151 protein-coding genes, 3 tRNA genes, 1 other RNA gene, 2 pseudogenes and 1 riboswitch (1 of these 158 running past the window's edge) are annotated in these 175904 nt (G+C 69.5%); of the genes and pseudogenes, 88 read left to right on the top strand and 69 right to left on the bottom strand.

Annotated elements, in window-relative coordinates:
* Positions 1 to 178: 178 nt before the first annotated feature.
* Together ACWEOW_RS04865 and ACWEOW_RS04860 are read right to left on the bottom strand one after the other, a co-directional pair.
* A complete protein-coding gene (locus tag ACWEOW_RS04865) occupies positions 179 to 532 on the bottom strand; it encodes a cupin domain-containing protein (RefSeq protein WP_452268020.1) in 354 nt (117 codons plus the stop codon).
* A gap of 16 nt (positions 533 to 548) precedes the next feature.
* Positions 549 to 1676 carry a M48 family metallopeptidase gene (locus ACWEOW_RS04860; protein WP_452268019.1) on the bottom strand — a complete coding sequence of 376 codons (1128 nt, stop codon included), beginning with the start codon at positions 1674 to 1676 and terminating at the stop codon, positions 549 to 551.
* 177 nt (positions 1677 to 1853) lie between these two features.
* On the opposite strand from ACWEOW_RS04860, the gene lepA reads away from it, so the two are divergent.
* Positions 1854 to 3701, top strand: coding sequence for a translation elongation factor 4 (gene lepA, locus ACWEOW_RS04855; RefSeq protein WP_452268018.1), 1848 nt, complete (start codon positions 1854 to 1856; stop codon positions 3699 to 3701).
* 15 nt (positions 3702 to 3716) lie between these two features.
* Here the strand turns inward: lepA and ACWEOW_RS04850 are convergent, their stop codons facing one another.
* Positions 3717 to 4544 (bottom strand): tyrosine-protein phosphatase, encoded by an 828-nt coding sequence (locus ACWEOW_RS04850; RefSeq protein WP_452268017.1) that lies wholly within the window; start codon positions 4542 to 4544, stop codon positions 3717 to 3719.
* A 109-nt stretch (positions 4545 to 4653) separates the two neighbouring features.
* On the opposite strand from ACWEOW_RS04850, the gene ACWEOW_RS04845 reads away from it, so the two are divergent.
* Both ACWEOW_RS04845 and ACWEOW_RS04840 read left to right on the top strand, forming a co-directional pair.
* A complete protein-coding gene (locus tag ACWEOW_RS04845; RefSeq protein ID WP_452268033.1) occupies positions 4654 to 5898 on the top strand; it encodes an MFS transporter in 1245 nt (414 codons plus the stop codon).
* A gap of 120 nt (positions 5899 to 6018) precedes the next feature.
* Entirely contained in the window at positions 6019 to 8154 is a 2136-nt protein-coding gene (locus ACWEOW_RS04840) for a glycosyltransferase family 61 protein (RefSeq protein ID WP_452268016.1), read from the top strand.
* 89 nt (positions 8155 to 8243) lie between these two features.
* Here ACWEOW_RS04840 and ACWEOW_RS04835 read toward each other — a convergent pair whose 3' ends face one another.
* On the bottom strand, positions 8244 to 9026 hold the full coding sequence (locus ACWEOW_RS04835; protein ID WP_452268015.1) for a peptidylprolyl isomerase: 783 nt from the start codon (positions 9024 to 9026) through the stop codon (positions 8244 to 8246).
* Between the two features lie 61 nt (positions 9027 to 9087).
* On the opposite strand from ACWEOW_RS04835, the gene hemW reads away from it, so the two are divergent.
* Both hemW and ACWEOW_RS04825 read left to right on the top strand, forming a co-directional pair.
* Positions 9088 to 10323: a radical SAM family heme chaperone HemW gene (gene hemW, locus ACWEOW_RS04830; protein ID WP_452268014.1), complete on the top strand. Its 1236-nt coding sequence runs from the start codon at positions 9088 to 9090 to the stop codon at positions 10321 to 10323.
* Positions 10324 to 10347: 24 nt separating this feature from the next.
* Complete coding sequence (locus ACWEOW_RS04825; RefSeq protein WP_452268013.1) at positions 10348 to 11796, top strand: aldehyde dehydrogenase family protein; 1449 nt, start codon at positions 10348 to 10350, stop codon at positions 11794 to 11796.
* A 12-nt stretch (positions 11797 to 11808) separates the two neighbouring features.
* On the opposite strand, the gene ACWEOW_RS04820 is transcribed toward ACWEOW_RS04825, so the two are convergent.
* Positions 11809 to 12684, bottom strand: coding sequence for a DUF3097 domain-containing protein (locus ACWEOW_RS04820; RefSeq protein WP_452268012.1), 876 nt, complete (start codon positions 12682 to 12684; stop codon positions 11809 to 11811).
* A gap of 387 nt (positions 12685 to 13071) precedes the next feature.
* Between ACWEOW_RS04820 and hrcA the strand changes: the two genes are divergently transcribed.
* From hrcA to ACWEOW_RS04805, 3 genes are all read left to right on the top strand, one after another.
* Positions 13072 to 14118 (top strand): heat-inducible transcriptional repressor HrcA, encoded by a 1047-nt coding sequence (gene hrcA, locus ACWEOW_RS04815; RefSeq protein WP_452268011.1) that lies wholly within the window; start codon positions 13072 to 13074, stop codon positions 14116 to 14118.
* A 145-nt stretch (positions 14119 to 14263) separates the two neighbouring features.
* On the top strand, positions 14264 to 15394 hold the full coding sequence (dnaJ, locus tag ACWEOW_RS04810) for a molecular chaperone DnaJ (protein WP_452268010.1): 1131 nt from the start codon (positions 14264 to 14266) through the stop codon (positions 15392 to 15394).
* 18 nt (positions 15395 to 15412) lie between these two features.
* Positions 15413 to 16156: a 16S rRNA (uracil(1498)-N(3))-methyltransferase gene (locus ACWEOW_RS04805; RefSeq protein ID WP_452268009.1), complete on the top strand. Its 744-nt coding sequence runs from the start codon at positions 15413 to 15415 to the stop codon at positions 16154 to 16156.
* 118 nt (positions 16157 to 16274) lie between these two features.
* On the opposite strand, the gene ACWEOW_RS04800 is transcribed toward ACWEOW_RS04805, so the two are convergent.
* Both ACWEOW_RS04800 and ACWEOW_RS04795 read right to left on the bottom strand, forming a co-directional pair.
* Positions 16275 to 17453: a Gmad2 immunoglobulin-like domain-containing protein gene (locus tag ACWEOW_RS04800; protein WP_452268008.1), complete on the bottom strand. Its 1179-nt coding sequence runs from the start codon at positions 17451 to 17453 to the stop codon at positions 16275 to 16277.
* Positions 17450 to 18049: an RNA polymerase sigma factor gene (locus ACWEOW_RS04795; RefSeq protein ID WP_452268007.1), complete on the bottom strand. Its 600-nt coding sequence runs from the start codon at positions 18047 to 18049 to the stop codon at positions 17450 to 17452. Before ACWEOW_RS04795 ends, ACWEOW_RS04800 begins: the two co-directional genes overlap by 4 nt.
* Before the next feature lie 67 nt (positions 18050 to 18116).
* On the opposite strand from ACWEOW_RS04795, the gene ACWEOW_RS04790 reads away from it, so the two are divergent.
* The 10 genes and pseudogenes from ACWEOW_RS04790 to ACWEOW_RS04745 all read left to right on the top strand — a co-directional run bounded on the left by ACWEOW_RS04790 (position 18117) and on the right by ACWEOW_RS04745 (position 28818).
* Positions 18117 to 18476: an HIT domain-containing protein gene (locus ACWEOW_RS04790; protein WP_452268006.1), complete on the top strand. Its 360-nt coding sequence runs from the start codon at positions 18117 to 18119 to the stop codon at positions 18474 to 18476.
* Complete coding sequence (locus ACWEOW_RS04785) at positions 18473 to 20008, top strand: S10 family peptidase (RefSeq protein WP_452268005.1); 1536 nt, start codon at positions 18473 to 18475, stop codon at positions 20006 to 20008. The genes ACWEOW_RS04790 and ACWEOW_RS04785 overlap by 4 nt, the downstream gene beginning before the upstream one ends.
* 13 nt (positions 20009 to 20021) lie before the next feature.
* Positions 20022 to 20777, top strand: a pseudogene (locus ACWEOW_RS04780) (PhoH family protein); the annotation flags it as partial.
* Between the two features lie 1071 nt (positions 20778 to 21848).
* Positions 21849 to 22259 (top strand): annotated as a pseudogene (locus ACWEOW_RS04775) (PhoH family protein); the annotation flags it as partial.
* On the top strand, positions 22256 to 22723 hold the full coding sequence (gene ybeY / locus ACWEOW_RS04770; protein ID WP_452268004.1) for an rRNA maturation RNase YbeY: 468 nt from the start codon (positions 22256 to 22258) through the stop codon (positions 22721 to 22723). The pseudogene ACWEOW_RS04775 and the gene ybeY, both read left to right, overlap by 4 nt.
* Before the next feature lie 21 nt (positions 22724 to 22744).
* Entirely contained in the window at positions 22745 to 24061 is a 1317-nt protein-coding gene (locus ACWEOW_RS04765) for a hemolysin family protein (protein ID WP_452268003.1), read from the top strand.
* Positions 24039 to 25010: a GTPase Era gene (era, locus tag ACWEOW_RS04760; RefSeq protein WP_452268002.1), complete on the top strand. Its 972-nt coding sequence runs from the start codon at positions 24039 to 24041 to the stop codon at positions 25008 to 25010. The genes ACWEOW_RS04765 and era overlap by 23 nt, the downstream gene beginning before the upstream one ends.
* Positions 25011 to 25093: 83 nt before the next feature.
* Entirely contained in the window at positions 25094 to 25255 is a 162-nt protein-coding gene (locus tag ACWEOW_RS04755) for a hypothetical protein (protein ID WP_452268001.1), read from the top strand.
* A 251-nt stretch (positions 25256 to 25506) separates the two neighbouring features.
* Positions 25507 to 27240, top strand: coding sequence for a 2-isopropylmalate synthase (gene leuA / locus ACWEOW_RS04750; protein ID WP_452268000.1), 1734 nt, complete (start codon positions 25507 to 25509; stop codon positions 27238 to 27240).
* Between the two features lie 36 nt (positions 27241 to 27276).
* Positions 27277 to 28818: a hypothetical protein gene (locus ACWEOW_RS04745; protein WP_452267999.1), complete on the top strand. Its 1542-nt coding sequence runs from the start codon at positions 27277 to 27279 to the stop codon at positions 28816 to 28818.
* 37 nt (positions 28819 to 28855) lie between these two features.
* Here ACWEOW_RS04745 and ACWEOW_RS04740 read toward each other — a convergent pair whose 3' ends face one another.
* Entirely contained in the window at positions 28856 to 29689 is an 834-nt protein-coding gene (locus ACWEOW_RS04740; RefSeq protein WP_452267998.1) for a maleylpyruvate isomerase family mycothiol-dependent enzyme, read from the bottom strand.
* A gap of 13 nt (positions 29690 to 29702) precedes the next feature.
* Positions 29703 to 30353 (bottom strand): alpha-ketoglutarate-dependent dioxygenase AlkB, encoded by a 651-nt coding sequence (locus tag ACWEOW_RS04735; protein WP_452267997.1) that lies wholly within the window; start codon positions 30351 to 30353, stop codon positions 29703 to 29705.
* A gap of 140 nt (positions 30354 to 30493) precedes the next feature.
* Between ACWEOW_RS04735 and recO the strand changes: the two genes are divergently transcribed.
* The gene (gene recO, locus ACWEOW_RS04730; protein WP_452267996.1) at positions 30494 to 31222 is read left to right on the top strand and encodes a DNA repair protein RecO; all 729 of its coding nucleotides are present in this window, start codon (positions 30494 to 30496) and stop codon (positions 31220 to 31222) included.
* A 28-nt stretch (positions 31223 to 31250) separates the two neighbouring features.
* On the top strand, positions 31251 to 32036 hold the full coding sequence (locus ACWEOW_RS04725; RefSeq protein WP_452267995.1) for an isoprenyl transferase: 786 nt from the start codon (positions 31251 to 31253) through the stop codon (positions 32034 to 32036).
* Positions 32037 to 32075: 39 nt separating this feature from the next.
* On the opposite strand, the gene ACWEOW_RS04720 is transcribed toward ACWEOW_RS04725, so the two are convergent.
* From ACWEOW_RS04720 to ACWEOW_RS04700, 5 genes are read right to left on the bottom strand one after another with little or no spacing between them, the layout of a single operon-like run.
* A complete protein-coding gene (locus ACWEOW_RS04720; RefSeq protein WP_452267994.1) occupies positions 32076 to 32477 on the bottom strand; it encodes a Fur family transcriptional regulator in 402 nt (133 codons plus the stop codon).
* A complete protein-coding gene (locus ACWEOW_RS04715; protein ID WP_452267993.1) occupies positions 32474 to 33493 on the bottom strand; it encodes a metal ABC transporter permease in 1020 nt (339 codons plus the stop codon). The genes ACWEOW_RS04720 and ACWEOW_RS04715 overlap by 4 nt, the downstream gene beginning before the upstream one ends.
* Positions 33490 to 34362, bottom strand: coding sequence for a metal ABC transporter ATP-binding protein (locus ACWEOW_RS04710; RefSeq protein WP_452267992.1), 873 nt, complete (start codon positions 34360 to 34362; stop codon positions 33490 to 33492). Before ACWEOW_RS04710 ends, ACWEOW_RS04715 begins: the two co-directional genes overlap by 4 nt.
* Positions 34359 to 35309, bottom strand: coding sequence for a metal ABC transporter substrate-binding protein (locus ACWEOW_RS04705; RefSeq protein WP_452267991.1), 951 nt, complete (start codon positions 35307 to 35309; stop codon positions 34359 to 34361). Before ACWEOW_RS04705 ends, ACWEOW_RS04710 begins: the two co-directional genes overlap by 4 nt.
* 49 nt (positions 35310 to 35358) lie before the next feature.
* Entirely contained in the window at positions 35359 to 35640 is a 282-nt protein-coding gene (locus tag ACWEOW_RS04700) for a DUF6703 family protein (protein WP_452268032.1), read from the bottom strand.
* An 88-nt stretch (positions 35641 to 35728) separates the two neighbouring features.
* On the opposite strand from ACWEOW_RS04700, the gene ACWEOW_RS04695 reads away from it, so the two are divergent.
* Both ACWEOW_RS04695 and ACWEOW_RS04690 read left to right on the top strand, forming a co-directional pair.
* Positions 35729 to 37123 (top strand): glycine--tRNA ligase, encoded by a 1395-nt coding sequence (locus tag ACWEOW_RS04695; RefSeq protein ID WP_452267990.1) that lies wholly within the window; start codon positions 35729 to 35731, stop codon positions 37121 to 37123.
* Between the two features lie 83 nt (positions 37124 to 37206).
* Positions 37207 to 37854: a methyltransferase domain-containing protein gene (locus ACWEOW_RS04690; RefSeq protein ID WP_452267989.1), complete on the top strand. Its 648-nt coding sequence runs from the start codon at positions 37207 to 37209 to the stop codon at positions 37852 to 37854.
* Between the two features lie 90 nt (positions 37855 to 37944).
* Here the strand turns inward: ACWEOW_RS04690 and ACWEOW_RS04685 are convergent, their stop codons facing one another.
* Positions 37945 to 38787 (bottom strand): sulfurtransferase, encoded by an 843-nt coding sequence (locus tag ACWEOW_RS04685; RefSeq protein WP_452267988.1) that lies wholly within the window; start codon positions 38785 to 38787, stop codon positions 37945 to 37947.
* A gap of 25 nt (positions 38788 to 38812) precedes the next feature.
* On the opposite strand from ACWEOW_RS04685, the gene ACWEOW_RS04680 reads away from it, so the two are divergent.
* Both ACWEOW_RS04680 and dusB read left to right on the top strand, forming a co-directional pair.
* Positions 38813 to 39544, top strand: a complete 732-nt coding sequence (locus ACWEOW_RS04680; protein ID WP_452267987.1) for an alpha/beta fold hydrolase — start codon at positions 38813 to 38815, stop codon at positions 39542 to 39544.
* A gap of 19 nt (positions 39545 to 39563) precedes the next feature.
* Entirely contained in the window at positions 39564 to 40781 is a 1218-nt protein-coding gene (gene dusB / locus ACWEOW_RS04675; protein ID WP_452267986.1) for a tRNA dihydrouridine synthase DusB, read from the top strand.
* Between the two features lie 3 nt (positions 40782 to 40784).
* Here dusB and ACWEOW_RS04670 read toward each other — a convergent pair whose 3' ends face one another.
* Complete coding sequence (locus ACWEOW_RS04670) at positions 40785 to 41510, bottom strand: hypothetical protein (protein ID WP_452267985.1); 726 nt, start codon at positions 41508 to 41510, stop codon at positions 40785 to 40787.
* A 69-nt stretch (positions 41511 to 41579) separates the two neighbouring features.
* On the opposite strand from ACWEOW_RS04670, the gene ACWEOW_RS04665 reads away from it, so the two are divergent.
* From ACWEOW_RS04665 to ACWEOW_RS04645, 5 genes are all read left to right on the top strand, one after another.
* Positions 41580 to 42218, top strand: a complete 639-nt coding sequence (locus tag ACWEOW_RS04665; protein WP_452267984.1) for a YdeI/OmpD-associated family protein — start codon at positions 41580 to 41582, stop codon at positions 42216 to 42218.
* A gap of 45 nt (positions 42219 to 42263) precedes the next feature.
* Positions 42264 to 43493 carry a deoxyguanosinetriphosphate triphosphohydrolase gene (locus ACWEOW_RS04660; protein WP_452267983.1) on the top strand — a complete coding sequence of 410 codons (1230 nt, stop codon included), beginning with the start codon at positions 42264 to 42266 and terminating at the stop codon, positions 43491 to 43493.
* Positions 43494 to 43543: 50 nt separating this feature from the next.
* Positions 43544 to 45469: a DNA primase gene (gene dnaG / locus ACWEOW_RS04655; RefSeq protein WP_452267982.1), complete on the top strand. Its 1926-nt coding sequence runs from the start codon at positions 43544 to 43546 to the stop codon at positions 45467 to 45469.
* On the top strand, positions 45469 to 45987 hold the full coding sequence (locus ACWEOW_RS04650; protein ID WP_452267981.1) for a hypothetical protein: 519 nt from the start codon (positions 45469 to 45471) through the stop codon (positions 45985 to 45987). The genes dnaG and ACWEOW_RS04650 overlap by 1 nt, the downstream gene beginning before the upstream one ends.
* Positions 45988 to 46068: 81 nt before the next feature.
* Positions 46069 to 46141 (top strand) — tRNA-Asn (locus tag ACWEOW_RS04645).
* Between the two features lie 83 nt (positions 46142 to 46224).
* Here ACWEOW_RS04645 and ACWEOW_RS04640 read toward each other — a convergent pair.
* The 6 genes from ACWEOW_RS04640 to ACWEOW_RS04615 form a co-directional block, all read right to left on the bottom strand.
* A complete protein-coding gene (locus tag ACWEOW_RS04640) occupies positions 46225 to 47160 on the bottom strand; it encodes an amino acid ABC transporter permease (RefSeq protein WP_452267980.1) in 936 nt (311 codons plus the stop codon).
* Positions 47157 to 47834: an amino acid ABC transporter permease gene (locus ACWEOW_RS04635; RefSeq protein WP_452267979.1), complete on the bottom strand. Its 678-nt coding sequence runs from the start codon at positions 47832 to 47834 to the stop codon at positions 47157 to 47159. The genes ACWEOW_RS04640 and ACWEOW_RS04635 overlap by 4 nt, the downstream gene beginning before the upstream one ends.
* Before the next feature lie 115 nt (positions 47835 to 47949).
* The gene (locus tag ACWEOW_RS04630; RefSeq protein WP_452267978.1) at positions 47950 to 48786 is read right to left on the bottom strand and encodes a glutamate ABC transporter substrate-binding protein; all 837 of its coding nucleotides are present in this window, start codon (positions 48784 to 48786) and stop codon (positions 47950 to 47952) included.
* Between the two features lie 60 nt (positions 48787 to 48846).
* Positions 48847 to 49575, bottom strand: coding sequence for an amino acid ABC transporter ATP-binding protein (locus tag ACWEOW_RS04625; RefSeq protein ID WP_452268031.1), 729 nt, complete (start codon positions 49573 to 49575; stop codon positions 48847 to 48849).
* Positions 49576 to 49854: 279 nt separating this feature from the next.
* The gene (locus tag ACWEOW_RS04620; protein WP_452267977.1) at positions 49855 to 51159 is read right to left on the bottom strand and encodes a M23 family metallopeptidase; all 1305 of its coding nucleotides are present in this window, start codon (positions 51157 to 51159) and stop codon (positions 49855 to 49857) included.
* A gap of 368 nt (positions 51160 to 51527) precedes the next feature.
* On the bottom strand, positions 51528 to 52478 hold the full coding sequence (locus ACWEOW_RS04615; RefSeq protein ID WP_452267976.1) for a zinc metalloprotease: 951 nt from the start codon (positions 52476 to 52478) through the stop codon (positions 51528 to 51530).
* A gap of 242 nt (positions 52479 to 52720) precedes the next feature.
* Between ACWEOW_RS04615 and ACWEOW_RS04610 the strand changes: the two genes are divergently transcribed.
* Positions 52721 to 54604, top strand: coding sequence for a glycoside hydrolase family 15 protein (locus ACWEOW_RS04610; RefSeq protein WP_452267975.1), 1884 nt, complete (start codon positions 52721 to 52723; stop codon positions 54602 to 54604).
* 148 nt (positions 54605 to 54752) lie between these two features.
* Positions 54753 to 58397, top strand: coding sequence for an ABC transporter substrate-binding protein (locus tag ACWEOW_RS04605; RefSeq protein ID WP_452267974.1), 3645 nt, complete (start codon positions 54753 to 54755; stop codon positions 58395 to 58397).
* A 29-nt stretch (positions 58398 to 58426) separates the two neighbouring features.
* On the opposite strand, the gene ACWEOW_RS04600 is transcribed toward ACWEOW_RS04605, so the two are convergent.
* Positions 58427 to 60433 (bottom strand): transglycosylase domain-containing protein, encoded by a 2007-nt coding sequence (locus ACWEOW_RS04600; RefSeq protein WP_452267973.1) that lies wholly within the window; start codon positions 60431 to 60433, stop codon positions 58427 to 58429.
* A gap of 298 nt (positions 60434 to 60731) precedes the next feature.
* Between ACWEOW_RS04600 and ACWEOW_RS04595 the strand changes: the two genes are divergently transcribed.
* Entirely contained in the window at positions 60732 to 61253 is a 522-nt protein-coding gene (locus ACWEOW_RS04595; RefSeq protein ID WP_452267972.1) for a carboxymuconolactone decarboxylase family protein, read from the top strand.
* A 91-nt stretch (positions 61254 to 61344) separates the two neighbouring features.
* Here the strand turns inward: ACWEOW_RS04595 and ACWEOW_RS04590 are convergent, their stop codons facing one another.
* A complete protein-coding gene (locus ACWEOW_RS04590; RefSeq protein WP_452267971.1) occupies positions 61345 to 62046 on the bottom strand; it encodes an Ltp family lipoprotein in 702 nt (233 codons plus the stop codon).
* Between the two features lie 329 nt (positions 62047 to 62375).
* Positions 62376 to 62452 (bottom strand) — tRNA-Ile (locus ACWEOW_RS04585).
* A gap of 128 nt (positions 62453 to 62580) precedes the next feature.
* Between ACWEOW_RS04585 and ACWEOW_RS04580 the strand changes: the two genes are divergently transcribed.
* From ACWEOW_RS04580 to ACWEOW_RS04565, 4 genes are all read left to right on the top strand, one after another.
* Positions 62581 to 62922: a bifunctional 3-phenylpropionate/cinnamic acid dioxygenase ferredoxin subunit gene (locus ACWEOW_RS04580; protein WP_452267970.1), complete on the top strand. Its 342-nt coding sequence runs from the start codon at positions 62581 to 62583 to the stop codon at positions 62920 to 62922.
* A gap of 233 nt (positions 62923 to 63155) precedes the next feature.
* The gene (locus ACWEOW_RS04575) at positions 63156 to 63671 is read left to right on the top strand and encodes a DUF3145 domain-containing protein (RefSeq protein WP_452267969.1); all 516 of its coding nucleotides are present in this window, start codon (positions 63156 to 63158) and stop codon (positions 63669 to 63671) included.
* Positions 63672 to 64243: 572 nt separating this feature from the next.
* On the top strand, positions 64244 to 64765 hold the full coding sequence (locus tag ACWEOW_RS04570; protein ID WP_452267968.1) for a WhiB family transcriptional regulator: 522 nt from the start codon (positions 64244 to 64246) through the stop codon (positions 64763 to 64765).
* Between the two features lie 37 nt (positions 64766 to 64802).
* On the top strand, positions 64803 to 66011 hold the full coding sequence (locus ACWEOW_RS04565; protein ID WP_452267967.1) for an RtcB family protein: 1209 nt from the start codon (positions 64803 to 64805) through the stop codon (positions 66009 to 66011).
* Between the two features lie 87 nt (positions 66012 to 66098).
* On the opposite strand, the gene fabF is transcribed toward ACWEOW_RS04565, so the two are convergent.
* From fabF to argG, 7 genes are all read right to left on the bottom strand, one after another.
* On the bottom strand, positions 66099 to 67349 hold the full coding sequence (gene fabF, locus ACWEOW_RS04560) for a beta-ketoacyl-ACP synthase II (RefSeq protein WP_452267966.1): 1251 nt from the start codon (positions 67347 to 67349) through the stop codon (positions 66099 to 66101).
* A 152-nt stretch (positions 67350 to 67501) separates the two neighbouring features.
* On the bottom strand, positions 67502 to 67750 hold the full coding sequence (locus ACWEOW_RS04555) for an acyl carrier protein (RefSeq protein ID WP_452267965.1): 249 nt from the start codon (positions 67748 to 67750) through the stop codon (positions 67502 to 67504).
* 90 nt (positions 67751 to 67840) lie between these two features.
* Positions 67841 to 68812: a beta-ketoacyl-ACP synthase III gene (locus ACWEOW_RS04550; protein WP_452268030.1), complete on the bottom strand. Its 972-nt coding sequence runs from the start codon at positions 68810 to 68812 to the stop codon at positions 67841 to 67843.
* A 218-nt stretch (positions 68813 to 69030) separates the two neighbouring features.
* Complete coding sequence (locus tag ACWEOW_RS04545) at positions 69031 to 69963, bottom strand: ACP S-malonyltransferase (RefSeq protein ID WP_452267964.1); 933 nt, start codon at positions 69961 to 69963, stop codon at positions 69031 to 69033.
* A 143-nt stretch (positions 69964 to 70106) separates the two neighbouring features.
* Positions 70107 to 71285: a PucR family transcriptional regulator gene (locus tag ACWEOW_RS04540; RefSeq protein WP_452267963.1), complete on the bottom strand. Its 1179-nt coding sequence runs from the start codon at positions 71283 to 71285 to the stop codon at positions 70107 to 70109.
* A 136-nt stretch (positions 71286 to 71421) separates the two neighbouring features.
* Positions 71422 to 72897 carry an N-acetylmuramoyl-L-alanine amidase gene (locus ACWEOW_RS04535; protein ID WP_452267962.1) on the bottom strand — a complete coding sequence of 492 codons (1476 nt, stop codon included), beginning with the start codon at positions 72895 to 72897 and terminating at the stop codon, positions 71422 to 71424.
* 84 nt (positions 72898 to 72981) lie between these two features.
* Complete coding sequence (gene argG / locus ACWEOW_RS04530) at positions 72982 to 74406, bottom strand: argininosuccinate synthase (RefSeq protein ID WP_452267961.1); 1425 nt, start codon at positions 74404 to 74406, stop codon at positions 72982 to 72984.
* A gap of 230 nt (positions 74407 to 74636) precedes the next feature.
* On the opposite strand from argG, the gene ACWEOW_RS04525 reads away from it, so the two are divergent.
* Positions 74637 to 75551, top strand: coding sequence for a type IV toxin-antitoxin system AbiEi family antitoxin domain-containing protein (locus ACWEOW_RS04525; protein ID WP_452267960.1), 915 nt, complete (start codon positions 74637 to 74639; stop codon positions 75549 to 75551).
* Positions 75552 to 75927: 376 nt separating this feature from the next.
* Positions 75928 to 76473, top strand: a complete 546-nt coding sequence (locus ACWEOW_RS04520) for a glycerophosphodiester phosphodiesterase family protein (protein ID WP_452267959.1) — start codon at positions 75928 to 75930, stop codon at positions 76471 to 76473.
* Between the two features lie 114 nt (positions 76474 to 76587).
* Here ACWEOW_RS04520 and aceE read toward each other — a convergent pair whose 3' ends face one another.
* Positions 76588 to 79359 (bottom strand): pyruvate dehydrogenase (acetyl-transferring), homodimeric type, encoded by a 2772-nt coding sequence (gene aceE / locus ACWEOW_RS04515; RefSeq protein WP_452267958.1) that lies wholly within the window; start codon positions 79357 to 79359, stop codon positions 76588 to 76590.
* 280 nt (positions 79360 to 79639) lie between these two features.
* Between aceE and ACWEOW_RS04510 the strand changes: the two genes are divergently transcribed.
* From ACWEOW_RS04510 to ACWEOW_RS04475, 8 genes are all read left to right on the top strand, one after another.
* Positions 79640 to 80056 (top strand): DUF3052 domain-containing protein, encoded by a 417-nt coding sequence (locus ACWEOW_RS04510; RefSeq protein ID WP_452267957.1) that lies wholly within the window; start codon positions 79640 to 79642, stop codon positions 80054 to 80056.
* A gap of 103 nt (positions 80057 to 80159) precedes the next feature.
* Complete coding sequence (locus tag ACWEOW_RS04505) at positions 80160 to 80675, top strand: peroxiredoxin (protein ID WP_452267956.1); 516 nt, start codon at positions 80160 to 80162, stop codon at positions 80673 to 80675.
* A 35-nt stretch (positions 80676 to 80710) separates the two neighbouring features.
* Positions 80711 to 80783 (top strand) — tRNA-Val (locus ACWEOW_RS04500).
* A 1-nt stretch (position 80784) separates the two neighbouring features.
* On the top strand, positions 80785 to 81666 hold the full coding sequence (locus tag ACWEOW_RS04495) for a Nif3-like dinuclear metal center hexameric protein (protein ID WP_452267955.1): 882 nt from the start codon (positions 80785 to 80787) through the stop codon (positions 81664 to 81666).
* A complete protein-coding gene (locus tag ACWEOW_RS04490; RefSeq protein ID WP_452267954.1) occupies positions 81594 to 82403 on the top strand; it encodes a zinc ribbon domain-containing protein in 810 nt (269 codons plus the stop codon). Before ACWEOW_RS04495 ends, ACWEOW_RS04490 begins: the two co-directional genes overlap by 73 nt.
* On the top strand, positions 82400 to 83356 hold the full coding sequence (locus ACWEOW_RS04485; protein WP_452267953.1) for a reverse transcriptase-like protein: 957 nt from the start codon (positions 82400 to 82402) through the stop codon (positions 83354 to 83356). Before ACWEOW_RS04490 ends, ACWEOW_RS04485 begins: the two co-directional genes overlap by 4 nt.
* A 23-nt stretch (positions 83357 to 83379) precedes the next feature.
* Positions 83380 to 83793 carry a rhodanese-like domain-containing protein gene (locus ACWEOW_RS04480; protein ID WP_452267952.1) on the top strand — a complete coding sequence of 138 codons (414 nt, stop codon included), beginning with the start codon at positions 83380 to 83382 and terminating at the stop codon, positions 83791 to 83793.
* Positions 83790 to 84986: an O-succinylhomoserine sulfhydrylase gene (locus ACWEOW_RS04475; RefSeq protein WP_452267951.1), complete on the top strand. Its 1197-nt coding sequence runs from the start codon at positions 83790 to 83792 to the stop codon at positions 84984 to 84986. The genes ACWEOW_RS04480 and ACWEOW_RS04475 overlap by 4 nt, the downstream gene beginning before the upstream one ends.
* A gap of 9 nt (positions 84987 to 84995) precedes the next feature.
* Here ACWEOW_RS04475 and ACWEOW_RS04470 read toward each other — a convergent pair whose 3' ends face one another.
* Positions 84996 to 86087, bottom strand: a complete 1092-nt coding sequence (locus tag ACWEOW_RS04470) for an SLC13 family permease (protein WP_452267950.1) — start codon at positions 86085 to 86087, stop codon at positions 84996 to 84998.
* Positions 86088 to 86098: 11 nt separating this feature from the next.
* Positions 86099 to 86848 (bottom strand): YaaA family protein, encoded by a 750-nt coding sequence (locus ACWEOW_RS04465; RefSeq protein ID WP_452267949.1) that lies wholly within the window; start codon positions 86846 to 86848, stop codon positions 86099 to 86101.
* A 66-nt stretch (positions 86849 to 86914) separates the two neighbouring features.
* Between ACWEOW_RS04465 and ACWEOW_RS04460 the strand changes: the two genes are divergently transcribed.
* The gene (locus tag ACWEOW_RS04460) at positions 86915 to 88351 is read left to right on the top strand and encodes an RNB domain-containing ribonuclease (protein ID WP_452267948.1); all 1437 of its coding nucleotides are present in this window, start codon (positions 86915 to 86917) and stop codon (positions 88349 to 88351) included.
* A gap of 92 nt (positions 88352 to 88443) precedes the next feature.
* Here the strand turns inward: ACWEOW_RS04460 and ACWEOW_RS04455 are convergent, their stop codons facing one another.
* Both ACWEOW_RS04455 and ACWEOW_RS04450 read right to left on the bottom strand, forming a co-directional pair.
* Positions 88444 to 89202, bottom strand: a complete 759-nt coding sequence (locus ACWEOW_RS04455; RefSeq protein ID WP_452267947.1) for a hypothetical protein — start codon at positions 89200 to 89202, stop codon at positions 88444 to 88446.
* Between the two features lie 186 nt (positions 89203 to 89388).
* Positions 89389 to 90090, bottom strand: coding sequence for a hypothetical protein (locus ACWEOW_RS04450; RefSeq protein ID WP_452267946.1), 702 nt, complete (start codon positions 90088 to 90090; stop codon positions 89389 to 89391).
* A 173-nt stretch (positions 90091 to 90263) separates the two neighbouring features.
* Here ACWEOW_RS04450 and rnpB point away from each other — a divergent pair.
* The 8 genes from rnpB to ACWEOW_RS04410 all read left to right on the top strand — a co-directional run bounded on the left by rnpB (position 90264) and on the right by ACWEOW_RS04410 (position 99558).
* Positions 90264 to 90639, top strand: an RNA gene (rnpB, locus tag ACWEOW_RS04445) — RNase P RNA component class A.
* Between the two features lie 300 nt (positions 90640 to 90939).
* The gene (locus ACWEOW_RS04440) at positions 90940 to 91305 is read left to right on the top strand and encodes an MmcQ/YjbR family DNA-binding protein (RefSeq protein WP_452267945.1); all 366 of its coding nucleotides are present in this window, start codon (positions 90940 to 90942) and stop codon (positions 91303 to 91305) included.
* Between the two features lie 525 nt (positions 91306 to 91830).
* Positions 91831 to 92904 (top strand): acyltransferase family protein, encoded by a 1074-nt coding sequence (locus ACWEOW_RS04435; protein ID WP_452267944.1) that lies wholly within the window; start codon positions 91831 to 91833, stop codon positions 92902 to 92904.
* 13 nt (positions 92905 to 92917) lie between these two features.
* Positions 92918 to 93184: a hypothetical protein gene (locus ACWEOW_RS04430; protein ID WP_452267943.1), complete on the top strand. Its 267-nt coding sequence runs from the start codon at positions 92918 to 92920 to the stop codon at positions 93182 to 93184.
* A gap of 95 nt (positions 93185 to 93279) precedes the next feature.
* Entirely contained in the window at positions 93280 to 93648 is a 369-nt protein-coding gene (locus tag ACWEOW_RS04425) for a hypothetical protein (RefSeq protein ID WP_452267942.1), read from the top strand.
* Positions 93649 to 94019: 371 nt separating this feature from the next.
* Positions 94020 to 98636 (top strand): OmpL47-type beta-barrel domain-containing protein, encoded by a 4617-nt coding sequence (locus ACWEOW_RS04420; protein ID WP_452267941.1) that lies wholly within the window; start codon positions 94020 to 94022, stop codon positions 98634 to 98636.
* Between the two features lie 225 nt (positions 98637 to 98861).
* Positions 98862 to 99197 carry a helix-turn-helix domain-containing protein gene (locus tag ACWEOW_RS04415; RefSeq protein WP_452267940.1) on the top strand — a complete coding sequence of 112 codons (336 nt, stop codon included), beginning with the start codon at positions 98862 to 98864 and terminating at the stop codon, positions 99195 to 99197.
* A gap of 118 nt (positions 99198 to 99315) precedes the next feature.
* Entirely contained in the window at positions 99316 to 99558 is a 243-nt protein-coding gene (locus ACWEOW_RS04410) for a hypothetical protein (protein ID WP_452267939.1), read from the top strand.
* 94 nt (positions 99559 to 99652) lie between these two features.
* Here the strand turns inward: ACWEOW_RS04410 and ACWEOW_RS04405 are convergent, their stop codons facing one another.
* Positions 99653 to 100132: a hypothetical protein gene (locus ACWEOW_RS04405; protein ID WP_452267938.1), complete on the bottom strand. Its 480-nt coding sequence runs from the start codon at positions 100130 to 100132 to the stop codon at positions 99653 to 99655.
* Positions 100133 to 100402: 270 nt separating this feature from the next.
* Here ACWEOW_RS04405 and ACWEOW_RS04400 point away from each other — a divergent pair, with 270 nt between their 5' ends.
* Positions 100403 to 102637: an MMPL family transporter gene (locus ACWEOW_RS04400; RefSeq protein ID WP_452267937.1), complete on the top strand. Its 2235-nt coding sequence runs from the start codon at positions 100403 to 100405 to the stop codon at positions 102635 to 102637.
* Between the two features lie 174 nt (positions 102638 to 102811).
* Here the strand turns inward: ACWEOW_RS04400 and ACWEOW_RS04395 are convergent, their stop codons facing one another.
* Positions 102812 to 103147: a histone-like nucleoid-structuring protein Lsr2 gene (locus ACWEOW_RS04395; protein WP_452267936.1), complete on the bottom strand. Its 336-nt coding sequence runs from the start codon at positions 103145 to 103147 to the stop codon at positions 102812 to 102814.
* A 358-nt stretch (positions 103148 to 103505) separates the two neighbouring features.
* On the opposite strand from ACWEOW_RS04395, the gene ACWEOW_RS04390 reads away from it, so the two are divergent.
* The 4 genes from ACWEOW_RS04390 to ACWEOW_RS04375 all read left to right on the top strand — a co-directional run bounded on the left by ACWEOW_RS04390 (position 103506) and on the right by ACWEOW_RS04375 (position 109442).
* Positions 103506 to 104405, top strand: a complete 900-nt coding sequence (locus ACWEOW_RS04390; protein ID WP_452267935.1) for an ATP-binding protein — start codon at positions 103506 to 103508, stop codon at positions 104403 to 104405.
* A 672-nt stretch (positions 104406 to 105077) separates the two neighbouring features.
* A complete protein-coding gene (locus tag ACWEOW_RS04385; RefSeq protein ID WP_452267934.1) occupies positions 105078 to 106511 on the top strand; it encodes a sugar transferase in 1434 nt (477 codons plus the stop codon).
* 81 nt (positions 106512 to 106592) lie between these two features.
* Entirely contained in the window at positions 106593 to 107627 is a 1035-nt protein-coding gene (locus ACWEOW_RS04380; protein WP_452267933.1) for an endonuclease/exonuclease/phosphatase family protein, read from the top strand.
* Positions 107628 to 107891: 264 nt separating this feature from the next.
* Positions 107892 to 109442, top strand: coding sequence for a WecB/TagA/CpsF family glycosyltransferase (locus ACWEOW_RS04375; protein ID WP_452267932.1), 1551 nt, complete (start codon positions 107892 to 107894; stop codon positions 109440 to 109442).
* Positions 109443 to 109534: 92 nt separating this feature from the next.
* Here the strand turns inward: ACWEOW_RS04375 and ACWEOW_RS04370 are convergent, their stop codons facing one another.
* From ACWEOW_RS04370 to ACWEOW_RS04335, 8 genes are all read right to left on the bottom strand, one after another.
* Positions 109535 to 112276 carry an O-antigen ligase family protein gene (locus ACWEOW_RS04370; RefSeq protein WP_452267931.1) on the bottom strand — a complete coding sequence of 914 codons (2742 nt, stop codon included), beginning with the start codon at positions 112274 to 112276 and terminating at the stop codon, positions 109535 to 109537.
* A gap of 2 nt (positions 112277 to 112278) precedes the next feature.
* A complete protein-coding gene (locus tag ACWEOW_RS04365; RefSeq protein ID WP_452267930.1) occupies positions 112279 to 113949 on the bottom strand; it encodes a hypothetical protein in 1671 nt (556 codons plus the stop codon).
* Positions 113950 to 114100: 151 nt separating this feature from the next.
* Complete coding sequence (locus ACWEOW_RS04360; RefSeq protein WP_452267929.1) at positions 114101 to 115000, bottom strand: glycosyltransferase family 2 protein; 900 nt, start codon at positions 114998 to 115000, stop codon at positions 114101 to 114103.
* Between the two features lie 19 nt (positions 115001 to 115019).
* Positions 115020 to 115877 carry a glycosyltransferase family 2 protein gene (locus tag ACWEOW_RS04355; RefSeq protein WP_452267928.1) on the bottom strand — a complete coding sequence of 286 codons (858 nt, stop codon included), beginning with the start codon at positions 115875 to 115877 and terminating at the stop codon, positions 115020 to 115022.
* Positions 115878 to 115906: 29 nt separating this feature from the next.
* Positions 115907 to 117394, bottom strand: coding sequence for an MOP flippase family protein (locus ACWEOW_RS04350; protein ID WP_452267927.1), 1488 nt, complete (start codon positions 117392 to 117394; stop codon positions 115907 to 115909).
* Between the two features lie 6 nt (positions 117395 to 117400).
* Complete coding sequence (locus ACWEOW_RS04345; protein ID WP_452267926.1) at positions 117401 to 118441, bottom strand: hypothetical protein; 1041 nt, start codon at positions 118439 to 118441, stop codon at positions 117401 to 117403.
* A gap of 54 nt (positions 118442 to 118495) precedes the next feature.
* Positions 118496 to 119647 carry a methyltransferase C-terminal domain-containing protein gene (locus ACWEOW_RS04340; RefSeq protein ID WP_452267925.1) on the bottom strand — a complete coding sequence of 384 codons (1152 nt, stop codon included), beginning with the start codon at positions 119645 to 119647 and terminating at the stop codon, positions 118496 to 118498.
* A gap of 57 nt (positions 119648 to 119704) precedes the next feature.
* Positions 119705 to 120424 carry an SDR family NAD(P)-dependent oxidoreductase gene (locus tag ACWEOW_RS04335; protein WP_452267924.1) on the bottom strand — a complete coding sequence of 240 codons (720 nt, stop codon included), beginning with the start codon at positions 120422 to 120424 and terminating at the stop codon, positions 119705 to 119707.
* 176 nt (positions 120425 to 120600) lie between these two features.
* Here ACWEOW_RS04335 and ACWEOW_RS04330 point away from each other — a divergent pair, with 176 nt between their 5' ends.
* The gene (locus ACWEOW_RS04330; protein ID WP_452267923.1) at positions 120601 to 121998 is read left to right on the top strand and encodes an apiosidase-like domain-containing protein; all 1398 of its coding nucleotides are present in this window, start codon (positions 120601 to 120603) and stop codon (positions 121996 to 121998) included.
* On the opposite strand, the gene ACWEOW_RS04325 is transcribed toward ACWEOW_RS04330, so the two are convergent.
* From ACWEOW_RS04325 to ACWEOW_RS04310, 4 genes are read right to left on the bottom strand one after another with little or no spacing between them, the layout of a single operon-like run.
* Positions 121947 to 122585, bottom strand: a complete 639-nt coding sequence (locus tag ACWEOW_RS04325) for a PIG-L deacetylase family protein (RefSeq protein ID WP_452267922.1) — start codon at positions 122583 to 122585, stop codon at positions 121947 to 121949. The two genes, ACWEOW_RS04330 and ACWEOW_RS04325, sit on opposite strands and share 52 nt — an antisense overlap.
* On the bottom strand, positions 122585 to 123433 hold the full coding sequence (locus ACWEOW_RS04320) for a sugar phosphate nucleotidyltransferase (protein ID WP_452267921.1): 849 nt from the start codon (positions 123431 to 123433) through the stop codon (positions 122585 to 122587). The genes ACWEOW_RS04325 and ACWEOW_RS04320 overlap by 1 nt, the downstream gene beginning before the upstream one ends.
* 31 nt (positions 123434 to 123464) lie before the next feature.
* On the bottom strand, positions 123465 to 124694 hold the full coding sequence (locus ACWEOW_RS04315) for a class I SAM-dependent methyltransferase (RefSeq protein ID WP_452267920.1): 1230 nt from the start codon (positions 124692 to 124694) through the stop codon (positions 123465 to 123467).
* A complete protein-coding gene (locus tag ACWEOW_RS04310; RefSeq protein WP_452267919.1) occupies positions 124691 to 125722 on the bottom strand; it encodes an NAD-dependent epimerase/dehydratase family protein in 1032 nt (343 codons plus the stop codon). Before ACWEOW_RS04310 ends, ACWEOW_RS04315 begins: the two co-directional genes overlap by 4 nt.
* Positions 125723 to 125850: 128 nt before the next feature.
* Here ACWEOW_RS04310 and ACWEOW_RS04305 point away from each other — a divergent pair, with 128 nt between their 5' ends.
* The 4 genes from ACWEOW_RS04305 to ACWEOW_RS04290 are packed head-to-tail and all read left to right on the top strand — an operon-like array spanning position 125851 to position 130143.
* Entirely contained in the window at positions 125851 to 126417 is a 567-nt protein-coding gene (locus ACWEOW_RS04305) for a dTDP-4-dehydrorhamnose 3,5-epimerase family protein (protein ID WP_452267918.1), read from the top strand.
* A complete protein-coding gene (locus ACWEOW_RS04300; protein ID WP_452267917.1) occupies positions 126414 to 127532 on the top strand; it encodes an acyltransferase family protein in 1119 nt (372 codons plus the stop codon). The genes ACWEOW_RS04305 and ACWEOW_RS04300 overlap by 4 nt, the downstream gene beginning before the upstream one ends.
* Before the next feature lie 44 nt (positions 127533 to 127576).
* A complete protein-coding gene (locus ACWEOW_RS04295) occupies positions 127577 to 128467 on the top strand; it encodes a glycosyltransferase (RefSeq protein ID WP_452267916.1) in 891 nt (296 codons plus the stop codon).
* A 47-nt stretch (positions 128468 to 128514) separates the two neighbouring features.
* Positions 128515 to 130143, top strand: coding sequence for a GMC family oxidoreductase (locus ACWEOW_RS04290; RefSeq protein ID WP_452267915.1), 1629 nt, complete (start codon positions 128515 to 128517; stop codon positions 130141 to 130143).
* Positions 130144 to 130163: 20 nt separating this feature from the next.
* Here the strand turns inward: ACWEOW_RS04290 and ACWEOW_RS04285 are convergent, their stop codons facing one another.
* Entirely contained in the window at positions 130164 to 131126 is a 963-nt protein-coding gene (locus tag ACWEOW_RS04285; RefSeq protein WP_452267914.1) for a glycosyltransferase, read from the bottom strand.
* Between the two features lie 185 nt (positions 131127 to 131311).
* Between ACWEOW_RS04285 and ACWEOW_RS04280 the strand changes: the two genes are divergently transcribed.
* Positions 131312 to 132466 (top strand): acyltransferase family protein, encoded by a 1155-nt coding sequence (locus ACWEOW_RS04280; RefSeq protein ID WP_452267913.1) that lies wholly within the window; start codon positions 131312 to 131314, stop codon positions 132464 to 132466.
* A 21-nt stretch (positions 132467 to 132487) separates the two neighbouring features.
* Here ACWEOW_RS04280 and ACWEOW_RS04275 read toward each other — a convergent pair whose 3' ends face one another.
* A complete protein-coding gene (locus ACWEOW_RS04275; RefSeq protein ID WP_452267912.1) occupies positions 132488 to 133393 on the bottom strand; it encodes a hypothetical protein in 906 nt (301 codons plus the stop codon).
* A gap of 281 nt (positions 133394 to 133674) precedes the next feature.
* On the bottom strand, positions 133675 to 134484 hold the full coding sequence (locus ACWEOW_RS04270; protein WP_452267911.1) for an LLM class flavin-dependent oxidoreductase: 810 nt from the start codon (positions 134482 to 134484) through the stop codon (positions 133675 to 133677).
* 212 nt (positions 134485 to 134696) lie between these two features.
* Here ACWEOW_RS04270 and ACWEOW_RS04265 point away from each other — a divergent pair, with 212 nt between their 5' ends.
* Entirely contained in the window at positions 134697 to 136145 is a 1449-nt protein-coding gene (locus ACWEOW_RS04265) for a M1 family metallopeptidase (RefSeq protein WP_452267910.1), read from the top strand.
* A gap of 19 nt (positions 136146 to 136164) precedes the next feature.
* On the opposite strand, the gene ACWEOW_RS04260 is transcribed toward ACWEOW_RS04265, so the two are convergent.
* The 4 genes from ACWEOW_RS04260 to ACWEOW_RS04245 all read right to left on the bottom strand — a co-directional run bounded on the left by ACWEOW_RS04260 (position 136165) and on the right by ACWEOW_RS04245 (position 142188).
* A complete protein-coding gene (locus ACWEOW_RS04260) occupies positions 136165 to 137688 on the bottom strand; it encodes a YfbK domain-containing protein (protein WP_452267909.1) in 1524 nt (507 codons plus the stop codon).
* 190 nt (positions 137689 to 137878) lie between these two features.
* Positions 137879 to 139366, bottom strand: coding sequence for a hypothetical protein (locus ACWEOW_RS04255; RefSeq protein WP_452267908.1), 1488 nt, complete (start codon positions 139364 to 139366; stop codon positions 137879 to 137881).
* 105 nt (positions 139367 to 139471) lie between these two features.
* Positions 139472 to 140659 carry an acyl-CoA dehydrogenase family protein gene (locus ACWEOW_RS04250; RefSeq protein ID WP_452267907.1) on the bottom strand — a complete coding sequence of 396 codons (1188 nt, stop codon included), beginning with the start codon at positions 140657 to 140659 and terminating at the stop codon, positions 139472 to 139474.
* A 5-nt stretch (positions 140660 to 140664) separates the two neighbouring features.
* Complete coding sequence (locus tag ACWEOW_RS04245) at positions 140665 to 142188, bottom strand: long-chain-fatty-acid--CoA ligase (RefSeq protein WP_452267906.1); 1524 nt, start codon at positions 142186 to 142188, stop codon at positions 140665 to 140667.
* A gap of 198 nt (positions 142189 to 142386) precedes the next feature.
* Between ACWEOW_RS04245 and ACWEOW_RS04240 the strand changes: the two genes are divergently transcribed.
* Positions 142387 to 143589: a PucR family transcriptional regulator gene (locus ACWEOW_RS04240; protein ID WP_452267905.1), complete on the top strand. Its 1203-nt coding sequence runs from the start codon at positions 142387 to 142389 to the stop codon at positions 143587 to 143589.
* Between the two features lie 105 nt (positions 143590 to 143694).
* Here the strand turns inward: ACWEOW_RS04240 and phaZ are convergent, their stop codons facing one another.
* Together phaZ and ACWEOW_RS04230 are read right to left on the bottom strand one after the other, a co-directional pair.
* Positions 143695 to 144531, bottom strand: coding sequence for a poly(3-hydroxyalkanoate) depolymerase (gene phaZ, locus ACWEOW_RS04235; RefSeq protein WP_452267904.1), 837 nt, complete (start codon positions 144529 to 144531; stop codon positions 143695 to 143697).
* Positions 144528 to 146234 (bottom strand): PHA/PHB synthase family protein, encoded by a 1707-nt coding sequence (locus ACWEOW_RS04230; protein ID WP_452267903.1) that lies wholly within the window; start codon positions 146232 to 146234, stop codon positions 144528 to 144530. The genes phaZ and ACWEOW_RS04230 overlap by 4 nt, the downstream gene beginning before the upstream one ends.
* A 559-nt stretch (positions 146235 to 146793) precedes the next feature.
* Between ACWEOW_RS04230 and ACWEOW_RS04225 the strand changes: the two genes are divergently transcribed.
* The 5 genes from ACWEOW_RS04225 (at position 146794) to ACWEOW_RS04205 (ending at position 150700) form a co-directional block, all read left to right on the top strand.
* Positions 146794 to 147144, top strand: a complete 351-nt coding sequence (locus tag ACWEOW_RS04225; protein WP_452267902.1) for an SHOCT domain-containing protein — start codon at positions 146794 to 146796, stop codon at positions 147142 to 147144.
* Positions 147141 to 147680: a hypothetical protein gene (locus tag ACWEOW_RS04220; protein WP_452267901.1), complete on the top strand. Its 540-nt coding sequence runs from the start codon at positions 147141 to 147143 to the stop codon at positions 147678 to 147680. Before ACWEOW_RS04225 ends, ACWEOW_RS04220 begins: the two co-directional genes overlap by 4 nt.
* 66 nt (positions 147681 to 147746) lie before the next feature.
* On the top strand, positions 147747 to 149159 hold the full coding sequence (locus tag ACWEOW_RS04215; RefSeq protein ID WP_452267900.1) for a pyridoxal phosphate-dependent decarboxylase family protein: 1413 nt from the start codon (positions 147747 to 147749) through the stop codon (positions 149157 to 149159).
* A gap of 33 nt (positions 149160 to 149192) precedes the next feature.
* Complete coding sequence (locus ACWEOW_RS04210) at positions 149193 to 149588, top strand: MerR family transcriptional regulator (RefSeq protein ID WP_452267899.1); 396 nt, start codon at positions 149193 to 149195, stop codon at positions 149586 to 149588.
* Between the two features lie 98 nt (positions 149589 to 149686).
* Complete coding sequence (locus ACWEOW_RS04205; protein WP_452267898.1) at positions 149687 to 150700, top strand: aldo/keto reductase; 1014 nt, start codon at positions 149687 to 149689, stop codon at positions 150698 to 150700.
* Positions 150701 to 150822: 122 nt separating this feature from the next.
* Here the strand turns inward: ACWEOW_RS04205 and ACWEOW_RS04200 are convergent, their stop codons facing one another.
* Positions 150823 to 151611, bottom strand: a complete 789-nt coding sequence (locus ACWEOW_RS04200) for a DUF5995 family protein (protein ID WP_452267897.1) — start codon at positions 151609 to 151611, stop codon at positions 150823 to 150825.
* A 111-nt stretch (positions 151612 to 151722) separates the two neighbouring features.
* On the opposite strand from ACWEOW_RS04200, the gene ACWEOW_RS04195 reads away from it, so the two are divergent.
* The 6 genes from ACWEOW_RS04195 (at position 151723) to ACWEOW_RS04170 (ending at position 156785) form a co-directional block, all read left to right on the top strand.
* Entirely contained in the window at positions 151723 to 152313 is a 591-nt protein-coding gene (locus ACWEOW_RS04195; RefSeq protein ID WP_452267896.1) for a hypothetical protein, read from the top strand.
* Positions 152310 to 153191: a hypothetical protein gene (locus ACWEOW_RS04190; RefSeq protein ID WP_452267895.1), complete on the top strand. Its 882-nt coding sequence runs from the start codon at positions 152310 to 152312 to the stop codon at positions 153189 to 153191. The genes ACWEOW_RS04195 and ACWEOW_RS04190 overlap by 4 nt, the downstream gene beginning before the upstream one ends.
* A 79-nt stretch (positions 153192 to 153270) precedes the next feature.
* On the top strand, positions 153271 to 153921 hold the full coding sequence (locus tag ACWEOW_RS04185; protein WP_452267894.1) for an MBL fold metallo-hydrolase: 651 nt from the start codon (positions 153271 to 153273) through the stop codon (positions 153919 to 153921).
* A gap of 24 nt (positions 153922 to 153945) precedes the next feature.
* Positions 153946 to 154752: an ABC transporter ATP-binding protein gene (locus ACWEOW_RS04180; protein ID WP_452267893.1), complete on the top strand. Its 807-nt coding sequence runs from the start codon at positions 153946 to 153948 to the stop codon at positions 154750 to 154752.
* Entirely contained in the window at positions 154728 to 156299 is a 1572-nt protein-coding gene (locus ACWEOW_RS04175) for a hypothetical protein (RefSeq protein WP_452267892.1), read from the top strand. The genes ACWEOW_RS04180 and ACWEOW_RS04175 overlap by 25 nt, the downstream gene beginning before the upstream one ends.
* A 111-nt stretch (positions 156300 to 156410) precedes the next feature.
* A complete protein-coding gene (locus ACWEOW_RS04170; protein ID WP_452267891.1) occupies positions 156411 to 156785 on the top strand; it encodes a DoxX family protein in 375 nt (124 codons plus the stop codon).
* 118 nt (positions 156786 to 156903) lie between these two features.
* On the opposite strand, the gene ppgK is transcribed toward ACWEOW_RS04170, so the two are convergent.
* Together ppgK and map are read right to left on the bottom strand one after the other, a co-directional pair.
* On the bottom strand, positions 156904 to 157665 hold the full coding sequence (gene ppgK, locus ACWEOW_RS04165; RefSeq protein ID WP_452267890.1) for a polyphosphate--glucose phosphotransferase: 762 nt from the start codon (positions 157663 to 157665) through the stop codon (positions 156904 to 156906).
* A gap of 50 nt (positions 157666 to 157715) precedes the next feature.
* Entirely contained in the window at positions 157716 to 158597 is an 882-nt protein-coding gene (gene map / locus ACWEOW_RS04160; protein ID WP_452267889.1) for a type I methionyl aminopeptidase, read from the bottom strand.
* Positions 158598 to 158674: 77 nt separating this feature from the next.
* Here map and ACWEOW_RS04155 point away from each other — a divergent pair, with 77 nt between their 5' ends.
* Positions 158675 to 158893: a methionine aminopeptidase gene (locus ACWEOW_RS04155; protein ID WP_452267888.1), complete on the top strand. Its 219-nt coding sequence runs from the start codon at positions 158675 to 158677 to the stop codon at positions 158891 to 158893.
* Positions 158894 to 158931: 38 nt separating this feature from the next.
* Here the strand turns inward: ACWEOW_RS04155 and panB are convergent, their stop codons facing one another.
* On the bottom strand, positions 158932 to 159852 hold the full coding sequence (gene panB, locus ACWEOW_RS04150; RefSeq protein ID WP_452267887.1) for a 3-methyl-2-oxobutanoate hydroxymethyltransferase: 921 nt from the start codon (positions 159850 to 159852) through the stop codon (positions 158932 to 158934).
* 252 nt (positions 159853 to 160104) lie between these two features.
* Between panB and ACWEOW_RS04145 the strand changes: the two genes are divergently transcribed.
* The 4 genes from ACWEOW_RS04145 (at position 160105) to ACWEOW_RS04130 (ending at position 168222) form a co-directional block, all read left to right on the top strand.
* Entirely contained in the window at positions 160105 to 162393 is a 2289-nt protein-coding gene (locus tag ACWEOW_RS04145; protein WP_452267886.1) for an immune inhibitor A domain-containing protein, read from the top strand.
* Between the two features lie 181 nt (positions 162394 to 162574).
* Positions 162575 to 163912, top strand: a complete 1338-nt coding sequence (glnA, locus tag ACWEOW_RS04140; RefSeq protein ID WP_452267885.1) for a type I glutamate--ammonia ligase — start codon at positions 162575 to 162577, stop codon at positions 163910 to 163912.
* A 6-nt stretch (positions 163913 to 163918) separates the two neighbouring features.
* On the top strand, positions 163919 to 166951 hold the full coding sequence (locus ACWEOW_RS04135) for a bifunctional [glutamine synthetase] adenylyltransferase/[glutamine synthetase]-adenylyl-L-tyrosine phosphorylase (RefSeq protein WP_452267884.1): 3033 nt from the start codon (positions 163919 to 163921) through the stop codon (positions 166949 to 166951).
* Positions 166948 to 168222, top strand: coding sequence for an MFS transporter (locus tag ACWEOW_RS04130; protein ID WP_452267883.1), 1275 nt, complete (start codon positions 166948 to 166950; stop codon positions 168220 to 168222). The genes ACWEOW_RS04135 and ACWEOW_RS04130 overlap by 4 nt, the downstream gene beginning before the upstream one ends.
* Positions 168223 to 168315: 93 nt before the next feature.
* On the opposite strand, the gene ACWEOW_RS04125 is transcribed toward ACWEOW_RS04130, so the two are convergent.
* Positions 168316 to 168759 (bottom strand): DUF1810 domain-containing protein, encoded by a 444-nt coding sequence (locus ACWEOW_RS04125; RefSeq protein WP_452267882.1) that lies wholly within the window; start codon positions 168757 to 168759, stop codon positions 168316 to 168318.
* A gap of 147 nt (positions 168760 to 168906) precedes the next feature.
* Positions 168907 to 169055: riboswitch (cyclic di-AMP (ydaO/yuaA leader) on the top strand.
* A gap of 160 nt (positions 169056 to 169215) precedes the next feature.
* On the opposite strand from ACWEOW_RS04125, the gene ACWEOW_RS04120 reads away from it, so the two are divergent.
* Positions 169216 to 169587: a hypothetical protein gene (locus ACWEOW_RS04120; RefSeq protein WP_452267881.1), complete on the top strand. Its 372-nt coding sequence runs from the start codon at positions 169216 to 169218 to the stop codon at positions 169585 to 169587.
* Positions 169588 to 169662: 75 nt separating this feature from the next.
* On the opposite strand, the gene ACWEOW_RS04115 is transcribed toward ACWEOW_RS04120, so the two are convergent.
* A complete protein-coding gene (locus ACWEOW_RS04115) occupies positions 169663 to 169962 on the bottom strand; it encodes an ANTAR domain-containing protein (RefSeq protein WP_452267880.1) in 300 nt (99 codons plus the stop codon).
* Between the two features lie 276 nt (positions 169963 to 170238).
* The gene (locus tag ACWEOW_RS04110) at positions 170239 to 171783 is read right to left on the bottom strand and encodes a hypothetical protein (RefSeq protein ID WP_452267879.1); all 1545 of its coding nucleotides are present in this window, start codon (positions 171781 to 171783) and stop codon (positions 170239 to 170241) included.
* A 385-nt stretch (positions 171784 to 172168) separates the two neighbouring features.
* Here ACWEOW_RS04110 and ACWEOW_RS04105 point away from each other — a divergent pair, with 385 nt between their 5' ends.
* Positions 172169 to 172522, top strand: coding sequence for a tyrosine-type recombinase/integrase (locus ACWEOW_RS04105; protein ID WP_452267878.1), 354 nt, complete (start codon positions 172169 to 172171; stop codon positions 172520 to 172522).
* A 30-nt stretch (positions 172523 to 172552) separates the two neighbouring features.
* Complete coding sequence (locus ACWEOW_RS04100; RefSeq protein WP_452267877.1) at positions 172553 to 173041, top strand: glyoxalase; 489 nt, start codon at positions 172553 to 172555, stop codon at positions 173039 to 173041.
* A 165-nt stretch (positions 173042 to 173206) separates the two neighbouring features.
* Here the strand turns inward: ACWEOW_RS04100 and glnA (ACWEOW_RS04095) are convergent, their stop codons facing one another.
* On the bottom strand, positions 173207 to 174631 hold the full coding sequence (gene glnA, locus ACWEOW_RS04095; protein WP_452267876.1) for a type I glutamate--ammonia ligase: 1425 nt from the start codon (positions 174629 to 174631) through the stop codon (positions 173207 to 173209).
* Between the two features lie 177 nt (positions 174632 to 174808).
* On the opposite strand from glnA (ACWEOW_RS04095), the gene ACWEOW_RS04090 reads away from it, so the two are divergent.
* Positions 174809 to 175291, top strand: a complete 483-nt coding sequence (locus tag ACWEOW_RS04090; protein WP_452267875.1) for an RDD family protein — start codon at positions 174809 to 174811, stop codon at positions 175289 to 175291.
* A gap of 25 nt (positions 175292 to 175316) precedes the next feature.
* Here the strand turns inward: ACWEOW_RS04090 and ACWEOW_RS04085 are convergent, their stop codons facing one another.
* Positions 175317 to 175904, bottom strand: partial view of a DUF4191 domain-containing protein gene (locus ACWEOW_RS04085; protein ID WP_452267874.1) — the 3' portion only. It continues 141 nt past the right edge of the window; only the last 588 of its 729 coding nucleotides appear in the window; its start codon lies beyond the right edge, outside the window; the stop codon is at positions 175317 to 175319.

Raw genomic sequence — 175904 nt, 5'->3', positions numbered from 1 at the left:
ACTTAATATTCTGTGTGGGCCGTGTAGTCAAGAGTGGTGCCCTCCCCACGGCCCTCCCCCCCGGGGGGGCCCCGGGGTGTCTCCGCCGCGCGCGGCGGAGACACGCCTGCCCGCGCCGCTCAGCCCGCCCTCGTCGACCGGGCAACGCCCGCCTGAGGCCGCCTGGAAAGGCCGCGCGTCACTCGAGCCAGTCGGTGACGAAGCGCTCGTTCGCGTGGATATGGACGGCCTCGTAGCCGTCGGGGCCGGTCCGGAAGCGGTGCGGCGTCTCCGCAGGCACGACGAGGATCTGGCCGGCGCGGCCGACGATCTCCCTCGCGTCGTCCCCGGCGCCGACCGTGAAGGTCGCCGACCCGCGCCGGATGATGAACGTCTCGGCATAGGGGTGCTTGTGCAGGCGGGGACCGGCACCCTCCCGCGTGGTCGACTCGAGGATGATGCTGATCCCGGCCCCGCCGGGCAGCTCCTCGTAGTTCTCCGTCCACTCCTCACCGTCGAGGCGTCCGTCGCTGCGCGTGATCAGGGTGTCCATCGTGCGTCTCCTGTCGCTACTGGGGCTCTCCCAGCATCCCGACATCACGTCGATCGGCCAGGTCGGCGTTCGACATCGCTCCCGGTTCGGGGACCGCACTCATCCCCGCGGGCGCGACTGCGGGCCGGGCTGCGGCCGACGTGCCCGGTGCCACGGCCGCCATCCCCGAGGATGTGAGCGCCGCTGACGCACCCACACCGACCTGCGGCGGCACCGGGGTCGGGGTGAAGCCGATCATCGGCGGAAGGTCGTGGGTCCCCGGTGCCTCCGGCAGGCGCCACATCCACACGTCACTCGGGCGCCACAACAGCCGACCCGGACGCCTGCGGTCGCGCAGCGCGTGCATGCGCCAGGCCAGCACCGGGTGGGAGCTCATGGCGTTGGTCACCCACACGAAGAACCCGGGCTCGGTCACGGCCCGGTCAGCCATCGCGTCGACGTCAACCGACCGGTTGAGGTACTTGCCACCGGCCAGGGTCGCCATCGCCGAGCGCGCCCCCTGAGGCACGAGCAGGTGGCCGTAGTTGTCGGCCGTGTACTCCTGGGCGCGGCTCAGCGTCGAGCCGATGAAGGGGATCCAGTCCGCGGCCGCGATGCCCAGGATCCGCCAGTAGCTCGTGTGCCCGGCTGCGATATGTCCGACCTCGTGCGCGATGACGAACCGCAGGGCGTCTGGCTCCCGGGCTGCGCCACCGACCTCGAAGAGGTCGCTGTAGATGACGACGAACCGCCTGAAGCCGTGGCCGGAGGCGCCTGCGTTGATGGCTCCGTTGCCCAGCACGACATAGGCGTCCGGCACGAACGACAGCCCGGACCGGGCAGCAGCGTCGACGAGCATCGCGTACGCCTCCGGGAACTGCTCCGGAGTCAGCTTGACGCCGTTGAGACGCTGTTGTGCCCACAGCTGGCCGCGGGCGAACCAGATGAGCAGTGGCGCGAAGATCAGCGCCAGGGCGTAGATGTCAGGCGTTCGCTCCTCGTCGATGGCCGATATCACCTCTCCGAACGAGGCGAACAGCAGCAGCCCCGAGGCCAGGATCGCGACGACGAGTGCCAGGATCTCCTGCGGATGCCGCACGAGCCGGCGCATCGGTACGTGGGACCCGGGTGGCACGGGTAGGGCCTGCATGGGCTGGGGTCGCATGGGCGACATTCTGCGGCACGCCCGGGCGTTCCGGGGCGCCGGACGTGGGGAGCGCGTGAGCGTCGCAGGTCCAAGTCATGGGAGACTGTCCTGTCGCGGCGGTGGTCGCCCGACCGCGGTCGCCCACGATTCGCTTCCCACACCCTTCCCTTGCGAGGTTCGTCCCACGTGTCGCCCATGGCCCGCTCCGCGTTGGCTCCCAACGCAACGCCGCCGGACCTGATCCGCAACTTCTGCATCATCGCGCACATCGACCACGGCAAGTCGACGCTCGCCGACCGCATGCTCCAGCTGACCGGTGTCGTGGACTCGCGGGCGATGCGGGCGCAGTACCTCGACCGGATGGACATCGAGCGCGAGCGCGGCATCACCATCAAGAGCCAGGCCGTGCGCATGCCGTGGGAGGTCGACGGCCAGGTCTACGCGCTGAACATGATCGACACCCCGGGGCACGTCGACTTCAGCTACGAGGTGTCGAGGTCTCTGGCGGCGTGCGAGGGCGCGGTGCTGCTCGTCGACGCGGCCCAGGGCATCGAGGCGCAGACGCTCGCGAACCTCTATCTCGCGATGGAGAACGACCTCACGATCATCCCCGTGCTCAACAAGATCGACCTTCCCGCCGCGCAGCCGGAGAAGTATGCCGAGGAGCTCGCCAAGCTGATCGGCGGCGAGCCGCAGGACTGCCTCCGGGTCTCGGGCAAGACCGGAGCGGGCGTCGAGGAGCTGCTCGACCAGATCGTCGCCCAGTTCCCCCACCCGGTCGGCGACCCGGCGGCGCCCGCCCGGGCGATGATCTTCGACTCCGTCTACGACACCTACCGGGGTGTGGTGACGTACGTCCGGGTCGTCGACGGCAACCTCAACCCGCGCGAGCGCATCGTCATGATGTCGACCAAGGCCACGCACGAGCTCCTCGAGATCGGCGTCATCAGCCCGGAGCCCGTGCCCAGCAAGGGACTCGGGGTCGGCGAGGTCGGCTATCTCATCACCGGCGTCAAGGACGTCCGTCAGTCGCGTGTCGGCGACACCGTCTCCAACGCGGGCCGGCCGGCGGCCCAGTCGCTCGGTGGATACCGCGACCCGAAGCCGATGGTCTTCTCCGGCCTCTATCCGATCGACGGCTCGGACTACCCGGACCTGCGCGATGCGCTCGACAAGCTCAAGCTCAACGACGCGGCGCTCGTGTACGAGCCGGAGACCTCTGCAGCGCTCGGCTTCGGCTTCCGCTGTGGCTTCCTCGGGCTGCTGCACCTCGAGATCGTCCGCGAGCGGCTCGAGCGGGAGTTCGGGCTGGACCTCATCTCGACTCAGCCGAACGTCGTGTACGAGGTGACGATGGACGACGGCGCGCAGGTCCATGTGACCAACCCGAGCGAGTTTCCCGACGGCAAGATCCGCGAGGTGTCGGAGCCGGTCGTCCGCGGGACCATCCTCGCGCCGTCGGAGTTCGTCGGAGCGATCATGGAGCTCTGCCAGACCAAGCGGGGGCAGCTGCGCGGCATGGACTACCTCTCCGAGGACCGCGTCGAGATGCGCTACACGCTGCCGCTCGCGGAGATCGTCTTCGACTTCTTCGACCAGCTGAAGTCGCGCACTCGCGGCTACGCGTCGCTCGACTACGAACCCGACGGTGAGCAGATCGCCGATCTCGTCAAGGTGCAGATCCTGCTCCAGGGTGAGTCGGTCGACGCGTTCAGCGCGATCGTCCACAAGGACAAGGCGTACAGCTACGGCGTGATGATGGCCGGCAAGCTCAAGGAGCTCATCCCGCGGCAGCAGTTCGAGGTGCCGATCCAGGCCGCGATCGGGTCGCGGATCATCGCCCGGGAGAACATCCGCGCCATGCGCAAGGACGTGCTTGCCAAGTGCTACGGCGGTGACATCAGCCGTAAGCGCAAGCTGCTCGAGAAGCAGAAGGAAGGCAAGAAGCGGATGAAGATGGTCGGCCGGGTCGAGGTGCCCCAGGAGGCCTTCATCGCTGCCCTCTCGAGCGACGGCGGCAGCGGGGACAAGCAGAAGAAGTAGGGGCGGCGCGGAGCCTCAGGCGAGCAGCTTGCGGCGCAGGCTGTCGGTGTCGGCTGCCGACCAGCCCTGCTCGTCGAGCCATCCGGCGACTCCGCCGTAGCGCTCGTCGAGCGTGGCGAGCAGCATCCGCATGGTGTCGGTCGTCGGTGACTGCTGGGCGACGGTCTTGTCCTTGAGGTTGTCCGCATAGGCGGGCTTGGCGCGCAGGCGCGCCATGATCGCCTCGACGCGGTCGGCCGATGCGGCATAGTCGGCGATGACGAGGTCGTCCGGGACGCCCACGACCTTGAGCGCGAGGCCGACCACGGTGCCGGTGCGGTCCTTTCCCGCGGCGCAGTGCACGACGACCGCCCCATCGCTGGAGGCGATGGCGTGCAGCGCGGCGACGACCGAGTCCGGGCGGGTGGCGAGGTAGGACAGGTAGTGCTCCGACCAGAACTCGTCATGGCTGCGCCGGTGCGCCTCGTCCTCGCCGGAATGCTCAGCCCGCTCCCGGGCCCGTCGCTCGTCGGTCTCCCAAGGGAGGGCGCGCTCGGCCGCGGGGATGCCGCTCTCGGAGGTGTCCTCGCGGTAGAGCGTGAGGTGGTGGTGATGGATCCCCGGCACGGCCACGAGCGGGCCGTCGCCCTCCTTGGCTACCTCGACGTGGGTGCGAAGGTCTACGACGTCGCGCAGGCCGATGTCACGCACGAGTGTGCGCACCGCGGCGGGCGTGAGGTCCTGGAGGTTGTCGGACCGGAGCATCCGGTGGGGCTGCACGATGTCGCCACCGGCTGTCACCATCCCGCCGAGGTCACGCATGTTGACGACGCCGTCGAGATCGATCCAGTTGGGGACGTACACACCTCGACCCTACGTGACCTCTGGATAACGGTTTGCATCGCTGCGGTGACCATCAGATATCTTGATATCAAGAGACTTTGGGCCCTGAAGGAGCGAAGCGCACGTGACGATGACCGCGACCGAACCGTTGACCCGCAAGGGAATCCCGATCGACCCTGTGCTTCGGGTGCTTGCCCTGGGGTCGTTCGCCAACCGATTCGGCGCCGGAGCCGTCCTGACGACCAGTGCTCTCTACTTCACGCGCCAGGTCGGGTTCACCGCGACCCAGGTGGCTCTGGCCATGTCCGTCTCCGCGGTCGTCGGCATCGTCGTGCAGGTCCCCGCGGGCCACCTCGGCGACACCCGGGGTCCGCGAGAGACGCTGACGTTCTTCATGACCGGCGCCGCACTGTTCAGCGCGCCCCCGGTCTTCGCCAGGAGCCCGTGGGGTCTGGCCGTGCTCCTCGGGATCCTGGCCCTGTTCGAGCGCGGGGCCGGTGCCGTCAACCAGGGTGTGGTCGCCCAGCTCGCAACCGGAGGCCGCGGCGTCCTCTTCAAGGCCTACCTGCGGGCCGTCACCAACACGGCGCTCGGCCTGGGCTCGGTGTTCGGCGGCGCCGCACTCGTCATCGACCAGCCCTGGGCGTATGTCTCCGTGTTCTTCCTCAACGCCGCGTTCACCGGCTTCGCCGCCTGGAACACCAGGCGCCTGCCGCACATCGAGCCGCACGAGCGGACTGCCGGGGAGCCTCGGCTCGCCGTGCTGCGCGACTGGCCCTATGTCGTGATCACGGTCATCACGGGGCTGTTCTCGCTGCACTTCTTCGTCATGGAGCTCGGCCTGGCGCTCTACGTCTCGGCTCACACCCAGGCGCCCACCGTCATGGTCGCCGTCCTGCTCATCGTCAACACGACCGCCGTGGCGCTGTTCCAGGTCCGCCTGTCCCGCCGAGCCGACTCGGTCCAGGCCGGTGTCAAGGCGCTCGTGCGGGGCGCCTGGTGGATCGCAGCCGGGTTCGCGATCGTCGCGGTGGCGGACCGCGGCAGCATGTGGCTCGCGATCGCTGCGCTCGTGGCCGGCTCGCTCGTCCATGTCGTCGGCGAGATGATCGGCTCGGGTGGCCAGTGGGGCCTGCAGATGGGCCTGGCTCCGCACGAGCGGCAGGGCCAGTACCAGGGCTTCGCCGGCCTCGGGTTCAGCGTCCTGGCCGTCGTCGGCCCACCCGTCGTCACGTTCCTGTGCGTCGACCTCGGCGAGACCGGCTGGCTCATCCTCGCGGTCTTCATGGTCGTCATCGCCCTCGTGTCGGTGCCGGCCGCACGCTGGGCGCTCGCCTCGCGTGCCCGCTACGGCGTCACCACCCACTCGGGCTGACGCCCAGCGGCATACCCAGGGCGCATTCATCCTGATGGTGCAGCGCACCCGGGCGGGCGTGCTTGGATATGCCCCGTGCGATGGATGCGCAGGCTCGGCCGCAGCCGAGGGAAAAAGCCGGTGAAGACGCCGGGAGAGCCGGTTCGACAGACCACGCCCGCCGGAGCCGAGCGGGTCGGGGCGGAGTCGGCAGCACCGTCCGGGGGTGCCTCCGGGGCCGGTATGCCGTCCGGCGCGGTCCGGCCCAGTCGCGGGGCCCCAGCGCAGACCGGAGCCGCGGGTGACCGTGCCAACGGCACCGCCGGAGCGCCTAGCACCGCAGCGCCTAGCACCGCAGCGCCCACCGCAGCGCCCACCGCAGCGCCAACCGTTGCCGCAGGTCAGCAGCCCCAACGGGGTCAACCGGGCCAGCCCGCGGCGCCGGCAGCCCCGCTGCCCGTTCTCACGCCCGCGCAGGAGCTCGTCCGGCTCGCCCAGGAACAGGACTGGCAGGACGTGCGCCCGCACCTGGGTGCGATGGAGATCGTCGTCGAGGCAGTCGGCCAGCAGGTCAAGGGCAAGGTCGCCGTCGTCGGTGGTCCGGACGTTGATCCGTGGGCCGCGATCCTGACGCAGCGCTGGCCCGACCTGCAGGTGACGAGGGTCCACGTGAGCGACGATGCGTCCGACGCCCACGTCCGGCTGACGGTCGAAGGACCCTTCGACGCGGTCATCGACGCATCCGACGAGAGGGCGAACGACCAGGCGCTGCTCTTCGAGCGGACCTACATGCACCTGCGCAAGGGCGGGGCGTTCGTTGCCCGACGCCTCGTCCCCATCGAGGCGCCGGCCACCAGGCTCCAGGGCGAGGCGGGTCCGGACGCGCCCGCCCCAGAGGCCCAGCCTGTGCCCCAGGCCCACCTCGAGCTGCCCAACGAGAACCCGACGTCCGGCCCGCCGTACGCAGGCGACCTGTGGGAGCTGTTGAGCGTGGCCCAGGAGGCGCGGACCCGCGACTACCGGGAGCTTGACCCGCTGAAGGAGCGGTACCGCGACGCGGAGGGGGTCGGACGCACCCTCGACGAGCTGCATGTGCACAGCAAGGTGCTTCGAGTGGTGAACGGCATGCGAATGGCGCCGATCCTGCGTGAGGAAGAGGTCGCGCCGGTCCTCGAGGCGCGCCCAGAGCTCGGCACGACGCTCGAGACGCAGCCGTCCTCGTCCTGGGATGCCACCTGCTCGTACGCGTCGAACCGCCCCGCCGACCCGTACGTCCGCAGGCACTTCGACGTGCCCTCGCTCGCGATCCGCAGGTACGACGGAGCTATCTGCTCGCGGGGGCAGGTGGTCACCAAGGACGACATCATCTTCCCGGACACGTTCCGACAGAACTGGATGGAACGCCTGTCCAATATCTACGTCGTCGAAGGAGGGCCCCGCTTCGGCCGGGTGCGCCGCGACCTCAGCGAGGCCTACCCACTCGACGGAGCGTGGTTCCACCTCGACTGCGAGTGGCCAGGACAGTTCGGCCATCTCATGACCGAGCAGCTGAGCCGACTGTGGGCCTGGGACAGGGTCAAGGCCCTGGAGCCGGACCTCAAGGTGCTGATCACCGTGGAGCCGGAACGCGAGCCGGCCGTTCTCGCGTCGTTCGAGATCGACATCCTCAGCACCTTCGGCATCGAGTCGGACGACGTTCACGTCTTCACAAGCCCGTGCCGGCCGCAGCGTCTGTACACCTCCACGCCGATGTTCGCGCTGTCGCGCTACGTTCACGAGGACATGGACCAGGTCTGGACGCGCGTGGGCGACCACGTCGTCAGCGGAGCCGAGCCAGGCGAGCGCCCGAGACGCCTGTTCCTGTCGCGGCCGCCGCACCTGAAGAGGTCGTGCCACAACGTGGCCGAGGTCGAGACCTTCTTCGCCGGCCAGGGGTTCACGGTCGTGCATCCGGAGACGCACGCGCTCGCTGAGCAGGTCGCGATGTTCCGTGAGGCGGAGGTCATCGCTGGGTTCGCCGGCAGCGGCCTGTTCTCCCTAGCGTTCTGCACGACCCCGAAGCGCGTCATCGCGCTCGGGCCGGACGCATACACCGCCCGAAACGAGTTCCTGATCTCGGCCGTGCGCGGGCACGACCTGACGTCTGTCTGGAGCCGCTCGGATGTGGAGCATCCGGAGGGATCGTGGACGTTCGACGCGTTCGCCTCGAGCTTCACCTTCGACTTCGACGACGAAGGCCGGTACCTCGAGCAGGTGCTCGCCCGGCTCGACGGCTGACGTCGTCGTCGCAACCACGATTCGATGTGATCCCGCGTGACATACGGTGCGGGATCACATCGAGTCCGGCGTCTCGGGGGTCTCGAGCGTCAGCGGTGGCGGGCGACGTCCACGTCGATGATGCTGATCGACAGGAACGGCGGCCCGTCCGGTCTCGTGTCCTCGCCGCCCTCGTGGGCGATGTGCTCGACGACGTCCTGCCCGGACACCACCCGTCCGATGACCGAGTAGGCGACATGGTCCGGCTCGAGAGTGAAGTCCCGGTGCACCATGAAGAACTCTCCCGAGGTGCTCGGGAAGCCGTCGCCGCGGGCCACGCCCACCGTGCCGAGCGCGTAGTGACGGTCGGCAGGAGTGTTCTCGACCGGCAGGTCGTAGCCGGGGTCGGCTCTGCTGCGGCCCGTGGGGTCACCACACTGGAGGAACGCGGTGGGTGCCTGCTTCGTCGTCAGCCGATGGCAGACACTGTCGTGCCAGTACCCGGCTCGCGCGAGCGTGACGAAGGACGCGACGCTCTTCGGGGCCGCATGCCCGTCGAGGAGCAGCCCGATGTCGCCGCAGGTGGTATGGAGCGTGACGTCCCACTCGCCGTCCTGGGCCACCGACGGGTCGGGTGCGGAGGCGAAATGGGTCGGGGACTCCTGCGGGTCGGGCGGCGCCTGACAGGCGACACCGCCGGAGGCGCCGGGTGCCGAAGGGCCAGGTTCGGAGGCACCCGGTGCACGGGCGCCCAGCACGTCGGTGTCGGAGCCCAGGGAGAGGGCGACCACGGTCATCACGAGCGCGACCATCGCACCGGCCGCAAGGAGCATGACCGTGCGGACGCTCCACCACCCGCGGTTCGGGGTCGGAGGCGGTGCCGCTTCCTCCATGGTTGGAGCGTAGGTCCACCGGCGTCCCGATCCCACCCGTGGCGCCTGAGACAATGGCCGTATGCCGCCCTCCGCCCTTCCCCACGGCGACCCCGCGCCGTCGTCGGGGGAGCTGCCCGAGTCCGCGCTTTCCGGCCTCGCGGCCACTGACCTCGGCATCTACGTCCACGTGCCGTTCTGCTCGGTGCGGTGCGGCTACTGCGACTTCAACACCTACACGCTGACCGAGCTGGGCGGGCCGGACGCCAGGGTGGGAGTCGTCAACTATGCCTCGGTGGTCGATCGCGAGCTCGACCTGGCACGGGTTGTTCTCGGACACGAGTCTCCCGTCGTATCAACGGTTTTCGTGGGTGGGGGCACCCCGACGATGCTCAGCTCGCGCGATCTCGTGACGATGCTGGACGGCATACGCTCGCGGTTCGGTCTGGCACCCGACGTCGAGGTGACCACGGAGGCGAACCCGGACTCCGTGACACCGGAGTCGCTGCGCGAGCTCGCCGAAGGCGGGTTCACACGCATCTCCGTGGGCATGCAGTCGGCCGTCCCGCACGTCCTGCGCACTCTCGACCGCACGCACAACCCGGACAATGTCGCTCGGGCCGTCGAGTCCGCGCGTGACGCGGGTCTGCAGGTGAGCGTCGACCTCATCTACGGCACACCGGGGGAGTCCCTCGACGACTGGCAGCGCAGCCTCGACACCGCCGTCGCGCTCGAGCCGGACCACATCTCGGCCTACGCACTCGTCGTGGAGGAGGGGACGAAGCTCGCCGCGCAGGTGCGCCGCGGCCTGGTGCCCGCCCCGGAGGACGACGACGAGGCCGACAAGTACGAGCTCGCCGACGACACGCTGGCACGCGCCGGCTTCGGCTGGTACGAGGTGAGCAACTGGGCGCGCTCGGAGGCGACGCGCTGCCGCCACAACGTCGCCTACTGGGCCGGGACGAACTGGTGGGGCATCGGGCCGGGCGCACACAGCCATGTCGGCGGGGTGCGCTGGTGGAACGTCAAGCACCCGAGCGCGTATGCCGCCCGGCTGGCTTCCGGGGTGTCGCCCGCTCATGCGCGCGAGACACTTTCCGCCGAGCAGCGTTACGACGAGCGGGTGCTGCTCGGCAGCAGGCTCGTGGACGGCCTGCCGATGGAGGATCTGCGAGGATCGGGCCGCACGGCCGTGGCCGGCCTCATCGCGGACGGGCTCGTCGACGGCCCGGCCGCGGTGCGGGGCGGTCGTGTCGTGCTGACCCGGCGCGGCAGACTCCTGGCTGACACCGTGGTACACCGGCTCCTCGCGGCCTGACGAGCAATGACGAAGAAGGACTTCATGACTGACACCGTTCGCACGCCCGACAGTCCGGCGGTCGACCCCAGCGACTCTCCGACCCTTGCCACGGCCGCGGTCGAGCAGGCCCGGGCGGCGTTCGACCGCGGCGTCACCAAGCCGTACGCCTGGCGGGTCGAACAGCTGCGTGCACTGCGGCGCCTCCTGGTCGAGAGGGAGACCGAGCTCGCCGAGGCGCTGCGGGACGACCTCGGCAAGGCCGGGACCGAGGCATGGGTCACCGAGATCGGCTTCGTCGTCGCCGAGATCGACCACACCCTCCGGCACCTGCGGTCGTGGCTGCGCCCGAGCCGCGTCTCGGTACCCCTGTCGCTCGTGCCGGGGCGCGCGAAGGTCGTCCGCGAGCCGCTCGGCGTGGTTCTCGTCATCGCACCGTGGAACTATCCGATCCAGCTGACCCTCACGCCCCTCGTCGGCATTCTCGCGGCCGGCAACGCCGCGGTCATCAAGCCCAGCGAGGTGGCGCCCGCGACCTCGCGTGCCATGGCGCGTCTCGTGCCGGCATACCTCGACCCAGCCGCCGTTCACGTCGTCGAGGGCGGCGTCCCCGAGACCACAGCGTTGCTGGCCGAGCGGTTCGACCACATCTTCTACACCGGCAACGGCGCGGTCGGCCGGATCGTGCTGGAGGCGGCCGCCAAGCACCTGACCCCGGTCACGCTCGAGCTCGGGGGCAAGTCACCGACCTATGTCGCCGACGACGCGGATCTCGAGGTCGCGGCCCGGCGCATCGTGTGGGGCAAGTTCACCAACGCTGGCCAGACGTGTGTGGCGCCCGACTACGTCCTTGCGTCGAGGACGACGCTAGATGCGCTGAAACCCCTGCTGGTCAAGGCGATCGGGGATCTGTACGGCGACGACCCGAGCGTCTCCGACCACTACGGCCGGATCGTCAACGACCGCCACTTCGGACGGGTCACGGCCCTCGTCGACACCGACAAGGTGGTCAGCGGCGGACGGTCGGACGCAACGAGCCGTTACCTCGAGCCCACCATCGTCGACCAGGTCTCGGGCGACGACCCCGTGATGCAGGAGGAGATCTTCGGCCCGGTGCTCCCGCTCGTCGAGGTCGCCGACGTCGACGCCGCCATCGCGTTCATCACGGCGCGGGACAAGCCGCTGGCGCTCTATGTCTTCACCGACGACGCGCAGACTCGGCACCGCTTCGTGCGCGACACATCGTCGGGTGCGCTGAACTTCAACGTGCCACTGGCGCACCTGGCCGTGCCTGGGCTGCCCTTCGGCGGAGTGGGTCCAAGTGGCATGGGGACCTACCATGGCGAGCGCTCGGTCGAGCTGTTTTCGCACACCAAAGCGGTGCTGTCGCTACCCACGAAGCCGGACCTGCTCGGCGTCGTCCAGCCGCCGTTCACCTCGGTCAAGGAGCGCGTCATCGACCTCGTGGTCTTCCCGGGCCGCCGCACGCGCTAGCCACCCCGTGGCTCAGGCCCCGGGCTCGGTGACGAAGTCGATGAGCTCCTCGACGCTCGCGAGCAGCGCGGGCTCGAGGTCCGCGTACGTGCGGACTGTCCCGAGGATGCGCTTCCACGCCAACGCGATGTCGGTCTGAGTGTCGTGCGGCCAGCCGAGCGCGTCGCAGATGCCGTGCTTCCACGAGGTGCCGCGCGGGATCACCGGCCACTGCTGCCAGCCGAGCCGCTCGGGCCGCACCGACTGCCACACGTCCACGAACGGGTGTCCGAGGATCTTCACGTGCGGGGCGATCCCAGGCAGCGCGCGCGCCTGCTCGACGAGTCGTGCCTCCTTGGTACCGGGCACGAGGTGGTCGACGAGCACGCCGAGACGTCGTCCGGGACCGGGCTGGAACTCGGCGACGATGCCGGCGAGGTCATCGACGCCGTCCATCAGCTCGACGACGACGCCTTCGACCCGAAGGTCGTCGCCCCACACCTTCTCCACGAGCTCGGCGTCGTGGCGGCCTTCGACGTAGATCCGCGAGCCGCTTGCGACGCGCGCGCGAGCCCCGTGGACGGCGACGGAGCCGCTCGCCGTGCGCGCGTCGGCGCGCCGCGCTTCGGCCAGGGCCGCCGATGCTGCCGCGACGGGTTTGGTCAGGGTGACGGGCCGTCCGTCGACGAGGAATCCCGGCCCGAGCGGGAACGCCTTGGTGCGGCCACCGCGGTCCTCGAGGTGGACCACGTGCATCCCGCCCGCCTTCTCGACCCGCACGACGGCGCCGACCCAGCCGGTCTCGACCTCCTCGACGACCAGGTCAGGCTCGGCCGGCAGGTCGACCGAGCGCCCGCGCCGGGGCGCCCGCCAGTCGCCGCCCAAGACGTCCGATCCGTAGCGATCCATGGAAGACACAAGCCCACACGGTATGCCGCGCGGACGCCGTGACCATTGACCGCCACGCGGTGGGCCCCTCCCCCTCGCTGCCCTCCGTTTGGGGGCCGGGGCGCGCAGATGGATGGTGTTTCCCGGACCTGGCCCTCCGTTTGGGGGCCGCGGCGCGCAGATGGGTGGTGTTCCCCGGACCTGGCCCTCCGTTTGGGGGCCGCGGCGCGCAGATGGGTGGTGTTCCCCGGACCTGGCCCTCCGTTTGGGGGCCGCGGCGAGGGTTTCGGGTAGGGCAGTGTCGTCGTCTGCGGCATACGGTGGGATGAAATCGGAGAACTGGACGCGGCGACGTAGACTTGGCACTCGGGTCGCGAGAGTGCCAGGCCGAGGCGAGGAGGTGTCGCGATGAGCGAGGAGCGCAAGCTGATGGTGCTGCGCGCCATCGTCCAGGACTATGTCCAGACATCCGAGCCGGTCGGCAGCAAGGCGCTCGTCGAGCGCCATCACCTCGGGGTCAGTGCCGCGACGGTTCGCAACGACATGGCACAGCTCGAGGAAGAGGGCCTGATCCACGCCCCACACACCTCTGCCGGTCGCGTGCCGACCGATGCCGGGTACCGCGTCTTCGTCGACCGGCTCAGCCAGATCAAGCCGCTCGGTGCCGGGGAGCGCCGTGCGATCTCGCACTTCCTCGAAGGCGCCGTCGACCTCGACGACGTCGTCGACCGGACGGTGCGGCTGCTGGCCAGCCTGACCCGACAGGTCGCCGTCGTGCAGTACCCATCGCTGACGCGCTCGACGGTGCGCCACATCGAGTTCGTCCCGATCGGCGCGAGCCACCTGATGATCGTCCTCATCGTCAACACCGGGCGCGTGGAGCAGCGCGTCGTCGACACCGGGCGCTCGGTCGTCGACACCGACGGTGAGGCCCTCATCGCCTGGCTGCGGAGCAAGGTCAACGACGTCGCAGCCGGGGTGCCGTTCGCGGTCGCCACGACCCAGCTGCGCCGGCTGGTCGAGGAAGCCGACGAGGCCGACCGCCCGGCGCTGGGTGCGGTGGTCTCCGCACTCGGCGACGCCCTCGCCGAGGAGCGGGAGGAGCGGGTCGTGCTCGCCGGTCAGGCCAACCTCGCCCGCGCGGCCACGGCCGACTTCTCGCGGACGATCGGGCCCATCCTCGAGGCCCTCGAGGAGCACGTCACGCTGCTGCGCCTGCTCGGCCAGCTCGGCGACGACCCGGAGCTGGTCTCCGTGCGAATCGGCTCAGAGAACCCTGTCACCGGGCTCCAGACCACCTCGCTCGTGTCGATGGGGTACGGCTCCGGCAGCGAGCGCATTGCAAGCCTCGGTGTCCTCGGCCCGACCCGCATGGACTACCCCACGACGATGGCAACGGTGCGCGCCGTCGCGCGCTACGTGTCCGAGGTCCTCGACGACAACCGCTCGACCTGACCGTGCCGACAGCGCAGCCCATCCGCCACCGCTACCCAGCATCAGCCCCAACAGCCCGAAACCAGCCTTGACCTCCGATCCTGACCGACACCGACGCGAGCCGCGCCTGCACGGCCCGAACGCCACGCACTGAAGGAACACCCGCTTGAACGACTACTACGCCGTCCTCGGTGTCTCCCGCGACGCAAGTCAGGAGGAGATCAAGAAGGCCTACCGCCGGCTTGCCCGCAAGCTCCATCCGGACGTCAACCCCGGCCCGGAGGCTGAGGAGGAGTTCAAGCGGGTCTCGCAGGCCTACGAGGTGCTGTCGGACCCGCAGAAGCGTCGCTCCTTCGACCTCGGTGCCGACCCGTTCGCGACCGCTGGCGGCGGCTTCGGCGCCGGCGCGGGCTTCTCCTTCAGCGACGTCATGGACGCCTTCTTCGGAGCCGGCGCAGCCGCCGGCAGCCGTGGTCCGCGGTCGCGGGTCCAGCGCGGTCAGGACGCACTCGTGCGGCTCGACATCGACCTCGCCAAGGCGGTCTTCGGCTCCGAGGAGGAGCTGACCCTCGACACCGCGATCGGCTGCGTCCGCTGCGGCGGCGACGGCGCCGAGCCCGGCACGGGCCGGCAGACGTGTGGCATCTGCCACGGCGCGGGCGAGGTGCAGCAGGTCCAGCGCAGCTTCCTCGGCCAGGTGATGACCTCGCGCCCCTGTGTCAACTGCCAGGGCTACGGCACCGTCCTCACCGACCCGTGCCACGACTGCTCCGGCGACGGCCGGGTCCGCACCCGGCGCACGCTCAAGCTCAAGGTGCCGGCCGGCGTCGACACCGGCACCCGCATCCAGCTCACCGGCGAGGGTGAGGCCGGGCCCGGCAACGGCCCCAAGGCCGACCTGTACGTCGAGATCCGCGTGCTCAACCACGACACGTTCACCCGGCGCGCGGACGACCTGCACTGCAGCGTCGAGCTGCCGATGGCGGCGGCTGCGCTCGGCACGACCGTGAAGCTCTCCACCTTCGACGGCATGCAGGACCTCGAGATCCGCCCGGGCACCCAGAGCGGCGATGTCCTGACCCTTCGCGGGCTCGGCGTCACGCACCTGCGCCACGGCGGCCGCGGTGACCTGCTCGTGCACGCCACGGTGCAGACCCCGACGCGGCTGACCGAGGAGCAGCAGGAGCTGCTGCGTCAGTTCGCGGCGCTTCGGGGCGAGGAGCGTCCGGAGGGCCGATTGACGCCCGCGAACAAAGGCCTCTTCGGCAAGCTGCGCGACGCGTTCAAGGACAAGTGAGCGCTCGGTGAGCACCCCGTGACCCATCAGCTGTTTCTGGCCGGGCGCGAGGTCGTCGCGGAGGCGGCCGTGGGCTCGACCCTGGTGCTCGATGGTGATGAAGGCAGGCATGCTGCCGCGGTCGTGCGGATCAAGCCGGGGGAGCGGTTCTTCGTCGCGGACGGCGCTGGGCGTCGGGCCCTCGTCGAAGCGGCATACGTCGACCGCGCGAGCGTCCGGGGAGTGGTGGTCTCGCTGAGTGAGGAGCCCGAGCCCGCCCCCAGGCTCGTGCTCGTGCAGGCGCTCGCCAAGGGCGACCGGGACGAGCAGGCGGTCGAGGCCGCCACAGAGCTCGGCGTCGACGAGGTGGTGCCTTGGCAGGCGGAGCGTTCCGTGGTCGTGTGGCGCGGCGAGCGGGCGGCGAAGTCGCTCGCCAAGTGGGAGGCCGTGGTGACCCGGGCGACCAAGCAGTCCCGCCGCGCCCGTATGCCGCTGACGGCGCCCGCGGTCAACCTCACGTCGCTCGTCGGTCGGGTGGGCGCCGCGGCCCTGACCCTGGTGCTGCACGAGGACGCGAGCGAGGCCCTTGCTGACGTGCGGCTTCCGGACGGTGGCGATGTGCTGGTCGTCGTCGGTCCGGAAGGCGGCATCACCGACCGTGAGATCGAGGCGCTGACCGAGGCCGGGGCCCACCTGGTGCGCCTCGGTCGCACCATCCTGCGCGCGTCGTCGGCCGGTCCCGCCGCTCTGGCCGTGCTCAGCGCCCAGTCCCGCTGGCGCTGACTTCCGCAACACACCGAGCAGTCGCAAACCATGACAGTAATAACCGTCGAACCTTGCGACTGCCCGGTGTGTTGCCGGGGAGGGGGCCGCGCGGAGCCCGCGTGGTGCAGGCGCGGGGTCAGCGGACGGTGAAGGGGATTCGCTGCTCGGCGGTGACGGACCCGTCCTTGGCGCTCGACTCGTAGACGCGGATCACGTAGCTGCCGGGATCGAGCGCGGTGTTGGTGCTGAACGAGTACTTGCCTCGCGCCGGCGCGCCGGCGTCAGCCGTGGTGAAGCCCGACTCGACCTCGGTGCCCGACTTGAGCAGCTGCCACTGGACGTTGGCCTCGAAGGTGCTGGCCAAGCCGCTGACATCCAGCGGACGGCCGGCCTTGAGCACCTGCCCGCGGTACGGCTGGTCGATCCACACCGGGGCGACGACCGTCAGCACCTCGATCTGGTCGGTCGGTCGGTTGTAGACCGCGGTACTGGGCAGCCCGGGCGCGAGGTCGGCGTCGTGGGGGACGGTGATGCGGACCGGAAGGGCGCCTTGCGCAAGGGCGGCCTGCACCGTCCACACGATCTGCTGGACCGCGAGCGCGCCGCCGCCGGTGGGTGTCTGGCCGAGGCCGGTCGACAGCTTGACGGTGATCTGGCCGTCGGCCACGGACACGGCCAACGGCACCGACGCAGCCCAGGGCGAGTCGTACGGTGGGCTCGACGGCAGGAGGTTCGGCGGACCGAACGCGTGCCGGAGGGCGGCCAGGGCCTTGTCCTCGGGCGTGGCGGACTTCGGCATCTCCACGGGCACGAACTCCCGGAAGAGGCGTCGCTGGTCGCTGCCCGGTGCCACCGGCCCGACGTAGTAGACGGGCAGGGACACCGTGGCCGTGGCGGGCGGGACCTCGGGGGTCGTGGACGAGGTCGTCGGGCCGGTGGCGGTGCTGGTCGGTACGCTCGAGGGAGCAGACGAGGCGACGCTCGAGGTCTGCTGTGACGTGGCGACCGTGCTCCCGGCGACCGACGGGTGGTTCCCGGACGGCCGGTTGACCGCCCAGACGGTCCCGCCCACGAGCAGGGCGACCGCCGCAGCCGCGGCAGGCACGAGCCAGCGGTGCGGCCGGTGGGTCGTGCTCGACTCGGCCACATGCGCGTCATCGAGGATCGCTGCGAGACGCTCGGTCGGGGAGATGCGCTGCGCCTCGCTCGCGAGCGACCGGCGCAGGTGTTCCTCGACGGGCCTCAGGCCGGCGCCGATGCGAACCGGCTCCTCGTCCCCGCGGCCCGGGGTGGGGCGTGTGGGTTCGTTGTTCATGACAGCTCCGAGGGGTCGATGGTGTTGCGCAGGGCCGTCAGGCCCCGGTGTGCGTGGGTCTTGACGGCGCCCGGCGAGATGTCGAGGGTCTGGGCGATCTGGGCCTCGGACAGGTCCGAGTAGTAGCGCAGCACGAGCACCTCACGCTGCCGCTCGGGAAGGTCGCGGAGCGCGTCGATCATGGCGTCACGTCGGGCCGTCCCGAGGGCCTCCGTCTCGGCGCTGCCATGGGTGTCGCGCCACGGGGCGTCCGCGGCCGACGCGTCGCGCGCGTTCTGGCGGTCCACCACCACCTGGTGTCGCTGGACGGAGCGGCACCCGTTGACCACGGCGGTCTGGAGGTAGCCGACGACGCGCCCACCTTCGCGGATCGAGGTCCAGTGTCGGTGCGTGGCCACGAACGCGTCCTGCACGACGTCCTCTGCGGCGAGCTGGTTGCGCAGCAGCAACCAGGCCAGGCGCACGAGCCGGTGCCAGTGCGCGTGGTACAGCTCGGTGATCGCGACGTCCGGGTCGGCCGGCACACCTGTATCGCCACCGCGTCCTGGATCGGCGGCGCCCGAGGTCGCGGGGTCGCTGAGCGGGCCGACCGGCATACCCAACGTTCTCACGGACCCTTGACGCCTACGTGCACGTTCCGGTTGACATGCCTAGGGTGCACACATGACCTCGCAGACCCAGAGTGACTGCCTCTTCTGCAAGATCGTCGCGGGCGAGATCCCCTCGGACCGGGTGGCCGAGAGCGAGCGGTCAGTGGCGTTCCGCGACATCAACCCGGCAGCGCCGATCCACGTGCTCGTCGTGCCGCGGCGTCACGAGCCGACGGTCGGGGCGCTCGCCGCCGCCTCGGCCGACGACCTCGCCGACGTCTTCCGCCTCGCCTCGACCGTCGCCAGGCAGGAGGGTGTCGCGGACGCGAACCGGATGATCGTCAACACCGGCAGCGAGGCCGGGCAGACGATCTTCCATGCCCACGTGCACGTGCTGGCCGGCACGCGGTTGACCGAGAGGCGGATGGTGTGAGCGACGAGCAGCCGTCGAAGCCGGAGCCCGAAAAGGGTTCTGCCGCAACAGAGTCCGAGCCGGGAAAGGCGGAAGGTCCCGCCGCTGCGAAGGCACCAGAGCCGGTCGACGACTTCGTCATCACGAAGCACACGCTCCGCGTCGGGCGCCGGCGCCTGAGCTACACCGCCACCACCGGGCGGGTGGTGCTTCGCGAGGAGGAGCACAAGGACGGCACCTTCGGCGGCAACAAGCCGCGCGCGGAGCTGTCGATGACCAGCTACGTGCTCGATGATGCCGACGTGCGCACGCGGCCCGTGACGTTCGCGTTCAACGGCGGCCCCGGAAGCTCCAGCGTGTGGCTGCACCTCGGGCTCTTCGGCCCCCGCCGCGTCGTCATGGGTGATGCCGGTGACCTCAAGCCCCCGCCGTACTCCCTCACCGACAACGCCGAGTCGCTGCTGGCCGTCAGCGACCTCGTGTTCATCGACCCCATGTCGACGGGGTACTCGCGTGCGGTGGAAGGCGGCAAGCCGGGCGAGTACCACGGCTACCAGAAGGACATCGAGTCCGTGGGAGAGCTGATCCGGCTGTGGACCTCGCGCAACAAGCGCTGGATGTCTCCGAAGTTCGTCGCCGGTGAGTCCTACGGCACGCTTCGTGGCGCCGCGCTGACCGCGCACCTGCAGGAGCGCTACGGGATGTACCCCAACGGGCTCATCCTCATCTCCAGCGTCCTTGACCTGTCGTCGATCGACTTCGACAAGCAGCGCAACGACCGCGCCCACGCGCTCTACCTGCCGACCTACGCCGCCGTGGCCCACTACCACGGCAAGCATGGCCGGCGTTCCCTGCGATCCGTCCTCGAGGAGGCACAGACGTATGCCGCTCGCGACTACCCGTGGGTCCTGTCGCGCGGCAACCGGCTGACGACGGCGGAGCGCGCCGAGGCCGTGGCGACCGTGGCCCGGCTGTCCGGCCTGAGCGAGGACTACATCGACCGGGCCGACCTGCGCATCGAGCACTGGCGTTTCTTCACCGAGCTGCTGCGTGACCAGCGGCTGTCCGTGGGCAGGCTCGACTCCCGCTTCACCGGACCGGCGGCGAGCGCCATCGCGGAGAACATGGACGCCGACCCGTCGATGGACGCCATCACCGGGCCGTATGCCGCTGCGTGGAACCACTACGTGCGAGACGAGCTCGGCTACAGCAACGACCTGCACTACGAGCAGATCTCCCGCATCGTGCACCCGTGGTCGTTCAAGGACTTCGAAGGGCGGCCGGTCGACGTGTCCCCGCAGCTGGAGCGGGCGATGCGGCAGAACCCACACCTGCGCGTCCACATCGCCTACGGCTACTACGACGGCGCGACGCCGCACTTCGCGGCGGAGGACGTCGTCGCGCACCTGCAGCTGCCTGAGGAGATGGTGGCCAACATCGAGCACGCGTACTACGAAGCCGGTCACATGATGTACGTGCACGAGCCGTCCCGGGTGCAGCAGAGCCGCGACCTGGCCGATTTCGTGGTGAGGTCGTCCGGCCTGCCCACGTAGACTCGTTGACACGATGAATGACGCTCACCCCGGCCGACCCGAGCCCCACGACACCGACCCCCTGACGCCCGAGTCGCCCGACGCCACGGGTGCGGGCGACACGCCACGGCTGACCCGGCAGATCCCGCCGCCGATCGAGATGGTTGCGCTGCTCGGGCCGCGGGACGAGCTCCTGCGGACCATGGAGCGCCAGTTCCCGCTCGTGGACACCCACGTTCGCGGCAACGAGATGACCTTCACCGGCCCGGCCGGCGAGCTGGAGATCATCGACTCGCTCCTCGACGAGCTCCTCGTCATCGTCGAGACCGGGCAGCCGCTCAACCGCGATGCCGTCGAGCGGTCGATCTCGATGCTGCGCAACCAGACCATCGAGCGCCCGGCGGACGTGCTGACGATGAACATCGTCAGCCACCGCGGCCGCACCGTCCGCCCGAAGACGCTCAACCAGAAGCGCTACGTCGACGCGATCGACAGCCACACCGTCGTCTTCGGCATCGGGCCGGCCGGAACCGGAAAGACGTACCTCGCGATGGCCAAGGCGGTCGCCGCGCTGCAGGCCAAGCAGGTCGACCGGATCATCCTGACCCGCCCGGCCGTCGAGGCGGGGGAGCGGCTCGGCTTCCTGCCGGGCACCCTCAACGACAAGATCGACCCGTACCTCCGGCCGCTCTACGATGCCCTCCACGACATGATCTCGCCCGAGTCGATCCCGAAGCTCATGGCGTCCGGGACCATCGAGGTCGCACCACTGGCGTATATGCGTGGACGTGCTCAACCGCTCGACAGCCAGGTGCTGACCCCCTCCGGCTTCAGGGACTTCGGCTCGCTGCAGATCGGCGACCTCGTGGTCGGGTCGGACGGTCTTCCCACGCCCGTGATCGGTGTCTACCCCCAGGGCCGCAAGGACGTCTATCGGGTGACGACGCAGGACGGTGCCTCGACGCTGTGCTGTGGGGAGCACCTCTGGACGGTCCGGACGCCGGAGGACCGCCGCAGGAACACGTGGCGGACGATCCAGACGGAGGACATGATCGGCAAGCTCCGTCGTGGCTACATCCGCCGCTACGAGCTTCCCCTCGTCGGGCCTGTCGAGTTCAAGGGCGGCGAGCTGCCCATGGATCCATACGCGTTGGGCCTCCTCCTGGGCGACGGATGCCTCACCACGGCGACGACACCGAGCTTCGCCACCGCCGATGGCGACCTGGCGCTGGAGCTCCAGGCCCGCCTCGAGGGCGTCGCGGTGGCGCACAAGGGGGGTTACGACTACGTCCTCCGGCGGCGGCCGATCAGCCGCGGCGGGGTTGGGGTCGCCAACCCGCTGACCACCGTGCTCAGGGAACTGGGTCTCGCCGGCACCCGGTCGTCGACCAAGTTCGTCCCCAACTCGTACCTGCACACCTCGGCCGCCAGCCGCCTGTCGCTGCTCAAGGGGATCCTCGACACCGACGGAGGACCAGTCACACAGGATGCGCGCACCTGCCGCGTGCAATACACGACAACCTCACCTCGGCTTCGCGACGATGTGGTGTTCCTCGTCCGCTCTCTCGGAGGCGTCGCCTACTCTCGCACCCGGGCAGCTTCCGGACGGCCCCCCGGGCGCGCCAACGGTCGTCCGGTGCCCTACAACGCGGACGCCTATGTGCTCGACATCCGGTTGCCGGCCGGGGTGCCGCCGTTCTGGCTTCCGCGCAAGGCTTCGAAGTTCAACCTCACCGGGGGCGGGCGGCCGATGCGTCATATCGAGTCCATCGAGCACGTCGGCGTGCAGGAGACGATGTGCATCCAGGTTGCGTCGGAGGACTCCCTCTATGTGACTGACGACTTCCTCGTCACCCACAACACGCTGAACTCCGCGTTCATCATTCTCGACGAGGCGCAGAACACCTCCAGCGAGCAGATGAAGATGTTCCTGACCCGGCTCGGTTTCGGCTCGAAGATGGTCGTGACGGGCGACATCACCCAGATCGACCTGCCCGGCGGCACTCGCTCGGGTCTGAAGGTCGTGCGCGACATCCTCGACGGGATCGAGGACGTGCACTTCGCCGAGCTGACCTCACACGACGTCGTGCGGCACCGGCTCGTGAGCGCCATCGTCGATGCCTACGAGCGCGACGAGGTTCTGCGCGAGCGCCGGGCCAACCGCGCGGCGCACAAGTCCCGAGCCCAGTCGCCGAGGCCGTCCCAGTCGCCGTCGACGTCAGGGTCGTCCCAGACCTCCGCGCCGGGCCACGGCATGGAGGCAGGCGCATGAGCATCGACGTGCTCAACGAGACCGACCACGACGTCGACGAGCTCGAGCTGCTCGCCTGTGCCCGGTACGTCATGGACCAGATGCGGGTGCACCCCCAGGCGGACCTGTGCATCAAGCTCGTCGACGAGGACGCCATCGCGGTCCTGCACGAACAGTGGATGGACCTGCCCGGCCCGACCGACGTCATGAGCTTCCCGATGGACGAGCTGCGTCCCGGGCGAGAGGGCCAGGAGCCCGAGGAGGGCACGCTCGGTGACATCGTGCTGTGCCCGTCCGTCGCGACGAAGCAGGCGCTCGAGGCCGGGCATGCGCCGATCGAGGAGATGCTGCTCCTGACGACCCACGGCCTGCTGCACCTGCTCGGCTACGACCACGCCGAGCCGGACGAGGAGCGCGAGATGTTCGAGCTCCAGCGGCAGCTGCTGCTGACGTTCCTGGCCACGCGCAACCGGCCGACGGCCTGAGCGGCGAGACGAGAGACCGACATGCTTCCGCAGTTCGTCCTGCCGGCCCTGATCAGCATCGTCGTGGCCTTCCTGCTCTCGGCGGCGGAGGCCGCCATCTTCCGGATGTCCCGGGTCCGTGCGCAAGAGCTCTTCGACGAGGGCCGCTCAGGTGCGAAGTCGCTGCTCACCGTGGTCGCCGACTCACCGGCATACCTCTCGGTGATCGCCTTCCTGCGCGTCGTCGCGGAGGCGACGACCGCCGTGCTCGTGACCCTCGCCGTGGCCGGCCAGGTCACCGAGACGTGGAGCCGCCTGCTCATCAGCATCGCGATCATGGCGGTCGTCTCGTTCGTCGTCGTCGGCGTCTCGCCACGCACGCTCGGCCGGCAGAACTACGACACCGTGGCACTCTGGGCCGCCCCCTTCGCCGTCGGTCTTCGCCGGATCCTCGGCCCCGTCGCCAAGCTGCTCGTCGTGCTCGGCAACGCGGTCACGCCGGGCAAGGGCTACAGCAACGGCCCGTTCCAGACGGAGTCCGAGCTCAGGGACCTCGTCGACATCGCAGGCGAGTCCGACGTCATCGAGGAGGACGAGCGGGAGATGATCCACTCGGTCTTCGAGCTGGGTGACACGGTGGCCCGCGAGGTCATGGTGCCGCGCACCGACATGGTCACCCTGGACGCGGACAAGACCCTGCGCAGTGCGATGTCCCTCTTCCTGCGCTCCGGCTACTCCAGGATCCCCGTCGTCGGCGACGACAGCGACGACGTGCGTGGCCTGCTCTACTTCAAGGACGTCGCCAGGCGCCTCAACGCCGCACCCGAGGACGCCCGGCATCCCGCGGCCGAGGTGATGCGGCCGATGCACTTCGTTCCCGAGAGCAAGCCGGTGGACGACCTGCTGCGGGAGATGCAGCTGGAGCAGAGCCACTTCGCCATCGTCGTCGACGAGTACGGCGGCACGGCCGGCCTGGTCACCATCGAGGACATCATCGAGGAGATCGTCGGCGAGATCGCCGACGAGCACGACCGGGAGGCGCCCGGCGTCGAGCAGCTCGAGGACGGCACGTTGCGGGTCCCGGCGTCGATGGACATCGACGACCTTGCCGAGTTGTTCGACGTGGCGATCGACGAGGAGGACGTCGACACCGTCGGCGGTCTGCTGACGAAGGTCATCGGCCGGGTGCCGATCGTCGGCTCGTCCGGCACGGTCGCCGGCCTCGAGCTGACCGCGGAACGGATGGCCGGCCGGCGCCATCGGGTCGCGTCGGTGATCGTCCACCGCGTGGCGCAGGAGCACACTGGCGGCGAGCACAGCGAGACGGAGGACGCTCATGGCCACACGGCAGGACGCTGACGACACGCAGGGTGGGGGAGGTTCCTCCGAGGGGCGGGCCGCGGCATTCCGCGCCGGGTTCGCCTGTCTCGTAGGCCGGCCCAACGCCGGCAAGTCGACGCTGACCAACGCGCTCGTCGGGCAGAAGGTCGCGATCACCTCGTCGAAGCCGCAGACGACCCGACACACGATCCGGGGTGTCGCGACGACCGAGAAGGCGCAGCTGATCCTCGTGGACACCCCGGGCCTGCACAAGCCCCGCACGCTGCTCGGTGAGCGGCTCAACGACCTCGTGCGCGAGACGCTCCTGGAGGTCGACGTCGTCGGCTTCTGCCTGCCCGCCGACCAGCGACCCGGCCCGGGCGACGCCTTCATCGCGAACGAGCTCAAGGAGCTGCGGTCCGTGCGCAGGCGACCGGTCGTCGCGATCGCGACCAAAGCCGATGCCGTCGACCGCGACCGACTGGCCGAGCACCTCATCGCCATCGACCGGCTCGGCGACTGGGACGACATCGTGCCCTGCTCGGCCGTGTCCGGCGAGCAGGTCGAGGTGGTGCGCGAGGTGCTGTCGTCGTACCTGCCCGAGTCGCCCCAGCTCTACCCCGATGGCGTCCTCACCGACGAGCCGGAGGCGGTCATGATCGCCGAGCTCGTCCGAGAGGCGGCTCTCGAAGGCGTGCGGGACGAGCTGCCCCACTCGCTCGCCGTCGTGGTCGAGGAGATGGTCCCGCGCGAGGGCCGGCCCGAGGACAACCCCCTTCTCGACGTCCGGGTCAACGTGTTCGTTGAGCGTCCGAGCCAGAAGGCCATCGTCATCGGCCGCGGCGGCTCACGCCTGCGCGAGGTCGGCACCAACGCCCGCAAGGGGATCGAGGCGCTGTTGGGACAGCGAGTGTTCCTCGACCTGCACGTCAAGGTCGCCAAGGACTGGCAGCGGGACCCGAAGCAGCTCCAGCGCCTCGGGTTCTGAGACTCCGCCGGGCCTCGGGCGTCGTTCGCGCGACTCGTGACGGGCGGCGGCGTGCGGGAATACGCTTGAGGCGGGAGGCGATCATGAGCGAGCAGCCAGACCACGAGCTCGAGATTCTCGAGGACGACCAGACCGTGCCGCCGCGTCCGGAGGAGCTGATCGCCGACGCCGGCACCAGCGCCGCTTCGCTGCCCACAGATCAGTCCGCGACGGGTGTCCGCGGCGCGACCCCGAACGCAGACTGAGCCGCAGACTCAAACCCAGACTCAACCGCAACCGGATAGCCACGCACCGGTCCTGAGGCGGTCTCACGATCCGGGCAGCTCGCCCGACCTGTGGACGCAACCCAGCCCACCGGAATACGGTGTTGGCATGCGTTCGGCGCAGCTCCTCCTTCGCTGCCGCGGCGAGGCCTGATCCCGGCCCCCCTCGTCGCGGAGTTTCTCGTGTCCGGCCGGACACCCGCAGAGACACCGAAAGACGAGAGAGCGAAGCGATGATCCACCCTCAGCAGACGTCCGGTATGCCGTTCCAGAAGTACGTGCCGTTCCAGGAGCAGCTGCCTTTCGACCTTCCTGACCGCACCTGGCCGACCAGGCGCATCGACCGGGCCCCCCGCTGGTGCGCTGTCGACCTCCGCGACGGCAACCAGGCCCTGATCGACCCGATGAACTCCGAGCGCAAGCTGCGCATGTTCCAGCTGCTCGTGAAGATGGGCTACAAGGAGATCGAGGTCGGCTTCCCGTCGGCGAGCCAGACCGACTACGACTTCTGCCGCGAGCTCATCGAGGGCAACCACATCCCTGACGACGTGACGATCCAGGTGCTGACGCAGTGCCGCGACCACCTCATCGAGCGCACCTACGACGCCATCGCCGGCGCAAAGCAGGCGATCGTGCACTTCTACAACTCGACGTCGGCCCTCCAGCGGCGGGTCGTGTTCGGCCTCGACCAGGACGGCATCATCGACATCGCGGTCCAGGCGGCGAGGCTGTGCCGCAAGCTCGAGGAGTCCGTCCCGGACACGACGATCTACTACGAGTACTCGCCGGAGTCCTACACCGGCACCGAGCTCGACTTCGCCATGCGGATCTGCAACGCGGTCATCGACGTCATCGACCCGACGCCGGACCACAAGATGATCGTCAACCTCCCGGCCACGGTCGAGATGGCGACGCCGAACGTCTATGCCGACTCCATCGAGTGGATGATCCGGCACCTGGACCGGCGCGAGTCCGTCGTCGTGTCACTGCACCCGCACAACGACCGCGGCACCGGGGTCGCCGCCGCCGAGCTGGGCTACCTCGCCGGCGCGGACCGGATCGAGGGGTGCCTCTTCGGCAACGGCGAGCGCACCGGCAACGTGTGCCTCGTGACGCTCGGCATGAACCTGTTCAGCCAGGGCATCGACCCGCAGATCGACTTCAGCGACATCGACGAGATTCGACGCACGGTCGAGCACTGCAACCAGCTCCCGGTCAACGAGCGCCACCCCTACGGCGGCGACCTCGTCTTCACCGCTTTCTCCGGCTCGCACCAGGACGCGATCAAGAAGGGGTTCGAGGCGATGGCCGCCGAGGCCAAGGAGAAGGGCACGAGCGTCGACGACCTCGTCTGGGGAGTGCCCTACCTGCCCATCGACCCGCACGACCTCGGTCGCTCCTACGAGGCCGTCGTCCGCGTCAACAGCCAGTCCGGCAAGGGCGGCGTCGCCTACATCATGAAGACCGAGCACCAGATGGACCTGCCGCGGCGGCTCCAGATCGAGTTCTCGGGCGTCGTCCAGCGCGGTGTGGACCAGGACGGCGGCGAGGTGTCCCCGGCCGACCTGTGGTCCAGGTTCCGCGACGAGTACCTGCCCGACCCGGCCCGTGCCTGGGGCCGCTTCGACCTCGTCAACGTCGTCACCGACTCGACCGTCGACGGTGCCACGACGATCGAGGCGACGCTGCACGACAGCGGTGAGCCCACGACGGTCAACGGCACGGGCAACGGCCCGATCGCAGCTTTCGTCGACGCGTTGTCCGCTGTGCCGGACACTCCGGACGTGCGGGTGCTCGACTACCACGAGCACGCCCTGTCGGCCGGTGGCGACGCCCGTGCGGCGGCATACGTCGAGTGCGCGGTGGGGGACCGCGTGCTGTGGGGCGTCGGCGTCGACCCCTCGATCGTCACGGCCTCGATCAAGGCGATCGTGTCGGCGGTCAACCGGGCGGAGCGGGACAGCTGAGACTCCGGAGCCCGCGGTCCGGTACCGTCTGAGCCCATGGAGACCCCCGTCGGCAGAGCGCTGCTCAGGCTGACGGGGGTCGTTCTCGTGGCCGTCGCCGTCGTGGCGCTCGTGGCGCCCCGCGCGGCGAACATCGAGTACCGCTGGCAGGTCGTCGTCCCGACGGTCGTCGTGGTGCTTGTCGTCGCCGCCGTCGCCCACGTTCCGCGGTGGGTGGAGAACCTCTGGGTGCCCGTCGTCGTCGCGGTCGGCGGAGGCGTCCTTGCCACCTGGGTCGGCCTGATGGGCCGGTACGAGTACGGCTGGGACGCGCGCGTCATCATGGACATGGCGCGCTCGGTCAGCGGCGGCCGACCGCTGACCGATTCGGACTACGGCTACCTCTCGCTCTTCCCGAACAACCTCCCGCTGCTTGCCATCGACCGGCTCGGCGTCGAGGTGGGCAGGAGCCTCGGCCTCTCGCCTGATGCCGTGCTCATCACGCTCAACGGCGTCTGCGTGGCCGTGACGGTGTATGCCGTCCACCTGCTCGTCGTGCGCGTGGCCGGCCGCGGTCCGGCCCTTGCGGCACAGCTCGCGACGCTCGCACTGGTTGGCACGAGCCCGTGGCTCAGCGTGCCCTACACCGACTTCTACGCGATGCCGTTCGTCGTGGGCGGTGTCGCTCTGGCGGACAAGGCACTCGCACCAGGTCGGCGGTCGACCCGGATCATCATGTGGGTGCTGGCGATTGCGGCGATCACGATCGCGTACTCCATCAAGACGACACCGGTCGTGGTGGTCATCGCAGCCGTGCTCACGGCCGTCATCGCGACGTTCGACCACGGGCTGCCGACCGCACGACGGATGGGTGTCGTGGGCGCGTGTGCGGCCTCGGTTTTGGGGTTCGTGCTCCTCGGCACCGGTCTGGCCAACGCCTCGATGAGCTCGGCCGGGGTCGACTCCTCGCGGATCGACGACACCGTGACGCCGCCGCTGCTGTGGTGGGTCGCGATGGGGTCGCTGGAGCATCGGGGCTCGACCGGCGCGGTCGCCTACGGGGCCTACTCGGGCGAGATGGTGGCGGCCGTGCACGGCCAGACCCAGGGCCAGATGCGCGACTATGCCGGGCAGGTGCTTTCCGGACAGTGGAGCGAGCGCGGCATCGTCGGCACCGCCGCGTTCTACGGCAACAAGGTGGCCTGGAACTGGGGCGACGGGATGTTCTGGGCCTGGGGTGAGGGTAATGACGCGTCGCCGGAGGCCCTCGCGCCGGCCACCGGGGCGACCGCGGTGCTGCACGAGGTGAACGGGCTGCACGGGACCTGGTACCAGCTCAGGGCCGACCTGGCCCAGGGGCTCTGGATCGCGGTGCTCATCGTCGCGGGCCTCGGCCTGCTGCGGGCGCCCTATCGCCGCGAGACGGTTCTCGTCGCCGTGTCGGTGCTGGGGATCGCCGCGTTCACCCTCGTCTTCCAGGGCCGGTCGCGCTACCTGTTCGCGTTCGTCCCGCTTGTGGTGGCGCTGGCGGGGATGGCGCACGCCTGGCTGCCGGTCCGGCGTCGGCGCGCGGCGGACACCTCGGTCCGGGCCGCCTGAGCGTACACGCCATCCGAAAGGCCGTCACGGGGCCGGCTCAGTCGATCGAGTGCCCGAGCACGCGGTCGACGGCGGCGAGCGCTGAAGCGTCACCATCTCGGGTGATCTCGCCGTGCGCCGGGCGGTTCCAGAGCCAGCAGTCGAGGTCAGCCGCAGAGCCGCAGATCTCCGCGGCGGAGTCGCGCCCGCTGCTGTCATCGGGCCCGTCGCTGACGAGGAACCTCTCGACGTCGATGTCGTCGCCGTCCGCGTCGGTGCCGGTGATCCGAACCGGGGTCACGGTCCATGAGTGCATGGCGTCGACCGTGGCGATCGTCACGCCTGGACCTGTCGCGACATGCGTCAGCCCCGGCTCGGGGTCGTACCCACGCATGATCCGTAGGACCTCGTCGACGCCGTCGGCCGCCAGGCGACAGTCGATCGGCGCCCGGTCGGCCCCGGCCGTGAGCTCGGCGTCGATGCGGTGCACCAGCGCTTCGTGGGTCTGCCTGCGGCGGATGTAGCCGGCCGAGCGGTCGTCGGCCCACATCCACAGCTCGGTCTCGGGAGGCAGCTGCGCGAGCATTCGCTGGAGGCGCTCGCTGGACTCGTCGAAGAAGCCCAGGAGGCTGGCTCGGTCGGTGGGGCGCTCGCGTCGTGCCGCGTTCATGGCCTCGAGATCCGCCGGATCGGTGAGGCGACGCTCGGCGATCTCCCCCCAGAACCACTGGACCTCGCCGAGGTGCCAGATCAGGTCGTCGGTGTCCCAGTCGGGGCAGGTCGGCACACGGCTGGCCGCTGGGGCTTGCGCGAGCACGGCGCGGAAGCGCGCTGAGTCCTGCGCCAGGTGCGTGAGAAAGGGAAGGTCGCCAGCGGTCGGGCGAAACGGCATACATCGTCTCCTGTCAGCGGACACCCGCCACACGGAACTGAACGGAAATTCGCGGTCCGACCGGGTCGGACGTCTTCGGGATGGAATGATCCCACGTCCGCTGGCACGAGCCGCCCATGACGACGAGGTCACCATGGGCCAGCGGGAAGCGCAAGCTCTTTTGTCGGGTCCCGGCGACGACATGGCCGTCGCGCGGGCGCATCGCCAGCGTCCGAGCCGAGCCGAGCGACAGGATCGCGACCATGGTGTCGAGGTCCTTGGAACGGCCGATGCGGTCGCCGTGCCATGCCACGCTGTCGCGGCCGTCGCGGTAGAGGCACAGGCCGGCCGTGACGAAGGGCTCGCCGAGCTCGGCGGCATAGTGGGCGCTCAGCGCGTCGCGGGCGGCGACGAGCATCGGGTGGGGGAGCGGCTCGTCAGCCGCGTAGAAACAGGTCAGACGCGGGACGTCGACCACCGAGTCATACATCTGCCGCCGCTCGGCTCGCCATGGCACGTCGTGCAGCAGCGCCGTGAACAGCTCGTCGCCGGCGGCGAGCCACCCTGGGCGGACGTCGACCCACGCCCCTTGGCCGAGCACGTGGCGGCGCAGGCCGGTGCGGACGTCGCGCAGGGTCATGTCGTCGGTGAGGTCGAGCAGCGACCCCTGAAGGGTGAGGTCCATGGAACCACGATAACCCAGATCCTCGAACAGGTGTTCGACAGATCGTGGTCATGTCAAGACGCTGCCCCGCCGAGCGATCCGTGCACGACGCGCCAGGGCACCTCGATTTGACCACTGGACTCGTGAGGGACAATGGCGCCATGCCGCTCTACCGTGACGAGGCGATCGTGCTGCGCACCCACAAGCTGGGCGAGGCCGACCGCATCATCACGATGCTGACGCGCACCCGCGGCCGGGTCCGCGCCGTGGCCAAGGGCGTCCGCCGGACGAAGTCGCGCTTCGGCTCCCGACTCGAGCCGGGCATGGTCGTCGATGTCCAGTGCTACGAGGGGCGCAACCTCGACACCGTGACCCAGGCGGAGGCCCTCGCGCCGTACGGCGACGCCATCGCCCGCGAGTACGCCGCGTACACCTGCGCGACCTCGATGCTCGAGACCGCACTTGCGCTCACGGAGGAGCACGAGCCCCAGACGCAGCAGTACCTCCTGCTCGCCGGCGCTCTTCGCTCGCTCGCCGAGCGCGCCCACGACCCCGGCCTCGTCCTCGACGCGTACCTGCTGCGCTCACTCGCCGTGGCGGGCTGGGCGCCGAGCTTCGTCGACTGCGCCAAGTGCGGCGCGGCGGGGCCGCACCGTGCCTTCAACGTGCAGTCCGGCGGTGCCGTCTGCCCCGTATGCCGTCCACCCGGGTCGAGCGCGCCCGCGCCCGAGACGTTCGAGCTCCTCGCGGCACTCCTCTCGGGTGACTGGGACGTGGCCGACTCGAGCGACCCCCGTCACCGCCGGCAGGGCAGCGGGATGGTGGCAGCCTTCCTCCAGTGGCACATCGAGCGCGGCCTGCGGTCGCTGCCTCTCGTCGAGCGTGCCTGAGCCCACCCAGCGACCGCGACGGAGACCCATGACCCCGCCCTACGCCCGGCCCTTCGCGCACCCCTCCGGCGCCACGCCGCCGACGATCCCGAGCGGGCTGCTGCCGCGCCACGTGGCCATCGTCATGGACGGCAACGGCCGCTGGGCGAACCAGCGCGGCCTGCCGCGGACGAAGGGCCACGAGGCCGGGGAGGCATCACTGCTCGACGTGGTAGCCGGGGCCATCGAGGTCGGGGTGACCCACCTGTCGGCATACGCGTTCTCGACCGAGAACTGGCGCCGCTCGCCGGACGAGGTGCGTTTCCTCATGGGCTTCAACCGTGACGTGATCCGGCGGCGACGGGACCAGCTGCACGAGTGGGGCGTCCGGATGCGCTGGGTCGGCCGCACGCCGCGTCTCTGGAGGTCCGTGATCAAGGAGCTCGAGATCGCCCAAGAGCTCACGAAGCACAACACCGGGCTCACGCTCTACTTCTGCGTGAACTACGGCGGTCGCGCGGAGCTCGCCGATGCGGTGCAGCGAATCGCCTACGACGCCAAGGCGGGCCGGCTCAAGCCGAGCGGGGTCGACGAGCGGACCATCCAGCGCTATCTCGAGGAGCCGACGATGCCTGACGTGGACCTGTTCGTCAGGTCGTCGGGTGAGCAGCGCACGAGCAACTTCCTGCTGTGGCAGTCGGCCTATGCCGAGATGGTGTTCCAGAACCGGCTCTGGCCGGACTACGACCGGCGTGACCTCTGGTCCGCGATCGAGGAGTATGTCGCGCGCGACCGCCGGTACGGCGGAGCGGTCGACACGCCCCAGAGCCGCTGAGCCACCCGGTCGTTCGTCACCGAACGAACGCGCGTTCGGTCAGGTGGGGGGACTGCAGTCGGCGCAGGTGCCGAAGATCTCGAGGCTGTGGGTCACCCCGGTGAAGCCGTGCTCGCTCGCCACCTGGTCGGCCCAGCTCTCGACGGTCGGCCCCTCGACCTCGACCGTCTTGCCACACTCCCGGCACACGAGGTGATGGTGGTGGTGGTTCGAGCAGGCGCGGTAGACGGCCTCGCCGTCGTCGGTGCGCAACACGTCGACCGTGCCGGCCTCGACCATGGACTGGAGGGCACGGTAGACCGTCGCCAGCCCGACGCCCTCGCCGGCCTCGCGGAGCCGCGCATGGACGGTCTGGGCGGAGGTGAAGTCGTCGGTGTGCTCGAGAAGCTGGGCGACGGCCACCTGCTGCCGGGTGGGTCGCCGGGTCGTCGTGCCGCTCATCGCCCGCCTCCGGTCGTCGATGTCGTGCTCGGTTCGTGCGTGTGCGAGGTCAGCTCGCCATGCTCGTCGTAATGGCCCTCGTGGGCGGCATGCAGGTGCCCGTCGTGGATGTAGTCGACGTGGTCGCCGTGGGTGATGGCCCGGTGACCGCACTCGACGCCGTGCTCGTGCGGATGGCGCTCGGCCATGGCGTGGCGCCGGTTGCGCATCCGGGCCGCCACGGTGGTGCTCACTGCGGTGACGATGAAGAGCGCTACCGCGAGCAGGACGATGGTGCCCCCGGACGGTGTGTCGAGCGGGTAGGAGAGGACGACCCCACCGACGGACGACACGAGGCCGAAGGCGATGGCCCAGCGGAGTCCACTGCTGAACGACCGGGCCACGAGCTGGGCGGTCGCGTTGGGGACGATCATCAGCGCGCTGATGAGCAGCAGGCCGACGACGCGCATCGCCACGACGACCGTCGTCGCGGTGAGGACGGCGAGCACGATGTTGAGCGGCAGCACCGGGATGCCCACCGCGCGGGCGTACTCCTCGTCGTTGGCGACCGCGAACAGGCGCGGGCGCAGTGCCCACGTGGTCACCGAGATGATGACGGCCAGCGCCGCGAACACGTAGAGGTCGCTGCGCTGGGTCGTCAGGATGGACCCGAAGAGGTACTTCATGAGGTTGGCCGGGGTGCCCTCGGGCGACCTGCTGATGATGACCACGCCCGCCGCGATGCCGCCATAGAAGATCACCGCGAGGGCGACGTCGCCGTTGGTGCGCCCACGGGCCCGCAGCAGCTCGATGACGACGGCGGCGACCACGGCCGCGACGAGAGCGGTGAGCACCGGAGCGGCACCGGTGACCAGCCCGATCGCGACTCCGGCGAGGGCGACGTGCCCCATGCCGTCGCCGATGAGGGACAGCCGCCGCTGGACGAGGAAGATCCCGACCATCGGAGCGACCGTCCCGACGAGCAGAGCCGCGACGAGGGCGCGCTGCATGAAGTCCACGGTGAGCACGTCGATCATGGCCGGCCTCCTGGGGTCTCCCGCGCGTCGAGCGGGCCGTGCGGCAGCGACCGTGCCATCGGATGCGAGCCGCCGTTGTCATGGCCGTCGAGCTCGTCGTCGTGGTGGTGGCTGTCGTGGTCATGGTGGACGGTGCCTCGTGCGACGGCATACTGCTGCGGCGTCCCGTCGAAACGGATGCGGCCTGCGTCCACCACGACGATCCGGGTGATGAGACGCTCGAGGGCTCCGAGCTCGTGGGTGACGACGACCATCGTCACGCCGCCGTCGATGAGGCGCTCGAGCACGTCGGCGAGGACGTGCTGGTTGGCCGCGTCCACCCCAGCGGTCGGCTCGTCCATGATGAGCACATCGGGCTGCGCGGCGAGCGCCCTGGCGATGAGGACGCGACGTTGCTGGCCTCCCGAGAGGGTGCTCACCTCGGTCGCCGCCCGGTCCGCGAGCCCGACCACCTCGAGGGAGCGCGCGACGATCTGGCGGTCGGTGGCCCGGAGGCGGCCCAGCCAGCCGATGCGGGGGAGCCGACCGGTCGAGACGATCTCCTCGGCCGTGGCCCGCACGGACGCCGAGAGGGTATGCCGCTGGGGCACGTAGCCGATCCGGGCGCGGTCGCGCACGTCGTCGCTGGGCACCCCGAAGAGGGTGACCTGGCCGGCGACCCGGTCGTTGAGGCCGAGGATGCCCTTCATGAGGGTCGACTTGCCGGACCCGTTGGGCCCGACGACCGCGACGATCTCGCCGCGGCGGACGGTGAGGGTGGCATCGGCGAGCACGGCGCGGTCGCCGTAGCCGAAGCTCGCACCGGCCAGGTCGATGACGGCCTCTCCGGTCGGCGAGGTGCCTGGGGCACGAAGCGGTGTAGCGGTCACTGGCAGCCCAGTCCCTTCTGGAGCGCGGCGAGGTTGCTGTGCATCACCTCGAAGTAGTCCGTGCCCGCCGAGGCCTGCGTGATCCCCTCGACGGGGTCGAGCGTCGCGAGAGTGGCGCCGGTCGTCGTGGCGACGGTCTGGGCGAGGTGCGGCTCGACCAGCGTCTCCTGGAAGATCGTCGTGACGCCCTCGGCTCGCACGAGGTCGGCCACCCGCTTGAGCGCCGCGGCGCTGGGCTCGGCGTCCGGGCTGACACCGGTGATGCCGTGCTGCTCGAGGCCGTAGCGCTCGGCGAGGTAGCCGAAGGCCGCATGGCTGGTCACGAGCACGTGCGAGCGGCAGGTCTGCAGGCCCTTGGTCAGGTCTGTGTCGAGCGCGGTCAGACGGCCGACGAACGCCTCGGTGTTCTTGGCGTACTTGGCGGCGTTGGCGGGGTCGACCTGCGCGAGCCGGGCGCCGATCGCCCTGGCCACAGCGGCATACCGCTGCGGGTCGAGCCAGAAGTGCGGGTCGGCACCGGCATGGTCGTGCTCGGCGTGCTCGGCGTGCTTGTCGGTGGTCTCGCCCTCGTGCTCGTCAGTGCCCGTCAGGTCCAGGTCGGCCGCGCCGGCCACGTCGAGGACGGCGGACGGGTCGACCTGGCCCATCGCGTCGTCGACCGCCGGCTGGAAGCCGTCGGCGTAGACAACCAGGCGTGCCTTGGTCATCCCGGCAACGTCCTGTGGCGTCAGCTCGAGATCGTGCGGCTCGGCGCCGGGCTTGGTCAGGACACTGACCGGGAGGGCGCCCCCGGTGATCTGCTGGGCAGCGAACTGGATCGGGTAGAACGACGTCACTATGGCGCCCTCGGGGCTGCTGGCCGCGCTGTCGCAGGCGGCGCTCGCACCAACGATGGCCGCACCGGCTGCGAGGGCTGCGAACAGTCGGGCCGGCCGGTGGAGGGTCATGGTGACCATCATTCTCGAAGTGAGAATGATTGTCAAAACCGTTCTTGGGTCAGCTGGGGATGATCTTCACGAGCGCGACGGCGAGGGCGAGCACGAGGACGGCGGCACGCATGACACGCTCGGGAAGGGTCAGGCGCGTCCACGTGAGGTAGAGCAGCCACCCGACGAACGCCGACACGAGCAGGAACGCGATGCCGCCCCAGGGGCGCGGCGCGACGATGCCTACGACGAGCACGACGGCGAAGACGGTGATCGAGACGGCTCGCGGCAGGGCGTTGAGGCGCTCGAGAAGCGGGTACGACGCGTGCTCGACCCGGGAACGGAAGCTCATGCTCACGTGAGCAGGGTAGGGCAGCCGGCGACACGGGCGCAGCGGTCGCACGCCGGTGCACCTTCCCGGGACAGATAACCTATCCCGCATGGCCAAGCAGACATCCATCGTGGACACCGTCGTCAGCCTCTGCAAGCGCAGAGGTTTCGTCTTCCCGAGCGGTGAGATCTACGGAGGCACTCGTTCTGCCTGGGACTACGGCCCGCTGGGCGTCGAGCTCAAGGAGAACATCCGCCGCCAGTGGTGGAAGGCGATGGTGACGAGTCGCGACGACGTCGTCGGCCTCGACTCCTCGATCATCCTGCCGCGGGAGACGTGGGTCGCCTCGGGCCACGTCGGCACGTTCACCGACCCCCTGGTCGAGTGCCTCAACTGCCACCGCCGCCGTCGCGCCGACCACCTCCAGGAGGCGTACGCGGAGAAGAAGGGCCTGCTCGACCCCGACTCGATCCCGATGACGGACATCACGTGCCCCGACTGCGGCACCAAGGGCAGGTGGACCGCACCTCGCGAGTTCAACATGATGCTCAAGACCTACCTCGGCGTCATCGAGGACGAGACCGGGCTGCACTACCTGCGCCCGGAGACGGCCCAGGGCATCTTCGTCAACTTCAACAACGTGATGCAGGCGGCCCGGAAGAAGCCGCCGTTCGGCATCGCGCAGACCGGCAAGAGCTTCCGCAACGAGATCACCCCGGGCAACTTCATCTTCCGCACGCGCGAGTTCGAGCAGATGGAGATGGAGTTCTTCGTCAAGCCCGGCGAGGACGCCGAGTGGCACCAGTACTGGATCGACGAGCGCACCCGGTGGTACACCGATCTCGGCATCAAGTCGGAGAACCTTCGCCACTTCGAGCACCCGAAGGACAAGCTGTCGCACTACTCGAGCCGCACCGTCGACATCGAGTACCGGTTCAACTTCGTCGGCTCCGAGTGGGGCGAGCTCGAGGGCATCGCCAACCGCACCGACTTCGACCTCGGCACGCACTCCCAGCACTCGGGCACCGACCTGGTCTACTTCGACCAGACGACCGGCGAGAAGTACACCCCGTATGTCATCGAGCCGGCAGCCGGCCTGTCGCGGTCGCTGATGACGTTCCTCGTCGACGCCTATGCCGAGGACGAGGCGCCGAACACCAAGGGCGGCGTCGACAAGCGAGTGGTGCTGCGGCTCGACCCACGGCTCGCCCCGGTCAAGGCGGCGGTCCTGCCGCTGTCGCGCAACGCCGACCTGTCGCCGAAGGCGCGTGACCTCGCCGCGCAGCTGCGCCGCCACTGGAACATCGAGTTCGACGATGCCGGCGCCATCGGCAAGCGGTACCGCCGTCAGGACGAGATCGGCACGCCGTTCTGCATCACGGTCGACTTCGACACGCTCGACGACCATGCCGTGACCGTGCGCGAGCGCGACACGATGGCGCAGGAGCGCATCTCGCTGGAGAAGGTCGAAGGCTGGCTCGCCCAGCGCCTCGTCGGCTGCTGAACCATCGGACCCACCGGGAAATGCCGTCCGCCGCCTGAGCGGTATGGCTTCCCGGTGGTGTCCGGGCGGGAATACTGGCGTCCATGAGCTGCTGCGAGCCGGGCCGGTACGACCGCATGTTCGGCACCGGGTTCTCCCGGCATCTGGCACGGCGCTATCGCCGACGCGGCCTGGACCGCACGGCAGCGCGGATGGTGGAGTTCCTCACATCGCACGGTGTTGAGGGCGCATCCGTGCTCGAGATCGGCGGTGGCGTCGGGGACATCCAGCTGGAGCTGTTGCGCCGCGGCGCCGCGCGGGCCACGAGCCTGGAGCTGGCCGGCTCGTATGACGCCGACGCAGCGGCGCTCGCCGACGAGGCCGGCATGACCGAGCGCATCAGCCGGCGCCACATCGACCTCGCGAGCTCGCCGGAGTCCGTCGAGGCCCACGACATCGTGGTCCTGCACCGGGTGGTCTGCTGCTACCCGGACTACGAGCGCCTGCTCCGCGCCGCGGCGGACCACGCGCAGCGTCTGCTCGTGTTCAGCCACCCACCGCGCAACGTGCTGAGCCGCAGTCTCACCTCGGTCCAGAACCAGTTCTTCCGGCTGCGCGGCATGACGTTCCGCACCTACGTCCACGACCCGGCCGCCATGAGGGGCGTCGCAGGGCAGGGGCACCTCGCGGTGAGCTACAGCCATCGCGGGGCGGCATGGCACATCGTCGGTCTGAGCAGCCCCACCACGTGACACCGGCGTGCGGGCCTTCCGGAGGTGTGGAGCGTTGTCGTCGCCAGGGCAACCACAAACCTCCACAGGCCGCAGGTCGGACGGAGGGGTTCAGCCCGGGTCGGAGCCGGTCGCCACGGGGTGCGACGGGTCGCGGATCCACTCGCTCCACGACCCGGGATAGAGGGCCGCGTCGACGCCGAGCTCGGCCAGCGCCAGCGCGTGGTGGGTCGCGGTGACACCCGAGCCGCAGTACACGCCCACCGGTCCGCCCTCGTAGGAGAAGGCAGCCCAGTGGTCGGCCAGGTCGTCACGAAAGGTCCCGTCCGGGCTCACCCACTCGGTGGTGGGAGAGCTGACCGCACCCGGGATGTGCCCGGCGACCGGGTCGATCGGCTCGACCTCCCCGGCATACCTCTGTGCGGCTCGGGCATCGAGCAGCAGCCCCTCGCGGGCCACGCGTGCGGCGCCCTCGGCGTCGAGGGTGGGCAGCGAGCCGGGCTGCACGAGCATGTCGCCGTGCCGGTCTTCGGGCTCCACGGTGCTCACGGGCAGACCTGCTGCCACCCAGGCGGCATACCCGCCGTCGAGCACTCGGACGTCGGGAACCCCCACCCAGCGCAGCACCCACCAGGCGCGCGCAGCGGCCTGTGAGTCCCTGGCGTCGTAGACGACGACCCGGCTGGTCGAGCTGATGCCACTGCGCCGCAGCGCCCGCTCGACCAGCGCGGGGTCGGGCAGCGGATGCCGACCGCCCTCGCCGGGCGGCCCGGCGAGCTCGGTGTCCAGGTCGACGAAGAAGGCTCCCGGCACGTGCCCGGCGTCGTAGTCCGGTCGGCCCACGGCGCCCACGTCGCCGGCAGAGCGTCCAGCGGTGAGGACCCAGCGCACGTCGAGCACGACGACGTTCTCGAGCTCATGGGCCAGCTCCGGCGCGGAGATGAGATGCGTCACGGCCCCATCGTGGCATCCTCGCCCTGTGGCTGCTCGCCTGGTCCTCGTGCACGGGTCCCGCCTGTCGAGCGCGCAATGGGCACCCCAGCTGCCGCTTCTGCGTGGGAGTGTGGAGGTGACGCTCGTCGACCTGCCCGGACACGGCCGACGAGCCGAGGAGCCCTTCACGCTCGACCGATGTGTCGAGGTGATCGACGAGGCGGTCCGTTCGGCGTCCGGGAGCGAGCCGGTGGTCCTCGTCGGTCACTCGCTCGGCGGCTATGCCGCGATGACGTATGCCGCCCGGCACCCCTCCGCGCTCAGCGGCCTCGTGCTCGCCGGGGCCTCAGCGACCCCGACGGGGCCTGGGGCCGCGGTCTACCGCCGCGTCGCGTGGCTGACCGACCGGCTGGGACCGGCGCGCATGACCCGGGTCAACGACCGGGTGCTGCGGCGCCTCTACCCGGCGGACCGGATCGAGGCCGTCATCGCGGGCGGCTACTACTTCACGCCCACGGCGGCGGCCTGGAGCGAGGTCATGTCGACGTGCCGGCCCTCGATGCTCTCAGGGGTCGAGTGCCCCGTGCTTCTGCTGAACGGTCAGTTCGACCAGTTCCGTTGGGGGGCAAGGGCTTTCGTGCGGGCATCCCCACGCGCCCGAGTGGAGACCATCCGGCACGCAAGCCACCTGTCGAACCTGGACCAGCCTCAGGCCTTCGCGGACGCCCTGCTCCGGTTCGTCAGCGAGGTCGTCACCGATTCGGATCCGCACCCATGATTTGCGAGAATCGACGGCTGTGAGTGACGTCCTGACCCAGCCTGCGCCCGGCAGCCCGGTGCTGCCGCCCCTGCACGTCGGCCGTCACGTCATCGAGTCGCCGGTGGTGCTCGCCCCGATGGCCGGGATCACCAACCGCGCGTTCCGCCGCCTGTGCCGCGAGTACGGCAACGAGGGGACGGCCCTGGGTGCAGCGAGCGGGGCGACCAGCCTCTACGTCAGCGAGATGATCACGAGTCGCGCCCTCGTCGAACGCACTCCGGAGTCGATGCGGCTCATCGAGCACGATCCCGACGAGAGCCCACGATCGATCCAGCTCTACAGCGTCGACCCGGCCACCGCCCGTGCCGCGGCGCGGATGCTCGTCACCGAGGACCGCGCCGACCACATCGACCTCAACTTCGGCTGCCCCGTGCCCAAGGTGACGCGCAAGGGTGGGGGCTCTGCCTTGCCGTGGAAGAGAGACCTCTTCCGGCGGATCGTCGGAGCCGTCGTCGAGGAGGGCGCGAAAGGCGACATTCCGGTCACGGTGAAGATGCGCAAGGGCATCGACGACGACCATCTGACGTTCCTCGAAGCAGGCCTCGCGGCCGAGCAGGAGGGTGTCGCCGCGGTGGCCCTGCATGGGCGCACCGCGGCGCAGGCCTACTCCGGCACCGCCGACTGGAGTGCGATCAAAGCCCTCAAGGAGACCGTGACCACCATCCCGGTGCTTGGCAACGGTGACATCTGGTCAGCCGAGGACGCGCTGCGCATGGTCGAGGAGACCGGCTGCGACGGCGTCGTGGTCGGCCGTGGCTGCCTCGGCCGGCCGTGGCTGTTCACCGACCTCGCTGCCGCGTTCTCGGGAAGCGCCACGCGAGTGACGCCCAGCCTCGGGGAGGTCGCTGACACGCTCCGGACGCACACGGCATACCTCTGCGACTTCTACGGCGAGGAAGACCGCGCGTGCCGTGACATCCGCAAGCACATCGCGTGGTACCTCAAGGGGTTCCCGGCCGGCTCGACCGTGCGGAACTCTCTGGCGCTCGTCGACTCGTTGGCCGCGCTGGACCGGCTGCTGTCCACGCTCGACCGCGACGCGCCCTGGCCGGGCGAAGCAGCCGAGGGGCAGCGAGGGCGCGCCGGGTCGTCGCGCACGGTGGCCCTGCCGGAGCGCTGGCTGGAGTCGCGCGATCTCTCGGAGGAGCACGAGCGCACCATCGCCGAGGCGGAGCTCTCGGTCAGCGGCGGCTGAGCGTCAGCGGATCCACACGGTGAGCGGGCCGATCCGCTCGCAGCCCGCCGCTACCGCGGCGGCCAGGCTGTCGCCGGCCTCCCAGCCGACCAGGGGTATGCCGTCCACCACCTCGTGCGCCGCGGTCGCGGCGCCACGCCAGGTGCGTTCCGGATCGCCTCCGTCCGAGTCGAAGAGGTTGCTCACGCCGGCGACTTCGCCCGTGATGTTGACGATGCAGCCCGCGACGATGTCCCCGCCCGGGTGACTGCGCGCCGCAAGGACGTGTACGCCGGGCTCCATGAGAAGGTCCGGACGCAGGACCGCCAGAGCATCCTCGTCGCTGGCCCACGCCCGGACCCAGTGCGCGAAGTCATCGGCGGATCCCACAGGCTCCCACCAACGGCCGTCGCCTGACCTAGCCTGGCCCGGCCCCAGCCAGACCCACTCGCCGACGACGAGCCGCGCGAAGTCCTCGACCGTCAGGTCGAGCCGTGACCAGCTGTCCTTGACCGAGCAGCCGTCAGTGCTGTCGAGCCGGGCGAGCAGGTCGTACTCGTCGACGTCAGGGGACAACGTGACGGCATCGGGGTAATACGGCGGCGTCCGAGTCGGAACGCTCCAAGCATCGGCGGCCATCGACCCACGCAGACCATGCGTCCGGCATACGGCGTCGCACCACAACGCGTTGTTCCGGGCTGCCAGCAGGACGCGGTCGGCGGGTCGGTCGGGTGGGGTGATCGCTGCCACGCGACGATCCTGCTCGCCGCCGGCCCGAAGCGCATCCGGGTTGTCGGATGTGGCTGGCAGGATCGGTTCATGCGTGAGGGTGGATCGGCCGAGCGGCCAGCGACGTTCTTCGACGACGCGGAGGACTTCCGGCAGTGGCTCGAGGCCAACCACGAGACCGCCACGGAGCTGTGGATGGGCCTGAACAAGAAGCACGTCGAGCCGCGCGGGCTCACGTGGGAGCAGGCCGTCCGAGAGGCGCTCTGCTTCGGCTGGATCGACTCGATGGCCCAGCGGATCGACGAGGACGCGGTGCGCCAGCGGTGGACGCCGCGCAAGCCGGGCAGCAACTGGAGCACGATCAACATCAACGCGGTCGAGGAGCTGACGGCGGCCGGCCGGATGCGGCCCGCGGGGTTGGCAGCGTTCGAGAAGCGCCGCGCCGACCGCTCGGGCATCTATGCCTACGAGAACCGCGAGCGCACCTGGCCCGCGGAGTACGAGGCGATGCTGAGAGCGGATCCGATCGCGTCGGCGTTCTGGGACGCTGCGACAGCGTCCTACCGGAAGCTCGCGACGAACTGGGTCGTGACGGCCAAGCAGCAGGTGACTCGCGACAAGCGGATGGCCGAGCTCGTCGAGGACTGCGCCAGCCTGAGGCTCATCAAGACCCAGCGCTACGGCATCGAACCGGCCTGGGTGGCCAAGGCGCGCGCCGAGCTGTCCTGACCTTGCGCGCAGCGTCTCCTCTGCCGCGCACCCTAGAGTCGGGGGGTGGGCTACGAGGGTCGAGATCGGGAGCGCTGGGTCACAGAGGACCCTGCCCAGAAACGCGCGGACCGCGACGACTTCGCGCGCGACCGGGCGCGCGTGGTGCACTCGTCCGCCCTGCGTCGCCTCGCGGCCAAGACGCAGGTGCTCGCGCCCGGGCAGGACGACTTCGTGCGCAACCGGCTCACGCACTCGCTGGAAGTCGCCCAGATCGGCCGCGAGTTCGGTGCCGCGCTCGGTTGCAACGCCGACGTCGTGGACACCGCCTGCCTGTCCCACGACCTCGGACACCCGCCGTTCGGGCACAACGGCGAGACCGTGCTCGACGAGATCGCCCGTGACATAGGCGGTTTCGAGGGCAACGCTCAGACCCTACGAATCCTGACCAGGCTCGAGGCGAAGCGGTCTCATCCGGACGGCACGCTGGCCGGGCTCAACCTCACGAGGGCCAGCCTGGATGCCTCGACGAAGTATCCCTGGCGGCGCGGCGAGGCGCCTTACGAGACAATGAAGTTCGGTGTCTATCCATCGGATCTGCCTGTCTTCGATTGGATCCGCGCCGGCGCAGAGCCAGCGAGCCGTTGCCTCGAGGCGCAGGTCATGGACTGGTCCGATGACGTGGCCTACTCGGTGCACGACGTCGAGGACGCCATCGCCTCGGGATGGCTCGACCCACACATCCTCTTCTCGTCCGACATGGCAGCGGTCATCGATGTCGCGGGCCGCACCTACGCCCCGGACCTCGGCACGGACGTGCTCGCAGCGGCGCTGGAGCGCCTGCTCGCGTCGGGAGCCGTCCCGACGGCATACGACGGGTCCCGCCACGACCTCTCCCGGCTCAAGGACATGACGAGCCGTCTCATCGGGCACTTCGTGCTCGTCGTGGAGAAGGCAACCCGCGACAAGCACGGGCCGGGCGACCTCTGCCGCTTCGAGGCGGACCTGGTCGTCCCCGACGAGACGCGGGCCGAGTGCTCGGTGCTCAAGGCGGTCGCGAACCATTTCGTTATGACGACGGACGAGCGCCTTCGCGTGCTGTCCGAGCAGCGCGACGTCGTCCGTGCCCTTGTCGAGGCGTATGCCGTCCGGCCCGAGGAGCGTCTCGATGCAGCGTTTCGCACGGACCACTCCGCTGCGACCGACGACGCGGGGCGCCTTCGTGCCGTGGTCGACCAGGTCGCCTCGCTCACGGACCTGCGCGCGCTGGCCCTCCACAGGCAGTGGGGCGGCTGACCAGGCTCTCGCCGCGGACGACCTAGAATCGCCACAGCGTAAGGAGGCAGATGGCGGGGCTGATCAACAGCGAGGACATCGCGGCGGTCAAAGCGCGGTCGTCCATCGAGGACGTCGTGCGCGAGTACGTCACCCTCCGTCCCGCCGGCCCCGGGTCGCTCAAGGGTCTGTGTCCGTTCCACGACGAGAAGACGCCGTCGTTCAACGTCCGACCCGCCGTCGGGGCTTGGCACTGCTTCGGGTGCCAGGAGGGTGGCGACGTCATCTCCTTCGTCCAGAAGATCGACCACCTCAGCTTCTCCGAGGCCGTCGAGCGTCTCGCGCAGAAGCTCGGGCTGGAGCTGCGCTACGAGGACGGCGGCTCACGCCCTCGTGACGAGGGCATCGGGCGCCGGACCCGGCTCGTCGAGGCCCACCGGGTCGCCCAGGAGTTCTATGCCGACGCCCTCCTTCTACCTGGGGCGCGGGCGGGACGTGACTTCATGCGGGCGCGGGGTTTCGACGGCAAGGTCGCCAAGCATTTCGGCGTCGGCTTCGCGCCCCGCGGTGGCGAGGACCTCGTGCGCCACCTGCGCTCGAAGGGCTTCACCGACGACGAGCTCGTGACTGGCGGCCTGGCCGGCCGCGGCTCCCGCGGGCTGTACGACCGGTTCCGCGGCCGCCTGGTCTGGCCGATCCGCGACATCACCGGCGACACCGTCGGGTTCGGCGCGCGACGGCTCTTCGACGACGACCGCATCGAGGCCAAGTACCTCAACACCTCCGAGACGCCCATCTACAAGAAGTCGACCGTGCTCTACGGGCTCGACCTTGCCAAGAAGAAGATCTCGACAGAGCGGCAGGCCGTCGTGGTCGAGGGCTACACCGACGTGATGGCGTGCCACCTCGCGGGCGTCGAGACAGCGGTGGCGACCTGTGGCACCGCCTTCGGCGCCGACCACATCAAGGTGCTGCGGCGGATCATGCGTGACGAGGCCGACCGCGCCCCGGCCAAGGTCATCTTCACCTTCGACGGTGACGCCGCGGGCCAGAAGGCGGCCATGCGCGCATTCGCGGACGACCAGAAGTGGGCGTCGCAGTCCTTCGTCGCTGTCGAGAGGTCCGGCAAGGACCCATGTGAGCTGCGTCAGGCCGGTGGCGACCCGGCGGTCCAGGCGCTCATCGAGGACGCCGTGCCGATGTTCGAGTTCGCGGTGCGCACGACCATCAAGCGCTTCGACCTCGGCACGGCGGAGGGACGCATCCAGGCCGTCCGGGCCGTGGCGCCGATCGTGGCCTCGATCCGCGACCGGTCCCTGCGGCCCGAGTACACCCGCGAGGTCGCCGGGCTGCTCGGCCTCGAGGTGGAGCAGGTGGCCTCCGAGGTGTCCCGTGCCGGCCGCATCAAGGTCGACGACGACCGCCCGTCGTCGCACGAGCGGGCAGCGACCCGCGACGACGTCGAGCCGGCCCTCGCGGACACTGCTGGTGCCCTGCCCGTGCCGGACCGACGTGACCCGGTCGTGCTGGCCGAACGGCAGCTGCTCCAGGTGCTCCTGCAGTTCCCGACGGTGTTTCGAGCCGGCGCGATCGACCTGCTCACTGCGGAGTCCTTCTCGGCCCCGGCCCACCGCGCGGTGTTCGACGGCATCCGGATCGCCCAGAGCGCCGGCGACCGCGCCAACGCGCAGTCCTGGACCTCAGCCGTGACCGAGGCCGCTGCCACGCCCGTTGCGGGCCTGGTCAGCGAGCTCGCCGTCGACACGTTGCCCACCCGGATGGACCCCGCGACCGGGCTGCCGACCTCGCGCTACGTCGACGAGCTCTTCGACCGCGTGCGCACGATCGCCCTGACCCGACAGATCGCCGATGCGATGAGCGAGATGCGACGTCTGGACCATGCCGACCAGCCTGAGCCGGAGCGCACCCGAGAGCTCGGCACCCGACTGCAGGCCCTCCAGCGTGAGCTGGCCGAGATCAAGGCGGCGATGAGCTGATGGCCCTGTTCGAGAAGCGGCGCCGGCCGCCGCTGCCCGACGATGTGCGCGAGGCGGTGCCGCTCGACGGCACGGAGCGGGTGCTGGCGTGGGCCCACGACGAGTCGAGCGGTGGTCATATCGTCGCGACGACCCACCACCTGGCGTTCGTCAGGTCCGATGGCCAGCTCATGTGGCAGCGACCGTGGCACGAGGCCGAGTCCGGCACCTGGCAGGGCGACTCGTCGCTGCTGACGGTGATCTGGGTCGACCACCGCAACCCGGCGCAGTGGCGGGTGACCGAGCCGTCGCTGATCCAGCAGGCGATGCGTGAGCGGATCCAGGCCAGCGTCGTCGTCATCGACGAGTTCCGCACTCCCAGCCGTCGATCGGTGCGTCTCGTGATACGTCAGGACCTCGCGACTGGGTCCCTGCTCGAGCAGACGATCCCCGGCAAGGGTGCCGATCTGACCGACCCTGTCGTGGCGGCCGAGGCCGCGTCGAGGATGGCGCACCTGCGCTCGGAAGTGGGGCTCTGAGAGGGTCCGAAGCACTCGAACTGGGCCGCGGAACACGATTTAGTCCCAGCGGAATCCTTTGCTATGGTTGCCCGGCAGCAGTCCCCTGTAGCTCAACTGGCAGAGCAGCCGGCTGTTAACCGGCAGGTTGTTGGTTCGAGTCCAACCGGGGGAGCACCGCACGACGAAGGCCCTGACACCGCATGGTGTCAGGGCCTTCGTCCTACCAATCCGCGCCGTTTCGGGCGCCTTCGTCCGTCAGCGGCCCTGGCTCGTGGCGTCTCCCGTGAAGACCCCCGTGCCACCGAGGCCGTCTGTCGGGTTGTCGACGGTGCCGGGGCCGGCGACGCCGGTCGTCGGACCCGCTCGGCGCGGCCCGCGGCCCCGTCGGCTGAGCCTGCGCTCGACCCGACCGGCCAGCAGCGTCAACCCGTAGTTGAGCAGGATGAAGATGACGGCCGCGAGCACGTAGGCCGGAATGACCGCGCCGTAGGCGGTGCCCATGTCACGCATGTTCTGCAGCAGCTCGGGGTAGGTGATCGCCGTGCCGAGGGCGCTGTCCTTGAGGATCACCACGAGCTGCCCGACGAGCGCGGGGAGCATGGCGGTGAGGGCCTGGGGCAGCTGGATCAGCCGGAGCGTCTGGCCTGGGGTCAGGCCGATCGACAGGCCCGCCTCACGCTGCCCGGACGGCAGCGAGTGCACGCCCGAACGGACCAGCTCGGCGATGACCGACCCGTTGTAGAGCGTCAGCGAGATGACGACGGCGAAGAACGAGTTGAGGTTGCTGGCGAAGACGTTGTTGTACGCGAACAGCTGGAAGAGGAAGTACATCATCAGCAGCACGGGGACCGCGCGGAAGAACTCCACGATCACACCGCAGACCCACCTCACGGCGGCGATGTGGGACAGGCGTCCCATGCCGAAGAGGATGCCGAAGGCGATGGCGGCCACGATCGAGACGGCAGCGGCCTTGAGGGTGTTGATCAGGCCCGGGACGACATAGTCCTTCCACACGTCCGGGTTGAGCAGGGTCTTCCAGGTCGCCGGGTCGAGCTGGCCCTGGGCCTGCAGCTTCCACAGGACCAGGCCGATCGTCACCAGGGCGAGCACGAGGCCGGCGACAGTGAGCAACGCATAGCGCCGCCTCGCCTTGGGACCTGGGGCGTCGAACAGGACCGTCTGGGCGCTCATCGCTTCACCGCCAGACGTCGCGACATGGACGTGAAGAGCACGCCGATCGGGAGGGTCAGGATGACGAAGCCGAGGGCGAAGACGAGGAACACCGGCACGCTGGCCGTCTCGTTCTCGAAGATCTCGCTCATGAGCAGTGACGCCTCGGCGACGCCGATGACCGAAGCGACCGTGGTGTTCTTGATCAGGGCGATGAGCACGGAGCCGAGAGGCGCGATCGCACCGCGGAACGCCTGGGGGAGGATGACCTCACGCAGGCTCTGCCCGAAGGTCAGACCGATCGAGCGGGCCGCCTCGGCCTGGCCGGCAGGGACCGTGTTGACGCCGCTGCGCAGCGCCTCGCAGACGAATGCCGCGTGGTAGATCGCCAGGGCGATGACCGCCCAGCGGAATCCGTTGTCGACGATCGAGGTCGGTGACTTCGGGTCGGTGAGGCTGATCTGAAGGATGTAGAACGGCCCCGCCAGCGCGAAGAACATGATGAGCGTGAGCGGGGTGTTGCGCACGGTGTTGACGTAGAACGCCCCGAGCCGCTGCAGCACCGCCACGGGCGAGACGCGCATGACCGCGAGGATCGTGCCGAGCACGAGTGCGCCGATCGCGGAGAAGAAGGCGAGCTTGATCGTCACCCAGAACGCGCCGATGACGTCGTACTTGTCGAAGATGTCGAGCACTGCGTCCCCTTCCGCGAAGAGGTCGGACCGAGCGGGGCCATGGGGTCACCGGAGACGGTGACCCCACGACCCGCGCATCGGGTCAGGTGTCAGGAGCGGGAACCAGCGGCAGGTGTCACGAGCAGGCCGCCGGGGTGGGCGGGTTGCCCGGACCCGGCTTGTAGTTCGCCGGGCCGAGGTTGTTCTGGATGGCCTTGTCCAGCGAGCCGTCGCTCTGCATCTTCTTGATGGCGTCCGTGATCTTCTGGCACAGAGCCGTGTCGCCCTTCTTCAGGCCGATGCCGTAGTTCTCGGTCGAGAACGGCTTGCCGACCAGCTTGAACTTGCCGGAGTTCTCCGGCTGCGCCGCGAAGCCGGCGAGGATCGCGTCGTCAGTCGTCAGCGCGTCGACCCCGCCCGTCTGCAGGGCGGGAAGGCACTCGGAGTAGGTCGCGAACTCCTGCAGCTGCACCGTGTTGGCGAACTTGTCCTTGACCTTCTGCGCCGAGGTCGAGCCCTTGACCGAGCACAGCTTCTTGCCGTTGAGGCTCTCCGGGCCGGTGATCGAGGTGTCGTCCGCCCGGACGAGCAGGTCCTGGCCGGCGACGAAGTACGGTCCGGCGAAGCTGACCTTCTCCTTGCGGGCGTCGGTGATCGAGTAGGTCGCGACGATGAAGTTGACCTGACCCGTCGAGATGAGCGTCTCACGCTGGGCGCTCGGCGCCTGCACCCACGTGATCTGGTCCTCGGACGTGCCGAGCTCCTTCGCGACGTACTTGGCGACGTCGATGTCCAGGCCGGAGTACTGGTCGCCCTTCTTGAGGCCGAGCCCCGGCTGGTCGTACTTGATGCCGATCTTGAGCCCGGAGCCTCCGCTTGCGCCGGAGTCGCCGCTGCTGCCTGAGCCGCAGGCGGCCAGGGTGACGGCGAGTGCTGCTACCGCTGCAGCCGCACCGAGTCGTCCTGCCTTCATCTGGTTCCTCCCTGAGTGGGTTGCTCACGGCGCACGGGCGTGCGCCGCTTCTGTGGTGGGTCAGTGAGTGAGGATCTTGCCGAGGAAGTCCTTGGCCCGCTCGCTCCGAGCGTTGGTGAAGAAGTCGTTCGGCGTGCCGACCTCGACGATCTGCCCGTCGGACATGAACACGACCCGGTCGGCGGCCTTGCGGGCGAAGCCCATCTCGTGGGTCACCACGATCATGGTCATACCCTCGCGGGCGAGCCCGACCATGACGTCCAGCACCTCGTTGACCATCTCGGGGTCGAGGGCTGACGTCGGCTCGTCGAAGAGCATGACCTTCGGGCCCATGGCGAGCGAGCGGGCGATGGCGACGCGCTGTTGCTGCCCGCCGGACAGCTGTGCGGGGTACTTCTCGGCCTGGGCCTCGACGCCGACGCGCTTGAGCAGCTCCATGGCCTGCTTGTCGGCGTCGGCCTTGGACTTCTTGCGCACCTTGATCGGTCCGAGCGTGACGTTGTCACGAATCGTCTTGTGCGCGAAGAGGTTGAAGGACTGGAACACCATGCCCACGTCAGCGCGGAGCTGGGCCAGCGGCTTGCCCTCCTCGGGCAGAGGCTTGCCGTCGATGGTGATGGACCCGGTCTCGAAGGTCTCGAGGCGGTTGATGGTGCGGCACAGGGTGGACTTGCCAGAACCGGACGGGCCCAGGATGACGACCACCTCGCCCTTGCCGACCGTCAGGTTGATGTCCCGAAGGACGTGGAGGTCGCCGAAGTGCTTGTTGACGCCCTCGATGACGACCATCGGCTCACGCTGCGTGCCCGGGGCGCGGTCGACCGTTGCGTCAGAGTCGGGTTTCACGTCGTCCATTCCGGAAACCTATCGGGTCAAACGCGCCCGAGGGAGTCATCTAGGCGTGACGTGCCCGAATCGTGAGGACCCGGGCCGAACCGGACCAACCCGAGCCGTGCCGGGATGTGCCGCGACGTGCCTGGTCGCCGTCGCCGGTCAGCGCTCCGCAGAGCGTGCTCGGCCAAGCCAGCTCAGGGCAACGGGCTCAGGCGAGCGGGCTCAGGAGCGGGCTCAGGAACCGCCCTCGGCAGCGGTCGTCGACTGGGGCGCGGGCTCGCTCGTCGTGGTGTCCGTCGCCGCTGCGGTCGTGGCGGCCTCGGTCGCGGTCTGGAGCACCTCGGTGGCTGTGGCCGTCGCCGTCTCGGTGGCCGTGGTGGTCGGGTCGCTCGACGGGGGCGGCGCCGCTTGACTGGTCGTCGCCGGCGGGTCGCTCGTGGTCGGCGGGTCGGTCGTCGTCGTCGCCGGGGGCGGGTCGGACGTCGTGGATGGCGGCGGGGTGCTCGACGTCGGCGGGTCCGTGCTCGTGGACGGCGGCGGAGTGCTCGTCGAGGGCGGGGGAGTGGTCGTCGTCGGCGGCTTGGTCGTCGGCGGCGGGGTCGAGTGTGTCTGGGTCGGACCGGTCGTGGGTCGCGACGTGGTGGGCGAGCTGGTGGGCGGCGTAGACGTCGCGTCGGGGAGCGGGACGTCGCCGTCCTCGACGGTGTGGACCACGCGGCCACCCTGGTCGAACACGACGTGCGGGACCACGGAGTACGGGACCGACTTGGCGTCGGACGGCGGGAAGCCGAGATACGGGGCCGGGTCGACGTAGCGGTCGTTGAGGATGACGTCGAAGTGCAGGTGGCAGCCGGTGGACCAGCCTGTGGTGCCGACGAGGCCGATGACCTGGCCCTGCTTGACGACGTCGCCTTCCTTCACGAGGAAGCGTGACTGGTGGCCGTATGCCGTCTTGAGCGTGGGCGTGTGCTCGATGATCGTGCGCAGGCCCCAGGAGTTGGACACCTCGGCGTAGATGACCTTGCCCGCGGCCGCGGCCCGGATGGGGGTGCCGCAGACGGCGGCGAGGTCGATGCCGGTGTGGAACATCGGCCGCCCCAGCACGGGGTGCACGCGCGGGCCGAACGGCGAGGTCTCACCGCCGGGCACGGGGTGGATGAAGGTGGGGCCGCCGATGATCGGGGCTGCGATGGCCTGGGCGGCCAGCGGCGTGAGCTCGATCGCCGGGAACATGAACAGGCCTCCGCCGAGCGCGTCGGCGAAGGCGGACCCGGCGGGTGCTGTGGCTGCCCCCGCGCCGCCCGCGATCGCGGAGTCCGCGAGGTCGTTGCGGGCCTGGTCGACGGCCGCGACGGCGTCGTTGACCTCCGCGGGCGCGCCGGCAGCGAGAACGACGGAAGCCGTGGGGTTTGCAGGCGCACTGCCGCCGAGGAAGGGCAGCAGCGCGAAGAGCAGCAGCAGGGCGGACAACGGGACCAGCCGACCACTCACCCGGATGTTGAGCACGAGCGGACCGACGCGCGGTGAATCCTCACGCACCTGCAGGCCACCCCCTCTGGGCTCTCGTTGTCGTGCTCGTACTGCGTCGTACTGGGTCGTACCGCGATCGTGCTGTCCTGCATCGGTCTGCGTCGCAGGAGCGTCCGACACAGACCATATCCGGCAAAGGAGCGGGAGCAGCGAGCTCCCTTCCTGGTCGGACTTGTCCACCATAGGTCGGCACGGGGCCGCAGGGGCGGTTCCGGTGAAAGTTCTGGGCGAGTTTGGACAGGATCCTGAGACAGATGGGGCGGATGGGGCAAATGCCCGAATTCCTGAGTGTCTGCCCGATGCGCCGGGCACCGCAAGGCGCCCGCTGGTCTCGGGACCGGCAGGCGCCTCGTCGTCCGGCCGCAGCCGGAGCGCAGTCAGCTCGTCGGAATCTTGCGGAAGGCGATCCAGGCGTCGTTCATGCGCTCCACCTGACCGGCGGTGAACATGTCCATGCAGGAGTCCTGCGTGTAGTCCATGAAGTTGTGGATCGGGTCGAGCCCGGGCGCGGTGCACGTGTCCGCGCCGGTCGGGCAGTCGAACTGTGGGTGGGCCTCGCGTGGCGTGTCGGCGACGAAGTCACCGCTGGCGGAGCAGCCGCTCTTGAAGGTGTGCTCGAGCATCAGCCAGTGCCCGACCTCGTGAGTGAGAGTGTCGCCCTCGGAGTACTTGCCGGCGGCTCCACCGGGCATCGACTCGTCGAGCATGACCACGCCGTCGACGTAGTCACGACCGTGGTTGTAGCCCTTGGGGAAGTACGACCAGCCGAGCAGGCCCGCGCCGATGTTCGCGGTGTACACGTTGAGGGTCTGTGAGTTCCCTTCGTACAGTGCCTTCTTCATGTCGCGCTCAACTTTGCCGGGCGTGACCGTGTACCACGTCGCGTTCACGGTCCACGTGATCTTGGTCAGGTTGAAGCGGAACGGCGAGTCGGCCGCGTCTGGCGCGGTCCTGCCGCTGTACGAGTCGTTGAGGACCTTCATCTGCGCCTCGATCATGCGCTCCCAGCGGGTCTTCTCGGCCGTGCTCAGGGTGTGGTCCGAGACGACGTGGAACACCGTGGGGATGTGGACGCTCCCGTTCGGCATACGGGGTGAGTCCTTGATGACGCCGTATGCGTTCGCCTCGCTGGCCGCATAGAGTGCGGGCTCGCTGGCGGTGCTCCCTTGGCGCACACGCGCGAAGTCCGGTGCGCTGGCGCACGCGGCGGCGCCCGGTGACGGCGTCGCGGGCGCCGCGCTGACTGTGGACCCCGAGGAACCGATGGCGACGACGCTCGTAGCGGCCGCGGCTACCGCCATCCAGCGCAGTGTCGGTGTCGATGGCATGCGATCTCCCCTGTGTCAGGACCTGGTTTCGGGCTGTGTGTCGGCCCCCGGAGCGAGCAGTCTTGAGAACCTACTGCCGTCGTACGCCGTTCGAGCGGCTTCGAAGACAACGATCAGGTCTCGGTCGCGGCCGTGTCGGGCACCAGGGCACGCCCGTCCCGGGTATGCCGGGCACCCGCGGTTCTCGACGCGGCGCCCTTGGCGCGGGAGACTTCGAGCACCGACTCGGAACGGAGCTCACCATGGCTGGCGACCGGATTCACGTGCGGACCAACCACTCTGCCTACCCACCCATCGCCGACTACGGGTTCCTCTCGGACTGCGAGGTGACGGCCCTGGTCGCCCCGAGCGGGAACGTCGAGTGGATGTGCCTTCCCCGCATGGACGGGCCGAGCATCTTCGGCTGCATGCTCGACCGTGATGCGGGTGGCTTCCGGCTGGGCCCGGCCGACATGCGCGTGCCGGTGTCCCGCAGGTACCTGCCGGGGACCATGGTGCTCGAGACGTCGTGGGGCACGCCCACCGGTTGGGTCATCGTGCGGGACGCGCTGCTCATGGGGCCATGGCGTCACGACAAGGACCGTCGAGACACTCACCGGAGGGCGCCGACGGACTACGAGAGCGAGCACACGCTGCTGCGCACGATCCGCTGCGTCGACGGAGAGGTCCAGATCGCGCTCGACTGCCACCCGGTCTTCGACTACGGACGCACGCCGGCGGTGTGGTCGTACGACGGGCCTTCGTACTACTCCGCGGTCGCCGAGGGCGGGGCCGACGACGAGGTGCTGCGTCTCACCTCGGACATGCGGATGGGCTTCGAGGGTAGTCATGCGATGGCCCGGACGCTCGTCAAGGAGGGCGACACCCGCTTCGTGGCTCTGTCGTGGGCCGGGATCCAGCCTCCGATGTCCTACCCGGTCGCGTACCAGAGCCAGGTCTGGACCGCCCATCACTGGCAGCACTGGCTCGCGCGGGGCCACTTCCCGGACCACCCCTGGAGGACCGCGCTGGAGCGAAGCGCCTTGACGCTCAAGGGGCTCACCTACGCTCCGACCGGCGCGCTGGTGGCCGCACCGACGACCTCGCTCCCGGAGGATCCCGGCGGCGAGCGGAACTGGGACTACCGCTACACGTGGATCCGAGACTCGACGCTGACGCTCTGGGCGATGGACCGACTCGGTTTCGACTGGGAGGCCTCGGACTTCTTCTCGTTCATCGCCGACGTGGCGGCGACCGGGGAAGACCTGCAGATCATGTACGGCATCGACGGGGAGCGGCAGCTCAAGGAGTCGACGCTCGACCACCTCGAGGGCTACGAGCGATCGCGCCCGGTGCGCGTCGGCAACGGGGCATTCGACCAGAAGCAGCACGACGTGTGGGGAGCCTTGCTCGACTCGGTCTACCTGCACAGCAAGGAGAGGGACCGGCTCGACGACCGGTTCTGGATCATCCTCGCCCGGTTCGTCGACAACGCGATCAAGCACTGGGCGGAACCGGACCGTGGCATCTGGGAGGTGCGCGGCGAGCCCCAGCACTTCACGGCCTCGAAGGTCATGTGCTGGGTCGCGGTGGATCGCGGCGTGAAGCTCGCCCGGCTCCGCGACGAGAACGAGCGAGCGGACAACTGGAAGAAGGCGGCCGACGAGATCAAGGCCGATGTGCTCGCCCACGGCGTCGACGAGCGCGGCGTGTTCGTCCAGCACTACAACACCAAGGCGCTCGACGCGTCGGCGCTGCTCATCCCGCTTGTAGGGTTCCTGCCCTCGGACGACGAGCGCATCGTCAACACGGTGCACGCCATCGCCGACGAGCTCACCCGAGACGGCCTGGTGCTGAGGTACCGCGTCGAGACGACCGACGACGGTCTGTCCGGCGACGAGGGCACCTTCACGATCTGCTCGTTCTGGCTGGCGTCCGCATGGGCGATCATCGGTGAGGTCGATCGTGCCCGGCACCTGTGCGAGAAGCTCTTCTCGATGGCGAGCCCGCTGGGCCTCTACGCCGAGGAGCTCGACGAGGCCAGTGGCCGCCACCTGGGCAACTTCCCCCAGGCATTCACTCACCTGGGCCTCGTCAACGCGGTCCTGCACATCATGTCGGCCGAGGCGGGCATCGAGATGGAGTAGCCCCGCGGGCGAGCCCGGCCCCTTCGACGGTGACGACATGACCGTCGAGCGGGCACCTCCATAGGGTTCGGGACCGCGGGTCGGGCCTACGGCTCCGTATGCCGTCAAAGTCATCCCCGGCCGCGGCCGGGGATGGGACGATTCCCGCGTGAGCGAGCACCGGGAGGAGCGCCGCGTCGTCACTGCGTTGTTCGCTGATGTCGTCGGCTCGACCCCGCTGGGCGAACGGTTGGATCCCGAGGAGCTCAAGCTCGTCCTTCAGGAGGCACTCAGGCGCATCATCGGGTCGGTCGAGGAGCTCGGCGGCACGGTGAAGGACCTCGCGGGCGATGGCGTCCTCGCCCTCTTCGGCGCGCCGGTCGCACACGAGGACGATCCGGAGCGGGCCATCAGGGCGGGACTTCGCATCGTGGAGGACATCGCAGAGTATGGCCGCGAAGTCGACCAGGCCTGGGGTGTCAAGGGATTCGCGGTGCGAGTTGGCATCAACACCGGGCTCGTCGTCGTCGGCTCGGTCGGCGCGGGCGGGCGGGTCGAGTACTCAGCGACCGGCGACGCGATCAACGTGGCGGCGCGCCTGCAGGCTTCGGCCGCACCAGGCTCGGTCCTGGTCAGCGTCGACACCCAGCGGCTGGCGGCATACGCCTTCACCTGGGCCGAGCCGGTGCAGCTGCAGCTCAAGGGCAAGGCCCAGCCGTTCCCGGCCGTCGCGGTCCTGGGCCTTGCCGCCCACCCATCGCGTGCCCGCGGTTTCGAAGGAAGCCAGGCGCCGCTGGTCGGCCGCGAGCGCGAGCTCGCCGCGGGGCGGGCCGCCATCGAGGCCGCGCTGGCCGGCAGCGGCGGGGTCGTGTTCCTCACCGGCGAGCCAGGCATCGGCAAGACCCGGCTGCTCGCCGAGCTACGGAGCAGCTTCGAGCGGGGTCAGCCGGTCCAGGGCCGCGCCCGCTGGCTCGAGGGACGTTGCGTCTCCTACGGCGAGTCGATGCCGTACTGGCCCCTGCGCGACCTGATCCGCTCGTGGCTCGGCGTGCTCGCCGACGAGCCGGAGCTGCGCGTCCGCGTTGCTCTGCGGCGCCGCGTCGACGAGCTCTTCGGCGCCGCGGCGGAGGACAATTACCCCTACCTCGGCGCGATGCTCGGACTGACCCTGGAGCACGATGTCGAGGCGCGGCTCGCCGAGCTGTCCCCGGAGGCCCTGCAGTACCGCACTTTCGAGGTGGTCCGTGCCTTCACCTCGCGTCTGGCGGCCGACGGCCCGGTCGCGTTCGCCATCGAGGACCTGCACTGGGCCGACGCCACCTCGCTCCAGCTGCTCCAACAGCTCGCCGCCGACACGGACACCGAGGCCCTGCTGCTCGTGCTCACGAGCAGGCCGGAGCGCGACCACGGGGCGTGGCGGCTCAGGGAGGACGTCGCGCGGGCGTTGCCCCATCGGGTGCAGGAGCTCGCTCTCGAGGCCCTGACCGGGGACGCCTGCAACGAGCTGCTCCACGCGCTCGTCGGCAGCGGCACCCTCCCCAGGGAGACCGAGCGCCGGATCCTCGAGCCGGCCGAGGGCAACCCGTTCTTCCTCGAGGAGATCGTGCGCTCGCTTGCCGACGCGGGAGCCCTGGTCCACGACGAGCACGGCGTCTGGCGCTTCGAGCGCGACGTTCCCGTCGAGATCCCGCCGACCGTCGAGCAGGTCATTCTCGCGCGCATCGACCGCCTCGAGCCCACCGCGCACGACGCCCTCATGGCAGCCTCGGTCCTCGGGCGCCAGTTCGGGCGGCCGCTGCTCGAGGGCGTCGCCGACCGCGAGCCGGCAGAGGTGCGCGCCGCGCTCGCGGAGCTCCAGCGGCTCGACCTCGTCCGCGAGGTCCGCCGGTGGCCCGAGCCGGAGTTTCGGTTCAAGCACGCCCTGATCCAGGACGCGGCATACCGGACACTCGTGCACGAACAACGGAACCGCCTCCACCGCAGGGCAGCCGAGTGGCTGGGTCGGCAGTATGCCGGCCGCGAGGACGAGGTCGCGGGCCTGCTCGCTCACCACTGGCTCGGCGCCGAGGACGAAGAGCGCGCGGCGGCATACCTGACCCGTGCCGGCGACCGGGCGCGACAGGAGTACGCCCTCGACGAAGCGATCGCCCACTATCGCGAGCTGCTGCCCATCCTGGAGCGGCGCGGCGAGCGACGCGAGATCGCACTGGTCCTCTTCAAGCTGGCGCTTGCTTTGCACATGGCACTCCGTTTCGCGGAGGCGAACCGCGCCTATCAGCTCGCGTTCGACCGCTGGGACCCGCCGGCTGCGCGCGAGCTGCCGGACGACGGCTTGGTGACCGCCGTCCGGATCGGCAGCAGCTTCCTGCCCAACGACACCGACCCGAGGTCTGCGATCGCGTGGCCCAACATCCAGGTCTGCATGCAGCTGTTCGACCGCCTCGTCGAGGCGTGGCCCGAGCGCACGATCGTGCCCTCACTGGCCGACCGCTGGGAGATCAGCGAGGACGGCCTGCGCTACGTCTTCCACCTGCGGGACGGGCTGAGCTGGTCCGATGGGCATCCCCTCACCGCCCACGACGTGGAGTTCGGGATCAAGCGGGTGCTCGACCCGGACGCCCCGGGTTCCTCCGTCGCGGTCTACTTCGTGCTCGAGAGCGGTCAGGACTACTACCTGCGGCGCACCCGCGACGCGAGCACGATCGGCGTGCGCGCGCTCGACGACCACACGGTCGAGTTCCGCCTCGCCGCCCCGGCGCCGTACTTCATGAGCGTGATGAACCGCCCCGATGCGGGACCCCAGCCGCGCCACGCGATCGACGCCGCGGGCGACGCCTGGACCGAGGACCAGGTGGTCAGTGGCGCGTTCCAGGTCGTCGCACGGGGCGCCGACTCCCTGACTCTGAAGCGGCGGGTCGGCGGCGCGCCGAGGACCGGGAACGTGCAGCAGGTCGAGTACCACCGGGCGCCGGTCACGGCGTCTCTCGACGGGTACTCGCGCAACGAGCTCGACATGATCCAGGTCCGCTACACGCCCCGGCTGGCCGACCTGATGCCGGCAGACGTGCCCGACGCGGCGCCGGGACCTGCCGCATGGTCGGGGTACCTGTCGTTCGACCACGCCCACCCGCAGACGGGCAAGCTCGACCTGAGGCGTGCCCTGGCCCTCGCGGTCGACCGCGAGCGACTGGCCGCTGCGCTGCCGGCGAACATGATGGTGGCGACGGGCGGGGTCGTTCCGCCCGCGCTGCAGGGCCACACGCCGGACATCGCGCCGCGCTTCGACCCTGGGCGCGCCTGCGAGCACCTGGCCCGCGCGGGGGACCCAGGCACCCTCCGTGTCGCGGCCCTCGAGGAGAACCGGATCCTCGTCGCGACGGTCGTCGACGGGTGGCGCGAGACCCTCGGCCTCGACGTGCAGATCCTGCCCTGGACCTTGCAGGAGGCCGTGGTCCTGAGCCGTCCGTGGGATGCCGCGCCGATCGTCATGACGGGGTGGCTGCCGGGATATCCGGACCCTGAGTACTACCTGCGGTTGCTGTTCCAGTCCGACAGCCGCACCAACGAGGGCGGCTTCAGCCACGCCCCGTTCGACGAGGTCATCGAGCGAGCCCGTCAGGAACGCAGTGACCGCGGCCGCCTCGAGCTGTTCCACCAGGCCGACCGCATGGCGGTCGCGGACCGCATCGCGTGCATCCCGCTCGTCTATGCCCGCAGCACGGCCGTGGTGAAGCCGTGGGTCGAGGGCTGGTGGGAGTTCGGCAAGACCTCGGCGAACTACGCCGACCTGGAGGTGCGCTCGACGGTGGCGTGACGGCGAGGGGTCGGAGCTGCCCGCGGCTGTCAGGGCATCGGCAGCGCGGGTTCCCCGTCGAGGGCTCCGTCCATGATCCGGCGCCAGATCGGAGCTGCGAAGCAGGCGCCGGTCATCGCGGTGCAGCTCTTGCCGGCCATCGACACGTTGAACATCGCGCGGTTCTGGTGGACCGGGTTGCCGACCCAGACCGCGGTGGTCAGCTGGGGGGTGTAGCCGACGAACCATGACTGGGCGTTCTTGTCGGCGGTGCCGGTCTTGCCTGCAGAGTCTCGCCCGGCGAGCTGGTTGAGGATGCCTGAGCCGTGGGTCATGTTGTACATGAGGTACTGGGTCGCCTCGCTCACCGACTTGGGGTCAGCGACTCGCGTGCACGACGGCTGCGGCGCCCACATGACCGAGCCGCCCCGCTCGATGCTCGTGACCGGGTAGGTCTGGCACAGCGTGCCGCCCGCGGCGATGCCGGCATACCCGTTGGCGAGCGTCTGCGGGGAGATGCCCTGAGCGCCGAGGACGACCTGCGGGGGATAGGTCCCGAGGGGGCTGCCGTCCGCGCCGTGGATGCCGAAGTCCGTCATGGTCTGGTGGATGGCGCACACACCGATCTTGGTCGCGAGCTTCACGAACGCGGTGTTCGTCGACTTCGCCGTCGCGGTCATGAGGGAAAGGCGGCCGCCGTTGAACGCCTCGTCGTTGTAGACCTGCCAGTCGTTGTCGAGGCCGCACGGCTGGGGAAAGTCCGACGGGGTGAAGGTCGCGGGGTGATGGTTGTCGGCCGCGGGCGCGTTGACGCTGGCGTGGGTGCCCAGCCCTTGCTCCATCGCCGTGACGAGGGAGAACGCCTTCGCGGTCGAGCCGAACTGGAACCCGCCCGAGCCGCCATATCGGCCGTCGACCGAGTAGTTGACCTCCGTCTCACCAGAGGACCCGCTGCCGTATGCCGTGTCCTGACCGAGGGCGAGCACCTTCCCGGTGCCCGGCTCGGTCACGTATGCCGCTGCCGCCACCCCCAGCGAGTTGTCCTTGGGCGCGACCCGCTGCAGCGCCTTGTTGACCTGCCGCTCGATCGCCGGGTCCAGCGTCGTGTGGACCGTGAGCCCGCCGCCGAACAGCATGTCGTGGCGGGCCTGCTGGGTCGGCCCGAGCGCGGGCGTCTGCTCGAGCCAGCTGATGACGAACGAGCAGAAGTAGGGGTAGCGGGACTGCTGGCACGTGGCCGGGGGCTGCGTCACGTCGAGGTCGGACTTGAGCGAGTGTTTCAGGCCCGCACGCCACTGGGCGTCCGTGAGCTCACCGAGGTCGTGCATGCGGTCGAGCACGACGTTGCGCCGAGCCTGCGCCTGCTTCGGGTTGTTCACGGGGTCCGTCGTGCTCGGGCTCTGCACGAGGCCCGCGAGAGTAGCTGCCTCGTCGATGGTCAGGGCGCTCGCGTGGACGCCGAAGAAGTGGCGCGAGGCGGCCTCGACGCCGTATGCACCGTCGCCGTAGTAGGCGAGGTTGAGGTACCCCTGGAGGATCTCGTCCTTGCTCCACGTGCGCTCGAGCGCCACGGCATACCGCAGCTCGGTCAGCTTGCGCGGAAGGGTGCGCGCCACGGCCGCCTCGGCGGCGGCGGTCTGCCCCGCCCGCAGCGCCTGAGTCTCGAGCGTCATCTTGACGAACTGCTGCGTCAGGGTCGAAGCGCCCTCGGTGGCCTGCCCGGTGCGAAGGTCGTCGAGCATCGCGCGGGCCAGGCCCTTGGGGTCGATCGCACCGTGCTCGTAGAACCTGCTGTCCTCGATGGCGACCTGCGCGGTGCGCATGATCGGCGCGACCTGGGACAGGGGGATGACCTGCCGGTTCTGGTCCTCGGGCATCGCGATGAGCGAGCCGTCCGAGGCCAGGATGCGAGAGCCTTCGCTCAGGGGCTCGATGCTGAAGGCGTCCGGAAGCGACAGGAAGGCCGAGCTGCCGCTGTTGGCGAGGCCGCCCAGGGCCGCAACGCTGGGTAGGTAGATGCCGACTGCGAGCAGGCCGAGAAGGAGTGCGGCGGTCATGAACCCGACCATGAGCCGGGCAATTCTCCCCAGGTCGCCTCGTACGGACCTCACCCTTGACGATAGGCCGATAGCCCTGATGGTTCTCTGGGCCCAGGCTGGACACCGCCTCAGTTCTCGGGCCATTCACCGCCTCGGCCGATAGTCAGTGACGTCCCAGCGCTGCGACGTCACTGACCATCCCGGGCGCTGCCAAGAGAGATGCCCAGGTCTGCCGCGGGCTCCGTCGAGATTGGATCAATCAGACAACCCCAACTTGGCTCTTCTGATGGTCCACTTCGTGGACAAGGATGCTCTCATGACCACCACCCAGCAGAGCACGATCGTCACCATTCCCGAGCGCCTGGACTTCTCCGCGACCGCTCCTTCGTTCTCCGCGGCGATGAACCGCCTCGACGCGGCTGCCACTCACGAGCTTGACCGGGTCAGCTTCCCCGCCGGTCTGCGCGAGCTCGTCCGGCTGCGCGCTTCCCAGCTCAACGGGTGCGCCTACTGCGTCGACCTGCACACGACCGCGGCCGTGGCCGCCGGCGAGGCAATCCAGCGCATCGCCGCCGTCGCCGTGTGGAACGAGTCGACGTTCTTCAGTGCGCGAGAGCGCGCCGCACTCGCCTTCACAGAGTCGGTGACACTGGCCGCGCAGACCCGGGTGCCGGTCTCCGACTACGAGGCCGTCGCCGAGCACTGGTCGCCCGACGAGATCGGTGCGCTGCTGTCCCTCGTGGTCACGATCAATGCGTGGAACGCCGTCGGTGTCGCGACGCGCACCTGGGAGCCCGTGCTGGACACCGAAGTCCGCGCAGCATCTCGCCGGGAGTGAGCGCATCAGCGGGGTCGCGCTGAGCGCCGCCGACGAGCAGGTGGTCGGAACGCCGTTTCGAGGGGGCCCGATCGGGCCCGCGGGCGGGCCGTCAGAGCCCGGCGGCCTTCACCCCGTACTCGGCCTGGGCGGTGGTGAAGCCTTCGAACTTCAGCTGCTTGATGAGGCCGTTGCGTGAGAACGACGTGAGGTCGAGGTAGTTCTTGGCCGACTCCGCGGCCTCCTCCTTCCAGTTCACCGTGATGTGGTCGACAGCGAACGTGGCGTCGGCAGTGGAGAACTCCTCGAACACCAGCTGCTTGATGAGGCCCTTACGGGAGAACGCGGTCAGGTCGATGTAGTTCTGCGCGGACTCGATCGCCTGCTTCTGCGAGACGGTCATCGCGGCGGCTGCCTTCTCGGCCGCGGCCTTCTCCGCTGCTGCCTTCGCGGCGGCTGCGGCCTCGGCCTTCTTCTTCGCCTCCTCGGCTGCCTTGGCTTTCGCGTCGGCGGCGGCCTTGCTGGGGTCGACCGTCGGGGTGGTGGCTGGCGCGCTGCTCGAGGACGCGGCCGTGGAGCTCGACGAGACGGCCGGCGCGGCGGCGGGGTTGGAATCGGGCTGGTTGCCCTGGGTCGCGCCGATGGCGATGAGCGCGACGAGGATGCCGCCGGTCCAGAGTCCGGCCTTCTTGCCGCGGCTCATCTTCTGCTTGGGCTCCGGCACCTGGGTGTCCGTGAAGGGCTGGCCGGCGGGCGGCGGGACGTAGGGCTGGCCCTGGGGTGCGGGCATGGGCTGGGTGGGGTGGTCGCTCATGGGTGGGTTGCTTCCTTGCGTTGTGGCCCTTTGGGGCCGATGGATTCGGGCCCAGCGGAGCACGGAGCGCGCCCGGTGCGGCAGGTCCATTGGTCCCCTGTTCTCTCGCTCGGCGTGAACCCCGCACAGGTGTCGACAACCTGCCGAGCCTGCCGCGCGGCGACAAGGTTCCTGACCGACCACGAGGTCGCCGGCCGGGCCCGGACGAGCTGGTGTTCACGAGCGTCTCGGGCGCAGCCGGAACACGTCAGGCATCAACTGCAGCTCGAACGTCGAGCATCTGGCGGAGTCAATAAGGGGCCGGGTGGGGCTGGTGGGACTAGTAGGGCTGGTGGGGCAGCAGGGGCTTGAACCCTGGACCGACGGATTATGAGTCCGCTGCTCTGACCGGCTGAGCTACTGCCCCGGGACCTCGCGCGCGACCGAGGTCGGCCGCGAGGACGGCTCGGAGTCTATCGACCGGTGCGTCCCGCCGCTGTCGACCCCTCTAGGCTCGCAACGGAGCAACAACCCTGTGAGCCGAAGGACGCATGCATGAGTGACGGCATCCGCGTTGCCGCGGTCGACGACGTCGAGCCCGGCGAGGCGCTTGCACTGGAGACCACCCTGACCGGCACGGACGAGCCCATCTCGCTCTTCCGTGACGACGACGGCACGTACTACGCGCTGGACGACACCTGCTCGCATGAGGATGCGTCGCTCGCCGAGGGCTGGGTCGAGGCCGGTGAGGTCGAGTGCCCGTTGCACGCGACGCGGTTCTGCCTGCGCAACGGACAACCGATGTGTCTGCCGGCGACGCAGCCGGTCGCAGCGCACCAGGTCGAGGTGCGCGACGGCGAGGTCTACCTCTTCCCTGGGGTCACACCCGAGGGCTGACCAGGCTCTCCTGCACCACTCGAACGAAGCCACGCGCACCGCGCGCCGTGCCGGGTGGAGCGGCGACGTGCACGGACGATTGCCGCCGAATGCTGGTGCCGGTGTGACCGGTGGTGCACAATGGACGAGCGCTCACCTCGGTGAGCACAACTGCATCACGGCACCGACAGCACACGGACCCACGAAATCGCAGGCGTTGGGGAAGACGTCCCTGCAACTTCAGGAGGTCCCGGATGTCTGTCGCGATGTCGCGCACCACCACACGTGGGGTCGTGTTCATACACGGGGCCCCAGCGGCGCTGTGCCCGCACATCACGTGGGCGATCGAGGCCGTCCTCGACCAACGCGTCGCGCTCGACTGGATCCCGCAGCCGGTGGCTCCGCGGATGCTGCGCAGCGAGCTGGCCTGGACAGGTGCCCCGGGCACCGGCGCCGATCTCGCCAGCGCCCTGCGCGGCTGGGACGGCCTTCGGTACGAGGTGACCGAGGAGCCCTCGCCGGGCTGTGACGGCGCGCGCTGGTCGTACACACCGCGTCTCGGCATCCACCACACAATGACCTCCGCCTCCGGGGACGCGGTCGTCCAGGAGGACCGGCTCCGCGAGGCGGTGCTGCGCACGCGCGGCGACGCGGAGGCTCTCCAGGACGAGCTCGACCTGCTTCTCGGGGTCCCGTGGGACGAGGAGCTCGAGGTCTTCCGGTATGCCGGCGACGGGGCTTCCGTACGCTGGCTGCACAAGGTGGGCTGACTCTCAAGCGTCTCGTCGGCCGCGGCCTCCAGCGTGGCGAACGGGACGACGAGGGCCCGGGCGGTTCGTGCGCCCGGGCCCTCGTCGCTCCCGGTGGCGACCGGCTCCGACGCGGGCTGAGCCCGCCCGGCGCCTCGGCGACCGGTGGGACAGGGTGCTCACTCGACCGTCGAGCGAACGCGCCGTCCACAGGGCCCTGGTGGGCGACGGCATACGGAGACGGAAAACCATTGGGCACCAAGAGGTCCCACCTGACACGATGGCTCACGGGCCGGCGTCCACGCCGCGCCCATCACGCGGATCTCACCGAAAGGCCTGTCATGGCAACGGGACTCGACTTGAAAGCGAAGCGATGTGGTCGCCTCGCCGATGTCGGCTATCCCAGCAACCAGGAGGGCTTCGGCCTCCTGCGGCCAGAAGGCAACCTCGGACGACTCCCGGTGGGAAGACCTGCGCTGACCTGAGCCCGCGAGCATCGCTCGCACCTCGCGCAGCCGCCCCACCGGACGTTCGGTAGGGGCGGCTTTCCATGTGTACAGGCTCCGGTCAGACCGGCACGGAGGGGGCCGGCGATGACGCAGGTCGAGGCCGGTATGCCGCTGCGCTGGGAGCCGTACGTCCCGACCCGCGCGCAGCTCCACGTCGCCGGCCACTGTCCGCCACCCACCGACCTCGTCCACCGTCTCGACGTCAATCCGAGAGGAGCTCACCGCATGACGCGCAACCGAACCAACCTCCACAGCCGATCCCTGGGCCAGCTGTCCCTGCGGCCGAGCCCCGGACCCGGCGGCAGCGTCGGCATCGACGGCTTCGCGTACTCCGCGGCTACCTCGCATCCGTTCGAGCCCGCGGGACAGGTCCCGCGGTGCGCGGACGAGGACCCAGAGCTCTTCTGGCCGGCGACGGTGGCTGACGAGGAGGCCGCCAAGGCCATCTGCCGCGCGTGTCCGCTCACCACGGCCTGCTTCGCGGTGGCACGGGAGCGGCGGGAGTGGGGCGTCTGGGGAGGCCAGCTCCTCGCCAAAGGCCGGCCGACCACGGACCTGCCCGGCAACGTCCGGCCGTCCCCTCACGAGCACGCCCGAACCGCCTAGGTCCCGATCACCGACCACACCCGAAAGGATCAGATCCATGACCACCTTCCCTGTCGCGCTCCCCGGCGCGCAGGCATCGACGCTGATGTGGGCCGAGCCGAGCTCGGTCGAGCCCGCGGCCCTCGACCAGCTCCGCAACATCAGCCGCCTGCCGTGGGTCCACGGCCTGCGGGTGATGCCCGACGTCCACTTCGGAAAGGGCGCCACCGTCGGCTCGGTCATCGCCATGCGCGACGCCGTGTCGCCGGCCGCGGTCGGTGTCGACATCGGCTGCGGCATGACCGGCGTGCGCACGAGCCTCACGGTCGAGGATCTGCCCGACGACCTGGCCGCGCTGCGGTCGGATGTGGAGGCCGTCCTGCCGGTGGGCTGGCAGGCGCACGACGGGTCAGCACCCGTCCTCCGGCGCGAGGTGGGGCTCGCCCAGCGCTTCACGACGCTCATGGACCGGTTCGGCCAGCTGCGTGCACCTCAAGTGGCCGACCGGAAGGGGCGCGCCGCTGCGCAGTGCGGTTCGCTGGGATCCGGCAACCACTTCGCGGAGGTGTGCTCGGACGAGACCGGCCGCATCTGGCTCATGCTGCACTCCGGGTCGCGCAACATCGGCAAGGAGCTCGCGGAGCGGCACATCGCGACGGCGAAGTCGCTCGAGCACAACCTCGGGCTACCTGACCGTGACCTGGCAGTCTTCCTCGCCGGCACGGACGAGATGGCGGCCTACCTGCACGACCTCTACTGGGCGCAGGAGTACGCGCTGCTCAACCGTGAGGTCATGATGGCAACGATCCGCGAGGTCGTGAGCTCCGTCTTCCCGCATGTGGGGTTCGACGAGCCGGTGCGGTGCCACCACAACTATGTCGCGCAGGAGTCCTACGAAGGCGTCGACGTGGTGGTCACCCGCAAGGGCGCCATTCGCGCGGGCCGGGGCGACCTCGGCCTGATCCCGGGGTCGATGGGGACCGGGTCCTACGTCGTGCGCGGCCTCGGCAACGAGGACTCGTTCTGCTCGGCGAGCCACGGGGCCGGTCGCCGGATGTCGCGGAACGCGGCGAAGCGGCAGTTCACCGTCGACGACCTGCGTGCCCAGACCGCCGGTGTCGAGTGCCGGAAGGACGCCGGGGTCATCGACGAGATCCCCGCGGCATACAAGGACCTCGAGACGGTGATCGAGGCCCAGGCGAGCGGGCCGAGCCCGCTGGTCGAGGTCGTGAACCGGCTCACGACCCTCATGTGCGTCAAGGGCTGAGACGACAGCGTGCTCGCTCGGCCGGGAGCCTCCCGGCCGAGCGAGCACGCCTCGCTGCGGGGTGCTGCGTCTGCAGCGTCAGTAGCGTCAGTAGCTGCGGACGGCGAGGGCGACGTTGTGGCCACCGAAGCCGAACGAGTTGTTGAGGGCCGCGATGTCGCCGGCGGGCAGCTTCAGCGGCTCGCCGGACACGACGTTGAGCGGGATCTCGGGATCCTGGTTGTCCAGGTTGATCGTGGCCGGGACCAGCCGGTTGTGGATCGACTGGATCGTGATGACGCACTCGAGAGCTCCGGCCGCGCCGAGCAGGTGGCCCGTCATCGACTTGGTCGCCGTCACCGACATGTTCTCGGTGTGGTCGCCGAACGCACGCTTGATCGCGTTGTACTCGGCGACGTCGCCGACCGGCGTCGAGGTTGCGTGCGCGTTGATGTGCACGATGTCCTGGAGCGACAGGTCCGCCAGCTCGACGGCATACTTCATCGCGCGCGCAGCGCCAGAGCCGGAGGGCTCGGGAGCCGTGATGTGGTGCGCGTCGGCCGACATGCCCACGCTCGCGAGCTCGGCATAGATCCGGGCGCCGCGCGCCTTGGCGTGCTCCTCGGACTCGAGCACGATGATGGCCGCGCCCTCGCCGAGGACGAAGCCGTCGCGCTCGGTGTCGTACGGCCGTGACGCCTTCTCGGGGTCGTCGTTGCGCGTCGACAGCGCCTGCATCGCGGCGAAGCCGGAGATCGGCAGCGCGTGCACGGCCGCCTCGGTGCCACCGGCGACGACGACGTCTGCACGACCGCTGCGGATCATCTCGATGGCGTAGCCCATGCTCTCAGCACCGGACGCACACGCGCTCACCGTCGTGTGGGCACCAGCGCGGGCGCCCAGGTCGAGCGAGACCGCGGCCACGGGACCGTTGGGCATCAGCATCGGGACCGCGAGCGGGTACACCCGGCGGGGCCCCTTCTCCTTGAGGACATCCCACTGGTCGAGGAGCGTCCAGACGCCACCGATGCCTGAGCCCACTGCGGCGCCGAGGCGCTCGGGGTCGACCTCAGGGGCGCCGGCGTCGGCCCACGCCTCACGTGCAGCGATGAGGGCGTACTGGCTCGACGGGTCGAGGCGCCGGGTCTCGACCCTGGTCAGCACCTCCTCGGGCTTCGTGGCGATCATCGCCGCGAAGGTGACGGGGAGCTCGTACTTGGAGACCCAGTCGAAGTCCATCGTGCGGGCGCCGGAACGCCCGGCGAGCAGGGCCTCCCACGTCTCCGTGGCGGTGCCCCCGATGGGCGTGGTGGCGCCGAGACCGGTGACCACGACGCGTTGGTCGCGCTTGCTCGTCATGGTGACGTGCTCCTTGAGTCGAGTTGGTTGAGCTGGTGCTGGTGATGCTGGTCGGCCGTCCGACGGGGTATGCCGGCCGGCCGGCCGCCCTGCCCAGCGCCCGATGGTGCCGGGCGCCGGGTCCGGGCGTGTTGGCCCGAGGGTCGCAGGGGTCAGGCCTGCGCGCCGGCGATGTAGCTGACGGCGTCGCGAACGGTCTTGAGGTTCTTGACCTCGCTGTCGGGGATCCGCACGCCGAACTTCTCCTCGGCGTTGACGACGATCGTCATCATCGAGAGCGAGTCGATGTCGAGGTCCTCGGTGAAGGACTTGTCCATCTCGACGGACGCGGTGTCGAGTCCGGTCTCCTCGTTGACGATGTCGGCGAGACCCTCGAGGATCTCCTGCTCGGACTGAGCCATCTGTCTACTCCTTGTTGTGGGTGGCATCCGTGGCGGATGTTCGTTTCCGTTGTCCCGATTGACCCGTCGGGGCGGCGGGAGCTGGGAGGGTCAGGGGAGCACGACGACCTGGGCGGCATACACCAGCCCGGCGCCGAACCCGATCTGCAGCGCGAGGCCGCCGCTCGGGATCTCCTTCTCGGCGAGCATGCGAGTGGTCGCGATCGGGATGGAGGCCGCCGAGGTGTTGGCGGTCGTCACGATGTCGCGCGCCACGGGGATGTCGGCCGGCAGCTTGAGCTGCTTGACCATCGCGTCGATGATCCGGATGTTCGCCTGGTGCGGGATGAAGGCGTCGAGGTCGTCGGCCTTGATGCCGGCCTTGTCGATGGCCTGCTGGGCGACCGGAGCCATGCCCCAGACAGCCCAGCGGAAGACGGTCTGGCCGGCCATACCGATCGCGGGCCAGACGGTCTTGTCTGCCTGCGCGGCCTTCCACGACTCGCGGACCTCGGTCCAGGCCTGCTTCTGCGTGATCGCGTCGCGCTGGGTGCCGTCGGAGCCCCATACGGTCGGGCCGATGCCAGGGGTGTCGCTCGGGCCGATCACGCACGCGCCGGCGCCGTCACCGAAGATGAACGCGGTGCCGCGGTCGTAGGGATCGGTGAAGTCGCTGAGCTTCTCGACGCCGATGACCAGGACATAGTCGGCGGAGCCGCCCTTGACCATGTCGCTCGCCACGGCGACGCCGTAGCAGTAGCCCGCGCAGGCCGCGGAGATGTCCATCGCCGGCGCCGTGGAGCCGAGACGCGAGGCCAGCTCCGGCGCAGCCGCCGGGGTCTGGTAGGGGTGCGTCACGGTCGCCATGAGGATGAAGCCGACCTGGTCGGGCGCGATGCCGGCATGCTCGAGGGCCTGCCTGGCGGCGTGCTCGGCCATGTCGATGACCGACTCGTCCTCCGCGGCGAAATGGCGGCTGACGATGCCGGAGCGCTCGCGGATCCACTCGTCGCTCGAGTCGATCTGGTCGACGATCTCGGCGTTCATGACGACGCGGGCCGGGCGGTAGGCGCCGACGCCCATGATGCGCGAGTGCCGCGACGCGCCGTAGTCGACGAGGGTGCCGGTGCCCTTGGGTTCAGGTGCGATGCCACTGGAGGTTGTCACGTGGGGCCTTCTCGCTGGTGGGGGTCAGTGGGTACGGAGTCGGGGCTGATGGTCCTGGCCGGGGGAGCGGGCGGGGTGGCCGTCCGTCGGGGGCCATGACACGAGCGTGCCGCCAGTTGGTGTCCTGGCGCCAGTCATCCGCCGGTGTGGGCTGCGATGAGGGAGTGGGCCGACTCGAGGTCGTCGGGTGTCTTCACGGCCAGCGTCTCCACGCCGGTCATCGCGCGCTTGGCCAGTCCGACGAGGGTGCCGGCGGGCGCGAGCTCGAGCACGGCGGTCACGCCGAGCTCCTGGAGGGTCTGCATGCACAGGTCCCAGCGGACCGGGTTGCTGACCTGCCGGACGAGCCGGGCGACGGCGTCGGCGCCGGACGAGACGGCCTGGCCGTCGGCGTTGGACAGCAGCGTCAGCGCGGGGTCGCTGGGGGTGATGTCCGCAGCGGCGGAGCCGAGCGCCTCGACTGCCGGGGCCATGTGGCGGGTGTGGAACGCACCGGCGACCTGCAGCGGGATGACGCGGGCCTTGGCGGGCGGCTCGGCGCGCAGCTCGGCGAGCTGGTCCATCGTGCCCGCGGCAACGATCTGCCCTGCGCCGTTCATGTTGGCGGGCGTGAGGCCGCGACGGTCGAGGCTGGCGAGGACCTCGTCGGGGTCGCCGCCGAGCATCGCTGCCATCCCCGTCGGGGTCACCGCGCTGGCCTCGGCCATCGCGCGGCCACGGGTCGCCACCAGGGACATCGCCTGGTCGGCCGTGACGACGCCGGCGAGGGCGGTCGCGGTGAGCTCACCGACCGAGTGCCCGGCGAGCGCCGCCTTGGTGCCGGCGAGCGCAGTGGCATCGGGGAACAGGACGCCGGCAGTGACGAGGCCGGCCGCGACGATGAGCGGCTGGGCCACCGCGGTGTCCTTGATCGTGTCCGCGTCGGACTCGGTGCCGTGGGCCACGAGGTCGAGGCCGGCGGCTTCGCTGTACGCGCCGAGGTGGTCACGCACCCCGTCGAGCTCGAGCCACGGGGTGAGGAAGCCGGGTGTCTGTGAGCCCTGTCCAGGGCAGACGATCGCTAGCACGTGTCCAACCTTTCCCGGTTACTGTCGGGGACCCTGCCACCGATTGGCACGAAGTCCGGGTCGATAGTTTGGAGAAATCCTCCAAATCCTAGCGGCAGGTCGGCATCCGTGTGGCGGACGTCACGCGCCGGGTGTGGTCCCCGTCACGGCGAGCTCGAGCCGAGCCGGCCGACAGCCAGCGCGATCCGGGCCGCCCAGGCCTCCCTCGGAGCGGTGAGGTCGTAGCCCGTCACGTCGGCGATCCGCCCGAGCCGGTAGCGCACCGTGTTCGGGTGCACGAACAGGGCACGGGCCGTGGCCTCCAGCGAGCCACCACTGTCGAGGTATGCCGTCGCGGTCGCCAGCAGGGGAGCCTGAGAGGGTGCGGCCAGGGGGCGGTGGATCCGCTCGACGAGGATTCGCCGCGCCGGCGGGTCGCCCGCGAGAGCGCGCTCGGGCAGGAGCGAGTCCGACTCCACGATCCGTGGCGCCCCGGGCCACGCGGCCGCTGCGGAGAGTCCGGACAGGGCCGAGCGGGCGGACCGCCCGGCTGCGAACAGGTGGGGCACGGTCGGACCCACCACGATCGGGCCGGGACCGAAGCAGTCGGCGACGGCTTCGACGATCGGGAGCACCGTGCGGGTGCCGCCCAGGATCGCGATGAGTCGGGTCCGCTGCACGATCGCGAGGGCCTCGACGCCGTGCTGTCGCACCGAACGACGCAGCTCGTCGACCGCCGGTACCGCGCTGCCACGTCCTGGGGGAGTGCCGCCCACGACGAAGGTCACGTGAGACACATCGCCCCAGCCGAGTGCGCTGGCACGCGACTGCATCGAGTCGTCCGCCTCGCCCCTGAGGACCGCGTCGACCACGAGCGCCTCGAGGCGGGCGTCCCAGGCTCCTCGCGCCTCTGCCGCACCGGCATACACCTCGGCAGCGGCGAACGCGATCTCGCGAGAGAAGCGGAGGACCGACTCGCGCAGCAGCTGCTCGTCACCCGGCCCGGCGAGGCTCTCCACTCTCGACTCGACGACCTCCACGACCGTCCGGACCAGGTCAAGGGTCTGCCGGAGGCTCACCGTGCGGGTCAGCTCCTGTGGGGCGTTGGCGAAGATCGAGATCGCCGAGGGCGCGTGTCCCTCCTCCTGGCGGAACCACGCGATGAACTGCGAGATGCCCGCCTGCGCGACGAGGCCGACCTGGGAGCGATCCTCGGCGGAGAGGCTGCGATACCAGCGAAGGTTCTCCTCCATGCGGCGCGAAGCGAGCGTCGCCAGCTCTCCCGAGCTGCGTTCGACGGCACGCGTCGTCGCCTCGCTGGGCCGCTGGCGTCGGGGGCTCACGGCGCCAGCCTAGGGGCGCTGACGGCATACGGTTTGTATGCCGTCGACAACTGGCCGGGAGCGAGCTGGATCCGTCCGGTGACTGGCCCTTCCGAGCGCCCGCGGTGACGAGGTCACCGAGGGCCATCGGAGGGGGTCAGCGCGTGGGCCGGGTGGGCTGGCGCGGAGGCGTCGACGGGGTCCCTGTCGGGCCCTGGACCTGCAGCGTCCCGAGGATGCGCTGGGCCGTGGCAGCGACGTACCTCGGCCCCTGGCCGGCCAGCCAGGAGGCGGCCGCCTGCGATAGGATCGCGGGAACCTGCGGGTAGGCCCGGTCGCCCGGGCACTCGGTCGCGGACAGGTCGCGGTGGCCCATCACGCGAGGCACAGTGATGACCGTTCCCGCGGGGTATCTCGTGCTGCCGCCGCTCGTCAGCACGACCGGCATCGACGGGTCGAAGCCGGCTCGGTCCGCCTGCCACGCGATGACGTCGGAGACAGCGGTCACAACAGCCGGGGGGAAGGCGATCGTGGTGAAGTCGCCCATGACGGAAACCCCGAAGGTGGTGCTGTTGAAACCACCCGCCTGGGCACCGAGCACGAAGCCGTCGAGGCCGCCGAGCCGACCCTCGTACACTCGGCCGAACCGGTCGACGAGGAACTGGTAGCCGATGTCGCACCAGGCCAGGCTCTGGGTGTGGTACGCGTAGATGCCGCGGATGACGCTGGCGGCCTGCTCGGCGGTGTAGGTGTTGGAGTCGACCGTGTGGTGCACGACGGCGGCCTGATAGCCGGTCAACGCCTCGGGAGTGCACGGACGCATCGACTCGTCGGCGCCCCACTGGGCCCGGGTGATGATGGCGGGTCGAAGCACCGAACCGCCTGCGGTGGCGGACGTGGCGGACGTGGCGGACGTGGCGGACGTGGCGGACAGGGCGGACAGGGCCGTTTGGGCGCTCGCCGGGGCGGCCCTCGGGCTGCTGGCCATGGTCGCGTCTGCAGGTGTCGACCCGCCGTCCACGAGAGCCGCATTGAGGTCGCGCGGGGCGTCACCGCTGGTGGTGAGGACTCGCACCTGGATGCCGTTCGACTGCGCTGCGACAAGCGGAGACGTCCCGTGGACCGCCCGACGGCCTTCGGCGGACCTCGCGTCCGGCCCCTCGTCGGGCTCGACGTCGAGCTCCGTCCAGCTGCTCCATCCGTGGGACGAGCGGGTGCGCGCCTCGACTGTGAGGCCCTTGGGGGCCGGACCCGAGAAGGTCACGCCTGCCACGTCGAAGCCGGTGCCCTCGCGGGTCAGCTCGGCCGCGAGGACCGAGCCCCGGCGAGCGCTCGTGGACGTCTCCGGGCTGGGGCTGCTCGCGCCTGCGCTGGTCGAGCCCGGCTTGGCGACCGGGATGCCGACGGTGACCGTGGTCAGCCTGACCGGAGTCGGCTTGACACGTGCCGGTGCTGCCGACGCCTGCTGCGCCGTCGACTGGATGGCCGACCGTGACTGGGCTGTCGACGAGCCGGCGGCCAGCCTGGAGTCGAGCCGCCAGTCATCCACCTGTTTGGCACCGGCCGGACCGGCCGGTAGGGCGACGCAGGTCGAGACGAGCATGATGACAGCGGGCAGCGAGCGACGCCGCATGCGAAACCTCCCCAGTTCGTGTGCGGGTACGTTTGTACCATTCGCGGCACGTGTCCGCACTCTGGGGAAGGTGAACAGCTGCCGTCAGTCGGTGCCGAACTCCATCGCGGCGCGGTCGAGGGCGTCGTCAGTGCTGTCGACGTCGGCGGCCGCCGGGTTGGCCGCGATAGCGGTGGCGCCGCCCGGGGCGAGCTCGCCGACGAGCTCGGCCGCGCGGGACCCGAGCAGGCCCTGACCGGCATACAGCTCCAGCTTGGCGCGCGAGTCGGCGATGTCGAGGTTGCGCATCGTCAGCTGGCCGATCCGGTCGACAGGGCCGAACGCCGCGTCCTCGGTGCGCTCCATCGACAGCTTCTCGGGGTGGTAGCTGAACGCGGGCCCGGTCGTGTTGACGACCGACCAGTCGTCGCCCCGTCGCAGCCGCAGCGTGACCTCTCCCGTGACAGCGGAGGCGACCCATCGCTGGAGCGACTCGCGAAGCATGAGCGACTGCGGGTCCAGCCAGCGGCCTTCGTAGAGAAGGCGGCCCAGCCGACGGCCTTCCGCGTGGTAGTTGGCGATGGTGTCTTCGTTGTGGATCGCGTTGAGGAGCCGCTCGTAGGTGAGGTGCAGCAGGGCCATGGCCGGCGCCTCGTAGATGCCGCGCGACTTCGCCTCGATGATGCGGTTCTCGATCTGGTCGCTCATGCCGAGGCCGTGGCGTCCGCCGATGGCATTGGCCTCCATGACGAGAGAGACGGCATCGGGGAACTCGCGGCCGTTGATCGCGACCGGGCGGCCCCGCTCCCACCGGACCGTGACGTCCTCGGCCTCGACCGTGACGGCCGAGTCCCAGAAGCGGATGCCCATGATCGGCTCGACGACCTCCATCGACTCGTCGAGGAACTCCAGCGTCTTCGCTTCGTGCGTGGCGCCCCAGATGTTGGCATCGGTGGAGTACGCCTTCTCGGCCGAGGCGCGGTACGGAAGGCTGCGCGCCGTCAGCCACTCGGACATCTCGTGACGCCCACCGAGCTCGGAGACGAAGTCAGCGTCGAGCCACGGCTTGTAGATCCGCAGCTCCGGGTTGGCCATGAGGCCGTAGCGGTAGAACCGCTCGATGTCGTTGCCCTTGAAGGTCGACCCGTCGCCCCAGATCGAGACGCCGTCCTGCTGCATGGCGCGCACGAGCAGGGTGCCGGTGACGACGCGGCCCAGGGGGGTGGTGTTGAAGTAGGTCTTGCCGCCGCTGCGGATGTGGAACGCGCCGCACGCGATCGCCGACAGGCCTTCCTCGACGAGCGCCGTCTTGCAGTCCACGAGGCGCGAGAGCTCCGCGCCGTACTGGCCGGCGCGGTCGGGGACCGAGTCGATGTCCGGCTCGTCGTACTGGCCGAGGTCCGCGGTGTAGGTGCACGGCACCGCGCCCTTCTCGCGCATCCAGGCGACAGCCACGGAGGTGTCGAGGCCGCCGGAGAAGGCGATCCCGACTCGTTCACCGACAGGGATGGAGGTCAGTACCTTGGACACGGCTGCAAGTATATGCACAATCGCGCATACCTATCCACCGCCAGTGCGCATCCATCGCGGCGCACTCTCTTGGGAGCGCTCCGAACGCTCAGCGACGTCGGAGTGCTGCGCCGTCACTGACCGCCTGCCGAGGCGGTGAGTGATCCACAGCCTCCCGGCTCGGTCCCCGGTTGTCCACAGAGACCGCGCTGGACGACCCGGAACCTGGGTGTCCGCGGCAGCGTCAGGGCATGGACCTCCGACTCATTGCGCGCGACCGTGTCTTCTCGACCCGCGACGCCGCCCGTTTCGGGCTCGACAAGAACGCGTTGTCCAGGCTGGTGCGGACGGGTCGGTGTGTGCGGCTCACGTCTGGCTGGTACGCAGCCGTCGAAGAGGCCCCCGTCGGTGCGGAGCTGCACCGGCTTAGGGCAGTCGCTCTTGGCCGACAGTTTCGGGCACGCGCTGCGGTGAGCCACCACTCCGGCCTTCTCGTGGCGGAGCTGCCTACGTATGCCGCGGACCTCGACACCGTGCACCTCACGATGCTGGTTCCGGCAGCCGGCGGTGTGGCCTCGGCCAGGCCGGGTTTGGCCATCCACCGTCCGGCCGGCAACCTGCGCATCCCATCACCCGATGTTCACGACCCGTACAGTCCACGGTCTGTGCCGGTCGCGCACGCGGCCGTGCAGGCCGGGCTCCTGGCTGGACCGGAGGCCTTCCTCGTGCCTGCCGACGCCGCGCTCCGCGCGTCCCGGACAACCAGCGCCCAGATCGCGCAGGCGGTCGGGCAGTTCGCGACGCACACGGGCATCGGCCCGGTGCGCGCCGCACTGCCGTTCGTCGAGCCCCGACACGAGTCGCCCGGCGAGTCGCGCACGGCATTCCTGCTCCGCGCGCTCGGTTTCGATGCCGAGCCACAGGTCGACGTGGTCGTCGAGGGACGTCGATACCGCGCGGACTTCCAGATCCGAGGCACGCGGGTCCTCGTAGAGTTCGACGGCGCGATGAAATACCAGGATCACCAGGCGCTCTTTGCCGAGAAGCAGCGGGAAGACGCCCTTCGTCGAGCCGGGTGGGTCGTCGTTCGAGTCGTGTGGGCGGACCTAGCCGACCCGGACCGCGTCCGGCGCCGCGTGTGCACGGCACTGTCCCTCGCCGGCTGAGCCCGCGGCATACCAGGGCATCTCTCTTCGTAGCGCCCGGGATGGCCACTGACGTCGCAGTGCTGCGACGTCACTGACCATCCGCCGAGGCGGTGGGTGGTCCACAGCAACCGAGGACCCAGCGTGGCTGTCTGCGGGGCCGCGTGACCTGAGGTTGGCGGTGCCTTGTCCTGAGATTGCCCTGAGCTTGCCCTGGGGTTGTCCCGCGAGCCAGGACTTCGCCCTTACCGTCCCAGACATGGGCAAACTCACCATCGCCATCACCTCTATCGGCGCCTGCGCGGGCAGCTACGTGTAGGCGCTGTCGAAGAGGTACCACCGCACCGTCGGCATCATCCCGGCGATCAAGCACTCGACCTACCAGCACGCCAACGGCGTGGACCCCGAGCGCGAGCTCATGCGACTCGTGACCGAGTACGGCCTCAACAAGAAGAACGCCCCGCTGTGGGTGCAGTCGTTCGAGCTCGGCAACCTCGTGACGCTCCGCACCACCTTGGGCTTCAACGCCAACTCGGTGTTCCAGGCCACCAACGGCGACACGCCCTATGACCTCGTTGCCGCCGCAGACCCGCGCACCTACGCCGACCTGCTGACCCCGGCGAGCCTCAAGTCCCTGAGCGCGTGGATCGACGGCATCGGGCCGGACAAGGGCCTCGTCATCCGACGCCACGCCGACGGCACGCTCGGCCAGCCGACCAGCCTCGTCACAGACGCGGACGCCGCCGGTCTCGAGGTGACACCGTGGACGTTCCGCGCTGAGAACTCCTTCCTGCGCGTCGATTACCGGATCGGCTCCAACCCTGCCGACTACGGCCGCATCATCGACGAGGAGGTCACCTTCCTGCGCGCCCGCGTCGACGGTGTGTTCTGCGACCAGCCGGATATCTGCCTCGTCGCGCGCGACCAGGTCCTCGGGCACTGACCCGCACCGCCCACTCCCACCCGCTCCCACCCGCTCCCAGGAATGCCGCTGGGCCGGCACCCGTGCATGGGTGCCGGCCCAGCGGCATACGGCGGCGGCCCTGGGGGCCTGAGGTCAGCTCTCGCCGCCGGCGTTGCCGGACGTGCCGGCCGTGACGTCGTCGAGGCGGTACTTGTCGGCCGCCTTGGCGGGGACGTCGGCGTCGACCTTGCCCTCCTTGGCGAGCAGCTGCAGCGTCCGCACCGCGACCGACGGGCCGTCGATGTGGAAGAAGCGGCGCGCCGCCGGGCGGGTGTCGGAGAAGCCGAAGCCGTCGGCGCCCAGCGAGGCGAAGGTCCCCGGAACCCAAGGCTCGATCTGGTCCTGGACCGCGCGCATGTAGTCCGACACGGCGACGACCGGGCCCTCGGTGTCCTTGAGGCACTGGGTGACCCAGGGGACGATCGGCGGCCCGTCCGGTGCCAGGAACTCCCGCTCGTCGGCCGCGAGGCCGTCACGCCGCAGCTCGTTCCACGACGTCACCGACCACACGTCGGCGGCGACGCCCCAGTCGTCCGCGAGCAGCTGCTGGGCCTCCAGGGCCCACGGCACCCCGACACCCGAGGCGAGGATCTGTGCCCGAGCCGGCGTGTGCTGCCAGCCCTCGGTGTCGGCGGCCTTGAGCTTGTACATGCCCTTGAGCAGGCCCTCGACGTCGACGTTCTCCGGCTCGGCCGGCTGGACGATCGGCTCGTTGTAGACCGTCAGGTAGTAGATGAGGTTGGACTCCTCGGGAGTCATCCCCTCGCCGTACATCCGGCGCAGGCCGTCCTGCATGATGTGGGCAATCTCGTAGGCGTAAGCCGGGTCGTAGTGCACGACAGCCGGGTTGCTCGAGGCGAGCAGCGGGCTGTGGCCGTCGGCGTGCTGCAGGCCCTCGCCGGTCAGCGTCGTGCGCCCCGCCGTCGCGCCGATCAGGAAGCCGCGGCTCATCTGGTCCGCCGCCGCCCAGATCGAGTCACCCGTGCGCTGGAACCCGAACATCGAGTAGAAGACGTAGATCGGGATCATCGGCTGGCCGTGCGTGGCGTACGACGTGCCCGCGGCGGTGAATGCCGCCAGCGAGCCCGCCTCGTTGATGCCGAGGTGCAGGATCTGGCCCTGCTCGTTCTCGCGGTAGGCGAGCATGAGCTCGGCGTCGACCGGCGTGTAGTTCTGGCCGTTCGGGTTGTAGATCTTGATCGTCGGGAAGAACGCGTCCATGCCGAACGTGCGCGCCTCGTCCGGGATGATCGGCACGATCCGCTTGCCGAACTCCTTGTCACGCAGGAGGTCCTTGAGCAGGCGGACGAACGCCATCGTGGTGGCGACCTCCTGCTTGCCCGAGCCCTTCTTCACCTGGGCGTACGCCTCGTCGCCAGGCAGCTTGACCGGCTCGAACCGGACGCGGCGCTGCGGCAGCGTGCCGCCGAGCTTGCTGCGCCGGTCGACGGAGTACCTGATGACCTCGTTGTCCGGGCCCGGGTGGTAGTAGGGCGGGCGGTACGGGTCGGCCTCGAGCTGCTCGTCCGAGATCGGGATCCGCAGCCCGTCGCGGAAGGCCTTGAGGTCCTCCAGGGTCATCTTCTTCATCTGGTGCGTCGCGTTGCGCCCCGCGAAGTGGGATCCGAGGCCGTAGCCCTTGATGGTCTTGGCCAGGATCACGGTCGGCTGGCCGGTGTGCTCCATCGCCGCCTTGTATGCCGCGAAGACCTTGCGGTAGTCATGGCCGCCGCGCTTGAGGTCCCACCAGATCTGGTCGTCGGTCCAGCTCTCCACCATCTTGGCGGTGCGCGGGTCGCGCCCGAAGAAGTGGTCGCGGACGTACTTGCCGTCATTGGCGCGGAACGTCTGGTAGTCGCCGTCGCTCGTCTGGTTCATGATGTGCACGAGCGCGCCGTCGCGGTCGGCGGCCAGCAGCGGGTCCCACCCGCGGCCCCAGACGACCTTGATGACGTTCCAGCCGGCGCCGCGGAAGAACGCCTCGAGCTCCTGGATGATCTTGCCGTTGCCGCGGACCGGCCCGTCGAGCCGCTGCAGGTTGCAGTTGATGACGAACGTGAGGTTGTCCAGCTCCTCGTTGGCCGCGAGCTGGAGCAGGCCGCGCGACTCGGGCTCGTCCATCTCGCCGTCACCGAGGAACGCCCACACGTGCTGCTCGCTCGTGTCCTTGATGCCGCGGTTGTGGAGGTACTTGTTGAACTGCGCCTGGTAGATGGCGTTCATCGGCCCGATGCCCATCGAGACCGTCGGGAACTCCCAGTAGTCCGGCAGCAGGCGGGGGTGCGGGTACGACGGGACCGCCGCGATGCGCCCGTCGACAATGTGGCTCTTCTCCTGGCGGAACCCGTCGAGGTCGGCCTCGCTCAGGTGGCCCTCGAGGAACGAACGGGCGTACATCCCGGGAGAGGCGTGGCCCTGGAAGTAGACCTGGTCGCCACCGCCCGGGTGGTCCTTGCCGCGGAAGAAGTGGTTCATGCCCACCTCGTAGAGCGTCGCGGCGCTGGCATAGGTCGAGATGTGGCCGCCGACACCGATGCCCGGGCGCTGGGCGCGGTGCACCATGATCGCGGCGTTCCACCGGATGTAACGGCGGAACTCGCGCTCCACGTCCTCGTCGCCCGGGAACCACGGCTCCCGCTCCGGGGGGATCGTGTTGATGTAGTCGGTCGCGGTCAGCGACGGGACGCCGACCTGCTGCTGCCGGGCACGCTCGATCAGCTTGAGCATGATGTAGCGGGCCCGGGTGCGGCCCTGGGCATCGAGCACCGCGTCGAGCGAGTCGAGCCACTCCTGCGTCTCGTCCGGGTCGATGTCCGGGAGCTGACTGGGGATGCCGTTGAGGATCGGGCCGGCCTCGGAAGCCACGTCGTGCGTCCTTTCTCGTGGGTCGCGGCGCTCGCAGCCGATGGGCGACGGCGCTGCTCCCACCCATCCTCTACCAATCCGTGGTGGCCGTCACACTCGGGTCCAGCACGGGCCAGGTGCCGACCTGGTACGGAGCGGCGACGCCTGGATGCACCACGTCGGACGGGCTCTCGCGGTACCGTCGGAGCCAGCACATATCAAGGCGTGGCACCGCGGCCACGCCGTGCAGGTGGGTACGTAGCGTGGGGCCGCAGGGCCACGACAGAAAGGACCGGTGACAGTGAGTACGACCGCGGGAGCGGCGTCCTTCAGCAAGCTCGGATTTGCCAAGGGGCAGGTCATCCAGGAGTTCGGCTATGACGACGACGTCGACGACGACCTGCGGTTCGCGCTCGAGGACGTCATCGGCAGCGAGCTCGAGGACGAGGAGTTCAACGACGGCGCCGACGGCGTGGTCATCTGGTACCGCGACGGCGACGAGGATCTCGTCGACCTCATGGTGGACGGCCTGACCAAGCTCTTCGACTCTGGCTTCATCGTGCTGCTCACGCCGAAGTCCGGCCGGCCCGGGCACGTCCAGGCCAGCGATGTCGAGGATGCCGCGTCGACCGCCGGGCTCGTCACCGGCGGCCAGGTGAACATCGCGCCCGAGTGGGCTGCCACCCGGCTCATGCCCCCGAAGGGACCTCGCCGCTGACGGGAGTCCTGGCTGGGTCGCCCCTCAGTCTCGGTCCAGGGTCGGGTCCCGCCCCTGTGGACGGTGGACGGCGGGCTCGTACGCCAGGTGTCACACTGGCGGCATGACGAACGCGCACTCGGTCCACGCGTCCGCCCCGCTGGCCGTTGGTGAGACCGCACCCGACTTCACCCTCGTCGACCAGTACGGCGCGGACGTGAGCCTGTCCTCGGTGCGTGACGCCAAGATGGCCGTCGTCGTGTTCTATCCCGCTGCCTTCTCCGGCATCTGCCGCGGCGAGCTGCGCGAGATCCGCGACACCCTCGAGGACTTCCAGACCGACGACGTCCAGGTCTTCGCGATCTCCTGCGACTCGATGTACACGCTGCGCGCATGGGCCGACGCGGAGGGCCACTTCTTCCCGCTGCTGTCCGACTTCTGGCCCCACGGCGATGTGGCCCGCAGCTATGGCGTGTTCGACGAGGGCGAGGGCTTCGCCCGCCGGGGGACGTTCCTGCTCGACAAGCAGGGACGCGTCGTCTGGACTGACGTGCGCGCGATCGGGCAGGGCCGCGACTTCACGCCGTACCGCGAGGCGCTCGCGACGCTGCGCAAGCACGAGGGGTATGCCGTAGGCTGACCGCCGCCTGCCGCGCGCCGTTCGCGTGCGCGACGGGGCCTGTAGCTCAGTTGGTAGAGCACCGCGTTTACACCGCGGGTGTCGTCGGTTCGATCCCGGCCGGGCCCACGTGGATGACCTGCTGCTGCGAGACGTGGTCGCAGCCCTGGAGTCGCTCTACCCGCCCGAGACCGCGGCCGGCTGGGACCGGGTCGGGCTCGTCACGGGCGACCTCGACCAGCCGGTGCGCCGCATCCTGTTCGCCGTCGACCCGACGCTCGCGGTGATCCGCGAGGCCGCACAAGGGCGGACCGACCTGCTCGTGACGCATCACCCGCTCCTGCTCAGAGGCGTGAGCTCCGTCGCGACGACGACCGCCAAGGGGGCCTCGGTGACTGGCCTCATCGCATCCGGCGTCGCCCTCTACGTGGCCCACACCAACGCCGACGTCGCCGAGCCCGGAGTCTCCTCCGTCATCGCCGGCACGCTCGGGCTCACGGCACAGCGGGCCCTGTCCGTCGAGGACGGACAGCCGCTGGGCCGGGTCGGCGAGCTGCCGGAGACCATGTCACTGAGGGATTTCGCCGACCTGCTCGCGGCGGTGCTGCCGCCCACGGCCGGCGGGATCCGGGTGAGCGGCGACCCGGCGGGTGCGGTGCGGACCGTGGCCGTGCTCGGTGGCTCGGGCGACGACCGGTTCCCCGACGCGCGGGCCTGCGGTGCCGACGTCTACGTCACGGCAGACCTGCGCCACCACCCGGTGCTGGAGGCGCGCGAGGAGACCCGGGACGGCCCGCCGTACCTCGTTGACGCCGGGCACTGGGCGACCGAGTCGCTGTGGCTCGCCAGCGCCCGCGACCGCCTTCTCGCCGTCCTCGCTGAGCGACACCCGGCAGCGACTAGGGTCGACACGAGAGTGTCTGCCATTCGCACCGAGCCGTGGACCTTCGTGGTCGGTGCGAACGCCGCCGGGCCCGACAGCCCGGCGACCCAACCCGGAGGTGTGTCCTGAAAGCCGATCCGTCCCGCCAGTGGCGCCTGCTCGACCTGCAGGCGATCGACACCCGACTCGACCAGATCGCCCACGCACGGGCGCGGCTCCCACAGGGCCCGGCGCTCGAGGCCGCGAGGAGCGAGCTGAGGGCCCTGGACACCGAGATCGTCAACGCGCGGACCGCGGCCGACGACGTCCAGCGGGAGCTCGTGAAGTCGGAGCAGGACGTCCAGCTGGTGCGGGACCGGGCGGCTCGCAACCAGGCTCGCCTCGACGCAGGGCAGGGCTCGGCGAAGGACCTTCAGGCGCTCCAGCACGAGCTGACCTCGCTCGCGCGCAGACAGGCCGAGCTCGAAGACGTCGAGATCGAGGTCATGGAGCGGGCCGAGGCGCTCAGCACCCGGGTCACCGAGCTCGACGCCGAGCGCGAGGACCTGTCAGAACGGGTCGGCCAGCTCGTGGTGGAGCGCGACCAGGCGCTGGCTGAGCTGGGCGCCGAAGAGGCGAAGGTCGGCTCCGGTCGACCCGACATCGTGGCGGGTGTCGGTGAGGAGCTCTTCACGCTCTACGAGAAGATCAGGGCCACGAGCGGCGGCATCGCGGCGGCAGAGATCCGTCAGCGCCGGTGCGGCGGCTGCCGGCTCGAGCTGAACAACGTCGACCTCGACCGTATCCGGCGTTCGGCCGAGGACGAGGTCGTGCGATGCGAGGAGTGCCGCAGGATCATGATCCGCACGGGCGAGTCCGGTCTGTGAGCAGGACGTCTCGAAAGGCGGGCCGCCGGCTCGTCGTCGAGGCCGACGGCGGGTCGCGCGGCAACCCCGGTGTGGCCGGCTACGGAGCGGTCGTCCGCGACTCCGAGACCGGAGCCGTGCTCGTCGAGCTCGCCAAGCCGCTCGGCCAGCAGAGCAACAACGTGGCGGAGTACTCCGGGCTGATCGCCGGCCTGCAGGCCGCCGCCGAGATCGACCCGGGCGCGCAGGTGCAGGTGCGGATGGACTCCAAGCTCGTCGTCGAGCAGATGTCGGGCCGGTGGAAGATCAAGCACGAGGACATGCGACGCCTCGCCTCGGAGGCGAACGAGCTGTGCGCAGGCCTCGTCGAGGCAGGTGGCTCGGTCCGTTTCGAGTGGATCCCGCGCGCCCAGAACAAGGCCGCTGACGCCCTGAGCAACGACGCCATGGACGGCAAGACGGTCCGCCGCGTCCATGCCGCGAGCACGGCTGCGCCTGAGCCCAGTTCCGACGCGGGTTCGCGACCTGCGCGGCCACTCCGGTTGCTGCTGGTCCAGGTGCCGGACCACGCAGGCGTCGCGGACCGGATCACGACCGCGGCGAGGCGGCTGCCGCTCGGCTCGGCACGAGTCATCACGATCCGAGACGAGGTCGCCGACCAGGTGGCGTCCGAGCTCGCCGCCGCGCTCGGGTCCGAGGTGGAGCGGTCGCGCGAGTGGGCCGGCACAGCACCCGGCGAGGGTGCCGACGCCAGGGTGCTGACGGCATACCACGCGGTGGTGGAGACGGGCGGCACGGTCATCGTCGTCACCACGCGGCGAGCGGTCCTCACGGTGCTCACCGACGTGCTCGGCACGCCGCGCGAGCGCTTCTGGGCCGTGGCAACCGCACCCGGCAGCCTCACCGCTGTCGAGGTGTGGGAGGACGGGTCCGCCTCTGTCGCTTTCACCAACCGGACGGACCATCTCGCCTGACGACGCTGTGCCATATTCGGAGAATGACGTACGCCGGTGATGTAACCCCCCAGCGGGCCTGGGACGCCCTGCGCGACGAGCCCGACGCGGTCCTCGTCGACGTGCGCACGAGCGCGGAGTGGGCCTACGTCGGCCTGCCGGACCTCGGCCCGATCGGCAAGGAGGTCGTCCGTGTGGAGTGGCAGCGCTTCCCGGACGGCGCCCTCAACGAGTCCTTCACGTCCGACCTCGAAGCGGCAGGCATCGGCAAGGAGAAGCACCTCTACTTCATCTGCCGCTCGGGCGTGCGCTCCGTAGCAGCGGCCGAGCTCGCCACGGCCGCGGGATGGGCCGACTCGCGCAACGTGCTCGAGGGTTTCGAGGGTCCCCACGACGCTCAGCGGCACCGGACCGTCTCCGGCTGGAAGGTCGCGGGTCTGCCGTGGGTGCAGGGATGAGCGCGCCCACGGGCAGTGACCCGACCGCCGGCTGGCGCCCAGACACGCTCGCAGTGCGAGGAGGCTTGGCGCGCAGCGGTTTCGAGGAGACTGCCGAGGCCCTTTACCTGACGTCCGGTTTCGTCTACGACACCGCCGAGGACGCCGAGGCGGCGTTCAAGGGCGACATCGACCGCTTCGTCTACTCGCGCTACGGCAACCCGACCGTGACGATGTTCGAGGAACGGCTGCGCCGCATCGAGGGAGCCGAGGCGTGCTTCGCCACCGGCTCCGGCATGGCAGCGGTCTTCGTCGCGCTCGCCGCCCTTCTGGGCCAGGGCGACCGGGTCGTGTCGTCTCGGGCGCTGTTCGGCTCGTGCTTCGTCATCCTCGATGAGATCCTGCCCCGCTGGGGTGTCGAGACGGTCTTCGTCGACGGTCCTGATCTCGAGCAGTGGCGCGAGGCCCTTGCCACGCCGACGACCGCGGTGTTCTTCGAGACGCCCAGCAACCCGATGCAGGAGCTCGTCGACATCGCCGCCGTGACCGAGCTCGCCCACGCCGCGGGCGCCAAGGTCGTGGTCGACAACGTCTTCGGCACGCCGGTCTTCAGCAAGCCGCTCGACTTCGGTGCGGACATCGTCGTCTACTCCGCGACCAAGCACATCGACGGCCAGGGGAGAACTCTCGGCGGTGCCGTGCTCGGACCGAAGGAGTTCATCGACGGCCCGGTCCAGAACCTCATGCGGCACACCGGCCCGTCGATGTCGCCGTTCAACGCCTGGGTCCTCGTCAAAGGCCTCGAGACCATGTCGCTGCGCGTCGAACGGATGGCCGACAGTGCCCTCGAGGTGGCTCGGTTCCTCGAGCAGCACCCGAGGGTGACTCGGGTCGTGCACCCGTTCCTCGAGTCGCATCCTCAGCACGACCTTGCCAAGCGGCAGATGCTCGCCGGTGGCACCGTCGTGACGTTCGAGCTCGACGGCGGCAAGGACGAGGCCTTCGCCGTGATGAACGCCCTGGAGGTCATCGACATCTCCAACAACCTCGGTGACTCGAAGTCCCTCATCACCCACCCGGCTACGACGACCCACCGCCGGCTCACACCCGAGGCCCGCGCAGCGGTCGGGATCACCGACGGGGTGCTGCGCGTGTCCGTGGGCCTCGAGGACGTCCGCGACATCGTCGACGACCTGCGTCGTGCCCTGGGCTGAGCCCGAGGGTCAGGCCGTCGCGGCAAGGGCAAGGGTGGCACCGGCGACGGCGACCACGCAGCAGAGCAGCCCAGTGGCAGCGAGGTAGCCCGCCCTGACCTCGAGCCCGGCTGACCGGCAGCGATGCGCCCACAGCAGCGTCGCCACGGAGGCCCAGGGCGTCACCAGCGGTCCGACGTTCACGCCGACGAGCAGGGCAGCCAGGCGTGCCGGCGCGTCAGTCACCGCCGGCTCGAGCGCGAGGTAGGCCGGCAGGTTGTTGAGCGCGTTGGCGGAGACCGTGCCGACGGTGCTGACGCGCAGCAGGTCCGGGGCGCTCGTGCCATGGCCGACCAGCGCTCGAACCAGCGGTTCGAGCCCGTGCCGCAGGGCCACGTCGACGACGACGAACAAGGCGCACATTCCGAGGACACCCAGCCAGGGCACCGACACCCGGCGCAGAAGCTCCGGAGCCCGCCGGGCGGTCGCCGCGAGCAGCAGCAGGGCGGCCGGGACTGACGCGAGCGCTGGCTGGACCCCGAGCACGAAAAGGGGCGCGAGCAGGATGCACACCGCCGCAGAGAACCGCATGAGGACGCGGTCATGGGGCTCGGCGCGTGGTGGTGTGTCGTAGCGGAGCCGCAGGCGGCGGCCATGGATCGCCCACAGCACCAGAACCGTCCCGACGATGGCCGCGGCTGCGGGAGCTGCCATGAGCCGGACGTACGACAGCGTGCCGATCCCAAGCTGTGAGAACGGATGCAGCGCAAGGAGATTCGTCAGGTTGGAGACGGGCAGCAGCAAGGAGGCGGTGTTGGCCAGCCAGAGCGTCGTCATGGCGAACGGCAGCGGCGGCGCGCCGACCTGCCGGGCCACGGTGATGGCGACCGGGGTCAGCAGCACCGCGGTGGTGTCCAGGCTCAGGACGACGGTGCAGGCGACGGCCAGCGCCACGACAAGAAGCCACAGCACGACGGCGTGCCCCCGCGCGACACGCGCCGCGTAATGGGCTGCTTCGTCGAAGACGCCGGCGAGGTCGGCGATCTCGGCGACGACCGTGATCGCCACGAGGAAGACGAGGATCGGTCCGACCCTCTCGAGGAGCAGGGCGAGGTCAGGCATCAGCCGGTCGCTCAGGCTCGGATCGTGGTTGCGAGCTGCCAGGGATGACCGGGCCGGGGTGGCTCGGTCAGGGCTACGTCGAAGGTGTCGGCGAGCAGGTCGGCGAGGTCCTCAGGGTGGTTCGGCCGTTCCGGCGCCTGGACGAGACGACGGGTCACGAGGCCACGTGTGTGCTTGGCCATGTGCGACGCACCGGGCACGGTGATCAGCACCCGGCGCTCAGCGAGCGCGCCCTTGGGAGCCCAGGCGGCGGCATACGTCGAGGAGCGGCAGTCGACGATGAGGCGTCGCCCGGCCTCGCGCTCGAGGACCGGCGCGAGCTCTGGCCGCCAGGCGGCGGCGAGCGGGCCGATGCCGGGCAGGTGCACGCACAGGTGCAGGCGGTATGCCGGGATGCTGTCTCCCAGCCGGACCGCGCCGAAGAGCGCCGACACGATGACGACGCGGCGCAGCGCGCGGCGCCGCGAGGCGGTGTCGAGGGAGTCGAAGCCGAGCGCGTCGTAGAGGACGCCTGAGTAGACGTGACCAGCGGGAGCGGTGGCGGCGCTGAGCAGCCTCGTGTTGCGCTCGACGTCCTCCACGAGGTTGGGGCTGACTCGAAGCACCTCGAACGCGTCAGGGCGCGCGCTCACCTGGGTCGCCGCGACGATGACGGACTCGCGCATCGGCGTGAGCTCGGGAAACGACAGGTCCGAGAGGTCGAGCGAGGCGCCGAGACGCCGTTGCGACTTGCCCTCGGACGGCGGAAGCAGGATGAGCACGCGCCAAGCCTAGGGAGCGGCCCTGACGCCCACGCAACGGGCGGGTTCGGTGCGTAGGGTTGCGCCATGCCTTCGCGACACATCGTCTTCCGCCCGGCACCGCAGCCGGGCGACACGGCGCAGGAGCTGGTGGCCCGGTTCGACGCGATCCGAAAGGAGTTCGACCTCCCCGAGCAGTTCCCGGCCGACGTGCTTGCGGAGGCCGGACAGGCAGCCGCGGCAGCCGCGCTGCCCGACCGGGACGAGACGGCGGTTCCCTTCATCACGATCGACCCGGCGTCGTCGATGGACCTCGACCAGGCGATGTACATCGAGCGCCAGGGCGACGGCTACCGCGTCCGTTACGCCATCGCGGACGTCCCGGCGTTCGTCCGGGTGGGCGGCGCCGTGGACGCCGAGGCTCGTCGTCGGGGGCAGACCGTCTACTGTCCCGACGAGCGTGTCCAGCTGCACCCCACGGAGCTGAGCGAGGGAGCCGCGAGCCTGCTTCCGGGCCAGGTGCGGCCCGCCTTCGTCTGGGACATGGAGCTCGCGGCCGACGGCGAGGGCACGGCCGTCGAGGTGTACCGCGCGATGGTCCGCAGCGTCCGCCGCTACGACTACGACGAAGTCCAGCGGGTCGTCGACGAGGGGTCTGCCGAGGAGTGCCTGCGCCTGCTGAAGGAGGTCGGCGAGAAGCGGGTCCTGCTGGAGCGGCGTCGCGGGGGAGCGACGCTGCCGATGCCGGAGCAGGAGGTCAAGGAGGACCAGTCGGGCGGCTTCACCATCCTCTTCCGGCCACTCCTGCCCTCCGAGGACTGGAACGCGCAGATCTCGCTGCTCACCGGCATGGGAGCAGCCGATCTCATGCTCAAGGGTCGGGTCGGCGTCCTACGCACCATGCCCCCGCCCGACCCGCGCGACCTGTCGCGGTTCCGGCGGCAGGCCGCGGCTGCGGGAGTCCCGTGGCAGGACGGCATGGCGTACGGCGAGTTCCTGCGCACGCTCGACCACGAGAACCCCAGGCACCTCGCGCTGATCCACGAGGCCACCACCCTCTTCCGAGGCGCGGGCTACACACCGTTCGACGGGACCGTGCCGGAGCAACCCATGCACGCCGCGGTCGCGAACCCCTACGCGCACGTCACCGCCCCGCTGCGACGGCTCGTCGACCGCTTCGGTCTCGCGATCTGCGAGGCCCTGTCGGCCGGGACGGACGTGCCCACCTGGGCGCGCGAGGCGCTGACCACGCTCCCCACCATCATGTCCGCGTCGGACCGACGGGCGAACGGCGTGGAGCGGGCTTGCACAGACGCAGTCGAGGCCGCCGAGCTGGTCGACCGCGTCGGGCAGACTCTTGACGCTGTGGTCGTGGACGAGAACGACAAGGGCGTGGTCGTCCAGCTCACGGACGCCGCGGTGCTCGCGAAGGCGCAGGGCCGTGCGTCTGCGGGCTCCGCCGTGCGCGTGCGCGTCGACACCGTCGATATCAGCACCGGCACCCTCGCACTCTCGCTGGTCTGACGCTGCCACGGCAGTTCCCCGTGCACCGGGCCCCGGTGCTCGGAGCCGTGACCCGCGGCCACCCGCGATCTCGGGTCCCCGGGCCCCGAGGGTCAGGCCTGTGGATGGCTCCGCGTGCGGTCCGGAGCGATGGGTCGCACCCGCCCGCGAGAGGCAGCGCCCCGGAGCGGCTCATGGTGCCGCCACGCGACGGCATACGCCCACATCCCGTAGACGGTCATGCCTGCCACGTTGGCCACGCCGACGACGCAGCCGACTGCGATCGCTTGCCCCTTCGTGCCGCCGGCCAGCGCGACGATGCCGCCCGTCAGCATCCCGAGCATCAGCCCGGTCACGATGGTGATGAGCAGCCCGGAGCTGCCGATCGCGTGGCTGACCGTCCGCTTGCGCATGAAGGAGTACGTCTGCGCCATTCCCTCCTCGTCGTCGTCGACGGAGGCGAGGAAGTACGGTTCGACGCCGGGGTCGAGGTCCGCATACGCGCCGCGCAGCCGGTTCATCGCGACGACGTACATGAGGTCCTCCTCCGACGCGTTGTGCACCCGCACCTGGGTCATCAGCCCTACGAGCGACAAGAAGGCCAACACGGCCAGGGCCGCCACCGGGAACCAGTCCGCGAACCGGGTCACCTGACCGAGCAGCCCGATGCTGACCAGGCCGGCCGAGACCATGGTCAGGAAGATGGCGATCCTGGTCAGGACCTCAGCCTGCGTGGTGCTCCGCGAGGCGAGCAGCCCCCAGTGCTCGGTCGCGAGCAGCTGGGCGCGCACGGCGGGTGGCGGGGGTGGTGTGGGGCCGGGCGACGTCGCTGGCGGGTCGACCGGTCGCTCGGCGATGCTCGGGTCGTCCATGGGGGAAGTGTCCACCCGGCTGGTCACCGTGCGGGCCGACTCTGCCGTATGCCGTGGGCCCGGCAGCGTGCCCGAGGGACCGCCACGACCGGCGCGGGTGGGCTCAGCTCGCCGGCCTGCGACCCTTCCTGGCGGTCCGTCGGGCCATCCTGCGACGTGGGGTGCCCGGCCAGCCGGGCAGACGGGTCAGCGGCCGGCTGGGGTGGTCCCGCCGCTCACCGGTGTGGAAGCGGAGGGCGAGCTGGCCGGGGATGTAGCCGTCTCGGAGACCCCTTGGGCCGGCTCTGTTGTCTGGGGCTGGCCCGGTGTGGTCTGGGCCGGAGTGGCGTCCGGCGCGGTCGTCGCCGTGCCGCTCGGTGTGGCTGGCCCGGGGGTGCCGGTGGAGGCTCCCCGGGGGATCGCCGGCCGGGAATGGTCCTCGGTGCTCGGCGATCGATCCACGGTGCCGGCCACCACCGAGCGGCCGCCGAGGTTGGTGCCGGTGACGGGTGCGCCGGTCGCGAGCTGGAGCCCGGTGAGGAACGCCGCCGCGATGGCGAAGATCGCTCCCGTCGTCACGAGGATGCGCCGGGTCGCGGCCTGGTCGGGCCGCCGCCACCGTTGCGGGCGTGGCGCCTCTCCGAGGCCCCGGCTGTAGGCGCGCGCCGCGACGACGGCCCGGTGCGCCCGCGACATCGAGCTCGTATAGATGCTCGCGGCAACGGCCGTGACGACGCTGCCCACCGCGGCACCGACGATCGTGCCCATGACACCGAGTCGGGAGCCCAGCGCCGCGGCGGTGGCAGCCGCCATCGAGCCACCCAGCAGCTGGGTCAGGGAGAGATCGAGCAGCTTCGCTCTGGTTCCGGGTTCGGTTTCGGTCTGGTCTTCAGTTTGGTTGGTCGTCATAGTCCTGAGCGTCGGTTGCGATCGAGTTCTCGCCTGCCAGACGAACAAACGCTCGTGATCGTTGACGTGCTCGAGCAACTGTGACCCGCGTCACGTGGGCCCGGCCTTAGGGCGCTCACGCTGGTGGACGGACTCGGCGGGACGGCATACGGGGCCTTATGCTGTCGCATGGATGAGTCGGCCAGGCGGTCGCGTCAGGGCCTTGGCCCTGCCGAGGAACGTCCGGGCTCCACAGGGCAGGGTGGTGGCCAACAGCCACCCGGGGTGACCCGCGGGACAGTGCCACAGAGAACAGACCGCCGCTGCTTCGGCAGCCGGTAAGGGTGAAACGGTGGTGTAAGAGACCACCAGCGTCCCAGGCGACTGGGACGGCTCGGTAAACCCCACCCGGAGCAAGTCCAGACAGCGCACGTTCGAGACCGGCCCGGTCGAGTGCGCGGGTAGGACGCTCGAGCCGGCCAGCAATGACCGGCCTAGATGGATGGCCGCCACCGCACCGCTGGCAACGGCGGTGCGGGACAGAACCCGGCGTATCGGCCGACTCATCCACCTTCGCCGTGCTCAGCGTGCTCAAAACAGCGTTTGACCTGCGGCGACGTCCTGCACAGGCGGCGTACCACCCTGGTGGCATCGGGCGAAGCATCCAGGGGAAGGAGCGGCGGGCCGCGGCGCGTTGCCACAGAGCCTGGCCGGGATCGTTTTGCTGACCAGTCGCGGCAGCCGGCCAAAAGAGGTGGACCGGACGGTTGTTGCGTCCGGCGCGGTCATCGCTGCCTCCGCGACCGGCTCGCAACTCGGCTGACCGGGCTGACCCGGTGGGCTGTCGGCGGCCTGTGCCAGACTCGGGAGATGCCAGAGCGCCCGCCCGTGCCCGCAGAGTGGGTTCATCGGCTGAGCGACCTGCTGCGCTTCCCAGAGTGCGTGCAGCAGGACGCGTGGACCGGCGTGTCCTGGCGCGTCGGTCAGGCGACCGTCGCCCATGTATTCGGCGGCGGGGACCAGCTGTTCCGGATCACGTTTCGAGCCGAGCTCGACGAGGTGATGGCCCTCGAGCACCTCGGGGCGCCCTACTTCCGCGCCTCCTGGGGCCGCAACGTGGTGGGGCTGCTTCTCGACGAGGACACCGACTGGGAGGAGCTAGCCGAGTTGCTGACCGACTCCTACTGCATCCAGGCGCCCGACCGGCTGGCGTGCCAGGTGTCCCGGCCCGCCTGACCAGAGGTCGACGCACGTCGCTCGAGCCCGGTCATGCCGGCGCGACGACGTTCCGCGGCTCCCGCCCAGGACAACGGCGACGCGTCATGCGCGGTGCGCCGCTTGAGTTCGGTGGCCAACTCCTCCGAGTACCAGCCCGTGTGCGGCGCAAGCAGCACGTTCGGCAGGTGGTCTAGCCGGTAGGTCGGCAGCGGGGCGACGGCCCCTCGGCCGTTACCCACAGCCCATATGTGGCCTCGAGACCGGGGCGTCGAGCTACCGACTGAGGGCTTCTTCACGACGCCACTCGCGCGGCCGTCAGCGCACTCGGTACCACCGGTAGGTCAACGTGACGGGTGCCGGGCCCCAGGTGCCTGGGTTCGCGGTCAGGGATCAGGCCGCGCGACGGCGGCCCGAGGCCGCCTTGCGCGTCGATGGACGCCTTGGCGCGTCGTCTGACACGGCGGGTGCGGGCGCCCTCCGTCGGTGAAGATGGTTTGGGCCAATCTGGCGCCTGATCGGCGGAGGTCGGGCACACTCGACCGCATGTCACGGGGACAGGGGGCCGGAGCCGCGCGCTCGTGGGCGGCGCTCGACGGCCGCGACAACGCGCTCAACTTCCTGCGGCTCGTGTTGGCGGCCACGGTGATCGTTGTCCACTCGTGGGGGCTCAGCGGCGCTGGCGCCAATGAGCTCGCGGTCCACACGGGCGACGTCGCCGTGATGGGGTTCTTCGCGATCTCCGGGTACCTGATCACGGCGAGCCGGCTGCGGCTCCCGGTCGGCACCTACTTGTGGCGGCGGCTGCTGCGGATCGGGCCCGGCTACTGGGTGTGCCTGGTCGTCGTCGCGTTCGTGATCGTGCCCGTCTCGACGGTGTTCTCCGGGCAGCCGTACCCGGTCGGTGAGGCCGCGCGTTGGGTCGCTGCGGCCTGGCCGCTGACCGGGGAGCAAGGCGCGATCGGGACGACGCTGGCGACAGCGCCCTATCCGCGGCTCTGGGACGGGCCGCTGTGGACCATCGCGTTCGAGATGGCCTGCTACATCGCTGCTGGGATCTTGCTGGCGTTCAGGTGGTTCCGGCTGGCTGCTGCCACGGCGTTGTGTGGCGCCTCGAGCCTGCTGCTCGTCGTCGCGGTGAATGGCACGGAGCTCCCGAACGTTGTTGTCGCTGGTGCGCGGCTGGGGGCGTGTTTCGCCGCGGGGATGATGGTGTTCCTGTCCGGGTGGCAGCCGCGTGGTGTGCTTGTCGCCGGCGCGGCGGCTTCGCTCCTGGCCTTGGCTGGTCTCGGGTGGATCGCTTTCGTGATCGCCTCGCCGATCCCGTTTGCCGTGGTGCTGCTGTGGCTCGGCCGGGCGCTTCCGTTCCGGGTTGGGGCCCGCAACGACGTCTCGTATGGCGTCTATCTGTACGGGTGGCCTGTGCAGCAGCTGCTGGCGATCGCGGGCCTTGGCGTGCTCGGTGTCCTCGGCTTCGCCGCCGTTTCGCTGGTCGCCGTTCTGCCCCTTGCCCTGACCTCGTGGTTCCTGGTCGAGCGTCGTGCGGTGCGACTGCGCAGGCTCGTCCCGGTTGCTGGGATGGCCGCGACGAGCCAGACGAGCGCGACTGTGCAGGCGTGACACCATGAACGTCATGCCCGCGTACGCCATCCGGTTCACCTTCGAGGGACTGCTCCCCGAAGAAGCCGAAGCGCGGGTGCTCGACAAGATCGCCGGCTCAGTGATCACCCACCCAGACGATGGAAGCACCGTCGTCGCGATTCCGGTCACCGTCGCAGGCCTCGCCCACGCTGCACGAGATATGTCCGGATGGAACGCCATCCTCACGCACCTCACCGGCGTAGCCCCGCTGGCCGTCTCCGCGGACCCCCTCGAGGAAAGGCCTCGCGGCATCCTCTAGTGCGCAGAGCGAATCGACGGCGATTTCTGCACGCCTTCTGGCGCGATCTGGTCTGACCTACGCTGGTGACATCACCGTGTGCGAAAGGGGACGTCATGCGGCACCTCATCACAGACGACATGCTTGGCACAGCTGCCGATGCGCTCGAAGGGCACGGCATGGCCTCGAGGACGGCGACCTCGTGTATCTGTGGCCACAAGGAGACGCCGGTACGCAGGCATCTGGCCCAGATCGTTGCCGACGCCGTAGCCCCCAGCCTCACCCAGGACGTGATGGCGATGCTGGTGGAGTTCATGGCGCAGCCCGCTCCGGCAGCTGAACCGGTTCCCGACAAAGGCACCCCGGACCCGGACGGCATTCCGGTGACGGAGTCCATGAACGGCGAGCCAGTGGCGGCCCGCGGGAGGCGTTTCGGGTTCAGTAGCCGCGGGAATCGTGGCGCTCCGTCAGACACAGACGGTTGAGAGGACCTTTTAAACGGCGTGACGATACACGCGGCATATGTCATCAGCAGGCCCCAAGGCCGTGGCTGGGCGACTTTATCGAACCGAATTCTGTAGCGCGTTAAGCGCCGCACGCTGCGACGGCATACGGCTGCAAAGCAGTCCGCCTCATGCCCGCCCGGAGCGCCGGCGCAGGACCACGCACGTCCTCCTCGGGAATTCTCGAATCGCCCACGCCGTCCGGAAAGCGCCCGTACCGTTCGGGGGGTGTCGCGGAGGGCGGCACGGAGCAGCATCACGGTGCATTCACGAGGGGATCTGGGATGGAATTCCAGAGGGGGGCGTCGACGGAGACGCGCCGGTCTCGCAGCCAGCGAGAAAAGAACAGGCGGGTGGCTCGGCGACTGCTCGCGGGAGCGTCGGTCGCGGCCGTCGTGGCGGGTGGCATCAACTTGGTGCCGGCGCTTGCGTCGACCGTCACGAGCGCCACCTTCACGGGAGGTGGCGGCACGGCGCTCGTCGGGGGGACGCTCTACGCCAGGCAGGGCGCCACGCTGACCCTGACCGTCATCACCAGCTCGGACACCAAGTGCGTCGAGGTCACCGGTGCGGCATCACCACCGATTCAGACCTCGCCCTCGGCGCAGACGAGCTGGACGTTCACCCTGACTGCGCCTTCGGGCGACGGGGCTCAGGCCGTCACCGTTGCAGCCTCCCCGGACTTCAACAGCCAGCCCAAGTGCACGGGCATGACCCGCACGGGTCAGGCCTTGTACGTCCTCGACAACACCGGCCCGACGGTCAGCGCTCAGCTCACCCCCGCCCCCAATGCCGCCGGTTGGAACAGGTCAGACGTCACGGTGGCGTGGACGGCCACCGACGCCGGCTCGGGTGTCGCGGCCGCGCAGCCGTTCCAGACCGACTTGGTCACGACCAACGGTGACGTCACGAAGACCACGCCGGCGCAGCTCGATCGGGTCGGAAACGCCAGCGCGCCCGGGTCCGTGACGGTGCACCTCGACAAGTCGGCGCCGACGATCACTGCGACGCAGACTCAGAACGCCAACGGCACGACAACGGTGACCTTCACCTGTAACGACGCAGGCGGATCCGGAGTCACCTCGTGCCTGGCCGACGGGACCTCGACGAGCTCGAAGACCGTGAACCCGGGCGTCACCGTGACGGGCACCGCCACCGACGCCGCGGGCAACACGGGCACGGCGTCGTCCACGGCTCCGGCCGTTGACACGACGCCGCCGACCCTGTCGGGCGCTCCGACCACGCAACCGAACGCCAAGGGTTGGTACAAGGGCGACGTCACGGTGCACTGGACCGCGGCCGACCCACAGTCCGGCATCCCCGACCCGCCCGCAGACACGACCATCACCGGTTCGGGCGAGGGTCTCACCAGCACGGTCACGGTGCAGAACGGCGCGGGCCTGTCCACAACGGCCAGCAGCTCGCCCCCGGTCAAGATCGACCGGACCGCCCCGAGCACCACGATCGGCGGAAACTCCAACCAGTGGGTCAACGGCCAGGTCGACCTCACCCTGACCCCCACCGACAACCTTTCCCAGGTGGCGTCGACGTCCTACAGCATCGACGGCGGTGCGACCCAGACCGGCACAGCCTTCAGCCTCACGGACGAGGGCGACCACTCGGTCACCTTCTTCAGCACTGACAACGCAGGCAATGTCGAGGCACCCACCACGGTGCACGTGAAGATCGACAAGACCGCGCCGACGATCGGCCACACGTTCGACCCCTCGGCATATGTCGATGGCAAGTGGACCAACGAGGACGTCACCGTCACTTTCGTCTGTGACGACAAGGGCGGTTCCGGGATCGCTGACTGCACCGCTCCCGTGACCAAGGACGCCGACGGCCAGTTCATCGTCCCCGGCAACGCAGCGGACGCAGCGGGCAACTCGGCAAGCAACAGCGCGAGCATCTGGATCGACAAGAGTCCGCCCACCATCACGGCGAACGCAGTGGGCGACAAGAACGGCGCGGGCTGGTACAAGGACGACGTCACCGTCACGTTCACCGTCGGCGACGCACTCTCCGGCGTCGTCGGTGCACCCGCGAACCAGGTCCTGGGCGAAGGCGCAGACCAGTCCGCCAGCGCCACCGTGCATGACGCAGCCGGCAACTCGGCCTCGGACAGTGTGAAGGGCATCAACGTCGACAAGACCGCTCCGACGCTCTCGGCGTCGTTCCCCAGCGGCTGGCAGGGCGACGACGTCACCGTCGACTGGTCGTGCACCGACATGCTGTCGAAGGTCGCGACGCCACCCGCGAACGACACGGTGACGGGCGAAGGCGCCAACCTGTCGTCGAGCGCCAGCTGCACCGATGTCGCGGGCAACAAGACCACGAAGACCGTCGACGGCATCAAGATCGACCGCACCACGCCAACGACGACGGCCACCATCGCGGGCACGGACGTCAACGGATGGTACGGCCACGCCGTGAGCGTCACCCTCACCGGCCACGACAACCTCTCCGGGATCGCAGACACCTACTACACGGTTGACGGCGGTCCGACGCAGACCTACGACGCACCGTTCAGCGTCGGCGGCGACGGGGTGCACCACATCGCCTACTGGAGCAAGGACGTTGCCGGCAACGATGAGTCGGCCGGGGCACCCATCACGGTCAAGATCGACACGACTGCCCCCGTCACGAAGGTGATCAACCCGATCTCGCCCGTAAGCGGCTGGTTCGTCGTCAGCGGCATACCGTTCGCGTTCGACGCACACGACGGCGGATCCGGCGTCGCCGCAACGTACTACACGATCGACGGCGGCAATGCGCTGACCTATGGTCAGCCGTTCAGCCAGGACCTCTCCAACGGCACCCACTCCGTGGAGGTCTGGAGCATCGACGCGGCCGGCAACAGCGAGCAGAAGCAGACGTTCACGGTCAACGTCGACACGATCGCGCCCACGATCACGGGCGCGGCCACGCCGGCGGCCAACGTCTTCGGCTGGAACAACACCGATGTCGACGTCAAGTTCACGTGCACCGACGGCGGGTCGGGTGTGCAGACGGGGGTTGCCGGCTGCGCCGGAGACACGACCCTCCAGAACGAGGGGGCGGACCAGAGCGTTCACGGCGACGCCGTCGATGTCGCGGGCAACCACTCCGGCACGGACGTCACCGGTATCAACATCGACAAGACGAAGCCGACGCTCGTCGGCATCCCTTCCGACCCCAACGCCGCCGGGTGGTACAAGGCCGACGTGCCGGTGACCTGGGTCGGGCACGACGCACTCTCTGGCATCGACCCCAGCAGCCAGCCGGCACCCAGCAGCATCACCGGCGAAGGCGCCAACCTCGGTGCGGGCCCAGTGACCATCACGGACCAGGCGGGCAACGTCAGCGAGCCGGCCTCGGTCAGCGGCATCAAGATCGACCGGACCCCTCCGGTCATCACCGGGGCTCCCAAGACCACGCCCAACCAGGCCGGCTGGTACAGCGGCGAGGTCACCGTCGACTTCTTGTGCACCGACAACCTGTCCGGCGTGGCGACGTGCCCCACGAGCAGGTTGCTCAAGGGCAATGGCGCGAACCAGAGCGTGACGAGCGACGCCGCGACGGACGTGGCGGCCAACTCGAGCGTCGGGAAGACCGTCGGCGGAATCAACATCGACGGCACCGCCCCGACGACGTCGAGCAACAACACGTGCACGGCGGTGAACGGCTGGTGCACCGGCTCGACCGCCGATGTGGTGCTCACGGCCACCGACCAGGCGGGCCTGTCCGGGGTCAAGGAGATCCACTACAAGGTCGACAGTGGGGCCGAGCAGGTCGCGTCGGGTGCCACCAGCACCGTGACCGTTCCTCTTGACGGCAGCGGCTCGGCCACGTTGACCTACTGGGCCGTGGACAACGCCGGGAACGCCGAGGCGAAGAACAATGTCGCCCTCGAGTGGGACAACATCGCCCCGACGGTGAGCCACGACCTCTCGCCGGCCCCCAACGCCGACGAGTGGAACAAGTCCGACGTCACGGTGACGTTCAGCGCGAAGGATGATGACAAGGGCTCAGGTGTCGCAAAGGTCTCGGATCCGGTCACGGTCTCGACGGAGACCAGCGGCAGGACCGTCATCGGGACGGCCACCGACACCGCCGGCAATGTCGGCAGCGACTCGGTCGGCGTCAAGCTCGACAAGACCGCCCCGACCATCACGGGAGCGATCACGGGCGGGCACCTGACGGCGAGCGGCTGGTACGACGGGCCGGTCACGGTGACCTTCACGTGCAACGACACGCTCTCAGGCGTTGCGACCTGTCCCGCCCCAGTGAAGCTGACCGCCAACGGCACGAACGAGGCCACCGGTTCGGTCAGCGACCGCGCCGGCAACACCGCGAGCGCCACCGTGCCCGGGATCAAGATCGACACCGAGAACCCGACCCTGCTGCCCGGGGACGTCAACGTCGGCGGGAAGACCTACACCCTCGGCGCCGTTCCTGCGGCTACGTGCTCCGCCACGGACAGCTACTCCGGGATCGCCTCGTGCGCAGTCACCGTCATCGGCGGCAAGGCCAACGGCGTAGGAACTTTCACCTACACGGCCACGGCCATCGACAGGGCGGGCAACACCTCGACGATGACGGGCACGTACAGGGTGATCTACCGCTTCGACGGGTTCCTGCAGCCGATCAACGACACGGCTCACCAGGTGGGGACGTCCACCAGCATCTTCAAGGCGGGTAGCACGGTTCCGACCAAGCTGCAGCTCAAGAAGGCTGATGGCACTGTCGTCCAGTCGGTCGAGGCGCTGGGCTGGCTGACCCCGGTGAAGGGGAGCGGAACGTCCGCGGCGGTGGACGAGTCCGTCTATACCCCTGCCGCCGACAGCGGCACCGACTACAAGTACGACTCGACCGACAAGCAGTACATGTACAACTGGAAGACCGGGTCGGCAGGCGGGTTCTACTGGCGGATCGGCGTCCAGCTGGACGACGGCCAGACGTACTACGTCAATATCGGCCTCCGATGACAGGCGGCCTGGTCGACCCGAGACCTTTGCGTTGACGGTCAGAGCGGTCCCGTGCCGGCAACGGCACGGGACCGCTGTTTCCTTGTAGTCACAGCCGAACTGGCCGGATCAGGGGGTGACGCGCCGACGGTCGACGCGGCACGTCCCGGGTGCCGGTGTCCGGTTCGTCTTGTCCATCGCAGAGGGGAGATGCGGCTGCCGACCAAACCGGGGCATCATGGGCCGATGAGCACCGATTGGCGTGTTTCTGAGGCTCGACGCATCGTCGGTGCCCGGATGGAAAAGGGTTGGTCCCAGGGCCGCCTCGCCAAAGAGGCCGGGGTCGGCCTGGGCACGGTCTACTCGATCGAGAAGGCGAAGCCAGTGAGGGCAGCGACCCTCCTGATCGTTCGAGGGGCACTCGACCTGGGCGACACTGACGTACCTCCCGAGTCCGATCTGCCATCTGACGTGCGGCTGGTCGTGGAGGCGGTCGCTCTGTGGCTCCATGAGCTCCCCGAGCCGGAGCGGGCGAGAGCCGTGAGTCGGCTCCTGGCCGCGATCTCGACGCCGCAGGAGTGAGCATCGCGAGGCGCACCCTGTGCCTGACGGTGCGGGACCATCCCTGTCGCTGAGATCACGCCCCCTCATTGACCCGACCTGGCCACGTCGGCCCGCGTGCCGGTGCACCCTTGGCTCTATGAGTGATCAGTGGGCGAGCCGCTCCGGAAGCGACGCCGAGCCCTCCGAGCGCGCCACACCTGCGCCATACGGCGCCACGGCTGACGACTATGTCGCTGGTGCTTCAGCCTGCCCGCTGCCGGGCCCCGGCGGCGCTCCAGGCCCGAAGAAGGGCCGACGGGTGATCGTCGTGGCGACCCTGGGGGCTGTGCTCATCGGCGCCCCCACGTTCCTCTTGACCACAGCCTGCTCGACGAGATGAAGCTGCTGTAAGCCGCGAGGGGACAAGGCGAGCCCCCACTCCACGGTGAGTGGGAGCCGCCGTATGCCGCTCGTCGTGGGCTGTGTTGCCTGGGTCAGCCGCAGGACATGTGGTCGAACGACACGGTCACCTTGCCGTTGGCGTTCATTGTGGCCTGGGCGTTGTCGTGGAACTGCAGGTGCGAGCCGTCGCTGCCAATGGCGTTGACGTTGAAAGTGCTGTGTTCGACCCCGTTACGCAGGTTGTTCTCGTCGCCGAACCAGTTGGTGAAGTGACCGGTGTACGACGTCTTCGACGGGTCGTCCGGTGTGAACGTGAACTGGCCCTCGACGGTCCCGGTGAACCACGAGCCGGTCTTGCTGATGGTGCCGTGGAAGATCTGGTTCTCGACTGCGCTGACAGTGCCGGGGTCACCGGTGCACGGGTTTGCGTCGTGGAACACGTCCACGACTCCGTGCTCGTTGTCGGTGAAGGTGGTCGCCCCGTTGCCGCCGGCGGTTGCCGATACGGCCCCGAGGAGCAGAAGCGACGTGGCCGTGGCTGTGGCACAGACGGCTCTGATGCGGAGTCTCATGTGACTCTCCTTGTTGCATGTCGTGCGAGGTCCCCCCGGAGCGGAGCCGACGGCTCCCAAACCACTGTGGGCGCAGCACGTTTCGCGATACGCCCATCAGGAGGATCACAGGAGACTGGCAGGCAGAGCCAAGGTCGCCGGGTTCGACGGGAATCTCTCGCATCGACCGCCGCAGCCGCAGCGCCGGTGTCATCCGAACCTCGCCGGTTTCCTCTCGGGTGAGCCAAACCGGCAACCGGGGTACTTCTTCCTCATGGAGAAGGCTGGTCTATGAGATCGTGGCGCAAGTCCGAGGTCGGCTACTTTGCCAGAATGTACGCCTGGCTCGTGATCAAGCTCCGCTGGTTCGTCGTGCTGGGCTGGGTCACCGCCGCGATCGCAGCCGCCCTGTGGCTGCCGGCCACCACGGCCAGCGCGGACCTGGGCGCGTTCGCGCCTCCGAACAGCCACGCCATCGCGACGGAGTCTGCGTCTGCCAGGGCCTTCGGTTTCCCGATCCTGTCCCGAACCGTGCTGGTGCAACGCGACAAGCACGGTCTGTCGCACGCAGCGCAGCAGCGAGTGGTGGAGCGAGCAGTGGCGGTGGCCGAGGGCACCGCCGGTGACGTCGGTCCCATCGCGGGAGTCCTTCCGATCGTCAATTCGGAGGCGGTCTTCCCGTCGTCCTCCGAGCAGGGCACCACAGCCCTGAGCTACGTTCTCACCAAGCCGGGCACGAGCTTGGCCAACGAAGTCGCCGCGGCGGAAACGTTCGGCCGACAGCACGTGAACCAGCCGGACGACCACCTCGTCGGGGTCACCGGGACGGTCCCCGCGCAGGTCGCCCAGTCCGAGATCCTCTATGGCCACCTGCCGCTGCTCGAGTGCGCCACGCTGGTGGTCGTCATCGGGGTCGTCGCCTTGAAGTTCAGATCGGTCGTCGCTCCGCTGGTGGCGCTGGTGACTGCGGCGGCGTCCTACTTCCTGGCTGTCCGGGTCACCGACTATGTGGGCTGGTTCGTGCAGGGCGGGGTGCCTGAGCAGCTCAAACCGCTGGTGCTCGCCCTCGTGCTGGGCATCGTGACGGACTACGCCATCTTCTTCCTGTCCAGCATGCGTACCGGTCTCGACGCTGGCCTGGACAAGCTGACGGCGGCCAAGACCTCTGCCGCGCAGACCGGTCGGATCGTGCTGGTCGCCGGGATCGCGGTCGCGGCCGGCAGCGCGGCGATGCTCGTCGCGCAGGCGAGCTACTTCCGCGCCTTCGGACCCGTCCTCGCGCTGTCGGTGCTGACCGCGGTGGTCGTCTCGGTGACCTTGCTGCCGGCGCTGCTGGCGATCCTGGGTCGCGTCCTCTACTGGCCCACCCGACCCGGGGGAGCCAGCGCTCCTCACATAGCGCGGGCCGCGGCGCGAGTGCTCACCGTCAGAGTGGTGGCGCTGGTCCTCGGAGGCGCCTGCGTAGTCGGCCTCGCCGCCTTGGGCGCCGGTGTCGACCGCCTGCGCCTGGGCGTGTCCTTCATCGCCGCGCTCCCCGCGGACAGTGAGCCGCACACGGCAGCGCAAGCGGCGGCTTCGGGCTTCGCGCCGGGTATCGTCGCGCCGACTGAGCTGCTGCTGCAGGGCGCTGATATCGGCAGTGACCAGCAGAAGCTCGCCCGACTCGGCCGCGAGCTCGAGCAACAGCCGGGCGTCGCCGGTGTGCTGAGCCCCAGCGCGCTGCCCGCAGACCTCGTGCGGGGCGCCCTCGTGACCCGCACGGGCGACGCCGCTCGCTTCCTCGTCATCCTCGACAAGGACCCGCTGGGCGCCACAGCGATCCACGACCTGAACGATGTGTCGGAGGCGATGCCCGTCCTGCTGCAGCGGGCGGGGCTGGAGGGGGCGCGCTATGGTTTGGCCGGCGACACAGCCGTGTCCAGCGAGCTCGTGGCGGCCACCAACGCCGATCTTCTACGCATCGCGATCGCGGTGCTGTTGGTGAACCTGGCCCTGCTGATGGTGTTCCTGCGTGCTGTCGTCGCACCACTGTTGCTGCTGGCCTCCAGCGTGCTGGCCCTCGCAGCCTCGCTGGGGTGTCTGACGCTGGTCTTCCAAGATCGGCTCGGCCACGACGGGGTGGCGTTCTACGTGCCGTTCGCTGCCTCGGTGCTGCTCCTCTCGCTCGGGTCCGACTACAACATCTACGGCGTCGGCCATGTCTGGACTCGCGCCAACCGCACGTCCCTGCGAAAGGCCATAGCTGAGCGCGTCCCAGAGACGTCCGGTGCAATCACGGCGGCTGGTCTCACGCTGGCGGCGAGCTTCGCGATGCTGGCACTGGTGCCGCTCCGGCAGTTCCGCGAGCTGGCGTTCGTCATGGGCCTGGGGGTCCTCATCGACGCACTCGTCGTGCGCACTGTCCTGGTTCCCGCACTCCTCACGCTCTTGGGCAGCTTCAGCGCCTGGCCGCGAAAGCTCCACGGCGCCCGGACCGAGCGCACACCCGCGAGCCGACCCTCGACTGCCTCGGGCCGAGGATCGTGACGCTGGTGGACCGGATGCGCACGCCACGACCCGACGTGCCGGCTGCCCGAGACCGCAACACCCGGAAAGCGACGCTTTTCGCGACACCTGGCTCACGCGGCCCAGGCTGAATGCCTCCAGTGCCAACGCGGACACGCTCGACAGAGCGTGTCCGCGTTTCGGGCCCAACCGACCTCAGCGTGCTTTCGCGTACGCCTTCTGAATGTCCTGGCTGATACGGCCACGGTCCGACACGGTGTAGCCATTGTCCCGGGCCCACTGCCTTATCGCCGCAACGTGCGTCTTGTCGGTCTTCGCCTTCGAGGCGGACGATCCGATGCGGCTGCCCCTGACCCGCCGCGCGTGGTCCATGTAGGGAGCGAGGCTCTCTCGCAGCTTCTTGGCGTTCCTGTCGTTGAGATCGATCTCGTAGGACACCCCATCGACGGCAAATCGGACGGTCTCTCCACCCTGCGTGATCTCCTTGCCGTCGATGTCGTCAACGAGCTTGGTGATGACTTGCTGTGCCACATGCACTCCTCATCGGCTGGCCCTGTCCCTAGAAGAATAGGGCGGCAGACCTCGAGAACCAAGACGGTGAGTAAGGAGCCTTGCCTAAATAGCGGGGAATGCGCAGGAAACGTCCCCGAAAGACTCGGCGCGCGGGCTTGGTTTATGACAGGACGCAAGAAACCACCATCAGAACCGGCCGCGTATCCAGGCTTGCTGCGTCGGGCCGGAGCAGTCGAGCGCGGCCGGCTCCGGCACGTCCGAGCGGCACGTTCGCGACATCCGGGCCCGACCTGCGGTGTGGCCGCGGCGCGCTGTCCGCGGTCGCAAATGGCCCGCAGGAGGTCCTGTAGGTCGGGCGCGGACCTATCCTGGCGAGGTGGCGCACACGGTCGCGAGCAGACCGGTCCCGGACGGGGACACGTGGGTACGGTCCGCGCTGGCGCGGCTCGGCCAGGTGCCCGGGGTCCATCGGGCGGGGCTGGCCCTGGCCGAAGGTGGTGGACGACGGCTGCTCTTCTGCGCGAGCGACCGCGACAATCGACGCAGCGTCGACTGGTGCGAGGTCGACGCATACGAGGATGTCCCCCTGAACCATTCCGTGCGCACCGGCGAGGCGGTGGTGGGCTCCTTGGAGGACCTGGCCGAGCGCTATCGCGCTTTCACCGACCGGCAGCCCCCGAAGACCCGCGCGCTCGCGGCGCTGCCGATCTTCGCAGCCGGCCACGTCCAGGGCGGATTCGCACTGTTCTACGACGCGCCGCAGCACTTCGACCGTGCACAGCTGAGCCAGCTCGAGGAACTCGGGGCGAGGCTGGGGGCCGACCTGCGCCGCGTCCAACGTGCGACCACCCATGCCAGCAGATCCCTCGAGGACGAGCCGATGCCACTCGGCGCACATGCGGCCACGTACTCTGTTGCCGCGGACCCCCGGGCAGTCGCCCCCGCGCGGCATTTCGTGCAGAGCACCCTCGCGTCGTGGGGTGTCGGCGAGGCCACCGCCTACAGCGCGGTCCTGTGCCTGAGCGAGCTGGTGACCAACGCGATCATCCACACCGATGCCGGCTGCGAGCTCCGTGTCGTGCTCGACCGCGGCGTGCTCACCACGACCGTCCGCGACGGCGGCTCGACCGTTGTGGTCGATCCAAGCAGCGTCACCGAGGACCCGCTCGCCGTGCACGGTCGTGGGCTTCAGCTCGTGGACGCGCTCTCGACGAGGTGGGGCTCGGAACTGGACGCCGTCGGGATGACCGTGTGGTTCGTGCTCGAGTCGGTGTGATCCGGCGATTGGTAGCTCAATTCCTCGCCAGCTCAACACTGTGACTTGTTGGAAAACCCAGCAGTCCAGCCCAGGTTGGAGGCACAGTGACCTCGGCGGCGGGGAGGAACGGGAGGAGATTGCGCCTCGATGTGGGCGTCGGGTGGGGGCGCGAGGCGCGACGACCAAACCGCAAAGCCGAGACCGGTACGTGAGCCTTTGTTTCGTCGGACCGGTCGACAGGTGCCCGGGACCACATCGCTGGTCCCGGGCACGCCTGTTCCTCCATGTGCCGGTCCACGCTCCCGTCAGCGAGGTGGGTCACCGGCGTGGCGCTCCACTAGTGCGCACGGATTCGCCGAGCGGTGAAGCGGAGAGGCACCACTCTCGGGAGAGGGGGTCAGCGTGGTGCCTCTCCACTCCTCACATCACGAAGTGACATCCCATCGTTACGCCGATATGCGGAGTACATAACAGCCGAATTCCGCACCACCGCAGACTAATTCGCGCAAACTCCACCACTTTTCGGTCTTCGTCGACGCGATCCGGATGCCGCGGGCATACTCGCAACAGGCTACTGGGGGTGGTTCTCGACGAGGGAGTGCGCCCTTCGCTGGGTGCAGGGGTGGGGGATATATGGCGCAGCCCGTGCGCGAGCCAGGGGCTGTACTTCTCGGGTTGAGCGCGCGTCCGGTGACCCAGCCCCTCAGCGAGCGGTCCCGGGGTGTTCGCCTGCTGCAGTGGGGGATCGCGGCCGGCGACCTCGTTGTCATCGCCACGTCGATGGTGCTGGCCGCGGCCGGACGCATGAGCCTCGAGATCTTCTCGGCCGCCAGCGACCTCAACGCGGTGGCGCAGTCGGTCGGCGTCTGGATCATTGCCGGCTGGATGCTGGTCAACTACTTCATGGGGACCTACGCGAGCATGTATGTCGGGGTCGGCACTCGCGAGTATGCCCGGGTCGGGTCGGCTGCTGCGCTCACGGCCGGTGCGATCGGGATCATGAGCTACGTGACGAAGTTCAACCTGTCCCGTGGGTTCTTCGTTCTCCTCTTCGGCATCGGGTTGCCGCTGTTGCTGCTGTGGCGGTGGTGCGCCCGTGGTCTCGTGCACCGTGTCCGGGCCCGAGGACATCTGATGACCCGCGTGGTGGTCTGCGGGTCGGCGGGGCACGTCGACGACGTCGTCACGGTGCTCAGGCGCGAGTCGCGGCTCGGCTACAGCATCATCGGCGCCCTCACGCCCGCCGATCAGGCAGGCGGCAGCACCCCACTCGGTGTGCGCATCCTCGGCGACACGTCGCGCACGGCTGCATCGGTGCTCTCCGCGGCGGCTGACCTCGTCGTCTTCACCGAGGGTGCATTTCCGTCGCCTGTGGACTTCCGCCGCATTGCGTGGGACCTCGAGGGACACCACGTGCAGATGGCGGTTGTCCCGAGCCTCAGCGACATCTCCTCCGGCCGAATCGCGATGCGGCCTGTTGGGGGGCTGCCCCTCGTGCACGTCGAGCAGCCGCAGGGCCTTGCCGCCTCCCGCGGCCTGAAGCGGATGTTCGACGTGCTGGGAGGCAGCCTGCTGCTCGTGCTGTCCTCGCCGTTGCTGCTCGTCGTGGCGCTCACCATCAAGCTCCACGACAGGGGACCGGTCCTCTTCCGCCAGATCCGCGTCGGGCGCGACGGCGAGCTCTTCGAATGTCTGAAGTTCCGGAGCATGATGGTCGACGCCGAGGCCCGGCTCAACGCTGTCGCGCATCTCAACCAGACTGATGGCGTCCTCTTCAAGGCGCAGAGCGACCCGCGAATCACCACCGTAGGCAGGGTGATCCGGCGCTACTCCATCGACGAGCTGCCCCAGCTGGTCAACGTCATCACCGGCCACATGAGCCTGGTCGGACCGCGCCCTGCTCTGCCGTCGGAAGTTCGCCAGTACGCGCCGGACATGAAGCGGCGCCTCCGCGTCCGACCTGGGATGACCGGCCTATGGCAGGTCTCCGGTCGCAGCGACCTGTCGTGGGACGACGCCGTGCGCCTCGATCTCTACTACGTCGACAACTGGTCGATCGTCCAAGACCTGTCGATCCTTCTCAGGACCATCCGGGCTGTCGTTGCGTCACGCGGGGCCTACTGAACACCAGCCGGACCCACCGGATCAAGCCCGGCCGAGGCACACGTCTCAGCGCCCACACCGACCGAAAGGAGCGACAGGGTCTTGACTCCCGAGGCCGCGCGTCTGCCCGCGTCGAGACGCTGGGCGTCGTTGGTGCTGTGGGCTGTTGCGGCGGCCAGCCTCGTCCTCGCCGCTGCCTTGACCGTCCTGCGTTGCGCCGACCCGAGCCAGCCGCGGCTCATCGAGCTGGCCGCCTTGGCACCCGTGAGCATTCCGATCGCGTTGGTGACGATCAGCGCGTCCGCTGCCGCGTGGATCGTCCAGGGCAGGAGCAGATCCGGCGCCCGGGCGGCGGCGTGCGGCGCCGCGGCGGGGTCAACGCTGCTCGTTGCCCATCTTGTGTGGCTCGCACCACTCTTCCTGGGAGACACTGCCAGTCCGTCCGGACCGCACGTTGTAGTGCTTGCGCAAAATTTCGAGTACGGCGATGCCGGTTCTCTGGCCCAGCTGGCGCGCTCGAGCGGAGCCGAGGTCGTGGTCCTGAGCGACCTGCCGCCCAACCAGCTCGCAGCCCTGCGCCGTACCGATCTTCTCGACCGCTACACCTACCAGGTCGGCATTAATCGGGACGGCCCGGACGGGACGGTCATTCTCAGCACGTACCCGTTGATCGAATTGGCGCGAATATCCGATGGAGCCGATTCACGGCTCGTTCGCGTGGACGCGCATGAATTAGGCGGTTTCGACCTCGTTGCGGTCCATATGACGCCGCCCTACCAAGGAGACTCATGGGCGCGGGAGTATGCCGTGATGGAGTCTTTCCTGGGGGCGACCTTCGGAGCTGACACAAAAGCGTCCGTGGTCATGGCGGGAGACTTCAACGCAACTCCGAACAACGCCCCCTTCCGGCGCATTCTCGACCTAGGCTTCCAAGATGGTGTGGACCAGGTCAATGGGGGCTATCAGCCTACGTGGCCCGCGGGAGCAGCCAAGCGGCAGTGGGGGATTGGCGTTCCGCTACTCGTACAGATAGACCACGTCCTAGTGTCCCGAGGCCTGGCTGTAAGCGGCCTTCGCAGCGTGCAGGTACGCGGGTCAGACCACCTTGGACTCGTGGTTCAGGTCGGCCGGGCCTAAGCGTCTCTCAATTCTCGAAATTCCCGCGCACCACGACCGGCGATGTCAAACTGTCGCCAGGGGCAGTTTCCCGGGGGGCGGGAGAGGAGAACTGGCATGGTGATGTCACGACGCACTCTTGGCGGGGTTTCGGTCGACCTGTGCGAGGAAACGGATGTATTCGACATCCTGACCGAAGCAGTACAATCGTCAAAGAAACCGGCACTCGCCATCGCTTCGGCAAATCTGGACCATATCTACACTTTCTCGCGGGCGCGTTCCGAGTTGAGCGGAGTACTGCACGACGGGCCTGACCTCAGATGGCTGGTCCTCGCCGATGGCGTGCCACTGCTGGCCAAGGCTCGGCGGGTCACCGGGCATCGATGGCCTCGACTGGCCGGCGCTGACCTGCTTCTTCCGATCCTCACGAACGCAGCCGCCATGGGAGTCACGGTCGGCTTCCTCGGCGGCACCAATGAGATGCATGACGCCCTCGCCGCACGCCTCCAGTCCCTGCTTCCGAGCCTCAAGGTTGGCGGCTACTGGGCTCCGTCGCGATCTCAGATCGACGATCCGCAGCGGAGCGTCGGACTCGCGGACGACGTGGCGCGCGCCAAGGTGCAGATCCTCGTGGTCGGGCTCGGCAAGCCGTTCCAGGAACGGTGGATCCAGGCCTATGCCGCGCGAACGAAGGCACGAGTGCTCCTCGCATTCGGTGCTGCGGCGGGCTTCGTTGCGGGAGTGGACCATCGGGCACCGGCGGCCCTGCAGCAGCGGGGGCTCGAGTGGGCCTATCGGCTGGCACGGGAACCGCGGCGACTCGCACGCCGCTACCTGGTGCAGGGCCCGCCAACAGCCCTGCGTCTGGCCCATCGTCCGTCGACCCACCTCCCCGAACCGCACCACTCGCCTCGAGACGTGCGACGGGTCGCGGTGGTTGTCGTCACCCACAACAACGAGAGGGATATCGCGCGACTTCTGGATTCGGTGCCCCACGCCGCGCCCGGCCTCGACGTGGTCACCCTTGTCGTCGACAACGGCTCGACCGACGGGACGCGAGTCCTTGCGTCGCGGCCGGACGTAACGCTGATCGAAACCGGCAGCAACCTCGGATTTGCCGGTGGCATCAACGTGGCGAGGCGCTCGCTTCCCGATGGGATCGACGCATTGGCGATTCTCAATCCGGATCTGGTCCTCGGCCAGGGGTCTCTGACCCGGCTTGCGCAGGCGCTCTCCGAGCGTGACGTCGGGGTGTGCGTCCCGACGATCTTCAACCCGGATGGAAGCGTCTACCAGTCCCTGCACCGTGAGCCGACGGTCATGCGAGCCGTGGGCGAGGCCGCCTTCGGAAGCCATTGGAGGACAAGGCCGGCCATGCTCAGCGATACAGTTCGGTCGGATGCCGCGTACGTGACAGGTGGCACTGTCGACTGGGCCAGCGGGGCATGCTGGATGGTCGCCAGCGACTGTGACCGTGAGGTCGGACCCTGGGACGAGAGCTTCTTCCTCTACTCCGAGGAGGTTGACTACGCGCGCCGCGTCCGCAGCACCGGCTTTGCCATCGAGTTCGTCCCAGGAGCAGCAGTGAAGCACGTCGGCGGAGGGTCTGGGGGGCCGTCGGACCTGGGCGCCCTCATGGCTGTCAACCGTGTTCGCGACTACGAACGTCACCATGGGCACGCGGCATCGGTGGCTTTCCGGGCGGCGGTGGAGCTGCACTACGTTCTCCGATCGGTGCGCCACGGGGACAGGCGAGCACTCGCCGCCGTTGCACGCCGGTCATCGTGGGCCAGCTTGCCGGGCGGCCAGGACCGGGACCATGAACTCGTGGGATGAGCCACTCGGCAGGTGCGGCGCCGGCGACGAGGAGCTATGTTCTGGCGCTCCGTGTGCGAGCTAGGCGTGCCGACAGGGCCGTCCTCCGGGGATCAGCCCGTGAATGCTGGGAAGTCCACGCCCAGCACGGCGCTTCTCCACACGGCATACCTCTGGGCCCAGGAGTGGGTGGCGTAGAACTGGCTCCGTTCGGCCTCGGTCTGCTGCGGCAGGCTGGCCGCCTGCAGGATGGCGGGCGCCATCGAGTCACCGGGGGAGACGATGAGGCACCGGTCGCTCACATCGCGCAGCGGCGGTAGGTCGCTTGCAACGACCGGCCTTCCCGCACCGAGGTATTCGTAGAGCTTGAGGGGGCTCATCGCCCGCGACATCGGGGTCTCCCGGTGCGGTATCAGGCAGACCTCGGACGCGGCTGCCATGGCGAGCGCCTGGCTCCGAGGGACCGGGGGTCTGATCTGCACGTTGGGCTCCTCCGACAAGGCCCGGAACAGGTCAGGCTCGTGCATGGGCCCCACCAGGACCAGGGTCCAGTCAGGCAGGTCGCGAGCCGCGCGTCGCAGCACGTCGACGTCAACCCGACGCTCGAGCGCCCCCGCGTAGAACGCGACCGGCCTGTCGAGCCCCCTGAACCAGGACGGAACCGGCGGGAGCGCGAGGAAGTCGCCTGGGGCAATTCCGTTGGGCACCACGGTGGCCCGGTGAGATCCGACGTGACCGACCACCGCCTTGCTCACGCCGATGACGTGGACGTCACGACGCGCCATCTGCGCATAGCTCCACGCATACAGGCGCCGAGACGGCTCGAAGGGCGGGTACTCGAGCCAGTCATCCCACGCGTAGTACACGACGTCGCGCCATCGGGTGCGGTCAGCGACCGCAGCATGAACCGGATGACACGTGACGAGCACGGAGGAGCCCGGATCGGTCACCTGGCCGCCCAGCCACCAGTCGAACGCACTGTATGCCGTCGCAGTGGACATGCCTGTGGTGTCGCCTCGTCGCCACCGCACCGGCCGGACCAGCCGACGCGAGGGGTCGTCGGGAAAGCCGTGGTCCGGCTCGATGTCACGCCGCCGAAAGCGTGCCAGCCGGCTGCGCAACGGGTCTGACAGCACCACAGATGGCACGGTGTCGTCCGCCAGTACGTGCCGCGCCATCTGGTCTGCAGACCACGAGAAGTCGCGCCGAACCGCATCGGCCCACGTGTGGTAGGCGAACGCGAACACCACAGAAGGCACGGCCGGCACGGCATGGTCCGGCCGGGCGATCGCCGACGACAAGTCACCCGGGTCGTGCGTCGCGACGCTGGATCGGGGCCGGTCGGCCGTCGAGGCCGCTGCGCCTCTCGAGGCGAGCGCCACGGCTGGAGTCGAGTCCCCACTTTCGTGCACTAGGTCCACTGTGCTCGCCTCCTCCCGCGCCCTGGCGATGCCCCACAGGGCGCCGGCGCAGCCCAGGACGAGTGCGAAAGTGAAGAACGTCTGCCGGAAAGAGAACTCGTCGAACGTCGCCGCGGAGATCGCCACGGCCGCGATTGACGCCGCCAGGGCCTGCCCGAGGCCCCGTTCGGCCTCGTCGGTCGACCGCTTGCGGTAGCCGCGCGCCAGACTCATGCCGACCACGAAGATGGCGACCAGCACGGCCAAGGAAACGAAGCCGCCCTCGAGCAGGGTAAGGATGTACTGGTTGTCCACGTAGAAGTACTGCGTGGGGCCGAAGGTGCCAAAGCCACGCCCGAGCAGCTCGTGGCCAGAGATCAGCGCGGGAATCCGGTCGTAGTCGTCAGTGCGCGCCGTGATGCTGGAGTCCGACGAGCCGGCGAAGAGGAAGTACTCGAGCGTGCCGAGGATCCCGGGCACGGCCGCTCGGAAAAGCACGAGCCCGACCACGCCAGCAAGCACGCCGTTCAGCCTCTGACGCGGGCTCAGCTGGACGGCATACACGCCCAGCGCAACCGAGAGGGCGACGATCCCCGAACGGGACACGGTCATCGGGATGACCGCGAGGATCGCGACGAACGCCAGCCATGCTGCGGCACGGCGCGACCGTCCAGTCGCCTTGAGGGCGAAGTGCAGAGCGATCGGCGCCACCGCCACGAGCACGACGGCGTACTCGATGGGATGGGATGCTCCGCCCTGAACGCGCACGAACCCGGCCCGCGTGTCGACATAGTCGTCGGTGTCAGATGTGAGCCCGGGCAGCTGCATCGCGGTGCGGTACTCGAGGCCCAGGCCGAACTCGACGATCCCGATCAGGGCAGACAAGCCCGCGAGCACCACGAGCCGGAACAGGGTGCGTTCGACCATCTCCCGCGAACGCAGCCCGTCCACGGCGAACAAAGCGATGCCCATGACGGCCGCGAGCGGGAAGAGTGCGCGGACCGCGCCGTTGCTCTCCTCCGGCGCGAGGACTCGGAGCATGCCGGCCGCGAACGCCATGCCCGTGGTCATCGCCCAGGCCAGGAGCAGCCACCGGACCGGGTGACCCGAACGGGCGGGCAGCAGCCCGAGGACCCGGCCGGCACCCCAGAGCGCCAGCGCCAGGAGGCCGATCAGCTCTGCGGGGTTTCCCACCGACTTGAGGGGACCCACGATGACGTATCCACCGGGGATCAGGAACAGTGCCGTCAGCATGACCGTCAGCACGGACACCGGGTCGCGCCGTGACAGGGAGATCGCGCTGAGCACGAGAATGAACGAGATGCCCAAGGCGGCACCCAAGGGCACCAAGGGATTGCGTGCGAACGGCGAGGCGATGAGTCCGACCGCTGCAATGCCGATGACGACAAGCAGGACCGCCACCGTGGCGTGGTGCCGGAATCGGGCCAGCTTCATGGCTAGCGAGCGGACGAGACCGGGTCGCCTCTGCGGTCCTGCTCCGCGCCGCCCTCATCCGTCGCCTCGTCGGCGACCTGCGTGGCGACCTCCGCGGCGACCTCCGCGGTCGGCGGCTTCGGAGCAGAGCGCGTGCGGGTGCGTCGGCGGGGTGGCGAAGGCTTCGCCGGGGCAGGCGCGATCGGGACGGCCTGCGGTGGCTCCGCAGGCTCTTCAGTGCGGTGACCGTTGAGCGGAGCTTGCGCCGGTCCCGAGGCGGCCTGGTGGTCGCCATTGAGCTGGCCCGCGGCCCTCGAGCGCGCCCGGGCAGCGGGTCGGGGGCGGTGTCCGTTGGCGACGGCGACCTGCCCGTCAGCCGCCTCCACCCTGACCTCGGGCTCGTTGGGCTGGGCGGCCTCCTTGGGCTGCCTGGCCTGCTCGGGCTTCTCGGCCTGCTCGGGCTTCTCGGCCTGCTCGGCCTGCTCGGGCTGCTCGGCCTGCTCGGCCTGCTCGGGCTGCTCGGGCTGCTCGGGCTGCTCGGGCTGCTCGGACCCCGCTGCCTCTTGCGCCTCCTCCTCCGTGGCGATGGGCTGCTCGGGCGGTTGGGCCTTGTCGGCCTCGCCATTCTCGCCAACGGCCGAGGGGGACTCAGGATCGGGCTCCTCGGCGGTGGCCCGCCCGGCCTCGGACGAAACGGGGTTCCAGTAGTCCTCCTCCACGTCCTCGGACTCGTCCGCAGGCTGGTCGACGGGTACTACCTCGAGCCTCGACGGCTGGTCGACGACCGGCGGTGCCTCGGTCACCGATGGCTGGTCTTCGCTGCGCCTGTCGAGCTTCGCCCACCACTCCTCGAGCCGAACGCCGTTGTCACTGCTGACTTCTGACGGCGGTCCCACGGGGCTGCCATTCAGCGGCTCTGCAACGGCGGTCGACCCTGACCTGACAGCAGCCTCCACCGGCGCCGGAGCAGCGAGACTCTGCGAATGGCGTCCGCCCCAGCGCCGCGGAAGACGCAGGCGACGTCTTCGCGGGCCTCGCAGCGCTGCCTTGCGCTTGCGACGCTGGATCATGCGGTCGACGACGATCGACAGTGCTGCTCCGGCCGTGAGACCCACAGCGCCGACCGCGACCAGCAGCTTCATCGTCGATGGTGGGGGCAGCAGCTCCACCTGTGTCCGTGACGTGACGAACGTCGTGTACTGCGACACCTCAGGTGCTCCGGCCCTCTGCTGGATGCCGGCCGCCTTGCCTGGGGCGGCCGCCAGCACGGCATCGACGACCGAGCGCACCCCCGCCTCGTTCGGGCCGTAGGTCTGAACGGCATACACGCTGGTTCCCTGCTGCGGCAGCAGAACTGAGAAGAGGCTCTTGCTCTCAGGCTGGTCCGGAGCAGCTCCCGTGTTGCCCACGCCGCCCAGCGCCACCTGAGTCGCCGCCGACATGAAGTCGGCGATCAGCGCCTCGCCCACCAGGACTCCGTTGTTGGCGCCGAGCGGGTTGGCGTTGCGTGGGTCCGGCTTGGTGGGGGAGATCGCCTCTCCATGCGTGAACACCAGGGCGTAGCTGCCGAAGGCGTGGTAGACGGGGTGCTGCTGGCGGACGAGGCCCGCGCCTGCTGCAGCCGTCAGGAGGAGGACCGGCAGCATGACCCACCACCTCTTGACGCACACCATGACGACGTCGAGTGCATCCACGCGGGTCAACTCCCTTCAGGCCCCCGGCTGTCGGTTGTTTGAAGGGTAACTGCGCGAACGTCGCCCAACAGTCAGTTCTGGGACATTTGCCGGACGGATTCTTTTGGGTCGCAATTCATGCACCAATGAGGCCGCATGCACCCTTTCTGTCTCAAGACGCAAATGCCTGTTTCATCCGAATTTTCCACTCTCCCAGAATGATTCGCCCCTGACTGTCCCTGCGGAGCCATTGCGCGACCACTCCGAGACAGCGGGCGCGGTCCTGCGCGGGAAGGGGGGTGGTCAGCACCGCGCGTGCATAACCTTGAGCGAGCCTTGTCTGTGGCATGGGAAATACTCCGCCCGCGCGCGGGTCGTAGTAAGCGGCGACCTGCTCCGGTGTGGTGCCGACCATCGACGAGGCCGCATGCCGCCGGTGGAGGAACAGCCGCTCGGGGACCTGCGCCCACGGTCCGCGAAGTGCGAGCTCGACGAGCAGGATCGTGTCGGCGCTCGGCGTCGCCGCGATCAGATGAGTGGATGCGAGCACGTCTCGCCGCATCAGGCCGTACATGGGATAGCACATGTGCAGCAGCGTCTCGCTCGTGCGCTGCCCCAGCAGGCTGCGCAGCCGGGTGGCCGGGGTCGCGTTGTCGAAGGGCAGGTCCGTGCGGTAGTCGCACCTCACCGCGCCCGTCTCGTCGATAACCGTGGTCTGTGGCCAGGCCAGGACGACGTCGGGTGACGTGTCGAGCTGCGCGGCGCACGCTTCGATGCATCGGGGCTCGAGCACGTCGTCATAGGCGAACCAGCGGAAGTACGGTGCGCTCGCTTGGTGGAAGACGAAGTTGTGGTTGAACGCTGCGCCGCGGTTCGCGTCGTGTCGGACGTACCGGACTCGGTCGTCCGCCGCGGCGAAGCGGCGGCAGATGGTGGGGGTCGCGTCGGTCGAGCCGTTGTCACTGACGATGATCTCGAGGTCCGCATGCGTCTGCGCCAGAAGGCTGTCGAGGGCCTGGGCCAGGTAGGCGGCCGCGTTGTAGACGGGCAGTCCTACAGATACACGAGTCATACGTGACCCCCTTGCCGAGTCATAGGTAGAGGACCCGATGACGGAGACTGCCCTGCGCCCGACCGACGATCGTGCCGGCGACGGCCCCCCAGAGCATTCGGCGCCGGAGTCCAAGGACGAGGTAAGGTCCGCGGCTGACGATCCACCAGTACTGGCCGAGCGCCTCGCCAGGGCCGGCCCGACGAGCCCCGGACGACCGGTAGCGAAGGTACAACCGGACCTCGGCTGCCTTGTACCGGCGCATCTGGGTGAACACGCCCCAGACGGACTTCCGGTATCGGTAGTGGACGACGGCCTCGTCCGCGAAGTGCAGGCGCGTCCCTCGGAGCTGGGCTCGCCAGCTGAAGTCGACGTCCTCGCAGTAGGCCAGGCCCTCGTCCCACCCGCCGAGCCTCTCGAACGTCTCTCGGCTGACGAAAAGGTTGCACGACGGGGCGAAGGGCAGGAACTCACAGGGTCCGTCGAGGAGCGTCGCACCGTACTCGGGGCCGCCCCGCGCCAGCTGCAGAGCGGGCTCGTTCAGGAGCGTGACATCACACGGACCGGTGACCAGCCCGCCGCCGTGACGAGCCTGCCACAGCTCGGCCAGCCAGTTCGGCGCCACGACGTCATCACTGTCGCAGAAGGCGATCCAGTCGCCACGTGCCTCGGCGGCCCCACGATTTCGGGCGTGCGCAGGCCCCCTACGTGCCGTGGCGTCGATGACTCTGAGGTCGAGCTCTGGCCGCTCGTGGTCCAGCGCCGACTGGAGTGATCCGTCCGTGCAGCCGTTGTCCGCCAGCACGACCTCCCAGGGCTCCTCAAAACCGCTCTGCCCGGCCAGCGCCTCGAGCTGGTCACCCAGGGCGCGGCCGGGGTTGAAGACAGGGATGACCACGCTGACAGCGCACGGGCGGTCGTCGGAGGTCATCGCTTGCGTGCCCTCAGGACAGCGAGCATGTCGTTCAGTGCGGGCGGTCGGACCATCACGAGCGCCACGATGTAGACGACCCCGCCAACTGCCACGCCGGTCGCCAGCTGCACCAACGGCGTTGCCCCCGCCTGGCTGGTGACGCGGCTGGCGAGAAGGACGCTGGCCACCATGACGGCGCTGATAGCCAGGTGCGGCAGCAGTGCACGGAAGTACGTTCGCAGCCGAAGCTGGACGGGTCGGAACGCGATGAGGAGGCTGAACGGCGTGAGCAGGAGGACGCCCCCGGCATACGCTGCTGTCACTCCCACCAGACCCCACCGGACGCCGTACAGCTCCAGCGCAGTGAGGACCACGCAGTAGACCACTCCCCAGCGGTAGGACCAGTCGCTACGGCCCTTGGCAAGGAGCAGCTGGCTCGAGCTGAGCGTCACCGACTGCACTGCGACCACGGGGGCCATGAACCACAGCACCGGCACGACGGCCTGCCAGCGTTCACCGAAGACGACATCGACCGCGGGTCCAGCGAGCGCACTCAGCCCGAACGCGAACGGAAACGTCACCACGGCCGTGGCGCACGAGGAACGGATGAATCCGCTTCGCAGGGCTGCGTGGTCGTCCTGGCGACGCGAGAACACGGGAAACACGACCTCGTTCACGACGGAGGCCACGGAGGCGACCGGCGCGGCCACGGTGCGCTGGGCCAGGGTGTAGGCACCCAGGGCGGCGGGGCCGAGGAAGCGGCTGACGATGACCTTGTCGACCTGGTTGAACACGACGAACAGGACGTTGGACAGGAACAGGTGGAAGCTGTAGCTCCAGATGGAGCGCAAGCTCGCCCAGCTGAAGCGCCAGGACGGACGCCACCGGTCGAAGACCCACACCATGGCTGTGCCCACCAGCGCCCCCGCGATGTTCCCCACGACGAGCGCCCAGTAGGTCATCCCGACCAGGGCCCCTGCTATGGAGACACCCGCGGTCACGACCGCAGTGACGCTGGTGGCCAGGGCGATCTCGAAGAACCTCAGGTCGCGGCGGAGCAGCGAGTGGTGGATCTGGCCGAGTGCGGTGATCAGCGTGACGAGCGAGAACGCCTGGAGCACAGGCGTCGCCGCAACACTGGACATGGCCGCAGCCACCGGACCGGCGAGCAGGAACATGGCCCCTGCCAGGACGATCCCCAGTGCGAGGTTGAGGTAGAAGACACTGTTGACCAGGACGTCGTCCACGGTCTGGCGCTGGATGATCGCCGATCCCGTTCCGAGATCCTTGAGCTGGTCGAGCAGCATCGTCACCACGAGCGCGATGGCCACGACCCCGAAGTCCTCCGGGGTGAGAAGGCGGGCCAGGACGACGTTCGTCGCGAGACGCACGACCTGGGTGATCACCTGGGCGACGGCCGTATGCCGCGTCCCCCGCGCGATCGTGGTCGTGTCGACGGCGATGCCGTCCGTCGGCGCCGTGCCTCGTGGTCGACCGGCCATGTCGCGTCAGTCGATCTTGCGCAGCCAGGCCTCACGCCACATGGCGATGACCGACCGGGGACACAGGCTGTGGTACAGGCCCGCACAACCGGACATGCCCTCTATGACGACGAGGTCACGCGTGATCCGAAGCATGCGGCCCGTCTTCTCGTCGATGAGCCGCTCGACGCGGTGCCGGACCCTTCCCTGGTGGCCGCAGTAGGCGAGCATCTCCTCGTCGAACCACAGACCCCTGTTCTTCTGGTTGCTGTCGAGCGTTGCCTCGATCTCTTCCCGGCCGCGCACCTCGACGAGGTCCCCCGGTTGAAGGTTCAAGGGCTCGGTCTGTGGCCACTGGCGGTCGACGACACCGCCGCGAACTCGCGGCAGCCGGTGGCCGTCGAAGAGCCGCAAGGCCGCCGGGAGCTTCATCGAGGCGCGCTGATAGCGGTTGACCACGGCATACGGAATGGCTCTGAGCATCGTCGAGATCGGCACGTTCCGGGTCTTCACGTCGCGCAGGTAGTGCGAGCGCCCGGTCAGCGGGCTCGAGGCCCTGATGAGCTCGGTCGCCTGGCAGCGGTAGGTGTTCGGGCCCGTCACCGCGAACTCGTCCACGCCCTCCATCGGGAGGGTGTCGAACTGGACCACGGACGGAGCCGAGACCGGTTGGTCGGAAAGACCCGCGTCGGGACCGCCGGGCTCGGGACGGCCGGCGTCCTCGGCCGGTGGCGCCGGCTCGAGCCAGGCCTCCTTGAAGAAGAGGTTGCAGTAGGCCTGACACCCGCCGTGGGCCGACCCGTCGCAGCGGGCGCCGACGATGTGGACCGTCCCCGTCATCCTGCGGTTCGGGCCGGTCATGTCAATGGTGTCGCACGTCTTGTCAGCCCGCGCCGCGACCGTGAGCTCGCGCCCAGCGAACTGGAGCATCTCCCTCATGAAAGGAAGGCGGTCCAGCGTCCCGTCGGCGTCAAGCGTGCTGACGATCTCGTCGACACTCTTGAGCCGCACACGGTCCCCCCGATGGAACTCGCTTCGTACGCGAGCCTGCACATCAGCGGCGGTCATGCGGACACGATAGGTGACGGTGGATGTGCCGTCAGGAAAATGCCGAACGCGCCCTCAAATGAGCTGGAATTCGCGCGGGCGTGGCAATGGGACGTAAAGCCTCGGATGCCAGTTTCCTTCACTGGCAAGCCTTTTGAGGTAACTTGTCACTTCGTGCGCAATGTCCCAAGTGAGAATGACGACGAATTCGGCGCGTTTCTCCAGAAGTGTGTCGACCGGGTAGATCGGTACCCGTGCGCCCGGAATCCGACGCCCGGCCTTTGCCGGTGAGAGATCGACGGTGAACGGCAGGAGACGCTCGTCGACGCCGGCGAGAGAGAGCAGGACCGTAGCCTTCGACGGGGCCCCATAGCCGGCAACGCTCAGCCCGGTGCTCGCCGCGACCTCGAGCCGCCGACGGAAGTCGTCCGCCACGGTCCGCGCCTCGGCCGCGAAGGCCTCCGTCGCGTGGCAACCCGCCAACCCCGCCCTGTGCTCCGCATCGAGGACCGCGGCCACCGACCCATCGACCGGGGGATGATCCCGGCTGGCGCGCGCAGTGACGCGCAGGCTGCCCCCATAGACGTCGACCTCCACCGCGCGGGTCGCCGTCAGGCCGTGTCGCTCGAGGGCGGGTAGCAGCGCGGTCAGGCTCAGGTAGAGGAAGTGTCCGTGTCGGATGGTGTCGACCAGACGGTCCTCGACAAGGCGGCGCGCGTAGAAGAACTCCAGCACCAGGGCTCCGCCAGGTGCCAGACGTTCCCGGTGTGCCTCGAGCACGGGGTCAAGGACCGGTTCATGCATGAGGTGGTGGAGGTCCACGACGAGGTCAGCCCGTTCCTCGGCGCGGCGCTCGACCAGCCCCGCGCGCGTGAGTTCTGCGAGCCACGAGTTCCCGTGGCCGGAGTCGAGCTCGATCACGGATCGCCCTGCCTGCAGGCCTTCGTCGCGCAGGATCTGTGCGACCGAGCGCTCTGCGTGGGCCACTGCGGTCGCCGACTCCACCGCGGTCGGCGCCTCGGGCTGGAGCGTTGCGGCAGGGCCCAGCTGCAGCAGTGTGCACCGGTCGCATCGCACGAGCTCCAGGGGAAAGCGACGGTCGGGCTCCGGGTCCTCGATGAGCGGGAAGACGTCTGAGGCCGGCACCGGACCGAGGTTCAGCACGAGGCTGACGTGTTCGGAGCCGCATGACCGACAGCGGAACGGCGCACCGGCCTGGGTCTGCACAGGGAGATCTTGCCCGATGGAGGGGCCGTGCCGAGGGGGATCGACGGACAACCCCAGTCAGTAGGACTTGATGTCGCTCCGGACGCTGATGTCGGTGACCTCCGCCCCGGGTGGCAGTGCGACCACGGTGTGCACCAGGTGGGCGACGACCTCTGGCTGAAGCAGCACTTCGGGGCGGTATGTCTCGTTGCGCTCCGCGTAGAGCTGTGCCTGCATCGGGGTGGCCGTGCGGCCGGGATAGATCGTGGTGACCCGAATTCCGCTCCCGGTCAGATCGGCTCGCATCGCGTCCGCCATCGCCTTGAGCGCATGCTTGCTGGCAGCGTAGGCGCCCGTCCCCCCGGAGGCCGCCAGCCCCTGGGTGGAGTTGACGAACACGACGGTGCTGCCCGCATGGAGTCGTCCGCGCAGCTGCGCGGTGAGTCTCAGCGGCGAGAAGGCGTTCAGGTCCATGAGCCGCTGAAGGTCGCTGGAGCCGTCGACGAGGAGCGACCCCGTGACGATGACCCCGGCGCAGTGAACGAGCGCGCCGAGCCGGTGTCCTGCCTCGGCGAGCGCCCGCTCCAGAGCGCCGAGCTCAGACGTCGCCAGATCCATGGGAAACGGGCGAATCAGTTGTGGCGGACCGGCCTCGCGGATGCGCTCCAGCTGTTCAGAGCTGCGGGCCACCGCCCACACGAGGTAGCCCTGCCGTGCGAGTCGAAGGCTCACCGCAGCGCCGATGCCCTGAGATGCACCGGTGACGACAGCGACGGCATACGGGTGGGCCCCCCCCACGATGCCAGCCTAAGGAAGATCGCGTCCGCTCACGGCGAATTCCCAGGAGTGGCGCAGGTTTCGGCCGTCTTGCGCAAACGCCTCCGGGCCGCGTCCGCGGCTTCTACCCTGACGGGGGTCCATGGATGCCTCTTCGAGCCGGAGGTCTGACCCATATGTCAGCTGGAAGATCTCTGGTGGCAGCCGCGCTCGCCATCGGCCTCCTGGTCGCCGGATGTTCCGTGCCGATGGCGGCGACCAGCGCCGTCGACTGCTCCGTGCGGAGCCCCTCCGAAACGACGGGCGCCAGCACCGCCTTTCCCTTGACGGTCGAGAGCCGGCACCTCGTAGACCGCAGCGGGAGGCCGTTCCTCATGGTGGGCGATGCGGCGTGGTCGGTGATCGCCCAGCTCGACGAGCAGACCTTTGGCACGTACCTGTGCCTTCGGCGGGAGGCCGGTTTCAACACGATCATGATCAACCTCATCGAGCACAAGTTCGCCTCGAACGCGCCGGCCAACGCCCAGCGCCAGGCGCCGTTCCAGGCTCCCGGTGACTTCTCCCGTCCGAACGCCGCATACTTCGACAGCGCAGCGAGGATGGTGTCGCTGGCGAGGTCGTGGGGCTTCCTCGTGCTCATGACCCCGGCGTATGCCGGCTACGACGGCGGCAGCGAGGGCTGGTACCAGGAGATGGCGAGGTCAGGCGCGGAGACGCTCCGCGCGTACGGACGCTTTGTCGGACAGCGGTTCCGGGCCTTCGACAACATCATCTGGGTCGAAGGGGGTGACTACGACGTCCCCGACCCGGGGCTGGTCGACGCGCTCGCCGAGGGAGTTGCCGAGACCGACCCCCACGCGCTCCAGACGTACAACGGCAAGGTCGACTCACGGGTGACGCCCGCGTGGGGTGACCGACCGTGGTTCTCCATCGACAACATCTACACGTACAAACGCCCCATGGATGCCGCGAGCGCGGCATACCGCGACGGGACGAAGCCGTTCTTCCTGCTCGAGAGCCTGTACGAGAACGAGCACGACACCACCCCCGTAGACCTGAGGCGGCAGAGCTACCAGACCGTCCTGTGCGGTGGCATCGGCCACGTGTTCGGCAACAACCCGATGTGGCACTTCGACGGTCCGGGGCTGTTCCCCGCACCGAGTGGGTGGACCGAGCAGTTCGACTCTCCTGGGACCAAAGGCATGACGCAGTTCGCGCACATTCTCGGCAGTGTCGACTGGTGGACGCTGCGCCCTGACTCCGGCTCTCTCCTCGTCGGCAGCGGTTCGGCCGCGGACCCGACGGTGTCGTCGGTTGCGACCGACCGGTCTCTGGCCGTGGCCTACGACCCGGACGGCGCGGGGCTCCTCCTCGACCTGTCGGCACTCGCCGGGCCCCTCACCCGCGCCGTGTGGCGTGACCCGGTCAGTGGGGCCAGCGCTCCCGTCGACCTGCCCCGTGGCGCAGCCGGGACGGTGACCGTGAACACGCCCGGAGCCAACTCCGGGGGTGACCCGGACTGGGTGCTCGTCCTCGAGGCCTCCTACGGCCCGACGTCCACGACGGCCTTGGACACGACGAAGCCCTCGGCGTAGCGAGCGCGACATTCCACGCCTCGAATCCGCATGAGGGACAGGAACGTCTCCGCGTCCCACCAGTCGCGGCCACGCTGGGAGGGGTATGCGCGGTCGAGCAGCTCGGCCTTGCGATGGGCGAGCTCGGGCGCGACCTGCACGTAATGGCTGACCGGGCGAAGGTCCCCATCCCATTTCGGGATCTCGTAGTGCATCACCAGGCTGTCTCGCCATGCCGTGCTGACGAGCCTTCCGAGAAGCCGATGGTCCTGATGTGCGTCGTCGACCCGCGGACAGAGGACGACGTCCGGCCTGAGGACACTTGCCTGGTCCTCCAGGGCTTCCTTCACCGCCCCCCACACGGACGGCAGCCGGCCGTCCGGAAGACCGAGAACGGTTGTGCGGCTGCCGGGCGCGAACAGCTCACCGGCAGCCCGCGCCTCGTCCTCTCGCCCTCCCGACCCGGTGAGGACCAGGTTGACGACCGATACGTCCGGCCTCTGGGCCAGCGTCAGCAGCGTTCCGCCGCAGCCGATCTCGATGTCGTCGGGATGCGCGCCCAGACACAGGACACTCAAGGGCGAGCTGAGCCGAAAGGGCAGCACCATCAGCTCACGTCGGGCAGCGGCTCATGCAGCACCGGCACGACAAGATCCCCGGGTGTCGGGTGCGACGGTGGGGAGCTGCGCCAGATCGCCCATGGCGCGTGACCTTCCCGGAGCAGGTCCTCGAGGTACGCGCGCTCCTTGAGGGTGTCCATCGGCGCCCAGAACCCGTCATAGCGAACAGCCCTGAACCGCCCGGCCTCGGCAGCCCGCGCGCAGGCGTTGGCCACGAGGTCCTCTCCCTCGTTGAGGAAGTCGAAGATCTCCTGACGCAGCACGAAGAAGCCTCCGTTGATGCGCAGGTCCATCTCGCCGACCGGAACGAATCCCGTCAGCCTCGACTCCTCGCCCACCGTGACGACGTGGAAGGACTGAGGAGGTGGAACCGCGAGCAGGGTCCCCACGGCATCCGAGGCGAGGAAGTCGTCGATGATCGAGTCCATCGGTGCGTCGGTCAGGACGTCGCCGTAGTTGGCCAGGAACACCTCGTCATCCTCGAGGTAGGGTCGCACCCTGCGCAGGCGCTCACCGATCTCGGTGTCGAACCCGGTGTCCACGAAGGTGATCCGCCAGTCGCTGATGTCGCTGCCGAGGAGCTCGACGCTCGCACCGCCCTTGGAGAGGACGAAGTCGTTCGACTCGGTCTCGCGGTAGTCCAGGAAGTAGTCCTTGACGGCTTTGGCCCCGTAGCCCAAGCAGAGGATGAACTCCGTGTGCCCGAAATGGGCGTAGTAGCGCATCACGTGCCACAGCACCGGCCGACTCCCGATCGGCATCATCGGCTTGGGTAGGGACTCCGGGCCCGAGCGCATCCGCATCCCGAGCCCGCCGCAGAAGAGCACCACCTTCATGAATCTCAACTCCTACCTTCAAACCCCGAGATCAGATGACTTCGAGACGGGGCAGCGGCACCACGAGCTTTCCGCCCCACTCGCGCACATAGGTCAGCTGCGCGCTGATCTCGTCGCGCAGGTTCCACGGGAGGATGAGCACATAGTCGGGGCGCGCCTCCCGAAGCGTCTCGACCGGCTGGACCGGAATATGCGTGCCGGGCAGGAACTTTCCGTGCTTGACCGGGTTGCGGTCGACCGCGAACTTCAGCAGGTCCGGCCTCACGCCGCAGTGGTTGAGCAGCGTGTTGCCCTTGCCAGGCGCTCCGTACGCGACGACCGTGGCGCCGGAGCGCTGCGCCCCGACGAGGAACTCGATGAGGTCGTTGCGCACCTGCGCTACCGCACTGGCAAAGCCGAAATGACCCTCGAGGCTGTGCAGGCCGTGCGTTGCCTCGAGCGCCAGGACACGCCCGACCTCGGCGGACGGCGCTGGCGCGTTCTCGGTCGGCGCGGACCAGGTGCGAAGGCTGCCGCCGTGCGTGCCGAGCTCCTCGACGTCGACGACGGTGAGACCGGCGGCAGCGAGGACGCGCGCCGTCGTCAGCAACGTGAGGTACGAGTAGTGCTCGTGGTAGATCGTGTCGTACTCGTTGCCCTCGATGAGCCTCAGCAGATGGGGGATCTCGATGCTGACCCGGCCGTCGTCGGCGACGAGGGCGCGCAGCCCTTCGGCGAAGTCGACGATGTCGGGCACATGTGCGAAGACGTTGTTGGCCACAACGAGGTCGGCGGGTCCGTGCGTGTCGGCCACCTTCTCACCCGTCTCCCGGCCGAGGAAGAGCACCTCGGTCGGCACGCCTCTGGCGATCGCGGCCTCGGCGACGTTCGCGGCCGGCTCGACACCGAGGCATCGGATGCCGCGGCGCACGACGTGCTGAAGCAGGTAGCCGTCGTTGCTCGCGACCTCGATGACGAACGAGTCCGGCCCCAGGCCGAGGCGGTCGACAGCGCCCTCGACGAACCGCTCGGCGTGCGCGACCCACGAGTCCGAGTAGCTGGAGAAGTATGCGTAGTCGCTGAAGATGTCCTCCGCGGCGATGTACGCAGGCAGCTGGACGAGCAGGCAGGCCTGGCAGATCCGCACGTGCAGGGGGTAGAAGGTCTCGGCCTGGTCGGCGAGCTCGGCGGTCAGGTAGCTCTCGCACGGCGGCGACATGCCGAGGTCCACGAAAGTGTGGCGAAGCTCGCTGCCACAGAGGCGGCAGCGTCGCTCGCTCACCGAGCCGCCTCTGCGAGACGCAGGTCGTCGATGAGACGACCCTCGGCGACGAGCTGCCGCACCCGTGCCAGGCGCACGAAGCGAGCGCCCTCGAACTGCTCTGCGGTCAGGCCGAAGTCGTCCATGTCCTGGGTGAGCTCGGCGATGCCGTCCGACACGGTCCACTCAGGGTGGAAGGAGGGCAGGATGGCCCGGACCTTGCTGAAGTCCACGCGGTAGTTCCTGACGTCGGGGCCGGCGCCGGGTGCGAAGGTCACCGGCGCGCCGAGGTGTCGTGACACCGCGTTGGCGATCTCACGGATCTGCATGACGTCCTCGTCGCGACCGATGTTGAAGGCCTCGTCGTGAACCACGTCCCGCGGGGCCGCGAGAGTCGCGACGAATGCAGCGCAGATGTCCCGCACGTGGACGAGAGGTCGCCATGGTGATCCATCGGAGGCGAGGAGGACCTCCCCGCGGGTGTATGCCGTTCCGGTCAGGTTGTTGACCACGATGTCGGCCCGCAGGCGAGGGGAGGACCCGTATGCCGTCGCGTTGCGCAGGTACGTCGGGCTGAACGAGTCGTCGGCCAAGCGGCTGATCCCGCGCTCGGCGATGACCTTGCTGTCCCCGTACGGAGTCACGGGGTTGAAGGCCGCGGTCTCGGTCACCGGCGTGTCGCCCGCCGCGCCGTAGAGAGAGCACGAGGAGGAGAACAGGAACCGCGAGACGCCGGCAGCCTTGGCCACCCGCGCGACGTGCACCGCCCCGCGGCCGTTGATCGAGTATGTCGCCGCGGGGTCCAGATGCCCGATCGGGTCGTTCGAGATCGCCGCGAGGTGCACCACGGCCTCGACGCCTGCAAGGTCCTCGGGCGCCAGGTCGCGGATGTCGCCGATCCGTTGCTCGTATCCGTCGGGCACGTCTCCGAAGTCGCACCCCGCGTACCAGTCCGCATCGAAGCCGATGACCTCGTGGCCCGCGGTTTGGAGCGCCGGGACCATCACGGCACCGATGTAACCCCGGTCGCCGGTAACCATCACTCTCATGCGTCACCCTTTCGACAGTGCGCTCATCGTGACATCTCTCGTCTTTCCTCACTTGTGATTTCGCGGGAAATTGGCTCGCCCCACAGGACTTGGCCATACGCTCACGGCATTCGATGTGAGGAGCAAGCATGGACGTTGCTCACGGAACCATCGCAGGGATCCTGCTTTTTACGCCCAAACCACACCTAGATGCTCGCGGATCGTTCACGAGGGTCTTCGACGTCGACGCGGCGGGGGCCGCGGGCCTTGACCCGCAAGGGTTTCGGCAGGACAGCGTGTCCCGCTCGCGTGCGGGTGTCGTGCGCGGGCTCCACCTCCGTGGGGGACAGGGCGAGGCGAAGCTGGTCCGGTGCTCATTTGGCGCGGTTTTTGACGTTGCGGTGGATCTGCGCCCGGAATCGCCCACCTACGGCCAATGTGAGACCTTTAGCCTGGATGGCGACAGCCAGATGTCGATCTATATCCCGGCCGGATGTGCCCACGCTTTTCAAGCACTTTCGGATCCTTCGGACATTACATACCGCATTGACCGTGACCACGATCCCGCGGATGACATGACCATTTCGGTGCACGACCCGCAGCTCGCCATCGACTGGCCGCTACCGATCACCCTGCAGTCCGAGCGCGATGCCGCCGCGCCGACACTGGCCGAGCTCGGCATCGAGCTCCCGCGCGTCAGATGGTCCGAGACGTGAGCGCTCCGTCTCTGGCGGACCGGCTTGATCTGCGGGCCAACAGCCTCAACGCGATCAGGCTCTTCTTGGCGACGCTCGTCATCGTGTCCCACACCTTCCCGATCAGCGGCCATGGGCCCGACCCGCAGTGGGGTGGCATCGGTCTCGGCACGCTGGCGGTCGGCGGCTTCTTCGCGATCAGTGGCTACCTCATCACGGCCTCCCGGCTCAAGACCGGGCTCGCCGGCTACGCATGGAGGCGCTTCCTCAGGATCTTCCCCGGCTTCTGGGTGTGCCTGCTGTTCACCGCCTTCGTCGCCGCGCGGGTCGGTGGCTGGGCGCGGAGCGGCTGGACCGCCTCCAACGCGCTCGACTACGTCCTCACGTATGCCGACACCTCGAGTCCGACAGAGCTGGACCCGGCCACACTCGCCGGTGCGCCATACGCGGCGTGGAACGGCTCTCTCTGGACCCTGCGCTATGAGCTCATGTGCTACGTCCTGGTCGGACTGGTGCTCTGCCTGGCGATCCTGTGGCGACGCTGGATCGTCGCTGCAGCCTTCGTCCTGGCCACTGCCGCATCGGCCTACTTCCATGTTGTCGGCCCCCACTTCGGGATCCCGTTCGAAGTGACCCTGTTGGTGCCGTACTTCCTCGCCGGGGTCCTGCTGCTCCGGTTCGCCGACCGGGTGCCCCTGGGGGCAGCCGGCGCCGTGGCATCCGTCGCGGTGCTGGTGGCGGCCGGAGTCCTCGGCCAGGGCGAGGTCCTGTTCCCGTTGCCGCTCGCCTACCTGCTGCTGTGGGTCGGCGCGACCGCGCCACGCGGCATACAGAAGATCGGCTCACGGAACGACGTGTCCTACGGGATGTACCTCTACGCGTTCCCGGTCCAACAGCTTCTCGTCGTGGCTGGCCTCGCCCGCCTGTCCCCGGGCCTGTTCGCGTCAGCGAGCATCCTGTGTACGGTCCCTCTCGCCGTTGCCAGCTGGTTTGCAGTCGAGCGCCCGGCGATGCGCGCGAAACACGTGCCAGCACAGTGGCTTCGGCGGGCGAGCGCACGTCAGGAAATCGGAGCGAAGGCAAAGCGTCAGCCCGTCGGTGAGGACCGAAGCGGCCCGGCTCGGCGATCCGCGTGAGCCGGGCGTCGATCTCTGTTGCCACGCCCGACGACGGGGCCGTGGTGACGAGAACCTCGGACTTCCGGGCGGCCGCGCCGCAGGTGCTGCCCGCGGCCGCCCGGGGTGCCGTCATCATCCCTGCGCACAATGAGTCTGCCGTGATCGGCAGGACCCTGAGGTCACTCGCCCCCCTGGTCGCCGTGGACGGGTTCGAGATCGTCGTCGCCTGCAACGGCTGCACCGACGACACCGCCGAGATCGCGCGGCGGTTCGCCGGCGTCGTCGTGGCCGAGACAGAACAGGCATCCAAGATCGCCGGACTCAACCTGGGCGACGAGGCCGCGGCCGCCTGGCCTCGCCTCTATCTGGACGCCGACATCGAGGTCGCGCCAAGCACCGTGCTCGCGGTCTTCGAGGCCCTGGCCGAGCCGGGAGTCCTTGCCGCGAGGCCCTACTACGTCTACGACACGATCGGCGCGACAGCGCCCGTGCGTGCCTACTACCGTGCACGCAGCCGAGTGCCCGCGCCACCGTCTCGGCTGTGGGGGGCCGGAGGTTACGCGACGAGTCGAGAGGGGCATCAGCGCCTCGGCCGCTTCCCGCCGGTGACCGCGGACGACTCGTGGTTCGACAGTCGCTTCGCCGAGGCAGAGAAGCGCGTCGTCGCCACCGCGCCCATGCGAGTACGGACGCCCCGTGACCTGACGGGTCTGCTCGCGGTGCTCACACGACAGCGGCGCGGATACATCGAGCTCGGCATCTCCTCGCACGCGCGCTCACGGGGTCGCGGGCTCCTCACGGCCGTGCGGACACCGCGGGATGCCATCGACGTGGCGTGGTACCTGGTTCTCACGGTCGTGTCGCGCCGCCGCGCTGAGAGGATTCTGCGCAGAAGCGAGCGCGCCTGGGAACGGGACGCATCCAGCCGGCCGACGAAGGTCGCTGCGCCATGACCGTTCTGGCGCGCGGGAGAGCGCCGGCGGGGTCGTATGACAGCTGCGTGATCGGCGCAGGTCCCGTTGGTCTGGCCTTCGCGCTCGAGGCCGCCGAAGCGGGCAGTCGGGTCCTGCTCGTGGACGCGGGCGACCTGCGCTCGGCGAGGCGCAACGTCGAGCCCAGTCCGCGACAACGCACCGAGATCGCCGATCCGGCACGTCACGCACCGCTCGAGCTCACGACCCGACAGGGCATCGGCGGCACGTCGTGGCTCTGGGGCGGCCGCTGCGTCGCGTTCGAGCCGATCGACTTCGAGGAGCGGGACTATGTTCCCGACAGCGTGTGGCCCATCCGCATCGACGACGTCTGCCCCTGGTACTGGCCGGCTGCCCGCCACCTGGACTGCGGTGGCGCCGTGTTCGAGTCGGAGCAGGCCGACTGGGACGGCCTGGCGGACTTCCGGATGTCGAATCTCGAGCGCTGGGCCCGGCAGCCCAGACTTGGTCCGCGGCTGGGCAAGCGCGTCGTCGACCACGCGCGGGTCGATGTCCTGCTGAGCAGCCGCCTCGAGGACATCGAGTTCGCCGACGACGGCTCGGTCGCGAATGTCGTCGTCGAGCGGGAGGGCGCGAAGCTCCGGCTCCGGGCTGCGGCATACGTGCTCGCAATGGGTGGCCTCGAGACGACACGCTTCCTGCTGGAACTGCAGCGCCGCGTCCCGAAACTGTGCGGGGGCGCAGGCGGACCCCTCGGCCGCTACTACATGGGTCATGCGACGGGAAGCATCGCCGAGATCATCCTCGACGACCCGGCGCGCGCCGTCGATCTCGACTTCTCCCGTGACCGCTTCGACTCCTACATCCGGCGGCGCTTCACGCTCACCGAGGAAGCCCAGCGACGTCACCGTGTCCTCAACACGGCCTTCTACCTCGACAACCCGCCGTTCTACGAGTACGAGCACCGCAACCCGACACTCTCGGCGGTGTTCCTCGGCATCGCCTTTCCGCCGATCGGTCGTCGCGTCCTCGCGGAGGGAATCCGACTGCGCCACGTCGGTCCTCGCCCGTATGCCGTCCGAGAGCACATCGTGAACATCCTCCGCAGACCGTTCCGCGCGCTCGCGGATGTGCTCGACATCATCTATCGGCGATACGGCTCGTCGGTGCGCAAGCCGGGCTTCATCCTCCTCAACGAAGGCGGCCGGTACGCACTTCACTACCACGCGGAGCAGCTGCCGAGTCCGGACAGTCGACTGATGATCCGCACGGACGACGATGGTGCGGCCGTGCTGGAGGTCGACTATCGATACCTCGAGGACGACATCGACTCACTGCTGCGCTGTCATGAGCTCCTCGACACCGAGCTGCGCAAGGCCGGGATCGGTCGGATCGAGTACCTCGCGCGTGACGCCGCCGAGCTCCGTGCTCTCGCATGGGCGCAGTCGACCGACGGATTCCACAGCATCGGCACCACTCGCATGAGCGACGATCCGTCGAAAGGCGTCGTGGACCGGGACTGCCGCGTTCATGGCGTCGACAACCTCTACATCGCTTCGAGCAGTGTGTTCCCGACGTCGGCAGAGGCGAACCCGACGTTCTTCGCGGCGGTGCTCGCGGTGCGGCTGGCACACCACTTCGCAGCACGGTCCGGCTCCTCACCGGCCGTCCCGGAGAAGACGAACGCCGACGCGTAAGGGACCGTGCAGGGTGGCGATCACTCGTGTTCTTTGTGGCGGCGACCAGGCAGCCGGGCGGCCCGGACCTTGAGGGCGTCGATGCCGTCCGGACCGAGCACGGTGACCGCCGCGCGCTTGGCCGCCGCGCGACTGGTCTCCCGTGCGGCACGGAGCGGACCCGACAGGACACGATCGCGGGCCAGACGCAGTGCGCTGGGCTCGGGGAAGTCGTCGAGAAGCGAGCCGAACTGCGATCGGTACCTGGTCGGCGACACCATGCGTCCCCGCACCCGGTTGCTCACGTTCGCCCCGTGCACCACCTGGAGCCAACCGGGTCGACCGCGCAGTGACACCACCCGCATGGTCTCGCCAAGCCGGTTGTGAGCGCGCAGCCAGCACGTGGCGGGTTTGTCCCCGGCAAAGTCCCATGGTTCCGCGACGGAGCAGAACGCGTTGTCCCGGTCGACGCGGTGGTACACCCGACCGTCCTGCGCGATGAGGCCGTCTGCCAGGTAGATCGCCGTGCGGACGCCAGGAGCCGCGGCGGCCTGCACCCGCGCGAGGAAGTCGCTTGCGACAGCGTCGTCGTTGTCGAGATTGCTCGTGACCAACATGTCGCCGAGGTCTACGGCCGCAGCGCGGATGTCGGCCATCCGGTCCTCGTAGGACACCGTCGCGCGCAGGATCGGCATGAAGTCGCCTTGGTTCGTGCGTTCGATCCAGTCCATGAGCCACGCTGGGCTCGCGGGGTCGAAGTAGATGATCCACGCGGCGTCCGCGCCGGCCTGGGCCCGCATGGACGGCAGGCAGTAGCGCTCGAAGAGCTCGACACGGGAGCGCAGCCAACCCTCCTTCTCTCGCAGGAGGCTTTCGTAGCCCGCTGAGGGAAGGTTGAACCGCGTCAGCACGACATGGTTCAGCTTCATCGGACCTGTGCCGCTCGCGGCGGGCTCAGTCCCACCGTCGGGGCCGTCGTGCGGCCGCATGTAGGCGCGAGCCACAGCGCGTCTCCGTTCCGTCCCGTGCGACGGGGAATCGCGTCCAAGTTACACGATCCGTATCGGATCTGAGCGCCTCGAGCATCTGGTGGGTCCCCGGCCCGGGTGAGCGCGGCGATGGACGCCGGCGGGTGCGGGTTTCGACCGTTCGGGCGACGGATCGGGGCGGGTCGGGCACACTCGGCGGCATGACAGGCGCCCGAGGGCGGGCGGGGCGCGTTGCGGCCCTCGACGGGATCCGCGGCACGGCGATCGCGCTCGTGCTGTTCGCGCACGTGGTCGGCGCGACAGGTGCGGGGCTCGTCGGTGTACTGATCTTCTTCGTGCTGTCGGGCTACCTGATCACGTCCGTGCTCGTCGGAGACGCCTCCGCGAATGGCCGAGTCGACCTGCGCCGCTTCTACGTGAGGCGGTTCCTGCGGCTCGTGCCTGCACTGGCTCTGCTGCTGGTGCTGGTGTTCGTCATGTCGTTCGTGCCGGGCAGCGGCGTCACCACGGGGAACGCGGCCACCGGGGCCTGGCAGGGCCTTCTGTACGTCACGGACGTCACCGCCGGGCTCGGGTATGACTACGCGCCACAGCTCGAGCACCTCTGGTCGCTTGCGGTCGAGGAGCAGTTTTATCTCGTCTGGCCGGTCCTGGCGGTGCTGCTCCTGCGCCGCGCAGCGGGGAGCCGGCTGCGTCCGATGCTCTGGCTCATCGCGGCTGCGGTGGTGCTGCGCATGGCCACAGTCGCTGCGGGAATGTCCCTCGGGTGGTTCTTCTACACCCTGCCGACGGTCTGGGTGGAGTGCCTCTTGACCGGCGCGCTGCTCGCGATCGTCGATTCATCCGCGCGGCAGCGTGACTGGGCGCCACGTTCGCCGGCCCTCGTGACCGGGCTCGCGGTCGTGGTGATCGCGGGACTGTCGCTGAACCCAGGGACGTACCAGTCGCCGCTGACCTACCTGGTGGGGATTCCGGTTCTGACACTGGCGGCGGCCTGGGTGGTCTGGTGGGCTTCCCGGCCGGTCCCGTCACGGCTGCGGACGGCCCTGGAGTGGTCGCCGCTGCGGTGGTTGGGTGACCGGAGCTATGCCCTGTACCTGTTCAACTCGGCGTGCATCCTCGTCGTGACCTCGTACGTGGGACGGACGGTGTGGGGACGGTCGCTTGGCGCGGCCATCGCCATCGTGCTGGCGATCGTGTCCCGCCCGCTCGTGGAACTGCCTGCGCTGCGGCTCAAGGACCGCCTTGGTGACGCTGTCGGCCGAGGGGAACGATCCACCCGACGTGGTCCGACAGCGGCTCAGGGCGTCGGCCCGCGTCCGCCCCTCGCGTCACCGGCCCCCGGCGAGAGCTGACCCCGACCAGGTGCTCCCGAGTCAGCGTCCGAGCTCGCCTCTTCGCGCCTTACCTTCACGTCGCGTCTCTGCTATCCAGAATGCCATGAACAAGATGATCTCGAACCATTCCAGAATGAGTATTGTGTGTTCAGGCCACAGCTTCGCGGAAACGAGCCACACGATGACCGCGCCACCCGTCATCAGAATCAGAATAGTGCGGTAGAACAACGTGAACTGAGGCGTCGTGCTCGTCGGCTCGAGGGTGAGCTGCTTTTCCGGCTCCCACGCTGCTTTGGGCCCAGAGGTGGGCCAGCGCAGCGAGTCAGGCAGCCGCGACTGGTTGGACTCGTCCCCGGAGATGGCGTGCGTCCACACGGCAACGGCCAAGGAGGCAATGAGAAGGAATGCCGCGTAGTCATGGAGCCGCAACCCTGACCACACGTTCGAGTTGAAGGTGAAGTGATCAGCGGGGTGACCCGTAAACACGGCCACTCCGGCCCCGATCACGAAGAGGACCAGCACCGTCACCGCCGCGACGACGAATGCCTTGCTCCCGCCTCCGGTGTCGGTCAGCTTCTTACGGCTCGCAATCTTGGTCTCGAGGACCGCGAGCGCCACCAACAGCAGCACCACAGCGGCATACGTCACCATGAGGTACTTCTTGATCTCGTCGGCGGAGATAGAGTCTGGCAGTGGGCTCTCCGGCGGTGTCAGGCTCTTCTCCAAAGTGGTCGGAAGCAGGGCCACAAAGAGAGCGTAGAAGCCGGCGCCGTTCAAGGCGAAGTCCTCGAGAGGAGTCGATCCTCGGTACGCGACCAGACATGCCGCAACCGCGAACAACACGCCCACGAAGACGTCGCGAACCGGACCTCCGTAATAGTCACTGATCGATCCGGGCAAATGGCCGGTCCACACCGCGGTCCCGACGGTGACGGCAAGCAGCATCCCCGCTAGAGCGACCATAAGCCAACGAAGCGTCTCGTACGTCAACCAGTAGGTCTCGGCCCTCGACTCGACGTGCGGTCCATGATCGGTCGCCAATGGGGGGCTAACGTCCACCCCCCCTTCAGACTTGCCATTTGTGCTCATGTGATCATGCTCCCACCGTGCAGTGTGGGCGCCGCGACAATCGGCCAGATGTGCGTTTGTCGAGCACAACCAGGGATCCGGGCCTCAACACATCGCCACATGGTCGATTGTCGAGGCCCCTTGTCGCGCTGCTCGCCTTACTGGCCGGCCAGCTCGGCCACCACCGGGGCCAACCCGTCGGCGAAGTCGGAGCCGATGACGAAGTAGGAGTACCCGATCTCCTCGCGCCGCCGCTGGATCTCCTCGATGGCCGCGGCTGGGTCCTCGGGAAGCACGGCCAGCGAGTCCGCCTCGCGCAACGCGGCCGGATCGGTGTCGCGCGGGGATGCCATGAACGGCGCGACACCGTCGCCGACGACTGGGACATGGAGCGCGAGCTCGATGTCCCGCACGGCGCGGAAGTCGCGTGCCAGCCCGGCGATGTCCGCACGGGTGTCGGTCGGAAACATCGCGAAGGTGACGGTGTCGGCGACCTCGACGGCAAGCGCTTGTGCCTTCGGACCCCGCACGGCCATGACGACCGGCGTACGAACATCTGGCCCGTCCAGGTCACGCAGCCTGGCCACGGTCTCACGCACCTGGGCGAGTCGCTCGCTGGGTGGCACGACTGGAATCTCGAGCCGGGCGAGCTCGTCCTCGATCCCCGGCCGCCCCGTACCGATGCCCATCTCGAAGCGACCCTCGGTAAGCACCGACAGCGTGTGCGCCTCCCACGCGGTGCTCCAGGCCGGGCGCAGCGGGGAGGCGTACACCCAGGTGCCGACGCGAAGGTCTGCCTGTGCCGCGGCAAGAGCGAGCGTCGGGGCGGGCGCCGGCTGCCATTGCGGCACGTCGGGCATCAGCAGCGTCGAGTAGCCGCTGTCGGCGATACGGCGCACCTGGTCCCGCCACGTCGGCAGGTCACTCATCACCGGAGCAACGACTCCGAACCGAAACGGTCTGGTCATTTCTGCACTCCTTTCACCGAGGCGCGACACCCGCTTCTTCGGCGCAGCAGGCTCCGACGTTACGGCCTCTTCACTCACACAACGAGCTGGGTGACCCCGTTGCGACAGACGCGGCCGAACGATGTGTAGGTGCTGCAGGGGTCAGCCGTGCTCGCCACCCTTGCCCGAGTCGCGGGCCAGGGCTAGCGTCGGACTACCGGGAGGGAGCCGCCATGGGGAGAGGCAGCAGGGCCGCCACCGTCGCCGCGCTGGCGCTGGCAGCGAGTGCCGGTTCCGCGATGGCCGCCGGCACGGTCGGCTCGCCCGGCGCCGGGGACCCTTTCTTCCCCCTCGCCGGCAACGGTGGAATCGACGTCACGAACTACAGTCTCGACCTGGCGTATGACCCGCAGAGCCGCCTGCTGTCGGGCACGGCGACGCTCTCGATCCGTGCGACTCAGAGCCTCAGCCGGTTCGACCTGGACCTGCGCGGTTTCGCGCTGGGCGCCATCACCGTCAACGGCGCCGTGGCGTCGGTCGCGCGAGATGGTCAGGAGCTCGAGATCACCCCGTCTCATGCGCTGCGCAGCGGCGACGTCTTCACCGTCGTCGTGCCGTATGCCGGTCAGCCCGAGACGGTCACCGACCCGGACGGCTCGAGCGAGGGCTGGGTCTACACCGCCGACGGCGCCGCAGTCGTCGGTGAGCCGCAGGGCTCCCCGGCCTGGTACCCCGCCAACGACACCCCTCGGGACAAGGCCACGTTCACGATCCGTATGACGGTGCCCTCCGGGATCACGGCAGTGGGCAACGGCTCGCTGCAGAGCCGGACAAGCGCGAACGGGCTGGCCACCTTCACCTGGCGCGAGAGCTACCCGATGGCGCCCTACCTGGCGACGATCACTCTCGGCCGGTTCGACGTCACCACCGGCACGACGCCCAGCGGCATACCGACGTACGTCGCCGTGGACCCCCGCCAGGCGAGCTCGGCGTCCGCGGTCCTGGCCAAGCTTCCCGCTATGGTGTCGTTCCTGGAGAACCTCTACGGTCCGTACCCCTTCGAGACCGTCGGTGCGATCGTCGACGACGCTCCCCAGCTCGGCTACTCGCTCGAGACGCAGACCAAGCCGGTGTTCGACGACGCACCGGACGAGGTCACCTTGCTGCACGAGCTCTCGCACATGTGGTTCGGCGATGCGGTCACATTGGGCTCGTGGCCGGACATCTGGCTGCACGAGGGTTTCGCCACGTGGTCGGAGTGGATCTGGACCGAGAGTCAGGGTGGCAAGTCGGCGGCTCAGCGCTTCAAGCAGCTTGCCAACACGCCTGCACAGCAGACCGCGTTCTGGAACCCGCCACCGGCTGACCCCGGAGACGCTCAGCACCTCTTCGACGGCACGATCTACGAGCGAGGTGCGATGACGCTGGAAGCGTTGCGCGAACGGATCGGCGATGCACGGTTCACGACCCTGCTGCGCACCTGGTACGCCGAGCACCGCTACGGCACCGTGACGACCGCGGAGTTCATCGCTCTCGCCGAGCGCGTGAGCGGACTGGACCTGCGTCGGTTCTTCGATGTGTGGCTCTACCAGCCGGGCAAGCCCCAGGGTCTGCCGGACGGCCAGGCCCTGGCCGCCGGCACCGTGTCGGACACCCCGGCGCGCACCGGGCCTTCGCACTGACGATGTGGCCGGCCGCGGCTCAGCGGGTGATGCGGTCGACCAGACGGACCAGCTCGGCCACATCACGATCACCGTCGAGCGAAGCGGTCAGAGCGGCGGCCTGCTCCCTCAGGTCGTCGGGTCCGGTCCACGCCGACCAGGGACCGCCCGTGAGGCGGTCGGCGAGCATGGCGACGACCAGGTCCTGACGCAGGCGCGGCGCGGCTTGCTCGACGGTCGGGGCGCACTCGATGTCCCGAAGCTGCCGGGTGCGCTCGACCGGTTCGCCGCTGCTGTCGAGGTAGCGGACCGTGGCCCTCACGAACGACAGGTCGCGAGCCCCCTCGCGCAGCTCGACGTCGTAGAGCGCGGTCGTGGAGTGGCCGGCGAAGACTTCGCCACCGTCGACCGCGTCGTTGCGGAAGTCCTGGTCCGCGACGTCACGGTTCTCGTAGCCAAGCAGCCGATAACCCGACACCTGGCTCGGGTCGAACTCGACCTGTGCCTTGGCGTCGCGAGCAGCCACCACGAGGGACCCGGTGAGCCCGGTTGCGAACACTCGCTCGGCCTCGGCGGCCGTGTCGATGTAGACATGCCAGCCGTCGCCCCGGTCTGCGAGCTGCTCGAGGAGCTGGTCGTTGTAGGTCTCGATGCCGACGCCGACCGAGATCAGGTTCGTCCCTGCACGCGCTTGGGCGCTGATCCGCTCGAGGATCCCGTCGGGGCTGGTATCGCCGACGTTCGCGACGCCGTCGCTGACCAGCACGACGCGCGACATCCGCCCTTCGGTGTGCATGGATCGGGCCAGGTTGTAGCCGAGTGTCAGGCCGGCCTCGGCGTTGGTGGACTCCTGCGGGTGCAGCGAGTCGATGGCCCTGTCGATCGCGAGGCGGTCCGAGGCCATGGTGGGCTCGAGCGCCACCTCAGCCTCGGTCGAGTAGCACACCATGGCCACGCGGTCCGTCGGTCGCAGCGACGAGGCCAGGGTCCGCAGGGCGACCTTCGTCGTGTCCATCTTGCCCGCCTCGTCCATCGACCCCGAACAGTCCACGACCAGGACGAGGTCTGCGTCGGAGCGCGACTCGTTGTCGGCGTCCGCGCTCCGGATGCCGACCCGGACCAGGCGGTGACCGGCGCTGAACGGCAACACGGCCGCGTCGATGCTCACGTCGAGTCCCTCGGGTGGCGCCTCGTAGCCCTGCTCGAAGTAGTTGACGAACTCCTCGGTGCGGACCTCGCTCGGAGTTATCGCGCTGCCATGGTTCACCGCGTCGCGGAACCGGGTGTAGGACCCGGTGTCGATGTCGAGCGCAAACGTCGAGAGCGCGTCGCGACCCGGGTCGGTCATGGTGGCCTCGCGCGTCGCGGGCACGACTGGGGCGATGTGGCGCTGGTCGGAGCCCGGCCCGACCGACCCGACCGACCCGACCGACGCGACGGACCCGACCGACCCGCTGCCGCTTCCGTCGCTTGCCCCACCACCCCCACATGCGGCCACGGCCAGGGCGGTCACCACTGCGATGGCGGCGTGCGGAACCGGCTTACGGTGCTTCGGTGCTCCCATGGCGATGCCCCTTGCCTCGTCCCCTGATGTCTGTTGAGACCGACCGTAGGAGTGGATCGTTGCGCCAGACCGCGGGAGTTATCGGGACGTGACCGGAGCGATGACCCTTTGTGTCCGCTGAGATTCCGCTGTGACAGCCCAGTGACCGTGGCGTGACAGTCCGGGGAGAAGCATGGGCGGCGATCGTCGGTCAGATCCAGCCGGGCGGTGGCGGCACGACGATGCCGACGACCCCCGCCGGCCGGCCGGCACGTCCCATGGGGATGACCGAGCCGGACCCAGCGTGTGCGGCCAGCTCGCGGCACTCGACGCCCCTGCACCAACGGGGCTGCACGCCTTGCTCCTGGCGTACGGCCATGAACAACGTGCTGGCCATGATCCTTCCGGAGCGGGTGTCCTTCACTGCCGGGTCCTGGTAGACGACGACCGTCGGCGCGACCGTCCCGGGATCGTGCGCGGTGGCGGCTGCCGCGATCGCCGCGTACTGGATGCGCGTCTCCTGGTGCTCGCCGATGTCGGTGCGCCACGCAAGCACCCCACCAACAGCGAGCACGGCGAGCAGCACGGCAGCGATGCCGTGGCGGGGCAGGCCACGCCCGCCCAGGGCGCCGGCATGGAGTCGCCGCTGCCCGACGAGCAGGAGCGCGACGGGCAGCACCGCGACCAACCAGGTCCAGAGCTGGCCCCGGGCGTCGGTGACGACGCCGCTCACGAGGGTCTGGGCGGCGTCGAGACCATAGGCGACGCCGAACGCGACGAGGAGGCGCTGCAGACGCGGACGGACAGCAGCGTCCTGCCAGCCGACGAGAGTCGCGGCGAGGCCGACGACCACGGCCCACCACTGGGCGGCCCAGAGGGTCCCGGCCGCCGCGAGCCAGCGCCCGGTGTTGTCCCGGAGGGCGTCGAGCGAGGTCAGCGGGTTGGAGCGGCGCCACGCAGCGAGCTGAAGGCCGAACTGGTCATTGAGGATCCAGTTGAGGGAGTAGGCGACACCGACGCCGAAGGCGAACGCCCCGATCCACACGCCGGCGGCGGCGAGCACCCGGCGCCATGCAGCGTCACGCAGGAACACGACGGCGAAAACCAGCAGGACGACGCCCACCGGCGGGTAGGTCAGCACGGCCGCGACCTCACCCACGAGGAGCCAGAGCCCGAGCCGCGGACGGGTGCGTGCGGCCCACGGCAGCAGCCACAGGGCCGTGGCGGCCATGAGGACCGACGGAGTCAGCGTGCCCGGCCAGTAGAGAAGCTGGACCCATACGGCCGAGGCGAAGAGCGTGACGCCGAGCAGCGCGTCGACCGCGGGCCCGGGCCGGACTCCGGAGCGGTGGAGCGCCCGCCACATGCCGGCGACGAGCGCGGCATACCCGACGGCATACGTGAGGGCGGCTGTCGTCGGCGTGCCGTGCTGGCCGACGACGACCCACCACGCGGAGTTGAGCCACCGCCCTTCGCTGATGTCGTAGTAGCGGGTTGGAATCACGCCCGGAGTGTTGGCCGGCAGAAGAAACGGCCAGTCGTCCTGGCGGATGAACGGGGTCACCGCCTGGGCGACGCCCCGGGTGAGCAGGAACGCGAAGGTGATGACCCCGACGACAAGAATGCGGTGGTCAGGGGAGGAGGGCAGCAGGCGCGAACGCCCGGTGGTGGCGGCGGGAGCTGAGGGCTGCGTCGTCATGGTGGGCCGCTCATTGAGGTCGAGATGCCAGTCAGGTCGGTCCGTGCCCCTCGACCATAGCCACGCACAAGGGTCGGGAGGGGGCATTCATGGCGCGCCGCCGTCTCAGACGAAGGCGCTGAGGCCGGTGATCTCGCGGCCGACGATCAGCGTGTTCATCTCACGCGTGCCCTCGTAGGAGTAGATCGCCTCGGCATCGCCGACGAACCGGCCCACGTTGCGGTCGATGAGGATTCCGTTACCGCCCATCAGCTCTCGCGCCCAGCCGACCGACTCCCGCATCCGCTGCGTGCAGTAGGCCTTGGCGAGCGAGGCCTTGGCGTCGGTGGCGAGGCCCTCGTCCTGCAGCTGTGACAGGCGCACGCACATGGCCGCGCTCGCCGTGATGTTGCCGAGCTGGCGGACCAGCAGATCCTGCACGAGCTGGAACCCGGCGATGGGCCGCCCGAACTGCTGGCGCTCCATGGCGTAGGCCAGAGAGTGCTCGTACGCCCCGAGCATGCACCCGACCGCCATCCAGGCGACGCCGGCGCGGGTCATGAGCAGGACCCGTGCGGTGTCCTTGAACGAGGAGGCCTTCTGGAGACGGTTGGACTCCGGGACCCGCACGTCCGTAAGGGTGATGTCGGCGTTCTGCACGATGCGCAGCGCCAGCTTGTGGGCGATCTTGGTGGTGGTGAAGCCGGGTGTGCCCTTCTCGACGACGAAGCCCTTGACCTGGCCGTCGGCCTCGTCTCGGGCCCAGATGACGACGAGGTCGGCGAAGGTGGCGTTGCCGATCCAGCGCTTGGCCCCGTTGAGGACCCAGGTCTCGCCGTCGCGGCGGGCCGTCGTCGTCAGGCCACCGGCGGCACCCGAGCCGACGTCGGGCTCGGTCAGGCCGAAGGCGCCGATGAGGTCCATCCGGGCCATGGCCGGCAGCCATCGCCGGCGTTGCTCGTCGTCACCGCACAGGTCGATCGAGCCCATCGCGAGGCCGGAGTGGACGCCTCGGAACGTCGCCAGCGAGCAGTCGACGCGGGCGAACTCCATCGCCAGGATGCCGTCCATGAGGAAGCGACCGCCGGCGCAGCCGGGCGCCTCGTAGGGCCACCCGTTCGCACCGAGGCCGGCGATGACGGGCACCAGCTCGTGGGGGAAGGTCGCCTTGGACCAGTGCTCGGTGAGCAGCGGGCGGGCGTGCTCGTCGAGCGCGGTGCGCACCCGCTGGATCATGGCGCGCTCGTCCGTGGTGAGCAGGCCCTCGAAGCCGTAGAAGTCGGACACGGCGGGATACGTGGCGAGCTCGGTCATCGCGCTCACCGCCCCGCGTGGGCGAACTCAGCCGCCACGTCGTCGGGCGCCTGAACCTGGCGGCGCAGGATCTTGCCGGTCGGACCCTTGGGCAGTGCATCGACGACCCAGACGCGCCGCGGGTACTTGTAGGCCGCGATCCTCTCCTTCACGAAGGCGACGAGCTCCTCGGCCGTCGCGTCAGCGCCGTTCCGCAGGGCGACGGCCGCACCGACCTCCTCGCCGAGTGTCGCGTGGGGGATGCCGATCACCGCGACCTCAGCGACCGCAGGGTGCTCGTAGAGGACCTCCTCGACCTGTCGCGGGTAGACGTTGTAGCCGCCTCGGATGATGAGGTCCTTCTTGCGGTCGACGATGAAGTAGTAGCCGTCCTCGTCGACGCGGGCCATGTCACCGGTGGATAGCCAGGCGTCGCGGATCGTCTCGTCGGTCGCCTCGGGCCGGTTCCAGTAGCCCTTCATGACGTTGTGGCCCTTGATCTGGATCTCGCCGACCTCGCCCGCGCCGACCTCGTTGCCGTCCTCGTCGACAAGACGGAGGGCGACGCCGTCGACCGGCGTGCCGATCGAGCCCGGTTTGCGCTCGCGGTCGGGGTGGTTGAAGCACGCCACCGGCGATGACTCGGACAGGCCGTAGCCCTCGAGGATCGCGACGTCGAAGGTGTTCTCGAACCGGCGCAGCACCTCGACGGGCAGCGCAGCTCCTCCGGAGACGCAGGTGCGCAGCGTGGACACATCGAGGTCGGAGTGGTCAGGCACCGCAAGCAGCGCGGAGTACATCGTCGGCACCCCTTCGAACACCGTCACGCCGTCGCGGGCCATGACCTCCAGTGCCGCGCGGCCGTCGAACCGTGGCAACAGCGTCAGCTGGGCTCCGGACCCGACGGCGGCGTTGAGGCCACAGGTCAGGCCGAAGACGTGGAACAGCGGCAGGCAGCCCATCACGACGTCCTCGGGGGAGAGCCGGAACAGGGTCGCGGCCGTGACCGCCTGGTTCGCGTTGAGGTTGGCGTGGGTGAGCTCGGCTCCCTTGGGCTGTCCCGTCGTTCCGGACGTGTAGAGGATGACCGCCGTGTCATCGCCGTCCCGGCTCACCGTGACGGCGGCGGGCTCGTACAGCGGGAGCTCGTCTCTCACGAAGGTCGGCCCCACCGGGACGACCTGTCCGCCGGCGGCCGAGGCCCCGGCGGCGGCCTCGTCCGCCATCTCGTGCCAGGCGAAGACGAGCTCGGCACCCGAGTCGGACAGGTAGTACTCCACCTCACGATGCTTGAGGAGTGGGTTCATCGGCACGACGATTCCGCCGGCGCGCAGGATGCCGTAGGCCACGACGGGGAAGGCGACGACGTTGGGCAGCATCACCCCGACCCGCGAGCCGGGCTTGACGCCACGGCTCGCGGCAAGCGCGGCAAGCCGGCTCGCGAGGTCGTCGAGCTGCGCATAGGTCAGGGTGACATCCCCTTCGCGGACGGCCGTCCGTTGTGGGTACATGCCTGCCGACTCGGTGAGGTTGAGGGCGAGGTTGGTCATGAAGGGCTCCTGTCTCGGCGGGTTGTCGACGGGAATGACACCGCGGTAGGTATGCCTTCGAGTCTGCGGAAGCCGCAGGCGAGCGTCATTGGCCGACGCGACAACGTCATCGCCGGCCGGCCGTCCGCAGGGACAACGGGAGCGAGACGTGCCGTCGACGGCAGCCACGCCGAGCCGACCCCGGCCTATGCTCGGACCGTGTCACAACGAGGTGCACCTGGTGTGGCCGACCCACAGCTGGCGGCGCTCGGTGCTGCGGTGCTCGCCGAGCTGCCGAAGCACGGTCGTGCCGTCGCGGAGGCCGTCGTGGCGGGCGTCGACTCCTACGAGCACGCCGGCCTCGTCTCGTTCGACGACCTGCTCACGAACTGCACGGCCGAGGTCCGGATGGCCATCGACGCCCTCATGGGCGCACCGATCGACGCCACCGGCGCGCAGCAGATCGGACGGCGCCGAGCCGAGCAGGGTATGCCGCTGCCCGACGTGATGCGCGCCTACCGCCTCGGGTGCGCGCTCATCTGGGAGCTGCTCGTCGACGAGGCGCACCGGCTGCACGTGCCGGACAACGCCCTGGTTGCGGCTGCGACGACGATCTGGGACGTCCAGGCAGCCTTCGTCGAGCGGCTGACGATCGGCTACCGCGACGTGGTGGCCGAGCGGATCCTCAAGCAGGAGGAGGAGTCTGCTGCTCTCGTCGGGGCGCTGCTCGACGGGCAGGTGGTCGAGGGTCTGAGCCTCTGGGAGGCCTCAGACCTGCTCGGGCTCGACCGCAAGAGCCCCATCGCCGTCGTCGTCGCCGAGGTGACACAGCCCGGATCCCACGCCCTGCCCGGCATCCGGAACGCCTTGCGCGTGGCCGGAGTCCGCTCTGCGTGGCGTCTCGCGCCGGGCTCCGAAGCGGGCATCGTCAGCATTCCGGGGCTGGAGGCCGGGCTGGATCGGCTCACGACGCACCTGCGTCGCGCTGCCCTCGCCCGGGTGGGAGTCAGCCCGGTCCAGGAGTCGTTGTCCGGCGCCCCCACGGGCCTGAGGCTCGCACGCATCGCCATGCTCAGCGCGACCGCCACCTCGCCGGTCGCCGTGTTCGGCGACGACCTCATCGGCGCGGCGTCGGTCGCCTCGGGGGAGCTGCTCGGTCCGCTCACGCAGCGCGTCCTGGCCGGCCTCGATGTTCTCTCCGCGGACGAGCGCGACCTGCTCCTGCTGACGTTCCGCACCTGGGTCGACCAGGGCGGGTCGGCGACCGCGGCCGGGGCGGCGATCTACTGCCACCCCAACACGGTTCGCTACCGGCTGCGCAAGCTGGAGGAGCTCACTGGTCGCTCGGTGAGCGACCCGCGATCCATGGTCGAGCTGCTTCTCGCCGCTGAGGCGGAGCAGCGACGCGCGGCGACGACCTGACACGCGCCCACCCGCCTCGGAAGCGGCAGTCGGCCCGGCGGCATACCGACCAGGTCCGTATGCGGCTGGGCCGGCGCAGGTGACCTCGCCGGGTTCCCTTGTGCCTCAGGGGTACTCGAGCAGGAACTCACTGACATAGGGGCCGACGACTCCCGGCTCGATGACGGGCTCGACGTGCCCCCCACGGAAGATGTGCAGCCTGGCGCGGGGGATGCCGAGGGAGAGGATCCGCGCGTTGGCGAGGGGGACGATCGGGTCGTCGTCGCCGGAGAGGACGAGCGTCGGCTGCCGGATCGTCCCGAGCCAGGGCAACGACGTCCACACGCTGCCCGCCATGAGCTGGTAGAGATACCCGCGCGACCGCGCCGACGACTCGATGCTCGTGAACAGCTGACGGATCTCCGGCGTATGCCGCCGGGCCGAGCCACCGTAGAGCGTCGGCGCGACTGCGGTCGCATAGTGCGCGTCGTGGAACCGGCGCCGCGACAGCATGCGCAGCAGGACCTTGGGACTGCCCGGGACCATGAGGAAGCCGGTGCCGGTGGACACGAGCACGAGGCGACGCACCCGCTGCCGGTACTGCCAGGCGAGCTGCTGGGCGAGGGCCCCGCCCCACGAGAAGCCGAGGACGTCGAACCGCTCGTGGCCGAGCGCACGCATGAGCCGGACCGTCAGCCGTGCGAGCCACTGGAAGGTGTATGGGAACGTCGGCGCCGCGGAGCCCCCGACACCGGGGACGTCGAACCGCACCACGGTGACCCGCTCGTCGATCGCGGCGACGAGCGGGGACAGCGCCTCGAACGCCGCCCCGATCCCGCAGCACATGAGCAGCGGCGTCTGATGCGGGTCGGATCCCGGGCGCACCTCGACCCGCAGCTCACGTCCGTCGACGCGGACGGTGGCCGTGCGCCCGCCATGGTCGTCCCGCTCCGCGGCGCTCATGCGTCGAGGACGTACGTGCCGGGGGCTGCGTCGATGGGGGAGTACCCGCCACCGCCGAGCCGGGTGGGAGCCTTCTTGTCCCCGGTGCCGTTCGCGGCCAGCCACGAGACGTAGTCGGGCCACCACGAGCCCTGCTCGGCGGTCGAGCCGGCACGCCAGCTCTCCGGATCAGCGGGGTTCTCCTGCGCAGTCTGGAACGAGGACTTCGGGTTGCCAGGCGGGTTGACCATCGAGGCGATGTGGCCGCTGCTCGACAGGACGAACCGCGTCGGCCCGCCCAGCAGCTGGGTCGTCCGGTAGCAGGCCTGCCAGGGTGAGATGTGGTCCGCGACGCCCGCGACGACGTACGCGGGCACGTCGACCTTCGCCAGGTTGACGGGGCTGTCGAGCATGGTCGCTCCACCTGGCTGGGCAACCGAGTTGGTCAGCGCGATGTCGACGAAGTCGGAGTGCAGCTGCGCCGGCATCCGCGTCGTGTCGGCGTTCCAGAACAACACGTCGAAGGGTGCCGGCTTGCGGCCCTGGAGGTAGTTGTTGACCCAGTAGGACCAGATGAGGTCGTTCGGGCGGAGCCACGCGAAGACCTCCGCGAGCGCCCTGCCGTCGAGGTAGCCCTTGAGGCGGGACCTCACCACCGCAGCCCGAGCGGTCTGCTCGTCGGCGAGCGCGACGACCTGCCCAGCCTCCCGGTTGTCGATGACCGCGACCGCGAGGCCGAGCGACGCCACATGGTCCAGGCGTCCGATGTCCGCGAGGTGCCCGAGTGTCATCGCCGTGAGCAGGCCGCCCGAACAGATGGCGAAGACGTGGGCCTTCGCCGAGCGGGTGATCCGGCGGGTGACGTCGAGAGCGCCGAGGATGGAGCGGCCGTACGTGTCGGTGCCCCACGATCGCGCCGTTGCGTCGGGGTTGCGCCAAGAGATGGCGAACACCTGGATGCCGCTCGCGACGAAGTACTCGATCATGCTGCGTCCGGGGGCGATGTCGGTGACGTAGAACTTGTTGATCACCGGCGGCACGAGGAGCAGCGGGGTCGCGCCGACCGTGGGCGTGGTCGGCGTGTACTGGATGAGCTCGAACACCTCGGTCCGGTGCACGACCGCACCCGGGGTGAGCGCCAGGGTCCGGCCGACGGCGAACGCGTCGGGAGCGACCATGCTCGGGACGCGCGGTGCCTTCGACAGGTCCGACAGCGCGTGGCGCACCCCGCTGAGGATGTTCCCGCCCCCGGTGTCGACCAACGCCTTCCAGGCAAGAGGTGAGACGAACGGGTTGTTGCTCGGTGCGAGCGCATCCATCAGGTTCTCGACGAGGAAGTCCAGGCGTTCCCGGTCGCGCCACTCGAGCTCGGCGTCATCCACGAGGTTCTGGGCCGTCTCGGTGAGGGCGAGGTGGGCCTGCACGCTGCGACGCAGCATCGGGTTGGCGGTCCAGGCCGGGTCGGCGAACCGCTTGTCGCGCGTCGAGGGCGCCCGGTCGGACGTGCCCAGCACGACCTGGCCGAGCTCGCCCGTCAGGTGGGCGACTCGGCGCGCAACGACCTGCGGGCGGAGGGACAGGGCGGACGCGGCGCGTGACCAGGACCTGTTCGGTGCGAAGCGGCGCAGCGGCCCGTTCGCCGCTGATGTCAGCAGGAGGTCGAGCGGTGCGGCGATCGCATCCGCCTGGTCGGCATCGGTGGCCGCGTAGGTCGTGGCGCTCACTGGTTCTCCTTGCTCGTCGGCTGCTCGTCGGCTGCTCGTCGGCTGCTCGTCGGCTGCTCGTCGGTGTCGCACGTCGGTCGTGGTCCGGGGAGGGACCCGCCCTCTTAGTCTTCGGCCACAGCCGGGACACGTCTTTGGCCCCACGGACAACATCGGCTGCCGGTCGCGGTCCGTGGTGACAACCGGACGTTGCGCCGCGCGACGATGCCGGTCCTGATTGCGGCGCTGGCGCCGTTCAGAGAGCCGGGGTCAGAGATTTCTCACGCAGGGCTGTCATGATCCGCGGGCGTGGACGTCTCATATGCAGCCGCACCTCCCAAGGCGTTGCGGTGAGAGGCCCCGGTCAGCTTCGTGGAGGGGTCTGGCCGGGGCCTCGCCGGTCGACGGGGCCGGATGTGTGGATGCCCACCTCGCGAACCACGAGGTGGGCATCCGCGTCACCCGCTCGCCGGTGCCGGTTGAGTGGGCACCCTCCCCGCCGTGTCGCTGGATCTGTCGATGCGGCATACGGCGGGTCGGCGTGCGGCATGCTGGTGCCCACGACCGAAGGGAGCCGCGCATGATCTTGGTGCCTAGGCAGCTGCAGCGTGTCGGGATCACGGGAGACGTGCCGTACTACGGGGGCCGGTTCACCGCCGAGCAGGCGTATGCCGCGGCGCACCCGTACACCGGCGGCCCGGGACCTCGGGCGACCCCGCGTTTCGGAGCCCGGCCCCGTCCGCCGGCACCGCCTGCCGCGCCGCCGGGCCAGCCGGCCCTCTCGTCACTGCCACCGCCGTCCGGCCCGCCCGTCTCGGCAGCGCCCGCCTCGCCCGCTCCCGACGCGCTTGCGTCGCTGCAGCACCTGCTCGACGCCGGGGTGATCACGCAGGACGAGTTCGTCCAGCTGCGTAACCGGGTGCGCGGGTGACGACGCCCCAGCCTCCAGAGGGTGGCGACGCCGCAGCAGCGCGCGGGGTCGCCGGCCCGGTGCAGGTGCTCGTGGTCGGGTTCGACGAAGCGGCTGTGTCGGGCGACGTCGTCGCTGAGCTCAACCGGTTGACCGAGGCGGGAGTCGTGCGTCTCATCGACGTGCTGCTCGTGACCCGCGCCGCCGACGGCAGCCTCGACACGATGGCCCCACCGCCGGGCTCCGACCCCGGGCGCGGGCGCGTGGCGGCCGCACTGCTCGGAGTCCCGGCCGACGCGCCGGACGGGACTCCCGTAGACAGCGACGCCCGGTCCGGCGACACGTCGGTCCAGGAGGGATCGTGGTCACTCGACGAGTCCGTGCCGGCGGGAGGTGTCGCGGCGGTCGCGCTGGTGGAGCACCTCTGGGCGCAGCCACTCGTCGCCGCACTGCGCGGCGCCGGGGCACGCCCTCTCGACGAGACCTGGCTGGCGCCCGAGGACGTCGCACTGCTCGACCAGCTGGTCAAGGGGAGGGCAGCGGGCCTGGACCAGTGATGCCACCTGGCGGGGGACTTGTGCAAAGTGGTTGTGCAGGAGGGAGGCCCGGAGGAGCCTTCGGGCATGAGCGCTGAGCTGGGAGAGCTGTTCCGATGGGCTGCGCAGGTCGCGGCCGACCACCGCGACACCGTTGCCGGGCGACCGGTCCACCCGCGTCCCGACCCGGCCGCGAGTTCAGCGCTGACGCACACGGAGCTCCAGCGCGCCCCGATGGACCCCGAGGAGGTATGCCGCGAGCTGGCGGAGCGCGCCGGACCGCTTCTCGTCGGCACGGTCGGCCCGCGCTTCTTCGGGTTCGTCATCGGCGGCGCGTCTCCAGCCTCCTCCGCGGCGGACATCCTCACGACAGGCTGGGACCAGTGCGCGTACAACGAGGTGCTCTCACCGGCGGCTGCTGCCGCCGAGCGGGAGGCCGGGCGATGGGCCGCAGCGGCTCTCGGGCTGCCCGCGGGGACGACCGTCGGTTTCGTGACCGGGGCGCAAGGCGCCAACACGGTGGGCCTGGCCGTCGGCCGTCACCGGGTGCTCGCCGATGCCGGCTGGGACGTCGCCCGTGACGGCCTCTTCGGTGCGCCCCGCATCCGCGTCGTGGCGGGGGAGGAGCGACACGCGACGATCGACCGCGCCCTGCGGCTGCTCGGCTTCGGGACGGCGAGCCTGGAGCTGGTCCCTTCGGCTGCGGACGGGTCCATCGACGTCGAGGCGCTGCAGATCGTTCTCGAGCGCGACCCGGCCAAGCCGACGATCGTCTGCCTGCAGGCCGGCAACGTCAACACCGGTGCCTGCGACGCCTTCGACCGCGCCATCCCGATGGCGCGGGAGGCCCGGGCGTGGGTCCATGTCGACGGCGCCTTCGGGCTGTGGGCCGCAGCCAGCCCCCGCACGGCGCACCTCGTGGCGGGCGTCGAGGGAGCCGACTCCTGGGGCTGCGACGCGCACAAGTGGCTCAACGTCCCCTACGACTGCGGCCTCGCGTTCTGCAGGCACCCGGATGACCACGCCGCGGCGCTGTCGTACACCGCGGCATACCTCACGGGATCGGGCAGCACCTCCGACTACACGCTCGGCGACATCGTGCCTGAGTCGTCCAGGCGCGCAAGGGGGTTCACGGTCTGGGCGGCGCTGCGCGAGCTGGGGACCGACGGGCTGGCGAGCCTCGTCGACCGCAGCTGCGACCTCGCCAGACGGATGGCCGACCGCTTGTCGGCCGGTGGCGCGATCATCCACAACGACGTCGTGCTCAACCAGGTGCTCGTCAGTGTCGGCGACCCCGGATCCACGGACGCCGTCGTCGATGCCGTCCAGCGAGACGGCACGTGCTGGGTGGGGGCGACGACGTGGCGCGGGCGGCGCCTCATCAGGGTGTCGGTCTCTAACGCGACGACGACCGAGCACGACATCGACGTCTCTGCGGATGCGATCCTCCGCTGCGCCGAGCAGGTAGCGAGCGGCAGCACCGTCCGCGCGAGCTCTTGACTTCGAGTGCGCTCGAAGAGGGAGCATGGGAAGGTGACAGTCATCGCTCCCACAGCCGGACTCAGCATCGCCGAGGCCGCCGAGCGGACGGGCCTGACCACCCACACGCTGCGGTACTACGAGCGTGACGGGCTGATGCTCCACGAGGTCGCCCGGTCCAGCTCGGGACACCGCGTCTACACCGAGCGTGACCTGACATGGGTCGCGCTGTTGACCCGGCTGCGCGCGACGGGCATGCCGATCCGCGAGGTCAAGGCGTATGCCGCGCTGTGCCGTGAGGGCGACGGCAACGAGCTCGACCGGCTGGCCCTGCTCGAGGCTCACCGCGCACGAGTGCTCACCCAGCTGGCCGAGGTGACCGAGCACCTCGGCGCGATCGACAACAAGATCGGCATCTACCAGGACAAGCTCGCGCGACTGAGCGCCTGACATCGGCCAGGCGCCCAACGCCCCCGGACGGCAGGCCCCGCGACCCGGAGATGGTGGTCCTTGACTTCGAGCGCACTCCAAGGTCTTGACTCGATGTCATGACCACACCGGACAACGCTGGCCTCCTTCCCGCGCGCACCCTGGGAACCGCCTCCCCGCTCACCGTCTCCGCCTTGGGCCTCGGCTGCATGGGCATGTCGGAGTTCTACGGCACCGGCGACGAGGGTGAGGGGATCGCGACGATCCATCGCGCCCTGGACCTCGGCGTCACCTTCCTCGACACCGCCGACATGTACGGCCCGTTCACCAACGAGCGACTCGTCGGCAAGGCCGTCGCCGGCCGGCGCGACCAGATCGTCATCGCCACGAAGTTCGGCAACGAGCGGGCCGAGGACGGCACCCGGCTCGGCATCAACGGCCGGCCGGAGTATGTGCACAAGGCGGCCGATGCCTCGCTCGAGCGCCTCGGGATCGACCACATCGACCTCTACTACCAGCACCGCGTCGACAAGAACGTGCCCATCGAGGAGACCGTCGGTGCCATGAGCGAGCTCGTCGCCGCCGGCAAGGTGCGACACCTCGGGCTGTCCGAGGCGTCGGCCGAGACGATCCGGCGGGCGCACGCCGTGCACCCGATCACCGCGCTGCAGACGGAGTACTCGCTCTTCACCCGCGACATCGAGGACGAGATCCTGCCGACGCTCCGCGAGCTCGGGATCGGCCTCGTGCCGTACTCTCCGCTCGGGCGTGGGATCCTCACCGGCGCCATCACCGCCGACAGCCTCGAGGCGAACGACTCCCGCCGGACGGCATACTTCCCGCGGTTCCACGGCGAGGCCCTCGAGACGAACCTCGCCCTGGTGGCCCGGGTCCAGGAGCTGGCGGAGGCCAAGGGTGTGACGCCTGGGCAGCTCGCGCTCGCCTGGGTGCTGGCGCAGGGTGACGACGTCGCGCCGATCCCCGGCACGAAGCGCGTCAAGTACGTCGAGGAGAACGTCGGCGCGGCCGGTGTCTCCCTGTCGGCCGAGGATGTTGCGGCACTCGACGCGGCCGTCCCGCGCGATGCGGTCGCGGGTGCGCGCTACGGCGACATGTCGAGCATCGACGCCTGAGCATCCGACACCACAGACGGCGCGGCCGAGCCTCGGCGATGACGACACCGAGGCCCGGTCGCGCTCGGCTCTGTCGGTGGCTGAGCCCGCCCTTCGGGGCGGCAGGCGAACAGGCGGGCGCGTCAGCCGGGAGCGACCTCGTCGCGGGAGACACTGACCGCGGGCGGGAGAGTCACACCGAAGCCGGCGACGGCCAGCCGCAGCAGCACCTGACCCGGCGCGAGCAGGTCGGCGATCCGAGCGGCACTGAGCACTTCCAGCTCAGCCAGCCGAGCGGCATACGCCTGGGGGCCGGCCAGGCGGGCGACCTGGAGCTCGCCCGCGTTGTGCCAGACCTTCTGACGCGCCTCGCGCAGGAACCGCGCGGACGCCCGCCGGTTCAACGGCGTCAGCACCCGGTCGAGCACACTCTTGGCGGTCCGGGCCGCGATCTCGGAGTCCTCGGCCGCCACCCGGCCGGAGAGGACGCCATCGATGCGCTCGTGGTCGCGGCGACGTCTGGCGAGCAGGACGGGGTCGGTGAAGTCGTCGTCGCTGATCACCGCCAGCAACGCCTGGGGCAGGTCGTAGTTGATGTGCGCGTTGATGCCGACGAGCACGTTGCGCAGGGCTGGCAGGTCCTGCGGCACGGCGAAGGCGAGCCGCCACGGGCGGGAGACACCCTGCCCGCCGGCGAGATCCGCATCCAGTGCCTCGAGGTAGAGGTCTGCGAACGCGACATCCCAGAGCTCCACCCAGGCCGGGTCCTCGAAGGCCGCCCCGTCGATGGCCTTGCCGATGGCCTCCGTGGTGCGCACGTAGGTCGCGAGGAAGTCGCGCTGGGCGAGCCGGTCGGGCGGCATCGCGGCAAGGCGCTCCCGCATGGCGCGCACGACATCGTCGACCGTCCGTCCAGCCTCGCCCGTCGTCATCGTCCGCGATCTCCTCACCCCGCGGTCCGGCCCCTCCTATTCTGGGACCAGGGTCGCGCGGCGTCAGGCGAATCCGCACCTGCCGCCTCGTGACCGGCGTATGGAGGGGCCATGCACGAGCGGGCGAGACGGGGACCGACGTCGTTCGACGCGGTCGCGATCGGGCACGCTGAGACCGACACGTGGGCCGCCTACTACCGACGCGAGTGGCTCACCTTCCTGCGCGGAGCGGTCCGCATGGTTCACGAAGGCTTCGGCATGAACCGGCGCGCCACGGTCGCCGGTGCCTGGCTGGTGCTGCGCGCCAACCAGGCGTGGGCGCCGTACCCGGACAACGACCCGGCCCAGGCACGAGACCTGATGCATCGCTTCTACGCGCTCGTCATGACGGACGCCGGGCTGACGCTTGACCCACGGCGCGCCGCCGAGCTCGAGGTCGAGTGGTGGCGGGTGCACCGGGAGCACCAGCACGGCGGTGGCTCGGACGACCCGCTGGTTCGTGCGCTGGTCGACCTCTACTCGTATGTGTACGGGTCCCACCGCGACGCCGTTCATCCGGCCGCTCGCGCGCGCGTCGACGCGATGGACTACTCGGACCGTTGGGTGGCCGCCGGGTGCCGCCTGGACGACCCGCTCCTCGCAGCTGAGCGGCGGTCGCTCGTCGCCTCCTACAGCGCGTTGCTCGACGCGGTGTCCCGGTGACCGCCGTCGGCGGCGCACCGCAGGAGAGTATGCCGGTCGCGCCGCAGTCGGCGATGCCTCGCGACGACCGTGTGCTGCCCACGACGCGGTGGCTGTCGGTGCTGATCACGCCGTTCCTGCTCGTGGCGTTCGTCCTGCTCTACGGGTTCCCCGGCGACACCGACCGTCTCTGGGCCTGGACGATCCGGCCGACGATGACGTCCATGGTGCTGGCCTCTGCATATCTCGGCGGCGCCTGGTTCTTCGTCCGCGTCCTGCGCGAGCGTCGCTGGGCCGCAGTCGCCAACGGGTTGCTCGCCGTGACTGGGTTCGCCACCCTCCTTGCCGTCGCGACGGTGCTGCACTGGGACCGGTTCAACCACGGCAGCCCGGCCTTCTGGATCTGGTCGGCGCTGTACGCCACCGCGCCCTTCCTCGTGGCCGCAGCCTGGTGGGTCAACCGCCGCACGGCCCGACCTCCGGCCCCGGACGAGCCGCGCCTCGGACCCGCTGCCCGGTGGGGCGTCGGCGCGTTCGGGTCAGGGGGTCTCGTCCTGGGCGCGACGATGTTCGTCGCTCCATCCGCCGTCATCCCGGTCTGGCCGTGGCTTCTGACGCCGTTGACGTGCCGAGTGACCGGCGCGATCTTCGTGCTTGCCGGTGCGGCCGCCGGGGTCCTGTGGGATGCGCGCTGGGTGCGACTGCGTCTGCTGGCCGAGGTGGAGGTGGTCATGGTCGTGCTCATGCTCGTTGCCGCCCTGCGAGCCCATGCGCAGTTCATCGCGGGACGACCGTTGGGCTGGCTCCTTCTGCTGGGTGCGCTCGTCGCACTGACAGGCGCCATCGCGCTGATGCTGACGTACCGTGGCGCACCTGGCGAGCCCACCTCTCGGTCCTGAGGAGGCGTGACGGCATACCCGGTGGCCACGCGCGGTGCCCGTCGGCCCGCAGCCGGGGTCGGCGTGATTAGGTGGGCTCATGCGCGTGACTCATCTCGGACATGCCTGCCTGCTCGTGGAGACCGCCGAGCGCCGGATCCTCATCGACCCGGGCAGCTTCTCGTCGTTCGAGGACCTGCGCGACCTCGACGCAGTCCTCGTCACTCACAACCACTTCGACCACTTCGACCCTGAACGGGTGGCGACGCTCCTGCGCGATAACCCGTCGGCCTCGGTTCACACAGACCCCCTGACGGCGGAAAAGCTTCGCGGGGAAGGGCTTTCGGCCACTCCCACCATGGAGGGGGAGGACTTCGCCGTCGGCGACGTGTCGGTGAGCCCGATCGGCGAGCTGCACGCGTTCAACCACGACGCGATGCCCCGCATCCCCAACGTCGGCGTCGTGCTGCGGGCCGAGGGCGAGCCTACGCTCTTCCACCCCGGCGATGCCTACGACGGCGAGCCGGGCGAGGTGGACGTGCTGGCCCACCCGCTGAACGCCCCGTGGGCCGCGAGCCGCGACTCGATCGCGTTCGTGGCGCGGATCGCGCCGAAGACGTTCGTGCCGATCCACGACGCCCTGCTCTCGGACGTCGGCCGAAGGATGTATGCCGGCCACGTCGAGCAGTTCTCGGGGGTCGCGGGACTGACCTTCGTCGACCTGCGCGACGACGAGTCCGCGACCTTCTGACGCACCGCCACTTGGGGGACAACCATGACCACTGACCCGGATCTGCCTGCGCCACATGGAAGTCCGGCCGACGGGCCAGCGATCGCCATGCGGGGCCTCGGCAAGCGCTTCGGCGATGTCGTCGCAGTCAAAGGCATTGATCTCGACGTCCCACGTGGCTCGTTCTTCGGGCTCGTCGGGCCCAACGGAGCAGGTAAGACGACCACGCTGTCGATGGTGACAGGACTGCTTCGTCCCGACGCGGGTCAGGCGTTCATCCTCGGCCGTGACGTGTGGGCCGACCCGGTCGAGGCGAAGCGCCTTCTCGGGGTGCTCCCGGACGGGCTCAAGCTCTTCGACCGGCTTACCGGCCTGCAGCTCATCACGTATGCCGGCCTGCTGCGCGGGATGCCACGGGACCTCGCCTCGGAGCGGGCGACCGAGCTGATCGAGGCCCTGGGACTCGCCGAGGCGCAGGGCAAGCTCGTGGTCGACTACTCCGCCGGCATGACCAAGAAGGTCACGTTGGCCTCCGCCCTCGTCCACGCGCCGCGGGTGCTGGTGCTCGACGAGCCCTTCGAGGCTGTCGACCCGGTATCCGCCGCGACCATTCGCTCGATCCTGGCCGACTTTGTCGCTGCCGGCGGGACCGTGGTCCTGTCCAGCCATGTCATGGACCTCGTCGAGCGCATCTGCAGCCATGTCGCGGTCATCGCCGATGGCCTTGTCCTTGCTGCCGGCCCGCTCGAGGACGTGCGCGGCGGGCACTCCCTCGAGGAGCGCTTCGTCGACCTTGTCGGTGGGTCGACCGAGGTGGTGGGACTGTCGTGGTTGCGCACCTCGTCCGACTGAAGCTGTCGCTGCTGCGCAACATGTTCCGGCGCAGCCGCGCCCAGGCGATCGGTGCGGTCGTCGGGATCGTCTACTTCGGCTTCCTCGTCGTCGGGCTGGCGATCCTGCTCGCCTCGTTCCGGACGTCCCTCGCCGACGCGCAGGTCGTCATCCCGCTGGCCGGCGCCGCGGGCATCGTGCTGTGGACCGCGTTGCCGTTGTTCTCGTTCGGCTCGGACCCCACCCTCGACCCGGGGCGGTTCGCCACCTTCGCCATACCGCCACGGACGCTCGCCGTCGGCCTCATCGCGGCGGCTCTGGTGGGGCTGCCCTCCATCGCGACCCTGGTCATGGCGGCGGGCGTGGTCGTGGCCTGGTCGCACACCGTCGCGTCCACGGTCGTGGCGGTCGTCGCGACGGCGTTCGGCGTGCTGACGGCGATCACGACGAGCCGATGGGTCTCGGCACTGGCGACCAACGCGGTGTCCAGCCGCCGCGGCCGGGACGTCGTGGCTGTGGTGGGTCTCGCGCTGCTCGTGCTCATCGGGCCGGCCATCTCCATCGTGGCGAACGTCGGCTCGAGCCAAGCCGACCTGGCCGCGTCGGTCGCGAAGGTCGTCTCCTGGACCCCCCTCGGATGGGCGTGGGCGGCGCCGGGGGACATCGCGGCAGGCGACTGGCTCGTCGGCATGGTTCGCCTTGTGCTCGCCGGAGGTCTGCTGCTCGTCGTCGGCCGACTCTGGGCTCGGGTGCTGCGTCAGCAGGTCGAGAACCCCCGTGCCATCTCCCGGTCGGACTCGGCGACCGCAGCGGCCGGCGACCTGGGGCTGTTTCCCAGGTTCCCGGACACCCCGACGGGAGCGATCGCGGCCCGGGTGTCCACCTACTGGCGTCGCGACCCGCGCTACCAGATCAACCTCGCCATGACGCCGGTGCTGCCGCTGGCCCTGCTCATCCCGTTCTTCCTCGGCGATGTCGAGTGGACGCCTCTCGTCATGGGTCCGGTGCTCGCGTTCTTCGTCGGCTTCAGCGAGCACAACTCTGTGGCCTACGAGGGGGACGCCTTCTGGCTCCACCTCGCATCCGGCGTGACCGGTGCCGCGGACCGGCGCGGTCGTCTGGTGCCCAGTGTGCTGATCGCGGCGGTGCTCCTGCCGATCTACACGGTCGCCGGTGTCTGGATCGGTGACCGCTGGGACCTGCTGCCCGGAGCGGTGGGCCTGTCGACCGTCCTGCTGGGCGCCGGATACGGTGCCTCGAGCGTGATGAGCGTCGCGATGCCGTACCCCGTGCCGGCCTCGGGAGAGAGCCCTTTCAGCGCGCCACCCGGCGCGGCCGGGGTGACGATGCTGTCCCAGACGATCGCCAGCCTGGGAACGTTTCTGCTGGCGGCACCGGTCGTGGCCCTCGGGTGGTTCGCCTGGCAGGGGACGTCATGGGCCTCGTGGCCTGCCGCCGTGCTCGGGGTGGCGCTCGGTGGGCTGTTCGCCTCGGCAGGCATCCGAGCTGGCGCGCGACTCTATGACAAGCGCGCGCCTGAGCTGCTCGCCGCTCTCCAGAAGAACTGACACCCACCACCCGGCACCCGGCCGGGGGATGCGCACGAAAGTGAACCGTCATGCGGCTGCGCGCGCCTAGGCTCAGAGCACCTGTCGCGTCGTCGGAAGCGTGGCCCGCCCATGAACCTCGTCCTGTGGCTCGTCGCCGGACTGCTCACGGCTGTGTTCGGGACGACGGGGCTCCTCAAGCTGACACAGACCAAGGACCACCTCGTGCGCTCGGGCATCACCTGGGTCGAGGACTTCAGCACGCCCGCCGTCCGGGGCATCGGTGCCCTCGAGCTGCTCGGGGCATTGGCGCTGGTCCTGCCGACGGCCTTCGGCACCGCGGTCTGGCTGACCCCGCTCGCGGCGGTGGGCCTCGCTGTCCTCATGGCAGGGGCGGTCACCATTCACGTGCGCCGGCACGAGTTCTCGCTCGCCTTCGGCACCGGGCTGCTCATGGTGCTCGCGGCGTTCCTCGCCTGGGGTCGTCTCGGCCCCTACCCCCTCTGATCGGGTCGCTCTGCCCCTGCATCAAGCGACCACTCGACTCGGGTGGTCAGGTCGAGCAGTCGCCTGATACAGGCTCGATCTGGGTCCGTTCGGAGTTCGGGCGTGTCGGTGGGGCCGCCTACCTGGCGAGGTCGACCGCTAGCCTCGCCGCACCGATGATGCCCGCCTGGTTGCGTAGCTGGGCCGGCACGATCGGGCAGCGCAGCTTGAGCTTGGGCAGGAACTCGTCGGACTCCTTGGAGATGCCGCCGCCGACGACGATGAGGTCGGGAGAGAAGAGCTTCTCGATGGTGTCGTAGTAGCGCTGGAGCCGTTCGATGTACTCCTCCCACGTGAGGTGCTCGTTGTCCTTGACCGACGAGGCAGCCCGGTCCTCGGCGTCGTAGCCGTCGATCTCGAGGTGACCGAGCTCGGAGTTGGGCACGAGCCGGCCGTCGTGGATCAGGGCCGACCCGATGCCGGTGCCCAGAGTGGTGAGGATGACCAGACCGGTCACTCCCTTGGCGGCGCCGTAGTACAGCTCGGCGAGACCGGCGGCGTCTGCGTCGTTGAGGACGGTCACGGCGCGCCCCGTGTGCTTCTTGACCAGCGCCTCGGCGTCGGTCGCGATCCAGGTCGGGTCGATGTTCGCCGCCGACAGCACCGTGCCGCGGATCACGACCGCGGGCACCGTGACGCCGATGGGGGAGTCGCCTGTCACGTCGGCGAAGTAGTCGACGATCTCGTCGACGACCTCGGCCACGGCGTCGGGGGTGGCCGGCTGGGGCGTGAGGATCTTCAGCCGCTTTCCCGCGAGCTCACCGCTCTTGAGGTCGACGGGCGCCCCCTTGATGCCGCTGCCGCCGATGTCGATTCCGAGGGGCGTGCCCTTCTTGCCCATGGTCCCTGCTTCCTTGTCGAGGACGTGGTGGGTTGCTGCCGTCGAGCTGGCTATGGGGCTGGCGCCCCGTCCGGGAGGGTGAGGATCTCGTTGCCGTCGCCAGTGATGAGGATGGTGTGCTCGAACTGTGCCGAACGACTGCCGTCTTTCGTCACGACTGTCCACCGGTCGTCCCACATCTCCCACTCGTGGGTGCCGAGATTGAGCATCGGCTCGATGGTGAACGTCATGCCGGGCTCGATGACGGTGTCGTAGTGGGGTGCTGCGTCGTAGTGCGGGACGATGAGGCCGGAGTGGAACTCCAGGCCGATGCCGTGGCCCGTGAAGTCGCGGACAACGCCGTAGCCGAAGCGTTTCGCGTAGCTCTCGATGACGCGCCCGATGACGTTGATCTCACGGCCGGGCTGGGCTGCGCGGATGCCGCGGAGCATCGCCTCGTGGGTGCGCTCGACGAGCAGCCGCGACTCCTCGTCGACGTCGCCGACAAGGTAGGTCGCGTCGGTGTCGCCGTGGACCCCATGAATGTATGCCGTGACGTCGATGTTGACGATGTCGCCGTCCTCGAGTGGGCGCGCGTCCGGGATGCCGTGGCAGATCACCTCGTTGACGCTCGTGCAGACCGACTTGGGAAATGCCTTGTAGCCCAGCGGGGACGGGTAGGCGCCGTGGTCGAGGAGGTACTCGTGTGCCACGGCGTCGAGTGCGTCGGTCGTCACCCCGGGCGCGATGTGCGCGGCCGCTTCGACCATGGCGTTGGCAGCGACCCGCCCGGCGATGCGCATCTTCTCGATGGTCTCGGCGTCCTTGACGTGCAGGTCGCCGTCCTCGCGTGGGTTGGGCACATCGACGTAGTGCGGCCGTTCTATCGAGGCCGGCACGGCACGGCGCGGACTGAGGGGGTACGGAGACACCCTGGGTTGGAGCAACGGCATACGGTGGAGTCTAGGTCGTCGTGGGGACGCGTCCACGTGGGGCGCTCACGACGCGGACCGTGGAGAAGGAGGCGACAGTGAGCTACTGGTACAACGTCGACACCGGCAAGGTGGAGACCGACGAGAACCGAAGCCGCGGCGAGCTGGTGCTTGGCCCCTACGCGACGGAGGAGGAGGCTCGGCGCGCGATCGAGACGGCCAACGCGCGCACCGAGAAGTGGGACGAGGAGGACCGGGCCTGGCGCGACAAGGGGGCCTCCGGCACGCGCTGGGACGACGAGGACATCGACGACTGACGTCGTGACGGGCCTCGCCGGGAGTGCCGGCGCCGGGCTCAGGACTCGAACGAGTGCTCCGCATCCGGGAAGGCGCCCGACTCGACGTCGGCGGCGTACGCCTGCGCCGCCTGCAGGAGGGTGCCGCGCAGGTCCGCGTACTTCTTGACGAAGCGCGGCGCCTTGCCGCCCCGCAGGCCGGCGAAGTCGCTCCAGACCAGGACCTGGGCGTCCGTGCCGTTGCCGGCCCCGATCCCGATCGTCGGGATGGCCAGTGCCTTGGTGACCCGCTCCGCGACGGGCGCCGGCACCATCTCCAGCACGACGGAGAACGCACCGGCGTCCTGAAGAGCCAGCGCCTCCTCGACGAGGACGTCGGCGGCATCGCCGCGCCCTTGCACGCGGTAGCCCCCGAGCTGGTGCTCGCTCTGTGGGGTGAAGCCGAGGTGGGCCATGACCGGGATCCCCGCGGTGGTCAGGGTGTGCACGAGGGGGACCATCGCGGACCCGCCTTCGAGCTTGACGGCGTGCGCCAGCCCTTCCTTCATGAACCGAACCGCGCTCGCGAAGCCCTGCTCGACGCTCGCGCCGTACGAGCCGAACGGCATGTCCGCCACCACGAGCGCCCGGCGCGCCGCTGACGACACCGCCCGCACCAGCGGGATGAGCTCGTCCATGGTCACCGGCACAGTCGTCTCGTAGCCGAACACGTTGTTGCCGGCCGAGTCGCCGACGAGCAGGACGGGGATCCCCGCCTCGTCGAAGATCTGGGCGGCGTACATGTCGTATGCCGTGAGCATCGCCCACTTGCGTCCCTCGGCCTTCCAGCCGTGCAGGTGAGGGATGCGGACCTTGCGAATCGGCTTGGGACCACTGCCAGTTGAACCTGTCCCGCCGGCCGGGTCGGGGCCCCCGGACGTCACATCGCGCGACCCCGAACCGTACGGGCTAGGCTGCTCACTCGTTGCGTCGTCGGACATGCCGCGATCCTAGACCGCCCCTTTCGGGCAGTCGGCGGCCCGGGCGAGTGACCGCCCGTCAGGGCGGCGTGTCCCAGCCCGCGCGCCCGGGCGTCGGCGCACGTGGGATCACCGCATCTCATGACATCCCATGACATCAATGGCATTTCCATGATTTGGCAAAGTCTGGGCTCTTGTCCCCTTTTCGCCCACGGTCTGTGCTCTGATACGCCAGGCGCCGGATCCGGCGTCGCAAAACAGGAGGAACAGATCTTGAACAAGCGTCAGTGGAGCGCTGTGTCGGGGCTGGCCGTGGGGGCGCTCGTCGTCACCGGGCTGACCGTCCCGATGCAGGCTCAGGCAACGCCAGTCGCGAAGGCGCCCGTCAGCAGTGACCCTGCTGAGGCGCAGGCTTCGCAGCCAGACAACCTGCCGAACCCGTTCGCCGAGGCCCAGGCAGCCGAGCGCAAGGACGCCGTCACCAAGCTCGTCAAGGGCGAGGCAACGACCACGACGATCGGCGGCAACCGCGTCATCGAGGTCAAGAGCAAGAACGGTGCGTCTCGCTACATCAACTACCCGGTGAACCGCGAAGAGGACATCTTCACGATCCTCACTGACTTCGGCTCGGAGACCAAGGCCGGGTTCAGCACGGCGCCGGGGCCGGTGCACAACGAGATCCCGGAGCCCGACCGGAACTGGGACGGGAACGCGACCGACGACAACTCCACCAACTGGACGTCGGACTTCACGCGGCAGCACTACATCGACATGATGTTCGGCGAGGGGGAGTCGTTCAAGGACTTCTACCTCAAGCAGAGCAACGGCCGGTTCCTCGCCAAGGGCGACGTGTCCGACTGGGTCAAGGTGCGCTACAACGAGGCCCGCTACGGCGCCAAGAACAACGCCGACGGCTACTGGAACTACATCCAGGACACGGCGACCGCCTGGTACGACGCGCAGAAGGCCGCCGGCAAGAGCGACGCCGACATCAAGGCGTATCTGGCGCAGTTCGACAAGGTCGACCGCTACGACTACGACGGCGACGGCAACTACAACGAGCCCGACGGCTACATCGACCACTTCCAGGCGATCCACGCCGGTGAGGGCGAAGAGGCCGGCGGCGGCGCCCAGGGTGTCGACGCGATCTGGTCGCACCGGTGGTACGCCTTCTCCAACATGGCGGGCCGGACCGGCCCCGACTTCAACAAGCTCGGCGGTGTGCAGCTCGGCACCTCCGGCATGTGGATCGGTGACTACACGAGCGAGCCGGAGAACGGTGGCCTCGGTGTCTTCTCGCACGAGTTCGGTCACGACCTCGGCCTGCCGGACCTCTACGACACGGCGGGCGGCGACAACGGCACCGGCTTCTGGACGCTGATGAGCGGCGGCTCGTGGCTCAACCACGGCACCGACTCGATCGGCACGACGCCCGGCTACATGGGCCCGTGGGAGAAGCTGCAGCTCGGCTGGCTCGACTACAAAACGGTCCCGTTCGGCACCGACATGACGGTCAAGCTGGGCCCGGCCGACAAGGTCAGCAACACGAACTACCAGGCCCTGGTCGTCCCGCTTCCGGCGCGCACGGTCAAGACGGCATACAACACGCCGCACTCGGGTTCCGCCGAATGGTGGGGTGGCTCGGCCGACAACCTCAACACGACGATGACCCGCACGCTCGACCTCACCGGCAAGACGTCGGCGTCGGTCTCCGCGTGGGTGCAGGGCGATATGGAGAAGGACTACGACTACCTCTTCGCCGAGGTCTCCGCTGACAACGGCGCGACCTGGACCCAGGTCGGCTCCGCCCTCAACGGCACCTTCGGCTGGACAGAGAAGTCGTGGGACGTGTCGGCGTTCGCCGGCAAGTCGGTCCAGTTCCGCTTCCGCTACAACACTGACGGCGGCGTGCACTACAAGGGCCCGTTCATCGACGACATCACCGTGACCCTCGATGGTGTCGCCGGCACCACCGACGACACCGAGTCGGGTGCGGGCGCGTGGAAGGCCGCTGGGTTCTCGATCATGGATGGCACGACGGCGCGCCAGGTCCAGGACATGTACCTCGCCGAGAACCGCACCTACAGCGGCTACGACGACACGCTCCGAACCGGCCCGTACAACTTCGGATGGAGCACGAAGGCAGACTGGGTCGAGCGGTTCCCGTACCAGAACGGCATGCTCGTCTGGTTCGCCAACGGCGAGTTCGGCGACAACAACACGGCCACCCACCCCGGTGGCGGCCAGGTCCTTCCGGTCGACGCTCGTCCGGCGCCGATCATGCTGGACGGCAACGTCAAGCTCGGCAACCGGCGCCAGCCGTTCGACGCGACGTTCGGCCAGGAGGCGACCGACGCCGTGACCTTCCACCGCAACGGTGTCGCCACGGACGTCCCGTCGTCGCCCGCCATCCCGACGTTCGACGACTCGGACCCGAACCGCTACTGGTCCGCGGACAACCCCGGGGCGTCCACGAAGGTTGCGGGCTCGGGCACGACCATGACCGTGGCCAAGACCGTCGACGGCGGCAACGAGCTGCAGGTCAAGGTCCAGTTCAAGTGACCGACAGGCACACCGCGTGACCGCGTGGGCCCCCGGAAGACCCCTCCTTCCGGGGGCCCACGCACGCCCGCTGCGTATGCCGTCCGGTCCCTCGGCGGCATACCGGGCCTTCGCCACGGCTCGCGTCCCAAACCTTGTGACTCTTAACGTCGCTGCAACACGCATGCGGCAGGATCGACATATGAACCGTCAGGAAGAGTTCGTGCTCCGGACCATCGAGGAGCGCGACATCCGCTTCGTCCGCCTCTGGTTCACCGATGTGCTGGGCACTCTGAAGTCAGTGGCGGTCGCGCCGGCCGAGCTCGAGGGCGCCTTCGCCGAGGGAATCGGCTTCGACGGCTCGGCCATCGAGGGCCTGACTCGCGTCTACGAGGCCGACATGCTGGCCAAGCCCGACCCCTCGACCTTCCAGATCCTGCCCTGGCGCGGTGACCCGCCGGGCACCGCGCGGATGTTCTGCGACCTGACCCTGCCCGACGGTTCACCGAGCTTCGCCGACCCCCGCCATGTCCTGCAGCGGGCGCTCGGCCGGGCCGCCGACCTCGGCTTCACCTTCTACACGCACCCGGAGATCGAGTTCTTCCTGCTGGAGCAGGAGCGCGGGCCTGACGGCCGCCCGGTCCCGGTCGACGACGCCGGGTACTTCGACCACGTTCCCCACGGCACGGGCCACGACTTCCGCCGTGCCGCGATCACCATGCTCGAGAACATGGGCATCTCGGTGGAGTTCAGCCACCACGAGGGCGCACCCGGCCAGAACGAGATCGACCTGCGCTACGCGGACGCACTGTCGACCGCGGACAACATCATGACCTTCCGGACAGTCGTCAAGGAGGTCGCCCTGACCCAGGGCATCTACGCGACGTTCATGCCGAAGCCGTTCTCGGAGCACCCGGGCTCGGGCATGCACACCCACCTGTCGCTCTTCGAGGGCGACGCCAACGCCTTCTACGAGGCCGGCGCGCCCTACCAGCTGAGCAAGGTCGGGCGGCAGTTCATCGCCGGGCTGCTCCTCCACGGCGCCGAGATCACGGCGGTGACCAACCAGTGGGTCAACTCCTACAAGCGACTGTGGGGCGGCGGAGAGGCACCCGCGCACCTGACCTGGGGCCACAACAACCGCTCCGCGCTCGTGCGGGTGCCCATGCACAAGCCGAACAAGGGGCAGTCGACCCGCATCGAGGTGCGGTCGCTGGACGCCGCGTGCAACCCGTACCTCGCCTTCGCGGTGCTGCTCGGGGCGGGACTGAAGGGGATCGAGGAGGGGTACGACCTGCCGCCGGAGGCCGAGGACGACGTCTGGAGCCTCACCGACTCCGAGCGGCGCGCGATGGGCATCAAGCCGCTGCCCGCCTCGCTCGACCGGGCACTCGAGGCGATGGAGCAGAGCGACCTCGTCGCCGAGGTGCTCGGCGAGCATGTCTTCGACTTCTTCCTGCGCAACAAGAGACAGGAGTGGCTGGACTACCGTCACGAGATCAGCCAGTTCGAGCTCAACCGCTACCTGCCCCGCCTCTGACGCAACGTGTCATCTCGCACCACGACGACCGAGGGCCAGCTCGCACGGCTCGGCTTCGCCGACCCCGCACGCGCGGCGGCACTGCTCGACGACCCGACGCTCCTGCCCTTCCGCGCGACCGCGCCGGACGGCCGACTGGACGCCCTCCTCGCGACTCTCGGCGACAGCGCGGACCCTGACCAGGCACTCCTCGGGCTGGTCCGAGTGGCGGAGTCCCTTGCAGCCAAAGGCGATCCGGCGGACTGGGGCATCACTGCGCTTGCGTCGGAGCTGGCCAGCGATGGCGTCGGCAGGGATCGAGTCGCGCATGTCCTCGGGGCCTCCGGCGCGCTGGTCGACGAGCTCGTCCGGCACCCGGAGCACTGGCTGGACACGGCGCGGGCCACACGGCATACCGGGGACGAGGTGCGCGAGGAGCTGGTGCGTGCCGTCACGGAGGAGCGCGGTGACCGCACGGCCGTCGACGCACTCCGGGTCGCCTACAAGCGTGGCCTGCTGCGCATCGCCGCCCTCGACCTGACCTCGACCGACCCGCTCGCCGAGATGCCCGTCGTCGGCGAGGCTCTCGCTGAGCTCGCGGAGGCGGCCCTCGAGGCGGCCCTGGCCATCGCGCGGGAGGAGTACGGCGACGGCCACGAGGCGTGCCGGCTCGCGATCATCGGCATGGGCAAGACGGGCGGCGGCGAGCTCAACTACGTCAGCGACGTCGACGTGATCTTCGTCGCCGAGCCCGCCGAGGGGTTCGACGAGGACACCGCCCTGCGTGTCGGCACGGCGCTCGCCACAGCGACGATGCGCGCCTGCTCGACCCCGACCCCCGAGGGCAGTCTCTGGCCGGTCGACGCGGCCCTGCGTCCGGAAGGCAAGCAGGGGCCCCTCGTGCGCACCATCAGCAGCCACAAGGCCTACTACGAGCGGTGGGCAAAGACGTGGGAGTTCCAGGCGCTGCTCAAGGCCTGGGTCTCCGCGGGGGACAAGGAGATCGGGCTGCGCTACAAGGCCGAGATCTCGCCGATGGTGTGGGAGGCCGCCAACCGCGAGAACTTCGTCGAGGACGTCCAGGCGATGCGGCGCCGTGTCGAGCAGAACGTGCCCGCCAACGAGGCCGCCCGTCAGCTCAAGCTCGGACCCGGCGGCCTCCGGGATGTCGAGTTCAGCGTCCAGCTGCTCCAGCTGGTCCACGGACGCACGGACACCAGCCTGCGCTCGGCCACGACGCTCGAGGCCCTCGGCGCCCTCGCCAAGGGCGGCTACGTCGGGCGCGAGGACGCCGCGACCCTCGACCGTGCCTATCGCCACCTGAGGTGCCTCGAGCACCGGATCCAGCTCCACCGGCTCCGTCGGACCCACCTCATGCCGGTGACCGAGGCCGACCTGCGTCGCCTCGGCCGGTCGATGGGACATCGGACACACCCGGAGCAGGCCGTGGTCGCCGACCGCATGGCCTCCGCCCGGGAGGTCCGCCGGCTCCACGAGCGGCTCTTCTACCGTCCGCTCCTCGCGGCGGCGGCGAAGCTGAGCCCGACCGAGGCCCGACTGAGCCCCGAGGCCGCCCGCGCGCGCCTGCTCGCGCTGGGCTTCCGTGACCCGGCGGGCGCCATGCGGCATATCGAGGCGCTCACCACCGGTGTGAGCCGCCGGGCGGCGATCCAGCGGACGTTGCTGCCCGTCATGCTCGGCTGGTTCGCGGACGAGGCCGACCCGGACGCCGGCCTGCTCTCCTTCCGTCGCGTGTCCGACGAGCTGGGCACGACCCACTGGTACCTCAAGATGCTGCGCGACGAAGGCCGGGCCGCTGAGCGCCTTGCACACTGCCTCGCTCGCAGCCGGTACGTCGCCGACCTGCTGGTGCGCTCACCCGAGAGCGTGTCGATCCTCGGCGACTCGGGCGGCCTCACCCCGAGAAGTCGCGAGGCGCTGACGACGACGATGCAGTCGGCCGCACGACGGCGCGAGACGGCGGCCGACGCGGTCGCCGCGGTCCGGGCGATCCGGCGTCACGAGCTCCTGCGCATCGCGATGGCCGACCTGGTCGGAACGATCGACCTCCGGGGCGTCGGGGACGCGCTGACCGACCTGACGGCGGCGACGATCCAGGTCGCGCTCGACGCGACGGTGGCTGAGGCGGAGCGCCGTGACGGGCGGCCGCTTGCGGGCGACATCCTCGTCGTGGCCATGGGCAGCTTCGGTGGCCGAGAGCTCGGCTACGCCTCCGACGCCGACGTGATGTTCGTGCACCGTCCCCACGAGGGAGCTCAGGACAAGGACGTCCAGACCCGCGCCACCTCGATCGTCCAGGAGCTGCGCAAGCTGCTCGCAGGCACTGGGCCCGACCCGGCGCTCGGCATCGACGCGGACCTGCGCCCGGAGGGCAAGAACGGTCCTCTCGTGCGCAGCCTCGACTCCTACCGGACGTACTACGAGCGGTGGGCCCTGACGTGGGAGTTCCAGGCACTGCTGCGGGCGACCCCGATCGCTGGACCCGAGTCGCTCGCCGCGCGGTTCCGGGAGCTCATCGACCCGTTGCGGTGGCCTCCGCACGGGCTGGACGCCACACAGGTCCGCGAGATCCGCACGATGAAGGCACGGGTCGAGAGCGAGCGTCTGCCACGCGGCGCCGACCCGCGCACCCACCTCAAGCTCGGGACGGGAGGGCTCACCGATGTCGAGTGGACGGTCCAGCTGCAGCAGCTGCTGCACGCGCACCAGCGTCCGTCGCTCCGGGTGACGGGCACCATGGCCGCCCTGACGGCCATCGGTGACGAGGGCCTCATCGGAGCTGAGGACGTCAAGGCCCTGCGCGAGGCGTGGCGCCTCGGTGCACTCATGCGCAACGCCGGCGTGCTGTGGCGCGGGCGCCCCACCGACGTCGTGCCTGCGGACGTCCGCGACGCCGACGGCATCGGGCGCATCATGGGCCGCCCGGCAGGCGAAGCGGCCTCGCTGGGGGAGCTCTGGCTACGGGTCGCGCGTCGGTCTCGTCACGCGACCGATTTCAACTTTTACGACTCACCACCTCGGGGTAGCGTCGTCACGTGAATCCGAGTCAGGGGCACGACGGCAGTGCGCCCACCTACGCAGCCGTGCTTCGGGTTCCGCGGTACCTGCCGATCTTCGTGGCCAACGCGCTGTCCATGTGGGGCGACTACATCGCGCGCGTGACGATCGCTGCCGTCGTGTTCGAGCGCACCCGGTCACCGCTGGCGACGGCCACCACCCTGGCCGTGAGCCTCGTGCCCAGCTTCTTCGGCCGCAGCCTCGTCGGGCCGATCGTCGACCGGTTCCCGTACAAGTGGGTGCTCATCTGGTCCTACCTGCTGCGCGCCACCTGCGTGCTCGGCCTCATGGTCCTGGTCGTGGCCGACACCGGCCTGTGGAGCGTCTTCGTCGCTCTCTTCGCCCTGGAGCTCATCGGTGGCGCCGCGACGGCCTCGAACATGATCCTGCTCACCGACCTCTTCGAGGACCGGCGTCTCTACGCGCGCGCGGTCGGCCTCGGCGCGATGTCGGAGCAGTGCAACCAGGCGTTCGGGCTCGCCATCGGCGGAGGGCTGGTCGCCCTCCTCGGCCCCGAGGCCGGCCTGCTCTTCGACCTCGTGACCTTCGTGCTCGCCGCGATCGTCATCCTCGTGGTGGTCCAGCTGCGACCTGTCACCGGGCAGCGTGGCAAGGGCCTGCGCGGCTTCGCCCATGACCTGTTCACCGCCGCGGGTGATCTCGCACATCACCCCGTGCTCGCCCGGCTCGTGACCCTGAGTGCTGTCGCCAGCCTGGGGATCGCCGCTCCCGAGGCACTCGCGATCCCGATCGCGGGGGAGAACGGCTGGGGTGGGTGGGGTGGCGTCCTCATGGCCGCTCCGATCGCCGGCGCGGTCATCGGGATCGTGCTCATCGGCCGACCTGACGTGCAGCGCCAGAACCGGTCGATCGTCCCGCTCGCGCTCGCCATGCCGCTCCCGCTGCTCGCGACAGCGTTCCACCCGCCGATCATCGTCATCGCGGCGCTGTTCTTCGCGAGCGGGATGATGCAGGCGTTCATGGTGCCGCTACAGGCCACGTTCGCGCTCGTGACCGAGCCCGAGCTGCGCGGTCGCATCTTCAGCCTGGCCGGCTCCGTCTCGATTGCGGCCGCCGGTCTCTCGTTCCTGGCCGCCGGCTGGGTCGGGCAGCACACCAACCCCTACATCGGAGTCACGATCTGCGCAGCAGTGTGTCTCGCCCTCGTCGCCCTGCTGTCGGCCAGGTGGCCGCACCGCCGCGTGCTCACCGAGGTCGACCGTGCGTATGCGTCCTCCTCGCACGCCGCCTGACCGACGGGAAACTCCCAGCAGCCGCCAACGCAGGCGGAGACTGCCGGCAGAGTCTGCCGCTGCCCGGTGCCTTGCCGGGTGCGGTGCGCTGCGTCAGGAGCCGAGGATTCCCAGGGTCGCGTCGTCGCGACGCCCGTCGAAGTAATGGTCCAGGACGCTTGCGAAAAGGCTTGCCGTGTCAGGGTTTTCGGCCGCCCGCTCGAAGAGTGTCATCGACGAGCGGAGCTTGACGGCGTCGATCGAGCCCAGCACTGACCTCGCGTCACGGGTTGTGAGCTGATCGACCGCACGTGCGCACTCCATGAGGCGTGGTCCGAGGACGGGGTGAGCGAGGTAGGCGCGTGCCTCGGGCAGGCCCGAGACGGCATACAGCTGGGAGGTGGGGCTCTGCCCGAGCCCGGCAACCTGGGGAAAGACGTACCACATCCAGTGGCTCCGCTTGCTCCCGGCGCGGAGCTCGGTGAGGGCCCGAGCGTAGGTGCCCCCACGGTCCTGCGCGGAGACGAACCGAGCCAGGTCGAACGGGTCATCGGTCACGATTTGTCCAGTACACCATCAGGCCCATTCTGCGCACATCAAACACACAGATTTCCATATTCCGAGATCGTGTTGGTTACCGTCGACGGCGCAGTAGCTCGCCCGGGTCCTTCGGGCGAAACACCGGTACGCCAAATCCTGCCCGCCGGTGGAGCACAGTCGATTCACCGGGGCAGGAGCGGGGGACCCACATGTGGGCCCGTCAGAGGACTGGTCCTTGGGGTGAAGCCGCGAGAGCGGCCGGGCATCTTCCGCCCGAACCCGACAGCTCACCTTACGGCTGAGCGTGCGGCTCCCAACCGTCTTCGTGTCACCGCGCTGCTGGCCGGATGCCGTCGTGAGAGACCTCCGTCGCTGGGACGCGCGTCGGGCGGGTATGAGACTACGGCCGGACCTGCCGAAGCACGGCGGACCGGTCCGATGACCCAGAACCGCGAGGTGAAGGAGCCGAGGACGATGAGTGTGACCAGCTTCCAGGACCTGCCACTGGCCGACCGCGACCGCGAGTGGGACGGAGCCGCCGCGGAGAAGCGCGTACGGAAGTGGGCAGGCGCCGCGGACAAGCCGAACGAGAAGTACCGGTCTGCCCACCTCTGGTACGACTCGGACAACAAGGACAACTTCACGGCATACAAGCTGCTCGTCTGCGACGTCGTGGGCGGACGCCTCGAGGCGGTGCCGCGCGGTGTCATGGCAGCCGCAGCCGTCATGCAAGGGTCGCGTGGTGGGGTCGACCTGCCCGACTCCGACCGGGACCGTGTCAAGAGCCACCTGGCGAAGTACTACGCCAAGATGGGCGAGGACGCGCCGTGGGAGCGCGACGACTGACTGCAAGGATTGCGCGCCGACGCAGCCCGGGTCGCCGCTGGGTGGGGTTGGGGCGCGGACTTCCTCCTCGAGGGCTCAGGCCGGGATCTTCGCCTCCGTCTCGAGAGCCCCCACCTCGACCACGTCGTCGGCGATCTGGTGCAGCTTGCGGTTCTGGCACTGGCTGGCCGTGCGGAGCCTGTCGAAGGCACGCTCGCGGGTGACCTTCTCCGTCGACATCACGATCCCGATGGCCGCACCGATGCTGCGGCTGGTCTCGAGCGCACGCTCGAGATGCATCGTCTTGTTCCGAAGCAGCTGGACCTGGTGCGCGAGCTGGTCGCGCTCGTCCTGCTCTGCGTCCCAGTCCCTACGCGGGCCTCTATGTCCTCCCATCGGTTCACCTCCGGGCGTCACATGCCACGCATAGCCGGGTCTAGACCGCGTCAGCAATCAACCCACACTACGCCGGCAGTCCGAGCCTCACCTGAGTGCTACCTCACGACCACCGCCAGCAACAACCAACGACCGTCCGGGTATGGCCCAGGCGGCGACGCCGTGAGGTCAAGCCAGCGCCTCCGGCGTGGCTGCACCAGTTGGAACCGCCCGCGTTGCCGAGATGGCAACGCGGGCGGCATACGCCTGCTTCGGGTCAGCCGTAGTCAGCCGCACTCAGCCGCACCACGGGCGGTGCCACTGGTGGACGAAGGCCTGCGCATAGAGCTGGAGGTACGCCCGGCGGTAGCTGCTCGACCCCGCCCACGTTCTCGCCTGGTCGGCGATGAGACATCGGTGCGCCACGGCAACCGGGTCGCTGCTTCCCGTGATGAGCTCAGACTGAGCGCGCTCCCAGATCATGACCCCGTCGTTCTGGCGGGCGACGGCGACCTCGCTGACGTCGGCGGGCCAGACCACGACGCCGGCCAGGAGCGCGACGACAGCGAGTCCCCGGACCACCGCCTGGTCGGTCAGCCTCGTGCGCTCGCGGGGGAGCACCAGGAAGACCGCGAGCAGCCCGGCCGCGCAGGCCCAGATCCACGGAGTGCCGCGGTAGGTCGCCCCGGGAAAACGGACGATCTCGTGCGACTGCGCCGAGACAGACAGGATCGCTGCGGCGGCGAGGCTCGACGTGCCAAGCGCAGCGGCCAGCAGCAGGAGTGGCTGGCGATCCTCGACCGCCGCGAGCGCCGGCCTCTGGCTCGCGCCGCGCAGGGCCACGACCAGCCCGAGGCCGAGGACCAGGCCCCACAGCCACCCGGTCCCGGTGAACGGCCACGGGTCGGGGAGCCCGCCGCTGACGTTGTGGAAGGCGTACGGCACGCCGGTGCCGGGAACGGCGTTGAGCAGCTGCAGCCCGAAGACCTTCGCGACCGGGCCCGAGAGGTCGACGGACAGACCGGGGTATACGTCGCGGACGTTGGCCCCGATGATCAGGCGAGTCGCGACGACAGCCGCAAGCCAACCTCCCGCCAGGAGCCCGATGATCAGGGCACGTGAACGGCGTCGCGCCGGCCCGATGCTCGCGACGAGGACGACGGCGAACGGGATGGCGGCCCAGTGCAGCTCATAGCTGAGCATCACCGCGATGCCGAGCACGAGGAGTCCGGCGCCCGCCAGGCTCCGCCCGAGCAGGCCCCAGCCGTCCCACCGGCGCAGCACCCACAGCGCCGCGGCGCCCACAAGGAACATCAGGACGATGCCGCCGATGCAGAGCACGACGAAGGTCGTCCATCCGTTGCGCCCGGGCGAGGTCGTCGTGATGCCGAGGACGAGCAACATGGTGAACACGAGCGTCATGCGGCTCTGGGTGCCTCGGTCGAGGGAGGCGCCGCCCCGGCGCTTCAGCTGCCGCACCAGCAGGACGAAGGAGCCGACGACGGCGGCGAGCAGGACGCCCTTGATGAGCCCATGGACGACGAACAGCGGCAGTCCGGACGCGAAGGTGAACTGCATCCCGAGCAGGTACGTCACGTGCTGCTCGAGAGCGCCGACTGGCGCGATCCGGCCGGCTTCCAGCCGCCACTGGATGTCGTTGATGACCCACGGCAGGACACCGAAGACGTTGTCGTTCATCCGCGCCGGCGCCGCCGCGTAGTGGTAGCGCTCGTCTGACAGCACGGGCGCAAAGATCCAAGGGAGGAGCAGCCCGAGGGTGCCGACCACGATCAGACCCCAGCCGAGGCGCGCCGGGATAGTCCGCTTCTCTACACGAGCCACGCGCGTAGCCTAGAGGGCCGTATGCCGCTGCTTCGCCTGCTCGCAGCCGACTCCGGGCGAAGACTCGGCATCGTTCCAGGTTGCCTCATCGGGCGTTGCTGTCTGGTCTCGCCACCTACAGAATCCAGCCGGTGATGGATCTGGAGCGGATTCTGCCGCCAGTCTCCTACTAGCTCCCACCGCGGCTGGATCCTGTAGTGAGGCAATGGCTGTCGCCGGCGCCCAGCGGCACGACAATCGACCAGATGGTCAGGTGTCGCGACCCGTCGGCGACATGGACCGCAACAACCTGCCACCTGGTCGACTGTTGCGCCGCTCGCCGTTCACGCTCAGGGCAGGTCGCCGCGGCCGTCGCCGATCAGGGCCAGCGCGAGGCTCATGGCCTGTGCACGGTGGCCCTTCGCTGCACAGCCCGTTCGTGGTGTCCGACGGCTTCGACGGTGGCGCGTCGCCGTGGTCGATCCGCCGCGCCGTGACCGCGCACCGGGTTGAGGCCGGGATGCCTCCGGGCTTCAGGCTCCACGACCTGAGGCACTACTTCGCCTCGGCGCTCATCGCATCCGGTGCGGACATCCAACTGGTCTCGTCCATGGTGCGGCACGCCGACGCGACGATGACCCTTCGGGTGTACTCGCACCTGTTCCCGTCCGACGACGCGCGAGCACGGGCGAAGGCCGCGGAGGTGTTCGGGGTGCGTCCGGCGGAACCCCCGCGGGCGTTGAGTCCGAGCCGAACCTAGGGTTCCACCGACCGCGCGATCAGGAGCCAGATGCGTGCGTCGACGCCGATCGATAGTGAAGGCTATGTTCAAGCGTGCCGACGCAGGAGGTTGATCATGAAGATCGAGTCCATCACCAGTGTCGCCGTCATCACGCCCGATGCGTCCGCCAGTCAGGCGCTCTACCTGGATGCTCTGGGGCTACCGCTCGAGCGACTCGACGGTGACTACCTCGCAAGCGGAGAAGTAGCCGGGTGCAGCCACTTCGGTGTTTGGCCGCTTGCACAGGCCGCGGAGGCTTGTTTCGGTACGCGCACGTGGCCGGATGACCTGACGAGACCGCAGGTGAGCGTCGAGTTCGAACTGGCAGACGCGACCGCGGTGTCCGAGGGAGCACAGGAGTTGCGTTCTCGCGGGTATGACCTTCTGCACGACGCCAAGACTGAGCCGTGGGGACAAGTCGTCGCGCGTCTGCTCTCACCCGAAGGTGCCGTCGTTGGCCTGTCCTACGCACCGTCACTGCACGACAACACGAGCTGACGACACCCCATGATCGAATGAGTGGTGTTGGGCACGTCCGCTGATCGGCAGATCCGGTCGACGTCGCCCGCCGCGTGACCATCGTGTGGCCACACATGCGCATACCGGCACAAACCAAAACCGCCCCTGACGGCGTTTGCGCACGTCAGGGGCGGTTTCCGTTTCTCAGATGTCGAAGTACATCTCGAACTCGTGCGGGTGCGGACGGAAGCGGATCGGGTCGACCTCGTTCTTGCGCTTGTAGTCGATCCACGCGGCGATGAGGTCCTCGGTGAAGACGTCGCCCTGGACGAGGTACTCGTGGTCGGTCTCGAGGGCGTCGAGCACCTCGGGGAGCGAGCCCGGCACCTGGGCGATGGCGGCGTGCTCCTCGGGCGGCAGCTCGTAGAGGTCCTTGTCCACCGGCTCCGGCGGCTCGATGCGGTTCTTGATGCCGTCGAGACCGGCCATCAGCTGGGCGGCGAACGACAGGTACGGGTTCGACGACGGGTCGGGCACGCGGAACTCGATGCGCTTGGCCTTCGCCGAGGTGCCCGTGATCGGGATGCGGACGCACGCCGAGCGGTTACGAGCCGAGTAGACGAGGTTGACCGGGGCCTCGTAGCCCGGCACGAGGCGGTGGTACGAGTTGATCGTCGGGTTGGTGAAGGCGAGCAGCGACGGGGCGTGCTTGAGCAGGCCGCCGATGTACCAGCGCGCGAGGTCCGACAGTCCGCCGTAGCCGCGCTCGTCGTAGAACAGCGGCTCGCCGTCCTTCCACAGCGACTGGTGCGTGTGCATGCCCGAGCCGTTGTCACCGAAGATCGGCTTCGGCATGAACGTCGCGGTCTTGCCCACCTCCCAGGCGGTGTTCTTGACGACGTACTTGAACTTCATCATGTCGTCGCCGGCGTGCAGCAACGTGTTGAAGCGGTAGTTGATCTCCATCTGGCCGGCGGTACCGACCTCGTGGTGGCTGCGCTCGACGGCAACATCGACCTTGGCGAGGTTGAGGCACACCTTGTCGCGGAAGTCCGCGAAGTGGTCGACGGGGGAGACCGGGAAGTAGCCGCCCTTGTAGCGGGTCTTGTACCCCTTGTTGCCGCCCTCCTCTTCGCGGCCGGTGTTCCACGCGGCCTCGATCGAGTCGATGAAGTAGTAGCCGGCGTTCTGCTTCGTCTCGAAGCGGACGTCGTCGAAGACGTAGAACTCGGCCTCGGCGCCGAAGTAGGCGGTGTCGGCGATGCCCGTCGACTTGAGGTACTCCTGCGCCTTGATCGCGATGTTGCGCGGGTCGCGGGCGTAGCGCTCGTCGGTGAACGGGTCGAGGATCGAGAAGTTCATGACCAGCGTCTTCTCGGTCCGGAAGGGGTCGATGAACGCCGTGGCGGGGTCCGGGACGAGCTTCATGTCCGACTCGTGGATGGCCTGGAAGCCGCGGATCGAGGAGCCGTCGAACATCTGGCCCGTGGTGAAGAAGTCCTCGTCGACCGTCTCAGCCGGCACGTTGAAGTGCTGCATGACACCGGGCAGATCGCAGAACCGAATGTCGACGAACTTGACGTCCTCGTCCTTGATGAACTTGAGGACCTCGTCAGCTGAGCTGAACATCCAACCTCCTGAATGTGGGTCGAGGTCGTCGCATGCAGAAACAGGCGACGGCCTCGTGCTGTCGGGCTCGACCCTACTCAGGGCCGATTTCTCGGCCATGACCCGCATGTTTCGCCGGTGTTACGGATGGGCAGGCCCAGGCAAAGTCCACGGTTGACATCTCGTTACGCTGGTCCCGTGGTGGACCGCAAGGACTTCGGCTCGTGGCTCGAGGGGCCCCGAGCGCGCACGCAGCAGCCAGGTGAGTACCGCGGCCAGGCGCTAGGTATGCCGGAGCGCGGGCCGGGCTCGATCGCGGGCTTCGGCGTCCGCTTCGTCGGCGTGCTCATCGACTGGGCGATCGCCTCGCTCATCGCCAAGGGCCTGTTCGGCGTCCCGCTGCCGTTCTCGCAGCCACCGGCGACGGGCGGCCAGAACTTCGTGGTGCTCGGCGTCTTCGCGGTGATGACGCTGCTGCTCGTCGGCACGCTGGGCAACACGATCGGGCACCGGATCATGGGCCTTCAGGTGCACTCGGTCGACGGTGGCCGGGCGATGCCGCTGCAGGTGCTGACCCGCACCGTGCTGCTCTGCCTCTTCCTACCGGCGATCGTGTGGGACCGCGACGGCCGCGGCCTGCACGACAAGGTGCCCAACACGGTCATCGTCCGCACCCGCTGACCGACACGGGGAAGGCTCGCGTCGTCTACTTTCCGCGGAGGGCGCGGCGGTCCATCCGCGCCTTCGTCGGGTCGACGCCCGGCGGGAGCGGCGCACGCAGCCCGCCGAGGGCCTTGAGCCGCTTGTTGACCATCGCCATCTCGTCCTTGGTGATCTGCGGCTTGAGGCGCTGCACCTTGCTCGCGATCTTCGACAGCGGGATCTCGTCGTCGCCGTTGCCGACGCGCAACGTGGTCACCGGGACGCCGGGTGCGACGCGCTCGACCCGCTTCTTCTCCGCGGCGAGCAGCTTCTGCACGCGGCCTGTGGGCCCTTCGCCGACGAGCACGACGCCCGGACGGCCGAGCGCGCGGTAGACCATCGCGGCAGAGCTGATGTCGCCCGTACGGGCCACGTCGGCGGCGACCGGCTCGCGGTCGGTGTACCAGCCGCGACGGATCGAGGTGAGCGCGGCACCTGCGGCGCCGGCCTGACCCTCGATCTGAGAGTAGGCAGCACGCTCGGCACGACGACTCATCAGGATCGTCGCCGCGAGGATCCCGAACAGCACACCGAAGATGCCGAGGAACACCGGCATCTTGAAGATGAGGCCGATGACGAGGAACACGGCGAA

This window comes from Monashia sp. NPDC004114, from assembly GCF_053603855.1.
Note: the sequence above shows the minus strand (reverse complement) of the source record. Positions and strands in the feature narration are given on the sequence as shown.

Bases quoted from the DNA above. Each gene is read 5' to 3' on its own strand.
- ACWEOW_RS04650 (WP_452267981.1), top strand. From the start codon at position 45,469: ATGGCCCTGTTCGAGAAGCGGCGCCGGCCGCCGCTGCCCGACGATGTG.
- ACWEOW_RS04195 (WP_452267896.1), top strand. From the start codon at position 151,723: ATGCACGAGCGGGCGAGACGGGGACCGACGTCGTTCGACGCGGTCGCG.
- ACWEOW_RS04305 (WP_452267918.1), top strand. From the start codon at position 125,851: ATGGACGTTGCTCACGGAACCATCGCAGGGATCCTGCTTTTTACGCCC.
- ACWEOW_RS04360 (WP_452267929.1), bottom strand. From the start codon at position 115,000: ATGACTCGTGTATCTGTAGGACTGCCCGTCTACAACGCGGCCGCCTAC.
- ACWEOW_RS04640 (WP_452267980.1), bottom strand. From the start codon at position 47,160: ATGAGCGCCCAGACGGTCCTGTTCGACGCCCCAGGTCCCAAGGCGAGG.
- ACWEOW_RS04410 (WP_452267939.1), top strand. From the start codon at position 99,316: ATGAGTGATCAGTGGGCGAGCCGCTCCGGAAGCGACGCCGAGCCCTCC.
- ACWEOW_RS04570 (WP_452267968.1), top strand. From the start codon at position 64,244: ATGACGCAGGTCGAGGCCGGTATGCCGCTGCGCTGGGAGCCGTACGTC.
- ACWEOW_RS04470 (WP_452267950.1), bottom strand. From the start codon at position 86,087: ATGCCTGACCTCGCCCTGCTCCTCGAGAGGGTCGGACCGATCCTCGTC.
- recO (WP_452267996.1), top strand. From the start codon at position 30,494: ATGCCGCTCTACCGTGACGAGGCGATCGTGCTGCGCACCCACAAGCTG.
- ACWEOW_RS04450 (WP_452267946.1), bottom strand. From the start codon at position 90,090: ATGACGACCAACCAAACTGAAGACCAGACCGAAACCGAACCCGGAACC.
- ACWEOW_RS04345 (WP_452267926.1), bottom strand. From the start codon at position 118,441: ATGACCGCCGCTGATGTGCAGGCTCGCGTACGAAGCGAGTTCCATCGG.
- map (WP_452267889.1), bottom strand. From the start codon at position 158,597: ATGCCGTTGCTCCAACCCAGGGTGTCTCCGTACCCCCTCAGTCCGCGC.
- ACWEOW_RS04215 (WP_452267900.1), top strand. From the start codon at position 147,747: ATGAGCGCTGAGCTGGGAGAGCTGTTCCGATGGGCTGCGCAGGTCGCG.
- ACWEOW_RS04865 (WP_452268020.1), bottom strand. From the start codon at position 532: ATGGACACCCTGATCACGCGCAGCGACGGACGCCTCGACGGTGAGGAG.
- ACWEOW_RS04120 (WP_452267881.1), top strand. From the start codon at position 169,216: ATGAGTGTGACCAGCTTCCAGGACCTGCCACTGGCCGACCGCGACCGC.
- ACWEOW_RS04460 (WP_452267948.1), top strand. From the start codon at position 86,915: ATGCCTTCGCGACACATCGTCTTCCGCCCGGCACCGCAGCCGGGCGAC.
- ACWEOW_RS04565 (WP_452267967.1), top strand. From the start codon at position 64,803: ATGACCACCTTCCCTGTCGCGCTCCCCGGCGCGCAGGCATCGACGCTG.
- ACWEOW_RS04400 (WP_452267937.1), top strand. From the start codon at position 100,403: ATGAGATCGTGGCGCAAGTCCGAGGTCGGCTACTTTGCCAGAATGTAC.
- ACWEOW_RS04430 (WP_452267943.1), top strand. From the start codon at position 92,918: ATGCCCGCGTACGCCATCCGGTTCACCTTCGAGGGACTGCTCCCCGAA.
- hemW (WP_452268014.1), top strand. From the start codon at position 9,088: ATGCCGCCCTCCGCCCTTCCCCACGGCGACCCCGCGCCGTCGTCGGGG.
- ACWEOW_RS04790 (WP_452268006.1), top strand. From the start codon at position 18,117: ATGACCTCGCAGACCCAGAGTGACTGCCTCTTCTGCAAGATCGTCGCG.
- ACWEOW_RS04440 (WP_452267945.1), top strand. From the start codon at position 90,940: ATGCCAGAGCGCCCGCCCGTGCCCGCAGAGTGGGTTCATCGGCTGAGC.
- ACWEOW_RS04280 (WP_452267913.1), top strand. From the start codon at position 131,312: ATGACAGGCGCCCGAGGGCGGGCGGGGCGCGTTGCGGCCCTCGACGGG.
- hrcA (WP_452268011.1), top strand. From the start codon at position 13,072: ATGAGCGAGGAGCGCAAGCTGATGGTGCTGCGCGCCATCGTCCAGGAC.
- ACWEOW_RS04665 (WP_452267984.1), top strand. From the start codon at position 41,580: ATGCGTGAGGGTGGATCGGCCGAGCGGCCAGCGACGTTCTTCGACGAC.
- ACWEOW_RS04700 (WP_452268032.1), bottom strand. From the start codon at position 35,640: ATGAGCTTCCGTTCCCGGGTCGAGCACGCGTCGTACCCGCTTCTCGAG.
- ACWEOW_RS04615 (WP_452267976.1), bottom strand. From the start codon at position 52,478: ATGCCATCGACACCGACACTGCGCTGGATGGCGGTAGCCGCGGCCGCT.
- ACWEOW_RS04820 (WP_452268012.1), bottom strand. From the start codon at position 12,684: ATGGATCGCTACGGATCGGACGTCTTGGGCGGCGACTGGCGGGCGCCC.
- era (WP_452268002.1), top strand. From the start codon at position 24,039: ATGGCCACACGGCAGGACGCTGACGACACGCAGGGTGGGGGAGGTTCC.
- ACWEOW_RS04745 (WP_452267999.1), top strand. From the start codon at position 27,277: ATGGAGACCCCCGTCGGCAGAGCGCTGCTCAGGCTGACGGGGGTCGTT.
- ACWEOW_RS04740 (WP_452267998.1), bottom strand. From the start codon at position 29,689: ATGCCGTTTCGCCCGACCGCTGGCGACCTTCCCTTTCTCACGCACCTG.
- ACWEOW_RS04765 (WP_452268003.1), top strand. From the start codon at position 22,745: ATGCTTCCGCAGTTCGTCCTGCCGGCCCTGATCAGCATCGTCGTGGCC.
- ACWEOW_RS04580 (WP_452267970.1), top strand. From the start codon at position 62,581: ATGAGTGACGGCATCCGCGTTGCCGCGGTCGACGACGTCGAGCCCGGC.
- ACWEOW_RS04115 (WP_452267880.1), bottom strand. From the start codon at position 169,962: ATGGGAGGACATAGAGGCCCGCGTAGGGACTGGGACGCAGAGCAGGAC.
- ACWEOW_RS04435 (WP_452267944.1), top strand. From the start codon at position 91,831: ATGTCACGGGGACAGGGGGCCGGAGCCGCGCGCTCGTGGGCGGCGCTC.
- ACWEOW_RS04310 (WP_452267919.1), bottom strand. From the start codon at position 125,722: ATGAGAGTGATGGTTACCGGCGACCGGGGTTACATCGGTGCCGTGATG.
- fabF (WP_452267966.1), bottom strand. From the start codon at position 67,349: ATGACGAGCAAGCGCGACCAACGCGTCGTGGTCACCGGTCTCGGCGCC.
- ACWEOW_RS04800 (WP_452268008.1), bottom strand. From the start codon at position 17,453: ATGAACAACGAACCCACACGCCCCACCCCGGGCCGCGGGGACGAGGAG.
- ACWEOW_RS04265 (WP_452267910.1), top strand. From the start codon at position 134,697: ATGGGGAGAGGCAGCAGGGCCGCCACCGTCGCCGCGCTGGCGCTGGCA.
- ACWEOW_RS04480 (WP_452267952.1), top strand. From the start codon at position 83,380: ATGACGTACGCCGGTGATGTAACCCCCCAGCGGGCCTGGGACGCCCTG.
- ACWEOW_RS04250 (WP_452267907.1), bottom strand. From the start codon at position 140,659: ATGACCGAGCTCGCCACGTATCCCGCCGTGTCCGACTTCTACGGCTTC.
- ACWEOW_RS04205 (WP_452267898.1), top strand. From the start codon at position 149,687: ATGACCACACCGGACAACGCTGGCCTCCTTCCCGCGCGCACCCTGGGA.
- ACWEOW_RS04415 (WP_452267940.1), top strand. From the start codon at position 98,862: ATGAGCACCGATTGGCGTGTTTCTGAGGCTCGACGCATCGTCGGTGCC.
- ACWEOW_RS04170 (WP_452267891.1), top strand. From the start codon at position 156,411: ATGAACCTCGTCCTGTGGCTCGTCGCCGGACTGCTCACGGCTGTGTTC.
- ACWEOW_RS04705 (WP_452267991.1), bottom strand. From the start codon at position 35,309: ATGACCCTCCACCGGCCGGCCCGACTGTTCGCAGCCCTCGCAGCCGGT.
- ACWEOW_RS04505 (WP_452267956.1), top strand. From the start codon at position 80,160: ATGACGAACGCGCACTCGGTCCACGCGTCCGCCCCGCTGGCCGTTGGT.
- ACWEOW_RS04370 (WP_452267931.1), bottom strand. From the start codon at position 112,276: ATGAAGCTGGCCCGATTCCGGCACCACGCCACGGTGGCGGTCCTGCTT.
- ACWEOW_RS04845 (WP_452268033.1), top strand. From the start codon at position 4,654: ATGACCGCGACCGAACCGTTGACCCGCAAGGGAATCCCGATCGACCCT.
- ACWEOW_RS04185 (WP_452267894.1), top strand. From the start codon at position 153,271: ATGCGCGTGACTCATCTCGGACATGCCTGCCTGCTCGTGGAGACCGCC.
- ACWEOW_RS04720 (WP_452267994.1), bottom strand. From the start codon at position 32,477: ATGAGCGGCACGACGACCCGGCGACCCACCCGGCAGCAGGTGGCCGTC.
- ACWEOW_RS04575 (WP_452267969.1), top strand. From the start codon at position 63,156: ATGTCTGTCGCGATGTCGCGCACCACCACACGTGGGGTCGTGTTCATA.
- ACWEOW_RS04600 (WP_452267973.1), bottom strand. From the start codon at position 60,433: ATGACCGCCGCACTCCTTCTCGGCCTGCTCGCAGTCGGCATCTACCTA.
- phaZ (WP_452267904.1), bottom strand. From the start codon at position 144,531: ATGAGCGCCGCGGAGCGGGACGACCATGGCGGGCGCACGGCCACCGTC.
- ACWEOW_RS04835 (WP_452268015.1), bottom strand. From the start codon at position 9,026: ATGGAGGAAGCGGCACCGCCTCCGACCCCGAACCGCGGGTGGTGGAGC.
- ppgK (WP_452267890.1), bottom strand. From the start codon at position 157,665: ATGGGCAAGAAGGGCACGCCCCTCGGAATCGACATCGGCGGCAGCGGC.
- ACWEOW_RS04245 (WP_452267906.1), bottom strand. From the start codon at position 142,188: ATGACCAACCTCGCCCTCAACCTCACCGAGTCGGCAGGCATGTACCCA.
- ACWEOW_RS04590 (WP_452267971.1), bottom strand. From the start codon at position 62,046: ATGAGCGACCACCCCACCCAGCCCATGCCCGCACCCCAGGGCCAGCCC.
- dnaG (WP_452267982.1), top strand. From the start codon at position 43,544: ATGGCGGGGCTGATCAACAGCGAGGACATCGCGGCGGTCAAAGCGCGG.
- ACWEOW_RS04725 (WP_452267995.1), top strand. From the start codon at position 31,251: ATGACCCCGCCCTACGCCCGGCCCTTCGCGCACCCCTCCGGCGCCACG.
- ACWEOW_RS04595 (WP_452267972.1), top strand. From the start codon at position 60,732: ATGACCACCACCCAGCAGAGCACGATCGTCACCATTCCCGAGCGCCTG.
- ACWEOW_RS04735 (WP_452267997.1), bottom strand. From the start codon at position 30,353: ATGGACCTCACCCTTCAGGGGTCGCTGCTCGACCTCACCGACGACATG.
- ACWEOW_RS04255 (WP_452267908.1), bottom strand. From the start codon at position 139,366: ATGACGACGCAGCCCTCAGCTCCCGCCGCCACCACCGGGCGTTCGCGC.
- ACWEOW_RS04200 (WP_452267897.1), bottom strand. From the start codon at position 151,611: ATGACGACGGGCGAGGCTGGACGGACGGTCGACGATGTCGTGCGCGCC.
- ACWEOW_RS04625 (WP_452268031.1), bottom strand. From the start codon at position 49,575: ATGGTCGTCATCGAGGGCGTCAACAAGCACTTCGGCGACCTCCACGTC.
- ACWEOW_RS04325 (WP_452267922.1), bottom strand. From the start codon at position 122,585: ATGGTGCTGCCCTTTCGGCTCAGCTCGCCCTTGAGTGTCCTGTGTCTG.
- ACWEOW_RS04715 (WP_452267993.1), bottom strand. From the start codon at position 33,493: ATGATCGACGTGCTCACCGTGGACTTCATGCAGCGCGCCCTCGTCGCG.
- ACWEOW_RS04555 (WP_452267965.1), bottom strand. From the start codon at position 67,750: ATGGCTCAGTCCGAGCAGGAGATCCTCGAGGGTCTCGCCGACATCGTC.
- ACWEOW_RS04610 (WP_452267975.1), top strand. From the start codon at position 52,721: ATGGCTGGCGACCGGATTCACGTGCGGACCAACCACTCTGCCTACCCA.
- ACWEOW_RS04755 (WP_452268001.1), top strand. From the start codon at position 25,094: ATGAGCGAGCAGCCAGACCACGAGCTCGAGATTCTCGAGGACGACCAG.
- ACWEOW_RS04525 (WP_452267960.1), top strand. From the start codon at position 74,637: ATGGACCTCCGACTCATTGCGCGCGACCGTGTCTTCTCGACCCGCGAC.
- panB (WP_452267887.1), bottom strand. From the start codon at position 159,852: ATGTCCGACGACGCAACGAGTGAGCAGCCTAGCCCGTACGGTTCGGGG.
- ACWEOW_RS04225 (WP_452267902.1), top strand. From the start codon at position 146,794: ATGATCTTGGTGCCTAGGCAGCTGCAGCGTGTCGGGATCACGGGAGAC.
- lepA (WP_452268018.1), top strand. From the start codon at position 1,854: ATGGCCCGCTCCGCGTTGGCTCCCAACGCAACGCCGCCGGACCTGATC.
- ACWEOW_RS04275 (WP_452267912.1), bottom strand. From the start codon at position 133,393: ATGCTGCTTGCCGTCACCGTCGGGACCGCGGTGTGGACCGGCCATTTG.
- ACWEOW_RS04100 (WP_452267877.1), top strand. From the start codon at position 172,553: ATGCGTGCGTCGACGCCGATCGATAGTGAAGGCTATGTTCAAGCGTGC.
- ACWEOW_RS04260 (WP_452267909.1), bottom strand. From the start codon at position 137,688: ATGGGAGCACCGAAGCACCGTAAGCCGGTTCCGCACGCCGCCATCGCA.
- ACWEOW_RS04690 (WP_452267989.1), top strand. From the start codon at position 37,207: ATGAGCTGCTGCGAGCCGGGCCGGTACGACCGCATGTTCGGCACCGGG.
- glnA (WP_452267885.1), top strand. From the start codon at position 162,575: ATGAACCGTCAGGAAGAGTTCGTGCTCCGGACCATCGAGGAGCGCGAC.
- leuA (WP_452268000.1), top strand. From the start codon at position 25,507: ATGATCCACCCTCAGCAGACGTCCGGTATGCCGTTCCAGAAGTACGTG.
- glnA (WP_452267876.1), bottom strand. From the start codon at position 174,631: ATGTTCAGCTCAGCTGACGAGGTCCTCAAGTTCATCAAGGACGAGGAC.
- ACWEOW_RS04350 (WP_452267927.1), bottom strand. From the start codon at position 117,394: ATGGCCGGTCGACCACGAGGCACGGCGCCGACGGACGGCATCGCCGTC.
- ACWEOW_RS04860 (WP_452268019.1), bottom strand. From the start codon at position 1,676: ATGCGACCCCAGCCCATGCAGGCCCTACCCGTGCCACCCGGGTCCCAC.
- ACWEOW_RS04425 (WP_452267942.1), top strand. From the start codon at position 93,280: ATGCGGCACCTCATCACAGACGACATGCTTGGCACAGCTGCCGATGCG.
- ACWEOW_RS04180 (WP_452267893.1), top strand. From the start codon at position 153,946: ATGACCACTGACCCGGATCTGCCTGCGCCACATGGAAGTCCGGCCGAC.
- ACWEOW_RS04825 (WP_452268013.1), top strand. From the start codon at position 10,348: ATGACTGACACCGTTCGCACGCCCGACAGTCCGGCGGTCGACCCCAGC.
- ACWEOW_RS04550 (WP_452268030.1), bottom strand. From the start codon at position 68,812: ATGGGCGTCGGCGCCTACCGCCCGGCCCGCGTCGTCATGAACGCCGAG.
- ACWEOW_RS04320 (WP_452267921.1), bottom strand. From the start codon at position 123,433: ATGAAGGTGGTGCTCTTCTGCGGCGGGCTCGGGATGCGGATGCGCTCG.
- ACWEOW_RS04475 (WP_452267951.1), top strand. From the start codon at position 83,790: ATGAGCGCGCCCACGGGCAGTGACCCGACCGCCGGCTGGCGCCCAGAC.
- ACWEOW_RS04270 (WP_452267911.1), bottom strand. From the start codon at position 134,484: ATGACCAGACCGTTTCGGTTCGGAGTCGTTGCTCCGGTGATGAGTGAC.
- ACWEOW_RS04535 (WP_452267962.1), bottom strand. From the start codon at position 72,897: ATGCGGCGTCGCTCGCTGCCCGCTGTCATCATGCTCGTCTCGACCTGC.
- ACWEOW_RS04455 (WP_452267947.1), bottom strand. From the start codon at position 89,202: ATGGACGACCCGAGCATCGCCGAGCGACCGGTCGACCCGCCAGCGACG.
- ACWEOW_RS04695 (WP_452267990.1), top strand. From the start codon at position 35,729: ATGGCCAAGCAGACATCCATCGTGGACACCGTCGTCAGCCTCTGCAAG.
- ACWEOW_RS04795 (WP_452268007.1), bottom strand. From the start codon at position 18,049: ATGCCGGTCGGCCCGCTCAGCGACCCCGCGACCTCGGGCGCCGCCGAT.
- ybeY (WP_452268004.1), top strand. From the start codon at position 22,256: ATGAGCATCGACGTGCTCAACGAGACCGACCACGACGTCGACGAGCTC.
- ACWEOW_RS04630 (WP_452267978.1), bottom strand. From the start codon at position 48,786: ATGAAGGCAGGACGACTCGGTGCGGCTGCAGCGGTAGCAGCACTCGCC.
- ACWEOW_RS04405 (WP_452267938.1), bottom strand. From the start codon at position 100,132: ATGAGACTCCGCATCAGAGCCGTCTGTGCCACAGCCACGGCCACGTCG.